The following is a 230,686-nucleotide window of genomic DNA, read 5'->3' on the forward strand; positions in this document are numbered from 1 at the left end:
AAATATTACAAAATCTTTATTATACATCGGACAAAAACAGGGCTAATATTATTTTTTTCATAAGAATTAAATTTATATAAAAACTTTTACTATTGCTATTCTCATGTAAAATAACCGTTATTCAGAATGACCTTTTTAATTTACCATTTGTCACTTCTACATTATTCTCATGTTAAATTTTAAAGGAATATTGATATTCAGTTGTGTTCTAAATCCTTCTGTTCTATAGTGGATGGAATTATCAAACCTAAAGCCATACCCCACACCAAGCTCTAAAAAGAAATAGCTAAATCCAACTTGTGGAGAAACTGTTTTTGGAGAAACATTAAACCTTACAAAAGTGAATGGTAAATCATTTTTCTTGAATTCAAAATATTTCGTTGCATTAATCTCGGGTATGACTAAAAGTTTACCATCAGCAGCACCTACTAATGCATTTCCACCTAATACTATAAATTCTTTGTCAAATGCAAACTTTACTCCAATATCAGCAAAACTTCTATTAAAATAGGTATAACCTCCTTCAATAGCTATTTTTTCTTTTATATCTTGGGCATTTACCAATAGTGGTGCTCCCCCAAGAGCAAGCCCATAAAATATTTTAGAAAAATTCATTTATTTTAACCCGTTGTGCATTATGAAATGAAAAAAACAAGAGTTGTTTATTAGACTGAAAATAAGTATATTGTTTTTGCTATAAAACGATATAAATGAACAACTTAGAGCAAATATATGAAAGAATTTTGGAAGTTTTAGGACTTTTTTCAGAAAATCAACTGATTAGTTATCAGAGAAGAACACCTAAAATGAGCGATTTAGAAGTCATAAGTCTTAATATTACTGCTGAATACTTGAGTATTGATAGCGAATTACAGTTATTTAGAAAATTGCCAAACTCTCTGATAAACAAAATTGAAAGAAGTGTTTACAATAAGCGAAAACGAAGACTATCCCTACAAACAGAGCAAATTAGACAGCGTATTTCGATGGAGTTCAATGAGTTTGAAGATATTTTTATCGTTGATAGCATGCCAATGAAAGTTTGTGAAAACGCTCGTTCTACTCGTTCAAAAATTTGTAAAGAGCAATCCTATTCTTCACCAACATATGGTTATTGTGCTTCACAGAAATTATATTTCTATGGCTATAAACTACACGCAGTATGTTCTTTAAATGGTGTGATTAAGAATTTTGATATAAGCCCTGCATCCGTTCACGACATCCACTATTTAAAAGATAGTGGTGAGCAAATGCGAAACTGTACTTTAATTGGAGATAGAGGCTATTTATCAGCAAAAGTTCAAATAGATTTATTTAACTATGCTAATATTAAATTAGATACACCAATGAGAAGTAATCAGAAAGATTATATTCCTCAATTTTCATTGTACAAGAAAAAGCGAAAACGAATTGAGACATTTTTCTCTCAACTTTGCGACCAATTTATGATTAAAAGAAACTATGCTAAAACTTTTGAAGGCTTTAAAACAAGGATAATCAGTAAAATAACCGCCGCAACGGTTATTCAATATATCAATAAATTTATCTTCCAAAGAAAATTAAATCATCTAAAAATCAGTATTATTTAAAATGCACAACGAGTTTATTTTATAATTTTATTAAAAGTTATAATCTTCATCTTTTTTAGCTTTCTTAAAAAATTTCAACACTGCTAAGTTAAATAAATCCATAAGAATGGACAGTAAAAACTATATATTAAAAAAAATTGCCAAAAGTTTTTCTATCTTTTGGCAATTCATCTTTTATAAACTTATTGATTATTCTGCGATTCAAAATTTATCATCCAATTAATACCAAACTTATCTGTAAACATACCAAAATAAGCACCCCAGAAAGTATCTGCCATCGGCATCGTTACCTTTCCTCCCGCAGAAAGTCCATTAAATAGTTTATCTGCTACTTCTTTACTTTCAGGCGTAATATTTATTGAAAAATTATTCCCTTGTTGAAAAGATGGTGCCCATTCTCCACCTGTATCACTTCCCATTAAAACGGTATTTCCTATAGGAAGACCTATGTGCATAATTTTATTTTTATCCACCTCACTCATTGGTGGCATTCCCTCTTGTGGAGGCATATCGCCAAATCTCCCTACATAGGTAAATTCTCCCCCAAACACTGATTTATAGAAATTAAATGCTTCTTCACAATTTCCATTAAAATTTAAATAGATGCTTACTGTTGTCATTTTTATAAATTATTTGTTATCAAAATTATAGCTAAGGTAAACAAAAAAGATGAATAAACATTGCTTTTTGTTATCTTAACTGATATCAACATTTTTTAATAAACAAATATACACTTATAACAACCCAAAAATTGGCTTATAATTTCATCAATGTTTTATTAACTAAAAAACGTCTTACAAGTAGTAAAGCGGAAATTGTTAAGCCAATACCAAGAGCTATCCACATTCCAAAAGCTCCCATATTTAGGTTGATGCATAAATAATATCCTAATGGTAAGGTAATTAGCCAATAGGCGATAAATGTAATAAAACTAGGAATTTTAACATCTTGCAATCCTCTCAAAAGACCTAACGCCGTAACTTGGATACCATCTGAAAGTTGGAAAAGAGCGGCAACAATCATCAGTTGAGAAGCTAAAACTAATACCTCCACATCTTCTTTTTTAGTAAAGAAAGTAGGAAGAACTTCTCTACCAAGTATGAAAACCATACCGCAAATTAGCATAAATAAAAATACTATTTTCAGGTTGTTAACACCTACTTTTTTTACTTCGTCAAAGTTTTTTTCGCCTACTTTATTACCAACCATAATGGTGGAAGCTACACTAAACCCTATACAAAGATTAAAGGTAAAAGAAGCCATACTCAACGCAATCTGATGAGCGGCAATATCTCTAGCACTTACTTTACCACAAATAAAAGCAGCCGCAGCAAATGCAGTAACCTCAAAAAACATTTGTAAAGACATCGGAAATCCTAATCTAAGGAGTTTGGTAAACATTTGTTTCTTAAGTAAACTTAGTTTTAAACTGAAGTCTTCCATATATCGGCGAGTCACTTTCTCTTTTTTCATTACGAAAAATAGAAAAAACATCATGAATATTCTCGCAATGAGTGTGGCATATGCAGAACCAGCAACTCCAAAACTTGGGATAATCCAAAAGCCTTTTATCAAAATATAATTTAAAATAATATTGATGATATTAGCAATAATGGTTGCCTTGGTAACTCCAATAGTAAATGAAAGCCCTTCTGAAACCTCTCGCATAGTTTGAAATATCATAAAGGGGAAAATACTTACCACAACTATTTTAAGGTAGGTTTCGGCATCAGGCATTATGTGAGGAGGCTGGTCAAGGTGATACATCAATGGGCTAATACCAAAAATCAGTAGAATGAGAAGAATCCCAATACTAACATTTACAATAAGTCCGTGACTAAAAACTTGGTTAATCTGTTGATGGTCTCCTCTAGTTTGGGCTTCCGAAACCAAAGGAGGAATAGCCAAAGAAAATCCCAAAGCCACTACAAAAATGGAAAAAAATATGCCGTTTGCTAAAGAAACCGAAGCCAGTGCGTCGGCTCCTAGTAAGTTTCCTACAATAATATTGTCAAATAAATTAACGGAAACTTGCCCTACCTGTGTTAGCATCACGGGTAAGGCAAGTTTCATAAGTCGTTTGGTATAAACCGTATCTAAGAAAGACATAACATTATGATAAGTTTATAAGGCTAATATTTCTCCTGTTATTTTTTAACAAAGTTGGAAATATCATTCTCGCTTACAGGATTTTCGCCTAATATAATTAGCCTTTCCACGACATTTCTTAACTCACGAATATTACCTGTCCAATCATAGTTTTGAAGAGCTTTTAGAGCTTCCTTACTAAATTCTTTTACAGGACTACCATTCTCAGAAGCTATATTTTGTGCAAAATGTTCCACAAGTAGAGGTATATCTTTTTTCCTATCATTAAGAGCAGGAACTTGTATTTCTATTACCGAAAGTCGGTGGTATAAATCTTCTCTAAATCGTCCTTCCTCTATCTCTTTTTGTAAGTTTTTATTAGTTGCTGCTAAGACTCTTACATCTATTTTTATTTCTTTATCACTTCCCACAGGAGATACTTTATGTTCTTGTAAGACTCTGAGCACTTTGGCTTGTGCCACCAAACTCATATCACCTATTTCGTCTAAAAATATCGTTCCTCCATTAGCTTGCTCAAATTTACCAGACTTATCCTTAACAGCACCTGTAAAAGAGCCTTTCATATGTCCGAACAATTCGCTCTCTATCAATTCTGAAGGTATTGCAGCACAGTTTACCTCTACCATGGGGCCTTTGGAGCGTTCACTTTGGGAATGTAAAGCATGAGCGACAAGCTCCTTACCAGCACCATTAGGTCCAGTAATGAGAACTCTAGCATCAGACGGAGCCACTTTATCTATCATATCTTGGATTTTCTTAAGGGCTTCCGAGCTACCAATCATTTGGTATTTTTTATTTACTTTTTTCTTAAGCTGAGTATTCTCCTTCTTTAAAATTTGATTAGAAGCTTTGAGTTCCTTTCGCTCCAAAGTATTTCTTACACTCGTGATAAGTCGGTTAAGATCTATAGGTTTTTCTATAAAGTCGTAAGCACCTTGTTTAAGGCATTGCACCGCTGTATTGATGTCTCCGTGGGCAGAAATCATCACAAAAGCAGTATCTGGTTTTATTTCCAATGCTTTTTGTAAAAGTTCTGTACCTGATACTTTAGGCATCTTTATATCGGATATTACTAAAGAAAAATCTTCTTTTTCTATTAGTTTATAGGCCTCTAATCCGTCATCTGCTACTAAAATTTCATAATCTTTAACTTCCTCAGAAAGAATATTTTTAAGCAAGCCTGAAATAGCTTTTTCGTCTTCTACAATTAATATTTTTTGCATAGAACAAAGATAGTTATATTTAAATTAAATTCTAAATTATTGATAATTTCTCGCACCAAATATGGCAGACCCAACTCTAATAGAATTAGCTCCGCATTCTATTGCCAACGGAAAATCACCACTCATACCCATAGATAGAGTATTTAATTGATGAGAATCTGAAAGATAATCATATAACTGCTTCAGAAAAGAAAATTCTCTTCTGATTTGTGTTTCATCATCGGTAAAAGTCGCCATTCCCATCAACCCTTGTAATTTGATATTAGGAAATTCGCCTTGTTTTATTTTAACACATAACTCTTTTACTTCATTAATTTCCATACCTGTTTTGGTATCTTCTTCTGCAATTTTAACTTGAAGCAAAATATTGATGATTCTATTGTGTTTTCTTGCTTGTTTATCTATTTCCTGTAATAGTTTTTCCGAATCCACACTTTGTATGGTGTGGACAAAAGGAGCAATATATTTAACCTTATTGGTTTGTAGATGCCCTATAAGATGCCACTGTATATCACTTGGCAACTCAGTATGTTTGGCTACCAACTCCTGTACTTTGTTTTCTCCAAATACTCTATGCCCCAAATTGTAAACTTTTTGTACATCTTCAACTGGATAAGTTTTAGAAACCGCTACAAGATTTACAGTTTTAGGAATTTGTGATACAAGTTGGGTATAATTAGTTTCTATAGACATATAACGCAAGATTATAACAATATTGAGCAAAAATAAAAAAAACCGCCATATGGCGGTTAAAAAAAATATTGTTGAAATTATTTTTTTAGTAGGTCTCTTATTTCTGCTAAAAGTTCTTCTTGTGTAAGTCCTGCTGGAGCTTCTTCTACTTTTTCTTCTTTCTTCATTTTGTTAATACCTTTAATCATTACAAACAAAACAAAAGCTATACATAAGAAACTGATAACAGCAGAAAGGAAACTTCCGTATTTAATGCCATTCCAAGACAATTGAGCTATATTTTCTGCCCCAATTTTTTCCAGCATCGGACTCAGAAGTGCAGGCGTAATAACATCTCCTACAAAAGAGTTTACAATCTTTCCGAAAGCTCCTCCTATAATTACACCGACAGCTAAGTCGATAACATTGCCTTTAACAGCAAACTCTTTAAATTCTTTGATAAATCCCATAATATTTATTATACTCGTTGTGCATTTTAAATAATACTGATTTTTAGATGATTTAATTTTCTTTGGAACTCGTTGTGCATTTTAAATAATACTGATTTTTAGATGATTTAATTTTCTTTGGAAGATAAATTTATTGATATATTGAATAACCGTTGCGGCGGTTATTTTACTGATTATCCTTGTTTTAAAGCCTTCAAAAGTTTTAGCATAGTTTCTTTTAATCATAAATTGGTCGCAAAGTTGAGAGAAAAATGTCTCAATTCGTTTTCGCTTTTTCTTGTACAATGAAAATTGAGGAATATAATCTTTCTGATTACTTCTCATTGGTGTATCTAATTTAATATTAGCATAGTTAAATAAATCTATTTGAACTTTTGCTGATAAATAGCCTCTATCTCCAATTAAAGTACAGTTTCGCATTTGCTCACCAATATCTTTTAAATAGTGGATGTCGTGAACGGATGCAGGGCTTATATCAAAATTCTTAATCAACACCATTTAAAGAACATACTGCGTGTAGTTTATAGCCATAGAAATATAATTTCTGTGAAGCACAATAACCATATGTTGGTGAAGAATAGGATTGCTCTTTACAAATTTTTGAACGAGTAGAACGAGCGTTTTCACAAACTTTCATTGGCATGCTATCAACGATAAAAATATCTTCAAACTCATTGAACTCCATCGAAATACGCTGTCTAATTTGCTCTGTTTGTAGGGATAGTCTTCGTTTTCGCTTATTGTAAACACTTCTTTCAATTTTGTTTATCAGAGAGTTTGGCAATTTTCTAAATAACTGTAATTCGCTATCAATACTCAAGTATTCAGCAGTAATATTAAGACTTATGACTTCTAAATCGCTCATTTTAGGTGTTCTTCTCTGATAACTAATCAGTTGATTTTCTGAAAAAAGTCCTAAAACTTCCAAAATTCTTTCATATATTTGCTCTAAGTTGTTCATTTATATCGTTTTATAGCAAAAACAATATACTGATTTTCAGTCTAATAAACAACTCTTGTTTTTTTCATTTCATAATGCACAACGGGTTTATTATATTTTCTTATGGACAAAGATATTAAAAAATGTTAATCAACCTAAATTATTCTTTGTTACTTTGAATAAGGTTTTTAAATAAATTAGAATTCGTAACTTTTATTATAAAAAATTAACATTATCCTCATAATCTGACTCTTTTTTTTAGAAATAAGAGAATTTGGCAAGAAAATTGATTACAACAAATTACTTTTTGCAAAAAGTCTCAAAACTAATAATCATTTGTAGATTTATTTAGTATTAATTTTAAATTTTATGACAAATGATAACTTTTTCACAAAATCAAAACGAACAAAAAGCTCTAGATGAACTCTTATTTGCAGGTAGAAATAAAGCCTATGGAGCCTATTCTCTTAGAGCAGAAGCTGATTATTATCTCAAAAAGGCTTTATTTTCAGGAGTGGCTGTATTTGGAGTTTTCATTGGAGGGACCTATGCTTATTTGCAAACAAAAAAAGTACATATTACTACCAATAAAGGCGTAGAAATAGAGCTAAAACCTATTGAGCCCGTAATAAAAGAGGATAAAATAGTTAAACCAATCGTACCCAAAGTACAATCGGTTAAGGAAGTTGAAAAAACGGTAGAAGTTAAAACAGTGGATACTCGTGTTCCTACACCTACGGCTAATCCGCCTATAGAAACGCCTTTACCAAGTATTAAAACTCTACAAACAGCTGCATCTGGTTTTGAAAATAAAGAAGGAATTATATCTACCACTAGTATTGCACCTACCAAACCTAACATTGGAAATGGAACTGTTACTAATAATACAGTGCCAGAAGTAGTTAAACCCAATAATGTTATAGAAACCGTAGTGGACGAAGATGCTGTATTTATGGGAGGTATAGATTCTTTTAGAGCTAAAGTAGGTGAGAATTTTGATTATGAAGCAATGGCTGGAGAGGAAGGTCTTGTAAAAGCAATGGTAACATTTGTGGTAGAAAGAGATGGTACTATTACCAATGTGAAAGCGGAGGGACAAAACAATATGTTTAATAAGGAAGCTGAAAAAGCCATAAAATCTGTCAAAGGTAAATGGACTCCTGCTAAAATTAAGGGAGAGGCGGTACGTTCTTACTTCAGAATTCCTGTATCTATAAAGTTTGAATGATAAATAATTACAATTTTTGACCAATTAATTATCCACAATTACCTTAAAATTGTGGATAATTTTTTTATAAGTTTAAAGTATTCATTACAAACAAATTAACATATTTTTATATTTTGAAAATTGAGACTGCATTAAAAAAATTGTATTTTTGGGACTTAAATCAAAAATATGGGTAAAATAATAGGTGTTGCTAATCAGAAAGGTGGTGTAGGGAAAACTACAACTTCCGTGAATTTGGCTGCGGCATTAGGCGTTTTGGAGAAAAAAGTTTTGATTATAGATGCAGACCCTCAGGCTAATGCCACTTCTGGGCTAGGCATAGAGGAAGTACAGTATTCTACTTACAATCTTTTGGAGCATAGCGTTACAGCTAGAGAATGTATCGTGCCTACGAGTTCTCCTAATTTAGACATTATTCCGTCTCACATAGATTTAGTTGCTGCCGAGATAGAGCTTGTAGATAGAGATAACAGGGAATATATGCTAAAACAAGCCTTAGAAGAAGTTAAGGACGATTATGACTACATCATTATAGATTGTGCTCCTAGCTTAGGACTTATCACAGTTAATGCACTTACTTCCGCAGACTCTGTTATTATTCCTATCCAGTGTGAATATTATGCACTAGAAGGTTTAGGTAAACTACTTAATACCATCAAAAACGTCCAAAATATACACAACCCTAATTTGGATATAGAAGGGCTTCTTCTAACAATGTATGATGGAAGGCTTAGGCTATCCAACCAAGTCGTAGAAGAGGTAAACACTCATTTCCCTGATATGGTTTTTGAAACCGTTATCAATCGTAATGTAAGGCTTAGCGAAGCTCCTAGTTTTGGAGAAAGTATCCTAATGTACGATGCCGAGAGTAAAGGTGCCATACAGTACATACAACTTGCTGAGGAAGTTTTACTTAAAAACGAAGAAAAAGTATCAAACTAAAAACATTAAATCTAAATCATTATTAAATGAAAGATAAAAAAAGAGCCATGGGGCGAGGTTTAGGAGCGATATTGAATGCTGAAAAAAAGGCAGCCATAAACACTGCTACAGACGAAGGTGCTAAGCAGATTATGGGAAGTATCGTTGAGATTAACATAGAGGATATTTACCCCAACCCTAACCAGCCTAGAACTTACTTTGACGAAGACGCTCTTAACCAATTAGCACAATCTATCAAAAACCTAGGGGTGATACAACCTATCACGCTTAGAAAAGATGGAGCTAAGTTTGAAATTATTTCAGGGGAACGAAGATACCGAGCTTCCCAAATAGCAGGATTAAAAACTATACCTGCATACATTCGTTTGGTAAACGACCAAGAGCTCCTAGAAATGGCTCTTGTGGAAAATATTCAACGAGAAGATTTAGATGCTATCGAAATTGCTTTAACTTACCAAAGATTGCTTGAAGAAATAGGTATGACACAGGAAAACCTAAGTCAGCGTATTGGTAAAGAAAGAAGTACGATTACTAATTATATCCGCCTTCTAAGATTAAGCCCAGAAGTACAAGGAGCAATTAGAACAGGAACAATTTCAGCGGGACACGGAAGAGCCATCATAAGCCTTCAAGACGAAAAGCTACAACAAGAGTTATTTGATAAAATTATCAAAGAACAACTTAATGTTCGCCAAGCAGAAGCCGTAGCATCTGGACTAAAAAATCCTAAAGAGAAAAAAAATAAAGTAGAAAGAGAGCTTCCTAACCATTTAAAAAGAACTCAAAAATCCCTTTCTGATTTACTAGACATAAAGGTAGATATTAAAGCCTCTGCCAACGGAAAGAAAGGAAAAATAGTTTTTGATTTCAATAATGAAGAAGAGCTAGAACGAATTTTAAATGCTTTTGAAAAATAAATTAATGTCTAAGGTTTTTAGTTTTTTAGCTTTATTGTTCGTTTCGCTAGGGTTAGCTCAGAACACTAATGTAGATACTCTTGGTATTTCCAAAACAGAGACTGAAGTAGTAAAAGCTAATGCTAATAAGCCTATTCTAAAAACTTACAACCCTACACTTGCAGGGCTTTATTCTGCGGTATTACCGGGTTTAGGACAGTATTACAACAAAAAATATTGGAAAATCCCTATTGTATGGGGTGCAGTAGGTACTAGCGTGGGCATTGCTATTTGGAATCAAAACAATTACGAACGCTATCGAAAAGCCTTTGTAGCAGAGCTTAACAATCAGCCACATGAATTCTCTGGTATTAGTGGTATAGATGCTACCGTTCTTGGGAATACACAAGACCGTATGAAACGCCAAAGAGATTATGCCATTGCTATTTCGGCAGGAATTTACATACTCAATATTATTGATGCCGTTGTGGACGCTCATTTACACGAACAAAGAAACGACCCAGATTTAGCCATTGCTCCTACTCTACTTAGTGACCAATGGGGCTTACAAAACGGAAAATTAGGGTTTTCACTCAATTATAGATTTTAAAAAAACAAACTTATGAAAATTGCACTAGTAGGATATGGTAAAATGGGGAAAATTATAGACCAAATAGCTACCCAAAGAGGACATCAAGTAGTCGCTAGGCTTAACGAATCTCCTACCCTAGAAAATCTTAATCAGCCCGATGTGGTAATAGAATTTTCTAATCCAGAAGTCGCTTTCGAAAATATCAAAACTTGTCTTGAACTTAATATCCCTGTGGTTTGTGGTACAACAGGGTGGTTAGAAAGAAAGCCTGAAATAGAAAAAATAGCAGAAGCCAACAAAACTGCATTTTTATATGGGTCTAACTTTAGTCTTGGAGTGAATTTATTTTTTGAACTAAATGAAAGACTTGCTCAGCTAATGAATAACTTTGGAGAATATGGTTGTCAGTTAGAGGAAATTCATCACACCCACAAAAAAGATGCTCCTAGTGGCACGGCAATTACCTTAGCAGAAGGTATTATAAAACATACTGATTTTGACAGCTGGAAACTAGACGAAACTAAAGATAAAGCCTTAGGCATTACAGCCATAAGAGAAGACGAAGTACCTGGCACTCACAGTGTTTTCTATCGTTCTGAAGTTGATGAAATTGAAATCAAACATACTGCTTTTAACCGAAATGGATTTGCACTAGGAGCCGTAATTGCTTCCGAGTGGATTATAGGCAAACAAGGAAACTTCAGTATGAAAGATGTTTTGTTTCAATAAATAATGATTATATTCAATAAAAAATAAACCAATGGATTATATATTAAAATATACCGTTTTTGTACTCATTCTTTCTGTACTAATGGGTGTTTCCACATGGAAACTATTTAAGAAAATGGGATACAATCCTATTTTTGCTTTTATACCATTTTATAACTATTTTATAGTTTTAAAAGAAACCGAACAGCCGAAATGGTGGGTAGTATTATCCTATTTCCCTATTGTAGGTCCTATTATGATGTCTGTTTTTCACTTACATCTTATGAAGAAATTTGGGAAAACAGATATTGTAAGTCAACTTCTTACGGTAGTATTACCGTTTATCTATATGGCAACGGTTAACTACAACCCTAAAACTGAAATTGAAGAAAAAGACACCTTCTATCTAAGTGGAGAAGAAAAGGAAGAGAAAAAAGAATCTTTCTTAGGGTCTATTACCTTTGCGGCGGTGTTTGCTACGGTTATACATACTTTTATTACTCAGCCGTTTGGTATTCCTACAGGGTCTATGGAGCGTACTCTGTTGGTGGGAGATTTCTTGTTTGTTAATAAACTCAACTACGGCTATAGAATGCCAATGAGACCTTTAGCTATCCCATTTTTGCAAGGAACAATAATGGATACAGGAGAGCCTAAAAATCCAAAAGACGACCCTAAATCTTATGTAGAAGCCGTTAAGCTACCTTATTTTAGACTACCTGGTTGGGAGAAAGTGGAGCGTAGAGATATTGTAGTATTTAACTATCCGCAAGATTCTGTACATACAGCTATAGATAGAAAAGATGCTTATGTAAAAAGGTGTGTGGCTGTAGGCGGTGATGTCTTAGAAGTTAGAAAAGGAAGGCTTTTCATCAATGGTAAGCCAGAGGTTATTCTGGGCGACCAAGAGAACCAAGTTTCTTATCTTGTATATACTTCTCAGCAGATAGATGTTAATCAACTTTGGAATAGGTTGGGATATTTACCTTTACAAGAAGGAGCTACTGCTGATGGTTATGTTTACCATTTCCAAGGGCTTACAGATAAGTTGTTAGCAGATATTAAGCAACTCCCTGAATTTGTAAAAGCGGAAGAAATACTTTCTGAAAAAGGTGAAAAAACAATTTCTTACCTTAATCCTCAACAGACTAAAATTGATACGACTAATACCATTTTCCCAATCAATAGAAATTGGAATCAGGATTGGTACGGACCTATCAGAATTCCTAAAAAAGGAGATGTGGTAAAAATCAATCAAGAAACACTTCCTGAATACCAATGGATTATTTCTAAATATGAACACAATAAACTAGAAAACAAAAATGGAAAAATCTACATCAATGGTAAAGAAGCTAATGAATACACCATCAAACAAGATTATTACTTTATGATGGGAGATAACCGTGATGCTTCGTTAGACGCAAGATTTTTCGGATTTGTGCCAGAAGAATACATCGTAGGAAAACCAATGTTTACTTGGATGAGTCTGCAAGGTGTCTTTGATGAAGGACCTAAAAAAATAAGATGGGACAGAATGTTTAAAGCTACTAATACAGGAGAAGCTCACAAAACTTCTTATTGGTGGATAGCCACTATCATTCTTGGATTATTTTTCGGTTGGGAGTATATTTCTAAATTATTCAAAAAGAAAAAAGACAACTAGATGAAACTATTACCTTTGTTTTACCTCCCTCCTATTTCTTGGTGGTCAGAGTTTTTGTTGGAAGAACCTATAATTTTAGAACAACACGAAAACTTTCCGAAACAAACTTATAGAAATAGAGCTAATATTTATGGTGCTAATGGGAAACTATCCCTTAGCATTCCGATAAAGCATAATGGGAAAAGAGCCTTAAAAGATTTGGAAATTTCCTATGACGAAAATTGGCAGAGTTTGCATTGGAAATCTATAAAAATAGCTTACCAAACTTCGCCTTATTTTGAGTTTTATGAGTCTAAGCTGGAAAAAATATTTCAATCTAAAGAAACCTACTTAAAGGATCTTAATTTAAAGGCTTTAGATATAATTCAAGATATTTTAAAGACAGATAAAACCTTTCAACTTTCCAAAAGCTACGAGAAAGAAATTGAAGGAGAAGATTATAGAGACTGCTTTTCTGCCAAGCAACCTACGTCTTATGATGTAAACGAATATTATCAAACCTTTTCTGATAAGTTGGGCTTTTTAGAAGATTTATCTATTTTAGATTTAATCTGTAACATTGGTCCAGAAGCCACAACTTATATCAGAAATGTTAAACTAAAAAATTAAAATGGTATAATACTTGAAAGTCGGTATTATATTAAGTCTTAAAAAAATAGAAAACAATGAAGAAAATAATGATTGCTGCTTTATTTCTAGCAGGACTGAATTTAACTTTAGCACAAGAAAAAAGAGATAAAGACGCAGAAACTTGGTATCACAAAGATTTCTCCACAACTAATGTTTATGGAGTAAATACCAACAATGCCTATAAATTTTTAGAATCTAAAGGTCTAAAGCCTAAAACTGTAGTCGTAGGTGTATTAGATAGCGGTGTAGAAGTAGACCACCCAGGATTGGCAAAAAATATGTGGAAAAACCCTAACGAAATTCCTAATAACGGAATAGATGATGATGGTAATGGTTACATAGACGATATCCACGGTTGGAATTTTATGGGAGGAAAGACAGCCGATGTAGGTGTAGATAATCTAGAAGTAACTAGAGTAGTTAAGAAATACAAACCTATCTTTGAAGGTGATGACTCTTCTAAAAACAAAGCTAATCAAGCTCAAATGCCTGAAGAGTTTGAAATGTATATGAAATCCAAAGAGATTTTCAATAAAAAAGGGATTGAAGCTCAACAAAGTTTCCAATACTACTCTCAGTTTAAATCTAGAATTTCTGCCATTGCTAAAGTTTTAGGAGATAAAACTCTAACTGCAGAAAATTTAGCAACTATAAAGCCTACTTCTCAAGAGGAAGCAATGTATTTACAGATACTCAACCAAATGGCAGCATCTAAAGAAATGCAAGGCAAAACTTCTAAAGAGGTAGAAGAAACTTTAAGCAAAGAGATTAACGATGCTTTAAAGCATTTTGAAACGCAGGCCACCAAGCAATATAATCTAGATTTTGATACAAGACAAGAAATCGTAGGAGATAATTACGAGGATTATTCTGAAAAATACTATGGTAACAACCATTACGAAGGTCCAGATGCTCAGCACGGAACTCACGTGGCTGGTATTATTGCTGGATATCCTCATGGTAAAGAAGTGCAGTATGGTGTAGCATCTAAGGTAGCTAAGATAATGACCGTAAGAGCGGTACCAGACGGTGACGAAAGAGATAAAGATGTGGCTAACGCTATTAGATATGCCGTAGATAATGGAGCTAAAATCTTAAACATGAGCTTTGGGAAACCTGTTTCTCCAGGTAAAAAATATGTTTGGGAAGCCTTTAAATACGCTCAAGAAAAAGGAGTACTCCTTGTAAAAGCAGCGGGTAACGAAAACGAAAACATAGAAGAAAATGTGTACTATCCTACTAACTTTTACAAACCAACTGATGAAAAACCTTTCATAAATAATATGATAGTGGTGGGAGCCAGTACAAATGATAATGAGTTTCTAAGAGCTGGTTTCTCTAACTATAATGGCAAAATGGTAGATGTATTTGCTCCTGGAGATAAAATCTACTCTACCGTTCCAGATGGTAAATACGAATACCTACAAGGTACTTCTATGGCTTCGCCGGTAGTAGCAGGTGCAGCTGCGGTGCTTTTAGCTTATATGCCTAACCTTACTCCAGAGCAGATTATAGAGTCATTAGTAAAAACGGCTAATAAATCTACTGTAAATGCTATGACTAACTCTAATACTAACAACCGTTTTGATTTAATTTCTAGAGGTGGTGGTGTTATAGATACTTACAAAGCAGCAGAATATGCTTACAATAATTTCTACAAAGCCACTCAGAAGTCAGAAACTCCAAAGGCAAGTAAAACAACTATAAAAAAGAAAGTGAGAAAATAATATTTTCTTAATCTTACTTTAATCAATAGAAGTCATCAAAAATTTTTGATGACTTTTTTATTTTTAATTTTCAGATGAGGCAACCTTTTTATTATTTTGCCGTCTTATGAATAGAAGAAACTAATAACCGTGATTTCAAAAGAGACTTTTGATTTATTAAAACAAAATAACCGACTCGCACAAAAGCAAGTTTATGATGCTTTTTCGGGTAAAATGTTAGCCATAGCAAAATCTTACACTAACAATTTATCCGATGCAGAAGATGCTTTATTAAAGGCTTTTTATACTGTTTTTACTAAAATAGATACTTGTAAAGGAGCAGAGTTTTTCATCTTTTGGTTAAGAAGAATTGTTATAAACGAAGCCATTAGTATCGTACGAAAACAGAAGCACATTTTATACATAGAAAAAGACATAAATGATGACCTACAAGACGAACCAGAAGATATAGAAACACAAAATCATTTATTGGATATTCCGATAGAAGAGTTGTTATCAGAAATGCCCTTGGGCTATAAACTTGTGTTTAACCTGTATGTATTTGAAGAAAAAAAACACTCTGAAATTGCAGAAATACTCAATATAAAAGAAGGAACTAGCAAAAGTCAATTTAATAAAGCTAAAAAGTGGCTCAAAGAATTCATCACTCAAAAACAATCTTATGGAAAATAAAAATTTAAAAGATAACTACGAAAATCTTTCCGAAAAGCCCTCTCCTATGCTATGGGAAAGACTAGAAGAAAAATTAGAAACAAACGAAAAAGCAACTCCTATCTTCAGCATCAAAAAAATGATGAGATACGCTGCTATATTTTTGGCTTTAGTCAGCCTTGGAGGTTTATTATGGAAATTAAATACACCTAGCATTCCCGAACAACATAGCAATGCTATTGTTTCTAATCAAACTACCACTACAAAAACACCAGTGGAAAGCACTACCGAAAATACCACTCCACAAGAAAATTCACTAATAGAAAAAAAGAATGAAATAGAAATTAAACCTCAATTAAAAGTAGAAAAAAACAATCATCAAATCATTGCTAAAAATGACCATGCAAACAAAGACAGTTTAAGGATTAAAAAATTAGAAAATTCTGAAATTTTAGTTAAATCTTCTGAAGAAAAGAAAGAAGAAACTTATGTAACAGCTGACCAACTACTCTTTGGTAGAGAAATAGGCAAAGAAAAGAGAAATCAGTCAGAAAATAAATCTAAACTTGGGAAAGTAGATAAAAAGGAAGCTAAAGAAAATATGTTCCCTATTGAAATTAAAGAACCTAAAGAAGTGGAAGTGCTTGGTGTAAAAGTGTATTCAAAAGAAAAATAATATATAAAATTAGATTAAAAACTTATCACACTATGAAAACTCAAATTTTATTATTTAGTATTGTAGTAGGCTCGTTTATGGTGTCTGCTCAAGAAAACAAACTGAAAACTTACAGCAAAAAAGTAGATAGCATTGTACTATCAGAAAAACAACTTATGAATAAAGAAATAGATTCTTTGGAAACTCTTTATTCTGATAAAAAACTTTCACACGAAGACCTTTTAAGCCAAAAGTCAGAAGTTGCCCGTAAGTACGAACAACGCATTAACACCAAAATCCAAGAAGAGAAAAAAACTCTAGAAGAATTCACCAAAGAGCAGGTAAGACACAGAGTGCTTTCTCCCGAAAATGATACTATAAGAGGTTTTTTTGTTATAAGAAAAAACAGCATAGATATTAGATCTAGCAAAAAGAAAACCCCAGCTTCATTGCTTAAAAAATCTGGGCTATCTGTCTCCTACGCCTTTCTCAACTTAACTGAAAATGCGGGAAGCCTTAATCCGTTTGAAACCGCCTCTAATATGCGTATAGGCAATTCTCATAGCTTTGAGGTACAAGCCAGAAAGGAAAGACAAATAGGCAATACCACCAGTCCGTTATTCATTCGTTACGGATTAGCGTATAGATCAGATACCTATATGCCGAAACGTTCTTTAGTTTTTCAACAAGAAAATAGACACCTCCAACTGTCAGAATTTCAAGAAGGCTCTTTAAAACGCTCTAAACTTCGCCATGCCTATCTTACATTTCCTTTAGAATTTCAGTATGTGCTGAATCCTAGTTATACAGAATACAAAGGGAAGTCTTATCTAGATAATAGTAAAAAACAATGGCGTATAGGCTTTGGAGCTTACGGAGGTATCAACCTAAGAAGTTTAATCAAAGTGAAATATTACAACGAAGACGGAAAGTTCAAAAAATACCAAAACAAAGTAGATTATGGCGTAAATTCGTTTCTATTCGGAGCTAAATTTAGTCTAAGTTATGGTGGGTTTAATCTTTTCATTAAAAAAGACTTCACTCCAATATTCAACGATGAAGCTCTTATTCCTTCTAAAAACGGAATACAAATTGGCTTAGATATTATGAACCTCAATTTCTAAATTCCTTAACATAGATCAATAATTTAGAATTAGAATAAATGTATATTTGCACTAGTAAAATAATTAAACAATGAAAAAAATAGCATTATTATTCGTTATGGCAGGTGGGCTATTAACAGCTCAAACCAAAAATCTAAAAGTAGACAATTCCAACATTAACTGGTGGGGTTATAAGGTAGTAAAATCAGACGCTTCATCTCATAATGGGACATTAGGTTTAAAAAATGGCTCTGTAGTCTTAAAAAATAACCAGTTAGCTGGAGGTACTTTCGTATTGGATATGACAAGTATCAATGCCACAGACCTCACAGGAGAATATCAAACAAAACTCAATAATCATCTAAAAAATGGAGATTTTTTTGAAGTAGAGAAATATCCTACAGCTAATTTTAAAATTACCTCTCTTAAAAAGACTGGAAAAGCAGACTATAATTACCTAGTTACAGGAGCACTTACTGTAAAAGGAAAGACTAATGCTGTAACTTTCCCTGCGAAAATAGGTGTAACTAATGGCGTAGTAACCCTAACTTCAGATAAATTTTCTATCGATAGACAAAAATGGGGAATTGCTTACCAATCTACTATGAAAGACATGGTTATTAAAGACAATATGGACTTACAAGTAAGTTTTACAGCTAAATAACTATTTTAAATTTAATTTAACAAAGAATCCAAGAGTTTACTCTTGGATTTTGTCTGTATATAATAATAGACTATATCTAGAATAAAAGCAGTTCTCAATAATCTACAAAAAAGGATATTCAAACGAATATCCCTTTTTTTGATAATATTTTCTTAGTTAGCTACTTCGGCTCTCATTTCTTTACCTTTAAATTTCATAGAAGAAATATTGTTAAGGATTTCATTTTTAAATGATTTCTCTACTTCAAAGAATGTGAACTTATCCAAAATTTCAATATCCCCAATATCGGCTCTTTTTTTAGATTTTTTAGTTGATTTGTTAATAATATCCAACATATCTACTTTCTTTAATTGGTCTCTTTTTCCTAAATTAAAGAAAAATCTTACCATGTCAGAATTGGATTTTTTACCTTTTCTTCCTCCTCTATCTCTACTTCTTTCTCCCTTATCTCTTCTACCCTCTCTACGGCTTTCCTTGATATCACCTTCTTTTTTTAATTTTTGGTCTGATAAGTCGTTCCTATTTTTATAGTATAACGCCAAATCTCTCAACTGAAACTGTAATAACTGATGCACCAATTCCTCTTTTGAAAACTGCGATAAATCAGGAATAAGACTATCATCAAAATCAAAATAAGTTTCATGTTCTGTAAACAAATGCTCAAATACTCCTGCTACTTGAGCTTTAATGATTTCTTCTCCTTTAGGGATTGGTTTTTCTTTAAGTTCTATTTGTGTTTGAACTTTGATGTGTTTCAGCTTTCTTGTTTCTTCAGGCTTTATAAGAGCCATAGAAATACCATCTTTTCCTGCACGTCCTGTTCTACCACTTCTATGAACAAAAACTTCAGGGTCATCAGGTAAAGAGTAGTGAATCACATGGGTAAGTGAGTCCACATCTAGCCCTCTAGCCGCTACATCAGTAGCTACCAAAATGTCTATATTTTTAAGCCTAAACTTAAGCATCACTGTATCTCTTTGTGCTTGAGATAAATCTCCATGTAAAGCATCAGCGGCATAACCATTCTGCATTAGATAGTCAGCTACCTCTTTAGCTTCCATTCTGGTACGACAGAAAATAATGGAATATTGATTAGGATTAGCATCTATAAGGCGCTTAAGAGCTTCTTTCTTCTGTCTATAATTTACCACATAATATTCGTGGCTAATATTCTTCTTAACAGCATTGATAGAACCTACAGAAATACGGTGAGGATTAGTAAGATAACTTTTAGAAATCCTTTCAACCTCTTTATTCATCGTAGCTGAAAAGAGTAAAGTTTGTTTAGTTTCAGGTGTTTCGCTTAGAATGGTTTCTAAATCGTCTTTAAAGCCCATAGAAAGCATCTCATCAGCTTCATCTAATACCAACCAATGGATACTTGAAAAATCTAATGCCTTTCTGTTAATTAGATCTATCACTCTACCTGGTGTTCCTACAATAATCTGAGGCTTATCTCTAAGGCTACGAATTTGGTCTGTAATACTACTACCACCGTAAACCGCTACAGATTTAATATTAGGTTGATATTTGGAGTAATTTTTTATGTCTTTTGCTATTTGTAAGCAAAGCTCTCTAGTAGGACAAAGTACCAAAAGTTGGATTTTTCTACTAGTGTCATCTATCATATCTAAGATAGGTAATGAAAACGCTGCTGTCTTCCCTGTTCCTGTTTGCGCTAGTGCTATCAGATCTCTAACATCTGATAAAATAAAAGGAATACTTTGTTTTTGGATCTCCGTAGGAGTTTCAAACCCCATTTCGCCAACTGCCTTAAGAATTTCAGGACTTAAATTGGACTCGCTAAATAAATTCATTAAATATTATAAAATTTCTGCAAAGATACGGATTTTTTATTTGATACTTAATTCTAATATTCAGTCTAAGTTTGAATAAGACTTATCCTTCAATAAAAATAGATTATATCAATCTATTGATACTCTTGGCAGTTTGTTTTCGTTGATAATCGTCTAGGAATGTTCTTAACTGCCTAATAACTAGTGGTGCTACATAAACAAGAAGTAAACCTATAGCTCTTTTCTTCCAATTAGGATTTTTAAGATTTTTTTTAGCATAATTGCTCACTGTACCTACTAAGCCTACTTTGAGAAAGCCATCTACAACACTTTCCGCTAATCCTTCATTTTTTAATGTTAAAAGTGAAGAGTCTGAGTTTCTATTAGATACTCTATTTTTAATTTCTTTGGTTACCTCTTTTACAATATTACCTGTATTTATAGAAATTTTGTTAGTGCTACCTTCGTGACTTCTCTCTTCTATAAACTTATCAGTAAATCCTTTAGTTATCAAACTCAAAGAACTTTTAGGATTTTTGAAAGTAATTACTTTTTCCATATCGGAAATTTCATTTTTCAACAAGGATTTTTGAGCTCTTAATTCAGAAAGACTTCTATATTTAGTACCCATATTATTTGTTTATAGATTTTATAATTATATTAGCAATCCCCTCTTTTATAGAATTTTTGAGTAGTAAAAGTAGAATTATTAAAAATAAGTATATCCCAGAGATTATTAGAAAAGCATAAGCCATATTTTGTATATAATAGCCTAGTAGTATAGCTAATCCTATATTGAGAAATATAAATAAAAATAAGAAGAAAATACTTAAAATAACTAAGAAAGCTATATTACCTGCTTTAATAGACATTTTTTCGGTAGCTTCCATTTTTATTAAATCAAGCCTTTTTTGTGCGTAATTCTTAAAGAAGTTTATCATCAATCTTATTTTTGTCTAATTTTTATGAAAAAGGAACTGTATTTCAAGTTCCTTTTTTTATTCGTGTATTTTTTACTTCAAGCCATCTAATTCTGACTCTACATCTTTAGCTACTTCATTAGCTTTATCTACTACTTGACCTTTGTATTTATCATAAGTTTCTTTAACATTAGAAACCACTTTATCTACATTAGATTTAGTTTTTTCTGATAAATCTTGATATTGGTCTTTTACCTTTTCACAAGCTCTTTTATATTCTCTCTCTGCTTGATCTTTTAAATCTTCAGCTTTTCTTTTAAGCTTTTTTCTTGTTCTTTTTCCCTCTTCTGGAGCATAAAGCATTCCTAAAGCAACACCTACAGCTGCTCCTGCTAAAAGACCTACTAATACACCTACTGAGTTATTTCCTCTTCTTGACATAATAATTTATTTTTTAAGGTTAATAATTTAAGTTAAAAATGATATGGTTATCATAACAATAATCATACCATTTTAGCTTTTATTTTTTAAGGCTATCTTCTACAGCCTTCATTTCCTTTACTTTATCTTCTTTACGTAAAGTTTGATAAACTCCTTTTAATAAACTCACAATTTCAGGATTTTTAGGCTCTAAAGAATACCACTTTTCTAAATAAGGTAACCCTTTAGCAAATCTATCCCTTCTATCTTGTAAGATTTTATTAAACTCGTCCATTTTTTTTGCTTTTCTAGCAGCTTCTGCTTTCTCTATAACTTTACCGTCATCACCTAACATATAAACATTATAGAATATACCTTGAATAGCAGGAACATAATCAGGGTCTATTTCTAAAGCTCTTTTAAATGCACCTTCTGCTTCATTTAATTTAGCTTCATCTTTACTTAAAAGAACTCCTAAATTATACCAACTTACTTTATCATTAGGATTAGAAGCAACTACATTTTTTAAGTTATTGATAAACTCGTTGGTTTTCCCTGACTTATAATAAGCTGTACCTTGTAACTCCGATAATTTATTGCTTTTAGGGAATTTTTTAATACCCTTTTCCAGTAAATTTAAAGCGTCTGTATATCTTTCAGAATCAATAAGCAAGGCTGCATTAGTTTCATATAACTCTTGCTCGATACTAGGCGTTTGTTCTGTTCTAAAATCAGTATAATCCGAAGCAGAACCTAATCTCTTTAAAGTTTCAAAACCATTTTTATCTAGATTTTCATCTTGCCCTGTCTTTTTATTTTTAGCCTTATATATGGTTGTAACTCCTGTGTAACCGCTTTTAATTAAATCAGAGTACACCTCTATGGCTTTAGATTTATCATTTGCAAGTGCATAGTTTAGACCTGCATAGTACTGATATAATTTATCATCTGTACCAGCAGCTTTTAGAAGGTTATAAACCTCTAGATATTTAGCAGCAGCCTTTATGTGATCTTTTGCTTGATAAGCTTGATAAGCTTCATCTCCAGCTGTTTTTAACATAGGGTTAATTAACTGTGGTAATTTATCTGATAGTTTAGACACATAAGACTCCTCTTTAAGCCCTGCTATACCGCTAGTCTCAGCAGCTTCCTTCCCTACAAAATAAACTTTGTTTTTATCAGCATCTTTACCTGTATAGATTTTAGACTTACTTAAATCTCCTATTTTACCTAGCCAAGTAGCTCCTTCTGTAGTTTTACCAGACTTTATAAGAGCTACTCCTTTAGAGTAATAATATTGTTCTAATAAACTAGGCTCTACTAAATATGATTTGCTACCAATAAGAACTTCTGCTTTTGAAAGTTCTGCATTAGTAGCCGCGATATCACCTGACTCTATTGCTTTGAACGCGTTTTGAATTTCCTTTTTTTGTGAAAATGCTAGTGTTGTTGAAAACACAGCAATACTTAAAATAACTTTTTTCATACTATTTTAATATATTTATTATTTTTTCTTTGAATACTATTCCTCTGAATTTCCTTCAGACGGATTTACAGTTTCATTATTAGATTCTTCCATTTCTTCGTCCTCTACATCTTTCTCGGCTTCTACCTTAGCTACTGCAGCTATTTCATCGTTATTTTTAAGGTTAATTAGCCTTACACCTTGGGTATTTCTACCCATAACACGCATATTATCCACCGACATTCTTATTGCAACTCCTGATTTATTGATAATCATTAAATCATTACCATCTACTACTGATTGTATCGCAATAAGCTGACCTGTTTTTTCAGTAATGTTGAGAGTAATAACCCCTTTACCTCCACGGTTAGTAACACGATAGTCTTCTACTGCAGTTCTCTTACCATAGCCTTTTTCAGAAACTACCAAAACAGTTTCATTCTCTATATCGTTTACAACTATCATACCAATTACCTCGTCGTTGTCTTCTAGAGAAATACCTCTTACCCCAATGGAAGTTCTACCTACCGCTCTTGCCTTCTCTTCTGGGAAACGGATACATTTACCATTTTTAGTGGCTATCATTATTTCAGAGTTGCCATTGGTAAGTCTTGCTCCTAGAAGCTGGTCATCTTCTCTAATTTCTATGGCGTGTATACCATTGGTTCTAGGCCTAGAGTAAGCCTCCAACGAAGTTTTCTTAATGGTTCCGTTTTTGGTAATCATTACCACATACATCTGCTTAACATACTCAGAATCCTTTAAATCATTGGTTCTAATGTAAGCCTTGATTTTATCATCAGGTTCTATATTGATTAAGTTCTGTATTGCTCTACCTTTAGCTGTTTTGGAGCCTTCAGGAATTTCGAACACTCGCAGCCAGTAGCACTTACCTTTTTCCGTAAAGAATAGCATATACTGGTGATTGGTAGCAGAAACAATGTATTCTAAGAAGTCTTCGTCTCTTGTAGATGCCGCACGGTTGCCCACTCCACCTCTACTTTGAGTTTTGTATTCTGAAAGGAGAGTTCTCTTGATGTATCCAGCGTGAGAAATAGTAAGTACCACTTCTTCATTAGGAATAAAGTCTTCTATGGACATTTCACCTCCAGAATAGTCTATTTCCGTTCTTCTTTCATCGCCATATTTTTCTTTAACTTCTAACAATTCATCTTTAATGATTTGGTAGCGTCTAACTTCGTTGGAAAGAATATCCTCTAAATCGTTAATTAAATCCATAATAGCTTTGTACTCATCACGGATTTTGTCTAATTCCATACCTGTAAGCCTAGCTAATCTTAAATCTAAGATAGCTTGAGCCTGTATGTCCGAAAGTTCAAACTCTGCAATCAACCCTTCTTTAGCAGCTTGTGGCGTTGCTGAATGTCTAATGATAGAAATTGCCTTATCTAAAGTATCTTGAGTTGCAATAACCTTCATAAAACCTTCTAAGATATGAGCTCTTTCTCTAGCTTTTTTAAGCTCATACTGAGTTCTACGAATTACAATCTCGTGGCGATGCTCCACAAAGTGAACGATAATATCTTTTAGATTAAGCTGTTGTGGTCTGCCCTTTACTAAAGCAATATTATTGACACTAAACGATGTTTGTAACGCTGTGTACTTATATAATAGATTAAGGACTACATTAGGTATTGCGTCGTTTTTAAGTTCATAAACCACACGCATTCCTCTCCTATCAGACTCATCTCTAATCTCGTGAATACCTTGTATTTTATCCTCTTTTACCAACTCTGATGTTCTAGCTATCATTTCAGCTTTGTTTACCAAATAAGGAATTTCGGTAACGATAATGGCATTACGGTTTCCAATCTCTTCAAAAGCGACTTTAGCTCTTAATATTATTCGCCCTCTTCCTGTATGGAACGCATCTCTAACTCCATCATAGCCATAGATAATTCCTCCCGTAGGAAAATCAGGAGCGATGATATATTTCATTAACTCATCTATTTCTATCTCCTTATTATCTATATAGGCACAGATAGCATCTACCGATTCGGACAGGTTATGAGGTGCCATATTGGTTGCCATACCTACCGCAATACCAGAAGTACCATTTACTAAAAGGTTAGGTATTTTAGTAGGCAGTACTGTAGGCTCTTGCAAGCTATCATCAAAGTTATTTTGGAAATCAACTGTTTCTTTATCTAAATCTGATAGAATTTCATCAGATATTTTTTTCAGTCTAGCTTCGGTATAACGCATAGCTGCTGGTGGGTCGCCGTCCATAGAACCAAAATTACCCTGACCATCTACTTGCGGATACCTTAAACTCCACGGTTGTGCCATACGTACCATAGCATCATAAACAGAGATATCACCATGTGGGTGATATTTACCTAAAACATCTCCTACAATTCTGGCAGATTTTAAATATTTTTTATTTGAAAAAACTCCCAATCCATACATACCATACAAAACCCTACGATGTACAGGCTTTAATCCGTCCCTTACATCTGGCAAGGCACGAGATACAATAACGGACATTGAGTAGTCAATATAAGAGGACTTCATTTCGTCCACAATATTGATAGGTATTAACCTTTCTCCTTCTTTATGCATAAGTCTTTTTTATTATACTAAATAAATTATTACTTCAATTTTACATTAAAATCAAAGGGCTAATTTACAAAAAATTACCGATTTTTGCAGGATATTTTACTAATTTATTTATAACACACTTAGAAATGAGTATATTAAGTTTAACATTCCATTGTGAACAAGGAAGCATATCCGAATGGAAAACATACTTCAACGAAAGTATCATAAACCATTATAGAGAAAAACAAAATTTAAAACACTATATCGCTTCCGAAGTAGAAACTGAAAGACTACAAGAAGGGACTAATTTTAATCTGTTACTTATTTTTGAAACTGTCGAAGACAGAACGAACTTTATTACAAATGAATTACCTAATATTACGATGGAAGTAGAAAAAATATTCGGAGATAGAGTTTTAGTTTTTGCTACATTATTGAATCCTACTACATCTAATATTTAAAACAGGATTTCATTAAATAAACTTAAAACAGGATTATCACGGATTTTATTTTTATCTCTTTTCTAAAATTTGTATATTTGTAATCTTTAAAAATTATAAAGAATAATGAGTAATAAACAATATACAGCTAGTAGTATCCAATCTTTAGAAGGGATTGAGCATGTGAGGTTAAGACCTTCTATGTACATTGGAGATGTGGGAGTAAGAGGTTTGCACCATTTGGTATATGAAGTTGTAGATAACTCCATAGATGAGGCTTTAGCAGGATACTGTGATACCATTACGGTTACCATTCACGAGGGCAATGCTATTAGTGTAAAAGATAACGGACGAGGAATCCCTGTAGATTTTCACGAAAAAGAACAAAAGTCTGCACTAGAGGTAGTAATGACTAAAATAGGTGCTGGTGGTAAGTTTGATAAAGACTCTTACAAGGTTTCTGGTGGACTTCATGGTGTAGGGGTTTCGTGTGTTAATGCTTTATCCACGAGTACCATTGCTACCGTTTACAGAGAAGGAAAAACTTATCAACAAAGATATTCTAAAGGTAGAGCTTTAGAAGATGTTCAAGAAATAGGAACTACTGATTACAGAGGTACAGAGGTTTTCTTTCAGCCAGATGATAGTATTTTCAATGAATTAGTTTACAATTACGATACCCTTTCTGCTAGACTTAGAGAGTTAGCTTTTCTCAATAAAGGTATCAATATCACTATTACAGATGAGAGAGTAAAAGACGAAAAAGGAGAATTCTTAACAGAAACTTTCCTATCCGAAGGTGGTCTTAAAGAGTTTGTAGAGTTCATAGATGGTAACAGAGAATCCATTATGGAGAATGTTATCTTCATGGAAGGAGAAAGAGATGATATTCCTGTGGAGGTTGCAATGAGATATAACACATCTTTCACGGAAAACTTACACTCGTATGTTAATAACATCAATACTCACGAAGGAGGTACACATCTTACAGGATTTAGACGAGCTCTTACAAGAACTCTTAAAAAATATGCAGACGACTTAGGTATTCCTCAAAAAGAGAAAGTAGAAATTACAGGTGATGACTTCCGTGAAGGACTTACAGCCGTAATTTCCGTAAAAGTAATGGAACCTCAGTTTGAAGGACAAACCAAAACAAAACTTGGTAACTCCGAGGTTTCTGGTGCGGTGGATAAAATAGTAGGCGAAATGCTTACCAACTTCTTAGAAGAAAACCCAACCGAAGCCAAACAAATTGTACAGAAAGTAGTTCTAGCTGCTAAAGCAAGACAAGCTGCTAAGAAAGCCAGAGAAATGGTACAGCGTAAATCTCCTATGGGAGGTGCTGGACTACCTGGTAAACTTTCAGATTGCTCATCAAAAGACCCAGCCGAATCAGAAATATTCCTTGTAGAGGGAGACTCTGCAGGAGGTACTGCAAAACAAGGAAGGGATAGACATTTCCAAGCTATTCTACCATTGAGAGGTAAAATTCTTAATGTAGAAAAGTCTATGATACATAAAGTTTACGAAAACGAGGAAATCAAAAATATCTATACCGCTTTAGGGGTGAGCGTTGGTACAGAGGAAGATAGCAAGGCTCTTAATTTGAGCAAACTTCGTTATCATAAAATTATAATTATGACCGATGCCGATATTGACGGCTCTCATATCTCTACACTTATACTTACCTTCTTCTTCCGTTATATGAAGGAGCTTATTGAGCAAGGTTATGTTTATATTGCATCTCCACCTTTGTATCTTCTTAAAAAAGGTAACAAAAAGGTATATGCTTGGAATGAGAAAGAGCGAGAAGAAAAAACCTTAGAAATGTCTGCAGATGGTAAAGGTGTAGAAGTACAAAGATATAAAGGTCTCGGGGAAATGAACCCTGAGCAACTTTGGGAAACTACACTTAACCCAGAAAACAGAATTCTAAAGCAAGTGAACATAGAAAATGCGGGTGAAGCAGATAGAATCTTCTCTATGCTTATGGGAGACGAAGTTCCTCCAAGAAGAGAGTTTATAGAGAAAAACGCAGTTTATGCAAAGATAGACGCATAATTAAAACTGTTTTCCCAAAGTAATAATAAAAAAGCCAAGTTTAGTTCTTGGCTTTTTTCATTCCCATATTATTTAGCTCTCCCCAAAAGCAGGATATCATTAGCTATAATTTCGGTAACGTAGCGTTTATTTCCTTCTTTATCATCATAACTTCGGTAGGTTAATTTACCCTCAACAGCTATCTCTTTACCTTTAGTAACGTACTTTTCTATAATTTCTGCTAGTCCTCCCCAAGCCACTACTTTATGCCATTCCGTCTGCTCTACCCTTTCTCCTTGTGCATTTTTGTAAATTTCGTTAGTAGCTATAGAAAAATGAGCTACTTTAGTATTATTAACCTCTTTAATCTCTGGAGTGTTACCTACATTACCAATAAGTTGAACCTTGTTTTTCATAATAGATTTATTTTTAAATTATATTTTAGTTTCTACAGTTAAAAATCTTTTACATTCACAAGGCAAAGATGAGCTATCGCCAGAATAATACTCGGTATAAAATTATTTACTTTCGACTAAAACCATTTGTAACCGATTGTTGTCGTATAATCAGCAATGATATTTAGAGTTAAGCCCTATTCCTAATATGCTTTTTTTTCACTATCTTTGAAGAGTAATAACACAGTATATGCAGAATACTTCTAAACAATACGACGAAATTATAAACCTCTGTAAAGATTTATTTGGAAAGAAACTTCAAGATTACGGTGCAGCGTGGCGAGTGCTACGCCCAAGTTCTATCACGGATCAAATTTTCATTAAAATCAATAGGATAAGAACGCTCCAAATGACCGAAAAAAGAATGGTGGAAGAATCGGAGGAAGCAGAGTTTATTGCAATAGTTAATTACGCTGTTATAGGTCTTATTCAATTAGAAAAAGGGTTATCAGAAAATTTAGATACTGATACTGAAGAAATTTTAAACTTGTATCAACATTACACCAACGAAGCAAAAGCCCTAATGCAGAGAAAAAACCACGACTATGGTGAAGCGTGGAGAGGTATGAGAATTTCCTCTATTACAGATTTAATTTATCAAAAGGTACTTCGTACTAAACAAATAGAAGACAATAATGGACACACCTTAGTTTCGGAAGGGCTAGATGCTAACTATTTTGATATGCTTAATTACGCTGTATTCTGTCTCATAAAAATGAACGAACAAAATGCTTAAACGCTTACTAAGAATTGTTGTTGCTCTTATTTTTATTGCTTCAGGTTTTGTTAAAGCAGTAGATGTTAAGGGGTTTTCATTCAAATTAGAAGAATATTTTTCTCCTCAAGTCTTTAATATTGAGATACTAGAGAGTTGGGCTCTTCCAATCGCTTTTTTTGTAGTGATTTTGGAACTTATTTTAGGGATTTTATTGCTATTAAAAATTTCAGTGAAAAAAGTGCTTCTAGCACTGATTGGGCTGTGTGTATTCTTTGCTTTTCTCACTTTCTATTCAGCTTATTTTAATGTGGTTACAGATTGTGGTTGCTTCGGAGATGCTATTAAATTTACACCTTGGCAAAGTTTCTGGAAAGACATTGTGCTTCTCGCCCTACTCCTTCTACTCTACTTTGCATATAGAGATAAGATTTCTATTTCTTTCATAAGAACAAGAGGTTCTGTACTGTTTTTAGGAACAATAGTTTCTCTATGGATAATGCTGCACGGTATTAAACATGAGCCTATTATTGATTTTAGAGATTATAAAATAGGAACAGATTTAAAGTCTGAAAAGAAAAAGATTGAAGAAAATCCGTCCGAGTACAAAACATTTTACACCCTTGAACATAAAAAAACTAAAGAGATTATAAAAGTTAATCAAGACGATTACATCAACCAAAACTATTGGCAAAATCCTGATTGGGTAATCCAAGAAGACAAAACCACTTCCGAGGTAGTGAAAGAAGGCTATGCGTCTGAAATTGTAAAATTTAAAATAGAAGGCCTGTACGGTAATGATATTACAGATAGCCTTATACAAGCTCCAAAAACGGTTTTGGTATTTAGCTATAAACCCACCGAGGTAGATGCTAATCTTTTAGAAGCGGTAGAAAATAAAGTTTCCAAGCACCGCAAAACAGTAGTTTATGGAGTTTCTACGGCACAAAATACATTTAAAACACTACCAAATGCAATGATGGACGGCACTGTCATCAAGACCATAGCGAGGAGCAATCCTTTTGTACTCGTTTTAGAAAATGGAAAAATTACAGATAAAAAAAGTGCAAAAGATTATATCAACTAAACATTAAATTAACTATACAATAAAAATAAAATGCAACCCGTTGTGCATTATGAAATGAAAAAAACAAGAGTTGTTTATTAGACTGAAAATCAGTATATTGTTTTTGCTATAAAACGGTATAAATGAACAACATAGAGCAAATATATGAAAGAATTTTGGAAGTTTTAGGACTTTTTTCAGAAAATCAACTGATTAGTTATCAGAGAAGAACACCTAAAATGAGCGATTTAGAAGTCATAAGTCTTAATATTACTGCTGAATACTTGAGTATTGATAGCGAATTACAGTTATTTAGAAAATTGCCAAACTCTCTGATAAACAAAATTGAAAGAAGTGTTTACAATAAGCGAAAACGAAGACTATCCCTACAAACAGAGCAAATTAGACAGCGTATTTCGATGGAGTTCAATGAGTTTGAAGATATTTTTATCGTTGATAGCATGCCAATGAAAGTTTGTGAAAACGCTCGTTCTACTCGTTCAAAAATTTGTAAAGAGCAATCCTATTCTTCACCAACATATGGTTATTGTGCTTCACAGAAATTATATTTCTATGGCTATAAACTACACGCAGTATGTTCTTTAAATGGTGTGATTAAGAATTTTGATATAAGCCCTGCATCCGTTCACGACATCCACTATTTAAAAGATATTGGTGAGCAAATGCGAAACTGTACTTTAATTGGAGATAGAGGCTATTTATCAGCAAAAGTTCAAATAGATTTATTTAACTATGCTAATATTAAATTAGATACACCAATGAGAAGTAATCAGAAAGATTATATTCCTCAATTTTCATTGTACAAGAAAAAGCGAAAACGAATTGAGACATTTTTCTCTCAACTTTGCGACCAATTTATGATTAAAAGAAACTATGCTAAAACTTTTGAAGGCTTTAAAACAAGGATAATCAGTAAAATAACCGCCGCAACGGTTATTCAATATATCAATAAATTTATCTTCCAAAGAAAATTAAATCATCTAAAAATCAGTATTATTTAAAATGCACAACGAGTTAAAATGCAAAAATCAAACAAATCTATAGCAGGTTATCATTTGTTAATGATTCTCTCTGCGGTGGACTACGAAGTACAACCAGAGGAAGGTATCGTTATCCAGAAATATCTTGCTGATGAATTTCCGTTCAGAATCAATTTAGATAACGAGTTGGAAGTTATTGCAACGCTACAACCAGAAGCGTGGAAAGACCATTTTGAGTTCCATGCTCGTTGTTTCTTAGATGATTCTACCGAAGCCGAAAGAAAGAAATTTGCAAAGTTTGCAAAAACGCTCATTAAAGCAGATAATGAAGTTACAGAAAGAGAACACCAGTTCTACAAACTGATGAAAACTATTTGGAAATTAGACTAATCTTAAAGCATTGATATTATGAGAAAAAACATTGTAGCAGGAAACTGGAAAATGAATAAAGATTTTTCGGAAGCTCAAGCACTTATGCAACAGCTATCCGAGTATACTAGCACACATACGCCTAACTGCAAGGTAATGATAGCGCCACCAGCTCTTTATCTTACCACAGCTAAAGATATTTTTAAAAATAAAGAGGTAGAAGTATATGCTCAGGATATTTCCGAACACGAATCTGGAGCTTATACAGGAGAAATCTCTGCTTCTATGATAGCTTCTGTAAACTTAGATGGTAGTATTATTGCTCATTCTGAACGCAGACAATACCACGGAGAAACCGATAGCCACGCTAATAGAAAAGTGAAAACTTTATTAGATAAAGGGCTTACACCTATCTATTGTAATGGCGAAAATTTGGAAGAAAGAAAGTCTGGTAAGTATTTAGAAGTGATTAAAAACCAAACACAAACGGCTTTGTTTACTCTAACTGCTGAAGAAATAAAGAAAGTGGTTATAGCTTACGAGCCTATATGGGCAATAGGTACTGGAGAAACTGCCACTGCAGAACAAGCACAAGAGGTGCACGCTTTTATTAGAAATATGATAGCAGAAAAATATGGCAAGGAGGTGGCAGATGAAGTATCTATCCTTTATGGAGGTTCTGTAAAACCTAGTAACGCTAAAGAAATTTTCTCTCAGCCTGATGTAGACGGTGGTCTTATAGGTGGTGCAGCTTTAAATATAGAAGATTTCTCAAAAATAATAGAGGCTTTCTAAAAGAAGCTAATATTTTTGACTTTAAAAATAGAATACTGAGAGTTTTTATGGCTCTCAGTTTTTTTATAAATTTTCTTATCAAAAGAAAAGAAAGATGATGAAATTAGTTTCCAATTCTGAAATTTTGTTTAATTTAGTAGAATAAGAAGAGTTTAATTATTGTCTCACTAAAATTTAATAAAATTTATGAAAGTTTTTAGGCATTGTTAATCTGATATATTTTTTATAATTTAGCCTAATGAAATGTACCAAATGTCAATCATCCAATAAGATTAAAGCAGGCTTTGCCAGAGAGCGACAGCGATATAAATGTAAAGATTGTGGCTATTTTTTCAGTGTTGAGAAAAAATCAGATGTAAAAACACTAGAACAAAAGCGTCTTGCTTTAGAAATGTATCTAGAAGGGTTAGGCTTTCGAGCCATTGGGAGGCTATTAAATATTAGCTATGGAACAGTTTATCAATGGGTTAAGAAATGGGGAGAATCTGTAGAGCTTCCAAAAAATGAAGTTCCTATTGAAATAGTGGAATTAGATGAGATTCACAGCTATGTACAGCATAAAAAAACTACTGTTGGAGCTGGATTGCTGTTAATAGACTTAGAAAAAGGTTCATCAGTTTTATTTGTGACAAACGGGACGCAAAAACCTTCTTAAAACTTTGGGAGCAATTGAAAAACAGAAATATAAATGTTTTTTGTAGTGATTATTGGAAAAGTTATTCAGAGCTGATACCCAGTGAAAGACACGTAACCTCCAAAGCAGAAACCTTTACAGTGGAGGGATATAACAGTAGAATAAGGCATTATTTGGCGAGATTTAAAAGAAAAACAAAGTGTTACTCTAAGTCAAAAACAATGTTGGAAAATTCTTTAAAACTTTTGTTCTTGAAACTAAATAATGAATTGAATATAATAATTTAACAATACCAGTTTTTAAAAGCTCTAATTCTACCGAAGTAAATATCATAACAGGATTAACCTTAATCATTTTAAGTTTACTCATAGTTACCTTATTTTACAATAATATAGGTGAATACGTTAATGTTTATTTTAAGTTCGGAGTTTTGTTGATAATTTCACTAGTAGCTATTTACTTTTATGCAAATTCATTAAAGAAAGTTAAAATTACAGACAAGTACCTTATTTTACAAAAAAATATAGGTTATCAGATGATACCTTTTGGTGATATAAAGTCTGTTAATAAAACTGAATTCTCAAATCTTACAGCTACATTCAGTTCAAAAGGTTTTTTTGGCTTTAATGGAGTCTTAATGGATGATACAGTAACTTTTGTTAATGATAGAAAAAATATGGTGAATATTTCTACATCTAAGAAAAAATATTTACTGAGTGTAAATACTCCCAATGAGTTTATAAGAGATATCATAAATAGGAATAATAATGATTATTGCTCTATTCTATAATTTTGTATAACTTAATAGACTTACATTATGAAGTATATCTCATATCTTTTTATTATATCAGTTGCTTTATTATCCTGCCATACAGCTAAACGGTCTGAAGTTGTAGATTACTATCCTAGGCCCAGTATACCTAATTTAGGAAACAACTCAAAAAATACAGTATTTCTGTATAAAAAAAGAGAAATTTCATCTCAACAATTCTTTCGGTTGGCTAATAATAAAAAGAATTTGTCTGTCATTATTATCAAAGACCCAATAGAATAAGAAGTATGAACTATAACCCTACGGTTATACATAATATAGTATTGGCAAAACCTGGTAGAAAATAAGTGATTTTTAATCTCACATAAAATAAATAAAAAATAGGCTACCCCTAAAGTAGCCTATTTTTCTATATTCTATAAGTTCTTATACAATTACTGTGTAGCTTTTATAACAGCATCAGTAATTTGGTTTGTTTTTTCTGAAGTGTAGGTACTATCATAAGGCTTCATTACCTCAAAAAGATACTGATAGAAAGGTGTTATTTTCTGTACATTTTCAGATTCTTGGTATGCCTTTTCTTTCCCCATAGCTTTTAGCTGATTTATAAACGAATTAAATCTACTATCAATAGGTTTTATAGAACTTACTAAGTAATTATACGCCTTCTGCTCCTGTCCTATCTTCTTATAAGCATCAGACACAGAAGCTACTACCATAGAGTATAACAATGGTTGAATGCTCATTTCTCTCTTAACATATCTTTGATTTTCTGGTGTTAAAGTTAAGTAGTAATCATACTCTTTGAAAATAGCTTTTTTAAGCTCTTCTGCTAATTCTAAACCTTTCTTCTCTTGCCCAGACACAATATAACCATAAACAATGGAATTAAGCGAACGAGGGTCATTATATTTAGATACAGGAATTTCCTTATTTACTAAATCTAAGACCTCTTGAGCTTTTTTGTTTTCTCCCTTCGCCATTAGAGCCTCTGCAGCTCTACTTGCAGAACTCCTATAACTGATGATATTAGAAGTACAAGTTTCATCAAAGTGAACATTGACATCTTTAAAATTACCCCATCTAAAGTTTTTAACAATTCTATAAAGGTCATCAGCATCTACTCTACCTAGCTCTCCATCTTCCTTTTCAGGAGTTTTTATAGGTACAAGACGATAACTGAAGCCGTCATATTGTAAATAATCTTTCAAAAAGAAAATATTACTAGCATCATAAATACCTCCAACAGAGAAATTGATGGATCTTTTCCAATCAAAATTAGCTAAGATGTCTAGCATCATTAAATCATTTTTGAATAGTGTAGATTTTTTATAGTCTATCACAATATAATCCTCTGCTAAAGCTACATCTTGAGGTTTAATAATACCTGCCTTAACCGCATTTTGCTTATTAACAGGAAATATGAATTTAGACACTGGTAAAACATTGTACTGTTCGTACTTTTCTTCACCATAAATCATTTTTAGTACCATATCTTTCTCAGGAGACTTATTCTTTAAGAATGCTACAGCCTCTTTTAAAGTCATACTATCTTGTGTCATATACTTTTCAAAGCCTTTTAACACATTATCAGGAGCACCGCTTTCTTTCAAATTGGCAAATATATTTTTCCAATCTTCAGTACTTAGAGTATAGATTTGCTCATTTATACCTTCTCTATATTCCTCATGTCTAAGTGCCGATGCTACAGGCATTGCATTGTAAGTACGTCTTTTCACTTGGTCTATATTCCAAGGCGTGGCTAAAAGAGTAAAGTTCACCACTTTTACATCATCTCTAAACTGTTCTGTCTCTTGTATTGCCCAAAGTGGATAAGTATCATTATCACCATATACGAAGAGAATACCATCTTTAGGAAGTGATTTTAGTGTAGAATAAGCATAATCATAAGCGGCATATCTTCCACTTCTGTCATGTGGATTGTAATTTTGGAAGCCCATCATTAACGGAACTCCTAAAAGTAAAACTCCAACACCTAAAATTGCACTAGATTTTTTAACTTTCTGATTCAATAATTGTAAGATAAACGCTGCTCCTAAGCCTATCCAAATTGTAAAGGCATAGAAAGCTCCTACCATAGCATAATCTCTTTCTCTCGGTTCAAAAGGTTTTACACTTGTGTAGAAAATAATCCCAACACTTGTAAGAATGAACAGAGATAATAAGGCATAGAACCTTCCAAAATCTTTAGTATACTGGAAGAACGCTCCCAATAAACCTAAAATAAGTGGCAGGAAAAAGAAATAAACTGTACTTTCATTTTTATACTTTTCAGGCATATCCGATTGACTACCGTACAGATAATTATCTATCACAGGAATCCCTGATATCCAATTTCCGTTAGTGTTTTCCATATGACCTTCCAAATCATTTTGACGACCAACAAAGTTCCACATCAAGTATCTCACAAAATAATGTCCATTTTGGAAAGTAATGAAGTAGTCTAAACTCTGTCCAAATGTAGGCTTTTTAAGATTGATTAAGTGGTACTGTTTTGCTTGTAGATAATCATCAACAGTAATAGTACCATTATCATATTTTTTTCTTAGTTCATCAAAATATTTTTGAGCTTCAGGGTTATTCGCTATATCTTCATCAGCATAGTTAAACTCAAAATCTGGAGCACCATACATAGAAATGTAATTAGACATCACATTCTTATCTTGCACAAACATTCTAGGCATAAAGCCTATATGTGCCTTGTTATAAACATAATTAGTCTTATCTCCTACTTTAATATAGCGTCCTGTGGTTTCGTCTTTTTCGTAAGTTTCGCCTGTTTTTATCGTTTTTAAACTTCCATCTTCATTCTTTTCCATTCCGTTCCAGTCTAAGTGGGCAGTATAATTTTGTCCATACAAAGTAGGCCAATCTCCATATTGCTCACGATTGTAATAATCAAGCATACCAATGGCGTTATCAGGATTATTAAGGTTCATTGGTGGATTAGCATTGGCACGAATAGGTATCATCAACCAACAAGAAAAACCAATAATCATATAAACCATAGATAGCACCGCCATTTGTACCAATCTATTCCCTTTGGAACTAGCATAGTTAATAGCAAAATATCCTAAGGCAATTAGCACCAAAAATGCGAAGATAGTCCCTGAGTGGAAAGGCAATCCTAAACCATTAACGAAGAATATCTCCGACTTACCAAACATCGTCATCACAAAAGGGAAAATCCCTTTAAATACAAGAGCGAGAACAAATAATGTAACCACATTAGCTATCGCAAAAGATTTCCAAGAGAAATCATAATTTCTAGAGTAATAAACCAAACAGATAAATGGCACTACCAACATTACCATCATATGAACTCCCACAGAAAGCCCTATTAGGAAGAAGATAAGGATAATCCATCTCTCATTATCAGAGGATTGGTATTCGTTCTCCCATTTGGTTATAAGCCAAGCGATTAACGCTATAAATAATGATGCCATAGAGTAAACCTCGCCTTCCACAGCAGAAAACCAAAAAGTATCCGAAAAAGTGAAACACAAAGCTCCTATCAACCCTGAAAATAGAATAACCCATTTCTCGTTTTCGGTAACTTCCTCAAAATCTTTACGCAACAGTCGTCTAACCAAATGAGTGATTGTCCAAAATAAAAATAAAATGGTAAAGGCACTAAACAAGGCAGACATTGCATTGATAACCAAAGAGTAATAAGCTCCATTACCAAAGGCAAACATCGCAAACACCGCACCCACTAGCTGGAACAATGCCGCTCCTGGAGCGTGCGTAACTTCTAATTTCACGGCAGAGGAAATATACTCGCCACAATCCCAAAAGCTAAAATTAGGTTCTATGGTAGATAGATAGGTTATTAAGGCTATCCCAAAAACTATCCACCCTAAAATGGTGTTCCATTTTTTAAAACTCCAGTGCTTCATCATATTTTTTAAACTTTGGTGCGAAAATAATGTTTTTCATCTATTTATAAAAGAAAAAGACAAGGAGAGTTTGCTTTTATCCTTGTCTTTATATCATCTAGTATTGCTTTCTTAATCTTGTAAAGCCTGTATACATTCTTCTCTTATCTTCCAAATCTCATCTAAACTATAGTCTAAACCTTCAGCTTTAATCCACTCCTTCAGAAAATTTTTATGAATGTTAATCTTATAGTCATTTATTTGATTGTACTCAATTTCTATCTCAAAAACCAACCTATTTTTCACTTCAGAATAGTCAGAATTTTCAAGTGTAAAATCTAAACAATTATCATTTATTTTCAAATAATTATGAGCTTCTGGAATGTAATTAAGTTTATTTTTTTCTAAAACTTCTTTAATTCTAAGAGCATAGTTGGCATCCATTTTAAAAATTCCTAGCATAAGTTTTATTTCCTCCCTACCATTTTCTATAGCAAGTTTTCTTAATACAGCGTGTTTTGTACTACATGTTCCTCCATTATCGTAGAAAATACAACTTATATCTGTTTTGTTCTTGTTCCTTTTATAATCTAAACTAGAAACAAACAAACAAGCTCCATAGAAATCTTCAACTCCTATTTTTAAAAACTCATCAGATATAAGATATCCCTTATTTATCTTGAAATTCATTACTTACTTTGGTAACGGTAAATTAAGTGCTTCTTCCTTTTTAATTCTTCGGTAAACCAATGCTGACATCAAGATGCATATTTCATAAAGAACTACTAGTGGAAATGCCGCTGCCAACATACTGATAATATCTGCGGGTGTAATAAAAGCCGCCACCACCATAATTACCACAATAGCGTGTCTCCTATAAGTCCTTAAAAACATAGGAGTAAGTATGCCTATGGAAGTGAGTATATAAACAATCATCGGGAATAAAAATATCACAGCCATACCCAAAACAACTTGGAGTAAAATAGTAACATAGCTTGATAAATCTATATCTACCCTTACAAAATCCGAAATACTAAAAAAATAACCAAAATTGATAACAAAAGGCATTACCAAAAAGTATCCTGATAATGCTCCCATCACAAATAGCACCCAAGTCCCGTTGATGATGAAAATAGAGTTTTTTCTTTCGGATTCTTTAAGTGCTGGACTGATAAATTTCCAAAGCTCCCAAATAACATAGGGAAATGCGATGATAAGCCCTCCAACTACAGAAACCGCCATCATCATATTAAACTGCTCAAACAGTCGCCTTACTTGTATCGGAAACGAATGTGGCATCACAATAACATCTTCGCCCACAAACATTCTAGAGAAATAATTAACCACTCTAAAGGTGAGAAAATCTGGACGAGTAGGACCGAAGATAATATGATCCATAATCCAATTGATATTAAAGCCAATTAAAAATCCACCTACCACAATAGCTATTATAGAACGCACCAAATGCCCTCTAAGCTCTCCTATATGCCCTAAAAAGGACATTTCTTTTTCTTCACTCACTAGTTTTATTTTTTACAAAGTTACAAGATTCCTTCGTCTAACAAAGTATGCAAATCTATAATCCCAAAATAGTTACCTTTATCCGTTACAATCAGTTGCCCTATGTTATACTGTTTAAGTATTTTCATAGCTTCTTTTGCTAACGCTTCTTTATCTATTGTTTTGGGAGTTAAACTCATTATATCTTTAGCCTTAATTCCTTTAATGTCATCATTTCCCATCAGCATTCTCCTTAAATCTCCATCAGTAATAATACCTTTTATAGTTTCTCCTTCCGTAACTACTGTAACTCCGTGGGTAGACGCACTGATGGAAATTATCACTTCTTTAATGGACGACCCCTCTGAAACTTGAGGCTTTTGTGAAGATAAAAACTGTCCTACCTTAGCCGTAAGATTCTTACCTAAACTTCCACCAGGGTGAAACTTCGCAAAATCGGTATCTTTAAAATGATTGATTTCCATAAGACATACGGCTAAAGCATCTCCTAGAGCCATTTGCACCGTGGTAGAGCTTGTTGGAGCTAATTTATTAGGACACGCCTCTTTCTCTACAAAAGTGTTAAGCACAATATCTGAATGTTCTGCTAGTTTGGATTTTAAATTTCCTGTCATACCTATAAGCCCCGCCGAATATTGCTTAAGGTAAGGAGCTAGATTAACTATCTCTGGCGAATTACCAGAATTAGAGATACATAAAACAACATCATTTTTTTGAACCACTCCTAAATCTCCATGGATAGCCTCTGCTGCGTGTAGAAATTGTGCAGGTGTCCCTGTAGAATTAAGCGTTGCCACAATCTTATTCCCTACATGAGCAGATTTGCCTATCCCTACTACAATAAGTTTTCCGCTTGATTTATTGATAAGTTCCACTGCATCTAAAAAACTATTATCTAGGCTATCTCTTAGCCTTTCCAATTCCGCTATTTCTGTATCAATAGCCTTTTTTGCAATGTCTATAAGAGTGGAAGATTTCATTATTTATTATTTTTTGTTTATTTTCGTCCCTCAGAACTAGCTCAGTAGAGAATAAATTTTTATGTTAATCAATTTTTTTAATTCAAAAGCCAAAAGTTTTTCTTATCTTTGGTAAGTTGCAAATTTAGTAAACTAAACTAAAAATGACTAAAAAAACATACAATTTAGCAGAAGAACTCAAAAAGTATTTTGGATTTTCTACCTTTAAAGGACAGCAAGAGGCTATTATCAGTACACTTCTTAGCGGTAAAGATGTATTTGTACTTATGCCTACTGGTGGAGGTAAATCTCTTTGCTATCAGCTCCCTGCACTTATTTCAGAAGGCACAGCTATTGTGGTATCTCCACTCATTGCCTTAATGAAAAACCAAGTAGATGCAGTTAATGGGCTTTCTTCAGAAGAAGGAGTAGCTCATGTACTTAATTCTTCTCTTAATAAAACACAGATAAAACAAGTTTTCAGCGACATCAATAGCGGAAGAACCAAACTCTTGTATGTAGCTCCTGAGTCATTGATAAAAGAAGATTATTTAGATTTTTTAAAACAAGCTAATATTTCTTTCGTAGCCATAGATGAGGCACATTGTATCTCCGAATGGGGACACGATTTCCGACCAGAATACAGAAACTTAAAAGGTATTATAGATAAAATAGCTAATGTTCCTGTTATTGCCCTTACAGCAACGGCTACTCCTAAAGTACAAGATGATATTCAGAAAACATTGGGAATGTCTGATGCGGTAGTTTTTAAAGAAAGCTTTAACCGACCAAATCTGTTTTACGAAGTACGCCCAAAAGTAGATGTAGAAAAGGAAATTGTAAAATTCATCAATAAAAATAAAGGAAAGTCAGGGATAGTTTACTGTCTTAGTCGTAAAAAAGTAGAAGAATTTGCACAAACTTTACAAGTTAATGGCATCAATGCTCTACCTTATCACGCTGGATTAGACCAAAAAACAAGGGTTGCCAATCAGGATAAATTTTTAATGGAAGAATGTGATGTCATCGTAGCTACCATCGCTTTTGGTATGGGGATAGATAAACCTGATGTTCGTTTTGTGATACATTATGATTTCCCTAAATCTTTAGAAAGTTATTACCAAGAAACAGGTAGAGCTGGTAGAGACGGCGGCGAAGGACATTGTTTAGCATTCTACGACCCTAAAGATATTGAAAAACTAGAGAAATTTTTGGCTCAAAAATCTGTTTCAGAGAAAGAAGTTGGCTTACAGTTACTGAATGAAGTAGTAGGATATGCCGAAACCTCTATGAGTAGAAGACAGTATATACTTTATTACTTTGGTGAGGAGTTTGACCCAATTAACGGTGCTGGTGCCAAAATGGACGACAACTCTGTAAATCCACCTAAGCTAAAAGACGTTACAAACGATTTCAAAACGGTACTAAACCTTATTAAAAGTTTAGAAGAAAAGTTTAAAACGAAAGATTTAATCGCCGTTCTTGTAGGCAAAGAAACACCAACTACCAAATCCTATAAGCTAGAAAAATCCGAGTTCTTTGGGATAGGTAAAGAAACTTCGGATAATTATTGGAAATCTATCATTAGACAGGCTACGGTAAGAGGCTATATTATTAAAGATATAGAGACCTATGGAGTACTTAGGGTGAGCAAGAAAGGACAGAATATTATTTCTGGAAAAGACAAAGAGCTTTTCTTAATTGCCGAAGATAGAGAGTACGATTTAGCTCAAACTAAAGCAGATTCAGACCAAGTACAACTCCAAGGTGGTGGTGGACTTGATAAAGTTCTATTTAATCAACTCAAGGATTTAAGAAAGAAAATCGCTCAAAAACAAGGCATTCCTCCTTACACCGTGTTTATGGACCCAAGTTTAGAGGATATGACGGTGCAATACCCTATCACTATAGAAGAAATTGCAAAGGTTTATGGTGTAGGTGAGGGTAAAGCTAAAAAGTTTGGGAAAGAATTTGCCGAGTTCATCAAAAAATATGTTGAAGATAACAACATAGAACGCCCTGATGATATGGTGCTAAAAAAAGTAGCAAACAAATCTAGCCACAAAGTGTTCATCATTCAGAATACAGATAAAAAGATAGATTTAGAAGATATTGTTAATGCTAAAAACCTTTCGATGGACGAACTCATTTCCGAAATGGAAAGTATCGTTTACCAAGGCACAAAACTCAATATAGATTATTATATAGAGGAGAATTTTGACGAGGAAATAGTAGATGACTTTATGGAGTTTATGAAAGAGTCTGAAAGTGATAGTATGAAAGTCCTTTTAGCAGAGTTTGGCGAAGAGTTGAGCGATGACGAAGTTCGCCTGCTTAGAATTAAGTTTATTAGCGATGTAGCCAACTAATTTTATGAAGAAAAAGGAGATTATTTTTATTCTTCCCGATATGGAAATGGGTGGTGCAGAACGAATTGTAATCACCATTGCTAATCATCTACCGAGAGAAAAATTTACTCCTAAAATAATGCTTCTTAGAAAAGAAGGCGGTTATTTAGATTTTCTAAAAAAGGATATAGAGATTATAGATTTAAAAACACCTAGGATACGCCACTCTCTAAAACCTATTTTGAAGGAAATATGGAGAAGAAAACCAGACATTGTTTTCTCTGGATTTGGCGAGGTAAATGCTTATTTATCAATATTTACACGGCTTTTCCCTAAGGTGAAATTTATCGCTAGGGAAACCAATGTAGTCTCTAAACATGTTACAAGAAAGGAAATTAAGTTTTTCTACAAATTTTATAATAACTTCCATACCATTATTGCTCAAAGTGATGATATGGCGGAAGATTTAATTAAAAATTTCAATATAAAACCTAACAAAATCACTAAGATTAACAATCCTGTTGATTTTGAATTTATAGACCAACAGCTTTCTATTTCAGAAAAACCTAACCTTTTCTCAAACGAAATGAAAAATGTGGTTGCTATAGGTTATCTATCCGAAAGAAAAGGATTTGATAATCTACTCAAAGTATTTTCTTTTCTTAAAAATGAACCGATAAAACTCCATATTTTAGGCGATGGTAAGGACAAAGAGCTTCTACACCAAATGAAAGAAGAGTTGGGGCTGTCTAATGTGATATTCCACGGGAAGCAAAAGAACCCTTATCAGTTTCTAAAGTATGCCGACTTATTTATTCTGTCTTCAAGATACGAAGGTTTCCCTAATGTATTACTAGAGTCTGGGGCGTGTGGTACTTATGCCCTTGCCAATAACTGTCCTGGAGGAATCAACGAAATTATAAAATACGGCGTAAACGGAGAAGTTGCAAACATAGAAAATCACAAAGAGTTTTCAGAAAAAATAAAGTCTATATTATTATCTCAAGGAAATTATCCCAAAGAAAATATAAGAGACCACATTTATTCTTTATTTTCTAAAGATGTGATTTTAGAGCAATATGTCAATCTATTAAGCCTATAATAATTACAGATTTATTTTACATACTTCTGTTTCCTCCACCAATAAAACAAAGCACTCAACGCAGCTATCAGAACTAAAGGAGATAATAAATTAAACCACTGCCATTCTGTTCTCTCTTGTTCTATTCTTCTAGCATCTAAAAGTCGGGCTTCTATGTTTCGGTTTCTAAGGCTCATAAGGTTAGAATCGTCCAAAAGCCAATCTAAAGCATTTCTCAAAAACTGTTCGTTGCCGTATTTTTGGTTGGTCAGCAAATCTACACCTAGAGGCAAAGGCTCCCCTTTAAGAATTTGATTCCTACCTACATCCCCATCTGCGATTATGAGCATTTTATTTTCAGTACTTTGACTTTTAAAATTAGGAAAACTACTTCGCTCACTTCTATTAGCATAAGCCGACCTAAATTTACCTTCTAAACTTACTGCAAAAATCTTTGGAGTGCTTGGGCGTTCCATTGCTCCCAGAGAGTCTGCATTCACAATTTCGGAAAAGTCTACATAGTTAGGCACTGCCTTGCTAGAAGTTCTTTCGCTAGACTCAAACAAAACCTGTTTTTTTACCCCTTCCCTAGAGAGTGTATCTATTGCTGTAGGAAATTCAAGTTTTACAGGATTGATATTTTTAGTAATAACATGAGGTGTTTCTGATATACCTAACGGAAAATAAGGCCAAAGGAAATTTTTATATTGAGGGTTTCCTGCAATTTCTCCTGCTCTTAGCCTTATAAAGGCTGTTTTCTTAAAGTCTTTTACAAGAGCAGGTGTAATCCTTATCCCATAATTAAAGAAAAAATCGGTAAGATTGAGGTCTACAGGATATGCCATAATCTTCTTTGCTTGGAAAAGCGTATCCATTTCAGCGTTTACTGCATCTAACATCCATAGCATCTTTCCACCATTCATAATGTATTGGTCTAACACTACTTTTTCTTCATTGGAGAAAGGTTTTCTAGGCTTAGCAACCACAAGAGCATCCATCTTTTTAAGCTTAGGCATATCGGCCACAGAAAGCCCTGTCTCCTTTTCAGGAATAATAGCTCCTATATTATAGTTTTCTAATACCATATCCACAAATCCTTGGAACGCATCAGGCTTTAGTTCGCTATGATTAACGATGATACCAATGTTTTTTCTATGTTCGGTGGTCAGAGTTTTTATGTTAGAAATAAGATTATATTCTAAATTTTCTATGGATTTATTAAGCTGGGTACTCGCATCTAATCCCACTTGGTCTATAATCAACGGAATGGAAGTCCCATAGTCTGCATAACGCATTACTGCATAGGGAAATAGTACAATTTCTGATACCTTACCATCTTTCATATCTGGAAGAATAGACGGTTGCATTCCCATAGCCACTAGCGTATCTTTTGACATTTTAGTCTTAATAGGATCTATGAATTTATAGTCAATTTTAGGATTGATTTTCCTAAACTCTTCTAGCATAAATTTGGTTTCGCTTTGGAGTTGTTTAAACGATGCAGGGAAATCTCCGTCCAAATAAACATCTATCACCAAAGGTTTCTTAACCGATTCTAAAGTCTTTATGGTAGCTTCATTAAGTGTGTAGCGTTTTTCTTCCGTTAGGTCAAACCTCGTTTGAAATATACCAAAAACGCCCAATAGAACTACTATTCCTGCTACTGTAATGGTGATATTATTTTGAAGCCATTTTTTCATACTTAAATCTTCTTCTTTTTATCAATAAAAAATGTGGAAAGAGACAAACTAATCATTATTATCAATAGAAAATAAAATACATCTTTGGTATCTATCAATCCTCTCGTAAATGCTATAAAATGATGGTAAAAGCCTAAACTTTGAAGCCAATAATCTGCTGCTCCCAATAGTTTATAACTTGCCAATTGCTCAATCCCAAAATACAATATAAAATTAACAAAAACACCTAACAGGTATGCCATAATTTGATTAGACGATAAGGTAGATGCCAAAACGCCCACACTAGAAAACGCCGCGATTAAAACCGATAATCCTATGTAACCTCCTAATGTCATTCCTAAATCTAAATTACCTTCCACCATACCAAGAGTATAGACTGTATACATATAGAACAACGATGGCAACAAGCATAAAATCCCCACTAAAAAAACGGCTAAAAACTTCCCTCCTACAATTTCAAAAGTTTTTAAAGGTTGAGAAAACAGCCAATAGAGCGTACCGTTTTGTTGCTCCTCTGCAAAGGATTTCATACTCAATGCTGGAATAATGAACATTAACAACCAAGGCGATAAAACAAAGTAACTTTGTAAAGAGGCAGTTCCTATTTCTAAAATATTAAAACTGTTATCAAAGAAAAACAGAAACAAAGCTCCAATAAGACTATACACAGCGATAATCAGCCACGCCGACCAGCCTCCAAAATAGGCTTTAAAATCTTTTTTAAATAATGCTATCATTTTATAGAAACGATTATTTTTTATTTTTATTGACTAGCTTTACTGTGAGCATAATTACCACTACAAGAACTATGAAACCCACTATCAACTGCCACCAATAATCTATCACAAAAACCTTTAAAATTACTGTGAATACTACTAAAAATAGTAGAAAAGTAGCAATTTCATTTGCCTGTCTTAATTTAATATTAGGAGTAGAAAGTTCCGAAAAATTAAGGTTTTTCACCACTAAAATTTTCTTCCAACACCAATAATGATATACCGCTAAACCAATTAAAAAAGTCAGTTTCAGATGAAACCAAGGCATTTTCATCAGATAAGGATTCATTATGATAAGAATGACTCCAAAAAGTAACATTAAAACTCCTGCAGGAACGGTAATAATATTCCACAATCGCCTCATCATAAACAAATATTGCTCTCTAAGAATGGTTTGTTTTGGAGCATCAAAATCATCGGTATCCTTATAGTACACAAATAATCTCACCAAATAAAAAATCCCAGCAAAATAGCTTACCATAAATATGATGTGTAATGCCTTTATGATTAAATATGCCATAACTTATGATTTAATTTTTGTTAAATTCTACATACACTTTTTCGCCCACACTTACGCCTAATAGAGTTTTTGCTCCGTTATTTTTAGTTCCTTTATAAATACTTACTTCCAGTAAATCTGCATCATTAAATAAGACTAAAGGCTTACCATGATATTGTCTCTCATTTTCCCAATCTTTTACAACATCTGTATACTGATTGTAAATTTTTGACAGAGCATAGCTCCTAAATTTTACAACAAACTCATCATAAGCTGCCGCTTTCTTCTCAAAAAATACTTTACTGATGTTAGACACAGCATTACCAAAATTATCCACATACATAATTTGCCCTACAATGAGGTTATCTGTTTCTATCGCTTTCGGGAAAGATATTTTTTTAGGTTCATTATAAACCCGCCCTATTACTTCTGGCAAACCACCATTATGAAGATGAACCGCTGCAGGAACTAAAACATCGGTAGCTGTAAAATTAACTTCGTCATCAAACCTGTTATTCAAAGTAATTTCATAAACTTCCTCTGGATTGATGTTGAAAAAAATTAAACTAAGAATGCCATTATCAGCAGCTACAAAATAATGCCCATCTACTTTGTAAACTACTGCTTTTCTATCTTTATGATAAAAACTGTCTACCGCTATAAGATGCACCGTACCTTTAGGAAAATAAGTATAAGCATTCCTAACGATATACGCCGCCTGAAGAAGATTATAAGGTTCTACATCGTGGCTAAGATCTATAAGTCTAGCATCAGATTTTAGAGCCAAAATACTCCCTTTAATAGCACCAACTCTATGGTCTACAAGTCCGTAATCAGATGTAAGTGTTATCACTGGCATAGTGCAAAGATAAGGATTTTAGGGCAGTAGTCTATCTTATTTTTAATTCTGAAATATGATTTTTATATAAAAATTTAGGCTAACCTGTGATAAAGATTAGCCTAAAGAAATTGTATCTATTTTAACCTATATTAGCGGTCTGCATTAGAAGTATCGTCTCCTATGTTCCAAGTAAGTCCGAAACGCAACGTATTATCTAAAGCGGTATTAACTTTAGAAGTATTGATAAGGTAAGAAACATCTAATCCGAAAGATTGATAATTAAAACCAATACCTACCGTAGCAAACTGTCTGCCTCCCTGAAGTTCACTCTCTCTAAAATAACCTGTTCTTACCGCAAAGGCATTATCATAAGAATATTCTAACGCTCCACTTAGCATTAAACTTTGTGGATTGCTAAAAGACTTCCCTATCCCTTCCATCACACCTACATTAGGAATTTGAGGCGTGGTGCTACCTGCTGGAATTTCAGAGCCTGGCACCAATAGTTTAGAAGCCTCTACACTAAGTCCTACTTTATTAACATCGTCTAAAAATACATCATAACCTCCACCAATTCTAAAAGTGGTTGGCAAGTAAGAACGAGAAGTATCATCTCCTGTATAATCTAACTTAGGACCTAAATTTTGGATTGCAAAACCTGCTCTAGCTTGCCCTTCATAATCACCAAAACTCTGATGCTTAGGGGATTGATAAAAACCTGAAACATCTACTGCAAAACTATTAGCTGGTTTAGTAGTATTATCTGAATTAAAACTACCAAAGTCTGAACGAATATAACGCCCCGTAACTGCCATAGAGTAAGTATCAGACAGTTTTAAACCATAAGACAAATCAATTGCAAATTCGTTTGGAGTTACAGTTCCCTCTTTTTTTACTTGACTTCCTACTAACTTAGTTAAATCTACCTGCCCCATATTAAAGTAGTAGATACTAGCTCCTAATGTAGAACGCTCTTCTTCTCCTAAAAAGGTATGATACCCAGCATAAAGAAGGAAAACATCATTAGTTAACTTACTCATATAAGGTGTGTAACTTACACCTACGGACGAAGAAGTTTTACTAAAAGGATATTTTGCTGCATTCCAAAACTGCGAAAATGCATCTGAAGAAGTCGCCACCCCTTGATCTCCCATACCTCCTGCTCTTGCATCTGGAGAAATTCTAAGAAAAGGAGCTCCCGTAAGTACTTGCCCTTTTTGCTGTGCTAAGGCTAAGGTACTAGCCGTTACTCCCAGTCCTAAAAGTAGTTTTTTGGTAATTTTCATATTTTTATTTTAATATTATCATTTTTTCTATTTGAGTAGAAGAACCTTTACAAGTCTCCTGATTGGTACTTTTTACAAAAACTTTGTAAATATAAGTACCTTTTCCCACATTTGCACCATAATCATCTGTTCCATCCCATTCTATTTGTTGTCTTCCTGTCCTAAATCCTTCTCTAAAAGGCTCCGAACTTACAGTCTGGCGTAGGGTTTTAACAAGTTTCCCTGTAATGGTATAAATCTGAACTCCTACTTCTAAAACATCAGGACAATTATGTTCAAACTGAATATAGGTTTTATTAGTAAATGGATTTGGCCAATTTAACAATCTTTTTACTACTAAATTCTCCTCCGCCTGAGGTCTCACTACAAAGTTTAACGATGCTGTTGAGAAATTATTGTTAATATCCCAAACTTTAAATACCAATTGATGTTCTCCCGATTTTAAATTCCTAAAAGGATAATTTACAATTCCCTTCTGATAATCTTTAAGACTAGGACTCACACAACCATTTCCCTCCCCCGAAGTATAGAAGTCATTAAGAACAATGGTATTGATAACTTCTCCATCTAAAATTACTGTAATATCGTGTCCTATACCAGCTCCTGTGGCGTTAATCCCTGTATCATCTGTAACACAAGCCAAAAATACAGGATTTTCATTTGTGATACCTCCATTAACGAAATTGGTATTATTCATAAAAAGTTTAATCTTAGGAGGTTCATTATCCTTAATACCATCAGGATTGATACCACCAATTTTAACCGTTTTGGATTGGTAAACATCCATCTCTTTATTGTCCGCATATAAGAGTAGCCTTCCGTCTCCCAAACTAAAATCAATATCCTTAGGCATATAGAACTCTATCTCAAAAACTCCGTTTTTAACCGTGCCTGAGGTTTTAACAATAGGATTTCCTTCTTCTTTATAATTAAGTATCGGTGTTAGGCCACCATCATTATTTCGTGTTTTTTTACTTTGTATTTTATCAAAAATGTTAGCTACTATTTTACCATTAAAAGCCTCATCTAAATCCCCAGAAATAGTATTGACACGACCTTTAATTTTCACAAAATCCAACCCCCTTAAACTCTCTTGAGTTGGTTTTTCTATTTGGTCTATCACAATTCTAGGTGCAGGTCGGCTAAGCCTCATTGCTGGGTCTCCCAACATATTAACTTTTAGATGATCTGGGTGAACCCCAAAATTATTCTTCGCCATTAGAAAAGCATCTCCTAAAGTGTAGAAACGTTCTGCATTTTCTTTTTTGAAAATAGACTCTAAGAATGAATTGGTAAATCTTCTCCCGTAAGACACTCCTAGCTCCCTACTAGAAGTAATCATCATGGCTGGACCTCCCGATTTTAATTTAAATAAAATCTCTCCTAAAGACGGTGTATTTGGGTCGTCCCAAAGTGTAAACTCACAAGTAATAGTAGAAACAAGTGGAAAACGACTATAAGTACTGCTAAAGTTGTTAAATTGATTAACTTCATTAAGTGTAAGCACTCTCTCTTGAGCCCACCCATTAAGTCCACCATGCCCAAAATAGAACAAAAATAAACTGTTCCCCATAGCTGTGTTAATCCCCTGTGTAATTTGAGGAAATCTCTGCCCTCCTGCAGTAGTTTCCGGAGAAAATGAATCTAAATAAAGTTTTCTAATATGATACTCCTTTTTATCTGAAGTGTTAGTTTCAAACAAATTAACTAAAGCCGAATTAATTTCATCGTGGAAAGGAGCCCCTCCATCTCTATCGTCATCTACAACAAAATCCATATTCATTCGCCATTCTCCGAAAGGCGTAGATTGGTTAGGCAAAGCGTTGTAGTATGCTAAAGTTTTATCTATCCCTATTTTAGCTTCTGTTATATTTTTAGCGAGAATTCTCCCAATAGGCAGGTCAGGTAAAACATTACTCAAAGAAGTGCTTCTTTGTGGTGAAGTCATTACAAAATAATCATCAGTAACATAAGAATTACTAAAATCTAAACTGCTTTCACTTTCATAAGTGGGTACAATATTAGAATTACTCCCTGTACAATTTTTATAGTCGTAAGAGCCGTCTCCCAATAATAGTACATATTTTAATCTTCCATTATTTTTAAGATGAGAAATGAAGTTTCTTATTGCGGTAAGATCTTGTCCACCTGAACTGTACTCGTTATATATTTTGCCAGGCTCTACAATCGCTGTTTTAAATCCATTTTTTTGAGTGTGATAATCTGCCAATCTTTTGGCTTCTGTTGCGAAATCAGAACTTGTAATAATAAGGTAATCTACATCTGTAAGAGCCTGTAAATTTTGATTTTCTATCCTACCTATGAAACTAGGTGTATAAGCTACATCTAGCTTAAAGGCAACGAACTCATTGTTAAAAGTATCACTATTAGCAAGATAAGCTAAAGTAAAAAGGTTATTCGCAGAGTTAAGGTTCTTTTTATTCTTAACATTAGTTACATCAGACACATCCCAAACTCTATCAATAGCCTCAGCACTACTAATTTGAAATCCATAGTTTTGTCCTGAAGTCTCCGCTATCCCAAAATTTCTAAAATTCATTTGAGAACCATTGAATCTTAAAGGTTGCTTATACTCTATCTCTGCATAATCTAGATAAAATACGGCATTAGGATTAGCACTTATATTTGGAGTATAATTAAACGTTACTTTATTAGTGTCTGAAGATATAGAAGAGAGGAATAAAATAGAATTATATCCACCTTGTCCAGAAACACTTTGTTCAAAGGTACTACTTCCTATGTTTAAGGTAATTTTAGTACTTTGAGCATCTTTAGCAATTAATCTTGTTCTAAATTTCACTCTAGAATCCGAAGGAACGTCCGTTAGATTAAAAGTAACTTCCTTTGCACTACTAAAAGCATCATCTACCCACAATCTACCTATCCCTCTAAGATTATTCTTATCCTCATTGATAAACTGATAGGCATCGTATTCTGTAATAAGGTCGGTCGTGGGTGTAGTATCTTGAGTTGTACTAATCCTCTTACCAGCACCTATGTCAAAATTGATAAAATAATAAGCATTGCCTTCGTAGATATTTTTATAATGGATAGCCCTATCTAGTCTCGCATCCGTTTTACGATTGCTCCTGTTATAAAAAGCATAACCATCTGCACCTTGAGCATAAAAAAGAGCATAATCTTCTTCGTCCCATCGCCCATCTTCCTCGCCTACTACTTCTATCGCATTCTCTTGCAATGTTTTATAATACTTATCTTGATTATATTCAGGTAACATAAGCCCTCCATTACCATATATTCTGAAATTTTTAGGATTGATGGAAGACAGATTGATACCATTATCCCTCAAAAACTGACTAGTAATTTTATATACGCCTGATTTATCTACCTTTATTTTATAAAAAGTTCCTGAAGCTAATGGACTAGTCACCGAAGTGGATAAAATCTTGTTTGAATTGTTATTAAGCCTTAAAACTTTAGCCTCTTTTTTTAAAGTGTATGAAACTAATTTTTTAAGCTCATCACCTTCTTTTTTTATAACTTTAATTCTCAAGTTCAGAAGAAAACCTTCTCCAAAGGAGTTTTTTTGCATGTTTACTTCCGCTTCCTCCTCTGATGTTATTAAAGAAGCATCTAAATCAAACTTCTGGTTATCTTGAAGTTTTTCCCACACCAAATTTATAACACTATAACTTTCATCTTGAGCTACCTTTGTGGTATTTTGAAGGTATATTTGATTATTATCAAATACTAATTCTTTATTAGTAAAACTAGGTAATTTAACCGATTTATCCGTGCCATAACTTAGTTCTGTACTACCTTGCCATTGTATCTGGGTGGTTTGAGCTCCAAAAAAATTACACACCAAAACTATTGCTAGTAGTATATTCTTATTAAGTAACTCGTTGTGCATTTTAAATAATACTGATTTTTAGATGATTTAATTTTCTTTGGAAGATAAATTTATTGATATATTGAATAACCGTTGCGGCGGTTATTTTACTGATTATCCTTGTTTTAAAGCCTTCAAAAGTTTTAGCATAGTTTCTTTTAATCATAAATTGGTCGCAAAGTTGAGAGAAAAATGTCTCAATTCGTTTTCGCTTTTTCTTGTACAATGAAAATTGAGGAATATAATCTTTCTGATTACTTCTCATTGGTGTATCTAATTTAATATTAGCATAGTTAAATAAATCTATTTGAACTTTTGCTGATAAATAGCCTCTATCTCCAATTAAAGTACAGTTTCGCATTTGCTCACCAATATCTTTTAAATAGTGGATGTCGTGAACGGATGCAGGGCTTATATCAAAATTCTTAATCACACCATTTAAAGAACATACTGCGTGTAGTTTATAGCCATAGAAATATAATTTCTGTGAAGCACAATAACCATATGTTGGTGAAGAATAGGATTGCTCTTTACAAATTTTTGAACGAGTAGAACGAGCGTTTTCACAAACTTTCATTGGCATGCTATCAACGATAAAAATATCTTCAAACTCATTGAACTCCATCGAAATACGCTGTCTAATTTGCTCTGTTTGTAGGGATAGTCTTCGTTTTCGCTTATTGTAAACACTTCTTTCAATTTTGTTTATCAGAGAGTTTGGCAATTTTCTAAATAACTGTAATTCGCTATCAATACTCAAGTATTCAGCAGTAATATTAAGACTTATGACTTCTAAATCGCTCATTTTAGGTGTTCTTCTCTGATAACTAATCAGTTGATTTTCTGAAAAAAGTCCTAAAACTTCCAAAATTCTTTCATATATTTGCTCTATGTTGTTCATTTATACCGTTTTATAGCAAAAACAATATACTGATTTTCAGTCTAATAAACAACTCTTGTTTTTTTCATTTCATAATGCACAACGGGTTATTAAGTAATAATTTCATAATGAATATTTCTAATATGTTTAGAATAAATCTGTTTTCTTTGCAAAGTAAAAGTAAAAAATTAAAACAATAAAATTTAATTCTTTTCGTTTAGCAAAAAAGGTTAAAATCTATTTTGTAAAGTAGAATAATTTAGCTTTCTTTGTAAGTTGAAAGTGTTTTGAGATTAGCATTTTATTAGCTAACTCTTACTCATTGTTATTTAAATAAAAGAAAAATATTATATCGAATGAAAAAACTAAAGTTATTTTCATTATGTGTTTTAGGTTCATCTTTAACCTTAATTAGTTGTGGTAGTGGCAACACCAAAAAAGGAGGAGGTTCAGGTAAAACTACAAGCCTTACAGGCTGGAAAGAAAACGACCAAAAAGGTTGGTTCTTCTCTGGAAAAGAAGAAAAACAGAAAGGACAACCAGGAATGGTATTCGTACAAGGCGGTACTTTTACTATGGGATTAGTGAAAGATGATGTGATGCACGACTGGAACAACACTCCTAGAAGAATGCAAGTAAGCTCTTTCTTTATTGGCGAAACCGAAGTTACCAATTACGATTACCGTAACTATGTAACTTGGTTAAAGTTTGTTTTCCCTTCTTCTGACCCTAGTTTCAAAGATATTTATAAAGGAGCTCTGCCTGACACTTTAGTTTGGAATAACGAACTATCTAGAAATGATTATTCAGAAACTTATTTTCGTTCTCCAGCCTATAACAATTATCCTGTAGTTGGGGTATCTTGGTTACAAGCTAACAGGTATTGTGAATGGCTAACGGACAGAGTTGGAGAAAGAATACTAATGGATCAAGGAGTTATTTCTAAAGATTTATATACCAACGAAAGTAATAACCAAGGGCAATCCTCTTTTACATTAGACAAGTATAAAGCGAACGACCCTGAAATGCAGAGTTATATCAATGAGCAAAGACTTAAACAAAAGTCTGGCATCAAAACAACTAACTCTAGGATTTTAGCTGCCAACAGAGGTAATGGTTCTGCGGTAGTTACCAAATATCGTCTCCCTACTGAGGTAGAATGGGAATTTGCTGCTCTAGGTTTACAAAAGAACAGAGAGTATAATCTTTATACAGGGAAAACTCCAGAAATTGATAAACTAAGAGGCAACAAAGGTAGAAACAGAGGTATGTTCCTTGAGAACTTTAAATATGGTCGAGGAGACTATTCGGGAACTTCGGGTTGGAATAACGACGGCTCACCTACCACTGCTGATGTAAGACAGTATCCTTCTAACGACTTAGGTATTTATGGTATGTATGGCAATGTAGCTGAATGGACAGCCGATGTTTACAGACCAATTATAGACGATGAAGCTAGTGATTTTAACTATTACAGAGGTAATGTTTATAAGCAAGTAGTTAAAAATAGTGATGGCACCTTCTCTAAAGTTGATGGTAACAATATAAAATATGATACTTTAGCAGATGGCAGAAGAGTCTATAGAGGCTTACCAGGACAATATGAAAGAGAAGTTGTTGACGATAAAAGAAACTTCCGTGATGGAGATTTCATGTCTTCTCTAGGTGCTGGAAACGGAAGAGAACTTGACAGTGCTGCATCTAAAGAGTTTAATATGTATAATTCTTCTAAGAGAAGATTCTTTGTAGATGCTAAAGGGAAAGTTATCCTAGAGAAAGATAAAAAGTTTAGAACATCTAACGTTTCTAATAGCTCTAGAGTGGTTAAAGGTGGTTCATGGAAAGATACCGCATATTGGCTAGACCCAGGGCAAAGAAGATATAGAGATGAAGCAAGAGCTTACGGCTGGGTAGGCTTCCGTGTAGCACAAGATGCTAAAGACAATATGAACAAAAGAAGTAAAAGATAAATAACTTCCTAAACTCTAAAAAAACCTTTCTTTATTAGAAAGGTTTTTTTATTTTTGGGCTATGAATATAGAACAGTTTTATCCAATATATTTAAAAAGCAATAAAGTTTCCATTGATAGTAGAACTATTGCTGAAGGTGATTTATTTTTTGCTTTTTCTGGTGAGAATTTCAATGCGGCAACATTAGCAGAAGACGCTATTAACAAAAGAGCTTTAGCCGTGATAGTAGAACAAAAGGAGTACGAAAATATCAGTAAAAATATTTTTTATGTTCCTTCTACTTTAAAATTTTTACAAGAATTATCTACCTTTCATAGAAATAAACTTAACATTCCTATTATTGCTCTTACAGGAAGTAATGGAAAAACCACTTCTAAAGAGCTCATAGCTGCAGTATTATCTAAGAAATACAAGGTACAATTTACTAAAGGTAATCTTAATAACCATATAGGCGTTCCTCTTACTCTACTTTCTATAAAGCCGGAGCATGAAATTACTGTAGTAGAAATGGGGGCTAATCATCAAAAAGAAATCGAACTTTTATGTCAAATAGCTCAGCCCGACTATGGCTATATTACCAATTTTGGAAAGGCTCACCTTGAGGGCTTTGGAGGTGTAGAAGGTGTTATCAAAGGAAAATCAGAGTTGTATGATTATCTTAAAAAAGAAAATAAACAAATCTTAGTTAATGCCAACGATACCATACAAGTGGAAAAAACAAAAGACTACTCTAAAACCATTTGTTTTGGAACACCTCAATCTGATTATGATTTCCAGTTATTCTATGATAATCAAAGGGTAGGACTTATTTTTGAAAGCGAAGAAATAATTTCACAACTTACTGGAGCTTATAACTTTACTAATATATCAGCAGCTGTAACTCTAGGACTATATTTTGGTATTGACAAAAATCTTATTAAAGAGGCCATACAAGAGTACACTCCTACCAATATGCGTTCTCAAATTATGCAAAAAGGAGATAAAATTTTAGTATTAGACACTTACAATGCTAATCCTAGTAGTATGGCAGTTTCTTTAGAGAATTTTGCTTTGTTTAATGGTAGTAAAACCGTAATCATTGGGGATATGTTAGAGCTAGGCGATGCTTCCGAGGAAGAACACAAAACTATTCTTCAAAAAGCACAATCTCTCAATTTTGATAAAATTATTACCGTTGGGAAACATTTCTCTAGTGTAAATACACAAGGTACAGCATTTCTTAACACTCAACAACTCTCCGAATATCTTAAAAATCAACCTTTAACCACTAAAAATATTCTCTTAAAAGGCTCAAGAGGTATTGCCTTAGAAAAAATATTAGACGATATTGTTTAATCTAAAATAAAGGTTAATTAGTAGCTGTATATTCTTAAATGTTTGAGGATAAATGTATTCTTGGATTTCCTTATGAGACTTCCATTCTACTTTGCTGATGCCTTCTTCTATCTGTGGAGAAGGCACTTCGGAGCCATTGTATTTCATAGTAAACCAATAGGTTCTCTTGAGTATTCTTTTCTTTTTTTCGGTATAGATGTGATAAGTTTCTTGTAAGAAATCTAACAGTTCTAAGTCTGTAATCCCTGTTTCTTCTTCTACCTCTCTTACAGCCGCTTCTTTTACACCTTCGCCTTTCTCTAGTTTACCTTTAGGCAAATCCCACTTCCCTAGTCTATGTATAAATAAAATTTTGCCCTCTTTATTCGCTACCAAACCTCCTGCCGCTTCTACAATATGAAATAAAGATTTAAAACACTTCCACAGCTTATCTATATTAGAGGCGTAAACACAAACCTCTCTTGCTGAAGTTTTTTCTAGTAGCTCTATCCCCTCTTCTATATTTTTCTCATCAGTAAATATTATGTTATGCTCCGTACTTTCGGGTTGATTACTGATGATTAATCTTTTTTCATTGATAAAAACTTTATACATTTGCGGAAGTTTAATAATTTAACAAAAATAAGAAATGAATTTAGAAGGAAGAAAAATTATCGTAAATAAATCGGCAAAACAGCTATCTGAAATGTTGAAACGCCCAGAAGATTACAAAGAACTAATGCCTGAGGGATTAAAAAAGTTTGAAACCGTAGCTGATGGTTTTAAGTTCGGGCTTAAAGGTATGCCAGAAATCGCCCTTAAAATAGACAAAGTAAAAGAAGGCGAAAAAGTAGTATTAAAGTCTGCTAGTTCTAGCTTAGATTTTGGTCTTACAGGAATGATGAACGCTATCAACGAAAACCAAACAGAAGTTCAGCTTTTATTTGAAGGAAAATTTAATCCTTTTATCAAAATGATGGTAGAGAAGCCACTTCAAAACTTCATCAATAACTTAACAGATAAGATAGAACAGTTATAATTCTATAATTTAATCCGTCTCAAAATACTAATTGGGACGTTTTTTTTTATTTCCCCATTTCAGGGATTGCCTTAGCGCTAAAGTTTCCAGAATTGTTATACAAAACATATTCGGAGAAGTCGTCTTTGGCATTCATTCCTCCAGAAGCCACAAAGGTATTTCCGTCTTTATCAGTAATAAATACGGTGTCTTTGGTATACATTTTATTGTTCTTTTTGTCCCAATAGATAGACTGCATTACAAATGTTTGTCCCTCGTTATTGATGACTTTTACATTACCTTTAGCTTCGTAGAAATCCTTTTTTTGTATTATTTTGGCATAGTTTGCCCATAGTTTACCAGGTACTTTAGGCTTCTTTTTATCATAGAACTCTAGATAAAGCCCTTTCTTAATTTCCACATAAGGCGTGTCTATAAACTCGTACTCTTCTAAAAGAGGGGCTTTAAACCTAATTTTTACCGCTCCAGAATCTCTTTGCACAATATCTGCGTTATAGATAATCCTAGAGGCAAAGTTGGTCGGTTTGTTCTGATTGTACTTGGTAAGGTCTTCCTCGCAAGAGGTTGAAACAAAAAATATAGCCCCCATAGATAGGGTAGCTATACTTTTAGTTAATATTTTAGCTATTGTTTGTTTCATTGATAGCCAACTCCAATATTAGTCGTACTGGCGTTTGTTAAACCATTTATCGGCAAAATTAAGCCCTATTTTGAAGTTGATAAATCTTTCAGAGATAAGATTATTACTCAAAGCCCCTCTCTTACCTAAATCAATTCCTAAATCAATTCCATTCATTCTCATTACATTAGAATTTTGGAACGGAAATGTTCCTCCAAGGCTGATACCATACTCGTTGATATTGGTATTATTGATGTTAAGATTGCCTTTTTCATAATAAGCCCCATAACGATAGATAACTCTAGAAAAATAGTTTCTAAAATCGTTATGGTTCGGTAGATACCATCCTCCTACCGCTACACGGTAAGCATCTTTAAATGTAGCAGGAGCTCCCGAAAACTTTACTGCTCCACCTTTGGTATAATCCATTTGAGCTGAAATAAACCACTTAGCATCATGCCCTAGACCAAGCCCTAATGAGGCTCTTTGTGGGATAATATTATTCTCTTTATAAGAGTCTTTAGAAATCACCGTTTCGTCTACCTTTTCCTTACCATAGTAGTAATAAGTACTATTGAGGTAAGAGGCATCTATTGTCCCCATATTTCCAAAGGTGTAGGTAGCCCCTATCGTCATTTTTTTATCTTTAGGTAATTTCTTTTGATATACAGAACCTAAAGTAAAGTTCCAACTTTTTATCTTTCTAGAAGTTTCAAAACCGTTGATGAGTTCCGCTCCAGAAATAGCTACTTCTTCTCTATCCATAATCTTCCCAAAGTAGAAATTACTTCTTAAACCTAAAGAGAAAGACGGCGTAATCTGATAACCTATAGCAGACTGAATAGTGTTGAGTGTACCTTCTCCTGCAAAAGAATTAGCCTGTGTTACACTTCCGTTCACTGTGGTTTGAGAAAGAATATCATAACGCTTAGAACTATAAGGCTGATAACCTAAACCAAACTTAACCTTCTCCGAAAGTGGAAATGCTATAGAGATGTTAGATAAATAAGAAGAATGCTTAGTAACATCTAGATTGTTATAGTTAGACTTAAGGTACTGGTTATCATTATTCACCTGTACTTTAAAAGCCGTTAAACCAAAATTAGTATTTGCGGCTGGGTTGCTAAAGTTAAAACTATTATTAAAGTCCCAAACATAAGCCGTAGAAATCCCTGCCATAGCACTTATTTCCGCAGTATTATCATATTTAGTATCTCCTATCCCAAAGGCAGCATAGGGCGAATTACCTATATTCTGTGCAGACAATAATCCTGCAAAAATGATGAACGATGCGTTAATGATTTTCTTCATTATCTATATAAATATCTTAATCAGAACGCAAATATCCTAATTATAAATGAAATGAGAAAATTTAAAAGGCGTTAAAGTTTGTTAAGGCGTTACAGAACCTAAAAAAATTGGAAAATAGAGAGATTTTAGTATCTTTGGAACATGAATTGGGAAGCGGTTATTGGTCAAAATAAAATTAAGCAAACTCTACTAGAAAGCATTGATAATAATAGAGTAAGCCATGCTCAATTATTTTTGGGAGAAAATGGCTACGGGACTTTAGCTCTAGCTCTAGCCTACGCCCAAGAAATCTTAAAAAGAGAAAATGAAAAAGCCGCTACCAAAGTGGAGCATCTTAATCATTTAGATGTTCATTTTAGTTTTCCTGTGTTTAGAGATGATAAAGGGAAATCTGTAAGTAGTTTTTTCTTTGACACTTGGCGAGAGATGATGCTTAAAAACCCTTACTCCGAGCATCACGACTGGGTAAACCAACTAAATGCTGAAAACAAACAACTCTATATTTCTGTAGATGAAATTCTAGATAAAAGCGAAAAGTTTAGCCTTAAAAGTTTTGAAGGTGGCACCAAAATACTCATCATTTGGAACGCTGATAAAATGCGTGAAGACGCGGCAAACAAATTCCTTAAATTTCTAGAAGAACCGACTGAAAAAACCATTATTATCCTTACAGCCAACTCTTCGGAGGTGATGCTCCAAACGATACTTTCTCGTTGCCAAATCATTCAGGTTCCTAGGATTGAAGAACAAGATTTAGAGGAAAGCATTAGACTCCTTACCTCTGACGAAGATAAAATTAAAGAAGTCTTACACCAAGCTCAAGGCAACTATAATACAGCCTTAAAACTCATTACCGCAGAAAATTCTGACGAGGAGTATGAAAACTATTTTATACAATGGGTAAGATTAGCCTTCCAAGCGAAGAAAAATCCTAAAGTATTAAAAGACCTCATTATTTGGGCTAAAAACATTTCCGAATGGAACAGAGAGAAACAAAAAAACTTCTTAGAATACTGTGCCGAAATGTTTCGCTTGGCAATGTTACAGAATTATGGTGTTCAAAATTTAGTTTATAAAAGACTAATGAAAAACAATTTTAATTGGGAAGCTTTTTCTAACTTTATCCACGGTGCAAATATAGAAGATATCCTTTCTGAGATTTCTGATGCGGACTATCACCTTAGCAGAAATGCCAACGCTAAAATTCTATGGACGGATATGGGAATTAAACTAACAAGGTACATTCATAAAAGTAGTTCTTAAAAACTAAAAAAAGGCGTTTTGTAACGCCTTTTTCATTATTTCAATAACATCTCTACTGCTTTTGGTAGGATTTTATATTCTATCTCATGTACTTTAGCAACGATACTTTCTGCCGTGTCATTAGGAGTTATTTCAACTTTATCTTGTAAGATAATGTCTCCTTCGTCTATTCCAGAGGTTACAAAATGTACCGTAGCACCCGTTTCCTTCTCTCCTGCTTCTAATACAGCTTTATGAACATTCATTCCCCACATACCTTTACCTCCGAATTTTGGTAATAATGAGGGGTGTAAATTAACCATTTTACCTTGATAATCTTCGGTTAATGGCGATTTTATGATAGACAGAAAACCCGCTAGAACAATTAAATCAACATCATCAGAAAGTCGCTCTTTTAATTCAGAAGAAAAGTTTTGCCCTCTTTTAATCAGTAAAGTTTCTATTCCGTATTTACGAGCTCGTTCTAAACCATAGCAATCTCTATCTGCAACCACCATACTTATTTGAGCATTGCTAATCTCTTCATTTTCTATTGCTTCTATAAGTCTTTGGAGGTTACTCCCCGAACCAGAAACTAGAACTACAATATTTTTCATATTAAAAAATAATTAGTGTAGTACAATTTTCTCTGAGTGTTCCTCTATAACTCCTATCTCATAAGCATCTTCAACAAGGGATAATACCTTATCTTTATCCGCTGAATCTACCACAACTATCATACCCACTCCCATATTGAATGTGCCGAACATTTCCATTCTTTCCACACCACCTCTTTTCTCTAATTCTAGCATAATTTCAGGGATTTTTATTCTTGAGGTATCTATTTTAGCACATAATCCATCAGGGATAATTCTAGGAACATTCTCTATAAGTCCGCCACCTGTAATGTGTGCAATTCCTTTTAAATCTACCTCTTTCATTAGTTTATGAATAGGCTGATAGTATAACCTTGTAGGTTCTAAAAGAGTCTTATAAATAGGCTCTCCATTGAACTCTTCATAAAAATCAGGGAAGACTTTTCTCACTAAAGAAAAACCGTTAGAATGGAAACCAGAACTTGGAAAAGCAATAATGGTCTGACCTTTTTCAATTTTAGAACCATCTATAATTTGGTCTTTCTCTACAACTCCTACACAAAAACCTGCTACATCATAATCGCCTACTTGGTACATACCGGGCATTTCCGCAGTTTCACCACCAATCAAAGCACAATTGTTATCCTTACAAGCCTTTACCATTCCTAAAACTATTTCTGCGGCTACATCTGCATCTAACTTTCCGCAAGCCAAATAGTCTAAAAAGAACAAAGGCTGAGCGCCATGACACAAAATATCATTGGCACACATCGCAAAACAATCTATCCCTATAGATGAATACTGTTTGGTATCTAAAGCGATTTTTAGTTTTGTTCCTACCCCATCTGTACCACTTACTAAAACAGGATTTTTATAGTTAGAAATTTCATAAAATGCACCAAAACTCCCTAAATTATTAAGTACATTTTTGTTGTGAGTTTCAGCTACGGCAGATTTTATTTTATCTACGGTTTTGTACCCTTCTTCCTTATCTACACCAGCAGATTTGTAAGTATTACTCATTTTTAACTTTTTATTTTTATTAGTCCACAAATATAATGAAAAACGAGAAATTATTTAGTAATGCACCAAATAAAAAGGCTTGAAATGTATATCTATTTCAAGCCTTAATTTTAATGTATTAAAGAGTATCTGATTAGTACTCAAATAAGACACTTCCCCACGTAAACCCACTACCAAAAGCCGCAAGGCAAACCAAATCACCTCTTTTTATTCTTCCTTCTTCTACAGCTTCGCAAAGAGCAATCGGAATAGAAGCAGCCGTTGTATTACCATATTTCTGTATATTGATAAACACCTTATCTTCAGGCAATTTAAGTAATTGCTGAACATACTGTGCAATTCTAATATTGGCTTGGTGTGGTATCAATATATCTAAATCTTCTACTTTTTTCCCTGCTTTATCCAATGCTTCCAAAATACTTTCGGGGAAACGAGTAACCGCGTGTTTAAATACAAAGTTACCATTCATATAAGGATATAACTCTTGCTTAGTGATGGCATCTGCATCGTTTATTAAACGGTCGCTCCAGCCATATTTAGTACCTGGGAATTTCACTGCTAATTCCTCTGCATATTTTCCTTCAGAATGCATATTAACCGCTAAAACATTTCCTGACTCTTCAGAGTTAGCAGCTGATAACACCATTGCCCCTGCCCCATCTCCAAAAATAACTGAAACTCCTCTACCTTCATCAGAAAAATCTAATCCAAAAGAGTGTATTTCTGCACCTACCACTAATATGTTTTTATAAACATTCGCTTTTATAAAAGCATCTGCTACACTCATAGCATAAACAAAACCAGAGCATTGGTTTCTAACATCTAAAGCTCCTATTGTATTGCAGCCTAACATTTCTTGCAAAAGCACTCCACAACCAGGGAAATAATAATCAGGCGATAGTGTAGCAAAGATAATATAATCTATATCCTTAGCCTCCAATCCTGCATTTTTAATTGCTTTTTCTGCAGCCTTAAAACCTAGATAAGCCGTAGTTTCTTCTGCATCACATCTATTTTTACGATGTCTTCTTTCTTTAATCCCCGTTCTCTCCGTTATCCACTCATCACTCGTGGTCATTAGTTTTGACAAATCATCATTAGTTACTACATTATCAGGAACATAATAACCCAATCCTCTTATAACACTTCTTTGCATAGTTCAATTTAAAGCGACAAAAATAATACTTTTGAAAGTAACTCTCAAAATGTTTAATTATTTAGTCTAAATACTAAAATAGGTTATACTAAAGCGTTTAATGAAAATTTTTAGGTTTAGGTCTAAAATATTAAATTTGCAAAAACCTAATCTAATGAATCTAAAAAAAGACTTTTTCCTAGAGTGCTATCAACTAGGAATTATTAACTTTGGAAAGTTTACACTAAAAAGTGGTATAGAAAGTCCATTTTATGTGGATTTAAGACCATTAGCTTCCGACCCTAAAATTCTTAAAAAACTAGCTTCTTACCTCTTGAATCTTACAGATACACAAGATACAGAGTTGATCTGTGGCGTACCTTATGCTGCTCTACCTATGGCAACAGCAATGTCTTTAGAGAGTGAAATACCGCTCATAATTAAAAGAAAGGAAGCTAAAGCCTATGGTACTAAAAAACTGATAGAAGGAATTTATAAAGAAGGGCAAAAATGCCTTTTAGTAGAAGATGTGATTACCAGCGGTAAATCTTTACTTGAAACTATCCCTGAAGTTGAAAAAGAAGGGATTAAAGTAACCGATATTGTAGTAGTGCTAGACAGAGAACAAGGTGGAAAAGAACTGTTAGAAAAGCAAGGCTACCGTGTGCATACACTATTTGGAATAAGAGAAGTATGCGAAATGCTTTACAAAGAAGACTTATTGTCGGCAGAGGAAATAACGCAAATAAATCAGTTTTTAGACGGAAATCCTATTCAGTTTCAGGAGAAAAAAAGAATTTCTTATGAGTCTAAAATAGCTCACGCTAAACAGCCTGTTGCCAAAAGATTATTAGAAATAGCCTTAGAAAAACAATCTAACCTTATAGCTTCTGCTGATGTTATTACAACTAAGGAACTACTAGACTTTGCTGACAAGGTAGGACCTAATATCGTCGCTTTAAAAACGCACATTGACATCATCACCGATTTTGATTTTGACAATACCATACTTCCGCTCAAAGATTTAGCACAAAAGCATAATTTCTTATTGATGGAAGACCGAAAATTTGCGGATATTGGTAATACTCAAGAGCTACAGTATTCTTATGGAGTGTATCGCATTTCGTCTTGGGCGAATTTAATTACTTCACAAGTGATTGGTGGAGCTTCTTCATTAGATTATTTCTTAAATTCGGGTGTGATTGCCATTTTAGGAATGTCCTCCGAAGGTACACTTACAGATGCTAACTACCGTGAGAAAGCTATTAAAATTGCACAAACGCACCCTAATGTTATAGGTGGCGTTTCTCAAGATGCTTTACCTGAAGAGATGCTTCTTTTCACACCAGGTATTAATCTTGAAGACAAAGGCGATTCTAAAGGACAGCAATACAACACGCCTGAACACGCCTTTAAAAAACTCCATACCGATTTTATAATCGTAGGTAGAGGTATTTACAAATCTGATGATGCAGAACAAGCTTCTCTAAAGTATAAAATAGAGGGTTGGAAGGCTTATCAAGAATCGTTATAATAATCGCAAAGAGCTATTATAGAAATATCTATGACAGCTCTTTTTTTCTTTTTATATCATCTAAAAATGTATCTTTGGCTACATTTTAAGTTGTGAAAAAAGCATTATCATCTATTCTAATATTTTTATTTTTTATTCTAAGTTGTGCTGTAAAAGCTCAGCAAGATAGTGTTTGGGTTAAAGTTTCCTTTCCCGAAACGAAAGAAAATAGAGTTACTATCAATCAAAAAATCGTTCACTATCAAAACGAAAATTCAAATAGTATTCAGCTTCTAAACTGGACAGCAGCTTATCAACCTAAAAACACCACCCTAGCTAAAAGAATGCTAGAAGCTCGAAAAACTGACCTCTATTTCTCCAAACCAAAAGATAGAGGCTATCTAAAAGGTTTAAGTATCAACGGCGAAAAATATACCAATCTTGACCAAGAAATTATTACTATTCCATTAGAAAATATCAAAAGTAGAGATAATAAAATAGAACTGAATCTAATCTACGAACTACAACTTCCACACTCCAAATACACAGGCATAGGCTGGGATTCAGAAAAAGAAAAAGCTTTACTAAAGTATTTCTTTCTGGTTCCTAATACCAGCTATACACCAAGACATTTCCAAAATTTGGACGAAAAACAATATATAGGTGTTTTTTGGAACGTACAATTAGATAACCCTCTACTTAAAGCAAGTAGCAATCTGCAAGAAGTTCAGCCAAACCACTTTACAGGAACTCTAAATACAGACCCTGAATTTGTAATTTCATTAAAAAATAGTGAGGAAAATTTCACAATAATCTACAAAAATACTTTAGTAGAGTTTGCCTATCCTGTAAAACAAGAGGAAAAACAATCGCTCTATTTTTATGTGCCGCTTCAGCTCAATTTCATAGAAGAAAGTTTAGGTAAATTACCTAACAAAATACTCATAAGTGAAAGAACTAAAAACGAAAATAACTTTACAGGAATTGATGATTTTAAGTTAGGAAAGTTTAAGTTTAAAATGTTCAGCGATGCTCAAAAAACTGATCTTAATTACTTCTCCATCATTTCAAAGAAGTGTGTAGAACATCTTTTACAAACGGATAATCTTAATGCCCATTGGATTGAAAACGGACTAAAAACATACTTAGAAATAAGATATCTAAAGACCGTTTATAACGATGAAAAACTCTTAGGACAATTACCTGATAAACTCACTCTTTTCAAAATAAGCCCTCTAAAATGGAGTAATGCTTCTAAACTTAAGCTTACAGAGCGGTATGGGATTACTTATCAATACATTACTAGCCAAAATCTAGACCAGCCAATAGACACTCCACTCCAACTAATGAGTAACTTTAATACGATGGCAGTAAGCCAAATGGAAGCTGGAAGTTTGTTCAACTTTATTGCCGAAAAAATGGGCGTAAATCAGTTTAATAATTTTTTAAAAAGATATTTATCAGAACATAACGGAACGGTTATCAATAAAGAAGATTTCTTAAATCAACTCATTGTTGAATCCAAATATTCTACAAATTTTGCAGCTAATTTCATCAGGAAAAAAAACAGATTAGATTTCAAAATTAAAAAGGTTGAAAAACAAAAAAATGGACTGCTTGTTCATATTCACAAAAATACTGAGGAAAAAGTACCATTTCAATTAAAAGTTACAAATTTTGACAATCAAGATAGTCTATATTGGTATGATTCTTCGAACAAAAAGAAAGAAATTTACTACATTCCACAAACCGATGTAGAAAAAATCGTAATAAACGACGACTATCTTCTTCCCGAATATAATGTTAGGAATAATTATCTCTATACCAAAGGAATATTCTATAATATGAAAAAGCCAAGACTAAAATTTTATACCGATATTCCAGACCCAGAATATGAGGAAATTTATATTTCACCTTGTTTAAATTATAATTTTTACGATAAAGTACTTATAGGAGCTCGTATAAGTAACAGTAATCTTTTAGACAAGCCTTTCCTTTATTCTGTAATGCCTTACTATAGTACAGGAACTAATAAACTTACTGGCTCAGCAGGAGTATCCTATAATATTTTACCACCTAACAGTTTTTTTCAAAATTGGAGAATAGGAGCAAATGCTACGTATTTTCACTATAATAAAGACTTGGCTTTTAGAAGACTAACAATTTTTTCTAATATCACTTTGCCTAAAGATGCTAGAAGTCAAATAGAGCAAAGATTTGGGGCTTCATTTCAGCATCTTACAAGAGATTTAAGTCCATTGATGCAAAAAATGAACGATTATGATAAGTATAGCTTATTCAATATAAATTATACCTACTCTGATAGAAAAGCTATACATGAAAAGCTATTTTCAACCAATTTCCAAGCAGGTGGAGATTTTAGCAAAATTTCAGCAGAAGCCTTTTACAGATGGGAATATCAACAAAATAAAAAACTTAGTTTAAGATTTTTTGGAGGCTATTTTTTACAGAATCAAACAAGAAACTCTTACTTTGATTTTGGAATTTCTTACTTATCTAACTATGCATTTACCTATAGCATCATTAGACAAACTAATAGCAACTACCTTGCTCCTAGACAATTTATAATGGCAGAAGGAGCGTTTAAGTCTGCTATAAATGATACCGCAAACCAATGGATAAACAGTGTTAATATAGACTTACATTCGTTCCGTTTCTTTAGCGTATACGCAGATGTAGGATTGTATAAAAATAAAAACCAATCTCCACACTTTATATGGGATACGGGTGCAAGTCTAAAAGTTATTCCTGATTTATTTGAAATTTACTTCCCTATCCAATCATCTTTAGGGTTTGAGCCTTCTTTTAAAGACTACTCTAAAAGGATTAGATTTATGTTTAATTTCAACCTAAATGCAGTAGTAAACCAACTTAGGAGAGGTTGGTTTTAAATACGGAAAAATTTATATTAAATTTTATTTCTTTGTAAGTTGATAATCTTCTTTAATATCTTTAGAACCAACTTCTGGAACTAGAAATAAACCCTTGTCCGAAACATAGAATACCTGTTGTTCCTCAGCATCTTCTCCATCGGTGAGTGTAATGAATTTTTTGGTAACATCCCATGTAAAAGTTCCGTTGTTTTCTAACTTTTCCTTATCCATATAATCTGAAGTCATGTGATAAGACCAGTCTTTTTGGTTTAAAGTCAGAGTAACCTTAATCCCATCACAATCAGCACAAGGAAATACTCCTTCATAAGTTTCAGTAGTTTCATTTTTATCAGTAACACTTTCTTGAACTACCTCTGATGAAGTATGATTTACAGAGTTTTTTTCATTTTCTTTTTTATTACAAGATACCAATGCTCCTAAAACCAAAATAGCAATACCAAAATTTTTCATTTTACTTCTAATTTTATTTATATCCAAAAATAGACTAAAATATTCAAAAAATCTACATTTATAACTATATTTGTAGCTTATTAAGATTTTAATACCTAAGTTATGCTTAACAATAAAAAATTAGCCATAGATTTTGATGGCACTATTGTAGAAGACGCTTACCCAGGAATAGGTAAGCCTAAAGTTTTTGCATTTGAAACTCTAAAAAAACTCCAAATGGAAGGCTATAGACTAATACTATGGACTTACCGTAGCGGAAAAGCTCTAGACGAAGCCGTAGAATTCTGCAGAAAACATGGACTAGAATTTTATGCTATCAACTCAAGTTTTGAAGGAGAAGTTTTTGATAGTGCTACACAAAGTAGAAAGCTTGATGCAGATTTATTTATTGATGATAGAAACCTTGGTGGTTTCCCAGGTTGGGGCGAAGTTTATAATATCATTAAAGATAAAATAGAATTCAGAGTAGAAGGGAAAGAAGTTTTAGCCTATTCTAAACTAAAAAAAGAAAAGAAAAAAGGGCTTTTTTGGTAAAAAGTTCGTAAAAATAATCATTTATGATACAGCTTAAGACGATTGAGGAGCTAAGATTGATGAAGGAGAGTGCCCAACTGGTTTCTAAAACTTTGGGTATGTTGGCAAAGGAAATAAAACCAGGCGTTACCACCAATTATTTAGATACTCTAGCAGCGGAATACATCAAAGACCACGGCGGCGAACCTGCTTTCCTAGGAATGTATGGCTTTCCTAAAAATCTTTGTATTTCGCCAAATTCAGAGGTGGTACACGGTATTCCTAATGATACTCCTCTTAAAGAGGGCGATATACTTTCTGTAGATTGTGGCGTCTATATGAATGGATTTTACGGCGACCACGCTTACTCTTTTGAAGTAGGAGAAGTAACTCCAGAAACAAAAAAATTATTAAAAGTAACCAAAGAATCTTTATACAAAGGGATAGAACAATGCGTAAGAGGAAAACGCGTTGGTGATATATCTCACGCTATACAAAGCCATTGCGAGGCTCATGGTTATGGTGTGGTGAGAGAACTTGTAGGGCATGGCTTAGGCAAAAAAATGCACGAAGACCCACAAGTACCTAACTACGGCAGAAAAGGAAGTGGAAAGGTATTAAAAGACGGTATTGCTCTAGCTATAGAACCCATGATTAACATGGGAACTCACGAAGTAGTTTTCCATAGCGATGGCTGGACGGTAACTACTAAAGATAACCTTCCTTCAGCACACTTTGAACATAATGTATGTATCATTGGAGGGAAACCTGTTTTACTCTCTACCTTTAAATATATTTATGAAGCTCTCGGTATCAGTAGTTCAGAAGAAGAACCTTTTAATATGGATTTTTAAATAAAAATAAAAAGCGGTTTGACAAAAAATCAAACCGCTTTTTATTTTTGTCATCAATTTTTTCCTAGCCTTCTAAAAGATACTCGTTATAATCGCCTAGAAATTTAACTTTAACTCCTATAGACTCTAATTCTTCCAATGCATTTTGATAAAGGATATTTCCCCAATCTCCCACAACATTGATAAAGAAGAAATAATTACCAAGTCCTGTTTTTAGAGTTCGACTTTCTATTTTAGATAAATTCATCTTACGCCACGCAAATACCGATAAAATCTGATGTAATCCTCCAGCATAGTCCGTTGGTAAAGTAACCAATAAACTGGATTTTTGAGCTAAAGACTGATACGGTAGCTCTAACTTATTCTCTCCTCTCTTTGAAACCACCACAAAGCGAGTATGATTTTGTTCAAAATCCTGTATGTTAGAGTGTAAAATTTTAAGGTTATAAAGCTTTGCTGCATAAGTATTCGCAACCGCTGCCCAAGGTTCATTTGGATTTTCTGAAACTAGTTTTGCCGCCGCTGCTGTAGAAGTATAATCTGTGGTCAAAATTTCTTTGAATTGATTTCTTCTAAAATGAAAAGTTTGGGCTAATGCCTGTGGGTGAGAAATAATATTCTCTACCGAAGTATTATTAGGGTGTACCATTAAATGATGAGAAATAGGCATCACTACCTCCGTATTGATAGCAATATCTTTAAAATCGTATAAATAATCCAGAGTTACTGAAACGGTACCCTCTATGGAATTTTCTAAAGGAACTACAATTTTATCTACTTTACCCTCGTCTAAGGCTATAAAACAGTCTAATATACTGGTTTGAGGCAATAACTCCTCATTCAAAAAAACCTGAGAGGCAGCTAACTGAGTGAAAGAAGCCTGTGGTCCTAAAAACGCTATTTTCATATTATGATTACTCTATTCTAAGGTAACACTACCAGTGGAATATCACCTACATATACCAACTCGTTAACTAAAAACTTCCTAAATATATGGTCTGTTACAAATCTATTCCCTTTCTGTAATACAAGAATTTCCGTTTCATTATTATTGATGACTTTCTTTATTCCTTCAGAGGGAACATTAGACTCATATATAGCATAGTCTGCTTGGTAATTTTCAGCATAAAGTTCTACTAATTTCTCCAAATTTCTTTTGTGTTCTTCCACATTTTCTTCTGGCTTCGCTATATAGAAAAAAACAATTTGTGTTTCTTTTTCATTTACAAACTTCAAAAAATGGTTCAGTTCTAGAATATTCAGCGGATACTTCTGCTTTACTGCTACAAATATTCTATTTACGGAGAATGAATCAATTTCCCCTGGAAGCACAACAACACTATTTTTAATTTTATCAATTATATGTACAGCTTTACTTCCTAAAAATATTTTCTTTAAAATACCTGCATTTTTTGTTCCTAGAAGAATCATATTATGATATGGTTCACTCAGTAACTTTTCTAATATTTCTTGCAAGTCTAATTCCGAAGCTAAATAAGAAACCTCTAAAGTAGATGATATAATAGGTTTGACAAAACCTCTAAGTTTATCAAAGGCTTCCGCATTAGAATTTCTAATAATTTTGTTTCTATCTTGTATATCTGCCAATGCTGGTACCAACACATTGTTCTGATGAACTAATACCAGTTCTACATCAACCTTGCTTCCCCAATCACTGGCATATTTCAATAAGTTTTCAGAATATTCGGAAAAATCTACTAATACAATAATTCGTTTTTTCATATGCTATCCTGTATTTATTGGGTTACGCAAACATTGTTTTACTTCTTCCAAATCACTATTCTTATTTGCTAAAACAATAAGAGTATCATTTTCTTTTATAGCGGTAGAACCTCCTGGGCGAAGATACTTCCCTTCCCTCTTTATCATCACTATAAACGCTGACTTAGGAAAATGTAAATCTACTATTCGTTTTTCTTTAGCATAATAATCTGGCTCTATATTATATTCTTGCAAAAGAGATTTAGGAATGTTTGCCATTTCGCTTTCGTCTTCTTCTACTATATTTTTCTTTTCTTCCTCTGGTAATGCTACATTAAGCCATTTAGCAAAAATGGAAAGCGTAGTCCCTTGAATAAGAACAGAGGTAACTGATATAAAGAATACAATATTAAAGATAATGTGAGCTTTATCTATCCCTGCTAATAAAGGGTAAGTTGCAAATACGATAGGTACTGCACCTCTAAGTCCTACCCATGATATATAAAGTCTTCTTCTCATTTTCATTTTGAAAAAGGCGAGACTAATAAGCACACTTGCTGGACGAGCTACTAGTATTAAAAACAATGATATTACTAAACCTATACCTATGTAAGGAACTATTTGAGTTGGATAAACCAAAAGCCCCAAAGTAAGGAACAGAACAATTTGCATAAGCCAAGCCAAACCGTCATACATTCCTAGAATGGTATTCTTGTAGATAATATCTTGATTACCTAAATACACCGCACATATATAAATAGCCAAGAACCCATTACCATCTATTGCATCTGTCGCAGAGAATACAATAAACATAATGGCTATTACTAAAACTAGATAAAGTCCCTCAAAACCTAGTTTAATATTATTTATAATAAACTTACTTAATTTCCCAAACAAAATCCCCGCAATACCACCTATTATCATTTGTCTAAAAAACAACGGTATAATAGAAGTTATACTTTGGTCTTGATTGATAACTAAGGTTAAGAAAGCTATTGTGAGCACATACGCCATCGGGTCATTACTACCACTTTCCAGCTCTAGAGTTGGTCTAAGATTAGTTCTTAATGCCAAATTCTTTGACCTAAGAATAGAAAATACTGCAGCTGCATCTGTGGAAGACACTATCGACCCTAAAAGCATACTCTCATAGATGGTAAAATCTGTAACATACCATACGAATAGCCCCAAACATAATGCTGTAAGTAAAACGCCTACCGTAGATAACACCAAACCTTCTTTTATGACGGGTTTTATGGATTTCCAATTAGTGTCTAAACCTCCCGAAAATAGTATAAAATTAAGAGAAACTATCCCTATAAATTGAGCCGTTTTAGAATTATCAAAATGAATTCCTCCAAAACCATCAGACCCAGCCAACATACCTATAGCCAAAAATAACAGCAATGTAGGTACTCCAAATTTATATGATGTTTTTCCAACAATGATACTTATGAAAAGTAGTATAGAACCAATAAGTAATATATTTTCCGTCGTTAAAGCCATTTATTCTGCAAAATTTTCCTATTCAAGCAAAGATACAGAAATACAGCTTAAAAAACAACTATTCTAGTAATCAACACTTAAACAATACATTACAAAAAGAAGCTACCTCAAGTTGAGATAGCTTCTTTTTATTATGAATAATTTATATCAATTAAATTTTGATATCTTCCTGTTTTTTACCTTTTAGTAAATCATACGATATACCCGAAGCAATAAAGATAGAAGAATAAGTACCAAAACCAATACCTAATAATAAGGCAAACATAAACCCTCTTAAACTATCACCTCCAAATATGAATATCGCTAAAATTACTAACATTACAGTAAGTGAAGTGTTAATAGTTCTACCCAAAGTACTACTAATGGAATCATTAAACAACCCTTCCAAAGTAGTAGACTTTCTCTCTCTTAGATATTCACGGATACGGTCAAATACAATTACAGTATCATTGATAGAGTACCCTAGCACTGTAAGTATCGCTGCGATAAAGTCCTGATTAATCTCCATATTGAAAGGAGAAATTTTATAGAATAAAGAGTAAGCTCCTAAAATGATAATAGCGTCATGGAACAATGCTAACACAGCACCTAGAGAGAACTGCCATCTTCTAAAACGGAACAAAATATAGATAAATATTCCTAATAAAGAAGCTAGTACTGCAAAAGTACCACCTATCTTAATATCATCCGCTACAGATGGTCCTACTTTAGTAGATGAAACTATACCTAAATTATCTCCTTCCGCACTCTTAAATTTATCTAATGTATAACCAGCTGGATAATTAGACTTCAATCCTTCAAATAATTTAGCTTCAATCTCTTGGTCTGCCGCTAATGATTCATCATCAATCTTATAGTCAGTTGTGATTTTTAATTGATTAGAAGTACCAAATGTCTTTACATCTACTGAGTTATTCTTTCCGTCCTTAGTTTGGAACAATTCTGATAGACTAGCTTCCGCTTGAGCAGCATCTACAGTTTTATCAAACTTAACTACATAGTTTCTTCCTCCTTCAAAATCTACCCCTAGCTTAAAGCCGTTTACCACTATAGAAACCACACATATAGCAGTAAGAACTCCTGAAAAAGCATAAGCAAACTTTCTCTTCTCTATGAAGGCTACCCATACATTTCTAAATACATTTTTCGTAGCTGATGTCCATACAGAAAGACCTTTACCTTTATTAAGTCTACTAAATATCATTACTCTAGAAAGTAGCACTGAAGTAAAGAATGTCATAATAAGACCTATAATAAGTGTTACCGCGAAACCTTGGATAGGTCCTGTACCAAATATATAAAGCACCACCGCAGTAAGCAATGTAGTAATATGTCCGTCTACAATCGCAGAAAGTGCATGTTTGAAACCATCATGATAAGCCTCTCTAATATTTTTACCTGCAAAAAGCTCTTCTTTAGTTCTTTCATAGATAATTACATTGGTATCTACTGCCATCGCCATCGTTAGAACTATACCCGCAATACCTGGTAAAGTAAGCGTAGCATCCATAGAGTCCATAATACCAAAGATATAGAACAAGTTGATAATCATAGCAATTACAGCATAAACACCTGCACCTCCGTAGTAGAATATAATATAAACTACAATAAAGATAAATGCTATAATAAATGACCACATACCCGCATCGATAGAAGCCTGCCCTAAAGATGGACCTACAACATCTGCCTGTACAATTTTAGCACTTGCTGGTAATTTACCTGTGTTTAAAACATTTACTAAATCTTGAGCTTCATCTTGAGTAAAGTTCCCCGAAATTTGTGTACGCCCATTAGGGATTGCATTCACTACATTAGGTGCTGTATATACTCTATTGTCTAGAGTAACCGCTACTGGTTTACCTACATTTTTTTCAGTTAGAATCTTCCAGTCCTTAGTACCCTCACTATCCATCTGCATATCTACCACTACTCTACCTATTTGGTCGTAGCTGATATTTGCCTTATCTACCGCACCATCTACAGGAGCTTTACCTGAAATATTAGAACGAATAGCATACAATACCAAGTGGTCAGGGTCTGTAGATTCAGGCTTATAAGCCCATAAAAACTTAGTATATTTAATGTTACTTGGTCTTGCGTTTAAAGCCACTGAGCTATTAAGAATTTTGTTAACAGTAGCTGTGTCGCTTAACTTAATGTTACCAACTCCATTGCTTCTAAGCGTATTTAGATTAAGTAACGCTGGGAAATTAGTTGTTTTAGCAACACCCATAGAATCTCCCTTAGCTAATACTAATTTTGAAAGTTGCTCAAAGTAAGGTGCTACTTCTGGCACTTGCTGAACTTCCCAAAACTGAAGTTTAGCAGAAGTCTGAAGCATTTTCTTTACTCTATCAATATCTTTAATACCTGGCATCTCCACCAATATTCTACCTGTACCAGGTACTCTCTGAACATTAGGTTGAGTAACTCCCATTTTGTCTATACGAGTTCTAATAACTTCATAAGCAGAACCTACCGCAGCATCTATCTTCTTTCTGATGATAGATTTAACCTCATCATCATTAGTGTTAAATTTGATTTCACTACTTAATTTTTGAGTTCCAAATATTTCTGGACTCGCTAACTTTAAGTTTGCTCCTTTACTTTTGTTCACGTTATCAAACTGAACAAAGAAGTCCTCTATATAAGATTTAGTAGAATTTCTCTGAGCTACATCTGTTTTATCTAGTGCTTCTATGAGGATTGGGTTAGATGAATAGTTAGTTAAATCCATCACCAAATCTCTCTGATTGATTTCCAAAAGCACATTGATACCACCTTTTAAGTCTAGACCTAACTTCATTTCACGCTCTTTAGCGGCAGTGTAATAAAGTTTAGTAAACCATAAATTAAGAGTATCTTTAGACAGACGATCTATCTCTTTTTGATACTTTGCCTGATTGTCTCCTGCTATTGCTCTAGCTTCTTTCTCTACCTTGCTCGCATAAAAAGTAGGGAGCATTTCGTTAAGACAAATAAGCCCTAGAACAATCGCAACAACTGTAATAAGTCCTTTTCCTTGCATTTTCAGTAATTTACAACATTAAAAATTATAGTCGGCAAATATAATGTTTTTCAGTATAATTATAAACTTTATTTGCCATTGTTTTCATTTTAAACAAATGAGAAATATCAATACTCTTCTAAACAGTCATAGAAAAAATTCTAGTTCCTGGAGCTTTTCTTAACATTCTCAAATCAAAAGTCATTGCTACATTTCGTGTGAATGCTTTACCAGCTTCTGTAATTCTGATTTTATTTTCTGATATTTCCACAAGACCGTCCGCTTCCATTTCTTTAAGTTTTTCTATGGTAGTTTCTAACTCTGGAAAAGCCGTTGCTTCCGTCCAAGAAGTCTCTAGCTGACACATAATATTGAGTATATGACGACGGATTTTCAAATCTTCATCGGTTAGGATATGCCCTCTAAACACAGGAATTTCTCCTTTCTCTACTCGCTGCTGATAGGCTTCCACTGTTTTTTCGTTTTGAGCAAAAGCGTACCAAGAGTCAGAAATAGCACTCATACCCAATCCTACCATAAGTTGAGTTTTCCCCGAAGTATAACCCATAAAATTCCTATGGATTTTCTTATTAAGCATAGATTGGTAAAGGTCATCGTGCTCTAGTGAAAAATGGTCCATTCCTATCTCCTTATAGCCCAACTCTTCCAAAAGCTGCTTCCCATTCTCGTAGAGTTTTCTTTTTTCTTCGCCTGACGGAAGGTCATTCTCATCAAAACCTCTCTGCCCTACTCCTTTAATCCAAGGCACATGAGCGTAAGAATAAAATGCTAATCTATCGGGTTTCAAAGTCATTGTTTTTCTTATGGTATATTCCATTTTTTCCCAAGTATGGAACGGAAGTCCAAAAACCAAATCGTGAGAAACACTTTCGTAACCTATTTCTCTAGCCCACTGGGTCACTTTTTCTACATTCTCAAAAGGCTGAACTCTATTGATGGCTTTTTGTACTTTCTCATCATAATCTTGCACTCCAAAACTCACCCTTCTAAATCCTAAATCGTAAAGCACTTGCAAATGCTCTCTAGTGGTATTGTTAGGGTGTCCTTCAAAAGAGAACTCGGGTTTCTCTGCTATTGTTCCACCTGAAAGAATTTCCTCTATCAATATTTTCAAGTTTTTAGGCGAGAAAAAAGTAGGCGTTCCTCCACCTAAATGTAATTCCTTAATTTTAGGTTTTTCGTCAAAAAGAGCCAAGTACAATTGCCACTCTTTAATCACCGATTGTAAATAAGGTGTTTCTACAGAATGTTGCTTTGTAATCCGTTTATGACAGGCACAAAAGGTACATAATTGCTCACAAAATGGCAGATGTATGTAGATGGAAATTCCTTCGTCTTTAGACTCCTTAAATGATTTTATCACCGTATGTTCCCAAGATTGATGTGTAAAACTCTCCTCTTCCCAATAAGGTACTGTAGGATATGAAGTATATCTAGGACCTGGTATATTATATTTATCTATTAGTGAATTCATTTTGCAAAAATAACGTTTTTTAAACTCATTGTAAAAATTATACTTAGGTATTTATTTCTCTTACGGCAACATCTCATCTCTTGTTTTTTTTTGGAAATTTCTAAAGCCTCTATTTTTTTACCCCACAAGAAAAAGTTATCTTTGCGATGTTTATAGAAAAATGATTTTCGTATGTCGCCAATTCTCTTACTAGGAATTATTATTGCCTATTTTGGCATTCTGCTATGGGTAGCTTATAGAACAGGTAAAGGAAGCAATAATGATAGTTTTTTTATAGGCAATAGGAGTAGTAATTGGATTTTGGTAGCATTCGGTATGATAGGGACTTCTCTATCTGGAGTTACCTTTGTAAGTGTCCCTGGACAGGTGGGAAAAGACAGTTTCCACTATCTACAAGTTACCATAGGATACCTCATAGGATACATTGTCATTGCGTATGTTTTATTACCTCTTTATTACAGACTAAAACTAACCTCCATCTATGGATACCTTCAGCAGAGAATGGGAGCTTTATCTTATAAATCAGGAGCTTCTATTTTTATTGTATCTCGTTTGGTAGGTGCTACGGCTAGGCTTTATTTAGTAGTCAATATTTTACAAATGACTATCTTGGATAGCCTTGGCGTTCCTTTTATTGTAACTACTCTCATTATTTTGGTAATGATTATCCTCTACACCTACGAAGGCGGCGTAAAAACCATCGTATGGACAGACACTTTACAAACTACAGGAATGCTATTAGGACTTATTGTGTGTACCTTCTATATGCTTAATCATTTAGGACTAAATATCGCAGATAGTTTCGCCGCAATGAGCGAACAAGGTTATACTAAAGTATTTGACACCGATGTTAATGATAAAGGGTTCTTCATTAAACAAATCTTAGCAGGAGCTTTCATTACCATTACAATGACAGGGATTGACCAAGAAATGATGCAAAAGTCTATCTCGGTAACCAACCTAAAAGACAGTCAGAAAAATATGGTAACTCTAGGATTTATATTGCTAGGTGTTATTTCATTATTCCTTTATATGGGTGGATTGTTACACCTTTACGGCATACAAGAGAATATTTCTAGCACAGGAGACCAGCTATTCCCAGATGTAGCTCTTAACCATATGCCGCCATTTATTTCTATTATTTTTATCATTGCTCTTATTTCTGCCCTATTTCCTAGTGCTGATGGAGCTATGACGGCACTGACTTCATCTCTTTGTATTGATATATTTGGACTGAAAGAAAAAAATATCTCCGCTTCCGAAAAAGAAAAATTCAGAAAGAGAGTACACCTTTGGGTGGCAGTATCATTTTTAATAATGGTACTCATTTTTAAATGGATTAACGATAATTCTATGATAGGTCTTATCCTTAAATTAGCAGGCTTCACCTATGGACCTCTACTTGGGCTTTTCGCTTTTGGGATTTTCACTAAGAAAACAGTTAAAGATAAGCTAGTGCCTTACATCTGTATTACCGCTCCTATCTTATCATTTTTAATAGATAAATATCAAAGTCTTGTTTTTGGCGATTTCCAAATCGGGTTAGAATTACTTATCATCAACGGATTACTTACCTTTGTAGGGCTTTGGTTCATCAGTAGTAAAAAACAATCATTTCAATAAAATTAAACCTATATTATAATGGCAAAATCAGTAGAAGAATTAAAACATCTCACCACGCAAATCAGAAGAGATATTTTGAGAATGGTACACGCAGTAAACTCTGGACACCCAGGTGGCTCTTTGGGTTGTGTAGAATACTTTACAGCTCTTTACGGAAAGGTAATGAACTACTCGCTACCATTTAAAATGGAAGGCAAAAATGAAGATTTATTCTTCCTTTCTAATGGGCACATTTCTCCTGTTTATTACAGCACACTTGCCAGATTCAACTTCTTTCCAGTGGAAGAATTGGCTACTTTCAGGAAACTAAATACTAGACTGCAAGGGCACCCTACCACGCACGAAGGTTTACCTGGGGTAAGAATTGCTTCTGGTTCTCTAGGGCAAGGACTTTCTGTAGCTGTAGGTGCGGCTCTAGGTAAAAAGCTAGATAATGATAAAAGTATTGTATTCTCTCTACACGGCGATGGAGAATTACAAGAAGGACAAATTTGGGAAGCTCTTATGTACGCTAGCCATAATAAAGTAGATAACCTCATTGCAACCATAGACTACAACAACCGACAAATAGACGGTGATGTGTCTGATGTACTTTCTTTAGGGAACTTAAAAGCTAAACTAGAAGCCTTTGATTGGCAAGTATTGGAAGTTAAAGAAGGTAACAACCTAGAAGCTGTAATTGCGGTGCTAGAAGAAGCTAAAGCACAGACAGGAAAAGGGAAACCTATCGCTATCATTATGCATACCGAAATGGGTAACGGTGTAGATTTTATGATGGGAACTCACGCTTGGCACGGTAAGGCACCTAACGATGAGCAACTAGAAAAAGCCTTAGCTCAACTTTCTACAGATAATTTGGCTGATTATTAAATTTTTAAATAAAATGGAAAATTCAAATAAAGCAGAAAAAATCGTTGTAGTAGCCCCTACTAAAAGTGTAGGGATTAGCCTATTGCTCACTTTCTTTTTCGGTCCGTTGGGAATGCTTTATTCCACCGTAGTAGGAGCACTAGTAATGCTACTCGTATCGGGTGTGGCGGCGTTTCTCACGCTAGGAATTAGTATCTTCTTTACCCAGCCTATCTGTATGATTTGGGGTGCAATGGCAGCACATCGCCATAACAAAAAAATCATTATTCAATAGATAGTGAACAGAAGTCTGATTGCAAGACAACTGAAGAAAACTTAATTTTGGATAAAAAAGAGATTATGAAAAAGAAACTGTTCTCCTTAATTTGGCATTTATATTGAGACGGACTTACACCTTCCTAACTGGGACAGCACATTTCCCAACTCGGACAAAAGAATTCCTAAGTAGGACAGAGGATTTCCCAAGTGGGACGAACGCCGTCCAATGTAGTACCAAAAATATCCTAACCTGGACGATAAATTTCCTACACGGGACAAATCTTTTCCTAGATAAACTCAATAAATTTTTATCTAAATTTTTAATAAATTCATAATTTTAGTATCACAATTAAAACTTATCACTATGGCAAAGAAATCATATTCAGAAAACATCACCTCGGCTAAGGTAATGGCCGACGGGCTCAGCCGATATAAAAGTAACCTCCCCGCAGGTGTTCAGGAAAGTCAAATATCAGAATTGGAGACCCTAAGACAAACCATAGAAACCCTCAACAGCGAACAAGAAAAACTAAAAGCTGACCTCAAAACCAAAACCCAAGCCCTGGATGCCAAATTGAACGAACTGCAAAAACTCTATGCTCAACTCAAAAAACGCATCAAAATCGATATAGAACAAAGCCAATGGAAAGAGTTCGGGATTGAGGATAAAAAGTAATTTTTAAAAAATCATCATTATGAAAAATGTAATCATTCTATTTGCTTTGATATTAGGAAATTTCGGATTAGCACAGCAAAAAGAATCCTCATTAGAACATACATTAAGTATCAACCAAAACGGTGCATTAAAATTGGCCGAACAAGCCAACCTTGAAGCGGCTAAACTTAATAAACAGATCTCTATTGCGATACTTAACAACTCGGGGGTTGTTATCCTACTCTTGAAAGGGGATACCGTAGGACCTCACAACACAGAGGCCTCTCGTAGAAAAGCCTATACCGCACTTTCTACAAAAACCCCTAGTTTTATCTTAATGCAAAAAGCCGCCGCTAACCCTACTGCTCAAAATTTGAATACCCTACCCGAATTACTCCTATTAGGAGGTGGTGTTCCTATCTGGAAAGATGGGGTTTTGGTGGGGAGCATCGGTATATCTGGAGGCGGTAGTGGCGAAAACGACCACAATATCGCTCAAAAAGTGGCAGAGAATTTAGGATTTAGCACTTCTAAATGATACCTATAAATGATTATTTACTGAAGAAAACAAAGCGTTTTGGAACAAATTAATCGGTTAATTGCCACACTTTTTGAGAAAGAACCCTGTCTTTTGGAGGAATTTATTTTCTCTTTAGTTGATAGAAAAAATTATGAAAATTAAAACTCTTATGAAAAATTTATTACAAATCTTAGTCAATCTACAACCAAAGTTCATTCATTTTATACGGATTGCCATAGCTGTAGTTATGTTATGGATCGGGGGATTAAAGGTGTTCCAATATGAAGCCGATGGTATTGTTCCTTTTGTTACGAACAGTCCTTTTATGAGTTTTTTCTATAATAACACGGGAAAAACTTATATCCAAGAAGACGGGACAGAAATAGCCCAATACAAAAAACACCGAAACCCGGAGGGTAAAATGGTAGCCGAAAATATAGCTTGGCACAAAACCAACGGTACTTATCCGTTTTCTTATGGGTTGGGAATGGTAATTGTAAGCATAGGAATTTTAACACTTTTAGGAATTTGGAGTCCTAAAATAGGATTGATAGGAGGGTTGTTAACCTTCGGAATGTCGGTGATTACGCTTTCTTTTCTAATCACAACCCCAGAGGTGTATGTTCCAAAATTAGATGGTGATTTTCTAACTCCGCAATATGGCTTTCCATATTTGTCGGGTGCAGGGCGTTTGGTTTTAAAAGATGTAATTATGATGGCAGCGGGACTTATTTGTGCCTCTGACTGTGCGAAAAGGATTTTAAATACCGAAAAATCTGTGTAATTTTGGGATTTGAAACCAAATTATAATTCAATATGAAATCGGTTACTTTATTTTTCACATTATTTCTGGTCTTTATGAAGGTAAATGCTCAAACCAAAAATCTATACGAACCTGTATTAACGGGTGATGCAGCAATGAAAATAGCACAAAAAGCCTTTGACGAAGCCAATAAAAGTGGGCATCATATCAGTGTTACGGTGGCAGATCAATCAGGGCAAACCCTCGCCGTACTTAGGCATCACAATGCCGGGGTACATACCTTGCGAGCTAGTTATAAAAAAGCCTTTACTGCCAATTCTCAAAAAAGAGAAACCGCCGAAATTGCACAAGGCATCAAAAATGGGACAATCCCCGAAGATGTTCGTTATTTGGACGAAAATATTTTAATTTTGGACGGAGGAGTGCCCATTTATATAGACGGAAAAGTAGTTGGCGGTATTGGTGTAGGCGGTGCACACGGAAGCGAAGATGTACGGATTGCAAAAGCAGGAATTTCTGCCATTGAAATAAATACGAACCAATAATCATCTTAATAGATTTTGCAACCCAAATAAAGGAGGATTACAACTGAAAACAATTACTAATTTTTAAATTTTATACCTATGAAAAGAACATTTTTTTTAATGTTAATGCTTGCCTTTGCAAGTCTAACTTTTGCACAAGAAGCAAAATACCAATTGTCAAGTCATATTTTGGACATTACAAAAGGACAGCCTGCACCCAATGTAAGCATTCGCCTTTCCAAATTGCAGCATAAAGACCATTGGGTAACAGTTGATGAAAAGACAACTGACCAAAACGGGCGTATCAAAGACTTTTTAAAAGAAGGAAAAGGCGTAAACCACAAGGGAATTTACAAACTCACTTATTTTACAAAACCTTATTTTGAGAAATTGGGACAAGACACTTTCTACCCGTACATAGAGGTGGTTTTTGAAATAAAAGATAATAATCATTATCATGTACCTATAACTCTTTCACCTTACGGATATTCTACTTATAGAGGAAACTAAAAGTGAAAAATAAATTAAAATGAAATATACTTATACCGAAAAAAAATCGTTAAGTAAATTAAAAATAATCATTATGAAAAATGTAATCATTCTATTTGCTTTGATATTAGGAAATTTCGGATTAGCACAGCAAAAAGAATCCTCATTAGAACATACATTAAGTATCAACCAAAACGGTGCATTAAAATTGGCCGAACAGGCCAACCTTGAAGCGGCTAAACTTAATAAACAGATCTCTATTGCGATACTTAACAACTCGGGGGTTGTTATCCTACTCTTGAAAGGGGATACCGTAGGACCTCACAACACAGAGGCCTCTCGTAGAAAAGCCTATACCGCACTTTCTACAAAAACCCCTAGTTTTATCTTAATGCAAAAAGCCGCCGCTAACCCTACTGCTCAAAATTTGAATACCCTACCCGAATTACTCCTATTAGGAGGTGGTGTTCCTATCTGGAAAGATGGGGTTTTGGTGGGGAGCATCGGTATATCTGGAGGCGGTAGTGGCGAAAACGACCACAATATCGCTCAAAAAGCGGCAGAGAATTTAGGATTTAATACCCAACAATGAAAATATCTATTCATATTTTACTATTCGTAAGCCTACTGATAAATATCCCTCTACAAGCCCAGAGCAAAACTTTATATGAGCCTGTATTAACAGGTGATGCAGCAATGAAAATGGCACAAAAAGCCTTTAACGAAGCCAATAAAAGTGGGCATCGTATCAGTGTTACGGTGGTCGATCAGTCGGGGCAAACGCTCGCTGTACTTAGGCATCACAACGCTGGGGTGCATACCTTACGAGCCAGTTATAAAAAAGCCTTTACTGCCAATTCTCAAAAAAGAGAAACCGCCGAAATTGCACAAGGCATCAAAAATGGGACAATCCCCGAAGATGTTCGTTATTTGGACGAAAATATTTTAATTTTGGACGGAGGAGTGCCCATTTATATAGACGGAAAAGTAGTTGGCGGTATTGGTGTAGGCGGTGCACACGGAAGCGAAGATGTACGGATTGCAAAAGCAGGAATTTCTGCCATTGAAATAAATACGAACCAATAATCATCTTAATAGATTTTGCAACCCAAATAAAGGAGGATTACAACTGAAAACAATTACTAATTTTTAAATTTTATACCTATGAAAAGAACATTTTTTTTAATGTTAATGCTTGCCTTTGCAAGTCTAACTTTTGCACAAGAAGCAAAATACCAATTGTCAAGTCATATTTTGGACATTACAAAAGGACAGCCTGCACCCAATGTAAGCATTCGCCTTTCCAAATTGCAGCATAAAGACCATTGGGTAACAGTTGATGAAAAGACAACTGACCAAAACGGGCGTATCAAAGACTTTTTAAAAGAAGGAAAAGGCGTAAACCACAAGGGAATTTACAAACTCACTTATTTTACAAAACCTTATTTTGAGAAATTGGGACAAGACACTTTCTACCCGTACATAGAGGTGGTTTTTGAAATAAAAGATAATAATCATTATCATGTACCTATAACTCTTTCACCTTACGGATATTCTACTTATAGAGGAAACTAAAAGTGAAAAATAAATTAAAATGAAATATACTTATACCGAAAAAAAATCGTTAAGTAAATTAAAAATAATCATTATGAAAAATGTAATCATTCTATTTGCTTTGATATTAGGAAATTTCGGATTAGCACAGCAAAAAGAATCCTCATTAGAACATACATTAAGTATCAACCAAAACGGTGCATTAAAATTGGCCGAACAGGCCAACCTTGAAGCGGCTAAACTTAATAAACAGATCTCTATTGCGATACTTAACAACTCGGGGGTTGTTATCCTACTCTTGAAAGGGGATACCGTAGGACCTCACAACACAGAGGCCTCTCGTAGAAAAGCCTATACCGCACTTTCTACAAAAACCCCTAGTTTTATCTTAATGCAAAAAGCCGCCGCTAACCCTACTGCTCAAAATTTGAATACCCTACCCGAATTACTCCTATTAGGAGGTGGTGTTCCTATCTGGAAAGATGGGGTTTTGGTGGGGAGCATCGGTATATCTGGAGGCGGTAGTGGCGAAAACGACCACAATATCGCTCAAAAAGCGGCAGAGAATTTAGGATTTAATACCCAACAATGAAAATATCTATTCATATTTTACTATTCGTAAGCCTACTGATAAATATCCCTCTACAAGCCCAGAGCAAAACTTTATATGAGCCTGTATTAACAGGTGATGCAGCAATGAAAATGGCACAAAAAGCCTTTAACGAAGCCAATAAAAGTGGGCATCGTATCAGTGTTACGGTGGTCGATCAGTCGGGGCAAACGCTCGCTGTACTTAGGCATCACAACGCTGGGGTGCATACCTTACGAGCCAGTTATAAAAAAGCCTTTACTGCCAATTCTCAAAAAAGAGAAACCGCCGAAATTGCACAAGGCATTAAAAATGGAACAATCCCAGAAGATATTCGTTATTTGGACGAAAATATTTTAATTTTGGACGGAGGCGTGCCCATTTATATAGACGGAAAAGTAGTTGGGGGTATTGGTGTAGGCGGTGCACACGGCAGCGAAGATGTACGGATTGCCAAAGCGGGAATTTCTGCCATTGAAGTAAATACGAACCAATAATCATCTTAATAGGTTTTGCAACCCAAATAGAGGAGGATTACAACTGAAAACAATTACTAATTTTTAAATTTTATACCTATGAAAAGAACATTTTTTTTAATGTTAATGCTTGCCTTTGCAAGTCTAACTTTTGCACAAGAAGCAAAATACCAATTGTCAAGTCATATTTTGGACATTACAAAAGGACAGCCTGCACCCAATGTAAGCATTCGCCTTTCCAAATTGCAGCATAAAGACCATTGGGTAACAGTTGATGAAAAGACAACTGACCAAAACGGGCGTATCAAAGACTTTTTAAAAGAAGGAAAAGGCGTAAACCACAAGGGAATTTACAAACTCACTTATTTTACAAAACCTTATTTTGAGAAATTGGGACAAGACACTTTCTACCCGTACATAGAGGTGGTTTTTGAAATAAAAGATAATAATCATTATCATGTACCTATAACTCTTTCACCTTACGGATATTCTACTTATAGAGGAAACTAAAAGTGAAAAATAAATTAAAATGAAATATACTTATACCGAAAAAAAAGATACAAGAAGTGGTTTTGGTGCTGGGCTAGCAGAACTTGCTGACAAAAATCCAAATGTAGTAGCACTCTGTGCCGACCTTATCGGCTCTCTAAAAATGGAGAAATTTATAGAGAAAGCTCCAGAAAGATTTTTCCAAGTGGGCATCGCCGAAGCGAATATGATAGGCATCGCTGCAGGGCTTAGCATCAATGGTAAAATACCATTTACGGGTACTTTTGCTAACTTTTCTACTTCGAGAGTTTACGACCAAATTCGTCAATCTGTGGCTTACTCTGGTAAAAATGTTAAGATATGTGCGTCTCACGCAGGACTTACCTTAGGAGAAGACGGTGCAACTCACCAAGTGCTAGAAGATATTGGTATGATGAAAATGTTGCCAGGTATGGTAGTTATCAACCCGTGCGACTATAACCAAACTAAAGCGGCTACCATTGCCATTGCAGACTACAACGGTCCTGTCTATCTAAGATTCGGGAGACCTGCCGTACCTGTATTTATGCCAGAAGATATGCCTTTTGAAATCGGTAAAGGGATTTTGTTGCAAGAAGGTAAAGATGTAACCATTGTAGCAACAGGGCATTTGGTTTGGGAGTCTCTAGTAGCTGCAGAACAACTAGAAAAAGAAGGTATCTCTTGCGAGGTAATCAATATCCACACGATTAAACCTTTGGACGAAGAAATCATTTTAAATTCTGTAAAGAAAACAGGAAAGATTGTAACGGCAGAAGAACATAACTACCTTGGAGGACTTGGCGAGTCTGTGGCAGGACTACTTGCAAGAAAGCACCCTACAAGACAAGAATTTGTTGCCGTAAACGATACTTTCGGTGAGTCTGCCACACCAGCCGAGCTGATGAAAAAATACGGAATAGATGCAGAAGCAGTGAAAAAAGCAGTAAAAAAGCTAATGCAGTAAAATTATTTAGTCTTTGCTATAATAAAAATAGCCATAGAATTAAATTTCTATGGCTATTTTCATAATATAATCGTCCATTACAAAACTTTCGCCTACTTCCAACACCACTTCTTTATCTACCTCAAACCCTTGGCTTTTATAAAAATTAAACGATGGGTTTTTCCTATTAACATTTAGTACGATAGACTTATCTTTGTGGCTTTTCACTTCTCTTTTTAAAAAGCCTATTGCTTCCTTTCCCAATCCTTTTCCTTTAGCCTCTGCCAAAAGATAAAGCTGGTGTAATTTGGTGGTTTGAGGTTCGTAGCCTATTTCAAACCCCATAAATCCTACCTCTACACCACCATTCAACATCAGATAATAATGATAGTTAGGATTCTCAAAATGTTGGTTTAACTCTTCATCGGAGTACATCATACCCAACATATAATCTATCTGCTCTTGCGAGATAATGGCTATTCCACGATTGCTTTGCAAGACTTTGTATCAATGGTATATCTTCCCTTTGGGCTTTTCTAATCATTTTATCAACCCGTTGTGCATTATGAAATGAAAAAAACAAGAGTTGTTTATTAGACTGAAAATCAGTATATTGTTTTTGCTATAAAACGATATAAATGAACAACTTAGAGCAAATATATGAAAGAATTTTGGAAGTTTTAGGACTTTTTTCAGAAAATCAACTGATTAGTTATCAGAGAAGAACACCTAAAATGAGCGATTTAGAAGTCATAAGTCTTAATATTACTGCTGAATACTTGAGTATTGATAGCGAATTACAGTTATTTAGAAAATTGCCAAACTCTCTGATAAACAAAATTGAAAGAAGTGTTTACAATAAGCGAAAACGAAGACTATCCCTACAAACAGAGCAAATTAGACAGCGTATTTCGATGGAGTTCAATGAGTTTGAAGATATTTTTATCGTTGATAGCATGCCAATGAAAGTTTGTGAAAACGCTCGTTCTACTCGTTCAAAAATTTGTAAAGAGCAATCCTATTCTTCACCAACATATGGTTATTGTGCTTCACAGAAATTATATTTCTATGGCTATAAACTACACGCAGTATGTTCTTTAAATGGTGTGATTAAGAATTTTGATATAAGCCCTGCATCCGTTCACGACATCCACTATTTAAAAGATAGTGGTGAGCAAATGCGAAACTGTACTTTAATTGGAGATAGAGGCTATTTATCAGCAAAAGTTCAAATAGATTTATTTAACTATGCTAATATTAAATTAGATACACCAATGAGAAGTAATCAGAAAGATTATATTCCTCAATTTTCATTGTACAAGAAAAAGCGAAAACGAATTGAGACATTTTTCTCTCAACTTTGCGACCAATTTATGATTAAAAGAAACTATGCTAAAACTTTTGAAGGCTTTAAAACAAGGATAATCAGTAAAATAACCGCCGCAACGGTTATTCAATATATCAATAAATTTATCTTCCAAAGAAAATTAAATCATCTAAAAATCAGTATTATTTAAAATGCACAACGAGTTTTTATCACTTTAATTTGGATACAAATCTAATCATTAAATTAAAATTTCTAACCAAAAACATTTCCAAAAAATAGGCATATTTAGTACCTTTGTAAAAACGAAATCGGAACAAACTATGGAAAGTAAAAATGAAAAAATACTCATCACAGGAGCTTTAGGGCAAATCGGTACCGAACTTACAGCAAAGTTGGTGGAAATCTACGGTAAAGATAATGTTATTGCTTCTGGAATTGATAAATGGAGAGAAGGCATTACTACTGCTGGACACTACGAAAGAATAGATGTAACTAACTTTAAACTATTGGAAGATTTTATCAAAGAAAATAAAATCACTACGGTTTATCACTTAGCTTCTCTCTTATCTGGAACTTCAGAGAAACAACCACTTTTTGCTTGGAAACTCAATCTAGAACCACTACTCCACCTATGCGAATTAGCAAAAGAAGGCTATTTAAAAAAGATATTTTGGCCAAGTTCCATTGCTGTATTTGGTAAAGGTATCCCAAAGCACAATGTTGGACAAGATGTGGTGCTTAACCCTACCACCGTGTATGGTATTTCTAAAATGGCTGGAGAAAAATGGTGCGAATACTACCACGATAAATATGGTGTAGATGTGCGTAGTATAAGATACCCGGGGCTTATTTCTTGGAAAGCTCCTGCAGGTGGAGGTACTACCGATTATGCCGTGGAAATCTTCTATGAAGCGGTAGAAAAAGGCGAGTACCAATGTTTTATTTCGGAAAACACTGCCATGCCTATGCTCTATATGGACGATGCTATAAACGCTACCATAAAGCTAATGCAAGAACCTGCAGAGAACATCAGTATTTGGGGCTCTTATAATCTAGGAGGTATGTCTTTTACACCTGCAGAACTAGCAAATGAAATTAAAAAAGTAATGCCTGATTTCAAAATCTCTTATCAACCCGATTTCAGACAAAGCATCGCCGACTCTTGGCCTGCTTCCATAGACGATAGCAAAGCTAAAGAAGATTGGGGACTTTCTTATGAGTTTGACATCAAAATGATGACCGAAGAAATGATAAAAAACCTCAAAGTTAAGCTAGGGAAAAGCTAACTACTGAAGAATCTAAATACAAAATAGTCCTAATAATAAATTAGGACTATTTTGTATCAGATAAACATTTCTATCCTAAAAACACTTCCTTTACCAATCTCTGTATGGGCAACTTTTATATCGCCTTTATGGTAATCTTTAATCACTCTTTTAGATAGAGATAATCCTAATCCCCAGCCTCTCTTTTTAGTAGAATATCCTGGGTTGAAAACATTCCTTACTTGTTTTGCAGACATACCACAACCTGTATCTTGTATATCTATAATCACTTTTTTATTTTTTTGATAGAGTTTCAATTCTAATTTACCATCGCCTTTCATTGCATCTACCGCATTTTTAATAAGATTTTCTATGACCCAACTCATCAGAATACGATTATGAGGTATCAGCACTTCCTTAGCTGGTAAAGCTATATTAAATTCCACTTTCTTAGAAATACGAGTTTTAAGATAATCATAGTTTTGCTGTAGAGTTTCATTGAGATTAAAATCGTTAAGCTCTGGGACTGAACCTACCTTAGAAAAACGCTCTGATATTGTAGTAAGCCTATGTATATCCTTTTCTATCTCCTGCACTCCAACGCTATTTTCATGCTCCATTCTTAGAATTTCTATCCAACCTATCATAGAGGAAAGAGGCGTTCCTATTTGATGTGCTGTTTCCTTAGCCAATCCTGCCCAAAGATAGCCTTCGTCTGTTTTTTTTACGATTTTAAAAAACCAATAAGCAAACAACAGATACAATAAAATGAAAAAACCAAGCAATGCAGGATAGTATCTAAGGTTATTCATTAAATCCGAATTATCAAAATAAAGATACTGTATATTACCTTCCGAAATTTGCAACTCAAAAGGTGGATATCCTTCTTTCATCTCTTCTAAGCGAACCTTAAGAGCCTTTGAATTATCTTTAATTTTATCAGGAATATTTTTGATAAATTCCTTAATTGGTTCTCCTTGGTGATTAGTTACAATAATTGGGATATTATCATTAGTGGTAATAATTTCCTGAACCAGCTCCAGCATTCTTACATCTCCCTGATTTTCATCTTGTAAAAACCTCATAGCTTTGGCAAAAACAGCCATATTAACCGTTTCTTTCTGCCTTAAATCTCTCACAATAACCACAGAGTAAATAATAAGAGCAAATACAACAGAACTAAATAGCAGAAAAACAACTAAAAAATTGACTTTAGAAAATATGTTCCTGTTTTTTTTCATTAGGAATAACAATACAATTATTTAAGGTTATTAAGTATTGAAAATAATTCATTATTGATGCCATCTCCATCATAATTATTCACGATAATAGAAAAAACATACTTTTTACCATTTTTAGAAGTATGATAACCTGTATAACCTTTAGCATCTTTTATTGTACCGCTTTTCATTTTCATATCATTATAAATAGGTAATGCATTATAAAACTCATTAAACCAAGGTTGCTTTTGAGCCCAAAGTAAAGCCTGAACTTCTGCCCTAGCCGAAGCATAGTTCTGAGGTGACAACCCACTACCATCCGTAAAATTAATCATCGCAGAATGAATTCCTTTAGATTTCCAAAAGTTTTTCAGCACCGAAACACCACTAGAAAAACTAGAGTCATTATTTTGCTCTTTTCCTAGAGTTTTAATAAAGGTTTCTCCGTAAAGATTAACACTTTTTCTCAAAAACCAATAGACTATTTTACTCAACTCAGGAGATTCGTATTCAAAAAAAGACTTGCCTGTAACAGACGGAACAGGCTTCCCATCTAAAAGTAATTGTCTGCCTGTTATGACTTCTCCTGAGAACTCTATCCCTTTATATTTAATACAACTAACCACTTCTGCCCCTAACTGAACTGGTGGATTAGGCGTTGCTCCCGAAATTTTAGTTGTTTTTTGAGCAGGAAGTGTTCCGTTAATACTCGCCACAGAACTGTATGGAGCGGTATAAATTAAACTTTTATCTCCTGAATTTGAAGCCGCCGAAGTTAACTCATTAAACCATTTTACTTGTACCAAAGGATAAGAAAAAGACTTAATTTTTGTAGGTTTACCAATAGAAGCTCCACCCTCAATATCTATATCAAACTGGTTTTCTCTCCAATTAACGCCCCAAACTCCAGCACCATAATAATTGCCTATATCGTTCCAAGCCCAACCTCCTGGCGTGGTTTGAAAGTCAAAATAAGTATCATCTATAATTAAATTACCCTCTACCTTTTTGATACCTTGATTTTTTAAAGCTGTATAGAACTTTTCTAGAAAATCTTCGGGTTTATAACCGTCATATCTCCAGCTTCCAAGAGTAGGGTCTCCATTGGAGGTAATATAAATATTTCCCTTTAAAACACTCCTTTCTAAAACGCCATCATAAACGGCTTTAGTCCTGTATTTATAATCTTTCCCTAAAAGCTCCAAAGCTGTAGCAGCGGTAAATATCTTCTGTGTGCTAGCCGTAGAAAGTCCTTTACTCCCTTGATATTCATAGATAAAATTCCCATTTTCATCAGCTACATAAAAAGACATATTAGCAGCATACATTTTAGGAGAATTTAAAAATGCTTTAGTTGCTTTATCTAGCTTATCCTTAATGCTTTGAGCTATCCCTAAAGAGTAAAAAAATGTTAATATAAAAATCAAAAATTTAGCCATCTTCATATTTTATGTTTTTCAAAGATAATCATTTTAAAAATTACTTTATTTTTCCAAAAGTTTAACCTACGAAACTATTTTTTTAATACTTAAAAGCTAGTTGGCACAATTTTTACTACTTAACAGAGTATAAAATAATATAATAATGAAAAAACTACTTTTTACTGGACTTATAGGAGCTTTATCTTTATCTGCATGCTCCACAGTACAGAAAGGTCAACAAGCTCAAAATCAGCGTTCAGACTTTATGAAACTTAAAGGAACTTGGGAAGTTGCAAGTGTTAATTACGATAAAAACTATAAAATTAAACCTTTTGATGAAGGTGTAGATGCTAAATGTTTTTTGGGAAGTACTTGGTCTTTAGTACCTAATAATTGGACTGGCAGCTACACTCTTAGTGGAAATAATGGTTGTCCAGCGATATCTCAGCCTATCAAATTTGAAGTGGTAAATGGAAATCAGTTTCAGTTTAAAAAAATACACTCTGGAGAAAAAGCTAAACAAAATGTTTCTGGGTATGTATTAGAATTTCAAAACCAAACAGATAACTCATTTACATTAGTTCAGAATGTTCCATTCGAAGGTAACTATATAAAAGTGTATTATGAATTTCAAAAAGTTAATCAATCTAAATAAACTATAAAATGAAAATATTTAATAAAACCAATATAGCAGCATTATTTTTATCAGGAAGTTTGCTACTTACAAGTTGCGAATCCGTTCAAAATGCTAATAATCAACAAAAAGGAACTGCTATAGGTGCCGCTGCTGGTGCTGTTTTAGGAGGTATACTAGGTAATAATATAGGCAATGGTAGAAATGCTCCTGCTGGTGCTGTTTTAGGCGGTATCATTGGAGGTGTTGCTGGTAATGTTATCGGCAGCAAAATGGACAAACAAGCCAAAGAAATTAAAGAAGCCTTACCTGGTGCGGAAGTAGAAAGAGTAAATGAAGGTATTAAAATTACCCTTAATGAAAATACGGTTAATTTCGGATTTGATTCTGCTAACCTTACTTCTGTAGCAAAAACCAATTTGGATAAGTTAGCCCAAGTTCTTAAGAATAACCCTGATACCAACATCAATGTTTATGGGCACACAGACAGTAGAGGAGCTGATGATTATAACTTAAGACTTTCTGAGAGAAGAGCTAATGCAGTAGTAAGCTATCTTTCTTCTCTTGGTATAGCATCTAGTAGAATGATTGCTAAAGGAGTAGGTGAAGCCGAACCTATTGCTAGTAACGACACAGACGAAGGAAGAGCAAAAAATAGACGAGTGGAGTTCGCTATCACTGCTAACGAAAATATGATAAAAGAGGCTCAGAAAGGAAACTAATCTAGACTCTATATAAAATCAAAACCGCATTTAGTTGCGGTTTTTTTATTTTTATGGTTATCTTTGTGCTTTGCAAAAACTTATGAAGAAATATTTTAATCTACTTAGAGTAGAGCAATGGGTAAAAAACCTTTTTATATTTGTTCCTCTTCTATTTTCAGGTAAAATACTTGAGGTTGATTTATTTTATCTTAGTTTTTTTGCGTTTCTTATTTTTTCACTCACAGCAAGTAGCATCTATATCATCAACGATTATATGGATATAGATTCTGACAGACAGCACCCTAAGAAAAAAAACAGACCTCTAGCCAGTGGAGCTATTTCAAAAACTACAGCTCAAATTCTTTTCAGTGGACTTATTTTATCAATCTTAGGAAGTCTATGGGTAGGACTATCAGTACTTAACATTGGTAATATATGGAAGTTCGGAAGTATTATTTTATTCTATTTTGTAATGAATTTGGCTTATACCTTCAAACTTAAACATATTGCGATTTTAGACATTACTATCATTGCAATTGGTTTCGTCCTTAGAGTATTAGCAGGAGGTTATATTACAGGACTTATCATTACTCAATGGGCCATCTTACTTACCTTTGTTCTCGCTTTAGTTCTAGCCATAGGGAAAAGAAGAGGCGAATTAGTAAATGCTCAACTAACAGGTAAAACTAGGAAAGCATTAGACGGCTATAATATTCAGTTTGCAGATATTGCACTTTCTATTAGCTGTGCTTTGGCCATCGTTTGCTATCTTATGTTTACTTTATCTCCAGAAGTACAAGCTAGGTTTCATCCTAGAGTTTTCTATACGGTGGTTTTTGTCTTGTTTGCGTTTTTAAGGTATTTACAGCAAACTCTAGTTTACAACCGAACTGAATCTCCAACAAAAATAGTCTACAAAGACAGATACATACAAATTACATTGGTATTATGGATTGTTGTTTTTCTTTACCAAATCTACGCTAAACAATAATGAAAAATCATATACAAAAAGTCTCTAATTGGGGAAACTTTCCCATTGTTGAAAAGGAAATAGTTACAGAAGATAATCTTGAAAAAATTAAAGATTTTGTTAAAAGTCGTCCCGAAGTTATCGCCAGAGGAAATGGCAGATGTTACGGAGATGCTTCTTTAGGTGAACACATTTTCTCAACAAAAAGACTCAACAAATTTATTAGTTTTGATAGACTGAACGGAATTATTGAGTGCGAAGCAGGTGTTCTTCTTTCCGAGGTTTTGGAAATTATTGTGCCACAAGGCTACTTTTTGTATGTAACTCCAGGTACTAAATACATTAGTATTGGAGGAGCCATAGCCTCTGATGTGCACGGTAAAAACCATCACGCAGAAGGCTGTTTTTCAGAATATGTTTTAGAATTTAAACTCCTGAATGCCAACGCTCAAATAATCACCTGCTCTAGAACTGAAAACGCAGACCTATTTTGGGCAACCATTGGCGGAATGGGGCTTACAGGTATTATTTTATCGGCAAAATTTCAGCTTAAAAATATAGACACGGCTTATATCCGACAAGAAAGCATCAAAGCAAAAAACCTAGACGAAATCTTTCAACTATTTGAAGAAAGTGAAGATTGGACTTACACCGTAGCGTGGATAGATTGTTTACAGAAAGGAGATGACATTGGTAAATCTATACTTATGAGAGGAGAACACGCTCTAAAAGATGAACTTGCTTCTAAGCTAGCTAAAAATCCTTTAGTTCTAAAGCCTAAATTAAAACCAAGTGTTCCTTTTTATTTTCCAAATTTTATTCTAAACCAATGGACTGTAAAGATCTTCAATTGGCTTTATTACAAAAAACAGTCAAAAAAAATCGTCAAAAATATCATTGATTATGAAACCTTTTTCTACCCTTTAGATGTCATCAATGATTGGAATAAAATCTATGGTAAAAATGGTTTTATACAATACCAAATGGTAATCCCGAAAGACAAAGGCAAAGAAAGTATGGAACGAATTTTAAAAACCATTGCTCATAGTGGTAATGGCTCTTTTTTAGCGGTACTAAAGTTATTTGGAAAGAATAATCCAGAAGCATACAACTCCTTCCCTTTTGAAGGTTATACCCTTGCACTAGATTTTAAAGTGAATAAAAAGCTCAAAAAACTCGTTGAAGATTTAGACCAAATTGTATTGGATTTGGGTGGCAGAATTTACCTTACCAAAGATAGTATGAGTAATCCTCAACTGACTAACTATCTCAAAAATGTAGATAATCATAAATTTAGGTCTTTACAAAGAAAAAGAATTACGAATTAAAATCTTACTAAATTGAAATTCAGAACCGAAGTTAATCTTACGCCTTCCTCAAAAAAAATAGAAATTACAGACCAAGTTTTTTCTATAGGCTCTTGCTTTGCTTCGGAAATGAGTAACCGACTGTCAGAGGGACAAATAAGATGTTTGAATAATCCTTTTGGGACGCTATTTAATCCGTTTTCTATTGCCAATGCTTTAGAAAAAATAGTTCATTCTGAATGTTATCAAGAGAAAGATTTGGTTAATCATCGTGGTTATTACCTTTCGTTTGACCATCATACCTCGTTTGACGGTATCTCTGAAACTACTACTTTAGATAAAATAAACACCGAACTAGCCAATGCTCATTCATTTTTAAAAAACGCTTCTTGGGTTATTATCACTTTAGGGACTTCGTTTATTTATGAGTACCTTCCCACAGGACAAAAGGTGGCTAATTGCCATAAGATGCCAAACACTCTTTTTAATAAAAGAATGCTCTCTGATGAGGAAGTGCAAACCCACATCAAAAAAGCAATAGAACTCATCAATCAACACTGTCTTAATACTGTAAATATTTTGTTTACAGTCTCTCCCATAAGGCATACTAAAGATGGTATGGTTGAAAATCAGCTTAGCAAATCAAGGCTCATCAATGCACTGCATCAAGTGGTGGCAATGTATCCAAATGCTCATTATCTGCCTATTTATGAGATTTTAATGGACGACTTAAGAGATTACAGATTTTACAAATCAGACCTAATCCACCCTAACGAACAAGCCATAGATTATATCTTTGATAAATTTATAAAAGCCTACTGCACAGAAGACACACAAAAATTTATCATTGACAATCAGAAAATCATTTCGGCTTTAAGGCATCGTCCAACCCATACTGAACACCCTGATTATCTAAAGTTTACAGATAATCTCAAACAAAAAATACAAGAGCAACAAGCCAAAGTTAATTTTAAAATTTTTTCAAACTTCTAACTTTCAATTATTTATGATAGACACGCATACTCATTTATATTCAGAGGAATTTGATGAAGATAGACATTTAATGATACAAAGGGCATTAGATAAAGGAGTTACTCATTTCTTTCTACCAGCTATCAATTCTGAATATCATGAAAAAATGCTTCATCTAGAGGCAGAATATCCTAACCAAATATCGACAATGATGGGTCTGCACCCAACTTATATAAACCCTGAAACTTACGACCAAGAAATAAAATTGGTAAAAGACTATTTGGAGCAAAGGGATTTTTGTGCTATCGGAGAGATTGGGATAGATCTCTATTGGGATAAAAGCCATCTAGAACTGCAAAAAGAAGCCTTTAGACTACAGATAGATTGGGCAATAGAAAAAGACCTGCCTATCGTGATACATTCTAGAGAAAGTTTTGATGAAACTTTTGAGGTTTTAGAAGAAAAAAGACACCCTAAATTAAGAGGTATTTTCCATTGTTTTACTGGAACATTAGAACACGCTAAGCAAGCCATAGACCTCAATTTCAGTTTAGGAATAGGTGGTGTGGTTACTTTTAAAAATGGTAAAATAGACCAATTTTTAAATGAAATCCCTCTAGAGTACATCGTTTTAGAAACCGACTCGCCTTATCTAGCACCTGTACCTTACAGAGGAAAACGAAACGAATCTGCCTATCTAGAACAAATCATCGGTAAACTAGTAGATGTTTACCAAATGCCTATCAGCGAAATAGATAGGATAACCACTAACAACGCTAAGCAAATTTTTGGACTAGCTTAAATAAAAAACACGGATAGAAAATCTATCCGTGTAATTTTTTCCATATTGCATCTTTAAGTTCTGTAAGCCCTTCTCCTGTAACTCCAGAAATAAATAAGGGTTGTCTGTTTTCAGGGAACTTAGCTGCAACTTCTTTCTTGAGTTCTTCGTCTAATAAATCAGACTTTGAAATGGAAATGATAAAATCTTTATCTAGTAACTCAGGATTGTACTCTTTAAGCTCGTTTTCAAGTATTTTGAATTCTTGGAAATAATCTTCCGCATCTGCCGGAATTAAAAAAAGAAGAATTGAGTTTCGCTCTATATGTCTTAAAAAACGATGCCCTAGACCTTTACCTTCGGCAGCTCCTTCTATAATACCTGGTATATCTGCCATCACAAAAGACTTGTAATTACGATAATCTACAATCCCCAAGTTAGGTGTAAGCGTTGTAAAAGCATAATCGGCAATTTTAGGTTTAGCGGCAGATACTGCAGACAATAGTGTGGATTTACCCGCATTAGGAAAGCCTACCAAACCTACATCTGCTAATACTTTTAGCTCAAACACGATATACCCTTCTTCCCCAGGAAGCCCCGGTTGTGCATAACGAGGCGTTTGGTTAGTAGCCGACTTAAAATGCTCATTTCCTAAACCACCCTTACCGCCTTGCATTAAGATAATCTCTTGCCTATCTTCTAAAATTTCGCCTATGATTTCTCCCTCTTCATTTTTAGCGATAGTGCCAATGGGCACCTCTATATAAACATCTTCTCCATAACGACCCGTCAACTGATTTTTACCACCTGGCTGACCGTTTTCTGCCTTGACGTGCCTTGTGTAACGCAATGGTAATAAAGTCCATTCGTGTGCATTTCCTTTCATAATGATATGACCACCACGCCCACCATCTCCACCATCAGGACCGCCTTTAGGAATGTATTTTTCCCTTCTGAGGTGAGCTGACCCTGCACCTCCGTGCCCCGACTTACAATGGATTTTTACATAATCTACAAAATTTGACATATCTTATTTAATTAAATGCTTATTACACGATATAAAACAACCAAAAAACCATCAAAGCTTAAAACTCTGATAGTTTTTTGATTATCATTCTATTGTTATTATTTTAAAATCTTCTCTACTTCTGAGAAAAGTTTTTCTGCAATTTCGGAAATTTCGCCTACTCCATTTATCTCTACATATTTCCCTTGCTGCTTGTAAAGTTCTGCTACTTCGGCAGTTTTTGCATAGTATTCTTTAATTCTGTTTCTAATGATAGACTCGTCCGCATCATCTGTTCTACCACTAGTTTCACCTCTCTTAAGAAGTCTTTGAACCAAAATTTCGTCCTCTACTACTAGCGATAAACAAATGCTTATCTCCTCATTAAGTTCGTCTTTCACAATCTTTTCTAAGGCTTCTGTCTGTGCTGCTGTTCTGGGGAAACCATCAAATATAAATCCTTTGGTATCCGTAGGTTTTCTCACCTCGTCTATTAACATATCTATGGTAACTTGGTCTGGAACTAGCTCTCCTTTATCTATATAAGATTTCGCCAATTTCCCTAGCTCAGTATCGTTTTTCATGTTATAACGGAACAAATCTCCTGTGGATATTTGTTTCAAATTGAACTTTTCAATCAGATTTTGAGCTTGAGTACCCTTACCACTTCCCGGAGGACCAAATAATACAATGTTAATCATCTTTACTTCTAATTTTTAGTATATCTAAAATCGCTAAAAACACGATTTATCAATGTTAGTTTTCTTTGTTAATGGTTAATTCTACCTTCTTCTAATTGGTATAAATCTGGTAAATTTCTTCCTAGTTCATCATAGTCTAAACCGTAGCCTAACACAAACTTGTTAGGGATTTCTTTTGCCACATAGTCTATGGTAAAGTCTTTCTTAAATACTTCTGGCTTTAATAAAAGAGAAGCTACTCTAAGCGACTTAGGGCGGTGTGTATTTTTAAAATATTCAAAAAGACTTTCTATGGTATTTCCTGTATCTACAATATCTTCCATAAGGATAATATGACGCCCTTCTACCTCTTTAGTAAGTTCCATTTTAGTGTAAACAATCCCCGTAGATTGCAAACCTCCGTGATAAGAACTTACCTGAACAAAAGCTACCTCACACTTCCCTGGATAGTGTTTTAAAAAGTCTGAGAAAAACATAATCACTCCATTAAGTACTCCTATAAATACAGGTGTTTCGTCTTTATAATCTTCGTAAACTTTTAGAGCTAATGCTTTTATGTAAGTTTGTATTTCTTCGTTCTTTAAATAAGGAACAAAAGTTTTGTCATGAATTTTTACTTTTTCCATTGTCTTTCCAAAATGCAAATTTAAGAAATTTTTAGTGGTTCATCTTTGTATCACTAGTGTTTTTTTGCGTTTATGGCACTTTCTATTAGGTTTTCAGTAATTTCTAATGCTTTTTGTTTTGAAGTACGCTCCACTTCTCTAATGTTTTGATAGCTTAATACTTCTTCTATGTTTTTAGAAAAAACAATCTTTTTACCGTACTTCATTGCATCACCATTATTACCACTTACCTTCGTTTTGCCGTAGTATTCTGTAATATTAAAAAAGTGAGTTTTCTGCTGTATAGGTGCCCAAATCAAACTAGCCTTCAGTAAATACTCATCAAATAATTCTTGTGGTACTTTCTCCGTAAAATAGGTTAATTTCAGGTTATTTAGATTTTTTTGTTCTAAACTTTTGAGCCAATCTAACTCCTCTCCCATTGCTTTCCCTAAGAAAACAACTTCGGTAGGTTCGTTAAAGTATTGACTACTTAGACTTTCCACTACCGCCTTGTAATCTCTTCGTTTTTGTGATACAATCCCTGGAATAACTAATGTTAAATCTTTATCATTAGAAAGCTCCTGCTGATATTCTGTATAAAAAAGTGGGATATGCTGATATCTAGAAGAAACCAAGTCTTCCGACAACACCCAACGACTTACCGAGTTTTGGTAAACGCTATTTTTCATCATCAGACCTTCCTTTAAAAGTAGTTTTAGCCTATAAACAGTATCTTCTTTCAATAAGACTTTTAGCAAGTCGGTATTACTCGCTTTAATAAAATTGAGATTATGGCAAATGATGGCGGTCTTATAGTTTTTAACTATTTTATCAAAGGTATTAAAATAACGATGCACCGTCCCAACCACTACCAAATCATACTCTTTGGCTGACAATAACTTAAGTATGGTATTAGGGCTTGCTTCTATGACATTAGGCATATTTTCACCCAACAGCTTCTTTATTTTATTAGAGAAAAAATAATCCACCTCTACCCTGTTAGACGCCTCCATCAATGTTTTAAAATTAAGAGCTATCTCTGCATGAGTGTCTAGCTCTACATAAGCTACTTTATATTTAATCATTACCTTACTATTTGTGTCTTTGCATTTCTGTTAAGACTCTAGATTATCTCTCTTTATAACTCAACAAATATATAAAAATAGCCTAAGCCAAAACGGAATATTTAGGTGTTTTGATTCTAAATCCATTATCTTTGCGAAATCCAAACCTATTTATATTTAGTAGATGAATCAAAAATTCAAATTGGGGCTTGACGGCATTGCTGTACTTATAGGGAGCTATATCGTTGCTTCGCTTATACTCGCTGTGTACACTATCGCTAATATCTTTATTTTAAAGGAAGAGGTTGCTACTTCTATGGAGCTGAATTTAATTTCATTTGTACTTTCATTGGGGCTACCTATTGCAGCGTTTGATATTTTTATTGTAAGACCACAGACAAAAAAACCGCTCCGCTTAGGTGTAGGCAATGTAACGGCTTCTAATGTTCTTTTATCTCTAATGATGATGGTAGGTATGGTACTGATGGCAGAAGTCCTTACTTCCTTTATCCCAACGGAAGGAGGTATATTGGGAGAACTTTACGATACTTTTATGGGAGTTTTTAAAGGAATGCTTAACGATAAGGTAGGACTTGCCATTATGGTAGTGTGCCTTGCACCTCTATTAGAAGAAGTATTATTTAGAGGCATTATACAAGGTGGACTTACAAACAAAGGCGTTACTCCTAAGAAAGCCATTGTTATCTCTGCCTTGGTATTTGGTATTGTACACGCCAATCCTTGGCAATTTGTGGGAGCGTTTTTATTGGGGCTGGTATTAGGATTAGTTTATTTCAAAACCAAATCTATTGTAATCCCTATTTTACTACACGCTTTTAACAATTTCATCTCTTATCTGATGCTAGTCTATGCCGATACAGAACACTCTTACGAACTTTTAGGTATCAACAAAATAGTGTCTTTTATTATAGGTATGGTTATCTTCGGAGTTGCCTATTATCTATTTATGCATAGAAAAACCCACTTTACCAAATAGAAAACAATACTCTAATGAAAAAAGAAATCTTAATAGCGACACACAATCAACATAAAAAAGAAGAAATCCAACAAATCTTAGGTGATGGCTTCATAGTAAAAAGCCTTTCCGATTATCAACTCAATGATGAAATCGTAGAAGACGGCAATACTTTTGAGGAAAACGCATTTATTAAAGCCTCTTATTGTTTCCAAAAGACAGGCATTCCGAGTTTGGGTGATGATAGTGGACTTGTAGTAGATGCCTTAGACGGAAGACCAGGGATTTACTCGGCGAGATATGCTGGCAACCACGACTTTAAAGCCAATATTGCTAAAGTTTTAGAAGAAATGCAAGGCAAAACCAATAGAGCAGCACACTTCATTACTGTATTATGTTTGGTAGACGAAAACGGGGCTTCCTATTTTGAAGGCAAAGTACATGGGCATCTACTAGAGGAAGACCGAGGACACCAAGGCTTTGGCTACGACCCTATCTTTGTACCTAACGGCTACGAAACCAACTTTGCCGAAATGGCTCCAGAGGAAAAGAACGCCATTAGCCATAGAAAAAATGCCTTAGACCAGTTTTTAACCACCATTACCCAATAAATTTCATCTAGCAGTGAGTGTACATTTAACCATATTAGGCTTTAATTCCGCAATTCCTACTGTAAACTCGTCCACCACCTCTCAACTTTTAGAGGTGCAAGAACGCTACTTCTTAATCGATTGTGGCGAAGGGGCACAAGTACAGCTGAGAAGAGCTAAAGCCAAGTTTTCTAAAATCAATCATATATTTATCTCTCACCTACATGGCGACCATTGTTTTGGCTTACCAGGGCTTATTGCGTCATTTCGTTTGCTAGGGAGAGAAACGCCTTTGCACATCTATGGTCCGAAGGGAATCCAAGAAATGCTAGAAACTATTTTTAGAATTACAGAAACCCAGAGAGGCTTTGAAGTGATTTACCACGAGCTAGAAGGCAATCAATCGGTAAAAATCTACGAAGACCACAAAGTGGAAGTCTTTACCATTCCGCTCAACCACAGGATTTACTGCAATGGCTACCTCTTTAGAGAAAAACCAAAAGAACGCCACCTGAATATGGAGGAAATCAGCAAATATCCTGAAATAGAAACTTGTGATTATCACAACCTTAAAAAAGGAAAAGACTTTACCCTATCCGATGGTTTTGTACTCAAAAATGAAGTACTTACCACCCCACCACAGCCTTCTGTGTCTTATGCTTTTTGTAGTGATACCCGCTATTTGGAAAGCATCGTCCCAATTATCAAAGGTGTAGATGTACTCTACCACGAGGCAACTTTCTTACACGATTTAAAGGAAATGGCAGACTATACAGGGCACACTACTGCCCTAGAAGCGGCTACCATTGCCCAAAAAGCAGGAGTTAAAAAACTCATTTTAGGACACTTCTCTAACCGCTATGCCGACTTAAATGTCTTTACCGATGAGGCAAGAACGGTATTCCCTAATACCTTTCTACCCAAAATGCTAGAAACCATAAAAATCTAATGGATTCCAACGAGCTAAAAGACTTCCTAAACGAGAAGGCAGACCTATACAACCACCCCAATTTTATAGAGCAAGACCCTATACAAATACCGCATCGGTTTTCTCTAAAGCAGGATATAGAAATCTCGGGGTTTATAGCGGCTACCATTGCTTGGGGCAACCGAAAATCTATTATCAAAAGCGCCAACCATATTATGGAACTTATGGGGCAGTCGCCATTAGATTTTGTGCTGAACCATACCGATAAAGATTTAGACAAGATAGGCACTAGAGCCATACACCGTACTTTTAACTCTGAAGATTTAATCTATTTTATCCAAAGATTTAAGCATCTCTACCAAAACCACTCGTCTATGGAAGAGCTACTCCTCCCCCAAGACGGCGAAACCAATTTCTACCACGCACTAGAACGCTTTAGAAACGCTTTCCTAGATACCACCACCCAACACCGTAGCCACAAGCACATCAGTTCTACCTACAAGAAATCTGCGGCTAAACGGCTGATGATGTTCCTAAGATGGATGGTAAGAAAGGACAACAAAGGCGTAGATTTTGGCATTTGGGAACAGCTAGACCCCGCCCTACTGTCTATCCCACTAGATGTGCACACGGGCAACATCGCAAGGCAGCTCCAACTAATTACAAGAACCCAAAACGATTGGAAAACCGTGGAAGAACTAGACCATACCATTAGAAAATGGGACGCCAAAGACCCCGCAAAGTACGATTTTGCCCTCTTTGGGCTAGGCGTTTCTGGAGAGTTTAAATAAGTAAAAGTTATTTTTTAGTTACTAAAATTTGCATACTTCCGCAAAAGGTAATAAGTTTGCTTCAGTTTTATGACACACGATACCAATTACATACAAACAAGTATAAAAAAGTGCCCGAATTATTTGGCTATCTCAAATAATTTCGTAAACACACACAAATAGTTTCGTGGGTATGCGTCGTATTATCTAGAAAATTACTTCAATTTTTATCGCTAATTATAAATACAATTCCACCAACTTTCGTTGGCGGATTTTCGTATTTACACCATTCTAAATTTAGCTTTCATAAATATAGGCTAAAAGCACCATTGTTTTGTCTCATAACATGGTCGTTTTTGTTAGGTGCTTTTAGCGTTCAGAGAGGGAGTTTTTACTTTCTTTCTGTTTCAGCCTTTCCTCTCGTTTTGTGTGTGTTTAGAGGGGAAAGGCGTTTTTTTAGGTTAGAGCTTAGAGACGAGATATTAGAACTTAGTATTATCTCAATTCAATTATTAAGTCTAACATCTAAAATCCAATATCTAACCTCTATAATCTTAAACAATTAAATATCAACTTTTAAAATTAAACATTATGAAAAAAACAACCAAACTAAGTGAGGTGTCTTTTTAGGTCTAAGTCTAATAGCTTATGGACAAACCGATGGTAAAGTGGGGATTAACACCTCATCTCCCAATGCTACTTTAGAGATAAAACCCAATACAACTAACTTGTTAGGCGCAACTAACGAGGGCATTATTGTGCCTAAGTTATCTAAAACAAGAGTTGCTAAAATGTCTTCCCCTCAAGAGGGAACATTAGTCTATGTAGTAGATGATGCTAAAGCAGAAGATGGCGGTGGTACAATAGCCTCTTATACAGGAACTGATACAAAAGTAGAAGAAATTATTGGGAGAGGCTATTACTTTTTTAACGGCACCAAATGGGTAGCTGCTAGTAATGGCAGTTCTATCAAAAACATTCGTAGAGATGACAGAACGGTAATTACCATAGATAAAGATGAAAATGGAATCTCTTATGATAAACCTGACTACTTTGTGCATCTTACAGGAGACCCTACTCTTATAAAATTCCCTGCTCCTGAAAAAAGTAAAGGTAGAGTTTTATGTTTTTACAACCCAAGCTGGAATGGAATTATCATAGAGCCTCAACCACTAGAGCAAATGGGGGTTTTAGATGCTAGTATGACCGCGTGTTACATCTCTGACGGAGTGGTTTGGATGAATGCTACTGAATATTAATAATAAAATACTAGTGATTATGAAAAAATATAGTCTTATTACAATACTAGTGGCAAGTACTTTCTCTTTTGCCCAGATAAAAACCAATTCTAATGTTTTACAAAATACTATTTCGGCACAAACTCCATTTTTAGATGTTTCTTCTTCCATTTCATGGAATAATACTACCAATATAGGTAAAGGGCTAGTATTCCCTAGAACCGACCTTACTAAGTTATCCACTTTAGTGGCTACCCCTAACGGGATAGGGGCTTCTTACCCTAACCGTTTAGACGGTATGGTAGTATATAATACAGCAACGGGTAAATCTGCTATCGGTAATATAGATGTTACCTCTGGGTTTTACTATTATGAAAATAAAAGCAACACGCTTAGTGGGGGTACATGGAAGCCTCTAGGAGGAACGTCTCCAATAACTGCCAATATCTATACTGCAGACGGCACTCTAGCAGGTAACAGAACAGTAACTCTAGGGACTAATAACCTTTCATTTATGGGAGATGGTAATGTAGGGATAGGCACCAAAAGCCCATCACAAAAACTAGAGGTCAACGGCAATGCTAAAATCAACCAAATGACTGATGCTACACCGCTAGAAAACGAGTATACTAAAGCCGTAGTTGCAAAACCCGATGGTACATTAGGAGTGGTAAGTAGAACCAACCCTACAATACCTAGTGGAGTAGATGTCATCTATGGTAATATTGCTGAAAATGTAGATGCAATGGAAGGACAAACTTTTTATGATATAGAAAAAAACTCTGCTAGTATAGGTGCTGAATATACTAGATATACAGGGCAATCTATTACTTTACCTCCTGGTAAATGGGTAGTTTATTGTGCATATTTACTACATCCGACTCATCATCTTACAGATAATCAAACGGTATGGGTAAGAGGAACTATTTCGGAAACCAAAGAAAATGGATTGTTTGGATATATTTCAACGGCTGTTACTACAGGAAGTCCCCTGCTTATATCAGCTAATATTCTGCCTTATACTAGTTTTAATACTGCAAGTGGGATATGGATGATTAATAATAATAACCCGTTGTGCATTATGAAATGAAAAAAACAAGAGTTGTTTATTAGACTGAAAATCAGTATATTGTTTTTGCTATAAAACGATATAAATGAACAACATAGAGCAAATATATGAAAGAATTTTGGAAGTTTTAGGACTTTTTTCAGAAAATCAACTGATTAGTTATCAGAGAAGAACACCTAAAATGAGCGATTTAGAAGTCATAAGTCTTAATATTACTGCTGAATACTTGAGTATTGATAGCGAATTACAGTTATTTAGAAAATTGCCAAACTCTCTGATAAACAAAATTGAAAGAAGTGTTTACAATAAGCGAAAACGAAGACTATCCCTACAAACAGAGCAAATTAGACAGCGTATTTCGATGGAGTTCAATGAGTTTGAAGATATTTTTATCGTTGATAGCATGCCAATGAAAGTTTGTGAAAACGCTCGTTCTACTCGTTCAAAAATTTGTAAAGAGCAATCCTATTCTTCACCAACATATGGTTATTGTGCTTCACAGAAATTATATTTCTATGGCTATAAACTACACGCAGTATGTTCTTTAAATGGTGTGATTAAGAATTTTGATATAAGCCCTGCATCCGTTCACGACATCCACTATTTAAAAGATAGTGGTGAGCAAATGCGAAACTGTACTTTAATTGGAGATAGAGGCTATTTATCAGCAAAAGTTCAAATAGATTTATTTAACTATGCTAATATTAAATTAGATACACCAATGAGAAGTAATCAGAAAGATTATATTCCTCAATTTTCATTGTACAAGAAAAAGCGAAAACGAATTGAGACATTTTTCTCTCAACTTTGCGACCAATTTATGATTAAAAGAAACTATGCTAAAACTTTTGAAGGCTTTAAAACAAGGATAATCAGTAAAATAACCGCCGCAACGGTTATTCAATATATCAATAAATTTATCTTCCAAAGAAAATTAAATCATCTAAAAATCAGTATTATTTAAAATGCACAACGAGTTAATAATAGTACAACTGCAAAGACCTACTATGTTAAAATTTCTATCGACATTACATCGGGTACATTTGTTAATACCCCAACAACAACATTAAGTTCTATCTCTTATGCAGGAGGTTCTGTAGCATATGCTGAAAACTATTTATTTGCTTTAAAACGAAACTAAAAAACATCAATATTATGAATACTTTAAAAGCGTGGTTGCGTCCCAACCTACTCACGAAAGACGACCCTAACGATTTTGTAGCCGTACCCCTTCTAGGTGATAGTCTCGGTATTACAGAAATCGTAGAAGCCCTTAAAAAAGAGGGTATGGAGATACAAACCGAGACCGCAGTAGATATTATCACTCGTTTTAATCGTAAAGCCTCAGAGTTGGTACTCAATGGGTATAGTGTAAATACAGGGCTGGTGTATATGCGTCCTGCCATTAAGGGGGTGTTTTACGACAAGACTTGGGATAAGGAGAAGCATTCTGTTTATGTAAATGTAAACCAAGGTCTAGACCTTAGAAAAGCGGTAGCAGACACCAAGGTAGAAGTCCTAGGCGAGCAATCCAGCCCAATGAGTGTGTTCAGCATTACCGATAAAGCCACAGGCAAAGCAGACGGTACACTTACCAAAGGTAAGAATACCGAAATCAAAGGCACATTCATTAAAATAGACGGCAATGACCCTAAAAACGGCATCGTCTTTAAAAACCTAGACACTCAGCAAGAAGTGAAACTCTCAGCAGAGCATATTGTCCTTAATGAGCCGTCAAGGTTACTCATATTGGTTCCTATAGATTTAGAAGCGGGGAATTATGAGCTAAGTATTACGACGCAGTTCACCAAAGGCAACACGCTCCTCAAAGACCCGAGAACCGAAAACTTATCTACTCCTATAGTAATTGTATAGTAGCGGCTTTCAGCTAGGTTTTATAAAGCAACGCTTCGGTTGGCAATTTGCCTAACCGAAGCGTTCTTTTTTACGCCTATGCGTTGCTTTACCCTGCAACACTGCGTTGCCTTAGGCTACACCTGTGTGTTGCTAGGTAAGGCAACGGTGTGGTGTGGTTGTAGAGTTTATTATTTAGTTACATCATTCTTTTCTTTAAGTCTTTTTTCCATTCTTTTTGCCACAAGTATAGAGTTAACCGACCATGCCAAAAAGTATCCTATAACATAACAAAGGGATAAAACAAATGCGGCAATAAAATAGTTTTCCTTTGATACTAATACCGAAGAAGTTAAAAGTATAAAAACTATAACTCCTGATATGATAATGAAGAAGCTAACAAATGTAACTATATCACCGAAAATTTTCATATATTTATTAACTGCCACTTGAATACCTCTTTCCTCAATACGGAAATAGGGTTTTGCAATTCTAATATTCTCCCATGTAGCTCCAGTAGATTTTTTTAAGATCAGTATATTTTTTGATAGACTCTACATCAGCTCTTATTCCTGTATTAATATAAAAATTATCCTCTATCATTTTAGATAAAACAAAATCATTATAATATTCTGGAGCATGTTTTTCAAAAAAGTTAATAACTCCTTCTTCATCTATATTGTTGAAAAACTTTCTCCTACCGTAAGCACTAAATAGCTGAACTATATGAGGTGAAAACAATCCAGAAATTACACACATAATAATTGCGGATATAAATGGTAAATATTTTAAAATTTCTTCCATAATGTTAATTTTAATTTAGTTAATACTGTTATTCATTTTAAAGTTCACCACCCACTCCTTTAAACTTTTCTACAAATGCCGTTATTTTCTGAAATACACTTTTCTTTTTGGTAAGGTATTGTGGATTTAAAGGGCTCATCTTGGGCAATAGAGCATTGAGATCCGTTCCGCTATCGCTGGCTTTTTCACGCTTTAGAGAAATCGTGAGGTAGCGTTTAGCTTCCGCCTCATTTAGGTGCTCCTCCGCAATGAGTGCCTCGGCTTCAGCTTTCTGTCTGTCTTGGGCAAAAGCAAAGAAAGCCTCCATAATACCAGCTTTATCCTCAATAGCATCAAGATTGGTTTCGTTGATGAAATCAACTATCAAGCTCTCTTTTGCTCTGTGCCCTATACTGGCACGGATAACCCTGCGTACCTCCTCAATCAAAGCCGCTTTGTCTTTTTTCTTTTTATTATGCTCAAAAAGCAGTTCAAAAATATAATCAATATTGATCTCTTGCGATTTCAGTAAGTCTATTTCAAACACCACATCGTCCCAGTCAAGGGTTGAGGTTTCAGCTTCTTTTCCTGACCTTTCCTTCCTTAACCAGTCGCGTATGTCGTTGTAAGTAGAACGGTAATCTTGCACCACTCGGTCTTTAAGCATTTCTACCTCCTGCATCGATGCCATTTGTTCATCGGTTACAAAATAAGTTTCCTTAAAGTTTTCTACCGCCTCAGCATCTGTAGGGTCCAAAGTTTGGAGTTCTTTTAGAATGGTAAACTCATCGTAATTCTGTAAGATATTTTCTACCCGTAGATATTCGCCAAAAAGTTTAACAAACTCTTTTTTGTCTTTCTCCGTTATGATGTCGTCCACCTTCGGGAATTTTTCATTCAGCTCTTTTGCCACTTCTATATACCCTCTGTGTGCCTTTCCTGTAACGAAATCGGTAAAACCTTGTAAATACTCCTGATAGCTTTTTTCAAGCACCACATTTTTAGTATTATGATCCCCAAAAAGCGTAATGGCGTCTATCGTAGCCTGTTCCAAATCTCGGAAGGTTACAATATTTCCAAAAGTCTTAGTGGCATTATAGATACGGTTGGTGCGAGAGAAAGCCTGTATAAGCCCGTGGTAACGCAAATTTTTATCCACAAAAAGTGTGTTTAAAGTAGGTGCATCAAACCCCGTAAGGAACATGCCCACCACAATAATCAAGTCAATCTCTTTACCCTTTACCCGATTGGACAGATCTCGGTAATAGTTTTGAAACTCCTTACCATCCACACTATAATTGGTTTTAAACAGTGTGTTATAATCCTGAATGGCTTTCGTTAGAAACTCTTTAGCGGTAGAGTTGAGTGCAGAAGGCTCAAAGTTCTCATCGGGTATTTCTCCCACAGCACTCTGTTCTTCATTAGCCGCAAAAGAGAATATGGTAGCAATTTTTAACGGTTTTTCAACCCCTGCCTGCAAACGGTTCAGCTCTTCGTAATAGTGCTTTGCTGCGTCCACATTACTCACCGCAAACATGGCATTAAAACCGCTGTTACTCCCCTTATTTCGGTGGGTTTTTATGCGGAAGTTTTGTAAAATATACTGAGAGATTTCCTTAATTCTTGCCGGATGTTGTAAGGCTTCCTTAGTTTCGGCAGCACTTAGTTTCTTCTCGTCTTGTTCAGTTTCAATGGTTCGGAACTTTGGGCGGACATTATTGTAGTCCACTTTAAACTTCAGTACCTTTTCATCTCTAATGGCATCAGTAATCACATACGAATGCAACTCCCTACCAAATACACTAGCAGTAGTTTCTGAGCCTAAAGTATTGTCTGGGAAAATGGGCGTCCCCGTAAAACCAAACTGATAGAATTTTTTAAACTTCTTCTTTAAGTTTTTTTGAGCTTCCCCAAACTGCGAGCGGTGGGCTTCATCAAAAATAAAAACCACTTGCTTATCATAAATCGGCAAGTTATCCTCGCTCCTCATAAGGTTATTGAGCTTCTGTATAGTGGTAACAATAATCTTATTATCGGCTTTCTCAATATTTCTTTTAAGCCCTGCGGTACTTTCAGACCCGTTAACGCTATCGGGAGAAAACTTTTGATACTCCTTCATCGTTTGGAAATCTAAATCCTTACGATCGACCACAAAGAACACTTTGTCTATAAACTCTAACTGGGTGGCTAATCTTGCCGCTTTAAAACTGGTAAGCGTTTTGCCCGAGCCCGTGGTATGCCATATATAGCCCCCACCTTCGGTGGTTGACCATTTTTTGGCTTGGTATGCGCTTTCAATCTTCCAAAGAATCCGCTCCACTGCCGCTATTTGGTATGGTCTCATGATAAGGAGCGTATTGCTAGTATCAAAAACTGAATAGGTAAGTAATACCTTCAGCAAAGTGTGCTTTTGGAAAAAGGTAGCCGTAAAGTCTTTAAGATCTTTAATGATGGATGGTATTGTCTGCCCTTGCCCAGTTCATGGTAAAGTCGAAACTGTTTTTATCCCGTTTGGTGGTGTTGGCAAAGTAACGGCTATCCGTACCGTTAGATATTACGAAAATCTGCACATATTTGTAAAGCGAGTTTTCGCTGTTGAAACTTTCTTTGCTGTAACGATGGACTTGGTTAAAAGCCTCACGGATAGGCATACCACGCCTTTTTAGTTCTACCTGTACCAAAGGAAGTCCGTTAACCAAAATAGTAACATCATAGCGGTTAAGGTGTTTGCCTTTCTGCTCAAATTGAGAGATGACCTGTATTTTGTTTCGTGATACATTCGCTTTATCTACCAAATAAATGTTTTGGATACGCCCGTCATCAAATACAAAATCATAGATATAATCATCGTGGATTTTTCGGGTTTTCTCAACAAGGTTATCGCTGGACTTATCGAGATACTCTTTTACAAACCGTAGCCATTCGGCATCGGAAAAGGTAACATGATTCAGCTCCTGTAATTGTATTCTTACATTCGCTAATAAGTCTTCATAAGTGTGGAGGTCGGTACGGTATTCATACCCTTGATTCACCAAATCTTGGATAAACTCCTGCTCAAGCTGGGCTTCGGTTTGGTAAGATGCTGGCGGATCGTTGACTTCAGAATATTTAGTGTAATTATCTAATACGATAAAATGATTGGATTCTGCAATAGGCTTATACATAGTTGTTAGTTATTAGTTGCTAATGGTTAATGAAGTTTTGATTTAGTGGTTTTTAATATACTTGTAACTAGTTTTATAATTTCTATGGCATCTGTATTAAGACTTTTAAATAGTTCTGTGGATAAATATTGCGTGGAGTACAGCAATTCTAACCAATAAATGGTTTCATTGATTTCTTTTTGTGCAACAGATAACTTGTTAATAAAATCGGCTTTGCTTTGTGCATGTTCTGCTTCTCTTACCATTGCACCTACAGAAGTTCCGCTTCTAAGTATTTGTTTAGAGAGTATAAATTCTTTCTTTTCTCCAGTGAGATACTTGAAAAGATTTACGATGCGAACTGCAAAATCAAAACTTTTTTTCTTTAACACATTATCCATTTTTTATTTAATTGTAAATTATTAGTTGTTAGTCATAAAGTATTAACCCTTCATCATTGATAATTAACCATTAAAACTTAACAACTGATCTCTATAATATTCGTATTGTTTTTTACGGAGTTCTATTTCTTTCGGTAGCCCTTCACTAATGGAGTGGGCAAGGGTATCAAATTTATCTAATATCGCCACAATACGCTCTTGTTCTTCTATTGGTGGAATAGGCACTTTAAATTGTCTCAATGTTGTAAGATTTAACATACTATAACTTCTCATTTCTGATTTGAGAGTTTCATACAAATTTGTCATATAATAAAATACAAACTTATCATTTACAACATCTTGATTTAATGATTTAATAGATGCAATATTTTGATTGGTTGTAGCTTCGAATTCTAAAAATGCTGTTTTAAAAATGGTTGCACCAACTAAAGCCATGAGAGTTGTATTTCTACTTAAAAGTTTGGCACTTGATTGCTTTAACCCTAACTCTGTAATAAAATTTTTTGCAGAATGAACGGACTCATTATTACATGATTCTGATTTAAGCCAAGGAATGTTTCCTCCTTCCCAAAATTTTTTTTGGGATTTTGAGGGTGTTCCCCCAGAAGATACTTCAAATATACTTGTATCCCCAAAAGTTTTCCACTCCACTTTTTGGTTATTCATCAGCCCTTGTTCATTAACGGTGAGCAGATGGTCGCGGTAGTATTCATACTGCCGTTTACGGCAGTCCAGCTCCGCTTCCAGCGCTGTAAACTTATCCAAAATACGAACAATCTCCTCTTGCACCGAAAGTGGAGGAATGGGGATTGAGAATTTTTCCAACATTGGTTTTCTAATTGATACTGAAGTAGAGCCAACACTTTTTGATAGAATATACTTTTTAAAATGACAAGTCATTACATAGTAAAAAAATTTCCCAATTATCACATTGTCTATAATATGAATTCTATACGCTCGCTGATGTAGTGCATATTTGCCTTCTACATAATGAAAAATATCACCGATTCCACCTTCTCCTGGTACTATAACAGCAATTTCATCAAATTCATAAGAGTTAGCACTTAAAATATTTTTTGAACGAACATAAAATGGATATATCCCATTTTCATCTTCATCTTGTCGATTTGAACTTCCTGTACCTATTTCTGCTACCTCTCCTAATGTCTTCCATTCTACCTCAGTCCCTTGTAATAATTTATCTAAATAACTCATAGCTCAATCTCCTTTATAATGATGTCAATCTCTGTACGCAGTTGGTTTATCTTATCTACGGTTTGGGCAATTTCTTCATTTAGGATTTTAATATCTATCTCTTCTCGGGTATCCTTTGCCTCTACATAAGAGCTTACAGATAGGTTGTAATCGTTATCGGCAATTTTAGCGTTATCTACGGTTGCCGATACATACGGCACCTCTTCTTTGGTGTCAAAGATGTCTATAATACGCTCAATATGGTGGTCTTCCAACACATTATTATTGGTTACTTTCTTAAAGAAGTCTTCTCCGCTGGCATCAATAAACTGGGTTTTATTGTCGGTTTTATGTTTAGAAAGCACCAAAATATTTACTGCGATAGAAGTACCATAAAACATATTAGGAGCCAAAGAAATAACGGTTTCCACATAGTTATTGTCCACCAAATACTTTCTGATTTTCTGCTCTGCACCGCCACGATAAAAAATACCAGGGAAACAGACAATAGCCGCCCTGCCTTTCGCTGAAAGATAACTCAAGGCGTGCAGTACAAAGGCAAAATCTGCCTTAGATTTAGGAGCTAACACACCCGCTGGAGCAAAACGCTCGTCGTTAATTAATGTAGGGTCATCACTTCCAATCCACTTTATCGAATACGGAGGGTTAGACACAATAGCATCAAAAGGTTTTTGATTGCCAAATTGCGGTGCCGTAAGGGTATCGCCAAGTACAATCTCAAATTTGTCGTAATTGATATTATGCAGAAACATATTCATACGCGCAAGGTTGTAAGTGGTATGATTGATTTCCTGCCCGAAAAAACCTTCCTCAATAATATGGTTGTCAAAATGTTTTTTTAGCTTGGAGCAGTAAAGACCCCGAACCTGCTGCGGGATCATAGATTTTGTTAACCTTTTGTTGCTTATGCATCGCCAAACGAGCTATAAGTTTGGACACATGTTGCGGCGTGAAAAACTCCCCACCCGACTTCCCTGCATTAGCCGCATAATTAGAAATAAGAAACTCATACGCATCACCAAAGAGATCGATATGATTTTCCTCAAAATTACCGAAATTTAGCTCCTCTACCCCCTTTAATACGGCTGCTAAACGAGCATTCTTTTGTTCTACGGTATTGCCCAACCTTGTGCTTGTGGTATCAAAATCAGCAAATAATCCCTTAATGTCTGACTCCGAAGGATAGCCGTTAGCCGAGCTTTCGATGGCGTCAAAAATGGCTTTTAAATCGGTATTCAGGTTAGGATTGGTATTGGCATGTTTAGCAATATTCACAAACAACTGACTAGGATAAATAAAATAGCCTTTCGTTTTAATGGCATCTTCTTTTATTTCTGGGGTAATAACCTCATCGGGTAATGCTGCATAATTGATACTTTCATCTCCAGCCTCTATATAGTTAGCAAAATTCTCACTGATAAAACGGTAAAAAAGCGTCCCTAAAACAAATTGTTTAAAGTCCCAGCCATCAACCGCACCTCTAACTTCATTGGCAATTTTCCAAATATTGTTTTGTAATTGCTGTCGCTGTGCTATGTTTGTCATATTTTCTACTATATTTTAATCCGCTAAGATAACTCTATTTTCTTCAATATAAAAACGGTTTAAGTATTTCTATTGCGTAAATTTTCTAAAAGTTAAAACAACACACAAGCTCCTATTTAACGATATTTCGTAACTTTGCATCAAACTTTAATTCATGAGGAAATCTCTTTTTTTATTATCATTTTCACCAATTTTTATAACAGCACAATTACAGCCTAAAGTCCAAACTTATACGGTTTTGGGAAGAAGCTACGATGTTACCACGCCTAGTAATTATAGCTCTTCTAAACAATACCCTATAATATTTGAGCTACATTCTTTTAATCAAGATAGAAACCAAATGCACAACCAAGACTTGGTAGATGAGTTACAGTATATTTCTGTAAGACCAGAAGGGAATATGGTTTCTAATTATAGAGCTTGGAACTCTTGGAGTGTTACCAGTAATTTGGGTTTAGTAAACGATGTAGAGTACATCAAAAATGTATATAATGATGTTAAAACTAGATTAAGCATCGGTTTTAATCCACAGAAAGTATATGTTTATGGTTTTAGCAACGGAGGAGCTATGGCAATGAAAATGCTAGAAGAAACTGATTTATTTAAAGCTGCTCTTATTCGCTCTATGAGTTTTGAAGAGGGGCACACTATCTCCTCCTCGGCAGCTAAAGTTCCCATGATTTTCGTTCACGGCATAGCAGATGAAGTAGTACCTTACCAAGGAGGACAAGGGAAATACCAAGTTGCCCCACTAACCTTTGAATCTATAAAAACAACCGTGAGTAAATGGGCTAACTACTCAGGGCTAACTCAACCTACAGAAATTAAATATCTCAAAGGCAGCAGCCCTACTTCGGATAAAGATTTTTACTTTAGAGAATACTCTCATAGCACTCACCCTATCTACTTTTTTGCAATAGATGGAGGCTCTCATAATACCGACCAACAATTCTCTAATGATAATATGAGAAGAGCTATTATAAGACTGATTAAAAGCCCAAAATGTTATGGCATCTACCAAGTTGATTGTAACTATACAGACACCGTAGAAGATATCTCACAACCCATTCTTACACGAGATGAGCAAATTTATAGAAGTCTGTTTAACTCTATCCTCAGAGGAGGGAAACAAATAGATGTAAAAGAGCTCAATATACCAAAAGAAGATGCAGAAAAGTTTTATACTAATATCTCATGGAATAACCCTTTGTTATTCCACTTGAAAATTGATGGTAACATGGGATATGCTATACAGCTAGACAATCCTACATTCTTAAATTATTATATACCTGCCTATTCTACTGATCTTAATTATCTTGATGAAACCTTTAGCAGCTTAGAAAAAGCTATGGAAGAATACTACTCTCATCTGGATATCAACATGAGTGATGAAGAAATAGCCTATACCATGCACCAGCTCATTACTGCACGAACTAAATATGGGCAGTATAATGATGGCCCTATCCATCACGCCTATAACTCCTTCTCAGCATTGGGAGTATTCCTTAATAACAAAGCCGTTTGCCAAGGATATAGCCTTTCATTTTCATTACTGATGAACAGTCTAGGCATAAAAACCCATTATGTTACCGGTCCGTTACCTTCAACTAGTGGACACATGTGGAACCGTATATTAATTGATAATAACTGGTACAATGTAGATGCAACCTTTGATGATGCGGATAATTTTCTCCGAAAAAACGAAGGCAGTTCTAATCAACATTTCTTAACATCAGATCAGTTATTTTATGAAACCTTAAAACATCCTGTTCCTCATAATAATCTAAGAGATGTTGTAAGAATTCCTTCAGGAAATAAATTTGACACATCAAATTATGTCTTCAGAAGATATGATTTAAGTAAAGGGCTTACAAAATCTGAAGCCAAATATATAGATGGCTTTTGGTATTATCTCTCTCTAGAAGGGACACACACACAAATCATCAGAAGCAATTTCGATGGTTCTAATAAAACCATATTAAAAACAACAGGTGTTTCCTCTAAAGTAGCAAATATGGACAAAATCTATTACGGTAAAGACAAAATTTATTTTATAGACTATATCTCTGGCAAATACTATGTATGCTCCATGGATTACAATGGGAATAACTTCACTCAAGAAAGACAGGTATCCTTTATAGACATTACAAGCAGTAATTTTGTTCTAACAACCGATACAAGCAAACCTATCACTAATAATTTCAGTGGGATAGTAGCATTAAAAGCAGAATTAGCTTTATCTAAACTTAGAGATCTCTATTATCATGGGGAAGAAGATTATTTTTCGCCTAAAGATCCTCGCAGAGTGGAACTAACCAACGCTATAAAAGAAGGAGAAAGACTTATAGAAACTACTCCAGCGAACCATAATCAGGCAAATGCGTTATTTCAGAAGCTGAGAGCTCTAAGAAAAAGCTATACAATACCACTATCCGTCAAAGCGAATTAAGGATTTTTTAGTATTCCATATAAAAAAGGTCAGAGTTATAAAAACCCTGACCTTTTAATTTTGGTTAAACAATCACATTTAACTAATATCCTCCTTTTTCAATAAAATGTTTCGCTACTTTTTCAGTAAGAGCAATTACATTAGGAGTGTTGGTATATTTAGTAAATCTTCTAAGACCAGAAAGCATCATTCTTTGCTCATCGCCTTCTGCAAAAGATACAATACCTTCTTTAGCAGATACAATAATCTTCTCTACTGCTTTATAAAGATTCAACTGTGCCATTGCTGCCTCTGCAGAATCTGGTGCATAATGCTTCTCTGCTCTTAAAATAGCAGACTCCGCCATATAAATTTGGTTAAGAATTTCAGATGCATTTAGTAGAAGATGCTGTTGTTTTTCAATATCCATCATATACTTCTGTAAAGCCGCTCCTGAAACCATTAGGAAAACCTTTTTAAGGTTAGCAATCATCGCCTTTTCCTCACTCATAAATGCAGAATAATCTGGCGTTTCAAAAGATGGAATAGACATCAACTCCTTACCTACTGCCATTGCTGGAGACATTAGGTCTATTTGCCCTTTCATGGCTTTTTTAATCAACATACCTACTGCGAGTAGTCGATTAATTTCGTTGGTTCCTTCGTAGATTCTAGAAATTCTAGAGTCTCTCCAAGCTGCTTCCATTGGCGTATCTTCCGAGAAGCCCATTCCTCCAAAAATCTGAATCCCCTCATCAGCCGAGTGTTGCAACAAATCAGACACGAATACTTTTAATATAGAACATTCCACTGCATACTCTTCTACCCCTTTAAGCTCTGCCTCTTGGTGGTTCATTCCTCCTGCTACAAGTTCATCTATTTTATCCTGAACATCTTTAGCCGCACGGTAAGAACCGGCTTCACTCACAAATATACCTGTTGCCATTTCAGCTACTTTCTTACGAATAGCCCCAAAAGTAGAGATAGAAGTTCCGAACTGCTTTCTCTCGTTAGCGTATTGGATAGAATAGTTAAGGATTCTTCTTTGAGCATCTAAACAAGCTGCAGCAAGTTTAATTCTACCCACGTTAAGAGCGTTAAGAGCAATTTTAAACCCATTGTTTCTCTCTCCTAAAAGACACTCTACAGGTACTTTCATATCGTTAAAGAATACCTGACGCGTAGAAGAAGCACGAATACCAAGTTTATGCTCTTCCTCTCCGAAAGTTAGACTTTCTGGATTTTCTAACTCGGAACGATTAACCACAAACCCAGTGATATTTTTGTCGTCATCTATTTTAGCAAAGAAAGTGAAAGTATCTGCAAAACCTGCATTAGAAATCCACATTTTTTGACCGTTGATGATATAATGTTTACCATCTTCTGAAAGTCTTGCCTTAGTTTTTCCGCTGTTGGCATCAGACCCTGCATCTGGCTCTGTAAGGCAGTAAGCTCCAAATTTAGCCCCCGTAGCTAAGTCTGGTAGGTATTTTTGTTTTTGAGCTTCCGTTCCGTAAAGTAAAATAGGTAGTGTACCGATACCTGTATGCGCTCCGTATGCCGTAGCCAAAGACCCCGTAGCTCCCGACAGATAATCACAAGCCAACATAGTGGTTACAAAGCCCATACCCAAACCACCATAAGACTCAGGAACCGAAATTCCTAAAAAGCCCATAGCTCCGATTTCTTTCATACACTCTTCAGTGAAAGCATAATCTTTCTTTTCGAAACGCTCCCTATTTGGGATTACGGTTCTATCTATAAACTCCTTAGCAGAGTCTCTAAGCATTTTTTGTTCTTCTGAAAGTTCCTCTATTGAGAAAATTTGTGTTGCTGGAGTTTCTTTAATTAAAAATTCTCCTCCTTTTAGTATTGTACTCATTTTGTAAATTTTAAGTGTTGTATTATTAAATATTAAATCATTTTGAACTCTTATAAAAGCTCAAAAATACTTGCAGCTCCCTGTCCTGTTCCTACGCACATAGTTACCATACCGTATTTGCTGCCTCTTTGTCTCATTTCGTCCAAAAGCTGAACGGTAAGTTTAGTACCTGTACAACCTAGCGGGTGTCCTAACGCAATAGCACCTCCATTCACATTTACAATCTCAGGATTAAGGTCTAACTCCTTTTTAATCGCTACCGATTGAGAAGCAAATGCTTCGTTAAGCTCTATTAAATCTATATCTTTAAGTTGTAATCCTGCTTGTTTAAGTGCTTTTGGAATAGCATATACTGGTCCCATACCCATAATTCTCGGTTCTAGACCTGCCGCCGCATAAGATACTAACCTTGCTTCAGGCTGTAAACCTAATTCTTTTACCATATCCTCAGACATTACAATAACAAACGCTGCTCCATCTGACATTTGTGATGAATTCCCCGCCGTAACGCTTCCACCATTTGCAAATACAGGTCTTAGTTTAGCCAAACTTTCTAAAGAAGTATCTTTTCTAGGACCTTCGTCCACAGAGAAATCAAAAGATTTAGTTTGTAACTTTTGATTTTCATCAAGGAAGGTATATTCTACTGGAATAGGCACAATTTGATTGGCAAATTTATTTTCCGCCAATGCTTTTAATGCTTTTTGGTGTGATTCAAAAGCGAATAAATCTTGCTCCTCTCTACTGATATTGTATTGTTTTGCCACCGCTTCTGCTGTATAGCCCATTCCCCAATAGTAGTCAGGATTAGACTTAGCGATATCCGTCTCTGGTACAGGCTTGTACCCACCCATTGGGATAAAACTCATAGATTCCGTTCCTCCTGCAATAATACAATCTGCCATACCTGCCTGAATTTTAGCCGAAGCAATTGCAATAGCTTCAGACCCTGAAGCACAGTATCTGTTCACCGTAACTCCTGGAACTTTATCTGTATTAAGCCCCATAAGCGAAATCAGCCTCGCTATATTAAGCCCTTGTTCTGCCTCTGGCATTGCATTCCCCACTATGAGGTCATCTATTCTATCTTTGTCTAACTGAGGCACATCGCTCATCAGTTTTTCTATTACTTTAGCTGCCATCACATCTGGTCTTGTAAATCTTAAAGACCCTTTAGGTGCCTTGCCTACAGCTGTTCTGTAACCTTTTATTATGTATGCTGTTTTCATATATTTATTAAATTTTAGAGATTAGATTTTAGAACTTAGAGTTTAGATTCTAATCCTTTTGAAGTTAAACTTGATTTTAATTTATAAATCATCTTTTGTATTTCTGTTAAATGTTGTAACGTAGGCATTATGTCTTGATTGTTTTTCATTTGTAATTCTGATAATAAAATAAGCTGAGTTTCTAGTTCGTAACAAGACCCCGAAGCTATTCCTAGAAAATGAATAAACTCTTTCGGATTATTTCTTCCCGCTCCTTCTGCAATATTAGAAGGTATAGAAATAGCACACCTTTTCATCTGTGAGGTCAATCCAAATTTTTCGTCCGTAGGCAACGCTTCACTAATAAGGTAAATCTCCTTAGCTAAAGCGATAGCCTTTTCAAACTACTAATTTATTCAATTGATGTGCACTCATTTAGTATCAATTTACAATGTCTAAAATCTCATATCCAACATCTAACAAAAATTAATTTCTTAATGGTTTTCCTTTTTGAAGCATAAATTGGATACGCTCTAAAGTTTTTCTCTCTCCACAAAGCTGTAAGAAAGTCTCTCTCTCTAAGTTAAGAAGGTACTGTTCTATAACTAAAGTTTCTTCAGAAAGATTTCCTCCTGCCATTACAAAAGCTAACTTATCTGCAATTTTCTTATCATGTTCAGAAATGAAATTACCTGTAAGCATTTGGTCTGTACCCACATAGAACATACCTAACGCATCTTTACCTAAAACCCTAACTTTCTCAGAAACAGGCTGTGTATAACCTTGTTCTGCCATTAGTAATGCTACTTTTTTAGCCTCTGCAATCTGTCTATTTTTATTGACTACCACAAAGTCTTTACCATGCTGAAGAATATCCATATCATAAGCCTCGTAAGCCGAAGTAGCCACTTTACCCATAGCAATATTCATAAAGGCATCTCTTAGACGGTTATTTTTAACATCGTCTTTAGACATTTGTTTCATGGTTCTTAAAGTCATTTCTTTAGTACCACCACCGCCTGGGATAACACCTACACCTACTTCTACTAGACCAATGTAAGTTTCTGCAGCAGCTACCACACGGTCAGCGTGAAGCGTCATCTCGCAACCTCCACCTAGTGTCATTCCAAACGGAGCTACCACCACTGGTATTGAAGAGTAACGAAGCCTCATCATTGATTTTTGGAAATAAGCAATCGCCATATTCAAATCGTCCCAATCTTGGTCAATTGCCATCATCAAAATCATAGCTAAGTTAGCACCCACCGAGAAATTAGCTCCTTGGTTAGCCACTACTAGACCATCGTATTCCTTTTCTGCTAGGTCTATCGCTCTGTTAAGACCGTCTAAAACTTCTCCTCCAAGAGAGTTCATCTTAGAACGAATTTCAAAGTTGATGATACCATCACCTAAATACTGTATCGCCGAACCAGAATTACTCCAAAGCGTTTTATTTTTTCTAATATTATCTAAAATGATAAAGGCATCTTGCCCTGGTATAGACTGATAATCTGCCTTAGTTTTATCAAAGTATAAAGTTTGACCTTCTTCACTCACTTGATAAAATGCCTTACCTTGCTCTGCTAAAGATTTAACCCAATCTGATACTTCATACCCAGCTTCTTTAGCCAATTCTACACCTTTCTGAACCCCAACAGCGTCCCAAATTTCAAAAGGTCCATTTTCCCAACCAAATCCAGCACGCATAGCATCATCTATCTTATAAACTTCGTCTGAAATTTCTGGAACTTTGTGAGAAACATAAGCAAATAAAGCTCCCAAAGTGCTGCGATACAACTCGCCTGCCTTATCTTTACCACCTATTAAAACTTTAAATCTATCAATAGGTTTATCAATATTTTTAGTTAATTCTAAAGTAGGAAAAGAGGATTTATCTTGTAATTCGTACTCTAAGGTATCTAAGTTTAATCCTAATATCTCTGATTTGCCATCAGCATTTTTAACTTTCTTAAAGAAACCTTGTTCTGTTTTAGAACCTAGCCAATTATTATCCATCATTTTTTGGATATAATCTGGCAACTGGAACACCGCCTTGAACTCTTCTGCCTCTGCTCCACTTTCTCTAACTCCATTAGCCACATGCACAAGTGTATCTAGCCCCACCACATCTGCCGTTCTAAATGTCGCAGATTTTGGTCTACCAATTACTGGACCTGTTAGTTTATCTACATCAGAAACACTTAATCCTAGTTTTTGTACTTTATGAAGTAAATCCATCATACCAAAAACACCTATTCTATTCGCAATAAAAGCTGGCGTATCTTTCGCTAAAACTGTAGTTTTCCCTAAAAATTTAGCCCCATATTCCATGTAGAAATCTACCACTTCTGGAGCGGTCTCTGGAGTAGGAATAATTTCTAAAAGTGGTAAATATCTTACTGGATTAAAAAAGTGTGTTCCTGCAAAATATTTCTTAAAATCATCGCTTCTGCCCTCAGTAAGAAGATGGATAGGAATACCCGATGTATTAGAAGAAACTAATGTACCTTCTTTTCTGTATTGTTCTATCTTTTCGTAAACCGATTTTTTAATATCCAATCTCTCTACTACCACCTCAATAATCCAGTCTGTATTTTTGATTTTAGACATATCATCATCAAAGTTACCTACCGTTATTCTGTCTGCAAATTTTGGAGTGTAAAGCAATGCAGGACTTGCCTTTTTAAGTTTCTCCAAATTTTCAGTTGCAATTCTATTTCTAAAGGCTTTATCTTCTTTAGTAAGACCTTTTTTCTGCTCCGCTTCTGTAAGTTCAAAAGGAACGATATCTAGCATAAGCACCTCTACACCTATATTGGCAAAATGAGCCGCTATACCAGCACCCATAATTCCTGAACCAAGAACGGTAATGTGTTTAATTCTTCTTTTCATATTAAGTATAATTCTATTTTTTATTTATTTTTTACGATTGAGTTCGTTGGCAATCTTCACAATATCATTAGTTACCTCTTTAAAAACCTCTAATTTTTCGGGTGAAATTCTCTCAAGAATTAATTTATTAAAGTTAAGTACCATCGCCTTGGATAAATTTCTAGACTCTAAACCCTTTTCAGTTAGCTTAATGATAACTTCTCTTTTATCTGTAGATGACTTATCCTTGTAGATATAGCCATTATCCTCCAATAGCTTAATAATCCTTGTAAGCGAAGTAGGCTCTATTGCCATTTTAGGACCTAAATTAGTGCTTCTAGTTCCGTTCTTTGGGTCTATCTTCAGCAAAGTAAGTGCCTGTACAGTAGTTGAATCATGCTCTTGAGCTTTCTCCGAATACATTCTAGAAACAGCTAACCAAGTGGATTTAAGTATTAAATCTATGTTTTCTATTTTGTCTTTATTTGATTCCATTTTTATATCTAAAAACTTTGTACTTCAAATATAATACAAAATACTATGCATGCATAATAATTAAATGTTAAATTTAAGTTAAATCAATAATAATCAACATTATAAATAATATGCGAGACATATAAAATAATTTATACCCGGAAACTAATCATCAGATTTATAACAAATTAAGGGCTTGATGGAAACCACCAAGCCCTTAAAATATAATAATTAAGATATAAACTATTTAACCTTAACCAATTCTACATCAAATAATAGCCACGCATTAGGCGGAATAACACCACCTGCTCCTCTCTCTCCATAAGCTAAATTAGATGGGATAAGCAATGTTGCTTGCTCTCCTTCTTTAAGAAGCATAATACCTTCGTCCCAACCTTTGATTACTCTACCCGTTCCCACAGGAAACTCTATTGGTTCTCCTCTTTTAAAAGAGTTATCAAACTCTTGTCCGTTAGTTAATCTTCCTGCATAGTGTACTGCCACCATATCACCTGCTTTAGGAGCTTTACCTTCAGTAGATTTTGTAATTTTATATAAAAGCCCAGACGCTGTAGCCGTCATTCCTGCCTTTAATTCTTCTAATTTCCTAGCAGCCTCTGCTTCTTTTTTAGTTGTGTAAGCTTTATTTCTTTCTTGGATTTTAGATTTACCTTCATTAAATACTTTTGCTGCATCATAATCTTTGTAAGAATCACCTTTAGTGAAAACCTCTACCTTTTGTATTACTACATCTTGCTTAGGCTTATGTTGTGCTCCTATTTCTACATTAGCAATAGCATCTATAACTTCTAAACCTTGTATTACTTTACCAAACACCGTATGCTTACCATCTAACCAAGGTGTAGCCACTTCTGTAATAAAAAACTGAGAACCATTGGTATTAGGACCAGAATTAGCCATAGAAAGATAACCTTTACCCTCGTGTTTTAGATCATTCTTTTCGTCATCAAATTTATAACCAGGATCTCCCATTCCTGTTCCCGTTGGGTCTCCTCCTTGAATCATAAAATCCTTGATAACTCTATGGAAAATAATCCCATCATAGTAAGGCTCTCCTTTTTTCTTAGCTTTATTTTCTATTGTACCTTGTGCTAATCCTACGAAGTTAGCTACGGTTACAGGAGATTCTTTGTCGTTAAATTGGATAATCATACTTCCTTTAGAAGTTTCCATTTTTGCATAAACACCCTCTGGAAGAGCGTTGTAAAATTCTTTTTCGATATTCATTTTTTTGTATATAGGATTACAATTAGTTAATGATAAAATTGCTAATAAAGCAACACACAAAGATAAGACTTTTTTCATCGTTAATTTAATTTGGGAATGGTTAAAACGAAATACCGAAACTTTAGTATCTAGCCTCGGTATTACTTTTATTTCAATTATAGTAGATTAATCTTCTTTACTTTCGTCATACCTATCCACTATCTTCTGAGAAACCCCAGTATTGCTAAATCCTCCATCATTGAAAAGGTTTTGCATTGTCACCTTTCTTGTTAAATCAGAAAACATTGCCACGCAGTAGTTAGCACAATCTAAAGCTGTTGCATTGCCTAATGGAGACATATCTTCTGCATAACCTAAGAAACCTCCAAAGCCTTTTACCCCACTTCCTGCTGTTGTAGGTGTTGGAGATTGTGATATGGTGTTTACTCTTACTTTTCTTTCACCCCAATAATACCCAAAGCTTCTCGCAATACTCTCCAAATAAGATTTGTTATCTGCCATATCGTTATAGTCTGGGAAAGTTCTCTGAGCTGCAATGTAAGAAAGTGCTAAAATAGAGCCCCACTCGTTCATACAATCTTTATCCCAAGCGGTTTTCATAACTTTATGGAAAGAAACCGCCGACACATCCCAACCTTTTTCTAAAAAGCTATAATTAAGGTCAGTATAAGGTTTTCCTTTTCTTACATTAACCGACATTCCTATAGAGTGTAAAATAAAATCTAGCTTTCCAAATTTTTCTATCGCAGCATCAAAAAGTTTTTCTAAATCTTCCATAGAAGTAGCGTCTGCACCAATGACCTCTGCTCCTGTTTTTTCTGCCAAAGCGTTTAATTCCCCCATTCTCATAGCGATAGGTGCATTAGATAAGATAAATTCAGCACCTTCTTCATGACATCTTTCTGCTACTTTCCAAGCGATAGATTGCTCGTTAAGAGCTCCAAATATAATTCCCTTTTTTCCTTTTAATAATCCGTATGACATAATTATTTTATTTAGCAACAAAAATAATAAAAAAAATAAGATTGGGATTACAATCTACCCTAAATTTGACTAGACTTCTTACATTAAATTACTATCTTTGCTGAAACAAAAATCTAATTTAAAAATGAAATTTTTTATCGACACCGCTAATCTTGAACAAATTAAAGAAGCTAAAAATCTAGGTATTTTAGATGGCGTAACTACCAACCCTTCCCTTATGGCTAAAGAAGGTATACAAGGGAAAGAAGCTATAATGAATCATTACAAAACCATTTGCGAATTGGTAGATGGAGATATTTCGGCAGAGGTACTTTCTACAACTTATGAAGAAATGATAAAAGAAGGTGAAGAATTAGCTGCTATCCACCCTAATATCGTAGTGAAAATACCAATGATAAAAGACGGGATAAAAGCTATAAAGTATTTTTCTGATAAAGGTATTAAGACTAACTGCACTTTAATATTTTCGGCAGGACAAGCTCTTTTAGCAGCTAAGGCTGGAGCGACTTATGTATCGCCTTTCTTAGGGAGACTAGACGACATCTCTACCGATGGACTTAACTTAATAGAAGAAATCAGAACGATATATGATAACTATATGTTTGAAACTGAAATTCTAGCCGCTTCTATAAGACATTCTATGCACATTATAGATTGTGCTAAGATAGGTGCTGATGTTATCACTTCTCCTTTAGCTCCTATATTGAGTTTACTTAAACACCCTTTAACGGATAATGGTCTAGCACAGTTTGTAGCTGATGCACAGAAATTAGGCTAGTAAACAACATCATAATTAAAAACAAAAAATCCTCACAACTAAGTTATGAGGATTTTTTTATTATTTGATTTAGATATTAAACATTAAATCTAAAATGCATAATATCACCGTCTTGTACCACATATTCTTTACCTTCCACAGAAAGTTTACCTGCTTCTTTTACCTTAGCTTCCGAACCGTAATTGATGAAATCTTCGTACTTAATTACTTCTGCACGGATAAATCCTTTCTCAAAATCAGTATGGATAACTCCTGCCGCTTGAGGTGCCGTCCAACCTTTACCTATCGTCCATGCTCTTACCTCTTTTACGCCTGCTGTGAAATAAGTTTGCAACTTTAAAAGTTCATACGCTTTACGGATAAGACGGTTAATTCCTGGCTCTTCTAGCCCTAACTCTTCTAAGAACATTTGGCGTTCTTCGTAGGTTTCTAACTCGTTAATATCTGCCTCTATCTGTGCTGCCAAAGCCAACACTTCCGCTCCTTCTTTTTGAGCCATTTCCTCTACTTTACTTATCCATTCGTTGCCATTTTTAATAGAGTTTTCATCTACATTACAAAGATAAAGCACAGGCTTTTTAGTTAATAATTGTATTTCGTCTATGATAGGCTGAGTAATATCGTCAGTTTCAAACTCACGAGCATTTCTACCGCTTTCTACAAATTCTAAGATACTTTTTAATGTTTCGTATTTTAAAATGTCCTCTTTTTTTCCTGATTTTATAAACTTCTTGGCTTTTTCTACCGCTTTAGTTAGAGTTTCTATGTCTTTTAGTTGTAGCTCTATATCTATAATTTCTTTATCTCTTAATGGGTCCACCGAACCTTCTACGTGCACGATATTCCCATTATCAAAACATCTCAATACATGGATAATAGCCTCACACTCACGGATATTTGCCAAAAACTGATTACCTAAACCTTCTCCTCTACTCGCTCCTTTAACCAGTCCCGCTATATCCACTATCTCCACCACTGCAGGAAGAACTCGCTCTGGATTAACCAATTTTTCCAACTCAAACAATCTCTGGTCTGGTACAGATACCGTTCCTAAGTTAGGCTCTATGGTACAGAAAGGATAGTTAGCACTCTGTGCTTTTGCATTACTAAGACAGTTAAACAAGGTTGATTTTCCTACATTAGGCAAACCTACAATTCCACATTTCATAATCAGATATATTATAATTTTGCAAATATAGTTAAGTAAGATTGGATTAAAAAATAAGACATCTGTTTTTTAAAGTTATTTGAGGATTTTTTCATTACTTTGTGTGAAGCATATTCTACTTTTATGAAAATAAAATACCATCTACTCATTATAACAATGCTTATCTTATCACAGATGAGTATGGCACAAGCTCTTAATTTTGATGATTATTTCACTAGTGGAAGTCTCCGCATAGATTTGTTACTCGCAGGTAACCATACCTACAAAACAGCTACAATACATCAACTAAAAAAAGAACCTCACTACGGTGGTGGGACTTCGGCACAGCTTATTTTTCCAGATTTGGGGAACTATAGAATTGTGATAAAAGATGAGCTTTCCAAAAAAATGATTTTTTCTAAAGGCTTCAGCCCCATATTCAGCGAATGGCAAGCCACCGAAGAAGCTAAAAACAAATACAAGTCTTTTGAAAACACTTTCACCATACCTTTCCCTAAACAAAACATTATTATTGAAGTACAGTCTAGAGAAAGAGATGGTTCGTTTTCTAATCTTCTTACAGAAGCCATCAATCCTAATCAATTTGATATTGTTAAAGAAACGCCTTCTTTCTATCCTTCAACTAAAATTTACGGTCATAAACCTCCACAAAATGCAGTAGATATCGCCATTCTAGCAGAAGGCTACACCACCGAAGAAATGCCTAAATTTAAAAAAGATGCCCAACGCTTTATTGATTATATGATGAGCGTAGAGCCTTTTAAATCAAATAGAAATCATTTTAATGTATATACCATAGAGTCGCCCTCCCAAGAGTCTGGAACGGATATTTCTGGAGAAAATATTTATAAAAACACCATTTTAAACTCTCATTTTTATACCTTCGGAGAGCCTCGCTATCTTACTACTTTATCCTCTTTTAAAATTTCAGATATAGCTGCCAATGTACCTTATGACCAAATTTTTGTTATCGTAAATACACCAAGATATGGTGGCGGTGGTTTTTATAATGTGATTAACTTGGTATCAGCGGATAACTACTTATCTGAAAAAGTATTTGTGCACGAATTTGGACACGGCTTTGCTGGTCTCGGAGATGAATATTACAACAACTCTGGTGGAACTACCGATTTATATAATTTAAAAATAGAACCTTGGGAACCTAACCTCACCACTCTAGTAGATTTTGGCAAAAAATGGAAGCATAAGGTTAATAAAAATACACCTATACCAACGCCTAGAACGGAGTTATATAAGAATAGTATTGGAGTATTTGAAGGCGGTGGCTACACTCCAAAAGGTATATATAGCCCTGTACAAGATTGCAGAATGAAGTCTAACACTCCAGAAAATTTCTGCCCTGTATGTACAGATGCTTTGCTGGAAACTATATTATTCTATACGAAGTAAAAAAATATTATTTCTTACTCAAAAACAAGCCATTAAGCACAGAAGTAACGACAGACAAAGCAATACTAAAACCTAATGCCCACCAAAAACTATCAATAACAACCCCATTGACTAGATATTCTGCTAAAAGCATAATACAGGCGTTAATGACTAACGAAAATAAACCCAAAGTAATAATAGTTAATGGAAAACCTAAAATTTTCAAGATAGGTTTTACTGTGATGTCTAATAGACCTAAAATAATTGCAAATATCACCGCAGTGCCAAATGAAGCAATATGCACCTCCAGATAGTACATACTGAAGTACAAAGGCACTTACCGCTACAATAAGAAGTTTGATAATCAGTTTCATAATAACAGAAGTTTAGTCCATTTTATAAAGAATTGCATTGATATTCATTCCTGCTCCTACAGAAGCGAACACAATGTATCCTCCTTGTTTAAATTGATGATTACCTAGCTTCCCTTTCTTGATAAGATTATACATTGTAGGTACAGTAGCCACGGAAGAATTACCAAATTTCTGAATCGTCATTGGTGCTATTGCCTCATCATAGGTTTTCATTCCGTAAAGGCGATGCAAACGAGAAATAATAGCATGATCCATCTTAGCATTAGCTTGATGAATTAAAATTTTATCAATGTCCTGAATGCTTAATCCTGCTTTATCTATTGTAGATTTTATGGCATCTGGGACATATTTGAGAGCAAATTCATAAATTTTTCTCCCACGCATTCTGATATAATTTTTGTCTTGTGGTACATTTGGATTCAACGAAGACGAGTTTTCTAAATAACTTAGTTCCTCCCCATTAAAACACAAAGTACTATCCGCAATAATGCCTTTATCTTTACTTTCGTCAGCCTTTACCACTACAGCACCAGCACCATCAGCAAAAATCATTTTATTTCTATCGTAAGGGTCGGTTACTTTACTTAGAGTATCCCCGCCTACAACCAAAATATATTTAGCTCTCCCTGCCTTAATAAGGCTATCCGCCAAAATCATAGCTTCTACCCAGCCTGGGCAACCAAATATCATATCATAATTGATACAACTAAGATTTTTAATCCCTAATTTATTCTTTAGTCTTGCAGACATACTAGGCATAAAATCAGAAACACCACTATTACTTACCTCACCAAAATTACTTGCGTAAATAATATAATCTAGTTCTTCTTTATCTATACCAGCGTCCTCCAAAGCCTCTAGAGAAGCCTTTAGTCCTAAGTCAGAGTTATACTCTTCTAGATTACTATAACGCCGTTCTTCTATTTCTGTAATTTCTACAAATTTGTCTATAACTTCCTGTACAGGTTTATCAATCAGCTCTTTATTATCATCAAAAAAAATAGAATCTAAAAAATCTGACCCTTTAATTATATTGCTTGGTACACAACTTCCTGAACCTATAATGACTGTATTTGGCATAAGTATTTTGGATAAATTAGACTGCAAATTTAATAATTATAATGATAAACACTTTAACATTGGAGAAAGAGTTTTATGTTTTAAGAGTAAAATTGCTCAAATCGTGGTTTTATGTTACCTTTGTGGCTGTAAATTTTTAAGATTATGAATTTATCTGCTCCTGTAAAAGGGTTTATTTTTTCCTTTCTTGCGGTTATTTTAGCCTTTGCTATTTACTTTTTTTTCTTGGCTAAGAAAAATTACTATTTGGTAGATAACCCAACGCCTAACACTTATTATTTTAAAATAAATAATGGTTCTGAACAGATTATAAGTGCAGGGCAATCTGTACAAGTAGATTTATCTAAAGGTAAAAACAGCATTCAGGTTTTTGATAATAACAAAAAAATCATTTACGACTCTGCTTTTCAAGTAAATAAATTAAGAGGTTTACTTAATATCGCTCATCAAGATTATTATGTTAATAGACAGTTTTATGGCTATATTCCTAACAAGGATTCACTTTTATTATCTCACGGAAAAACCGTAATAGATGATAAAGATTATCTAGGTGATGTAACCCATTACAACAAACTATACATAGAAGATTTCTATTATAATGTAGACGAAGATTACGATGCTGTGGTAAAAAACATACAGAAAGTAGAGTCGAGAACCAAGCTATTCAGAAAACAAGATTTTCTAAATTATTATAACGAATATTATAAATTTTAAAAAACATTAAAATTGAAAACACAAGTTACTCCATATAGCACCGAAGCAGGAAAGAAAAAAGAAGTAGAAGCTATGTTTGATAATATAGCTCCACAGTATGATTTTCTAAATAGAGCTCTCTCTCTAAAAGTGGATTTAATTTGGAGAAAAAATCTAGTTAATTGGCTTAAAAAAGACCAACCAAAACTAATATTAGACATTGCCACAGGCACAGGAGACCTCGCCATCGCTATGGAAAAAGGTACTAAAGCCGAAATTGTAGGTCTAGATTTGTCGCAACAAATGTTAAATATTGGAATAGAGAAGGTTAAAAAGCTAAATCTTTCTGACAAAATAAAAATGATGAAAGGCGATGCCGAAAATCTACCTTTCGAGGATAATAAATTTGATTCTGTAACTTCTGCATTTGGAGTTAGAAACTTTGAAAACTTAGAAAAAGGCTTATCTGAATTCCGAAGAGTGGTAAAAGAAGGTTCTAGCATCTACATTCTTGAGTTTTCTAAGGTAGAAGGCTTCTTGGCTCCTTTTTATATGTTTTATTTTAAAAACATTCTCCCTAGAATAGGCAAACTTATCTCCAAAGACAGCCGTGCATACACCTATTTACCAGATTCTGTAAATGCCTTCCCTTATGGTGAAAAAATGAAAAAAATCCTATTAAATGTAGGTTTTAAAAAGGTAGAATACAAAAAACAAAGTTTAGGTATAGCCACTATTTACAAAGCAACAAAATAAAAAACAATATTCTTTGTTATATACTAGAAATAAGAATATAATCCATGAAAAAGATATTTTTTTTAACTCTCATTAGTATTTCTGCCATGGCTTCTGCACAGTTCAGAATAAAAGATAGAATGGACAGAATGGAAGGCATTGATGATAAAAAGCTCAGCTACGGTTTTTTCCTTAATGGTAGCCAAAACGATTATAAAATGGTGCTAGACCCTAAATATGGTACTAGAGGAAATAAGAACTTAGTTTCTTCCAAACCTACTTATAGCTTTGGGGCAGGATTGATAGGAAGAATGAGACTCAACAAAAACCTAGATTTAAGACTAGAGCCAGGTATGCAATTTATAGAAAGAGACCTGTATTTTGACACCCAAGTTAATAGCATCTACGCTACTGATGCCAAGGCTCCATTCACTCCAAAAACACTTACCGAAGAAGATAAAGTGAGAAAGATTAAGGCAACTACAATAGATATTCCACTTTTATTAGAAATACACGCTGATAGATGGTTTAACTCTAGACCTTACGCAGCGGCTGGTATCAACTGGCTAGTTAATTTACAATCTAACTCTGGCAGTGAAGATGATAACGCCCACGGTACTTTCCGTAGCACCACTCATAACTTTGGTTATTCAGCAGAGATAGGTATTCAGTTTTATTTCAGTAAATTTAAACTTACACCAGCTTTTAGAGGAACTTTTACTATGGGTAATGAACTCGTGAGAGATAATGCCAACACTCCACCTTACTGGACGTCTGCACTCACCTCTACCCAAGGAAGAAGTTTTATGTTTGTGCTAAAATTTGAATAATAATAATAACTCATAACAAAGTAAATGAAAGCACTCAATATTTCAAGGGTGCTTTTTTATTTTTTAATTAAGACTCAATATATGCTAAAAAACATAATTCCTTTTATTGTTATTTTTTTCTTACTAGAATTTTATATTTATAACGCAGTTAGAACACTTTACTCTAGCCCTTGGTTTAAAATCACCTACTGGCTTATCACTATTTCATTATATGGTTGGCTACTTTTTGAGATACTAACCTTTGATGCTTCTGCTAGAAATAATAAAAAAATGTTTATTATCTCTAGTATTTTCATGGTTTTTATGCTTCCAAAGTTGCTCTTACTGGCGTTTATTTTATTTGATGATATTATAAGAGTTCTACAATTTGGGACTAAACGCATTTTATCTAAATCTGCATTTTATCCAGAAAGAAGAAACTTCATTACCTTAATTGGCTTGGGTGCAGCAGCCTTGTTTTCAGCCTCTGTGATTGACGGAATTATTTTCGGAAAATACCGCCATACTTTAAGACAAGTAAGACTAAAACTAAAAAATCTACCAAAAGAATTTAAAGGTTACAAAATCATTCAAATTTCTGATGTCCATAGCGGTAGTTTTAGTCAGCCTGAAAAATTACGAAAAGCCATTGAACTCATCAATTCACAAACCCCTGACTTGGTGCTATTCACAGGAGATATGGTGAATAATTATGCAGAAGAATTTTTACCTTTTGTTGATTTATTTTCTCAAATTAAAGCCAAAGACGGTAAATACTCTGTACTCGGAAACCACGACTACGGAGATTATGGATAATGGAACTCCAAAGAAGAAAAAGCCCAAAATATCCCAAAACTCATAGAACTACAAAACAAAGCTGGTTTTAAAATGTTAAGAAATGAACACCGTATCATCAATAAAAACGGAGCTTCTCTGTATCTTATCGGTGTAGAAAATTGGGGAGAATTGCCTTTTCCTCAACTCGGAGATTTAGACTTAGCGACTAAAGGTATTCCCGAAGAAGCCACTAAAATACTCATGAGCCACGACCCTACCCACTTTGACCACATTGTAAAACATCACCCGAAAGATATACAGCTCACACTTTCTGGACATACCCACGGAATGCAGTTCGGTATTGACTTAAAAAACATTAAGTGGTCTCCCGTAAAATACCGTTATCCTAAATGGGCAGACCTCTACGAAAGCAATGGGAAATATCTTTATGTAAACCGTGGTTTCGGGGTATTAGGATTTTCTGGAAGAGTGGGCATCAATCCAGAAATTACTGTATTTACTTTGGAGTAGAAAATAGGTCGCTAGAAACCATTTAAAAATTATACCTTATTTTTGTGGGGAAATTTTAGAAATTTTATTATGTTTAAATTAATTAAAAGAATACTATTTTTAATCATTCTTATAAACATACTAACACTAATTGGAGGTAGGTTTTTCAACCCTATTATTACTATCACTCAGATAGAAGGCTTAGTAAAATTTCACAAGCTGGATAGAGATTATATACCGTTCTCTGAAATGGGAAACAATGTAAAAAAAGCCGTTATAGCCTCCGAAGATCAAAATTTTTACACTCATAATGGTTTCGATTTTAAAGCCATTGAAAGAGCAATGAAACACAACGAAAAAGGTAAAAGTATACAAGGCGGTAGCACCATTTCTCAACAAACCGCCAAAAACATCTTCTTATGGAATGGCAGAAGTTGGGTTAGAAAAGGGTTAGAAGCCGTATATACCTTTATTATTGAGAAGATTTGGTCTAAAGATATCATTCTAGAAAGATACCTCAATTCCATAGAAATGGGACAAGGCGTTTTTGGGGTAGAAGCGGCATCGCAGTACTATTTTAATAAATCATCTAAAGACCTTACCAAAAGCGAAGCCGCTTGGATAGCTGCCGTATTGCCTAACCCAAAGAAATACGACCCTAAAAACCCAACACCTTACCTCAATAGAAAGCATAAGTGGATTATGAGGCAAATGAACTTTATCTCTTTAAAATAATTTTTATGAATATATTTAGTAATCGTCCTATAGAATCATTAGAATCTCTCATTACAAAGTATTTTAAATTTCAGAACGAGACCTCTGCACTAGAACCTTTGTCTGAAATATTCGAAGCTACTAAAAAGGAAGGCTTTAGCCATTTATTAAATATACTCACCGAAAATGAAGATTTAAAAAATAATTTCGCTCATTATCTAAAAAATATTTTCCGAGGAAGACGAATGGTTCTTGCTCTTACGGAAGCTAATATTTTATCCGAAAACTCTTTCTTTGCAGAATTTAAAAAGAGAGTAATTGCTAAAGTACTCCCAGCAGTAGAAGATGAAGACACGGTCTCTTTCGTTATAGAAAAAATATTACTTAGTTCTAAACAGAATTTTGATTTTCTACTTAACCTCTCAGAAGAAGAAAAGAATACTTTTCTACAAATTATGGGATTTGAGAGTCTTTTTGCACAAAAGGTCGTTCAAGAAGATTTATTTTTATCCGTCAATATTTTAGCTTGGAGAGCCATAGGAAATGCTCTAGATGTAGAAGTGGTTAAAATGGCTCCTGAATATAAAAATTTCGACAATCCTTTTATTGCCCTACAAAATGAAATTGATTGTCTTTTAGAGCTATTCCAAGAAGACCCAAAAGTCCAAATTTCCGCTAAAAACGAACATTATAAACAAGCTAAAGTTTATCTCAGCCAATGTTTAGAATTTATTAAAATAGCATTTAAAAACACCTCTAAATATGGGTTGTCTAGTAAGACCAACCAGTCTTTAATGAAAATTAGACAACAGTTAGTAAGAATTTCTGAAATATTACCGCTATTAGTTACAGAGGAAAAAACCACTCATCTTGAGCAATCTAGAACCTTAGTAGAAAACATTCTAAGGTATAAATCTCACAGAAACAATTTCAGTGAACTATTTGCGGATAGTACCTTACAGCTTTCTCACCTTATTACTACTCATACCGCACAGGCAGGAACTCATTATATTGCGTTCAATTATAAGCAGTACATGGATATGTTTAAAAAAGCTGCTGGAGGTGGTATCATCGTAGGGTTTTTATGTGTTCTCAAAATGCTTTACAGCTATAGTAATGGTAGTGAATTTACCCACGCATTTTTGTACTCGTTCAACTATGCTATGGGCTTTGTACTCATCTATCTCTTGCACTACACTTTGGCGACTAAACAACCTGCTATGACAGCAGCTACTATGGCGAAAGTATTATCCGAAGATAAAAATACTTTTAAAAACTATACTGATTTTGCAGATTTAGTATCAAAATTATTTAGAACGCAATTTATTGCATTTGTGGGTAATGTATTACTTGCATTCCCTGTGGCTCTACTCATTATCTATGGATTGGATATTACCTTCCAACAAAACCTTGCCACAGATAAAGCTAATAAACTTTTAAGAGACTTGAATCCAGTAGAGTCCAAGGCTATTCTACACGCTAGTATAGCTGGTGTATTTCTATTTATTTCAGGGATTATATCTGGAAATATCAGCAATAACTCTAGGTTTTACCAAATTCCTCAACGAATTATTAAAAATCCATACCTTAACAAAGCCTTTGGAGCTAAGGCAGCAAGAAGCATTTCTGCATTTTACTCTAAAAATTGGGCTGGTGTTGTTTCTAACTTTTGGTTTGGAGTATTCTTAGGTGCTACAGCTCCTATTGGTAACTTTTTAGGGTTAGATTTGGATATTAGACACATTACCTTTGCCGCTGGTAACTTAGCTTTAGCCATATACGGAAAAGGGTTCGATATTGATATGGGAACTTTTTGGATTAGTTTCATCACGGTATTCCTAATCGGATTTTTTAACTTCATTGTAAGCTTTGGGTTGTCAATGTCGTTAGCGTTCCGTTCTAGGAAAGTTAAATTTGGAGAAGTAAGGCTAATCTATAGAGAAATTTTTAACACCTTTGTCAAAAATCCAGCTAAATTTTTCATTCCATTACCTTCTGGTGTAAATACCAATGCTGAAAAAATGGTAGTAGAACTAGAAAAAGAGGGGAAAAACTAAACAAAGTAAACCTCCTCTACTACATTTTCACCTGCTACTTCTTTAAATTTTTGAATAAAAAAAGTTTTCCTCATTCTAAAATCATTTTTTAGCAATGGGGATTTTACTTTTATGGTTAATGTTTTGTCCAAAAGATTAACATCTCCTATTTCTTTAAAAAGTTCATCATCCAAATAATCTTCTAAAAAATCTTTGATTTGGAAAGCTAATAGCTTCTCTTCAAACCTAAACTTCTTCTCAAAAATCTTAACCAAATCCGAAGACTGATAAGCCCTTTTTTTCTTATTCTTCATTAAATAACGTGCTAATTTTTGACTAATAATTTAGATTGAACTTTTTATAATTACTCTTAACAGTGTTACAAATTTCGGTTACCGTTACAAATATTTTATTTTTAGAAAAAGGTTCTCCGATTAAGGTTGGCTAGCTTATTTACAGTTAAAAAAGAAGTACTAATAATTACCATAATAAGAATAATCAAAAATTCGAGACCGCTTTTCTCTCCACCCAAATCTATATCCCTTATAAAAAAGGGATTAAAATCACACAAAAACTCATACTAATCTTAGTGAGAGACTATTAATCATTAAAAAAGGTGTATTTTTTATCCTTTCTGCCTTACCTTGTATATCATAAAAACGATTGATATGCTGCATCAAATCGCTTTTTTCAATGTTTGCTGTATTCTTAAAGTCTTCTTCTATCTCTTTAGAAATACTCACCAACAATTCATTAGAAATTTTATGTTCCTCGTTAATGTTATACTTCTCTAGTAACACCTTTGATTTTTCGTCAAAGATAGGTTTAGGATTATTATGAATTTCATTTTTAAACTGTCGTATATAAGCGATAGTCAATTGAATAAGATCATAGATTTTAGCATTTTTTTCTAGAGCGCCTAAGTTGATATTTTCATCATTACTGTAATAAGCATAGATTTTAGCTACAAAGCTCCTAGAATTATTGGTAAGTTCGCCAAATATCTTTCTCGCTTCCCACCAGCGGTCGTATGCAGAATTCATTCTAAATCCCAAGAAAAATGCAATTGCAAGACCAAATACAGAGCCTATTTGCCCCGATATTTTATAAATATGGTCCCCAAAAAGCTCTTCTAAACCTAGCACAAATATGGCGTACAGCGTTGTGTAAATAAGATATGGTGATGCTATTTTAAATAGTTGTAATAATCCTTGTTTTTCTGTTTTAATCATATTATATCAAAAGAATATCCAAAAATAGCGTTTTTTATATAAAAAATCTCCGTTATAGAATTATAACAGGGATTTTAGTTTTTATTTAGGCTTAAAACTATGAAACAATGATTAACTTTGTTGATAAGTCTTATAAATAGGAGTAAAATTAGCGATCATAAAATAAAAAAATAATCAAGTGTTTTTGTAGCGATATTGATGCAATGAAAACAGAGGAAATTTTAGAGTTCAACAGAAACACCGCTAACTGATATTCTAGGATTTTTAGGGAAATAATTTTTGAAAAACAACAAGCAAATTTAAGTTTATTTTTTTGGAGCAGTTGAATTAAATGAGGCTTATTTTGGAGCAAGAAGATTATGAGGGAATAATATGGAAAAGAACTCAGAAACCACCTGTTTTTGGCGTTTCACCATGCAAAGATTAGCTAAGTTTAATAGAGTAAATCTACCTTTATATTACACTTAAAGGAATGCGAGTGGCGATGGAGAAAAGAGGTAAAAGAAATGGAAAAAAAGTTACGGAAATTGATAAAAAATAGGGATAACTTTTTTAACGCCTTCGTCTAAAAGTTACCCATATTTCTTTATTTCTACAACAACTAAAATAAATATAAAATTTAGTCTAGAGCCTTAACAAAAAACTACTTACTAATAACATTATATAATCTTCCTCTTAATTTAAGAGGGATAATTCTTTGGTTTTGTTGTATAAACAATGTCTCACCGTGCATGGCTAAAAATTTTATGTTTGGTTCTGCCTTTAAATTTTTTCCAACAAAATCTGGGAATTGAATCTCAAATAAAGGAGTATTTAAATTTAGAGAAGCAGAAAACGAGGATTTATCATAACCTATGATTCCATTAAAATCTCCACTTACAGAGATTACAACGTATTTATCCGAATAGGTAATTGCATGAGGAATAACTTTTTTACCTTCAAAGGTAATATATTTATTTTCATAGCTATTAGAATTATTATTTCTAATAAAAACATTAATTCCAGGACTTTCCTTACTATTATTCATAAAATATAATTTGTCTTCCAGTATGCACATATCCTGATCTGTATTTCGAAAAGCCTCTGGGGAAAAAGGAATATTAAAACTAGGTCTTACATGTGGAATTCCCTTAGCTATTCCCTCTTCTATACTCTGACGAGAAAAAACCCGTATGTTAGACTGCATATGCCTAACATAAACATAATTCTCATCAGCAGCGATAGCATTAGGATGGGTAATATCTTGCCACCAATTCCCATTACCTAACTTAATTAAAGGTTTAAGCGTTTTCCTATTAAAAACAGAAATTTGGCTAGTATTATCCGCTGCAGGTATAAACAATAGAGAGTCCGATACATATACATCCCTTGAATTCCAAGCAGGTTCTCCATTACTCCCTTTTATGGTGGTTAGGTATTTATATGATTTAGCATTAAACAGATAAGTATTATGCGAACTTCTATCACTAACATATAAAGTATCTCCAAAAACCTGCATTCCCAAAGGTTGAAAATTAGAACCTAATTCACTAAAATTTTCATTACTAATAACATCACTTTCTTCTGCCTCCACAAAGAATTCCTTTATTTCGGTTTTTGTAACTTTCTCTAATTCATCTATATATTTATCTATTATATTCACATCTCTCTTACAAGAGATTAATGCAAAATTACAACAAATAAACAAAAGAAATTGAATATACAAAAAAAGCATCCTTTTCATAGCTATAAAAGTTAGTTGTTCCAGTTAAGGTTTTCTTTAAAATATTTATCTAATCTAGTCTCATCTCCTCTGTATACTCTAAGATTTTCATTTACCGTATTATATAAAAAATCTTTATATTTTTGGTTAGCAAAATCTACTGTTTTAGGATCTAAATAAGGTAGACGCTGAGCCTTTCTTAGATAATGATGTAACCATGGCATAGCTCTAGACGCCCAACCATCATGCCCTCCATAGGTCATATTAGAAGAATGATTATATCCTAGTACATGTCCAAACTCATGACTCAAGATTTCCCAAGGTGCTCCAGGAAGTGAATAGTAATGGCTGTAGAACATCCAAGTATCCACTCCGTAAACATCTCCCCCACCTAAACCACCTCCAATCATGGTAATACCAAGCCGAAGATTCCTAGATCTTAAAATATTATTATCATATAATGATCTATGTTCTTCTTCTGTTAATTTTCTACCTTCATTATTAGTTATATGCCCATCCATAACTTTTTGGTAATTATACATTAAGTGCTTCATTTCTGGAGAAGAAACCATATAGGCCCAATTGGTTATCATCACCACCCATTCTCTAGCATAAAGAGCATTAATCCTTCCCCAATTAGCCTGGTTATATTTACCGAAAAAACAATACCAATCAACCTTTATTTCATCCTTAACTTTTCTGTAGAAGGGATCATTAGAATCTACGCTAAATTCTATAGATGATGAGCGCATTTTTGGAATGTGAAAAGATAACCAATCTCCATTTTCTAATTTATAGATAGACTCCTTATTTACAAAATTAGGGGTGATATATAACTGAGTAAATCCGGGAATAGAATCCAAAGTAGCTACTAAAAATGGAGAAGAATTTACAGCTTTAACCTTGGCATATATTTTAACATTCTTAACCGCTTTTGCCAACCAACTAGTTACACGGATATTCTTCTCATCTAACAATTCCACTTTTAAAAATTCAGAAGTTCTAAAACTTCTAAGATTTGAGTTCGTAATCGTATCAAAAGATTCTCCTTGACCAGAAAGCCTTAACATTTCTTTCTTTCTTTCAGAGGACTCCTTAGAAAAATGTATGTGATTCACAGATAACTCTGGATTATACTCTACCGAATTTGTATGAAATACATCTTTGTCAATACTCCTGCTACACCCCAAAAAGAGTAAAGAAAGTACTACCAATAAACTTATTTTTTTTCTTAAAAACATAACAAATATTATTTTAGTATAAAAATTAAACCATAACGCATGAAAGAATGTAATCTTTATAAATAAAGCTATTACCCACTATCTCATACATAATCCCATTAACTAATAAAAAAATCTCTATTTTTACCGCCGCAAAGTTACATTTTTTTTATTATCTTACAAGTGTTAAAAATCGTAATGCTTAATAATCATATTTAATATTGTTCAAAGAATATTTGACATGTGCTTAATATTACAATTATAAACCTCGAACAGAGAAAGTTATGAACGAAAATGTAATTAGAGTTAGTTCGGTAACCTCTACCTTCTCTTTCAAAAACTCCAAAAACAGGTGGTTTCAGGTTCCTATTCCTCGCTTTTGTGGCATATTAATTCCTCATAATAGCTTTGCTCCAAAATAAGCCTCATTTAATTCAACTGCTCCAAAAAAATAAACTTAAATTTGCTTGTTGTTTTTCAAAAATTATTTCCCTAAAAATCCTAGAATATCAGTTAGCGGTGTTTCTGTTGAACTCTAAAATTTCTGCGGTTTTAGGTCGCAGCAATATCGCTACAAAAACACTTGATTATTTTTTTATTTTATGATCGCTAATTTTACTCCTATTTATAAGACTTATCAACAAAGTTAATCATTGTTTCATAGTTTTAAGCCAGTAAAAAAATAGGGATAACTTTTTTAACGCCTTCGTCTAAAAGTTATCCCTATTTCTTTATTTCTACAACAATAAATAATAACTCTAAAAAAGTATTAAAATTTTATGTTTGCTAGTCTAGAAGCCTTATTTAAATCTTTCCGTAGTTCTTCTACTGCTCGTTTAAGCTGATTATCTTTGCCTTGATTAGCTTTTTCCTGATCCAAATAAACCTTTACATCTGGCTGAAATTCAAACTTCTTTTTCATAGCCTACCGCAGGAATTCCAAAGATTAATGTTGGATCTTGCAGTGTAACCCAATTAACCGAAGTTATTGTCTCTGGAACTGGAGCACCATTTTAAATGCTTATCTTAACAATACAAAGGCAGCACAAAGCATATCTGTATTTTATTCTAAAAACTGGGCGAACGTTATTTCTAACTTTTGGTTCAGAGTATTCTTAGGTGCCTCAGCTCCTATTGGTAACTTTTTAGGATTGGATTTAGACATTAGACACATTAACCTTTGCCGCTGGTAACTTAGCTTTAACCATATACGGAAAAGGGTTCGATATTGATATGGGAACTTTTTGGATTAGTTTCATCACGGTATTCCTAATCAGATTTTTTAACTTTATTGTAAGTTTTGGATTATCGATGCCGTTAGCGTTTCGTTCTAGAAAAGTTAAATTTGGAGAAGTAGAGTTAATCTATAGAGAAATTTTTAACACATTTGTTAAAAATCCTGCAAAATTCTTTATACCTATAAAGTCAAAAATTAATACCAATGCCGAAAAAATGGTAATAGAACTAGAAAAAGAAAGAAAGAAAACACTAAACAAAATAGACTTCCTCCACCATATTTTCACCTGCTACTTCTTTAAATTTTTGAATAAAAAAAGGTTTCCTCAATCTAAAGTCATTTTTTAGCAATGGAGATTTTACTTTTATAGTTAAAGTTTTGTCCAAAAGATTAACATCTCCTATTTTTTTAAAAAGTTCATCGTCCAAATAATCTTCTAAAAAATCTTTGATTTGGAAAGCTAATAGCTTCTCTTCAAACCTAAACTTCTTCTCAAAAATCTTAACCAAATCCGAAGATTAGTAAGCCACATCTTTTTTTGTTTTTTTATATTCTAGAATAGGATTCCTTTAATTAAAAAATAAAACCAATACCCATTTCAAATATATTTTTCACAGGATTAGGATCATTTGCAAATTTGTTTAATCTATACTGATAATTGGTTTTAAACACTATATTTTCTTTAGTATTAAAATTGACACCAAATGTCCAAATATTCATATTATTTTCCACCCTAGGCAAAGCATTAAGAAATTTATGAATACTTTGATGAGTATTTAGTCTCTCATATCGAGTAAAAAAACTTAACTTCATTTTATGAGTATCATACAAAAATGTTTCTTTAGCAGGTTTATTACTCTTACCTCCTCTTAGATAAGGTAAAACATCACAACCTAACTCAAATAGGTATCCATAAACTTCCTTCCCTAAAACTTGTCCATTTTGACCACTCTCATTTTTAGTAAGTTCAAATATTTTTTCAGTATCTCCAAGTTGTCCATAAGTTCCAAGTGTTATAAATCTAAAGTTTTTCCAATCATACTTTGCATAAGCCGTTGTTAGATTAATTTTACTATTTACTTTAACCTGTTTGCTGTTGATTTCCACCATCTCCCCTTGACCAGAATTGCCATAGTACCCAGAAGCTGATAATGTTAAATTCTTAATACCAGTGTAGTTTATTTGAAGATTTGTAGAAATAGATTTAGGCATATCAAACCTTATTTCTCTTCCTTGTCTTATCCATGAACCACTTAAATAGTTTTTATTATTTAACCCCTGAGAAAAACCAAGTGCATAGCTCCAATCTTTTGAAATATTACCGTAAAACATAGCTCCAAATTCTATCCAAGTAGATGGTGTAATCAGCCTTTCTACCTCAGAACGGTTTACAGAATAAAACATAATAGGCTCATCATTATTATTAACATAGCCTATAGTTAAAGGATAAAAACCCATACGAGCTTTTAAATAATCTTTAAAAAGATAATCTAAAAAGGCTTCTATTACAATTTCGTGATGAGTTTCTTCTGCTTTATGATGTAAAAACTCAATCTGAAACTCTGAATTCCAAATAAGTTTATCAGTAATACGATAACCAAAAAAAGTTGCAAATCTATAAAGTCCTGAATAATATAACTCTAAATCTCCAACATTGGTATTTACATTATCTTGAATAGGCACATAATTAAACTCTCCAAACCCACTAATAGAGTACCTTTTATCCGAAAAAAAAATCTTAGATGCTGCAAGAGCTAACCCAGGCTGTTGTTGATACTTTAATTTTTCAATGGCTCTCAAAGTATCTGTTTTTTGTACAATAGAGTCTTTTTCTTGTGCATATAAATTTACTACTAATAATAGCATTACTAAAAATATCAATCTTAATTGCATCACTATCTTTATTGTTTTTATTAACCCGTTGTGCATTATGAAATGAAAAAAACAAGAGTTGTTTATTAGACTGAAAATCAGTATATTGTTTTTGCTATAAAACGATATAAATGAACAACTTAGAGCAAATATATGAAAGAATTTTGGAAGTTTTAGGACTTTTTTCAGAAAATCAACTGATTAGTTATCAGAGAAGAACACCTAAAATGAGCGATTTAGAAGTCATAAGTCTTAATATTACTGCTGAATACTTGAGTATTGATAGCGAATTACAGTTATTTAGAAAATTGCCAAACTCTCTGATAAACAAAATTGAAAGAAGTGTTTACAATAAGCGAAAACGAAGACTATCCCTACAAACAGAGCAAATTAGACAGCGTATTTCGATGGAGTTCAATGAGTTTGAAGATATTTTTATCGTTGATAGCATGCCAATGAAAGTTTGTGAAAACGCTCGTTCTACTCGTTCAAAAATTTGTAAAGAGCAATCCTATTCTTCACCAACATATGGTTATTGTGCTTCACAGAAATTATATTTCTATGGCTATAAACTACACGCAGTATGTTCTTTAAATGGTGTGATTAAGAATTTTGATATAAGCCCTGCATCCGTTCACGACATCCACTATTTAAAAGATAGTGGTGAGCAAATGCGAAACTGTACTTTAATTGGAGATAGAGGCTATTTATCAGCAAAAGTTCAAATAGATTTATTTAACTATGCTAATATTAAATTAGATACACCAATGAGAAGTAATCAGAAAGATTATATTCCTCAATTTTCATTGTACAAGAAAAAGCGAAAACGAATTGAGACATTTTTCTCTCAACTTTGCGACCAATTTATGATTAAAAGAAACTATGCTAAAACTTTTGAAGGCTTTAAAACAAGGATAATCAGTAAAATAACCGCCGCAACGGTTATTCAATATATCAATAAATTTATCTTCCAAAGAAAATTAAATCATCTAAAAATCAGTATTATTTAAAATGCACAACGAGTATAGCTATGTCAAATTGTTTTAATGACACACCTCACGAGAATATCGAAAATTGCCCAAACGAAGATATATTCGCAGGTCTTACTACTAGGTTATATTATGTACCAACCGCTTTTGTGAAATCATTTGCAAAGCCTGTTCCTGGTGCTGACTATGCCAGCCGTATCAAAATTGGCACAGGAGGCATAGTGCTTAATACTGGTAAAGCATGGAAGTTCATCGATATTCAAATCGATGAAAACGAACTGAAAATGAATCTTACAGGGAATGTTGGTAACAAAAAAACCAAAACGGAAATAGATTTCTTAATTCCTGGATTCAAAACGAAAACTTTGGGATTCATAGACACCTATAAAAACACACCGTGCATCTTCGCCATTAAAGATGCAGAAGGTAAATTGTTTGTTGTCGGCTCTAAAGATTTAGGAGCTTACATTGAAAGTGCTGATGCTACTTCTGGTAAGAAGATAGATGATAATAGTGGCGTGACAGCCAAAGTTGTGGCTAACTCGAAGCTCTACTATTACGAAGGTGAAATTAGTTTAGAAGCTGCTGCGTAATGAACAAGAAGTGTTTTAAACTAACCAAGCCTATAGGCACTTTAATCATTTCTTCGCTAGGTGACTATACTATTGAAGGTATACCATCTAATGCTTTAGAGCTTATAGAAAAAGGGTGTCTATGGCTAGAGTTTACTTCAGAAGCTGTAGAACCTCTGAGTAAACTCTCCAACGAGAGGCTTGATAATCTTAAAAAACTAAGAGAAAGTCAGCTGATTGATGATGCAGAGATTATCAATCAAGCCATACAGCTAAAAGCTAGTGAGAAGAAAAGCAGCAAGTCGTAAGTTTTAATCCATATCTAAAAAAAGCAGTAAGCCTTGCCTTGCTGCTTTTTTATATTCAACATGAATGCACAACAACATCAAGAACTTTTAAAGGAATTTTCGTCCAAAGGAGGCTCTCAAAAATTGGTAAAAAGTTTAGAGAAATTCTCTTTGCAGAATTACGCCAAGCTGAAGTATGAGTATGGCAAACTATCCCCAAAAAGTACCAATGATAAAGCTAAAACTCAAGATACAGACCAAGTAGAGGCTAAAGAACCTGCTAAAAAGTATACTCCTGGTAAAAATCCTAGAGTGTTTCATGATTTAATTGCAGATTATCCTGTACAGCTACACGCTACCTTTAGGAAACGCTGGCAGGTATGGATGGAAGCCTGTTCATGGAAAATGCAACTTAACGAAGTGCCAGACCAAGATGCTGAAACGGCTTTTGATATTCAACTGAAAATCTACAAGTGTTTTAAAATATTTGACGAGTGCCAAAAGATACTGAAGCATTACCAAGAACACAAAAGAATAATGCCTACTGAAGTATCGGTTGATTTCTCAAAAATGTCCGAGCTGGAGATTTTTAAATACCAAAATAAACTCCGTGCCTCTATTACACGAAGAAGGCAAACAATTGAATCTCTTGAAAAGAATTTACCAAACAAAGAGAATAACAACTATGCAATTAGACTGCACAGCCTAAACCGAAAAAAAGAACAACTCCAAGAGAAAATAAATGAACTTTTAGAATGTGAAAAAATATTAAAAAATGAGTGAAATTTTAGCACCACTTGAGTGGTACACTGTAAAAAGAAAAGTCAGTGATCTTATTCCTTGTGATTTCAATCCTAGAAGCATTACTGATGAAGAAATGCTCAAGCTCCAAGAAAGTATAAATAGGTTTAACCTAGTAGAGATACCTGCTATTGATTATGATAATGTACTTTTAGCAGGGCACCAGCGTATAGCAGCCCTTTTTATACTTGGGCGTGGTGAAGAGCTTATTGATGTTAGGATTCCAAACCGAAAGCTGACAGAAGAGGAATTCAAAGAATATATGCTCCGTTCCAATATCCATAACGGAAAGTTTGATTGGAACAAAATAGAAGATTTTTTCCAAGAAATTGACTTAGAGGGCATAGGTATGGATATGGGCAGTTATGATGAATTTTTAAAGCAAAACGCCTATCTTCCTCCTGAAGCTGAAGGAAATTTTGATGCTACCATTCACGAGAACTACGAAAGTTGCGAAGGTGATATTTTTGAGTTGGTATCTGTAGATAAAGGAATTAAACACCGTTTCATGTGTGGTTCTTCTACCGAATCCGAAAATTGGGCAAAAATATTGGGTGATGAAAAAATAAATCTTCTCGTTACAGATCCACCTTATAATGTAGATTACCAAGGTGGTACAAAGGATAAGTTGAAAATTAAAAATGATAAAATGTCTAACGATAATTTTTACCGTTTTTTATACGACTTCTTTGTGAACACTTATGTGTTTTCAGATCCTGGAGCTCCAGCTTATGTATTTTATTCAGATTCAGAAGCTATCAATTTCAGAAAATCAATGTTAGATGCAGGATATAAAATATCCTCTACTTTAGTTTGGGTTAAAAATTCCTTTGTTTTGGGGCGTTTGGATTATCATATGCAGCACGAGCCTATTATTTTTTGTGAAGAAACCCAATCTGAAGAAATAGAAACCCACCGCTCTCTGGTATATGGTTGGAATGCCGAAGCTGCTCATCCATGGTATTCCGATAGGAAACAAAGTTCTGTTCTAAGGTTTGATAAACCTTTACGAAATGCGGACCACCCAACCATGAAGCCTTTGGACTTAATTGGTTACCTTATTAAGAATTCAAGCAAACAAAAAGACATTGTTGCAGATGGATTCCTTGGTTCTGGTTCTACTTTAATCGCTGCAGAACAAAACTGGAGAAGTTGTCGTGGTTTTGAGTTAGATCCAAGATTTTCTGATGTCATCGTAAGGCGTTGGGTAGCTTATATGCGTGAGAATAATTTGGCATTTGAAGTGTATTTGAATGGAAATCTATTAACCGAGAATGACTTAGAAAGGTGGAACAAAAAATAAATATTTTAGACTTATAAAGGAAATAATTTACTGGAGAAAGCCATCTTTTATAGATGGCTTTTTTTTGTCCTTTGACTACTCTAATTCATACCGCAAATTTGCCGTATGGAATTGGTGAAGTTAAAAAAAAATAGCTCTTTTCTTAGAATAAAAGCCTCCTACCTGGATGAGGATTCCGTAGAACTAACGGAAAGCGAAAAGAACAAAAAAAAACGCTTAACTCATGCATGGGCTTTGTGTTTAAATAACAAATATTCAGCTCATCAAACCGTACATATTTTAATGCGAGATCACGGTGTTTCTAGAGCAACCGCTTACCGTGATTACAACTGGTCTATGCAAATATTCGGAGACCTAGACGCAACCCATTTAGCCGCAGAACGGCAGGTGCTAAAAGAAGCCTTTTGGAACGAATACCAACTCGCTAGAAAAGAAGGTAACGGAGAACTAGCGGTGAAGGCGTTAAAAGAATACAGAGCATTATTCAACTTTGATGCTGAAGAAAACCAAATAGATCCTAATAAAATACAAGCTCACGAGTACCATCTATCTATGCCTCGTTGGGTGTATAAAAAAATGGATGCGATGTTTTCTGGCGGTGTTGTTGATTTTAACAATCTTGAGGTTGAAGATGTTGAGTATAGAGAAGACACCAAATCAGAAGATGAAGATTATGAAGATGACCAAGGAGATTTCTAATATACTTAAACCTAGAAAAAAGCTAGAACTCAACCTCATGCAAATGACGGCTATTCTAGCCAATCAACGCTACGGTATTAAAAATGTAAACATTGAAGCTGGGCGTGGTTCTGGTAAATCTACTGTTATTGGGTGGTTTATCAAAGAAGCGGTAAGGCAAATGCCTCGCTCCACAGGTGTTGTTGTTGGAGAAACTTTTGTTCAAATAAAAACTAGAACCCTCCCATCTACTAAGGAAGGGTTAGAGATGTTTGGTCTTTTTGAGGGAATTGACTATATCGTTGGGAAGTGTGGTCAAAATTTAGGTTTTGAAATGCCTTTCCAACCTCCAGACTCCTGGACTAATGTTATTCATTTTCGTAATGGTAGTATTATCGTAATGGTATCACTAGATAACCCTAACTCTGGGCGTGGTTTGAACTCCTATTATGTTATTGGTGATGAAGCGGCTCTACTTACTTATGATCGTTTATTTAATAATGTTCTGACTACCAACCGAAGCATTAAGCCGCAATTTAAAAATAAAACAATGCTTAATGCTACGGTCTTTGTGTCATCTGTAGCAATGACGAAAAAAGGAGAATGGTTTACTGAGAGGGAAAATAAAGCTAAGAAAAAACCAAAAGAATATGCTTTCTTAAAGTTTAATTCTCTTGTAAATAAACATAACCTCACTCCTGGTTGGATAGAGCAAATGAGGGAAGAGGCTTTATCTGAGCTGCTATTTAATGCAGAAATTATGAACATACGACCAAGAGGTATTACTGACGGCTTCTACGCTCAGCTGAATAGTGGTATGCACTATTATTCTTATAAGTATGATATTGATGCTCTAGGTGGTGTGACTGAAGACTACAAGCCCAGCTGTAAGTATGATACTGATTTAGTAAGAGGTGTACCGCTTCAGTTTAATTTGGACTTTGGTGGTCGTATCAATTGTGGTACAGTATCACAATACCTTAGTTCAATAAATGAAATTAGATTTATTAAGGAGTTCTTTGTAAAGAATCCTAAGAAGCTATCTGATTTGGTTAAGGAATTTATTGATTATTACGAATCTCACAAGTCAAGCTGCAATGTAGTTCATCTATACCATGACCGTTCTGGCTATAAGCAGGAAGCTAACTCCAAGACTACTTTAGCCGAAGATGTGGAGAATCTGCTCCGTGCAGCAGGATGGAAGGTGATAAATAAAACGCCAAATACTAATAACCCTCCACACATTGAGAAGTTTAGACTAATCAATGAAATACTCTGCGAACAAGAACATAAGTTACCAAGAGTAAGAATAAATGAAAACCAATGTCCTAACCTTATCATCTCTATGGAGAATGCTCCGCTTACTTCAGATGATGCGTTTAAGAAGGATAAGTCTTCAGAACGAAGTACAACTATTCCCCAGGAGCACGCCACACACTTCTCGGACACTTTTGACTATTGTTTGTTCTGGCAGTTTGCTCACATTATAGATTATCAATATACAAACTCATTTATAATTACAAATCTTCCATAATTTTTTTATTGTCTTTTTTAACGGCTCTGCGATAGCAGAGCTTTTCTGTTTTTGGTCCATTCATATTTCGCAAAATTTTTAAAAGTGTAATTGTAGAATGGTATAAGGCGCGCGTGTCCCTATCCAGTAAACATTTTGAGAAAAAACGCTGCATTTGAAATTTTTAAAAATTGATTTACAGTTATTTAATAAAAAAAATATGAGAATAACATTGGTTTTTGCTAGTTTTTTTTGGTGTCCTTTCCATTTTATGGGTGTATTTCAACCTTTGCACTATGGAAAATACAATATTTCTCACAGATGTTCTTTCAGATATGAAACGGCTGGATAGCTTAAAAAATCCAATCCCTTTTTCTATTAAAATACGAACATTCAACTTGCAAAATAAGACAGGTGGAAATATTAAGTTTTATCCATCGGCTGTATCGCTTAATCCTCCAAAGCAAAAAGGTGCAAAAAGATTGGCAATGAATATAGATTTTAAAAACCCCAATCATTTTGCCAATAGGACTAGAAATATAAAGCTCCCAGACGGTCAAATTAAAAAAATCAACATTCTATTCATACAGGAATACAACGGCAAAAAAGTGGTTTACTAATGCAAAAAATAAATAACGATATTTATGTAGTAGGTGGGGTTAATTTACCCTCTGCGGCGATAAAGTTTACAGGTAAAGATAAAAACACGCCTAAACACTCAAGTCCTAAGCATAAGCCTAGCAGTTCTGACTCGGAAGATTGGTGCAAATGGGGTGATAATAATGACTATCCCAGAGAGCTAATGCAAAAAGTGAGTAAAGTGGGAGCTGCTGTTGGTGGTTTAGAAGTGCTTACATCTGCTCACTATGGCATAGGTATTCGTATCTTTGAGCTGTTTGAAACGGACGGTGATGCTAATTTCAAAGAAAAAATCCCATCTTCCATTCCAGAAATATACGATTTTTTTGACCGTACTAATTTTGATTTAATGCTTTCTGATATCATCTATGATTATGAAGCATTGGGTATTGCTTTTCCAGAATTTCTTTTAAGCCCCAATGGCGAAGAGGTCATCTCTGTTATGAGGCATCAAGCCTCCTACTGCCGTTTTGAAAAACCTAAAAACGGTGCAATTCAAAATGTAATTATAAACACCTCTTGGGGGGAAACTGAATTTGATAGCCGAGATAACATTAAAGTTCCGTGCTTTTCACAAAATTTAAGCATAGAAGAAATAAAACAATATTGCAAAGAAAAAGGCATCCGAAAATTCATTGTCCCAATTATCAATAGTCTTATTATTGAAAAAGTCTACCCTAGTGTTGGTTGGCATTCTTCATTCAAGTCGGGTTGGATGGATGTGGTAATAGCTGTACCAGAGCTAAAAAAAATGATGTTTTTAAACCAATTTAATTTTAAATATATCATACATATAGCAGATGATTACTTTATACATAGGTATGGCTTAGATGAATGGACAAATTTTTCATCTGAAAGAAGGGAGCAACTAAGAATTGAACTTATAAATGCCATAGATGAAAATCTGAAAGGAAGCAAAGGTTCTGGTAAGTCCATAATATCGCCTTATTTTAGAGATAAAAATACAGGCGAACTTATCAAAGGGATACAAATTGACGAAATAAAGCAAACACAGGCTAATGGGGAATTTTTACCAGATGCTTCAGCAGGAAACTCTGAAATATTATTCTCTATGGGAGTAGATCCTGCATTATTGGGTGCAGGAGTACCAGGTGGAAAGAATTTGAGTGGTTCTGGGTCTGATAAACGAGAAGCCTGGACCATCTTATGTGCAAGACTACCAAGAAAGCACATCAGAACCTTATATATCTTCCGCCTCATTCAGAAGTGGAACGGTTGGAATCCAGACCTTGTAGCTAAATTACCGAACATCAACTTAACCACTCTAGACAAAAATCCTAGCGGACAAAAAAAAATCACAAATTAATTTCAAAAATTGCACCTAAAAATGGAGAAGATAATTCCAGATAATATCATTCACGAATTGGTATCCCCACCTAAAAATTTTGACTTGGATTTAATAGACCAATCGGCAGGCTTTGAGTCAAAAATATTTCCCTTTATTTCTGAAAAACAATTTAAAAAATTAGAGACAGAGCATTCAGCTATCTATAAAAAAATAGCTAAGGCAGGCATTCTGTTTTCGTTGGTTATGGATATTCCTCGGATAAAAGTCCATTTATCCAATTATGGCATCAATCAGTACAACGATGGTAAGTCTAGGCAAGCCCCTTGGTGGGATATTAGAGATCTAGGACTATCTTGGTTAAAAAAAGCCAATGATAACCTCTATTCAGCGATAATAGATATCAATGAAGATGATAATTTAAGAGCGGATAATTTATTTTTTAATAATTCTTTCAAGCTAATAAGCATTTTTGATTTTCAAAAATTCTACAGTCTAAATAATTCTTTAGAAGTATATCTGTGGCTTGTCGGTCTTATGAATGAAATATTAGATACTTTTTTAATGGAATTAGGGAGTTGCAGTCTATCAGATTTGACTACTGATGATTATTTTTTAAGTTTACTAAAAAAGTATATTCTTAACAAAACCATTCATGACTCTTTACCTGGAAATGGTGTGGTATTTCTCAGTACAGGTATGGCGATTCAATATGAAGAGTTACCCTGGCAAAAATCTATGTTTTTAGGAGAAGTAGTTATTGCTGCAATGTCTAAAAAATATTTAAGAAGCTCTAATATGTATTTAGATATGCTCACGAACTATCTATTGAGCAATAAGGAAAAGTTCCCTTGTTATCAACCCATAGAAAAAACATTTAGAACCAAAATAATAGCCAAAGATAGTGGTCTTTATCTATAATAATGTCCTTTAATACCCTCTATATCGAGGGTATTTTTGTGCTGTGAGTTTTGATTTTTTAATAGAAGATTTACCGTACTGCCCAACAGATAGAGCTGTGGGAGGTATAGCTACTAGGATTTGGTATGCTCCTGAATTTTTTTTCAATAAAATCCAGCTTCCTAACTCAAATACACCTCCTAATAAGGTAATAAAAACTAAAAATATCACACTAAACGAAGGGAAGCAGCTTGCGTTTATAGATGTTTTTCTTGAGCAAAATTCCCTAACCGAAAAACCTATCGGAGGGCTTAGAAAATGGAAGTCTGTATCTGAATTTTCAATATCTGTTTTGGAAATGAACGCTAGGAATTTAGGCTTTACTTCCAAAGTGAAGAATATCCCTTTAGTGTTTTTTATTCCAGATGCTAATGGGAGATTATGGGTAATGGGCAATAAACAGAATGCAGCTTATATGTCTTCTTATGAAGGTACAACAGGAAAGAAGTATGAGGATGATAGTTTAATTACTATGAGTTTTACTGCAAATGCACCTCTTTACCTCTATGAGGGTAGTATTTCAAGTATAGTAAAGGTAGGTGGTTTTACTCAAGGATTTTCCAAAGGATTTAGAATATAATATTATGAGCAAATTAGACGAAATACATGGGCTATTGCCTGATAATGATAACGCAGAAATTTCAGAAAAAGACTTAAGGGATTCTTTCTCAAAAACATTTGAAGAAATTGCTGCTAAAGTTAGTAAGCCTGAAAAAGATGGTATTTGGGTACTAAAAAAGCAATCTGATGTTATAGAGTGGGTAAACGCTAATGAATATACAAAAAATATCGCCAATTCCACTTTAGATACCACAGAGAAAGGTGGTGTTAATCAGATGTATGATTACAGATGGAATGTATCGCAGGATGTTGGTTTCTCAATGTATACAGGTGAGGGTTTAGGATTAGGTGTAAAAGATACCTCATTCAGATTAAGTAGCGGATATTTCAATGTTACCCAAGGGACAGGAAATGGAAGGACTGAATTAACAGTACAAAAAAAAGGTATAGAATTATCTTATAGTGCTAATCACGATAGTGATGATGATATATACGCTTCAATAGGTATAGAAAATGGTAAAATACATTTGATTGGTGTAACTGATTTAGTTCCAGAGAATATTTCTGATGTTAAACAATTAGTTGTGAATAGTAGAGGCGATGTATATTCTGCCAAATTTTCACAAGATACTTTACAAGATGTTGTAAACAGAGGTAATTATACTCCTAGAGATATACTATTTAGAAAAGAATCTAATGATATAAAAGAAATTAGATTTGGAACAGACATCTCTACAAGTTCACTCTATTTTGGTACTTTTAATAAGTCAAGCACAGGAAATTACAATGTAAGTTATGGTATTGGTGCGTTAGAGAATAATACTACAGGGGAAACAAATACAGCAATAGGAGGTTATGCATTGTATAGTAATACAGTAGGAAAACATAATACAGCAATAGGTACTTCAGCACTACAAAAATTAAATGATGAATCTACTGATGCTAATGATAATAGTTACAATCTAGCTATTGGGAGTAGCTCTGGATTTAGTCTAAAAAAAGGAGGTAGAAATACCTTTATAGGGCAAGCAACAGCCTATAATTTACCTAAATCTTATTCTAATACATTCATAGGGCAAGCAACAGCCTTTAGTCTTAAATCAGAAACTATTGATATAGATGATATCAAGTCTTTATCACCTGTAGTAGCTAAATCTGCATTTATGGCAAAAAATAATACAGGTAAGCAATATTTTGGTATAGACCCAAATGACCCAAATGATAATTATACATTGCACTCTGGAATGAACACATTTGTGGGAAATATTCTTACAAGCACTAATGGACCAGATAAGGCTGTAATGTCTACCATCATAGGACAATCTCCTTATTGGAATTTATTGTACAGATGTTATAATAACCTTTTCATAGGTTCTGGTAATTATTCTACTTATGGTAGAGTGCAATATCTTAACTCTGTTGTTATAGGAAATAATTTGGATTTTGGAGTAGGTTCTGGATTTAGAGACAATATATTATCCATACACAATGATAAGCATAATTTCACAAAAATAGATGATGGTTTAATAACAGGAAAGTTTGATGAAAGATGGCTAAAAATAAATGGACAACTCAAACTAGACCTTAATAGAACAGCCAGTGCAGATGGAGATACATTATTTAATAAAATAGTAATGGTGAAAGGTGATGGTACAGTTGGAATAAGAAGTGTAAATGATTTTGCAAGGATATTATCGGAAGATGTAAGTAGAATTGTTGCAGGTTCTGTTCAACAAATGGTATCTGGATTATTTGACTCTATCAACAGAATGGAAAGAACCATATATGACTTAGAACAAAGAATAGAACAATTAGAAAGTAATAACCCTTAAAATTTAAAAAAATGCAAAAAATAGCAATACAGTCTAATAGAGATTTAATGTTTCCACCAATACACAAAGGCATTGTAACAATGGAAATAGACTTAATTCAAAACAAACCTACTGAAAATAAGTATGAACTAAGAATTATAGATACTTGTACTAAAGAGGTAGAAGAAGAGGTAAATGAGGTAGAACCAATAACTCAAGAAACTATTACTAAAAAAATAATGGTAATTAAAAGATTAGGTACTCCTGTAACAAGAATTAAAGTTTACACTTATGAAGAATTAGAACAATTATCAAAGTTACTTAGGTTAAATCTGGAAGATTTTGAGTCTTATACAGATTATATAAATGAGTTGTTTAGGAAAGGACTACTCATTATCACTCAAAAAGAGTGTCAAGAAGGTCAAGGTATGTATTTCTCTGAAGCACAAGATTGGGAAATTGTTAAAGACTAAAATTAAAAGTTATGAAAATACTTTTCCTACAAAAAATAAAAGGGGTCAAATGGTTTGAGAAACTTCCAAAATCTAAGGAATTTCCAAGGCATTACATAACCCTTATTGATTTAGAAATACAACTATCTGATGGATATATTCTCAAAATACCAAAAGGATTTGTTTGGGACGGTGCGAGTGTACCAAGTTGGCTACACTGGCTATTCCCACCCATTGACGAAGGAGCTTTAGCAGACCTTATCCACGACAAGTTATGGACAGAGAAACAACAGCAGTTTGAATATTTTGGATACAACATCTACAAAGCTCGGAAGTTTGCCGATGATGAGCGACTACTCTGGAGAAAAGCACTCGCTCCAAAAAGAAAAATATTCAACTGGATAAGTCATAAAGTGATACGATTATTGGGCGGTTTCTTCTACTCACAACAACTTAAAATACCAAAATAAAATATGATTTCAGAGATTTTTAATCAGAATTACGATAGGTTATACACACAATTTTTTCAAATATCATTGATTTGGATTGCGGTGCTTCTTGCTATTATTGTGGATTTCGGCTTCGGCTTGAAAAAAGCCAAAGAAATGGGAGAGGCAACGACTTCCGAAGGATACCGAAGAACCATAAACAAATTCGTCTATTATTATTCGATGATGTTTTTCGCGTTAATATTCGATTTTTTAGATGTCATCACCCCAACTATTCTGCCTTTTCCTCTATCGCTGACCCCTTTATTTTCTGTGTTTTGTGCTGTAGCCTTAATATTCACAGAAGCAAAATCCGTTAGAGAAAAAGCGGAGGACAAAGTAAGGAGAAGAGCGGATAAAAGTTTTGCAGAACTACTAGAAGTATTGCAAAAAAGAGAGGACATTGTTAGCCAAATATTTGAACATTTAAAACAACAAAAAAATAATGAAAACAATTCTACAACTAATTCTTAGCCTTATATTTTTAGCTTCTTGTAGCTCTGTTAATAAGAATAAACAGCTGCAAGAAATAACCAAAGTTAAAATACAGAATGATAGCTTATTTAATTCAGTCAGCAGTAAGTTATCTGAGGCATTAAATGAAAATAAAAGCCTCAAAGCAGAAAATACCTCATTCAGAAATGAGATTGAGAATTATCAATCTAAAATAAAAGTGATTCAAGAAAAAAGTCTCTCCGAAAGCTCCGAAGATTTGGTAATAGAAAATGCCAAAGGTATCGTAAAATTAACCGATAGGAATGGTAATATTTATGAGATTGGAGCAGATAACGGTACTAAGATATTAAGAACAACCACGGCAAAGCTGCAAAAGGAATTGTCGGAAAAAGTCAGCGAAATAAATAGCCTTAAATACACTATTGAAAAACAACGCAAGACTATAGAGGAATTAAATACAAAATCGGGCGAAGTTTTAAAGGAATATGATAAGTTGTATAAGTTTTCAAAAATACAAGAAGAAATCATAAATGAAACAGATGAGTCTTCAAAAACAGACCGAAAAAATATACCTCTATGGCTTTATGGGCTTATTGGTGTTTCAATAATCCTTATTTGGGAATTTTCAAAATACGCTATTAAATCTAGGTTAAAAATATTTTAAAATGATACTTACCAACTACAAAACATTTCCCATAGCAGGACATCACAATTCAGATCCTGGAGCAGTTTACAATGGACAAAAAGAAGCCGATTTGACAAAGGAAGCTAGGAATTTGTTTGTCAAGTATTTCCCAAACGGGAAGAATGAGCTGATATTAGACAGAGATAACGAAACTAATACACAGCTTCAAAGAAGAATTAAACCTGGAGCAGGTTCTGTCTTGTTAGATATACATTTCAACGCTGGACCTATAACGGTAACAGGAACTGAATCTTTCGTAAATAGGAGGGATTTTTTAAACAAAAATTCTATGAGTTACCGAATGGCTGACGAAATCAGTAAAGCCACATCGGAAATTTTAGGTGTTCCAAATAGAGGCGTGAAGTGTGAGAGTACAACACGACACGGAAGATTGGGAATATTGAACTTAGGAGCAGGTTGCTCTGTGCTTTGGGAGGTTTGTTTTATTTCAAACCCAAATGATATGGAACAATGGGATTTAAAGAAAGAAATTCTTATGAAGAAAATAGCAGAAATTGCTGCTAAATATGATGATATGAGATAATAAACCACCCTAGCGGTGGTTTTTGTCGTATAGAATAATTTTGGAATATTTTTTAAGAATTTGTTTAATTTCTATCTAATAACAAAAAACTAATTCTGTTGCAGCAGAATTAGTTTAAATCCTTGACTTTTCGGCTTCGTCAATAAAAAAAATTTAATTTATGAGAAAAAATTTATTATTAAATTAAATAATGTAGAACAAAGTTACAATAATAGTTGCTTTGCAGCAAGTTTTTTTAATTATCATTATTTTAAAGTTGTTAAATCTCCTAGGCTGAACATCCCACACAAGATTTTGTCTGATTCTCCTGTGAAAATTCAGAAGAAGATTATCAAGGAAAGAAGATTTATAAATTAAGTAAAAGAAAATAAAAAAGGTCAAGAAGTAATACTTATCTGACAAAAAATGGAAGAAAAATATTGTTAAAAATATTCAAAAAAGCGAATTATTAAAACAATTTGTTTTATTTTTGCAAAACAAAGTAGGATAGCAGACACATCTTCTAGATAGCTGATTATCTCTTTGGAGCTATATAAGAAGTCACGGCACCCTGAGAAAGTTACGGACTTCTTTTTTTTGTTCTTAATTTCTTTATTGCTCTTTTGATTGTGCAGCACTCATAGAGTTGTTGCCTTTTTCTTAAAAAGCTATTTTCGCAAATCTAAAATTTTTTGCAGGTCTTCAAAAGATTTTATCTTATGAATAATGCCTTTGTATTCCACAAAGCCCATTATACCGCCTCCATTTCCTCCAAATAGTTCAGCCAAAGAAACATTTAAAATTTCTGCTATTTTTTTTAGAGTTGATAAAGAGGGATTTCCTTTTTCGGATAGGGCAATAGACAGCCCAGTCTCTGACATTCCGATACTCTCGGCGAGTTCCTTTGCCGTCATTCCTTTATCTTTCAGAATCTGCTTTACTATCATTTAACTTTACTTTAATTTTTTTCTATCGTACAAATTTAACTATTTTTTAATAAAATTAAATTTAATAAACTGCCATTATAAAATTTAACATTTTTTAACACTCTTTACTTGTATGATAATTTAAATATATTTATATTTTCACTGTAAAAATTAAAATAAAATTTAATTATTATGAAGTAACGAAATAGGTTTTTATCCGTTTTTTCAAACTTTATTTTACAAAAAACGGCAGTTTTTTATTCGGATTTTAAATTGAAAAAAAAGCACACTTGTGTAAAAATCCGAAATCAATCATCGGAGTTCTTCCCTATAGGTTCTCTCTGATGATAAATTTACTCGACTAGATCCAAAAGAACTATAGGAATGCCTTATAAAGGAAACCTCCCGATGTATAGGTTAATCGGTTTTTAAAAATACTACGCAACATGGGAAGATTAAATATTGAAAGATTCAAATTTGATAAAGATTATTCTTTTGATAATTTTTTCATTGAAAGTAAGGCTACTTTCAAGGTTTGCAAAAAGCCTAAAAGAAAGCCTGACTATGTATCCTACAAAAGAGATTTCTATAAAGATAAAGTAGAATTTCCTTTTATATTCAAAGAGTTGTTTTATGAGATTGACTTCCACAAAGAAGGAGATGAAAACAAAGTGAAAAAAATTCTTTCAAAAATTCAAGAAGGAGAAGATTTCCCTCGTTCTAATAAAAAATTTTACATTAAGACAGATAGCGAACACTTTATCTATGAAGATGTTCTATTGTCTGACATAAGAGAGCGAGGTATTGAAAGGTGTCTTTCAAACATTGAAAAAATACAACATGACTTTTATAGACAAAGAGCATATTCTTTTACCTTAAAGATTAAGGTAAAATCAGAAATATCGTCCCGCTATTGGTATGGCGAAGACTCTAAGGGGCAGTATGTCATTAGAGAGTCAGACCATTGGGGGCAAGTTGCATCGTGCGTATGGCATCGCACGATGGATTATAAATTTAAAGGAAAAGAAAGTTTTGTTTGTGCAAAGTCGTACATAAATATAAAAAAAGCCACCTCGTAAGGTGGCAACGATTGGTTTTCTGCTCAAATAATTGTGGCAGGGATACCAACTTAAACACTTTTTGTGCTTAATGAAGTACAAAGATAAAAAAAATATCAAAGCAGCGAAATAGTCATCGCTGCTTTTTCTTGTCCTTTTTCTCGCAAAAAGGTGGGCATAACTTTGCATAAAAAAATTATGAAAGTGGTTGTGCCTAGCTCTTGGTCTGAATTATCAGACTTTCAGCAAAGGGAAATAATAAACATTATAAATGGGGTTAAAAGTAAGAATTTCACAGAGGCTTACATTAAAATAATCCAAACTCGTTGTGCATTTTAAATAATACTGATTTTTAGATGATTTAATTTTCTTTGGAAGATAAATTTATTGATATATTGAATAACCGTTGCGGCGGTTATTTTACTGATTATCCTTGTTTTAAAGCCTTCAAAAGTTTTAGCATTGTTTCTTTTAATCATAAATTGGTCGCAAAGTTGAGAGAAAAATGTCTCAATTCGTTTTCGCTTTTTCTTGTACAATGAAAATTGAGGAATATAATCTTTCTGATTACTTCTCATTGGTGTATCTAATTTAATATTAGCATAGTTAAATAAATCTATTTGAACTTTTGCTGATAAATAGCCTCTATCTCCAATTAAAGTACAGTTTCGCATTTGCTCACCAATATCTTTTAAATAGTGGATGTCGTGAACGGATGCAGGGCTTATATCAAAATTCTTAATCACACCATTTAAAGAACATACTGCGTGTAGTTTATAGCCATAGAAATATAATTTCTGTGAAGCACAATAACCATATGTTGGTGAAGAATAGGATTGCTCTTTACAAATTTTTGAACGAGTAGAACGAGCATTTTCACAAACTTTCATTGGCATGCTATCAACGATAAAAATATCTTCAAACTCATTGAACTCCATCGAAATACGCTGTCTAATTTGCTCTGTTTGTAGGGATAGTCTTCGTTTTCGCTTATTGTAAACACTTCTTTCAATTTTGTTTATCAGAGAGTTTGGCAATTTTCTAAAGAACTGTAATTCGCTATCAATACTCAAGTATTCAGCAGTAATATTAAGACTTATGACTTCTAAATCGCTCATTTTAGGTGTTCTTCTCTGATAACTAATCAGTTGATTTTCTGAAAAAAGTCCTAAAACTTCCAAAATTCTTTCATATATTTGCTCTATGTTGTTCATTTATATCGTTTTATAGCAAAAACAATATACTGATTTTCAGTCTAATAAACAACTCTTGTTTTTTTCATTTCATAATGCACAACGGGTAATCCAAATTTTATTATGCAAAAACAATAGCTTTTGGAGCTATTTAAGAATGAGGTGGATTCTACTCCACTACCCTATCTCTGCATTTGATGAAGCAACTCAGTTTATCTTTGATAAGCCCAATATTTATAGTTTCCCAAAAATTAAAGGTCTTGTAGAACCTGCCACTAGATTGGGAGATATTACCATAGAGCAATTCTCCATTTGTGATACCTTACTCCATAGGTATTCAGATAAAAAAGAAGAAAAAATCCTAAGACAACTAGTAGCCTGTTTGTATCGGTTTAAAACGGGGTTCAGTAAACTAAGATTAAATGAAATTGCGGATATAACAGACAAAATCTCACTAAAAGAAGCCCAGAGAATTGTTTTTATATTTTCAGCCGTGCGAATGTATATAACGGATACTTACCCCGATATATTCCCAAAGAAAGCCAAAGAACAAGACCCTCTGAAACCTGTATTTAGAACTAAAGAACCCTATACACCTTTCTCCCAGGTTGTGGTAATGATGGCGGCTGATGAACTTAGATTATTAGGTAATCTCAAAGATTGCCAATCTACGCTTATTTACGACTTTCTTAATGCTTTTAGAGAATCCAAACGAATACATAAACTAAAACAAGATGCACAAAAGTAACTCTTATCTCAAGCTAAAAAAATACTTCCAGAACCTGGTGGAGCAGTCTAATTTCTTAAACGATTTTTCTGGTTATTTCAGCCGTGAGCTGCATAATAAAGAGCAAAGTTCTAAAGGTTTAAAATCGCCCTGCTTAGCCCTGTTTGGTTACAGCTTAGGTATAGAAGGAGAAGCAATGGCATCTACCGCTGTACGAAGAGTGAGCTTTGGTATCCTCTACAACAATGTACCTCCAGATGATTACGAAAAACAGTACGAGCGGATAGACCAAGCCGAAGAACTTGCCCTTAGAGTAGTTGCTCGTATCAAGCTAGATAGTAATACAAACGGACACCTGCTCTACAATTCCCTAATTAAAAACTCTGTAGAAGTTAGACCTATTGAGCTGGAGGGCGTTGGTATTTTTGGAGCAGAAGTGTCTTTCAATCTAAAGAACCCACAGCATCTTAAAGTGTCCACAGACGATTGGAAAGACCTAGATAAAATTTGCTAAAAAAATATAACAAAAATGTTATAAAAAACTTGCATATAACAAAAATGTTATATATATTTGCAGTATGAAATCAAGTTCATTAATCAAGATGATTGAAGCAGATGGTTGGTATCTTGTAAGAGTTAAAGGTAGTCATCATCACTTCAAACATCCAGTCAAAAAAGGATTAGTTACGATTCCGCATCCTGAAAAGGATACACCAATCAAAACTGTAAAATCCATTTTGAAACAGGCAGGGCTTAAATAGCCCTCCTGTTAATGAACTTAATTATAACATTAAATTATTATGGCTAAAGAAATTATTGTTTTTGTAGAAAAACACGAAGATGGCTACTGGGGAACTTCTCAAAATTACGAAGGGGTTGTCAGTTCTTTTGGGTCTTCTTTTGAAGAATTAAAAGCTAATTTTGAAGAGGCTTTTGCTGATAATTTAGAATTAGCTAAAGAACTTGGAGAAGACTATGCAGATAATTATTCAGATATAGTATTTCTTTATCAGATGGACTTATCTTCTATGTTTAACCTTGTTAAGGAGATTAAAATTTCTGCTATTGCTAAAAAAGCAGGGATAAATGAGTCTTTAGCAAGACAATACAAAACAGGTTTAGCAGCCGCATCTGTAGAGCAAGCTATGAAAATTCAAAATGCCATTCATAGCTTAGGGCAAGAGCTATTATCTATAAGAATATAAAAGATACTTGATTTCAGATAAATGGCTATACAGCCGTTTCCCCCACCATTTTGGTGGGGTTTTTATTTTTTCTTTATCTTTACCACGAGGAAAAAATAAATTGTTTATGAACTTTATTTCTATTGACTTTGAGACTGCTAATACTCATCGCTACAGTCCGTGTTCTCTAGGATTATGCATTGTGAAAGACTCTTATATCATTGACAGAAAGGAATGGTTAATACAACCTCCAAGAAACCATTATAACCCTCGGAATATTGAAATACACGGAATAACGCCAGAAATGACAGCTAACCAACCAGAATTTCATGAGCTTTGGCAAGAGATTAAACCATACATTCACAACCAAACAATATTAGCTCATAATGGGAATAATATTGATAAGAATATACTTCCAAAAACGCTAGAGTATTACGATATTCCATATTCTGAAGACGACTTTTTGATAGTAGATACCTTACAACTCTCCAAGCGATTATTCCACAATTTGAAAAGCTACACACTAAAAGACATTTGCGATTTTCTTTCTATTCCTTTTGATGAAACACACTATCATAATTCTCTATATGATGCCACAAAAACTGCTGAGTTAGGAATAAAGCTAAACAAATATTTTGCGTTATTGCCTGATTTTTCTATTGATTATAATTTTTCGAAAACAAAAATCAAAGCTAAGCCTACAAAAAATATACTCCTTTCTGATATTATTGCAAATAAGGAAGTAAGGTCCATTTCATCAGAATTGATAAACCCAAAAACTGATATAGAAGATACCTCCCATTTCTTCTACTCTAAAAAAGTAGTGATCACAGGAACTTTTGAAAGGTTTCCACTTAGAGATGAGCTGGCGAAATTGCTTTATGATGTAGGAGCAGATATCAATCGTGGTATTTCTAGCAAGACAGACTATGTCATTGTTGGTGCAAATGCAGGATGGAAAAAACTTGAACAAATAGAAAAATTAGGTATTGAAATCATTGATGAAAATAAATTTATAGAACTATTTAATTTGTAATTATGGCTAAAAGAGTAAACTTTCCAAAACCTCTATATTTATCTCCAGAAGTGATAAATCTATTTATTAAAAACCCGTTGTGCATTATGAAATGAAAAAAACAAGAGTTGTTTATTAGACTGAAAATCAGTATATTGTTTTTGCTATAAAACGATATAAATGAACAACTCTTGTTTTTTTCATTTCATAATGCACAACGGGTTTTAATAATGAGCTTTTACTAAACTTAATGCAACAAGTACCTGAAAACAAACTATTTTAAAATATTTCTAATAAAATATTTTTATAGTATTAAATTATTTTTATACATTTGCAGTGCAACATTAAACAATCAGATTAATCTGAATTACTTTTTTCGTACATAAATTACGCCTCGTGCGTGTAGGTTTTCAATCTTCTGATTGTTTGGTGTTGCAGCCCCTACACAATCGGGGTGTTTCTTTTGAAACATTTTTAAAATAGATATAAAATGCAACATCAAACAAAAACCGCTAAAAACAGAAGATGGAGTAAGTTTTTAGCAAAACGCAGACTAGAAAAAACACAGTTTTTCATCAAGCAATTTCCAAAAAATTTTGATTTTATCAAGGAGAACAAAGGTTGCCTAAACGCAGAGCGATTGGAGACGGGGGCCTATAAAGTAACCTTTCAATCCAAAGCAACCAACCGCACCGCTTTTGCCTATGGTAGCTCTTTTGAGCAAGCCTATTACAATATGATAAGAATATTTAATCTAAAATATTCTTTGTAATATGGAAACTTTCGGACACGAACTCGCCATGCAGCTCATGGCGATGTTTGAACGCTCTAAGAGTGATAAAAGATACATCAGCCGTATTTTAGATGCCAAGAACCAAATTTTAGATGGTGGTCCTGTATTTGAAAAAGACACGGAAATCATCTCCAGATGGTTAGACGATGTTATAAAAATTACCCAAATATGTATCACGAATTCACAAGAATTTGGTAAATTTATATTTCTACAAACAAATGACGATGTATATATAAATAGTGAAGAAAGTCTTGAGCTATCAGCACAGGAGATAAAAGTTAAAAAACTCATTTCTGAAGCAGAAAAAATCTCTAAAAAGTAAAAAGCTATGGAAGATTATAAAGAAATCATGAAAGAGCTTTTGCTCCGATTTTATTCGCCTATAGGTGTTGGTGGAGGCAATAAAATACATAAAAGCACACAAGAGTTGCTTTCTATGTTTAGAGGGGTTATACCCTCAACGCCTATTACAGAACACGATGTATTTGAGGTAATGAAAGATTGCTCATTTGAAATAGAGCATAAAATATTAACTCAAGAAGTCTGCATCTACGAAGGTGATGAGGAAAAGGGAATTCCAGCAGAATATGACAAAGTAGAAGTAGGCAGGGTACTCCTTTGGGTACTCTATGAAGTATAAAACACCAGGTGTCCTTTCTTGCGAGGGACACCTGTTTTATTTTTGGGTTATGGAATATAGAGAAGAATTACAAATTGCAAAGAAAGCTGAACAAATGCTTACATCTGCCCTACGCAATAGGACTAAATCGTTCAAGGAACACTACAATAGAAAGGAAGATGCCGCATCCTTAAAAGATGCCGAAGCTAAGGCTAAAATAAAACGCTACGGTAAATTTAAAGATGGTAACCAAAAGATTTTTATGCGTTCCTTAGCGATAAAAATGGCTAAGCACGGTTTCGCACAACATTATGGCGTGGATACCGTAAGGCAAGGAGCAGAGAGAAAGCGAACCAAGCCCAATAATATATCCTACTTTTATAAAGAACATAATTTCAAAATGGAAGCTAGACCGTTTATAGACACTGCAATTGAGGATAGTGGTGTAATTCCGTTCGTGATGGAAAATGTTTCAAAACTACGAGCTCAGAGATTTGCAGAAGAACTTATTTTTCCTTTAAAACAATTTTCAAAGTAGTTTAAATTTAATTATATTTGACTTATGAAATTACTATCTACTACCCGTTGTGCATTATGAAATGAAAAAAACAAGAGTTGTTTATTAGACTGAAAATAAGTATATTGTTTTTGCTATAAAACGATATAAATGAACAACTTAGAGCAAATATATGAAAGAATTTTGGAAGTTTTAGGACTTTTTTCAGAAAATCAACTGATTAGTTATCAGAGAAGAACACCTAAAATGAGCGATTTAGAAGTCATAAGTCTTAATATTACTGCTGAATACTTGAGTATTGATAGCGAATTACAGTTATTTAGAAAATTGCCAAACTCTCTGATAAACAAAATTGAAAGAAGTGTTTACAATAAGCGAAAACGAAGACTATCCCTACAAACAGAGCAAATTAGACAGCGTATTTCGATGGAGTTCAATGAGTTTGAAGATATTTTTATCGTTGATAGCATGCCAATGAAAGTTTGTGAAAACGCTCGTTCTACTCGTTCAAAAATTTGTAAAGAGCAATCCTATTCTTCACCAACATATGGTTATTGTGCTTCACAGAAATTATATTTCTATGGCTATAAACTACACGCAGTATGTTCTTTAAATGGTGTGATTAAGAATTTTGATATAAGCCCTGCATCCGTTCACGACATCCACTATTTAAAAGATATTGGTGAGCAAATGCGAAACTGTACTTTAATTGGAGATAGAGGCTATTTATCAGCAAAAGTTCAAATAGATTTATTTAACTATGCTAATATTAAATTAGATACACCAATGAGAAGTAATCAGAAAGATTATATTCCTCAATTTTCATTGTACAAGAAAAAGCGAAAACGAATTGAGACATTTTTCTCTCAACTTTGCGACCAATTTATGATTAAAAGAAACTATGCTAAAACTTTTGAAGGCTTTAAAACAAGGATAATCAGTAAAATAACCGCCACAACGGTTATTCAATATATCAATAAATTTATCTTCCAAAGAAAATTAAATCATCTAAAAATCAGTATTATTTAAAATGCACAACGAGTTATCTACTATCATTATTCTCATCTTCGTATTAGGTATATGTATATTTTACATTTTTCCTATTGTTAGCCTAATTAAAGGTGGTCCTCTTGGTGATAGTCTTCTTATCATCATTATTTTAATTGGGCTTTACATCATAACAAAGGCTCTGCGAAAACGCTAATGAAAATATTTTTTAGATTTTCTTTCGGTTATAGCTTATTGCTGTAACCGTTTTTTTATGTCCTTTATTTTCCTGTAGCTACATTCCATTTTTGTAAAAAAAAATTAGAATGGCTAAGGAAATATCCAGCACTATTGTTTTAAAGGTAAATGGTAAAGAGGTTGATAATTCTTTTAATGGACTTCGTTCTACCGTTTCCAAGTTTGAGCGTGAACTTAAAAAACTCACTCCTGGTACAAAAGAATTTATACAAAAAGCCGCTGAGCTGAAAGAAGCTCGTGCCGAATTTGAAAAAGTCAAAAATGAAATAACGGCGGTTAATAATAAACTTTCTCACGGCTCTGGAGTTCTTGGCTTCTTCAGAAAAAACATTTTAGAAGTAGGAACTACCTTTAGGCAGGTATTCACAGCCAATATTGCAGCTAACTTCTTTGACAACATTATAAGTAAATCCAAATACACAGTAGATGAACTACTAAATATAGCCGATGCAATGTCTGATGTTCAGAAAACTACAGGCATGGCTCTGGGAGAGGTAAAGCAGCTTTGGGACGAATTTGATAAAATGGATACCAGAACCTCAAAGCTCGACCGCCTGAAAATTGCTGAAGTAGGTGGGCGTTTAGGTGTCCCAAAAGAAGAAATGGCTTCTTTTGTACAAGAAATAGACAAAGCCTATGTTGCTCTTGGAGATAGTTTCCAGGAAGGTTTGGAGAATGTAGTAGATTCTTTAGGTAAAATAAAAGGATTATTCAACGAAACCAAAGGCAAATCTTATGCAGAAGCCATCAATGAGGTAGGCTCTGCTCTTAACGAGTTAGCTGCTAATGGTACAGCAAGTGAGGGGAATATCTCAGACTTTGCTTTAAGAGTTGGGGCTTTACCAGATGCAATAAAACCCTCTATTGATAAAGTTCTAGGTTTAGGTGCTGGGTTTGAAGAAGCTGGCATTGATGCACAAATAGCATCATCTGGGTTTACCAACTTTATGAAAGTAGCTGGAGAAGGACTTTCTAACTTCGCTTATTCTATGAATATGAGTGTAGCTGAAGCTCAAAAGCTATTCAACGAGAAACCAGAAGAATTCTTTTTAAGGTTTGCTGAAGGAATGAAAGGACTTCTTGGCGATGAGACCATTAAAATATTTGAGAGCCTTAAACTTAACTCTTTAGAAGTACAAAAAGCAGTAGGAGCTGCTGCCAACCGAACTGATGAATTCAGAGAAGCCATGAAGCGTTCTAGCTCTGCTATGGCAGAGGCGACCTCCTTAAGTGCAGAGTTTAACACTAAAAACAACAACGCTCCTGCCATTATAGAAAAACTAAAAAATGCTTGGAATGATATGTTCTCAAGTACTAATATTCTAAACAAATTTGAATGGTTAATAGAATTAATAGGTTGGGTAACTGGTGTAACAAAGGAGGCAGGAGATGGAGTATTAGCATTTAAACAAAGAATGGAGTTTTTGTTTAACATCATTAAGGTAGTGGGAACTGCCATAGTGGGATATAATGCTAGTATTCTTATAGCTTCTGCATCTACAGGAAGTTTGACTAAAGCTACTTGGCTCAATATTGTTGCAGATAAAGCCAAAGTAGCCTCTATGGCACTACTAAGAGTAGGATATTTGCTTTATAACATGGCTTTAGCTCTAGTAACATTAAATATAAATAGAGCTAGGGAAGCCATGATGATATTTAATATTACCGCTAAAGCAAGCCCGTTAGGAGTATTAATTACATTAGTTACCACCGCTTATATGGCTTATAAAGCCTTTTCTAAAGAAGTAGATAATACTACTAAAAAACAAAAACTACTCAATAGTGTAACCGAAGAAACTAACAAAAATATCATTTCTCAAAAAAATGAGTTAGATAGTTTGCTAAAAATAGCTAAAGATGAAACTATAGCCAAAGAGAGACGACTTTCTGCTATAAAAAAACTAAATGAAATATCTCCAGAGTATTTAGGAAATCTGACTCTAGAAAACATTAATACTAAAGCTGCAACAGAAGCCATTAACAAATATACTAATGCCCTTTATAGAAATGCTAGAGCAAAAGTATTAAAGAAGAAAATGGACGAAAAAATGGAGCAAATAGAAGATATGAGAAATGCTCCTGTTGCTGAAACCGCAGGTAAAGACTGGTTGTGGAAATTAACTGGAGGTGTTATGAAATTAACTTCTTACGAGGCTCAAAATTTAGATCCAAATATGTTTAAACAAATGGAAATTTGGAAAGCAAAAGGAGGTGATAAATATGCCAAAGAGATGATGAAAAGTTATGGTTCTTATTATGATAAGGCTCTGAAAAATATTCAAAAAGTAAATGATGATTTTAATGTTCTAGCAAATGAATATACAGAGCTGATGAAACAAGATATCGTCAATGACTTTGGCGGTGGAAATAATGGTAACCAAATAGTTCCTGATGCTCCTAAAAGAACTAAAAATAGACCTGCAAAAAATACTGAAGCTGATAAATTAAAAGAAGCTAAGAAAGACTTAGAAGATTCACAAAAAGCCTACTCCGATGCCTATAATAAGCTGTTGGAAATGGACTCGGACTATTATTTAGAAAGACAAAAACTCGCAGAAAAAAGCCTAGAGGCAGAATTAGCTATTCTAGATGCAGAACGCTCTAAGGAACTTAACAGCCAAAGGAAATACCAAGACGATATTCTAAAAACCATAGAGGATTTAGAAGAAAAGAAGAAAAACGCAAAATCTCCAGAAGCTGCTAAAAATTACGAAAAGGCTTTAGAAAAAGAGCGGAGCTTACTTGCTCTGCACGATAAAATCGTAGAAACTTCGGAAGAAGCCCACGGTCATAAAGTCAGCGAGATAAAGGAGAAATGGATCACTAAGAGGCTTTCTGATTTTTTTGAGTCCGAAAGGCTTCGGATAGATAAAGAGAGAGCTTCAGATGACGAAGCTATCCAAAAAATCTCAACTATGGAAGAGGCAAAATTGGCTCTTTCAAAAATGACTCATCTAAAACTTACCCAACAAGAACTTCTACAAATCAAAACTTTAGAAGATGCTAAGAAAGCTCTTCGGGAAGATGCGGATAGAAAAATGTTAGAAAGTCAACTAGCATCTTTAGAACTTCAAAAGGAAGCTCTAGAAGAATCATTAAAAGGGCTTACAGGAGAGGCTGCCGAAAAACTAAAAAAAGACCTAGATGAGCTTAATATAAGGATAACCCAAGTTAAAGGGGCTATTCAAGGTAACAAAGAAAATGATGAGCACAGAGCTTCACAAGAAAGAAGACAGCAATTATCTCAAGTAGATCTACTAGGTTTTTCAGCAGACCAGTGGGAAGATATGTTTAAAAATCTTAAAACCACAGAAGGAAAAATTAAAGCAGTTCAAATGGCTACGCAGGCATTGAGTAATGCATTTAATCGTTTTGCTCAATTGCAACAAAATCTCAATGAGAGAGAGATGCAGCGTTTTACCAAAAATCAAGATAAAAAACGAAAAGCACTTTTAGTACAGCTTAATCAAGGGCTTATTTCTCAAGAAGAATATCATAAAGGAATAGAGGCTTTAGATACTGAAACTGCCAAAAAAAAATCTGAGATAGCACATAAACAAGCAGTTGCTGAAAAAGCATTTAATATTGCTAATGCTATTATGAGTACTGCACTAGCAGTTACAAAATCTTTACCTAATATACCCTTATCTATAGCTGTTGGAGCACTCGGAGCTATACAAGTTGCAACCATAGCCTCTACTCCTTTACCAGAAAAAGAAAGTTTTGCTAAAGGTGGCTATACTGGTCCAGGCTATGGTTCTCCAGATAAAACAGGGAAACGCCCTGCGGGTATAGTCCACGGCAATGAATATGTAACGCCAGATTGGATGCTAGAGAATCCTATAGTTGCAGACACGGTAGAATGGATGGAAGCCATAAGGACAGGGCGTATTGCTCTACCAAAAGGCTATGCTGATGGTGGTTTCGTAACCGAAACTACCAATCCCAATGGTGATGATAAAACAAAAGTAATCTATAAACCCGTTGTGCATTATGAAATGAAAAAAACAAGAGTTGTTTATTAGACTGAAAATCAGTATATTGTTTTTGCTATAAAACGATATAAATGAACAACATAGAGCAAATATATGAAAGAATTTTGGAAGTTTTAGGACTTTTTTCAGAAAATCAACTGATTAGTTATCAGAGAAGAACACCTAAAATGAGCGATTTAGAAGTCATAAGTCTTAATATTACTGCTGAATACTTGAGTATTGATAGCGAATTACAGTTCTTTAGAAAATTGCCAAACTCTCTGATAAACAAAATTGAAAGAAGTGTTTACAATAAGCGAAAACGAAGACTATCCCTACAAACAGAGCAAATTAGACAACGTATTTCGATGGAGTTCAATGAGTTTGAAGATATTTTTATCGTTGATAGCATGCCAATGAAAGTTTGTGAAAACGCTCGTTCTACTCGTTCAAAAATTTGTAAAGAGCAATCCTATTCTTCACCAACATATGGTTATTGTGCTTCACAGAAATTATATTTCTATGGCTATAAACTACACGCAGTATGTTCTTTAAATGGTGTGATTAAGAATTTTGATATAAGCCCTGCATCCGTTCACGACATCCACTATTTAAAAGATAGTGGTGAGCAAATGCGAAACTGTACTTTAATTGGAGATAGAGGCTATTTATCAGCAAAAGTTCAAATAGATTTATTTAACTATGCTAATATTAAATTAGATACACCAATGAGAAGTAATCAGAAAGATTATATTCCTCAATTTTCATTGTACAAGAAAAAGCGAAAACGAATTGAGACATTTTTCTCTCAACTTTGCGACCAATTTATGATTAAAAGAAACTATGCTAAAACTTTTGAAGGCTTTAAAACAAGGATAATCAGTAAAATAACCGCCGCAACGGTTATTCAATATATCAATAAATTTATCTTCCAAAGAAAATTAAATCATCTAAAAATCAGTATTATTTAAAATGCACAACGAGTTAATCTATAACCAAAATACAGACCCTCAGCTTATTGCTGTTTTAGCTCAGCTTAAGGAAACGATATCAGATATAAAAGAAGATGGTGTTGAAGCCTACATTGTAGAAAATGCCGAGAATGGCAGAAAGCTCCAAAAAATGATAAAACAATTTGAAAAAATAGAAAACAAAAATGCAAGAAGAACAAAATTATAACGCATTTCAAGAATTAAACATTTTTGAAAATACCGAAATAAATAAAGTCTGCGATGCTTTATTTACTAAAGTTAAGCAGCTTACAAATGAGGATTTATCTATTTGTGGATCTATGGCTAAAGTATTTGATGGTACTTTACCAGAAGATTATCAGCCAAAAGATTTAGATTTAGTGATAAGTAAGTGGGGCTTTAGATTGTTAACTTCTAATTTAGAAGAATTGGAAGGCGTACTGATGATAGAGAAGTTACCTGGTAGAATTATACTCTATCTGAAAGCCTACTTATGCATTGAAATTTGGATGGAGTCTTCAAAATTTAATTTTACACCTAAATTTTATAAAAATAAACTCGTTGTGCATTTTAAATAATACTGATTTTTAGATGATTTAATTTTCTTTGGAAGATAAATTTATTGATATATTGAATAACCGTTGCGGCGGTTATTTTACTGATTATCCTTGTTTTAAAGCCTTCAAAAGTTTTAGCATTGTTTCTTTTAATCATAAATTGGTCGCAAAGTTGAGAGAAAAATGTCTCAATTCGTTTTCGCTTTTTCTTGTACAATGAAAATTGAGGAATATAATCTTTCTGATTACTTCTCATTGGTGTATCTAATTTAATATTAGCATAGTTAAATAAATCTATTTGAACTTTTGCTGATAAATAGCCTCTATCTCCAATTAAAGTACAGTTTCGCATTTGCTCACCAATATCTTTTAAATAGTGGATGTCGTGAACGGATGCAGGGCTTATATCAAAATTCTTAATCACACCATTTAAAGAACATACTGCGTGTAGTTTATAGCCATAGAAATATAATTTCTGTGAAGCACAATAACCATATGTTGGTGAAGAATAGGATTGCTCTTTACAAATTTTTGAACGAGTAGAACGAGCGTTTTCACAAACTTTCATTGGCATGCTATCAACGATAAAAATATCTTCAAACTCATTGAACTCCATCGAAATACGCTGTCTAATTTGCTCTGTTTGTAGGGATAGTCTTCGTTTTCGCTTATTGTAAACACTTCTTTCAATTTTGTTTATCAGAGAGTTTGGCAATTTTCTAAATAACTGTAATTCGCTATCAATACTCAAGTATTCAGCAGTAATATTAAGACTTATGACTTCTAAATCGCTCATTTTAGGTGTTCTTCTCTGATAACTAATCAGTTGATTTTCTGAAAAAAGTCCTAAAACTTCCAAAATTCTTTCATATATTTGCTCTATGTTGTTCATTTATATCGTTTTATAGCAAAAACAATATACTGATTTTCAGTCTAATAAACAACTCTTGTTTTTTTCATTTCATAATGCACAACGGGTAAAAATAAGTTAAAATACACCTCTTATGGCGACTAGATTTAAAACAGAAAAAGTATGTGTCAGATGGTATACCACAGAGTATGGTCGTACTGAATGTCTTGAGGAACAGGATAAAGACTTTCCCATCCAAGAGTGGTTTGTTTATCCTAACAACATTAACTTGCCTCCTTATAAACAAGGAGCTGAAATTCCTACAGGACACCGTATTGCCGTTCATTTTCCAGAACTTGATTTATGGAATGAATGCCCTTATGATGATGTTAAGTTTAAGATAAGAGGGGAATATTCTGGTACTTCAGTGGAATGGCTGAATTTTTCTATCATTGGTGATTCCCCTACCCTTGATACTGATGGAGTATTCTCTCCCAATAATCTATCAAGTGCAAACATAGGTGTTTCATTTAAAAACTTCCGCCAACTTCCTGTTGGTACTTACTCAGCTTCTATTTATTTAGAGGCGTTTGGAATAGATAATTCTGGAGAGCATTATATTGAACATTACCAACCTCCTATACAAGTTTCCTTAGAAGTACAAGAAGGAGATGGAGAAGTGCCGCCTACTGATAATGACACTAGATACCTTACTTATAACAAAAGCACCAAAGAGCTATCTGGAGATACTATAATAGATACAGCTACTTTTTTTGATGATATACAAATAGAGCCTTGGCTTTCAGCCAATCGTTCTGGAGATAAACAAATTACTTTATCTGCCAATGATATTACAAATTCTTTAAATATAGGAACTTATAAAGGCTTACTAATAGTACGAGATAGAGGATTCTTTTCTATTAAAAGATTCTCCTATCCTATTGAACTCAAGGTTATAGAAAATCGCAGCTTTGATTTTGAAGTAACTCCTGATGTTTTCAACTTTATTGTGGCTAAAAATAACAATGAGGTCAAGACAGGTATATCATCAATTAGTAATCCCAACCAACTCCCCATAGAAATTCCTCTTAAACCTCAGTTTATAGAAACGGCTAATATAGAAAATGGCAACTTAGTTTTTACCACTAAAAACTCACAACAATTACAAGTAGGGAATTATTCTGGAGATATAGTTCTTCAGTCTGGAGATATCATCAAAAAAATAAGAGTTTACCTGCGTGTTGCAGAAGGTATCAAAAGTGATTTTAATGGTAAACCTTACTATTTTGCTTTAGATAAACATAAAGTAACCCTAACTAAAACCAATCCTAGAGCATCTTATACTAAAGTTAGGTTAGATATACATTACAGAGCTTACGGCGAAGAGTATAGAGAGAGTCAAGAATATTCTTATACCTACCTAAAAAATGAAATTATATTTTACCCTGGCGATGATGTTCAGGACTTCTTTATTCGTTGTAAAAACTTGCAACCACTATCTGAAGTAGGGTATCAAATGGGGTTATCTCCCGTTAAAATTTCCATTAAGGAATACGATGTAGATGATAAGGAACTTTCAGTTCTTACTCTAAATCATATATTATTTGCTCCAGGAAAAACGCCAAAATGCTTTCCTATATGGACAGACTTCCCAACAAGAAGCGTTTATGAGCAATCTGTTGTCAGGCTGAATACGACCGCCTCTCCCAATAATACGGAAATAGACCGCCTATATTCTGTATATAACGAACCAAAACCTAATTATGACAGTAGTTTTGAAGTTTTTGCCTATAACCTAGAAAGAAGCAAATTCAATGTTGCTACAAAGGAAGTTTTGTCCACAGAGAAACTAACCTTTATTCCGTTGCCCTCTGTAGATAAAGCGATTCATATTTTCTTTGAAAATCAGAATTTAGTTTTAGATTGGTTTACCTGCCCTGGAGAATGTCAGAAAAATTACGACTTCAAACATATATTTGATGAATCTGGAAATGTAAAATATGGAAGTTTAGAAACTGAAAATATTATTCTAAATACAGGCTGGATACTCAAAGAAGAAATAGAGCTAATAAACGCTATTATCAAGTCTAGAATCTGTTTTATAGTTATTGATGGCAATACGATTATAGCTAAACCTACATCTAAGAAAAATGAGATATTTGATACCGTGAGCAGCAAATTTAATATGGATATAGAATTCAATATAAAGACCGATGCAAGATAAATTCGTTACTAATACAGGTGTGGAGATTCCATTGGACTCCACCAATTTTACCTATGTAGAAGAAAATCCCAGATTTAAAGATACTTTCTGGACCAACTACACACTTCCCATAGACATCAGTTATTCTAGGGATTTTTTGAGTTCGTTTGGGCAATATTCCTCTTTGAATAATATTGGACTAAAGCGTTATCATGAAGGTATCCATCAGTTTGAAGGGAGGTTAAGAAAAGGAAAACTCGAAGTTCTTGAGTTTAAAAAAGAGATGCTAAAAATACAAATTGACAGCGGCTTTGAAACGCTTCCTAACTTTGAAAAGCCTCTATCCGAACTCCCTCTTTTAAATATCGCTGTAGATGATATTTACAATCACGCCAATGATATTGTAACAAAAAAATATCCCGAAACGGTGTATAACTTCCCTAAACTATACACCGATGAATATAATTTGCAAGATGAAGCCTATAAATACTTCGACTCATTCATCAATAATAGAAATAACCAAGAAGGACGAACGACAAAAGGTTTTTCTAGAAATAGATTAGAGAATGAAGTCGATGTTTATAATAAAAATATCATACATCCTTTGCCTTACTTGTTGTATGTTTTGACGGTAGGGTTTAGCGATGCAGGGTTTCGTTTAGAAGGTGAAATACTAGAAGATGAATATCTAAAGTACCGCTTAATATGGAGTGGTAAGCCTTATCATACTTCTGGAGTTCAAAAAGAACACAAACTTAATGTCTATTCAGAAGAATATCTGAATCAAAATGTAAATGGTAACTTGTATTTTGGCGAATGGCAAAAAGAGATACTTATAGACGCCCCAGGTAAGTACAATATTAAGGGGCATTTTCAAACCCAGATAGGGCTTAATGATGGAGGTGGCAGAGTAGAACTCAATATTCCTACCTTAAACTTTAGTCAATCTTTTTCGGTCAATCAATCTTCGGATATACAACAAAGTATAGATATTTCAGAAGAACAAGCTAAGGAAGGCGTGAAGGTTATTTTTAAATTCAAAGGTGCAATGGGATATTCAAAAGTAGCAGACGATGGTGTTAATTTAGGTCTAGCTCAGCTTCAGATACTGCCGAAAAGAATGCATACTAAGGAAGGAGTTCCAATACCCTATATCTACAATGACAATAGGGTTAATCTATCAAAATCCGTCCCAGAGATGAACTTCGGAGAGCTAGTAACTGCTATTAAAAATTTAAGAAACTATGACCTGGAATTTGAAGGCAACAGGGCTATTATGAACAAAATAAAGATAGATAAATACAAAGAACCTGAAGATTTTAGAATGTTTGAGGTAGAGAATCCCACACGATTTTTCAATGACAAAGTATCTTTTAATATTACCTTCCCAGATGAAGAAAGTGTGGTTACAAAGAATATCTATTTTGATGAAACGGGTTACCGATTAAATTATAGAAGTGTTCCTGAAACCGCCACAGAAATAAACATAAATGTAATATCACTGCCATTTACGATGTTTCGTTCTGTTTTCACAGCTAAAGCGATTAACTCTAATGCTCTAATGTTGGTTTATTATGATGGTTTAGATAACAATGGAAATAATCACGCCCAAAATAAAAAAGGGTTGATGGATGAAGAACTAGCCAAATATCTTGAGCCTTGGTTTATGAATAGATTGACTAATTTCCGCTACAAATGGACTTTTATTTGTGAGAAAAACAAGATAAGGAACTTTAATATCCGCTCTGCTATTTTCGCCTATAACCGTAAGCATTGGATTAAGAGCTGGACAAAAAAATCGTTAACAAATAATCTCTACTCAATAGAGATAGAAACTGAAACATTTTAGTATTTTTGGGAAAGTGTAATACACTTACACTTTCCAAAAATGCTTTTATCTATTTGTTCATCGTAAACTTACACAATTACACTTTTTTTCCTATTACTTAGTTCTGGCTAGTCTAAAAGCCTCATTGTATTGATTGCTTCAGACTCTACTATATGTACATAAATCATAGTTGTTTTGATGTCAGAATGCCCTAGTAATATTTGTAAATCTTCTACCTTTCCTCCTTTCCTAAGATAATTTGTTGCGAATGTGTGTCTTGCCACATGGCATACTAGATGCTTTTTTATACCTAAAAAAAGAGCGATTTCTTTTATCACTTCGTTGATATGTTTTGCTGAAGGTGGCTTTATAAATAAAGAGCTATCCTCCGCCAATATCTTTCTGCAAGTTTCATTGGTCATCAATATCTGCTGCTTTTTGGACTTTTGATTCCAAAAATAAAAATAATCATCATTAAGCTGCTCCCTTTTTAGTTTAAGCAAGTCATTTATTCTAAGACCTGTCATGCAATTAAACAGGAAGTATCCTAACACCATTTTATGTGTGGGTTTTATGAATTTAGAGAAGTAGTATTCTTTCATACGCTCTACCTCTTGTAAACTTAGATTAGTTCTATGGCTTCTATGCTGCTTTATCTTTATCCTCTCTAGATCCACATTTATCATGACCCCTCTTTTTTTCGCCAGCTTTATGTAGTGCTTTATAACCTTTATATTGCTATCTATGGTTACTGCTTGGTTTTTTAGTTTTGCAGATAAATATTTTCTATAACCCGTTGTGCATTATGAAATGAAAAAAACAAGAGTTGTTTATTAGACTGAAAATCAGTATATTGTTTTTGCTATAAAACGATATAAATGAACAACTTAGAGCAAATATATGAAAGAATTTTGGAAGTTTTAGGACTTTTTTCAGAAAATCAACTGATTAGTTATCAGAGAAGAACACCTAAAATGAGCGATTTAGAAGTCATAAGTCTTAATATTACTGCTGAATACTTGAGTATTGATAGCGAATTACAGTTATTTAGAAAATTGCCAAACTCTCTGATAAACAAAATTGAAAGAAGTGTTTACAATAAGCGAAAACGAAGACTATCCCTACAAACAGAGCAAATTAGACAGCGTATTTCGATGGAGTTCAATGAGTTTGAAGATATTTTTATCGTTGATAGCATGCCAATGAAAGTTTGTGAAAATGCTCGTTCTACTCGTTCAAAAATTTGTAAAGAGCAATCCTATTCTTCACCAACATATGGTTATTGTGCTTCACAGAAATTATATTTCTATGGCTATAAACTACACGCAGTATGTTCTTTAAATGGTGTGATTAAGAATTTTGATATAAGCCCTGCATCCGTTCACGACATCCACTATTTAAAAGATAGTGGTGAGCAAATGCGAAACTGTACTTTAATTGGAGATAGAGGCTATTTATCAGCAAAAGTTCAAATAGATTTATTTAACTATGCTAATATTAAATTAGATACACCAATGAGAAGTAATCAGAAAGATTATATTCCTCAATTTTCATTGTACAAGAAAAAGCGAAAACGAATTGAGACATTTTTCTCTCAACTTTGCGACCAATTTATGATTAAAAGAAACTATGCTAAAACTTTTGAAGGCTTTAAAACAAGGATAATCAGTAAAATAACCGCCGCAACGGTTATTCAATATATCAATAAATTTATCTTCCAAAGAAAATTAAATCATCTAAAAATCAGTATTATTTAAAATGCACAACGAGTTTTCTATACTTTGAAATGAAAGTTTCGTTTACATCTGCAAATAATAAGGTAGCCGTGTATTCTTTTAGTTTTTTCAGCACGGAGCAATGATTTTTAAGCGAATTTTCTTCCATATTTTTTAATCGCATCTCGTATTCCATGAAAGAAATAAAATCCACCGTTAAATCTGGTCTTCTTAGAAGCTCCGCACATTTATCAACCGTCAAAGGTTCATTTGTAAGTCTGTATTGGATTTCTATTTTGTTGATTTTGGCTTCAATATCTCTCAATATCAAATTAAAATCGTGATGCTGATCACAAGTTTTTAGAACTTCCTGCTTTGTCTGACTCCAATCTCTATTTTTAATATAGAGCTCTACAGGTATACGCTTTCTTTGCTTATGTATATAAAGGTTAAGGTAAAGTGGATACTTTCCGTCTTTATTTTTATGGTCTTTTTTTAGAAAAAATGAATATTTCATCGAAGCAAAATAATTTTCGCTACGACAAGGAGTAAATAATCTAGGTGTTGAATAGTTTAAAATCATAGTTTTAATCTTTATCTGATTTATAAACTAAACAGGTTGTGTCACTAAGATTTTCCTCTGGGACAAAGCTGGGGACAAAAAATAGGATTTTAGCACCTATCTATTCCATCTCTGCAATGTAATTCCGAAACCTAAATATCTGTTAATCTTGCTTATAAATAAAGTCCCCTTAGAGGGGACTTTATTTTAAGTGAACGCGAAGGGAGTCGAACCCCTAACCTTCAGAGCCGTAATCTGATGCTCTATCCAATTGAGCTACGCGTCCGTTTTGAGTTTGCAAATATAGAAAATTTTTTATTATTTTTGAAAATGAAAACACATTTTTTTATCCTCATAAGCAGTTTAGCTCTTATATCTTGTAAAAAAGAAGCTAATAATTTTTCAAAAGAACAAGTTATCATTTCAAAAAACACTTATTATCAAGAAGATAATAATAAAGTAATCATCAACACAAAAAATCTTTCCTCCGAAATATCCGCCGCCAAATTACCGTTAAAAAAAGTAGTATTATTAAGCTCTTCTATGCTAGGCTATATGCTAGAGTTAGGCTTAGAGAGCCATATCATTGGTATTTCTAGTGAGGAATATGTCTATTCCGAAAAGGTAAAAGCACTTATCCAATCTAAAAAAATACACACCGTAGGTAACGAGCAAAAATACGATTTAGAAAAAATCATCAGTTTAAAACCCGATGCTATAATTACTAATCATATCCCTAATTTTGAAAACACCTATAACCTACTCCGAAAAAACAACATAGAAATCATCTTCCTAAACGAATATCTAGAAAACGAACCACTAGAAAAAACGGCTTATCTAAAAATTTTTGGAAAACTATTCGGTATTGAAAAACAAGCTTCTGAACGCTATTTAAACATCAAACAAAACTATGATAATTTAAAACTTCAAGCACAGAAAACACCGCATAAACCTCAAGTCCTTTGTAATGAAATCTATGGCAACCAATGGTTCTTGCCAGGAAATAAAACCTTTGCTGCCAAATACTTTAACGATGCGGGAGGTAATTATATATTCAACGATTTGGATAAAGACCAATCTGTACCTTTAAGTTTTGAGGAAGTTTATGCTAAATCAAAACAGGCAGAATATTGGGTCAATCTTTCCAACTATCAATACAAAAATGAATTATTAGCGATGAATCCGTCCTATTCCAAAATGGACATCTTCAAAAAAGGAAAACTTTATAACATCGCCAAAAGACAAAAAGGCAAAGCCAACGACTACTTTGAAAGTGGGGTTGTAAGAGCCGATTTAGTTTTAAAAGACTATGTAAAAATCTTCCACCCTGCTTTACTTCCTAAAGACACTCTTACTTATATGAATGCTTTAAAGTAAAGCACAAACATATAACTCCCTAATAAATAAAACAATTCAATTTTTAAAAATTTCCTTATTTTTGTGAAAGTAAAAAAGTAAAGATGAATACCTACAAAAACCCTTTAGAAGAACGCTATTCTAGCGAAGAAATGCTTTTTAATTTTTCTCACGACAACAAATTTCAAAATTGGAGAAAACTATGGATTGCTCTAGCCGAAATAGAAAAAGATTTAGGTCTAGACATTTCCGAAGAGCAAATCAACCAAATGAAAGACAAGGCTAAAGATATAGATTATACTAAATCCGCCGAATACGAAAAGCGTTTCCGCCACGATGTAATGGCACATGTACACACCTACGGAGATGTAGCACCACTAGCCAAGCCCATTATCCACTTAGGAGCTACTTCGGCTTTTGTGGGCGACAATACGGATTTAATCCAAATGCGAGACGGACTCCTTATCCTTAAAAAAAAGCTGGTTAATGTAATTAAAGGCTTGTCCGACTTCGCCTTAAAATACAAAGATTTACCAACTTTAGGCTTCACTCACTTCCAACCCGCACAGCTAACTACCGTGGGCAAAAGAGCCACCCTTTGGTTACAATCTTTAATCCTAGATTTTGAAGAACTAGAATTCTTCTTAGACACGCTTCGTTTCAGAGGAGTAAAGGGTACGACAGGAACTGCGGCTAGCTTCCTAGAACTTTTCAACGGAGATTACGAAAAAGTAAAAACACTTGACAAAGAACTATCCAAAAGATTCGGGTTTGATAAAGTTTTTGGCGTTTCTGGACAAACCTACGACAGAAAAATAGACGCTAAAGTAGTGGCTTTATTATCCAACATCGCCCAATCGGCTCACAAATTTACTAACGATTTAAGACTGTTACAAAATCTAAAAGAGATTGAAGAACCTTTTGAGAAAGACCAAATTGGCTCATCGGCAATGGCATATAAGAGAAACCCAATGCGTTCGGAGCGAATAGGGGCTTTGGCTAAATATGTAATGTCGCTATCTTCTAGTTCTGCAATGGTGGCTGCAACGCAATGGTTTGAAAGAACCCTAGACGACTCGGCTAACAAAAGACTAAGCATTCCACAAGCCTTCCTTGCGGTAGATGCCATTTTGTTGATTTGGAACAACATTATGAACGGACTGGTAGTTTACGAAAACAGAATCAACAAGCATATTATGGAGGAGCTTCCTTTTATGGCTACTGAGTACATTATTATGGAAGAAGTAAAGGCTGGAGGCGACAGACAGGAAATCCACGAAATCATCAGAGTTCACTCTATGGAAGCGAGCAAAAAGGTGAAAATGGAAGGTAAGGATAACGATTTGATAGAAAGAATAATGAACGATAATAGCTTAAAGCTAGACAAATCAAAACTTGCAGAAGTTTTAGACCCTAAAAACTTTATTGGATTTGCACCTATACAAACCGAAGAATTTATCAAAAATGAAGTTCAGCCAATATTAGATAAATATTCGGATATGGTGGGATTAAAGGCAGAACTGAAAGTCTAAAATAGTATCCGTAGAAGTTTAGTTTACATAAGGTCTAAAAGTGAGGCTTAGTGTAAAGCCTAAATTCTAAATAAATCCTCCCTCACTAAACAAAAAAATACTACCCTATCCCAAGAGTAGTATTTTTTTATTATTGATGCACCAACGCTCTGCAAACCCTGCAACCTCAACATTACTCCCTTTAGGGGCTATTTTTGAACCTATAACCTCTAATTTTAACCCTGCAACCTCAACATTATTCCCTCTAGGGGCTATTTTTGAACCTATAACCTCTAGAAACAGCTTGTCTTGTTGCTCAAAACCAACATTGGTACTCACTCTATATCCGCCATACACTTGGGTATCTGGTGGTAAGGCAAGTCGTTTGGTTTTAATGCTTTCAGCAGATTGTTTGTAATTGCCTTTTTTAATAAAACAGGTCAATAATACAAGGCTTTGCGATACTCATTACAATGCGATACTCAACAGAGCTGCATTTTTTGTATTTGGATACATTTAGCAATCGCCCTTATTATCGAATATCACAATAAAATTTTATCTTTGCAAAAAATAATTGAGAATGGCAGAGAGAAAGTTAATTACCGCAGCATTACCTTATGCTAATGGTCCCGTACATATAGGACACCTTGCTGGCGTGTACATACCGGCAGATGTTTACGCTAGATTCCAAAGAAGAACAGGCAAGGAGGTTGCCTTTATATGTGGGTCTGATGAACACGGCATTCCCATTACTATTAGAGCTAAAAAAGAAGGCGTAACGCCCCAAGATATTGTAGATAAATACCACTTAATCATAAAGAAATCTTTTGAAGATTTAGGAATTTCTTTTGACGAATATTCCAGAACTACCAGTGCAAAGCACTACGAAACAGCCTCTGAGTTTTTCCTTAAAATGTACGAGAACGGAAAGTTTACCGAGGAGGTTTCCGAACAATTTTATGATGAACAAGCAGGAGAGTTCCTAGCCGATAGATACATCGTGGGGACTTGCCCAAAATGTAGTAATGACAATGCCTATGGCGACCAATGCGAAAAATGTGGCTCTACCCTTTCTCCTACGGAACTTCTCAATCCTAAATCTATGCTTAGTGGGAATAGCCCTGTGCTAAAACCTACTAAAAACTGGTATCTTCCGCTAAACGAATACGAAGGATTTTTGAACCAATGGATTATTGAAGGACACCAGCACGACTGGAAGCCTAATGTTTACGGGCAAGTAAAATCTTGGCTTAACGAAGGCTTAAAACCTCGTGCAATGACCAGAGACCTCAACTGGGGTGTGCCTGTACCATTGCCAGATGCGGAGGGCAAAGTGCTTTATGTTTGGTTTGATGCTCCTATCGGATACATTTCGTTCACAAAAGAATGGGCAGAGAAGAACAATAAAGATTGGAAAGACTATTGGCAATCAGAAAATTCAGATTTAGTACATTTCATTGGGAAAGATAATATAGTCTTCCATTGTATTATTTTCCCTTCTATGATGAAGGCTCACGGCGACTACATTATGCCAAACAACGTCCCTGCATTTGAGTTTCTTAATCTAGAAAATGATAAAATTTCCACCTCTAGAAACTGGGCAGTATGGGCTCACGAATATGTGGCAGATTTCCCTGGACAACAAGATGTGCTTCGCTATGCATTATTGTCGTCTGCTCCCGAAACTAAAGATAATAACTTTACTTGGAAGGAATTTCAAACTAAAAACAACTCGGAATTGGTGGGTATTTTAGGAAACTTTATCAACCGAGTAGCCGTGCTTACTCACAAATATTACAACGGACGAGTGCCTAAAGGCAACACCAACGCAACAGAACTAGAAGAAATAAACAAAGCTGCAACAGAAATAAAAAACTATCTAGAGAAATTTGAGTTTAGAAACGCCCTGTCTGCACTTATGAATTTAGCGCGTTTTGGAAACCAATATCTGCAAACCGAAGAGCCTTGGAAAACCATCAAAACCGATGAAGCCAAAACAGCTAACACCCTATTTATAGGAACTCAAATTGCGGTAGCTTTAGCCCAACTGTCAGAACCTTTTATGCCGTTCAGTTCGGAGAAGTTGCTTAATATGTTTAATACCAAACTTTGCAACTGGTCTGAATTGGAGAACCAAAAAGTGCTTTTAGCAGAAGGACACCAAATTAACGAGCCAAGTTTGCTATTCTCTAAAATAGAAGACGAAACCATAGAAGCTCAAATCCAAAAATTAGAGCAAACCAAAATCAATAATAAAAAAACAAACCCTAACGCCAAGCCAATGAAAGACGAGATTACTTTTGACGATTTCACCAAAATAGACTTAAGAACCGCTACCATACTAGAAGCCGAAAAGGTAGAAAAAGCGGATAAGCTCCTCAAATTTAAGGTAGATACTGGGGTGGATATAAGAACTGTAGTTTCTGGTATTGCAGAGAGCTTTACACCTGAAGAATGTGTAGGCAAGCAAGTGATGATTTTATTAAATCTAACGCCTAGAAAAATAAGAGGTATCGAAAGCCAAGGTATGCTACTACTTACCACGAAGCCAGACGGCAAACTTTCTTTTGTTACGCCAGATGAGTCAGTAGATAACGGAGTAGAGATAGGATAAAATAAAAAGCGGTTTCAAAAATTTTTGAAATCGCTTTTTTTATACGGAATGTTACCTCAACAAAATATTTCTCTAAGCAAAAAATTAAGACAACTCTAATAAAATATTTTTCAACCTCAACAAAATTATTTATATTTGGAGGAACGATAATAACACTACTATGAATACAGAAAACCTAAAAATGATAGCTGAAACAGCTCGTGAGTTTGCAGAAAAAAATATCCGCCCATACATTATGGAATGGGACGAAAGCCAAACCTTCCCTGTGGAACTCTTCCGCCAATTAGGAGAAATGGGCTTTATGGGTATTGTAATTCCCGAAGAATACGGAGGCTCTGGATTATCTTACCACGAGTATGTAGCCATTTTAGATGAAATTTCTCAAGTAGATCCATCTATTGGGCTTTCTGTAGCAGCACACAACTCTTTATGTACTAATCATATCTACGAGTTTGGTAACGAAGAACAAAGAAAAAAATGGCTTCCAAAACTCGCTTCTGGTCAAGTTATCGGAGCGTGGGGGCTTACTGAACACAATACAGGTTCTGATGCAGGAGGTATGAATACCACTGCGGTAAAAGACGGCGATGAGTGGGTCATCAATGGAGCTAAAAACTTCATCACTCACGCTATTTCTGGAGATATTGCCGTGGTTATGACAAGAACAGGAGAAAAAAATACCTCTAATAATGCTACTGCTTTCGTTTTAGAGAAAGGTATGCCTGGGTTTAGTTCTGGAAAGAAAGAAAACAAACTGGGCATGAGAGCTTCCGAAACGGCAGAACTTATCTTTGATAATGTTCGTGTTCCAGACTCGCATCGTTTAGGACAGGTAGGCGAAGGGTTTAAACAAGCCCTTAAAATCTTAGATGGCGGAAGAATTTCCATCGCTGCTTTAAGTTTAGGTATTGCTAAAGGAGCTTACAAAGCTGCTTTAAAGTACGCCAAAGAAAGACATCAATTTGGACAGGCAATCGCCAACTTTCAAGCCATCAATTTTATGCTTGCTGATATGGCAACAGAGATAGATGCTGCCGAACTTCTTATACAAAGGGCTGCTACCCTAAAGAATGCTAAACAAAAAATGACGCGTGAGGGTGCTATGGCAAAACTCTACGCTTCGGAAGCGTGTGTAAGGATATCCAACAATGCATTGCAAATATTTGGAGGTTATGGCTATACCAAAGATTTCCCTGCTGAAAAATATTACAGAGATTCTAAACTGTGTACCATTGGTGAGGGGACTTCCGAAATACAAAAGCTAGTTATCGGTAGAGATATTATTAAATAAAAGAGTATTCAAAAAAGTAACTCTAAAAGCTCTCACCCACACACGTGAGGGCTTTTTTTAACCCTTTTTATTACCTCTCTCTTCTGTTTATTCAAATATAGTTATCTTTGCCTGTTGGTTATTCTTTTAGACCTTAATTTTATCAAATTATGAACATTACTTTTGCAGATTTTGAACTTCCCGAAAAAATACTAGATATTTTAGCCGATTTGGAACTATTTGAACCTACACCTATCCAACAGAAAAGCTTTAAACCAATACTTTCTGGCAGAGATATTATGGGGATAGCCCAAACAGGTACTGGTAAAACCCTAGCCTACCTATTACCTGTACTCAAAAATTGGAAATACAATAAATCTGGAAACCCTACTGTTTTAGTTTTAGTTCCCACTAGAGAACTTGTAGTTCAGGTAGCTGAAATTTTGGAGAAACTATGTGAAAAACTAAGTACAAGAATTATTGGCGTGTATGGTGGAAAAAACATCAACACCCAAAAGCTACTTTTTCATAATGGTTGTGATATTTTGGTAGGAACTCCAGGGCGAGTGATGGATTTAGCCATAGACAACGCTATTTCTTTAAAAGAAGTCCAAAAACTAATTATTGATGAGTTTGATGAGATGCTTAACTTAGGTTTTCGTCCTCAACTCACACACATCTTCGAAATGATGAGAGAAAAGCGACAAAACATTCTTTTCTCCGCAACAATGACTGATGCTGTTGATGAAATGCTAGATGAATATTTTGCCAATCCGATAGAAATTTCTTTAGCCAAATCGGGGACGCCACTGGAAAAAATACAGCAAATCGCTTTTAAGGTAACTAACTTTAATACTAAAATCAACTTCTTACAGCATCTTCTTGATAAAGATAAATCTATGTCTAAAGTGTTGATATTTTGTAACAATAAAAAACACGCCGACTATCTTTTCACTAAAATAGACGAAATCTACCCCGAAAGTTTTGATGTGATACACTCTAACAAGTCTCAAAACTATCGTCTAAGAGCGATGAAAAAATTTGAACAAGAAGAAGTCAGAGGGCTCATCACTACCGATGTAATGGCTAGAGGGTTAGATATATCAGACATCAGCCACGTGATTAATTTTGAAATCCCAGACATTCCAGAGCAATACATTCACCGTATTGGGCGTACAGGTAGGGCGGATAAAGACGGTATTGCACTTTCTTTCATCACAGAAAAAGAAGAAGCCTTATTTCTTGACATTGAAATCTTGATGAAAAAAGAAGTGGAAGTTCAGCCTATGCCAGAGGAAGTTAAAATCAATCCACAGAAAATAGCTTCGGAAAAAGAGGAAGTCAAAATGAAAAATCCTGTGGTGATAAAGCTTAATGAAGGAGGCGGTGCTTTCCACGAAAAGAAAGCCAAAAACAAGAAAGAAAATTGGGGCGGACCTAGTAAAAGAAAACCACCTAAAAAAATTGGAGCTAATAGAGCTCAACAAAAGGCAAAAACCAAAGCTAGAAAAAAGAAATAATATAAAAACTCCCTTGAGAATAGTGTTCTCAAGGGAGTTTTGCTTTTTTAATAAATCACCTCCTAATAGCTTACTCTACGATAAGTTGATATTCTTTTTCTATTGGATTATTTTTTCTTTTCAATTCATTTTGTATTTGCCGCCCCATCTCTTTGTAGTCTTGCTCCGTAAACTCCGAGCCGTCCTGTTTATACATTTTCCAATTATGAAGTTTGTAATTAGCGATTGGGTTATTATAATAGCTTTGGACAATGGCCAACCAACGATCTTCCTTAAGCCTTTCTATCTTCCCATCCATTACTGCAGAAGGCTCTACCCACTTAATTTCGTGTTGTTTCTCTATTGAAATCATTTGATATTTAAAATACTCCTCAATATCCTTTATTTCTAAAATAAATCCAGGTAACCCTCGAAATACATAAGGTCCAGACTGGATTGGAATTTCATTAGAAAACCAAGCCTCCCAATGCCTACCTCCATAATCTACGGTTGCTCTTTGGCAATGGTAGCCCAAAATGTCCTTCTTTTCTTTATGAATATTCCATTTCAACTGAACGAACTTCGGATATTCATAAATAAAACCGTCAAGATGCTTATAAAATAAAGACTTCCCTAACTCTGAAGAATTTTTCACAATATCCGAATAACGCGGGGTGATATACTGCTTTTGTTTTGGATTTTGACGGTTGATAGAATCAATAACATAGTATTTCTGATTTAAAAACTCCGATTCCTGACCCTTCTGTAATAATACCATATACTCCCTAATTCCCTCGTGCTTACTATTATATTTCATCTCAAAAGAATAGACCATCTTATAATTCTGTCCAAAACCGTAAATTATAAAACAAAATAAACCGATAAATCTAAGTATTATTTTCATAAAATATTCTTTAGACAAAAAAAGCCTTCCATAAATTATTGGAAGGCTGTACATAAATTTTACCTATCACCAGGAACTTCCATTTCCTCACTTTTTGTACAACCTGCACTACTATCACCAAAACAAGCAGAGCAAGAGCAATCATCACCAAAATGTCTCAAATTACAGCCATTTGGACAACCTTTGCATGTACATTTTTTATTTGAGATTAAGAATCCTTCTTTAGTTTTTGTTATTACCATACCTACCTTAACTGTATTATCTTTATTATTCCCTCTTAACATGTAATACTCCTTATTGAAGTCGTCTTTATCAAAATATACAATAACTTCCACATTAACTATATCCACCTTGTTATTTTTCTCATCAAAAAGATCTCGTTCAAGTATCCTCTTTATATCTTGCTTTGATAAATAAACGACATTTCCCCCTTTATCAATCCTATACATTTTAGGGATATCAGCATCCATATTAAAATAAGCCAAATCAAAGTCTCCCACTGAACTTTTAGAAAGTACAGACTCAAATTCCTTTGGTAAAGTACCTAACATCAATGAAAACATGAATAAAATTCCGAAAAAAGAAAAATACCTTTTCATAATAAAATAAATTTATTGGTTAATACACCATCAAAGGTAATTAGAAATGTATTAATATGCACCCGTTGTGCATTATGAAATGAAAAAAACAAGAGTTGTTTATTAGACTGAAAATCAGTATATTGTTTTTGCTATAAAACGATATAAATGAACAACTTAGAGCAAATATATGAAAGAATTTTGGAAGTTTTAGGACTTTTTTCAGAAAATCAACTGATTAGTTATCAGAGAAGAACACCTAAAATGAGCGATTTAGAAGTCATAAGTCTTAATATTACTGCTGAATACTTGAGTATTGATAGCGAATTACAGTTATTTAGAAAATTGCCAAACTCTCTGATAAACAAAATTGAAAGAAGTGTTTACAATAAGCGAAAACGAAGACTATCCCTACAAACAGAGCAAATTAGACAGCGTATTTCGATGGAGTTCAATGAGTTTGAAGATATTTTTATCGTTGATAGCATGCCAATGAAAGTTTGTGAAAACGCTCGTTCTACTCGTTCAAAAATTTGTAAAGAGCAATCCTATTCTTCACCAACATATGGTTATTGTGCTTCACAGAAATTATATTTCTATGGCTATAAACTACACGCAGTATGTTCTTTAAATGGTGTGATTAAGAATTTTGATATAAGCCCTGCATCCGTTCACGACATCCACTATTTAAAAGATATTGGTGAGCAAATGCGAAACTGTACTTTAATTGGAGATAGAGGCTATTTATCAGCAAAAGTTCAAATAGATTTATTTAACTATGCTAATATTAAATTAGATACACCAATGAGAAGTAATCAGAAAGATTATATTCCTCAATTTTCATTGTACAAGAAAAAGCGAAAACGAATTGAGACATTTTTCTCTCAACTTTGCGACCAATTTACGATTAAAAGAAACAATGCTAAAACTTTTGAAGGCTTTAAAACAAGGATAATCAGTAAAATAACCGCCGCAACGGTTATTCAATATATCAATAAATTTATCTTCCAAAGAAAATTAAATCATCTAAAAATCAGTATTATTTAAAATGCACAACGAGTATAATTAAACTAAAAAAGCGAGGAAATTCTCCTCGCTTTTGGTGCATTTACATTGCCTGCATCTTGAAACTCATAGACTCAATCACCTTTAGGATAGCTTCCACCGTATCCATAGAAGTGAGGCAAGGCACCCCGTTTTCTACCGACATACGGCGAATCTGAAACCCATCTCGCTCCGTTTTCTTACCTATGGTGGTGGTATTAACCACATATTGCACCTTTCCTTTTTGGATAAGATCTATCAAATTCACTTCCTCCTCGCCTATCTTGTAGCCTATTTTGGCTGGTATGCCTTTAGATTCAAAGAATTTCGCCGTTCCTTCCGTTGCCCAGATTCTAAAGCCTACCTCGTGGAACCTCCTCGCAAAAACAGCCGCTTCCTCTTTGTGCTTATCTGCTACCGTAAAGAGTATCGCTCCGTGGGTCGGCACTTTTCTACCTGCGGCTATCATTCCCTTATAAAGGGCTTTTTCTAAGGTAACATCTTTCCCCATCACTTCGCCTGTGGATTTCATCTCTGGTCCTAAAGAAATATCCACTTTAGTCAGTTTAGAGAACGAGAATACCGGTACTTTCACAAAAACGCCGTCCTTATTCGGCACGAGCCCATTAGTATAACCTTGCGAGGCTAAAGATTTGCCCAATATCGCCTTAGTGGCAAGGTTTGCCATAGGCACATCGGTAATTTTAGAAAGGAAAGGCACCGTTCTGGAGGAACGAGGATTAACTTCAATCACAAATACCTCTCCGCTTTGGTCTATCACATACTGAATATTCATCAATCCCACAACATTAAGCCCCTTCGCTAATCGTATAGTATAGTCTTCTAAATCGTGGATTTGTTTTTCCGTAAGATTTTGTGGCGGATACACCGCAATAGAGTCGCCAGAATGTACCCCTGCCCTTTCGATATGCTCCATAATTCCTGGTATTACCACCGTTTCGCCGTCCGAAATCGCATCTACCTCTACCTCTTTACCCGTTACATAACGGTCTATCAGTACAGGGTGTTCTGGGCTGGCATCTACGGCGTGTTCCATATAATGGGTAAGCTCTTGCTCGGTATAGACAATCTCCATCGCCCTACCGCCCAATACATAGCTCGGACGCACCAAAACAGGATAACCAATTTCATTCGCTATGGCAATCGCCTCCTCTTTTGAAGTGGAAGTTTTACCCAAAGGCTGAGGAATACCCAATTCTTGAAGGGCTTTTTCAAACTTATCTCGGTTTTCTGCACGGTCTAAATCTTCCAAAGAGGTTCCTAAAATTTTAACCCCGTGAGCCGATAGTTTGTCCGCTAAGTTAATTGCGGTTTGTCCACCAAACTGAACCACCACTCCTTTAGGTTTTTCAAGTTCAATAATATTCATCACATCTTCCTCTGTGAGCGGTTCAAAGTAGAGTTTATCCGAAATAGAGAAATCGGTGGATACGGTTTCGGGATTGTTGTTGATGATAATGGCTTCGTAGCCCATCTCTTTAATCGCCCAAACGGAATGCACGGTGGCATAGTCAAACTCTACCCCTTGCCCAATACGGATAGGTCCTGAACCTAAGACCACAATACTCTCTTTTTCCGTTACTACGCTTTCGTTTTCATCCTCGTAAGTACCGTAGAAATAAGGTGTTTCACTCTCAAACTCTGCCGCACAAGTATCTACCATTTTATAGACTGGCATAATGGCGTTTTCTTTTCGGAAATTGAAAACTTCCCTCTGGGTAACGCCCCAAAGGTGTGCAATGTTTAAATCCGAGAAGCCTAACTTTTTAGCTTCTTTAAGCGTTTCGGCATTGAATTTATTTTCGGCAATGACTTTCTCAAAGTCCACCAGTTTTTTAAGTTTCCAAATGAAGAATTTATCAATCTTGCTCCATTCTACAATTTGCTCCCAATCGTAGCCTCTCCTCAACGCATCACCAATGATGAACAATCGCTCGTCATCGCAAACTCTTATGCGTCTTTCTATTTCTTCTGGCGTAAGCTGTGCCGCTTGTTTGGTTTTTAATCCTAAGTGTCTGATGCCTGTCTCCAACGAGCGAATAGCCTTCTGTAAAGACTCCTCGAAGTTTCGCCCAATCGCCATTACTTCGCCAGTGGCTTTCATTTGAGTGGAAAGGCGGCGGTCTGCCGTTTCAAATTTATCAAATGGAAATCTTGGGATTTTGGTAACCACATAGTCTAATGCCGGTTCAAAACACGCATAAGTTTTGCCCGTAACGGGGTTCATAATTTCGTCTAAGGTAAGCCCCACCGCTATTTTAGCCGCTATCTTGGCAATTGGATAGCCCGTTGCCTTACTCGCCAACGCCGAAGAACGAGACACCCTCGGATTAACCTCAATGATATAATAATTGAACGACTGTGGGTCTAAAGCCAACTGGACATTACAGCCGCCCTCAATCCCCAAAGCTCTAATAATCTTCAGCGAGGCGTTTCTCAACAGTTGATACTCTCTATCTGAAAGCGTCTGAGAAGGAGCTACCACAATAGAGTCGCCTGTATGTACACCTACTGGATCTATGTTTTCCATATTACATACTACAATGGCGTTATCGTTGGCATCACGCATCACTTCGTACTCTATCTCTTTAAATCCTGCAATAGATTTCTCTATCAAACATTGGGTTACAGGGCTGTATTTAAGCCCATTCGCCACAATTTCTTTAAGCTCTGTTTCATCGGAAGCGATACCGCCCCCCGTTCCGCCCATCGTGAAGGCAGGACGAACAATCACCGGATAGCCAATCGTATTGGCAAAAGTGAGGGCTTGTTCTACCGTATTCACAATATCCGATTCTGGGACTGGCTCTCCGAGTTCTCGCATCAGTTCACGGAATAAATCTCGGTCTTCGGCTTGGTTAATTGCTGAAAGTTTAGTTCCTAAAACTTCTACTTTGCACTCTTCTAATATCCCTGATTTTTCTAATTCTACCGCCATATTAAGCCCTGTTTGCCCGCCCAGTGTTGGCAACAAAGCATCGGGTCTTTCTTTGCGAATAATCTGGCTGACAAACTCCAAGGAAATAGGCTCGATATAGACTTTATCGGCTATTTCTACATCGGTCATTATGGTGGCAGGATTGGAGTTGATGAGTATCACGCGGTAACCTTCTTCTTTTAGAGAAAGACACGCCTGTGTTCCCGAATAATCAAACTCGGCGGCTTGTCCGATGATGATTGGTCCTGAACCAATTACTAATATTGTTTTTATATCTGTTCTTTTCATTTTTATTTTTATTAGAATTTAAAGGTCATTAAAGTTTACAAATACTAGCAATCATGATTTTCGTAATTCAAGTTTTCTAACTTTTGCTCATAAACTTCCTTTTCTTTAGGCTGAAATTTCTCTTGAATCAGCTCCACTTTTAATTGCTTTTTGGTATCAGGGCTTATCCACAAACCACTAAAACCTTTTTTCGTTCTTTGCAGTATCAACACTCCAGTAACCCCTTCTTCCACTAAAACAAATTGATTTCTATCATTGTTGTTTACACCCAGTTGTATCCATTTATCACTACCATAGCTGTACATTCCCATATAATAAAGGTCTCCTGTACATCCGTTATCTTCTGATTGTAGATACATGGTTATTGGAGTTTTACCATCCATAACTCCTTTATACAAATAGAAATTCTTTTTTTGCCCAAAACCTTGAAAAAAAGCTCCTACAAGGAATGCTAACACTAATATTATTCTCATTTTATTTACTTTTAATGGTTATTTTTCCATTCTTTCATCATCTCCACAAACTCATCGAACAGATAGTTGGCATCTTCCGGTCCCGGACTGGCTTCGGGGTGATACTGCACTGAGAAACAAGGGTATTTTTTATGACGCACGCCTTCGTTGGTTCTATCATTAAGGGCGATGTGGGTTTCTTCTAAATCGGTATTTTTAAGGCTTTCTTGGTCAATAGCGTAGCCGTGATTTTGGGACGTCATCGCCACCTTATTGGTTCTCAAATCCAAAACAGGATGGTTGCCTCCCCTATGCCCAAATTTCAGTTTGAACGTTTTAGCCCCACAAGCCAAGCCAACCACCTGATGCCCCATACATATCCCAAAAATAGGCACTTTACCCAAAAGTTTCCGCACCGTTTCGTGAGCGTGAGGCACATCTTGCGGGTCGCCCGGACCATTGGAAAGCATAATACCATCTGGTGCCATTAGTAGGATTTCTTCCGCCGTAGTATCGTGGGAAACCACCGTAATATCGCAGTTTCTTTGGGATAGCTCTCTAATGATTCCCAACTTGGCTCCAAAGTCGATTAGTACTACTTTAAACCCTCGCCCCGGTGCAGAAAAAGGCGTCTTGGTCGATACCGTTTCGATTTGGTTGGTCGGAAGCGATTGGGCTTTCAGCTCGGCTATTATTTGGTTTTCGTCGGCTTCCATATCGACAATTCTGCCTTTGAGTACGCCGTGATTGCGAATGATTCGGGTCAGTTTTCGGGTATCAATCCCCGAAATTCCTGCAATGCCTTTTTTACTGAAAAACTCCTCTAAAGCCATTTGAGAACGAAAGTTGGAAGGCAAATCACACACCTCCTTCACAATAAGTCCTTTAATAGAAGGTTCTATACATTCGTAATCATCGCGATTGATGCCGTAATTCCCAATAAGCGGATAGGTCATACACACTATTTGTCCACAATAAGAAGGGTCGGAAATGAGTTCCTGATAGCCCGTCATTCCTGTATTGAAAACCACTTCGCCCTCGGTGTTAAGGTTTGCACCAAATCCCCTACCGTGAAGCACTTCCCCTGATTCTAAAATTAGTTTCTTTTTCATTTTTAACTTTTAGATTTATATAGTTTAAAAAACCAATTCCATTAGTTTTTAGATAAATTATACGGTTTTAAATGCTACCCCTTTGTCTTCCAAAGCCTGTTTTAGGATAGCCATTCGGACGTAAACGCCGTTCTCCATTTGCTTAAATATTCTGGATTGAGGGCTTTCCACCAAATCCGTCTCTATTTCCACCCCTCTATTGATAGGAGCCGGATGCATAATGATAGAAGTTGGTTTCATTTGAGCGGCTCTTTCTTTAGTCAGACCATATTTTTGGTGGTATTTGTCCAAAGAGAGTTTCATTCTCTCCCCGTGTCTTTCGTGCTGAATGCGAAGAAGCATCACCACATCAACCTCTTTTACAAGCGTATCTATAGGCAGATAAGTTCCGTTGATAAATTCGGCTTCATCAAACCAATCTTCCGGCCCCGAAAAATAAACTTTTGCTCCAAGTCTTCTTAATGCTTCTGCATTAGAGTTAGCCACTCTGCTGTGTTTAACATCACCTACAATCCCCACTTTTAATCCTTCAAACTTTTTAAACTCCTGATAAATCGTCATCAAATCCAACAAAGATTGTGAAGGGTGGTTACCCGTGCCGTCTCCTCCGTTAATTATAGGAATGTTAATAGTCTCCAACTCCCTAAAGAAAAAGTCTTGACTATGGCGAATGACCACTAAATCAACTCCAATACTTTCCAAAGTTTTTACCGTATCGTAAAGCGTTTCGCCTTTGTTTACCGAACTTGTAGAGACATCAAAAGGCACCACATTGAGTCCTAATTTCCTTTCGGCTACATCAAAACTTGTTTTGGTTCTCGTACTGTTTTCAAAGAAAAGATTAGACACATAAACTTCTTGTTGGCTTTTAACTATTCTACCATTGGCAAACCCTTGCGCCTCCTCTAAAAGAGACCTAATTTTCTCTGTAGATAAATCTGAAATTGTAAGCATAACTTAAAAAAATTATAAAAAAAAACGAAGCCAATGGCTTCGTTCTAATAATAACAATATCTTTGTGAAGGACCTTGCCCTTCGGTTTTCAAATTAAATATGTTCTCTAAGTGACACATTAAACGCAAATATATAATATTTTTTCTATTTTCCAAATAGAGAAAAAGAAGAAAAACTTTATATCCCTGATAAACAAAACCATAATAATTATCCACATCTAAGATGTTTGTTTAAAATTTATCTAATTATATTTGCACGAGCGTTTTTAATTAGTTATGAGAAGAAAAATATCACTCATCTACACTGGAGGGACAATAGGTATGGAAAAAAACTATACCACTGGTAGTCTACATCCTTTTAATTTCAATCATATTTTTGATAAAATCCCTGAAATTAATTTATTGGAGTGTGAGGTGCATGTAACTTCTTTTGAAACTCCAGTAGATTCCTCCGATATGGGCATAAACGAATGGAAAACTATTGCTAAATACATAGAAGAACAGTATTCTGAATTTGACGGTTTTTTAATTCTACACGGTACAGATACTATGTCTTATACAGCATCTGCCCTTAGTTTCATGCTTAAAAACCTTAACAAACCCGTTATTTTAACTGGTTCACAACTGCCCATTGGAGACCTTAGAACAGACGCCAAAGAAAATTTACTAACTAGCCTCTACTACGCCAGTTTGTACGAAGATGACAAAGCAGTAATACAAGAAGTAGCCATCTATTTTGAATATAAACTCCTACGAGGTAATAGAACTCTTAAATATTCCGCTGAATATTTTGATGCTTACCACAGCCCTAATTACCCAATACTTGGGCAGTCCGGCGTACATCTTAATGTAGATAAAGAGGTACTTTTAAGACCTAAATTCGAAACTTTTAGTGTGGATTACCATATATCAGAAGAGGTATTCTTCCTTAGAATTTTCCCTGGTATGAACTGGAACTATCTGCCCAGTTTAGATAATGTTAAAGTACTTATTCTTCAAGTTTTTGGCTCTGGAACTATCTTCAATAATAAACAAACCATAGAGACTCTCAAAAGAATTAGAAATAATAATACAGAAATTGTGATTATTAGCCAATGTATTTCGGGTGAAATCTCCTTTGGAAAGTACGAAAACAGTAATATATTTAGTGAAATAGGAGCTATTAGTGGTAGGGATATGACCGCTGAAGCCGCAATTACTAAAGCAATGCATATTGTAGGTAATCCTATGTATTCTAACGAAAGTTTTAGCAATGTTTTTTCCAAAAATATTTGTGGAGAAATGGCGGAATAGATTATTTTTTCTATATTTGCAATTCAATTTTAGAGAGGTGTCCGAGTGGTTGAAGGAGCTACCCTGGAAAGGTAGTATACGGGTAACTGTATCGAGGGTTCGAATCCCTTCCTCTCTGCGAAAATCCCTGTAAGAAATTAAATTACAGGGATTTACATTTTAAAGTGCTAATTTAGGTGCTAAAAGTATTTTCTTATTACTATCCTAAAAAATAATTAAGTATGAATGTCATGCTTTATATTTCTAGTTTCAACATAGTTTTAAAAAGTAATTAATGAAGAGATTAAATTTACCGTTCAAATCAATTAAATAATTCTTTCTCATCATTATTCTCTATTGCGATGATAACCTCTTTGCTTTTACCTTTTGATTTCAATTCAATATCATCAAGATAGTTTTCACCGAGTTGTTTTTTTAAATAAGTAATTTCTTCCAAGAAAGAGCGAATAGAATGTTTATCATCTGACAATTCCTGCCCTCCAATACGCCTAATACTTCCAATAGACAATGTATGATAATAGCGTAAATCCTTTATGAGCATTTGAATAAAATTTAGATTTTCATAATTCAAATTCTTTAAAATTTTAAGTGATTTTTTCAAGTTAATCTCAGCTTTCTGCTCTAAAGATATTTCCGTTCTACCCATTTTATACTTGGGTTTAAATTCTTTTACTTCTTCATATAATCCCCAAAAAATAGAAGAAAGTTTTAAAGTTGGTTCGTTAATCTTACATTCTATTTTTTGTAAAAGTTCTTCAAAGTCAATTTCTCTAATAATTTTGTTTTCATTCTTTCCAACTGTTTGGGCAAATAAACTCAAACCTTTTCGTCTTAAAACATTTAACTCATATTCAGAATAACTTTTTGCTGTTTTTACGCGTGGCGGTAATTCACTTATTTTTTTAATAATTTCTGGGTGCTTATTTTGTAAATCAGCATAAAGGTTTCTAATTTTTGTTATAGTATTAACTTCACCTTCTTCCTGTGGATTACTATTGATTCTTGAGCCTAATGAAGCGGGAGTAGGTTCTTCATCCTCATCAAAAATTTTAGCATCTTCTCCCAAAGCATTATGAATTAAAAACATTTTTTGTTGAGCTATCTCTCTTGATTTTACAATATCAGCTCCTTTCAATGAAGGAAAGAAATTAAGAATAAATAGTTCATCGTAAACTTTTGAACCAATACGATTGATTCGCCCTACACGCTGAATAACCCGTGTCGGATTCCATGGAATGTCATAGTTAATAATAACACCTGCTCTATTGAGATTAAATCCTTCAGATAACTTGTCAGAGGTTAATAAAATTTTAAAATGATTGGTTTTCAATCCCCTATTATATTGGGCATTAAAATCACTGTTTAAATGCCTTGCCAAATCTTTGGATACTTTACCATCACAAACTAATACCTCATTTTTGAATTCTGATTTAAATCGTTTTTCAAGGTGATGGATTGTATCTACATATTCTGAAAATAAAATAATTTTTCTGTTCGGCTCATTTGCTAAAAGATGTTTGATTTTTCGGATAATTTCTTCCTGTTTAGGGTCATTCTCTACTAATCTTAAATCTTTCAGTCGCTTTTGAATATCTTTAAATAATTGAATATCCGAATCTATATCATCTAAAAACTCTTGTCGTCTATGAAAAGTATCAACATTATAAACTTCAGTATTTTTAGGAGTTTTTCGCTTGAGATCTCCCGCTGCATACTTCTCTAGATTGGCTTCAATTTCTTCCAATTCAAAGTCTTTTATTCTATCAATAAAAGATCTGTCTAAAATAAACTTACCCGTTTTGTCAACAAAATCTTTTACCAATAAATGTACTTGCAAGAATCTTTCTATGGATTTTTCAAAAGAACCAAACGAAGATTCAAATCGTTTCACTAAAATACGACGCATAAAATCGTACAAGTTTTTCTGTTGGTTGTATTGTCGGTTTCCAAATTCATCAAGCTTATCACTCAATATTTTTTCATAACTGAACGGCTGATAAATGGCACCAGTAAAAACACCATTCTCAGCAAAATATTTACTGATGATACTGTCATAAAATTCATCTTGTTCCTTATCTAAATAATAAAAAACTTCCTCAGGATCTTTCACTTCCGACAAATCTCCTACTTCTTTTGCGTAAATATAATCTTGTTTTAAATCCAAACGATTTCTACGAATTACTACTGGACTAATAATGCGTTTGATATCGTTTGAAAGGCGTTTCGTTTGAGCTTTTACTTTCTTAATATCAATCGGGAGATTTTCATCTATCATTGTAGTATAATAGCTTTCTGCTTGTTTTCTTTTTTTATCATCCGAAGAATTCCAATTTTTAAAAATGACAGACAACTGTTTATATTCATAATTTAAGCGACTGAACTTACCTGCGAGATTATCCTCTAAAGATATCGTTGATTTACCTGGAACAATAAATAGTTTTAATAAAGAAAAAATGTCTGCTGGAGAATTATTGAAAGGTGTTGCAGATAATAGAATTACTTTTTTACCACGACAAATCATTGATAAAGCTTCATAATCAGATGTATCCTGATTACGAAAATAATGGGCTTCATCTACTATCACTACTTCAAAATCTCTTCCTTCAATGTTATCTGCTATTCTATCAATTATTCCACGACTGTATACCTGCCAATTATGTAATCCGAATTTTTCAAGATATTCCCACCAACCACTGTCCTTTTTTTCAGGGTCGCCAATTAATCCAGGAGGACAAATAATGATGCCTCGTTTATTCATCTGTCGGGCAATCATAGACGCAATCACTGATTTACCCAAACCTACTACGTCCGCAATGATACAACCGTTGTGTTCTTTTATCATTTGAATCGCCTGATTTACTGCATCTGACTGATAACTGAACTTCTTAAGATCAATTTTTTCCAATAAAGTATCTAAATCTACTTCTTCATTCTCCTGATTTTGTAGGTCGAGATATGTTTTTATAACCAAACAATACGCTTCAAAAGGTGTAATTGTAGCAACTTGTGTTTTATTTTTAATAAAATCAATCAATATTTTGCGATTATCCAGATGCTCAGTAATTGGAGTTGCCCGCTCCCATAATTCATCAAAATACTGAACTGCATCTGCATATCCATAATCTTTAATTTCTACATTAAATTCTTCTTGATTATGTAGTCCCGAACGTGTTAAATTACTACTTCCTGTTATAAATTGTCCAGGCATACCTTGTTTTTCTGCCTGATCTTCATTTAGATGGAAGAGATATAATTTTGCGTGATTGGGATTTTCTGTTTTACGAATTTCCAATCTGTTTTCTTCAATCATTTGTACAAAAAATCCCACTTGATTGTAAAATTCTTCTGTATCCATTTCTTCATTGTTCAAAGCAAAACCAAGTGATACAAGATATTTCTGAAACTCTTCATCTCTTGAGCTGTCTTCTTCATCTTTTTCTGCATATTCAATGATATTGCCTAAATAATTACAAACTTGTAACCCCACTAACAATTTTAATTTTTGTTGAGGATTTTTTTGAAGACTTAAGTAGATATCTGACCATCCTGAAAAATAAAAATAACCTACTAGAAATTTCAGCTCATCACTAATGGAAATCAAAGTATTCAATCTTCCTTTTAGTGTTTTTTGTTGTTTATTATTGGTAATAAAATTATTCGACATTGTATTTAGTGATAAAGTAATGGATATATTGTTTTAAATACGTCCCTAAATAATAGGGCAAATTCATTAACAAGTAAGGTTTCCCTTCTGGTGTAACGGTTTCTTCAATGTTGAATTTTCCTCCATACATTCTGACTGCGAATTGATGAGGGGTTTGATTCACAAATTGATGCAAGGATTTCAAACTTCCCGTTTTCCCCGATTTAATTTCAATAGGAATCATGAATTTTCCGTGGGCAATGAGCAAATCTACCTCTGCTGATGATTGCGTTTTGTCCCGAACCCAAAAATTGGTCTTTTTGTAATCTGTAGTATTCAAAGACAAAACTTCCTGATTAACAATATGGGGTATAATCGCTCCTTTGTATGCTTCGCTAAGGTCTTTCATTAGCAATAAATCGGCTTGAATATTCAGATCAAAATTTAAAATTCCTGTATCCAAAAATTGTAATCGTGGCGATTTTTTGTAATCTGGAAGAATTGGCGGCTCTACATTGGTACAAGGATAAATTACCTGAATGACCTTTGCGGCATCTAAATTATTAAATGCCTCGCTCACTTCCCTCGACTTATAATTAGAGTGTCCGAAATTTTGAAATTTAATCCGTTGGTCAACAAATGATGCAGCGGTATTTACGATATGTTTCATCACATTTTCTTCCGATTTACTATCTGCGTATTTTATCACATCATCTTTGTAGGTATTCCAAATACTTTCATAAATCTGTGGAAGTGCTAATAAATCTTTATGAGCAACATAGTTGGCAACAATTTCTGGCATTCCTCCGATAATACAATAGGTGTGGAACTCTTTCATCAAAAGTTCGTGGGCAATGTCGTCAACGGGAACATTCCGAAATCGTTCCAACAAATTATTTTTCCCCTGTGCTTCAAGATATTCCTGAAAATTTAAAGGAAACAAATACAGATAATTAATCCTACCTACTGGATAATTTTTAGTTTTCTTTAAGGTATGCTCCAGCAAAGAACCCGCAGCAATGACATTCAATTCTGGCAAGTCCTCATAAAAATAACGCAAAAAAGAAATTGCTTTTTCGGATTCCTGGATTTCATCAATAAAAAGCAGTGTATTTGGGAAATCTTTTGGGGAGATTTCATTTTTTAATGCCAAAAAATTGACCAATTCCTGTACACTATTACTTCGTTCTACGAGACTTGCATCTTCGCTTTTTTCTAAATTAAGCTCTATAAAATGGGTATAACTTTCCCCTAAACTGCGAACCAAGGTCGTTTTTCCTACTTGTCGAGCTCCTCTTAGTATCAACGGTTTGGCATTAGAACTCGTTTTCCATTGAACCAACTCATCGAAAATATGTCGTTTAAAATTCATTCTTATCATAAAACAAACCCAAATTTACTAAAATTCTGTAACAAAACAAAGGTAATTTTTATTTTATTTTGTAACAAAACAAAGGCAATTTTTCTAATAACTTAATTTCTGCCTTTTTACAAAACTACTTACAGTCAATCTGTGGACATTTAAAATTCTACCTATTGCGGAATAGGAAACTTTTTTATCAAGCAATTCTTGAATCTTTTTTTCCTGCCCCGTAAGTTTGGTTTTAGCAGATTTACTTCCCAATGGACGACCGAGAACAACACCTTCTGCCCGCTTTCTTGCCAATGCTTCTTTGGTTCTTTGAGAAATAAGATTTCTTTCAATTTCTGCCGAAAGACCAAAAGCAAATGCTAAAACTTTGGAATTGATATCACTTCCTAAACGGTAATTATCTTTTATTGTCCAAACCTGAATATCACGATTCATACATTCATTTAGAACACCCATAATCATTAATAGATTTCTTCCCAAACGGGAAAGTTCAGAGCAAATAAGTATATCTCCTTTTTTCATTTTTTTGAGAAGCTTACCTAGTTTTCGATCATCTACATTTTTAGCTCCTGATATGGTTTCTTCAATCCATTTATTCACTATTATTTCTTGTCTTTCGCAAAAATGGTTAATTTCAAATCTTTGATTTTCTACAGTTTGCTTGTCTGTACTTACCCTAATGTATCCGTAAATCATATTAAATTGTTTAAGTTATTATTCAGTTTTGGTTTAAATTAAATGTTAACTGTCTAAAATAAATATAAACAATAAATATAGCAGCAAGTTCAGCGTTTATTTTAGACAAAATGCTACAAAATGCAATTTTAGCACAAGTGAAAGCTGGATAATTTTAAGTGAAATAGAGCAAAGGATAAAAGCTAAAATTGAAGCAATAGGCGTTCCTTTGAAAGACTGGAATATTAACATCTATCGTGGAATTTTAACTGGTTATAATGAGGCTTTTATCATAGATGGTAAGAAAAAAGATGAGTTAACTCGTTGTGCATTTTAAATAATACTGATTTTTAGATGATTTAATTTTCTTTGGAAGATAAATTTATTGATATATTGAATAACCGTTGCGGCGGTTATTTTACTGATTAGCCTTGTTTTAAAGCCTTCAAAAGTTTTAGCATAGTTTCTTTTAATCATAAATTGGTCGCAAAGTTGAGAGAAAAATGTCTCAATTCGTTTTCGCTTTTTCTTGTACAATGAAAATTGAGGAATATAATCTTTCTGATTACTTCTCATTGGTGTATCTAATTTAATATTAGCATAGTTAAATAAATCTATTTGAACTTTTGCTGATAAATAGCCTCTATCTCCAATTAAAGTACAGTTTCGCATTTGCTCACCAATATCTTTTAAATAGTGGATGTCGTGAACGGATGCAGGGCTTATATCAAAATTCTTAATCACACCATTTAAAGAACATACTGCGTGTAGTTTATAGCCATAGAAATATAATTTCTGTGAAGCACAATAACCATATGTTGGTGAAGAATAGGATTGCTCTTTACAAATTTTTGAACGAGTAGAACGAGCGTTTTCACAAACTTTCATTGGCATGCTATCAACGATAAAAATATCTTCAAACTCATTGAACTCCATCGAAATACGCTGTCTAATTTGCTCTGTTTGTAGGGATAGTCTTCGTTTTCGCTTATTGTAAACACTTCTTTCAATTTTGTTTATCAGAGAGTTTGGCAATTTTCTAAATAACTGTAATTCGCTATCAATACTCAAGTATTCAGCAGTAATATTAAGACTTATGACTTCTAAATCGCTCATTTTAGGTGTTCTTCTCTGATAACTAATCAGTTGATTTTCTGAAAAAAGTCCTAAAACTTCCAAAATTCTTTCATATATTTGCTCTATGTTGTTCATTTATATCGTTTTATAGCAAAAACAATATACTGATTTTCAGTCTAATAAACAACTCTTGTTTTTTTCATTTCATAATGCACAACGGGTATGAGTTAATAGCAGAAGACCCAAAATCTGCCGAAATCATACGACCTATTTTGCGTGGCAGAGATATAAAAAGGTATAGTTATGATTTTGCAGATTTATGGTTAATAAACACTCACAATGGCATTAAAGAAAAAGGCATAAAACCCATAAATATAGATAATTACCCTGCAGTAAAAGCTCATTTAGATAATTATTATCCTCAACTTGAAAAACGAGCTGACAAAGGAGAAACTCCATACAATTTAAGGAACTGTGCTTATATGGAGGATTTTTATAAACAAAAAATTGTTTGGAAAATTATAGGCTCAAACATTAATTTTTTAATTGATAATGAAGGAATGTTTTATAATAATGCCGCAAACATTTTGACAAGCAATTCAATAAAATTAGAATATTTAATTGCGTTCTTAAATTCTAAACTTTTTGAATGGTATTTTAAACGAATTATATTTATCGAAGTTGAAGGCGGAGGTATTCAAATGTTTAATACAGTAATGGAACGAATTCCTGTTCCACAATTATCTGAAAAAGAACAGAATCCTATTATTGAGCTTGTCAAAACAATAATAGAAAACTTATCACAAGGACAACCTTATCAAAGTTTTGAGAGAAAATTAGAAAAAATGATTTTTGATTACATTCGTTTAACAGATACAGAGATAGGTTTTATAGAGATTCTATAAAACCTATCTCTTTTATTTCTTCTTCTTTCAAATTATACAAATTAAATAATAGAGTATCAATAATTAACTCAAGTTCTTTGGTTGACTCGCCATTCTCTTTCATTTGTTGAATATCATCAATAATTTTTTTGAATTGCAGGTTTGTTTCTTCTGATATTTGCATAACAGTAATTTTATCAAAAAATATTTTACTTAACTCTCTTGTGCCTCCTTGCAATTCAGGAAAATCATCTTTAAAACAATATTTGAATAATGAAGAATTAAGAAATGCTGTTAGAAATTCTACTTTTGAGCCTGTTATGATAAAGCATTTTTGATTTGTTAAAAAACCTTTACCATCATATACAAAAGGTAAAAATTTTGTCATATTTGGATAAATCACTTTTGGGCGAGAAAAATCCTCTGTTTTTTAATAATTGCCAACCACGCTCATAGAATAAGGAATAAATGTCTCCAGTTTTTGCAAATGTTTTATATTCACAGTTTTGATACATTTTAGCTAATCTGCCACTTTCCTTTTGGAGTTGTACATAAGGTGGATTTCCAATAACGATGTCAAATCCTTCTTCTAACCCAAACATCCATTCTGGATCAAAGAAAGGCGAACTTGCATTTTGATCATAAGGATTCCATTGTGAGAATTGTATCGCATCTTCGGGTGCAAATTCATTATTATCTTGCAATAGTTTTGAAAGTTCGGCTCTTAACTGTGCATCTTTATCTCTCAATTCTTTTTTCTTGTAGGCAGATTTTGCATAGAAATGCTCTTTTCTCACCTCCATTAGTTGGTGTTTTGTTTCATCAATGCGTGGATCGGTAAAAAGACTGTTTACAAAATCGCCTTCTTTTTTCTTTTTCATACCAATCAACGTATCCCCTGCTACAAATTTTGTTTCTAAATTTGGTAAGGTTAGAACTCCATAATTCTCTTCGGGTTTAGATAAATCCATTGCTTCCTGCTCTACAATCAGGGAGATAAAGAAACGTAATTTGCTAATTTGTGCTGCAATGGTTTGTATATCTACACCATAAATACATTCTTCTATCAAATGTAGTTTCAAATCGTGATGAGATGCTTTGTTTTTAGCATCTAATTTCTCAAGAACTTCCACCATTCGGTTGAGTATTCCCATAGGAAATGCTCCTGAACCACAAGCTGGATCCAAGATTTTTACGGAACGGAGCGTATTTGCTATTTTTTCACATAAATCGTGGTCATCAGCCAAAGATTCTGGTAAATTTTCCTATTCAAAAAGCTGACGAATAGCCTCTCCCTGACCCTCTCCAAAGGAGAGGGAATTTTCAAGAAAAGCGATTAGACTTTCGTCCACCATATAAGCAACGATTTCTTTTGGTGTATAAAAACTGCCCGATTGTTTACGTGCGGACTCTTGTGTCTCTGGGTTAAAAGCGCCTAACAAGTTTTCAAAAACATTCCCTAATAATTCAGGATCTAATGCTACCTGAACTTCATTTGGCACATTTTCTTCCACTGTAAAATTATAGCGCTCCAATAAAGGAATTAATCCTTCATTTTTGTCATCGCCAAAGAAAACAACGTTTGGAATAAATTCTCTGTGCTTCAGGTTTCCGTTTGGAAATTTTTTATCACTTCTACTAAATCCATCTAAATGATATTTTACCCCATCTGTACTTTCTTCTTTATCAAGACATTCAAACAATCCTCCGTTCAAAAACGGAATTGGTCGGAATAAATTTAACACCTCCTCTTCAGCAATTTTGAACATTTCCGAATAACGATATCGGGTTTTAATATCACGCTTATCAGCTAATTTTGCAAACTCTCGTTCTATTACTGCTTTATTTAAAGTTGCAAAAAATAAATTTTGTAAAATGGCATTATAGTAATTTCCATTGGAGAAACTCTCTGGATTAAAATCATTTAAAATTTCAGATAATCTATCTTTTTTAAATAATTCATCTGGAACTAAATGCTTTTGTTTGATAAACCAAACAAACAATAATCGTGTAATTAGACGAATCATTTGTTCTTCAAGCTTCACACGATCATCATCAGATGTAGATGTATTGTTTGGAAATGTAATACCAACTTCTGATTCAAGAGTCCATTGATACCACTTGAATAAATCATTGTAAAATTCTTTTGTTAGTTTTTCAACAGAAAAAGCTTCTTGAATAGCATCTAAATCTTTAAACGTACAGTTGCCAATTCTATGTTTGAAAGTTTTATTGGTATCTTCTGGAGATACAAAATAGGTAAAGCGCTTCCAAGAAGAATATTTCTTATCTGCTTTTCCGTCCCAGTTTCTTCGGATAAATGAAAACCTAAACTTCCCTGCATCATCATAAAAAACGAAAATTGCTCCATCTTTAAAATCTTCCTTAAGAACTAATTTTGCAATTTCAAATTGCTTTCTCTTAGAAGAGCGTTCAGTTAAAATTCCTTTGTGCTTACAACAGAAAACAATAAGTTCATCAGAATTTTTAAACTCTACATTTCCTATTCTCGTTAATTCTGAAAAGTCAGAAAAATCTTTATCTTCAACAATATAGGTTAAATCTTCTAACTGTGGTTTTAAATTCGCATTGTTTTAAAAAAAATCTGATAATAATTTTACTGAGAAGTTTTGTATAAGTTTGTCCATTCCTTGATACTTTTCGTATTAAAAGTCTTGTAAAGATAAGAAATATGTTGCTAATCGGTAGGGTATGTTTAGTATAATTTTTCAGTCTAATTATTTTAGAATTGTGAATTTTGGCAAAATCTATAGTTAAAACCCTCTCAACAACCCACTTAGTTTCTATTATAACTCATCTTCTCAAACTTCTATTTTTTTTCCTGATAATTCATTTGTGATTTTATCATGTTCTTCCTTAATATCCTTAATGTTATTCGATATAAATTCTTCTTTTTGATTTCTAATATTAAGCAGTTTAAAAAGATTAGTTGTTTTACTTGAATCCTCAAAAATCTCTTCAACTGCTGAAATAGGAATTTGATTTGCTTTAGTAGTTTTTTCAATTATCTCAATCATTATTCTCTTTCTTTCGGTATCATTCAGATTTTGCAGATTCGGAATTTTTATACTTTCCTGTAAAATAGATTTTTTAAGTGTATTTTCTACTGATTCCAGATATTTTTTCTTTTCAACAGCAAAAACATTTTCATTGGTTAAGAGAGCGGAGTTTTTGCTTTTGAAAATAAAAACTTCTTTCTTTAGACTTTCAATTTTGTTTTTCAATTCTATAATTTGTTTATGCTTAGATTCCAACTCTGTTTTGTTTTTAAGAATTTGAATAGCATTCGTTTTGATTGCCTTTTTATAATTTTCAATAGTTTTGTCCGTTTTTATTTTCTGAAAACCGAGAAAATCCGATTGCTTCACAATTAAATCATCCGCTTTTTTAGAATTCATTTCCTGATGCATTTGTTTATATCGTTCTTCTAAAAACCCTCAAATCTTCTTCTTTCTTCTTGATTTTAAATTCTACCGCCTCCAATCTTGTTAACGAACCAGAGATGCCTCTTTCCATCTCCAAACATTCTGCTGCCAAATCTTGCATTTTGGAATAATGAAAAGATTGATGTTTCAGCATTTTTCCCGTTTCCAAATCCTGCCAATCTGCAACCAAATGAGCATGATAGTTTGGTTTCCATGCTTTGGTGTCTTTATCGTAATACCCTTCATCTTTATGAATAGCAATCTGAAAAATCCGTATTCTAAGCTCTTCTTCCAATCTTTTTGATAGGTTATGTAGATCTTGCATCGTTGTAGTTTCTTTTATAACAACTACAGCTTCCCGAACTGGCATTGCATTTTTCTGTAATCTTCTACCTGATTTTTCCTTGCAATAATTTTCTATCTTTTGAATTCGGTCAGCAATTTTTTATTCCATCCAATATTCATTATTTGGAGTTAAATCTTTGCGGATATAATCAAAGGATTTTTTTTCTAAAATTGTGAATTTCGGAATCAAACTTTACTACTTTAAAATTGATTGATGTCTTCATTATTCTTAAATTTAATATTGAGTTCACCTGTATCTTTTTTACACAGGTTTCCTAGCAACCTATATCTATTTTATACAGGTTATTCACTGATCTTGTATTATTTTTATCGGTTAATAAAGCTGAATCTTATAATAACTTAATATGGGAAAATCCTCGCAGAGCGAAGAAGAAACTTTGTTGGGAGAGCATCGACCTTCAAAGTTGCGAATGAGCTCCTAACTTTTGCTAATAGTTGATAAAAATGTTCACACGCATTATTAGCGTTTTCTCTTGTATATTTGGTTGGATGAATTTATGTTGCTTTCTTGATGTTGCTGTTCGGGATTATGTTCCTTTAATTTAAAGGTAAAATTCATAGGTGCTAATAATTCAATATTTAGACATAAAAAAACATATATTTACTTATGCAAATATATGTAAAATATTGATTTATTGGCATTTTATATATAAACAGTAATATTACTAAGGTTCACCTCCCTTCCTCTCTGCAGTAAAATCTATGAAACACTCATTATGTAAAATGAGTGTTTTTTATTTTTAGACTTTTTTTCGAAAAATTTTCATTAGATTCTTTATAGCAAAATAAAAAACCGTCTCAAAAAATGAAACGGTTCTCACTAGCTTTATTTTATTTAATCCTGTTTGTGTTGCTATTTTTCAGGATAAAAAGAAGATAGTACTATGCTAATTTTACATTAACAGCATTAATCCCTTTTTTACCTTGTTGTAATTCGTAAACTACTTTATCATTTTCATGAATTTTAGTTTTTAAACCACTTGTGTGTACAAACACATCTTCTCCTCCGTTAGATGGAGTAATAAATCCGAAACCTTTTGTTTCGTTGAAAAATTTTACGGTGCCTTCTTGCATTGTAATTGAATTTAAGTTAATTATATTATTTTTTATTTTATCTTGATAACATTGATGGCAATGTAGCCTTTTGGTCCTTTTTCTTTTTCATAGCTTACCTTATCATCTTTCTTTAAAACTTCGGATAATTGGTTAGCATGTACGAAAATACTTTCTTTAGAACGATGATCGTTAATAAACCCATAGCCCTTTTCTTCGTTATAGAACGTTACCGTACCTTTGTTAAAGGTTTCATCTACATCGTGAGGGGCTGCTCCTAGCTGAATATCTTCCAACGAAATTTCTACTTTTTCTGATAAATCTGGTGGTGTATTTGTAATTTGTCCATTAGCATCTACATACACTAACATATCATCTAAGCTTTTACCTTTATTGTTATTATGTTTTCTTTCTTCTCTTCTAAGTGCCTTATCTTTTAGCTTCTGAAGTTTTTTCTTATCGTTCTCTTTTTTAGAATAAGTATCTCCCATAGTTTTATTTTTTTATTAGATTGCAGGTGCGGTGGTCATAGTGAAACCTATCAGCTTCTGTATATTCTTTAAATCCTTTCTTTCTTCAGTTCCACAAAACGAAATGGCATTTCCTGAAGTTCCTGCTCTACCCGTTCTACCTATTCTATGCACATAAGTTTCTGGCACATTGGGAAGCTCATAGTTAATTACCTGTGGCAATTCGTCTATATCTATCCCTCTAGCAGCGATATCTGTAGCGATTAAAACATTGATACGGTTATCTTTAAAATCTTTAAGTGCTTTCTGACGAGCATTCTGAGATTTATTACCATGTATTGCAGCAGCAAAAATTCCTGTTCTACCTAATTGTTTTACCAATCTATCCGCCCCATGCTTAGTTCTTGTAAAAATAAGCGACCTTAGCTCTGATGTATCTTTTAAAATATTTATCAGTAGGTTGGTTTTATCATTTTTTTCTACAAAATAAACAGATTGTTCTATCGTTTTAGCCGTAGAAGATACTGGAGTTACCGTAACTTCCGCAGGGTTATCTAAAATAGTTTCTGCAAATTGTCTTATAGAATTAGGCATCGTAGCCGAGAAAAACAAAGTCTGCCTTTTCTTAGGAACTTTTGTAAGGATTTTTTTAACATCGTTTACAAATCCCATATCTAGCATACGGTCTGCCTCATCTAAAACTAAAATTTCTATTTGAGATAGACTAAGCAATCCTTGTTGCATTAAATCTAGTAACCTCCCTGGAGTTGCTATCAAAATATCTACCCCTTGGCTCAAAGCTCTTTCTTGCTTCCCTTGAGGCACTCCTCCAAAAATTGATAAATGTTTTATATTCAAAAACTTGCTATATTGCTCTATATTTTCTTGAATTTGAATCGCTAATTCCCTTGTTGGTGTTAAAATCAACGCTCTAATAGATTTGCCTTTTTTAGGTGTCTCTGACAATATTTGCAATAACGGAATTGAGAAAGCGGCTGTTTTACCAGTACCTGTTTGGGCACACCCTATAAGGTCTCTACCTTCTAAAATGGTTGGTATTGCTTTTTCTTGAATTGCGGTAGGTGTTGTATAACCAGCGTCAGATATTGCCTTTAAAATAGGACTTGATAATGATAATTGTGTAAAATTCATAAATGATTTTGCCAAAAAACTATTGGCGTAAAGTAAACACTGCCTTCGCATAATAATAAGACTGTGTTAAATGTTTTTTTAGATTGTTATTCGTTTTAATATGCTATTATTTATATTGATAATGGCAACTAAAAAACACAAAAACTGAGGGAGTATTAAGAATAATTTTTCTAAAAAACTTTAATCAGAAAGTGGCATAAGGAGCCGTTTTCATTAAATGATGGTACAAAGGTAGAGTAAATAAAATAGAATACACCATAAATTAGTAAATAAAAAAAATAATCACCTTAAACTACTGGTTATTAAGATGATTATTTTAATTAAATGTTTTTCTACTACTCCTGTGTGGACTTATTAGCTAATTGTCCACAAGCCGCATCTATATCTCCTCCTCGGCTTCTTCTAATCATAACTGTGATACCGTGGCGTTCTAACTGTTCTACATAGTTCTGAGTGGCTTCAGGATTACTCCTATCATATTTTCCATCGCCTATTGAGTTATATTCTATAAGATTAACCTTAGTAGGTATTTTTTTACAGAACTTTATAAGTGCTTTTATGTCTTCATCGGTATCGTTAATCCCTTTCCAAATACAGTATTCTAAAGTAATGATAGAGCCTGTTTTTTCGTACCAATACTGTAAAGATTCCATAATATCCGTTAACGGAAATTTAGTGGAAAAAGGCATTATTTCGTTTCGTTTAGATTCTATCGCTGAATGTAAAGAAAGAGCTAGTTTAACCTTAAGATTTTCATCTGCCAACATTTTTATCATCTTAGGTATTCCAGAGGTAGATACCGTAATTCTTCGTGGCGACATACCCAAGCCTTCAGGTTCTGTAATTTTTCTAATGGCTTCCACTACATTTTTATAGTTCATCATAGGCTCACCCATTCCCATAAACACAATGTTAGAAAGAGGTCTATCAAAATACGCCTTACTCTGTTGGTCTATAAGTGCCACCTGATCTACAATCTCTGCAACTTCTAAATTTCGCATTCGTTTTAGCCTTGCCGTAGCACAAAACTCACAATTAAGCGAACATCCTACTTGAGACGAAACACATGCCGTTGTACGCGTATCGGTAGGGATAAGCACACTCTCCACCATAAGCCCATCGTGTAATTTAACACCATTTTTTATAGTTCCATCTTTACTTTTCTGGAGCAAATCTACTTTTACGGGTTTAATTACAAAATCTTGCGCTATCCTTTCTCTAAGATTTTTGGAGAGGTTTGTCATTTCCTCAATAGAATGCCCATTTTTGCTCCACAACCAATCATAAACCTGTTTGGCACGAAACGGCTTCTCCCCAATGGAAGTAAAATAATCTTTAAGCTCATCTAAACTAAGGGTACGAATGTCTTTCATCTATCAGAAATGAGTGATAATAAAAAAGTAACAAGCCTCCGAAAAGGCTTATTACCTTATTTCAAGTTAATTATATTTACATTTTAAAGAATTAGCATTGCATCTCCGTAGGAGTAGAACTTGTACTTCTCTTTAACTGCCTCTTCGTAGGCATGCATTACAAAATCTTTACCTGCAAATGCAGCAATCATCATAATAAGAGTAGATTTCGGCGTGTGGAAATTGGTAATCATAGAGTTAGCCACAGCAAAATCGTATGGTGGATAGATAAACTTATTCGTCCAACCGTGGTAAGCACTTAACTTTCTGTTAGATGAAACCGAAGTTTCTATGGTTCTCATCGTAGTAGTTCCTACTGCACAGATGCGTCTATCTTCATCTATAGCTTTGTTGATAATATCCGCATTTTTTTGGTCGATGAACGCCTCTTCACACTCCATTTTGTGTTTTGACAAATCCTCTACCTCTATTGGGTTAAAAGTCCCTAAGCCCACATGTAGCGTTACTTCGGCAAAGTTAATCCCTTTTATCTCTAATCTTTTCATTAGATGTTTAGAGAAATGAAGCCCCGCAGTAGGCGCTGCTACCGCTCCCTCCTTTTTAGCATAGATTGTTTGGTATCTTTCTGCATCTTCTGGCTCTACTTCTCTTTTGATATATTTCGGTAGAGGTGTTTCTCCTAGCTCCTTTAATTTAGCACGAAACTCCTCGTAGCTTCCATCGTACAAGAATCTTAATGTTCTTCCTCTAGAAGTTGTATTATCTATAACCTCAGCTACTAAAGACTCATCTTCGTCAAAGAATAACTTATTTCCAATTCTTATTTTTCTAGCAGGGTCTACCAATACGTCCCAAACACGAGTTTCTTTATCTAGCTCTCTTAAAAGGAAAACCTCTATTTTAGCTCCTGTTTTTTCTTTATTTCCGTATAGTCTCGCTGGGAAAACTTTAGTATTATTAAAGATAAACAAATCATTTTCATCAAAATAATCTATAACATCTTTAAAAAGTTTATGCTCTATGGTTTGATTTTTTCTATTAAGAACCATAAGTCTTGCCTCGTCTCTGTGCTCCGAAGGGTGTTCCGCAAGAAGCTCTGGTGGTAGATTGAAATTAAAATCAGAAGTTTTCATTTTATATAAATATGTTTAAATTTTAAATACAAAAACGGAAAATGATTTTCCGTTTGCGGTTGCAAATATACAACTTACGAAACCCCTTTGTCAAGTCAAGCAGACCACACTAAACATAAACGACTAAATTACAATACTTTAAATATCAATTATTTTTTACAATTCACTAATAATGATAAAAACTGTAATTATTCTTTTCACTATAAATAAATAGATTAGTATCTTTGAAGTACTTAAATTTTGGTTATGATAAACGCTGGACTAGTAGGTGCAGGACACCTTGGGAAGATACATCTAAGATTATTACAACAGTCAGAAAAGTATAATTTGGTAGGGTTTTACGATGCTGATACAGAAAATGGTAAACGACTAGAAGCCGAATTTGGCTATAAATACTATCCGAATTTTGAGGATTTACTCAACGATATTGAGATGTTGGACATTGTAACGCCTACTCTATTTCACTATGATTATGCCCAAAAAGCAATAGACCACGGTAAGCATTTTTTTATAGAGAAACCTGTAACTCAAACTTTAGAACAAGCCGAAGACATCATCCGTAGATGTACCGAAAAAGGTATTAAAGCACAGGTAGGGCACGTGGAACGCTACAATCCTGCTTTTATTGCTACCAAACCCTACATACAAAACCCTATGTTTATAGAAATACATAGGTTAGCAGAGTTTAATCCTAGAGGTACCGATGTTTCTGTTGTGCTAGACTTGATGATTCACGACTTGGACATTCTCTTAAGTCTTGTAAAATCTAAGGTTAAAAATATCCACGCTAGCGGTGTATGTATTGTAAGCAAAACGCCTGATATTACTAACGCTAGAATAGAGTTTGAAAATGGTTGTGTTGCTAATTTAACCACCTCTAGAATCTCTATGAAAGCGATGAGAAAGAGCAGATTTTTCCAAAAAGACGCTTATATTTCCGTGGATTTTCTAGAGAAAAAAGCCGAAGTCATTAGAATGAAAGACGCTCCTGAAAACCCTTCTGACTTTGATATGATTATTGAAAATGCCGAAGGCGAAAAATCCCAAATTATTTTTGAATATCCTAACATACAGCCTAACAATGCCATCTTAGACGAACTAGAAAGTTTTGCAGAAGCCATTACCAATAACAAAGAGGTGGAAGTCTCTCTACAAGACGGTACAGAAGCCTTAAGAGTTGCTTTGGAGATTATGAGGCTTATTAGCTAGGTTCTTTACTCATATATTTATTTGTCAGTGGTAATTCTAAAGAATAGTGTTTATAATATGAAAACAGCAGTAGTAGTACTCTCGTTAGTAAGTCAATTATTTTTCTCTCAAAAATCAAAACTTAATATAAGTATAGATGAACGCATTGAAACATTATATGCGGTAGCTCATTATAGTAACTATTTTTTGACTAGTAAACATCCTAGTTTGAACAAAATAGCATTGGATAATGATTTCAAAAGTTTAAGAAATCATCGTGCAGTTTCTTTATTTGATTCCTTATCAAAAAAGTACGACTTTGCATTTACCCGACCTGTTGATTGGCTTTTAGAGCATTCAAATTTTCCAGAGTTTGTTAAAACAAAAAAAAGTTCAGACCAAAACATATCTTTTGTCAAAGAATCTAAAGAGTATTTACTAGATGATTTCAGGCTTGAACTCATTAAATTTAATCAAGACAGTCTTTTTCAGAATTATTTAAAAAAAATAAAACCAATAAATGAAAAAGTTATTTCAAATGTTTTAAAGTCAGAAACTATTAGATATTTACCAGATTATTTAGAAGAATATTATGGAACTAAATTGTCTTCATATAATGTAATTTTATCACCTTTTTTACATTCTGGCGGTTATAATTCAGAAATGATAAATGAAAAAGGGCAAAAGGAAGTATATGCTATTATCGGACCAAATGGGGAGATTGATTTCTATTCGCATTTTGATAAAGACTTTTTAGAAATGGACTTGATACTCCATGAATTTAGTCACTCTTTTATTAATCCTATAGTTATTAAATATCAAGAAAAATTAAATCAATTAGAGAGAAAATATTACAACGAACAATTAAAAAAGAGTGGAAAAGAACAAGGTTATGAAAGTTGGAAAAATGTTTTTATTGAAATTTTAGTTAGAGCTACTGTAATAAGAATAACTCAATTAAATTTCGGAAATGAAAAAGCAAATGAACTACTATCATTTGAAAAGAGTGTAGGATTTGATCTTGTTGAAAAAATAATAGATGAGTTAAAACAATATGAAAATAATAGAAAACAATATAAAAATTTTGAAGATTTCTATCCAATTTTAATTAAAAGACTGCAATAAAAACATATAGTATTTACAAAAGGTTAAATTAAGAGTTTAGAAAGTTTGATTTCATTTAACTTTTTCTCATTCACAGCAGATGATTATATTCCTTCATCTCCTATTATTTAGTTATTATAATGATACCAAAAATAAAAACGGTTGCATCATTTTGGATACAACCGTTTTTCTATTATGAAAAAAACTTTACTAATTAAGCCTCCTCAGTTTTAGTTTCTTTAGCCTTAGGAGCTTCTACTACAGGAGCATCAGATACTACTTCAAATTCGTAGTCGTGTTCTACTTCTCTGTGAAGTCTTACTTTAGCAGTAAATTTACCTAATCTCTTAATAGTATTTCCAGGGATTTTGATGTATTTTTTATCTACCTCAACACCTGCTTTCGCTAATTCTTCAGCTAAGTTAGCATTGTTGATAGAACCGAATAATTTATCACCAGAACCTACTTTAGCAGCGATAGAAACAGAAGTCTTTTTAAGTTGCTCTACAATTTTGTTAGCAGCAGCTACTAATTTAGCTTCTTCTTCTTTTCTAGCTTCCAATACTTCAGCTAAAACCGCTCTATTTTTAGGTGTTGCTAAAACTGCATATCCTTGAGGGATTAAAAAGTTTCTAGCGTATCCTGGCTTTACATCTACTGTATCAAACTCTAATCCTAAGTTTTCTACGTCTTTTTTAAGAATAATTTCCATTGTTTGTTGTTGTCTTGTTTAGGTTTTAGAAGTTTAGAATCCAAACTCAATAGTTGACTTTCCAAATATCCTAAAACAGTTAGAATTTTTAATTTAACTAATTCAGCAACTTATATAATTACTTCAATAAGTCTGCTACATACGGCATAAGTGCCAAATGTCTTGCTCTTTTGATAGCAGCAGATACTTTTCTCTGATATTTTAAAGAAGTTCCTGTATATCTTCTTGGTAAAATTTTACCTTGCTCGTTAACGAACTGAAGAAGGAAATCTGCATCTTTATAATCTACATATTTGATACCGTATTTTTTAAATCTACAGTATTTTTTTTCAGATTTAGTATTGATATCTAGTGGTGTAAGGAATTTTACTTCAGACTCCCCACCTTGTGCGGCTTGTTGTGCCATTTCATCTATTGCCATAGTTTCTTTTTTTAGGGGTTAAAAATTAAGCTTTTTTAGATTTTAGTTTTGCTCTTCTCTTTTCAGCATACTCTACAGCGTGCTTGTCTAACTTTGTAGTTAAGTAACGGATAACTCTCTCGTCTCTTTTGAAAGCAAGTTCTAAATCTGCCACGATAGTTCCTTCACCTTTGAATTCTATCAAAGTATAGAAACCGTTTTTCTTCAATTGAATAGGGTAAGCTAACTTTTTTAGTCCCCAATTTTCTTTGGCTACGATTTCGCAATTTTGATCTTTTAAAAGATCCTCAAATTTTTTCACTGCTTCCTCCACCTGAGCGTCAGACAGAACGGGAGTTAAAATGAAAACAGTTTCGTAATGATTCATAATGTTAATAATTATATAGTTAAAATTTCAAGGTGCAAAGCTAATGCTTTTTTTTTATATACACAAACGCTATTTTAGAGATTTAGACAACCACTTTCCATTTATCAAAATGGAGGTATAAAAGTACTTTTACAATATGGTTGCTACTTTATCACAAAGCCATTCTAAAAGTTCTACATCTTCTTTGGTAAAAGGATTTAAAGTATGTGAGTCTATATCTATTTGACCCATATTCTCTCCATTTTTTATGATAGGAACTACCAGCTCTGCTTTAGTATCTATAGAGCAAGATAAATAGTTATCTTCAGCCATAACATCTGGTACTTCAAACGTTTTATTAGATACAGCTACTTGCCCACAAATACCTCTACCGAAAGGAATAACCGTATGATCTGTAGGTGCTCCTACATAAGGTCCTAATATAAGTTCTTCTTTATTTCCGTTTTTAAAATAAAACCCTGTCCAATTAAAGTAATTTTTCTCTTGGTCTAAAACTTCACAAATTGTTTTGAGTTTATCATCTTTAGAAAGATGATTATCAGAGATGATTTCTGATAATTTTATTTTTAATTTCTCCATGCCTAATTTATTTTAAAATTCTTTTAGAGCGATTGCTTCTTTGTAGCCAAACATACCTCTCTCTTTAATCATATCTGCCACACCTTCTGGAAGTTGGCATTCCCAACCTGTCTCACAACTTGCGATTTTAACCAAAATTTCACGAGAATAGATTTCGGAATATTCAGGATTATATGTCTTAATATCAACTATTCTATTATTATGTTTAAAGTATTTGTATAGTTCTTTAAGGTTTTCATTCACTTTTAAATTATCAGAATCTAACACCTCATGAGATTCTGGCTCTTTATAAGGATACAAATAAACCCTCATATCTTTTCTAAAGAATTTACCAAACGCTTCTAATATTCCACCTGGTAAGTTTTTGTAATAATCTTCATCAAAGACCATCAGCAAGTTATTAACTCCCATCGCTACCCCTAGATAGCGAATGTTATAGCTGTAAAAATACTCTACCAAACGATAATACTCAGAAAAGTTAGACACCATTACAGTATAGCCTAACTTTGCCAACACATCTACCCTATCTAAGAAATCTCTCTCGTCTATTTTACCCGTTGCTCTTAAGTTAGCCGTTGTAATTTCAAAGATAATTACGGTATCTTCAGGCTTACCTTTAGTATCTTTTAGAAAGAGGTTTAGTCCATTTTCAAACATATCTATATTTACCAATGTTACAGGTCTAAAACTACCTCTCACCGCAAAAACATCTTTTTTGTAAAGAATATCTGCAGGAAGCATATTTTTACCTTCGGAATTAAATATCACCGCTTCTGTCATACCTTTTTTGACAAGTTGTAAGCTCATCAATCGGTTATCAACATACTCAAATGCAGGTCCTTGGAAATCAATCATATCAATTTCTATCTTATCAATAGAAATATCATCGTAAAGACTGTTAATTAAATGTCTTGGATTATCAGCATAATTAAAAGCCCCAAAAATGAGATTAACACCCAAATTCCCTAAAGTTTCTTGCTGAAGTGTTGCATCATTTTCTTTAAATCTGATATGTAAAATAATTTCGCTGTACTCCGCATCTGCCTCATGCTGAAACATCAACCCTACCCAACCATGACCTTTAAAGGTTTTATGATAATTTATCGTGGTTACAGTATTAGCATACGAAAAAAACTTTCTATCTGGAGTTTCGGTATTATCTAGTCGCTCTTCTATAAGGCTAACCTCATGTCTGAGCATTTTTTTTAATCTATTTTGAGTAACAAATCTATTTTTAACCTCTTGTCCATAGATAGCATTACTGTACTCCTTATCATAAGCAGACATCGCTTTGGCAATAGTACCAGAAGCTCCTCCTGCTCTAAAGAAATGACGCACCGTCTCCTGCCCCGCTCCAATCTCCGCAAATGTACCATATATTGAAGGGTCTAGATTAACTGCTAATGCTTTTTGTTTAGGGGTTAAAACCGCTTTGATTCCCGACATATTTGCAATATTTATATTTTTTGTAAATTTACCAAAATGATTTTAAACTCAAAAATGAAGCTGAAATTTTTAGGCACAGGCACTTCGCAAGGTATACCTGTTATAGGTTCTAACCACCCTGTTTGCCTCTCTCAAAACCCTAAAGATAAAAGACTTAGGTCTTCCGCTATAATTACAACTAATAACAATAAAAAAATTTTAATAGATTGCGGACCCGATTTTAGACAACAAATGCTTTCCTTCGGAGAGTCTCACATAGATGCCCTCCTAGTAACACACGAGCATAATGACCATATTATTGGACTAGACGACCTTCGTCCCATTATTTTCAATACTAATAAAAATATACCTATTTACTGTTTAGAAAGAGTTTCAAACGAAATCATACAAAGGTTTCCTTACGCCTTCGCTACGGAAAAATATCCTGGAGCACCTAGTTTTGACTTATATAAAATTACAAACCAACCATTTGAACTACTAGGAACTTTAATAGAACCCATAGAAGTACTCCACGGAAAACTCCCCATACTTGGTTATAAAATAGGAAATCTAGCCTATATTACCGATGCGAGTTCCATTAGTAAAGACCAACTTGAGAAATTAAAAAATTTAGATATTTTAATCATTAACTGCTTAAGAGCAGAAGAACCGCATGCTTCCCATTTTATACTTCCACAAGTTTTAGAACTTGTAGAAACCTTAAAGCCTAAAACTACTTATCTTACTCACATTAGCCATAGATTAGGGTTTCACAATGAAATAGAAAGCCTATTACCTCCACACATAAAACCTGCTTATGATGGATTGGAGGTTTTTTGGTAAAATGCTAAAAAATATTTTTGTATAATCTAAAAAAAGTCTATATTTGCAGTCTCTAATTCAACCTATGCCCAGATGGCGGAATTGGTAGACGCGTTGGTCTCAAACACCAATGCCGAAAGGCGTGCCGGTTCGATCCCGGCTCTGGGTACAGTAAAATGCTATTGATAAGCTCAATAGCATTTTTTATTTCCAAATAACAAAAAAGAGCTACTTTAAAAAGTAGCTCTTTTGCTATTATTATTGAACATTTTAAAGATTATTCAATATAAATTGTGTCATCTTTTCATAAAGTTGAGAGCGAGTATTCCCTCCATATATACTATGATTTTTATCTGGGTAAGTCATAAACTCAAACTGCTTTTTATTCTGAATAAGTGCCTCGGAAAATACTGCTGCATTTTGAAAATGTACATTATCATCTGCTGTACCGTGTATCATCAAGAACTTACCTTTTAATAAATGAGCATATTCCGTAGGAGAATTTTCATCATAACCTTTTGCATTTTCTTGTGGAGTTCTCAAAAATCTTTCTGTGTAAACCGTATCATAAAAACGCCAATTGGTTACTGGTGCTACTGCAATTCCCATTTTAAAGACGTCAGCCCCTTTAGTCATCGCTAAACTAGCCATGTAACCTCCAAAGCTCCAGCCAAAAATACCAATTCTGCTAGCATCTATATAAGACTGTTTCCCAAACCATTTCGCAGCAGTTATTTGGTCTTCTATTTCATATTTACCTAAATTAAGATAGGTTGACTTCTTATAATTTGCACCTTTATAACCTGTACCTCTACCGTCTACACAGGCTACAACATAGCCTTTCTGAACTAAATGATTAAACCATAAACCATTACTAGAATCCCAAGAATTACTTACTTGCTGAGACCCTGGTCCTGAATACTGAAACATAAACAAAGGATATTTTTTGTTAGGGTCAAAGTTTTTAGGCTTCATAATCCACGCATTCATTTGGTCTCCTGCATCATTGGGTATAGTAAAAAATTCCTTCTCTACCCAATTATCAGTTTTTAACTTAGTTAAAAACTCATCATTGTTTTGTATTTCTTTCAAACTTTTTCCATTTCTATCTCTCAACACATATTTGTGTGGGGTTTTAGCAGAAGAGGTTGTATTGATAAAATAATTAAAATTAGGACTAAAAGAAGCCGTATTGTTACCTTCTATATCTGAAACAATTTGAGATTTACCCGTATTGATATTGATTTTAGACACTACCTTATTGATACTTCCATTTTGAGTAGTTTGCACAAAAACCTCTTGATTTTTAGCATCAAAGCCGTAATAGTCTGTAATTTCCCAATTTCCTTTTGTAACTTGTTTTTTCAACTTACCTTTGGCATCATACCAATACAAATGACGAAAACCATCTCTTTCCGAAGCCCACAACATACCTCCGTCAGAAAGAAACTCTAAAGTCAAATTATCAGTTTCTATCCACGCCTTATCGGTTTCTGTAAATAGTTTTTCTATTTTTCCGTTAGAGGTTTTTAGCTTTAGTATATCTAACTTGTTCTGATGTCTGTTAGCCGTAGCCACCAAAACCTCATCAGACGCCTTAGACACAAATAATTGCGGAATATAATAGTTTTCAAAAGCACTTAAATCTACCTTAGCTATCTTCTTTGTAGCTAATTGATAATAATGTAAACTAACTTCGGAGTTTTTTTCGCCTGCTTTTGGATATTTGAATTTAAAATCTTGTGGATATAGGTTGTTTCCGTAGATAGGCATATTCATTTCAGGAACAGCCGTTTCATCAGACCTTACAAAAACAATGGCATCACCGCCACTATTCCATACATATTGTTTAGCATGACCAAATTCTTCTTCATAAACCCAATCTGCCAGTCCGTTCAAAATTTCATTTTTCTTACCGTCCGTTGTAATTTGAACTACTTGCCCCGACGCTAAGTCTTGGTAATACAAATTATTTTCTGAAATAAAAGCCACTTTGCTACCGTCAGGCGAAAAGGTAGGCTCCTGAACAGGTTTCCCTTCAAATAAAGAAACTATTTTTCCGCTTGACAAATCCTTAACATCAAAAACACCTAAAAAAGAATGTCTGTAAATAGGCTCACTAACTTTCTGCAACAAAATCTTTTGACCATCGTTAGAAAGCTGATAATCTTCGTATCTTCCCTCTACTATATAACCTTCTTTTTGTAAAGTTTTATAAGAGTATTTTGCAATTCCTGTTGGTTCTATTACGGCGTAATAATCATCTGTTTTTAATGGAGAAATCCCCGCTATACCTTTACCTCTATAATAGCCCGAGTAGATTTTGTCCAATGTAATTTCCTGCCCTTTATAGGCATTAACAGACAAAAATAAACCTAATGCTAGTATCACTATTTTTTTCATATCATAATAATTATTACAAATCGTCCCAAAGATAAAAAAACTAACTATTCTATTTAATATTTCATCAAAAATAAAAAATCACTCTCAGAATTCTGGAGTGATTTAGATATTTAATACTGAAAACTTCTTATTGCTTCTAAAGTTTTATCTATCTCATTATCTTTTATTTCAGAAGAAATAAACCAAGTTTCGTACCCACTAGGTGGAAGATAAACACCTCTCTCCAACAAGTGATGAAAAAAGGTATTAAATAACGAATGATTGGCCTGTTGTGCCTCATCAAAATTAGCTACTCTATTAGTATGGAAAAACACAGACATCATAGAGCCTTTTCTATTGATACGGTGTTCAATCCCTTTTTCGTTAAGGATTTTAGCAATTTCAAAATCTAATTTTTCTGTGGTCTTATCAAGATTTTGATAGAAATTCTCGTCATTTTTAATGAGTTGCAATGTCGTCAGTCCCGCTCTCATCGCAATAGGATTACCACTAAGCGTTCCTGCTTGATAAACGGCACCTTTAGGAGCCAGACATTCCATAATTTCACGATGCCCAGCAAAGGCACCCACAGGCATACCTCCACCGATAACTTTACCATAAGTTACCAAGTCTGCCTTCACTCCATAAACCTCTTGAGCCCCACCAAATCCTAGACGAAAGCCCGTCATCACTTCATCAAAAATTAAAAGAGTACCGTTAAGATCGCAGATTTGCCTTAGATTTTGTAAAAAGTTATTTTCAGGAAGTACACAGCCCATATTACCAGCCACTGGCTCTATAATAACCGCTGCGATTTGCCCTTCGTTATGACGGAATAAATCTTGAATTTGCTCCCAATCATTATATCTAGCCAATAAAGTATCTTTAGCTGTACCTTGCGTAACTCCTGGAGAATTTGGATTTCCAAAAGTTGCCGCACCACTCCCTGCTTTTATCAGAAATGAGTCTGAATGCCCATGATAACAACCTTCAAACTTAATAATTTTATCTCTCCCTGTGTAGCCTCTAGCCAAACGAATAGCACTCATACAAGCCTCTGTACCAGATGACACCATTCTTATTTGGTCTATATTAGGTACATTTTCTGTGATGAACTTAGCAATTTCGGTTTCTAACTCAGTAGGCGTTCCAAAAGAGAAGCCTTTTTCAGCTTGTAGCTTTACAGCCTCCAGCACTTCGGGGTGAGTATGCCCTAATATGGCTGGTCCCCACGAATTGATATAATCTATATAAGTTTTATCGTCTGCGTCTGTAAGGTAAGCCCCTTTAGCAGACTTCATAAATACAGGTGTTCCGCCCACCGATTTAAACGCTCTTACAGGAGAGTTTACACCGCCAGGAATATAGTTTTTAGCCTCTTGAAATAAGGCACTACTTCTTTGATATAACATCTTAATTTTATTTTTCCTAATTATTAAATACTATCTGCGTGGAGCTTTCTTTTGCAAATAAATAATTTGCCCTTGCTTAGGCTGTTCTCCATACTCCATTCTATTTTTGGAGTAAAGTTTTCTTAATTTAATACCAAATTTTTGAGAAATTTTATGCATTGTATCTCCCTTTTCAGCCTTGTATGTTTCTATACTTCCTGTAGAAGATTTTGGTTCTAAAAACAAAACATCATTTGCTTTTAGTTTATTCTCACTTAAATCATTCCACTTTAATAATCTCCCCTCTCTCATATCAAACTTTTTAGCGATATAAGCCACATCGGTATCTGTTGGAATCACTACATATTTTAACCCTCCGTTAGGATGAGATTTTACTGTTATACCTTCCAACAATGCTAATTTTTCTTTTCTTAGCTGATCTGCTGTTTTCTGTTGCTCTGCATAAGAAGTTTGCTGATAAGGAACATGCACCGTTACACTTTCCTTCTTTTTAACCTCTTTTTGTGGGTTTATTTTCGCCATAAACTCCTTATCATTATTAAGCTCTGGATAAAGTTTAACCAATGCAAAAGGGACTTCCTTAGACGAAATATTATCAAATTCGTACAACTTATATTTTTCTATCTTGTCTATCAAAATATAGGCATACCTAGGATTGGTAGCGTATCCCGCTTTTTTAAGTCCGTGAGCCCAAGCTCTATAATCCTTGGGGTCAAGTTTAAATAGGTTGGTATAATATTTACGATAAGCTAAAAATTTAGAGTGGTCTTCATAAGATTCCTTTGGGTCGTTATACACACGGAAACACTCGTTAGGAGCATCATCAGTATGCCTCATTGTTTTGCCTGTCCAATCTTCCTTACATTTAATTCCAAAATGATTATTACCTTCTTTCGCCAAACGAGATTGCCCACCTCCTGTTTCTAATATCCCTTGTGCCAAAGTAATGCTTGCTGGGATTTTATATTTTTCCATTTCTTCTACGGCATATCCTGCAAAACGCTGGATATATTGGTCATCTGTTGCCCACGTCTGAGCCTTAAATTGTGAAACGACTAAAACCGCCGAAGCTATCAAAAACTTTTTCATAATATCTTATAAATTATGTTTTTATTAAAAATAAAGCAGCAAACCAATCCAGTTTGCCACTCAACAAAGATACAATAATCTTTTTATTTGTAAACGGAAGCCTCTCTCACCTATATTCCATCTCCCTCAACAATAGTGGGTCTGCCTTGGTTTTTCAGGAATTCATTAGCTCCTTTTATACCTTGCAAACCACCTGTATGAAAAGCTAAAATTTTACTTCCTTCAATAAAAAAACCTTCATCTATCAGCTCCCATAAACGCTTCATCATCTTGCCTGTATAGATGGGTTCTAACAAAATATTATAATTATGATAAAATTTATTGATAAAAGCCACCACTTCGTCTGTTATTTTACCATAACCACCTTGACCTGTTTCCAGTAGTTGAAAATTATTTCTTCCGCTCCATTCTAAAATTTTACCGTCTAAAGAATCATCTTTCACAGCCTTAAAGCCTAAAACTTTCTGATGTTCTTTAGCAAATTTAGAAAGTCCCGCTACGGTTCCACCAGTGCCTACTGCCGTGCATAAATAATCAAACTCCACTGTCTTTTCATTCAACATAAACTGAACCCCTTCTACCGCCAAAGCATTACTCCCTCCCTCAGGAATGATAAGTGCATTAGGGAACAGCTCCTGATAAATTTCTGTAATGTGATTTTTATCTCTATACGATTCTCTAGTTACAAAATCGAAAGTCATTCCGTCTTCGTTAGCCTTTACTAATGTAGGATTTTCTTCCCACTTATAGACCAGCTCTTCTCCTCTTATAATGCCTAAAGTTGGGACTTCTAACTCTCTCCCCAAAGCTGCCGTTGCAGCAATATGGTTAGAAAAAGCACCACCAAAAGTAATAATCAGTGGATTTTCGACCTGTTTTTTCCTGTAATTCTCTATGTTATAAAGTAGTTTCCAGTATTTATTACCTGATATTTCTTTATGAACCAAATCCTCTCTCTTAATATAGAGTTCAATTTGTTTATTAGGATGAGGAATTTTTATTATCGGAATTTCAACTTTGCTCATTATTTGTATTTTAAAAATGCCCAAAAACTCCTCTCTTTAAGATAATGTAAATTAGATTCATTAGCATAAGCCTCTCTTTCAAAACAAATATTGATGTAGGCTAAATGAGGATTTTTGTATTGATATAATCTATAATAGAACTCTAACACATACCATAAATAGAAGAAAACAAGTCCCAGCTCCAACTGTTGTCTTAAGTGTATCTTTTCGTGATTAACCAACTTTTTATTAGTTTTATCTGCCTTTTTGCGTAAAAAAATGAATGGAAAAATAGCAATTCCTGTAATTTTTGTATTTTTAAGCAATTTTTGGCACACTATTATCATTAGGATAAAATTAGTATAGCAAAGATATAAATTCTAACTTATGTCATCACACAACAGTAATGAAAATGAAGATTTCTATTATAACGAACAGGGTTATAAGGTATTTACAGAAAAATACCATCTTAAAAGAGGTTACTGTTGTAAAAGTGGCTGTAAGCATTGTCCATATGGATATGACAAGAAAACTGACACATTTATCAAGAGTAAGAAACCTTTAAAACAATAGCAAAATGAAAAAATATGTTTTTTTAATCCTAGCCGCTACTACACTAAGCATCACTTCTTGTAGTCCTTTTAACATCAGAACTGACTATGCAGAAACCGCTCAGTTTAATCAGTATAAAACTTATATGTTCCGAACTGATGATTTAAAAATAAATGATTTAGACAAGGACAGAGTGCTTAACGAAATTGCAAAGCAATTCAACGCTAAAGGTCTTAGTACTAACCAAAACCCAGATTTAATAGTCAATGTAAAAGCTTCTCATAAAAAGGTAGAAGATATACAAAGTACCAACCCTTATGGCATGTGGGGCTGGGGAGGTCCTTGGGGCTGGGGTTGGGGTATGAACCGCACTTGGGTATCTAACTATAACACAGGTACTTTAGTAATAGACATTGTAGATGCTAAGACTAACAAATTGGTTTGGCAAGGTATCGGAAGCGGCATCAATGTAGACGCTCCTAAGTCTAAGCAAAAACAAATACCACAAGTTGTGGAAGGAATTTTAAAGAACTATCCTCCTCAAAAAAAATAACAATTCATAAGGGCTATCTTTTTAAGGTAGCCTCTTTTTTTATCATCTACTTTAAATATCTAGTCTATTAAATAGTACTAAAAACAATATAAAATTCTTACTTTTGTAAGTATAAATTTTTTAACATTGAGAACACATTTCATTGCTATAGGCGGAAGTGCTATGCACAACCTCGCCATCGCTCTTAAAGATAAAGGTTATGTAGTAACAGGTTCAGACGACGCTATTTTTGAACCTTCAAAATCAAGATTAGAAAAAAAAGGATTACTCCCTGAAAATCTTGGTTGGTTTCCAGAAAAAATAACATCAGATATAGATGCTGTAATACTAGGTATGCACGCTCATGCTGATAATCCTGAACTAGCCAAAGCCAAAGAACTCGATCTTAAAATATTCTCTTACCCTGAATTTTTGTACGAACAAAGTAAAGATAAAACTCGTGTTGTAATTGGTGGTTCACACGGTAAAACTACCATTACCTCTATGATTCTTCATGTCCTCAATTTTCATCAAAAAGAGGTAGATTATATGGTGGGAGCACAACTAGAAGGCTTTGATTGTATGGTAAAAACCACAGAACATAACGACTTTATGATTCTAGAAGGAGATGAATATTTATCCTCACCTATAGATTTAAGGTCAAAATTTCTTTTGTATCAACCTAACATCGCTCTTATTTCTGGGATTGCGTGGGACCACATCAATGTATTTAAAACTTTTGATGATTACATAGAGCAATTTAGAAAATTTGTAGCAAGTATTACTCCTGGTGGCGTATTGGTGTACAATGAAGAAGACGAAGAAGTAGTAAAAGTAGTAGAAGCTGCCGAAAATTACTTCAGAAAAACCCCTTACAAAACTCCAAAATATAAAATTACAGACCAAAAAGTTTATCTAGAAACCGAAATGGGAGAAGTTCCGTTGTCTGTTTTTGGAGCTCATAATTTACTGAATATGGAAGGTGCTAGGCATATTTGCCAACAATTAGGCATTATGGAGGAAGATTTTTATGAAGCTATTATGAGTTTTAAAGGCGCATCTAAAAGATTAGAAAAAGTAGAAAGAAACGACAGTGGTATTCTTTACAAAGATTTTGCCCACGCTCCTAGCAAGGTAAAAGCGACTACGAAAGCGTTTTCGGAGCAGTTTT

General features: G+C 34.1%; 220 protein-coding genes, 3 tRNA genes and 8 pseudogenes (1 of these 231 only partly in view). 127 read left to right on the forward strand and 104 right to left on the reverse strand.

All coding sequences use genetic code 11. The features are described from left to right. Positions 1-156 precede the first annotated feature (156 nt). Positions 157-615 carry a hypothetical protein gene (locus tag VIX88_RS01395; protein WP_064970428.1) on the reverse strand — a complete coding sequence of 153 codons (459 nt, stop codon included), beginning with the start codon at positions 613-615 and terminating at the stop codon, positions 157-159. A 95-nt stretch (positions 616-710) separates the two neighbouring features. Here VIX88_RS01395 and VIX88_RS01400 point away from each other — a divergent pair, with 95 nt between their 5' ends. Further along, positions 711-1,589 carry an IS982-like element ISRa1 family transposase gene (locus tag VIX88_RS01400; protein ID WP_127919813.1) on the forward strand — a complete coding sequence of 293 codons (879 nt, stop codon included), beginning with the start codon at positions 711-713 and terminating at the stop codon, positions 1,587-1,589. A 182-nt stretch (positions 1,590-1,771) separates the two neighbouring features. On the opposite strand, the gene VIX88_RS01405 is transcribed toward VIX88_RS01400, so the two are convergent. The 6 genes and pseudogenes from VIX88_RS01405 to VIX88_RS01430 all read right to left on the reverse strand — a co-directional run bounded on the left by VIX88_RS01405 (position 1,772) and on the right by VIX88_RS01430 (position 7,024). Further along, positions 1,772-2,209 (reverse strand): VOC family protein, encoded by a 438-nt coding sequence (locus VIX88_RS01405; protein ID WP_064970313.1) that lies wholly within the window; start codon positions 2,207-2,209, stop codon positions 1,772-1,774. 136 nt (positions 2,210-2,345) lie between these two features. After that, a complete protein-coding gene (locus VIX88_RS01410) occupies positions 2,346-3,698 on the reverse strand; it encodes an MATE family efflux transporter (protein ID WP_064970314.1) in 1,353 nt (450 codons plus the stop codon). A gap of 38 nt (positions 3,699-3,736) precedes the next feature. Further along, positions 3,737-4,921 (reverse strand): sigma-54-dependent transcriptional regulator, encoded by a 1,185-nt coding sequence (locus VIX88_RS01415; protein WP_214193967.1) that lies wholly within the window; start codon positions 4,919-4,921, stop codon positions 3,737-3,739. A 36-nt stretch (positions 4,922-4,957) separates the two neighbouring features. Then, positions 4,958-5,614 (reverse strand): YggS family pyridoxal phosphate-dependent enzyme, encoded by a 657-nt coding sequence (locus VIX88_RS01420; protein WP_064970316.1) that lies wholly within the window; start codon positions 5,612-5,614, stop codon positions 4,958-4,960. A gap of 77 nt (positions 5,615-5,691) precedes the next feature. Then, the gene (mscL, locus tag VIX88_RS01425; protein ID WP_153926862.1) at positions 5,692-6,063 is read right to left on the reverse strand and encodes a large conductance mechanosensitive channel protein MscL; all 372 of its coding nucleotides are present in this window, start codon (positions 6,061-6,063) and stop codon (positions 5,692-5,694) included. Positions 6,064-6,144: 81 nt separating this feature from the next. Continuing rightward, positions 6,145-7,024: pseudogene (locus tag VIX88_RS01430) on the reverse strand (IS982-like element ISRa1 family transposase). A 355-nt stretch (positions 7,025-7,379) separates the two neighbouring features. On the opposite strand from VIX88_RS01430, the gene VIX88_RS01435 reads away from it, so the two are divergent. From VIX88_RS01435 to VIX88_RS01490, 12 genes are all read left to right on the forward strand, one after another. Then, positions 7,380-8,231 (forward strand): energy transducer TonB, encoded by an 852-nt coding sequence (locus tag VIX88_RS01435; protein WP_064970317.1) that lies wholly within the window; start codon positions 7,380-7,382, stop codon positions 8,229-8,231. Between the two features lie 168 nt (positions 8,232-8,399). Continuing rightward, positions 8,400-9,173, forward strand: coding sequence for a ParA family protein (locus tag VIX88_RS01440; protein WP_014938796.1), 774 nt, complete (start codon positions 8,400-8,402; stop codon positions 9,171-9,173). A 26-nt stretch (positions 9,174-9,199) separates the two neighbouring features. Beyond that, positions 9,200-10,090 (forward strand): ParB/RepB/Spo0J family partition protein, encoded by an 891-nt coding sequence (locus tag VIX88_RS01445; protein WP_064970318.1) that lies wholly within the window; start codon positions 9,200-9,202, stop codon positions 10,088-10,090. Between the two features lie 4 nt (positions 10,091-10,094). Then, complete coding sequence (locus VIX88_RS01450) at positions 10,095-10,679, forward strand: DUF5683 domain-containing protein (protein ID WP_064970340.1); 585 nt, start codon at positions 10,095-10,097, stop codon at positions 10,677-10,679. 12 nt (positions 10,680-10,691) lie between these two features. Next, positions 10,692-11,390: a 4-hydroxy-tetrahydrodipicolinate reductase gene (dapB, locus tag VIX88_RS01455; RefSeq protein ID WP_064970319.1), complete on the forward strand. Its 699-nt coding sequence runs from the start codon at positions 10,692-10,694 to the stop codon at positions 11,388-11,390. 31 nt (positions 11,391-11,421) lie between these two features. Beyond that, complete coding sequence (gene lepB, locus VIX88_RS01460) at positions 11,422-13,032, forward strand: signal peptidase I (protein WP_064970320.1); 1,611 nt, start codon at positions 11,422-11,424, stop codon at positions 13,030-13,032. Further along, positions 13,033-13,641, forward strand: coding sequence for a WbqC family protein (locus VIX88_RS01465; RefSeq protein WP_064970321.1), 609 nt, complete (start codon positions 13,033-13,035; stop codon positions 13,639-13,641). A 56-nt stretch (positions 13,642-13,697) separates the two neighbouring features. Next, a complete protein-coding gene (locus VIX88_RS01470) occupies positions 13,698-15,389 on the forward strand; it encodes a S8 family serine peptidase (protein ID WP_064970322.1) in 1,692 nt (563 codons plus the stop codon). Positions 15,390-15,518: 129 nt separating this feature from the next. Next, on the forward strand, positions 15,519-16,061 hold the full coding sequence (locus VIX88_RS01475) for an RNA polymerase sigma factor (RefSeq protein ID WP_064970323.1): 543 nt from the start codon (positions 15,519-15,521) through the stop codon (positions 16,059-16,061). Next, positions 16,051-16,716: a hypothetical protein gene (locus tag VIX88_RS01480; RefSeq protein ID WP_222535129.1), complete on the forward strand. Its 666-nt coding sequence runs from the start codon at positions 16,051-16,053 to the stop codon at positions 16,714-16,716. Before VIX88_RS01475 ends, VIX88_RS01480 begins: the two co-directional genes overlap by 11 nt. A gap of 32 nt (positions 16,717-16,748) precedes the next feature. Beyond that, the gene (locus VIX88_RS01485) at positions 16,749-17,819 is read left to right on the forward strand and encodes a hypothetical protein (protein ID WP_222535130.1); all 1,071 of its coding nucleotides are present in this window, start codon (positions 16,749-16,751) and stop codon (positions 17,817-17,819) included. Positions 17,820-17,889: 70 nt separating this feature from the next. Then, on the forward strand, positions 17,890-18,462 hold the full coding sequence (locus tag VIX88_RS01490; protein WP_154136782.1) for a YceI family protein: 573 nt from the start codon (positions 17,890-17,892) through the stop codon (positions 18,460-18,462). 152 nt (positions 18,463-18,614) lie between these two features. Here VIX88_RS01490 and VIX88_RS01495 read toward each other — a convergent pair whose 3' ends face one another. The 6 genes from VIX88_RS01495 to gyrA form a co-directional block, all read right to left on the reverse strand. Next, on the reverse strand, positions 18,615-20,279 hold the full coding sequence (locus VIX88_RS01495; RefSeq protein ID WP_222535131.1) for a DEAD/DEAH box helicase: 1,665 nt from the start codon (positions 20,277-20,279) through the stop codon (positions 18,615-18,617). Positions 20,280-20,382: 103 nt separating this feature from the next. Then, entirely contained in the window at positions 20,383-20,889 is a 507-nt protein-coding gene (locus VIX88_RS01500; protein WP_222535132.1) for a hypothetical protein, read from the reverse strand. Between the two features lies 1 nt (position 20,890). After that, positions 20,891-21,199, reverse strand: coding sequence for a phage holin family protein (locus VIX88_RS01505; protein ID WP_064970329.1), 309 nt, complete (start codon positions 21,197-21,199; stop codon positions 20,891-20,893). 72 nt (positions 21,200-21,271) lie between these two features. Beyond that, complete coding sequence (locus tag VIX88_RS01510) at positions 21,272-21,619, reverse strand: YtxH domain-containing protein (protein ID WP_064970330.1); 348 nt, start codon at positions 21,617-21,619, stop codon at positions 21,272-21,274. Between the two features lie 79 nt (positions 21,620-21,698). Further along, complete coding sequence (locus VIX88_RS01515; RefSeq protein WP_064970331.1) at positions 21,699-23,084, reverse strand: tetratricopeptide repeat protein; 1,386 nt, start codon at positions 23,082-23,084, stop codon at positions 21,699-21,701. A gap of 36 nt (positions 23,085-23,120) precedes the next feature. Then, positions 23,121-25,646, reverse strand: a complete 2,526-nt coding sequence (gyrA, locus tag VIX88_RS01520) for a DNA gyrase subunit A (protein ID WP_214193968.1) — start codon at positions 25,644-25,646, stop codon at positions 23,121-23,123. Positions 25,647-25,771: 125 nt separating this feature from the next. Here gyrA and VIX88_RS01525 point away from each other — a divergent pair, with 125 nt between their 5' ends. Together VIX88_RS01525 and gyrB are read left to right on the forward strand one after the other, a co-directional pair. Further along, positions 25,772-26,086, forward strand: coding sequence for a DUF4286 family protein (locus VIX88_RS01525; RefSeq protein WP_214193969.1), 315 nt, complete (start codon positions 25,772-25,774; stop codon positions 26,084-26,086). Between the two features lie 105 nt (positions 26,087-26,191). Then, positions 26,192-28,126, forward strand: coding sequence for a DNA topoisomerase (ATP-hydrolyzing) subunit B (gene gyrB / locus VIX88_RS01530; protein WP_064970335.1), 1,935 nt, complete (start codon positions 26,192-26,194; stop codon positions 28,124-28,126). Positions 28,127-28,194: 68 nt separating this feature from the next. Here the strand turns inward: gyrB and VIX88_RS01535 are convergent, their stop codons facing one another. Then, positions 28,195-28,521: a single-stranded DNA-binding protein gene (locus VIX88_RS01535; protein ID WP_064970336.1), complete on the reverse strand. Its 327-nt coding sequence runs from the start codon at positions 28,519-28,521 to the stop codon at positions 28,195-28,197. Positions 28,522-28,750: 229 nt separating this feature from the next. On the opposite strand from VIX88_RS01535, the gene VIX88_RS01540 reads away from it, so the two are divergent. From VIX88_RS01540 to VIX88_RS01570, 7 genes are all read left to right on the forward strand, one after another. Then, positions 28,751-29,296, forward strand: coding sequence for a DUF1599 domain-containing protein (locus VIX88_RS01540; protein ID WP_064970337.1), 546 nt, complete (start codon positions 28,751-28,753; stop codon positions 29,294-29,296). After that, complete coding sequence (locus VIX88_RS01545; protein ID WP_064970338.1) at positions 29,289-30,362, forward strand: BT_3928 family protein; 1,074 nt, start codon at positions 29,289-29,291, stop codon at positions 30,360-30,362. The genes VIX88_RS01540 and VIX88_RS01545 overlap by 8 nt, the downstream gene beginning before the upstream one ends. Before the next feature lie 122 nt (positions 30,363-30,484). Further along, a complete protein-coding gene (locus VIX88_RS01550) occupies positions 30,485-31,363 on the forward strand; it encodes an IS982-like element ISRa1 family transposase (protein ID WP_127919822.1) in 879 nt (292 codons plus the stop codon). Positions 31,364-31,381: 18 nt separating this feature from the next. Continuing rightward, positions 31,382-31,732, forward strand: a complete 351-nt coding sequence (locus tag VIX88_RS01555) for a hypothetical protein (RefSeq protein ID WP_004918936.1) — start codon at positions 31,382-31,384, stop codon at positions 31,730-31,732. Positions 31,733-31,750: 18 nt separating this feature from the next. Beyond that, positions 31,751-32,506 carry a triose-phosphate isomerase gene (tpiA, locus tag VIX88_RS01560; RefSeq protein ID WP_064970339.1) on the forward strand — a complete coding sequence of 252 codons (756 nt, stop codon included), beginning with the start codon at positions 31,751-31,753 and terminating at the stop codon, positions 32,504-32,506. A 238-nt stretch (positions 32,507-32,744) separates the two neighbouring features. Continuing rightward, positions 32,745-33,427, forward strand: a protein-coding gene (locus tag VIX88_RS01565) for an IS1 family transposase (RefSeq protein WP_127919909.1) whose coding sequence is annotated in 2 segments (ribosomal slippage) — positions 32,745-33,072 and positions 33,072-33,427 — 684 coding nt in all. Because the reading frame shifts where the segments join, the coding sequence is not laid out codon by codon here. A gap of 248 nt (positions 33,428-33,675) precedes the next feature. Continuing rightward, on the forward strand, positions 33,676-33,930 hold the full coding sequence (locus tag VIX88_RS01570) for a hypothetical protein (RefSeq protein ID WP_237190457.1): 255 nt from the start codon (positions 33,676-33,678) through the stop codon (positions 33,928-33,930). A gap of 416 nt (positions 33,931-34,346) precedes the next feature. Here VIX88_RS01570 and VIX88_RS01575 read toward each other — a convergent pair whose 3' ends face one another. The 4 genes from VIX88_RS01575 to VIX88_RS01590 all read right to left on the reverse strand — a co-directional run bounded on the left by VIX88_RS01575 (position 34,347) and on the right by VIX88_RS01590 (position 40,312). Further along, the gene (locus VIX88_RS01575) at positions 34,347-37,832 is read right to left on the reverse strand and encodes a DUF2723 domain-containing protein (protein ID WP_185126659.1); all 3,486 of its coding nucleotides are present in this window, start codon (positions 37,830-37,832) and stop codon (positions 34,347-34,349) included. A 111-nt stretch (positions 37,833-37,943) separates the two neighbouring features. Beyond that, positions 37,944-38,501, reverse strand: coding sequence for a hypothetical protein (locus VIX88_RS01580; protein ID WP_004919149.1), 558 nt, complete (start codon positions 38,499-38,501; stop codon positions 37,944-37,946). A gap of 3 nt (positions 38,502-38,504) precedes the next feature. Next, the gene (gene tatC, locus VIX88_RS01585; protein WP_004919151.1) at positions 38,505-39,332 is read right to left on the reverse strand and encodes a twin-arginine translocase subunit TatC; all 828 of its coding nucleotides are present in this window, start codon (positions 39,330-39,332) and stop codon (positions 38,505-38,507) included. Positions 39,333-39,352: 20 nt separating this feature from the next. Next, a complete protein-coding gene (locus VIX88_RS01590; protein WP_004919153.1) occupies positions 39,353-40,312 on the reverse strand; it encodes a KpsF/GutQ family sugar-phosphate isomerase in 960 nt (319 codons plus the stop codon). A 143-nt stretch (positions 40,313-40,455) separates the two neighbouring features. On the opposite strand from VIX88_RS01590, the gene recQ reads away from it, so the two are divergent. Both recQ and VIX88_RS01600 read left to right on the forward strand, forming a co-directional pair. Next, positions 40,456-42,660: a DNA helicase RecQ gene (recQ, locus tag VIX88_RS01595; RefSeq protein ID WP_064970704.1), complete on the forward strand. Its 2,205-nt coding sequence runs from the start codon at positions 40,456-40,458 to the stop codon at positions 42,658-42,660. A 4-nt stretch (positions 42,661-42,664) separates the two neighbouring features. Beyond that, entirely contained in the window at positions 42,665-43,741 is a 1,077-nt protein-coding gene (locus VIX88_RS01600; protein WP_064970702.1) for a glycosyltransferase, read from the forward strand. A gap of 11 nt (positions 43,742-43,752) precedes the next feature. Here VIX88_RS01600 and gldG read toward each other — a convergent pair whose 3' ends face one another. The 7 genes from gldG to VIX88_RS01635 form a co-directional block, all read right to left on the reverse strand. Further along, positions 43,753-45,420 (reverse strand): gliding motility-associated ABC transporter substrate-binding protein GldG, encoded by a 1,668-nt coding sequence (gldG, locus tag VIX88_RS01605; protein ID WP_214193970.1) that lies wholly within the window; start codon positions 45,418-45,420, stop codon positions 43,753-43,755. 2 nt (positions 45,421-45,422) lie between these two features. Next, complete coding sequence (locus VIX88_RS01610; RefSeq protein ID WP_064970698.1) at positions 45,423-46,157, reverse strand: ABC transporter permease subunit; 735 nt, start codon at positions 46,155-46,157, stop codon at positions 45,423-45,425. A 13-nt stretch (positions 46,158-46,170) separates the two neighbouring features. Then, positions 46,171-46,716, reverse strand: a complete 546-nt coding sequence (locus tag VIX88_RS01615) for a CopD family protein (RefSeq protein ID WP_064970696.1) — start codon at positions 46,714-46,716, stop codon at positions 46,171-46,173. Between the two features lie 10 nt (positions 46,717-46,726). Further along, positions 46,727-47,554 (reverse strand): SAM hydrolase/SAM-dependent halogenase family protein, encoded by an 828-nt coding sequence (locus VIX88_RS01620; protein WP_064970694.1) that lies wholly within the window; start codon positions 47,552-47,554, stop codon positions 46,727-46,729. A 131-nt stretch (positions 47,555-47,685) separates the two neighbouring features. Continuing rightward, complete coding sequence (gene porV, locus VIX88_RS01625; RefSeq protein WP_064970692.1) at positions 47,686-48,822, reverse strand: type IX secretion system outer membrane channel protein PorV; 1,137 nt, start codon at positions 48,820-48,822, stop codon at positions 47,686-47,688. Between the two features lie 4 nt (positions 48,823-48,826). Next, positions 48,827-52,717, reverse strand: a complete 3,891-nt coding sequence (gene porU, locus VIX88_RS01630) for a type IX secretion system sortase PorU (RefSeq protein WP_214193971.1) — start codon at positions 52,715-52,717, stop codon at positions 48,827-48,829. Between the two features lies 1 nt (position 52,718). Beyond that, the gene (locus tag VIX88_RS01635) at positions 52,719-53,597 is read right to left on the reverse strand and encodes an IS982-like element ISRa1 family transposase (RefSeq protein WP_127919822.1); all 879 of its coding nucleotides are present in this window, start codon (positions 53,595-53,597) and stop codon (positions 52,719-52,721) included. A gap of 335 nt (positions 53,598-53,932) precedes the next feature. Here VIX88_RS01635 and gldJ point away from each other — a divergent pair, with 335 nt between their 5' ends. Both gldJ and VIX88_RS01645 read left to right on the forward strand, forming a co-directional pair. Beyond that, the gene (gene gldJ, locus VIX88_RS01640) at positions 53,933-55,546 is read left to right on the forward strand and encodes a gliding motility lipoprotein GldJ (RefSeq protein ID WP_064970196.1); all 1,614 of its coding nucleotides are present in this window, start codon (positions 53,933-53,935) and stop codon (positions 55,544-55,546) included. Positions 55,547-55,607: 61 nt separating this feature from the next. Then, positions 55,608-56,882: a UDP-N-acetylmuramoyl-tripeptide--D-alanyl-D-alanine ligase gene (locus tag VIX88_RS01645; RefSeq protein ID WP_064970195.1), complete on the forward strand. Its 1,275-nt coding sequence runs from the start codon at positions 55,608-55,610 to the stop codon at positions 56,880-56,882. Here the strand turns inward: VIX88_RS01645 and VIX88_RS01650 are convergent. After that, a complete protein-coding gene (locus VIX88_RS01650) occupies positions 56,865-57,476 on the reverse strand; it encodes an NUDIX hydrolase (protein ID WP_064970194.1) in 612 nt (203 codons plus the stop codon). The genes VIX88_RS01645 and VIX88_RS01650 overlap by 18 nt on opposite strands. 34 nt (positions 57,477-57,510) lie before the next feature. Here VIX88_RS01650 and VIX88_RS01655 point away from each other — a divergent pair, with 34 nt between their 5' ends. Then, positions 57,511-57,900, forward strand: a complete 390-nt coding sequence (locus VIX88_RS01655; RefSeq protein ID WP_064970193.1) for an orotate phosphoribosyltransferase — start codon at positions 57,511-57,513, stop codon at positions 57,898-57,900. A 46-nt stretch (positions 57,901-57,946) separates the two neighbouring features. Here the strand turns inward: VIX88_RS01655 and VIX88_RS01660 are convergent, their stop codons facing one another. Continuing rightward, positions 57,947-58,540, reverse strand: a complete 594-nt coding sequence (locus VIX88_RS01660; protein WP_014938877.1) for a hypothetical protein — start codon at positions 58,538-58,540, stop codon at positions 57,947-57,949. 18 nt (positions 58,541-58,558) lie between these two features. Beyond that, positions 58,559-59,830, reverse strand: coding sequence for a hypothetical protein (locus tag VIX88_RS01665; protein ID WP_064970192.1), 1,272 nt, complete (start codon positions 59,828-59,830; stop codon positions 58,559-58,561). Between the two features lie 141 nt (positions 59,831-59,971). Between VIX88_RS01665 and VIX88_RS01670 the strand changes: the two genes are divergently transcribed. After that, positions 59,972-61,093: an ATP-binding protein gene (locus VIX88_RS01670; RefSeq protein ID WP_064970191.1), complete on the forward strand. Its 1,122-nt coding sequence runs from the start codon at positions 59,972-59,974 to the stop codon at positions 61,091-61,093. 35 nt (positions 61,094-61,128) lie between these two features. Here VIX88_RS01670 and purN read toward each other — a convergent pair whose 3' ends face one another. The 3 genes from purN to VIX88_RS01685 all read right to left on the reverse strand — a co-directional run bounded on the left by purN (position 61,129) and on the right by VIX88_RS01685 (position 63,847). Continuing rightward, positions 61,129-61,689: a phosphoribosylglycinamide formyltransferase gene (purN, locus tag VIX88_RS01675; protein WP_214193972.1), complete on the reverse strand. Its 561-nt coding sequence runs from the start codon at positions 61,687-61,689 to the stop codon at positions 61,129-61,131. A gap of 12 nt (positions 61,690-61,701) precedes the next feature. Further along, positions 61,702-62,691 (reverse strand): phosphoribosylformylglycinamidine cyclo-ligase, encoded by a 990-nt coding sequence (gene purM / locus VIX88_RS01680; RefSeq protein WP_064970189.1) that lies wholly within the window; start codon positions 62,689-62,691, stop codon positions 61,702-61,704. Positions 62,692-62,824: 133 nt separating this feature from the next. Next, on the reverse strand, positions 62,825-63,847 hold the full coding sequence (locus tag VIX88_RS01685; protein WP_064970188.1) for a 3-oxoacyl-ACP synthase III family protein: 1,023 nt from the start codon (positions 63,845-63,847) through the stop codon (positions 62,825-62,827). 154 nt (positions 63,848-64,001) lie between these two features. Here VIX88_RS01685 and pyrF point away from each other — a divergent pair, with 154 nt between their 5' ends. Together pyrF and VIX88_RS01695 are read left to right on the forward strand one after the other, a co-directional pair. Then, the gene (gene pyrF, locus VIX88_RS01690) at positions 64,002-65,360 is read left to right on the forward strand and encodes an orotidine-5'-phosphate decarboxylase (RefSeq protein WP_185114015.1); all 1,359 of its coding nucleotides are present in this window, start codon (positions 64,002-64,004) and stop codon (positions 65,358-65,360) included. 92 nt (positions 65,361-65,452) lie between these two features. Continuing rightward, positions 65,453-68,251, forward strand: a complete 2,799-nt coding sequence (locus tag VIX88_RS01695) for an aminopeptidase (RefSeq protein ID WP_214193973.1) — start codon at positions 65,453-65,455, stop codon at positions 68,249-68,251. Between the two features lie 24 nt (positions 68,252-68,275). Here VIX88_RS01695 and VIX88_RS01700 read toward each other — a convergent pair whose 3' ends face one another. Continuing rightward, positions 68,276-68,704, reverse strand: a complete 429-nt coding sequence (locus VIX88_RS01700) for a copper resistance protein NlpE (RefSeq protein ID WP_064970185.1) — start codon at positions 68,702-68,704, stop codon at positions 68,276-68,278. Between the two features lie 102 nt (positions 68,705-68,806). Between VIX88_RS01700 and VIX88_RS01705 the strand changes: the two genes are divergently transcribed. Continuing rightward, complete coding sequence (locus VIX88_RS01705; RefSeq protein WP_004918783.1) at positions 68,807-69,238, forward strand: BT0820 family HAD-type phosphatase; 432 nt, start codon at positions 68,807-68,809, stop codon at positions 69,236-69,238. 23 nt (positions 69,239-69,261) lie between these two features. Then, the gene (gene map, locus VIX88_RS01710) at positions 69,262-70,071 is read left to right on the forward strand and encodes a type I methionyl aminopeptidase (protein ID WP_064970184.1); all 810 of its coding nucleotides are present in this window, start codon (positions 69,262-69,264) and stop codon (positions 70,069-70,071) included. Between the two features lie 64 nt (positions 70,072-70,135). Here the strand turns inward: map and pheA are convergent, their stop codons facing one another. The 5 genes from pheA to hemN all read right to left on the reverse strand — a co-directional run bounded on the left by pheA (position 70,136) and on the right by hemN (position 77,801). Next, positions 70,136-70,978, reverse strand: a complete 843-nt coding sequence (pheA, locus tag VIX88_RS01715) for a prephenate dehydratase (protein ID WP_064970183.1) — start codon at positions 70,976-70,978, stop codon at positions 70,136-70,138. A 17-nt stretch (positions 70,979-70,995) separates the two neighbouring features. After that, positions 70,996-71,814: a universal stress protein gene (locus VIX88_RS01720; RefSeq protein WP_064964677.1), complete on the reverse strand. Its 819-nt coding sequence runs from the start codon at positions 71,812-71,814 to the stop codon at positions 70,996-70,998. A gap of 3 nt (positions 71,815-71,817) precedes the next feature. Beyond that, the gene (locus VIX88_RS01725) at positions 71,818-73,299 is read right to left on the reverse strand and encodes a potassium/proton antiporter (RefSeq protein WP_064970182.1); all 1,482 of its coding nucleotides are present in this window, start codon (positions 73,297-73,299) and stop codon (positions 71,818-71,820) included. A gap of 151 nt (positions 73,300-73,450) precedes the next feature. After that, on the reverse strand, positions 73,451-76,327 hold the full coding sequence (gene secD / locus VIX88_RS01730) for a protein translocase subunit SecD (protein WP_214193975.1): 2,877 nt from the start codon (positions 76,325-76,327) through the stop codon (positions 73,451-73,453). Between the two features lie 118 nt (positions 76,328-76,445). Further along, positions 76,446-77,801, reverse strand: a complete 1,356-nt coding sequence (gene hemN, locus VIX88_RS01735) for an oxygen-independent coproporphyrinogen III oxidase (RefSeq protein WP_214193976.1) — start codon at positions 77,799-77,801, stop codon at positions 76,446-76,448. A gap of 171 nt (positions 77,802-77,972) precedes the next feature. Here hemN and VIX88_RS01740 point away from each other — a divergent pair, with 171 nt between their 5' ends. The 15 genes from VIX88_RS01740 to VIX88_RS01810 all read left to right on the forward strand — a co-directional run bounded on the left by VIX88_RS01740 (position 77,973) and on the right by VIX88_RS01810 (position 87,596). Next, positions 77,973-79,424: a sodium:solute symporter gene (locus VIX88_RS01740; RefSeq protein ID WP_214193977.1), complete on the forward strand. Its 1,452-nt coding sequence runs from the start codon at positions 77,973-77,975 to the stop codon at positions 79,422-79,424. Positions 79,425-79,442: 18 nt separating this feature from the next. Further along, complete coding sequence (locus tag VIX88_RS01745; protein WP_214193978.1) at positions 79,443-80,294, forward strand: transketolase; 852 nt, start codon at positions 79,443-79,445, stop codon at positions 80,292-80,294. A 13-nt stretch (positions 80,295-80,307) separates the two neighbouring features. Continuing rightward, positions 80,308-80,568 carry a hypothetical protein gene (locus tag VIX88_RS01750; protein ID WP_004918767.1) on the forward strand — a complete coding sequence of 87 codons (261 nt, stop codon included), beginning with the start codon at positions 80,308-80,310 and terminating at the stop codon, positions 80,566-80,568. A gap of 348 nt (positions 80,569-80,916) precedes the next feature. Next, positions 80,917-81,228: a hypothetical protein gene (locus VIX88_RS01755; RefSeq protein WP_004918765.1), complete on the forward strand. Its 312-nt coding sequence runs from the start codon at positions 80,917-80,919 to the stop codon at positions 81,226-81,228. Positions 81,229-81,247: 19 nt separating this feature from the next. Next, positions 81,248-81,745 (forward strand): GlcG/HbpS family heme-binding protein, encoded by a 498-nt coding sequence (locus tag VIX88_RS01760; protein ID WP_064970178.1) that lies wholly within the window; start codon positions 81,248-81,250, stop codon positions 81,743-81,745. 151 nt (positions 81,746-81,896) lie between these two features. Next, the gene (locus VIX88_RS01765; protein ID WP_038694335.1) at positions 81,897-82,511 is read left to right on the forward strand and encodes a DUF417 family protein; all 615 of its coding nucleotides are present in this window, start codon (positions 81,897-81,899) and stop codon (positions 82,509-82,511) included. Between the two features lie 32 nt (positions 82,512-82,543). After that, the gene (locus VIX88_RS01770; protein WP_153926307.1) at positions 82,544-83,035 is read left to right on the forward strand and encodes a GlcG/HbpS family heme-binding protein; all 492 of its coding nucleotides are present in this window, start codon (positions 82,544-82,546) and stop codon (positions 83,033-83,035) included. 78 nt (positions 83,036-83,113) lie between these two features. Beyond that, complete coding sequence (gene uraH / locus VIX88_RS01775) at positions 83,114-83,524, forward strand: hydroxyisourate hydrolase (protein WP_013446780.1); 411 nt, start codon at positions 83,114-83,116, stop codon at positions 83,522-83,524. A gap of 73 nt (positions 83,525-83,597) precedes the next feature. Beyond that, the gene (locus VIX88_RS01780) at positions 83,598-84,095 is read left to right on the forward strand and encodes a GlcG/HbpS family heme-binding protein (RefSeq protein ID WP_038694333.1); all 498 of its coding nucleotides are present in this window, start codon (positions 83,598-83,600) and stop codon (positions 84,093-84,095) included. Beyond that, positions 84,092-84,589, forward strand: coding sequence for a GlcG/HbpS family heme-binding protein (locus tag VIX88_RS01785; protein ID WP_014938586.1), 498 nt, complete (start codon positions 84,092-84,094; stop codon positions 84,587-84,589). The genes VIX88_RS01780 and VIX88_RS01785 overlap by 4 nt, the downstream gene beginning before the upstream one ends. A 78-nt stretch (positions 84,590-84,667) precedes the next feature. Next, a complete protein-coding gene (gene uraH, locus VIX88_RS01790) occupies positions 84,668-85,078 on the forward strand; it encodes a hydroxyisourate hydrolase (RefSeq protein ID WP_013446780.1) in 411 nt (136 codons plus the stop codon). A 73-nt stretch (positions 85,079-85,151) separates the two neighbouring features. Beyond that, positions 85,152-85,649 (forward strand): GlcG/HbpS family heme-binding protein, encoded by a 498-nt coding sequence (locus VIX88_RS01795; protein WP_038694333.1) that lies wholly within the window; start codon positions 85,152-85,154, stop codon positions 85,647-85,649. After that, positions 85,646-86,143, forward strand: coding sequence for a GlcG/HbpS family heme-binding protein (locus tag VIX88_RS01800; RefSeq protein WP_079207907.1), 498 nt, complete (start codon positions 85,646-85,648; stop codon positions 86,141-86,143). Before VIX88_RS01795 ends, VIX88_RS01800 begins: the two co-directional genes overlap by 4 nt. Positions 86,144-86,221: 78 nt before the next feature. After that, positions 86,222-86,632 (forward strand): hydroxyisourate hydrolase, encoded by a 411-nt coding sequence (gene uraH, locus VIX88_RS01805; RefSeq protein ID WP_013446780.1) that lies wholly within the window; start codon positions 86,222-86,224, stop codon positions 86,630-86,632. Between the two features lie 19 nt (positions 86,633-86,651). Next, positions 86,652-87,596 (forward strand): transketolase family protein, encoded by a 945-nt coding sequence (locus VIX88_RS01810; protein WP_004919799.1) that lies wholly within the window; start codon positions 86,652-86,654, stop codon positions 87,594-87,596. Positions 87,597-87,635: 39 nt separating this feature from the next. On the opposite strand, the gene VIX88_RS01815 is transcribed toward VIX88_RS01810, so the two are convergent. Further along, positions 87,636-88,073 carry a GNAT family N-acetyltransferase gene (locus VIX88_RS01815; RefSeq protein ID WP_081276909.1) on the reverse strand — a complete coding sequence of 146 codons (438 nt, stop codon included), beginning with the start codon at positions 88,071-88,073 and terminating at the stop codon, positions 87,636-87,638. 140 nt (positions 88,074-88,213) lie between these two features. Here VIX88_RS01815 and VIX88_RS01820 point away from each other — a divergent pair, with 140 nt between their 5' ends. Together VIX88_RS01820 and VIX88_RS01825 are read left to right on the forward strand one after the other, a co-directional pair. After that, complete coding sequence (locus VIX88_RS01820) at positions 88,214-89,092, forward strand: IS982-like element ISRa1 family transposase (protein WP_127919813.1); 879 nt, start codon at positions 88,214-88,216, stop codon at positions 89,090-89,092. 130 nt (positions 89,093-89,222) lie between these two features. Then, a complete protein-coding gene (locus VIX88_RS01825; protein WP_064970728.1) occupies positions 89,223-90,188 on the forward strand; it encodes an NAD-dependent epimerase/dehydratase family protein in 966 nt (321 codons plus the stop codon). Between the two features lie 56 nt (positions 90,189-90,244). Here the strand turns inward: VIX88_RS01825 and VIX88_RS01830 are convergent, their stop codons facing one another. Then, positions 90,245-91,408, reverse strand: a complete 1,164-nt coding sequence (locus VIX88_RS01830) for a sensor histidine kinase (protein ID WP_064970729.1) — start codon at positions 91,406-91,408, stop codon at positions 90,245-90,247. A 17-nt stretch (positions 91,409-91,425) separates the two neighbouring features. Next, positions 91,426-92,826 carry a D-alanyl-D-alanine carboxypeptidase/D-alanyl-D-alanine-endopeptidase gene (dacB, locus tag VIX88_RS01835; RefSeq protein WP_061710129.1) on the reverse strand — a complete coding sequence of 467 codons (1,401 nt, stop codon included), beginning with the start codon at positions 92,824-92,826 and terminating at the stop codon, positions 91,426-91,428. A gap of 145 nt (positions 92,827-92,971) precedes the next feature. Between dacB and VIX88_RS01840 the strand changes: the two genes are divergently transcribed. The 6 genes from VIX88_RS01840 to VIX88_RS01865 all read left to right on the forward strand — a co-directional run bounded on the left by VIX88_RS01840 (position 92,972) and on the right by VIX88_RS01865 (position 98,197). After that, positions 92,972-93,463 (forward strand): lipocalin family protein, encoded by a 492-nt coding sequence (locus VIX88_RS01840; RefSeq protein WP_061710128.1) that lies wholly within the window; start codon positions 92,972-92,974, stop codon positions 93,461-93,463. A gap of 8 nt (positions 93,464-93,471) precedes the next feature. Further along, positions 93,472-94,164: an OmpA family protein gene (locus tag VIX88_RS01845; protein WP_064970731.1), complete on the forward strand. Its 693-nt coding sequence runs from the start codon at positions 93,472-93,474 to the stop codon at positions 94,162-94,164. Positions 94,165-94,246: 82 nt separating this feature from the next. Then, positions 94,247-95,137 carry a UbiA prenyltransferase family protein gene (locus VIX88_RS01850; RefSeq protein ID WP_064970733.1) on the forward strand — a complete coding sequence of 297 codons (891 nt, stop codon included), beginning with the start codon at positions 94,247-94,249 and terminating at the stop codon, positions 95,135-95,137. Next, positions 95,137-96,444 carry an FAD-binding oxidoreductase gene (locus VIX88_RS01855; protein WP_064964581.1) on the forward strand — a complete coding sequence of 436 codons (1,308 nt, stop codon included), beginning with the start codon at positions 95,137-95,139 and terminating at the stop codon, positions 96,442-96,444. Before VIX88_RS01850 ends, VIX88_RS01855 begins: the two co-directional genes overlap by 1 nt. A gap of 12 nt (positions 96,445-96,456) precedes the next feature. Further along, the gene (locus VIX88_RS01860) at positions 96,457-97,416 is read left to right on the forward strand and encodes a GSCFA domain-containing protein (RefSeq protein ID WP_004919196.1); all 960 of its coding nucleotides are present in this window, start codon (positions 96,457-96,459) and stop codon (positions 97,414-97,416) included. Positions 97,417-97,429: 13 nt separating this feature from the next. Continuing rightward, positions 97,430-98,197 carry a TatD family hydrolase gene (locus VIX88_RS01865; RefSeq protein WP_004919198.1) on the forward strand — a complete coding sequence of 256 codons (768 nt, stop codon included), beginning with the start codon at positions 97,430-97,432 and terminating at the stop codon, positions 98,195-98,197. Positions 98,198-98,219: 22 nt separating this feature from the next. Here VIX88_RS01865 and obgE read toward each other — a convergent pair whose 3' ends face one another. From obgE to VIX88_RS01885, 4 genes are all read right to left on the reverse strand, one after another. Then, complete coding sequence (obgE, locus tag VIX88_RS01870; RefSeq protein WP_004919200.1) at positions 98,220-99,203, reverse strand: GTPase ObgE; 984 nt, start codon at positions 99,201-99,203, stop codon at positions 98,220-98,222. A 98-nt stretch (positions 99,204-99,301) separates the two neighbouring features. Next, the gene (locus tag VIX88_RS01875; RefSeq protein WP_004919201.1) at positions 99,302-99,883 is read right to left on the reverse strand and encodes an adenylate kinase; all 582 of its coding nucleotides are present in this window, start codon (positions 99,881-99,883) and stop codon (positions 99,302-99,304) included. A 68-nt stretch (positions 99,884-99,951) separates the two neighbouring features. Then, positions 99,952-100,509 (reverse strand): hypoxanthine phosphoribosyltransferase, encoded by a 558-nt coding sequence (gene hpt, locus VIX88_RS01880; protein WP_004919203.1) that lies wholly within the window; start codon positions 100,507-100,509, stop codon positions 99,952-99,954. A 53-nt stretch (positions 100,510-100,562) separates the two neighbouring features. Then, positions 100,563-101,576, reverse strand: a complete 1,014-nt coding sequence (locus VIX88_RS01885) for a hypothetical protein (protein WP_064970738.1) — start codon at positions 101,574-101,576, stop codon at positions 100,563-100,565. Positions 101,577-101,739: 163 nt separating this feature from the next. On the opposite strand from VIX88_RS01885, the gene VIX88_RS01890 reads away from it, so the two are divergent. The 8 genes from VIX88_RS01890 (at position 101,740) to VIX88_RS01925 (ending at position 109,001) form a co-directional block, all read left to right on the forward strand. Beyond that, on the forward strand, positions 101,740-102,552 hold the full coding sequence (locus VIX88_RS01890) for a CPBP family intramembrane glutamic endopeptidase (RefSeq protein WP_064970740.1): 813 nt from the start codon (positions 101,740-101,742) through the stop codon (positions 102,550-102,552). Positions 102,553-102,566: 14 nt separating this feature from the next. Continuing rightward, positions 102,567-103,142, forward strand: coding sequence for an RdgB/HAM1 family non-canonical purine NTP pyrophosphatase (gene rdgB / locus VIX88_RS01895; RefSeq protein ID WP_064970742.1), 576 nt, complete (start codon positions 102,567-102,569; stop codon positions 103,140-103,142). A gap of 13 nt (positions 103,143-103,155) precedes the next feature. Next, positions 103,156-104,070, forward strand: coding sequence for a ribonuclease Z (locus tag VIX88_RS01900; protein WP_064970744.1), 915 nt, complete (start codon positions 103,156-103,158; stop codon positions 104,068-104,070). After that, complete coding sequence (locus tag VIX88_RS01905) at positions 104,070-104,840, forward strand: TIGR02757 family protein (RefSeq protein WP_064970746.1); 771 nt, start codon at positions 104,070-104,072, stop codon at positions 104,838-104,840. Before VIX88_RS01900 ends, VIX88_RS01905 begins: the two co-directional genes overlap by 1 nt. Positions 104,841-105,487: 647 nt before the next feature. Continuing rightward, positions 105,488-106,078 carry a hypothetical protein gene (locus VIX88_RS01910; RefSeq protein WP_214193979.1) on the forward strand — a complete coding sequence of 197 codons (591 nt, stop codon included), beginning with the start codon at positions 105,488-105,490 and terminating at the stop codon, positions 106,076-106,078. Between the two features lie 19 nt (positions 106,079-106,097). Continuing rightward, positions 106,098-107,147, forward strand: coding sequence for a hypothetical protein (locus tag VIX88_RS01915; RefSeq protein ID WP_127919969.1), 1,050 nt, complete (start codon positions 106,098-106,100; stop codon positions 107,145-107,147). 64 nt (positions 107,148-107,211) lie between these two features. Continuing rightward, on the forward strand, positions 107,212-108,090 hold the full coding sequence (locus tag VIX88_RS01920; protein WP_127919811.1) for an IS982-like element ISRa1 family transposase: 879 nt from the start codon (positions 107,212-107,214) through the stop codon (positions 108,088-108,090). Between the two features lie 191 nt (positions 108,091-108,281). After that, positions 108,282-109,001 (forward strand): DNA-binding domain-containing protein, encoded by a 720-nt coding sequence (locus VIX88_RS01925; RefSeq protein ID WP_064971253.1) that lies wholly within the window; start codon positions 108,282-108,284, stop codon positions 108,999-109,001. Positions 109,002-109,472: 471 nt separating this feature from the next. Here VIX88_RS01925 and VIX88_RS01930 read toward each other — a convergent pair whose 3' ends face one another. From VIX88_RS01930 to VIX88_RS01950, 5 genes and pseudogenes are all read right to left on the reverse strand, one after another. Then, positions 109,473-109,784, reverse strand: a complete 312-nt coding sequence (locus VIX88_RS01930; RefSeq protein ID WP_164857922.1) for a hypothetical protein — start codon at positions 109,782-109,784, stop codon at positions 109,473-109,475. Between the two features lie 37 nt (positions 109,785-109,821). Further along, a pseudogene (locus VIX88_RS01935) lies at positions 109,822-112,927 on the reverse strand (type I restriction endonuclease subunit R). A gap of 26 nt (positions 112,928-112,953) precedes the next feature. Continuing rightward, positions 112,954-113,307 (reverse strand): four helix bundle protein, encoded by a 354-nt coding sequence (locus tag VIX88_RS01940; RefSeq protein ID WP_064971256.1) that lies wholly within the window; start codon positions 113,305-113,307, stop codon positions 112,954-112,956. Positions 113,308-113,370: 63 nt separating this feature from the next. Further along, the gene (locus tag VIX88_RS01945; RefSeq protein WP_153926860.1) at positions 113,371-114,522 is read right to left on the reverse strand and encodes a restriction endonuclease subunit S; all 1,152 of its coding nucleotides are present in this window, start codon (positions 114,520-114,522) and stop codon (positions 113,371-113,373) included. Next, positions 114,519-116,067, reverse strand: a pseudogene (locus tag VIX88_RS01950) (type I restriction-modification system subunit M). Before VIX88_RS01950 ends, VIX88_RS01945 begins: the two are co-directional and overlap by 4 nt. Positions 116,068-116,221: 154 nt before the next feature. Between VIX88_RS01950 and VIX88_RS01955 the strand changes: the two are divergent. Then, positions 116,222-118,516 (forward strand): transglutaminase domain-containing protein, encoded by a 2,295-nt coding sequence (locus VIX88_RS01955; protein WP_214193980.1) that lies wholly within the window; start codon positions 116,222-116,224, stop codon positions 118,514-118,516. Between the two features lie 82 nt (positions 118,517-118,598). On the opposite strand, the gene VIX88_RS01960 is transcribed toward VIX88_RS01955, so the two are convergent. The 7 genes from VIX88_RS01960 to VIX88_RS01990 all read right to left on the reverse strand — a co-directional run bounded on the left by VIX88_RS01960 (position 118,599) and on the right by VIX88_RS01990 (position 127,162). Continuing rightward, positions 118,599-120,377: an acyl-CoA dehydrogenase family protein gene (locus VIX88_RS01960; RefSeq protein ID WP_064970165.1), complete on the reverse strand. Its 1,779-nt coding sequence runs from the start codon at positions 120,375-120,377 to the stop codon at positions 118,599-118,601. 50 nt (positions 120,378-120,427) lie between these two features. Beyond that, complete coding sequence (locus VIX88_RS01965) at positions 120,428-121,606, reverse strand: thiolase family protein (protein ID WP_064970166.1); 1,179 nt, start codon at positions 121,604-121,606, stop codon at positions 120,428-120,430. A 35-nt stretch (positions 121,607-121,641) separates the two neighbouring features. Beyond that, complete coding sequence (locus VIX88_RS01970; protein WP_307846890.1) at positions 121,642-121,938, reverse strand: four helix bundle protein; 297 nt, start codon at positions 121,936-121,938, stop codon at positions 121,642-121,644. A gap of 133 nt (positions 121,939-122,071) precedes the next feature. Beyond that, a complete protein-coding gene (locus VIX88_RS01975) occupies positions 122,072-124,477 on the reverse strand; it encodes a 3-hydroxyacyl-CoA dehydrogenase/enoyl-CoA hydratase family protein (RefSeq protein ID WP_214193981.1) in 2,406 nt (801 codons plus the stop codon). A gap of 24 nt (positions 124,478-124,501) precedes the next feature. Further along, complete coding sequence (locus tag VIX88_RS01980) at positions 124,502-124,951, reverse strand: MarR family winged helix-turn-helix transcriptional regulator (protein ID WP_064970168.1); 450 nt, start codon at positions 124,949-124,951, stop codon at positions 124,502-124,504. Between the two features lie 222 nt (positions 124,952-125,173). Continuing rightward, the gene (locus VIX88_RS01985; protein ID WP_185126656.1) at positions 125,174-126,178 is read right to left on the reverse strand and encodes a peptidylprolyl isomerase; all 1,005 of its coding nucleotides are present in this window, start codon (positions 126,176-126,178) and stop codon (positions 125,174-125,176) included. Between the two features lie 165 nt (positions 126,179-126,343). Continuing rightward, the gene (locus tag VIX88_RS01990; protein ID WP_004919236.1) at positions 126,344-127,162 is read right to left on the reverse strand and encodes an enoyl-ACP reductase FabI; all 819 of its coding nucleotides are present in this window, start codon (positions 127,160-127,162) and stop codon (positions 126,344-126,346) included. A 124-nt stretch (positions 127,163-127,286) separates the two neighbouring features. On the opposite strand from VIX88_RS01990, the gene fsa reads away from it, so the two are divergent. Further along, positions 127,287-127,940: a fructose-6-phosphate aldolase gene (gene fsa, locus VIX88_RS01995; RefSeq protein WP_014938906.1), complete on the forward strand. Its 654-nt coding sequence runs from the start codon at positions 127,287-127,289 to the stop codon at positions 127,938-127,940. 76 nt (positions 127,941-128,016) lie between these two features. On the opposite strand, the gene ychF is transcribed toward fsa, so the two are convergent. Further along, on the reverse strand, positions 128,017-129,108 hold the full coding sequence (gene ychF, locus VIX88_RS02000) for a redox-regulated ATPase YchF (protein WP_214193982.1): 1,092 nt from the start codon (positions 129,106-129,108) through the stop codon (positions 128,017-128,019). A 123-nt stretch (positions 129,109-129,231) separates the two neighbouring features. On the opposite strand from ychF, the gene VIX88_RS02005 reads away from it, so the two are divergent. Continuing rightward, a complete protein-coding gene (locus tag VIX88_RS02005; protein ID WP_038693246.1) occupies positions 129,232-130,518 on the forward strand; it encodes a M64 family metallopeptidase in 1,287 nt (428 codons plus the stop codon). A 7-nt stretch (positions 130,519-130,525) separates the two neighbouring features. On the opposite strand, the pseudogene VIX88_RS02010 reads toward VIX88_RS02005, so the two are convergent. Then, positions 130,526-130,871, reverse strand: a pseudogene (locus VIX88_RS02010) (phage holin family protein). A 12-nt stretch (positions 130,872-130,883) separates the two neighbouring features. Continuing rightward, entirely contained in the window at positions 130,884-131,951 is a 1,068-nt protein-coding gene (locus tag VIX88_RS02015) for a 3-oxoacyl-ACP synthase III family protein (RefSeq protein WP_004919245.1), read from the reverse strand. Positions 131,952-132,095: 144 nt separating this feature from the next. Between VIX88_RS02015 and VIX88_RS02020 the strand changes: the two genes are divergently transcribed. The 6 genes and pseudogenes from VIX88_RS02020 to VIX88_RS02045 all read left to right on the forward strand — a co-directional run bounded on the left by VIX88_RS02020 (position 132,096) and on the right by VIX88_RS02045 (position 138,246). Then, positions 132,096-132,665 (forward strand): hypothetical protein, encoded by a 570-nt coding sequence (locus VIX88_RS02020; protein WP_004919246.1) that lies wholly within the window; start codon positions 132,096-132,098, stop codon positions 132,663-132,665. A gap of 12 nt (positions 132,666-132,677) precedes the next feature. Then, entirely contained in the window at positions 132,678-133,400 is a 723-nt protein-coding gene (gene ubiE, locus VIX88_RS02025) for a bifunctional demethylmenaquinone methyltransferase/2-methoxy-6-polyprenyl-1,4-benzoquinol methylase UbiE (RefSeq protein WP_064970172.1), read from the forward strand. Positions 133,401-133,444: 44 nt separating this feature from the next. Then, the gene (locus VIX88_RS02030) at positions 133,445-134,209 is read left to right on the forward strand and encodes a porin family protein (protein ID WP_004919251.1); all 765 of its coding nucleotides are present in this window, start codon (positions 133,445-133,447) and stop codon (positions 134,207-134,209) included. An 81-nt stretch (positions 134,210-134,290) separates the two neighbouring features. Then, positions 134,291-135,496 (forward strand): annotated as a pseudogene (locus VIX88_RS02035) (metallophosphoesterase). 69 nt (positions 135,497-135,565) lie between these two features. Then, positions 135,566-136,210: a monofunctional biosynthetic peptidoglycan transglycosylase gene (mtgA, locus tag VIX88_RS02040; protein WP_079208336.1), complete on the forward strand. Its 645-nt coding sequence runs from the start codon at positions 135,566-135,568 to the stop codon at positions 136,208-136,210. A 5-nt stretch (positions 136,211-136,215) separates the two neighbouring features. Then, positions 136,216-138,246, forward strand: coding sequence for a recombinase (locus VIX88_RS02045; protein WP_064970174.1), 2,031 nt, complete (start codon positions 136,216-136,218; stop codon positions 138,244-138,246). On the opposite strand, the gene VIX88_RS02050 is transcribed toward VIX88_RS02045, so the two are convergent. Both VIX88_RS02050 and VIX88_RS02055 read right to left on the reverse strand, forming a co-directional pair. Continuing rightward, positions 138,243-138,539: a hypothetical protein gene (locus VIX88_RS02050; RefSeq protein ID WP_064970175.1), complete on the reverse strand. Its 297-nt coding sequence runs from the start codon at positions 138,537-138,539 to the stop codon at positions 138,243-138,245. The two genes, VIX88_RS02045 and VIX88_RS02050, sit on opposite strands and share 4 nt — an antisense overlap. Positions 138,540-138,800: 261 nt before the next feature. Next, entirely contained in the window at positions 138,801-139,457 is a 657-nt protein-coding gene (locus tag VIX88_RS02055; protein ID WP_237190381.1) for a bestrophin family protein, read from the reverse strand. Between the two features lie 120 nt (positions 139,458-139,577). Between VIX88_RS02055 and VIX88_RS02060 the strand changes: the two are divergent. After that, positions 139,578-140,026 (forward strand): annotated as a pseudogene (locus VIX88_RS02060) (hypothetical protein). Positions 140,027-140,100: 74 nt separating this feature from the next. On the opposite strand, the gene VIX88_RS02065 reads toward VIX88_RS02060, so the two are convergent. From VIX88_RS02065 to VIX88_RS02080, 4 genes and pseudogenes are all read right to left on the reverse strand, one after another. Beyond that, positions 140,101-141,099 (reverse strand): YncE family protein, encoded by a 999-nt coding sequence (locus tag VIX88_RS02065; RefSeq protein WP_127919967.1) that lies wholly within the window; start codon positions 141,097-141,099, stop codon positions 140,101-140,103. Positions 141,100-141,191: 92 nt separating this feature from the next. Further along, positions 141,192-142,400 (reverse strand): hypothetical protein, encoded by a 1,209-nt coding sequence (locus VIX88_RS02070; RefSeq protein WP_014938916.1) that lies wholly within the window; start codon positions 142,398-142,400, stop codon positions 141,192-141,194. 293 nt (positions 142,401-142,693) lie between these two features. After that, positions 142,694-143,020, reverse strand: a pseudogene (locus VIX88_RS02075) (IS1595 family transposase); the annotation flags it as partial. 128 nt (positions 143,021-143,148) lie between these two features. After that, positions 143,149-143,301 (reverse strand): hypothetical protein, encoded by a 153-nt coding sequence (locus tag VIX88_RS02080; protein ID WP_014938919.1) that lies wholly within the window; start codon positions 143,299-143,301, stop codon positions 143,149-143,151. 88 nt (positions 143,302-143,389) lie between these two features. Between VIX88_RS02080 and VIX88_RS02085 the strand changes: the two are divergent. Then, positions 143,390-143,861: pseudogene (locus tag VIX88_RS02085) on the forward strand (recombinase); the annotation flags it as partial. 6 nt (positions 143,862-143,867) lie between these two features. On the opposite strand, the gene VIX88_RS02090 reads toward VIX88_RS02085, so the two are convergent. Together VIX88_RS02090 and VIX88_RS02095 are read right to left on the reverse strand one after the other, a co-directional pair. Further along, the gene (locus VIX88_RS02090; protein WP_004919288.1) at positions 143,868-144,125 is read right to left on the reverse strand and encodes a hypothetical protein; all 258 of its coding nucleotides are present in this window, start codon (positions 144,123-144,125) and stop codon (positions 143,868-143,870) included. Positions 144,126-144,189: 64 nt separating this feature from the next. Continuing rightward, a complete protein-coding gene (locus tag VIX88_RS02095) occupies positions 144,190-145,509 on the reverse strand; it encodes a hypothetical protein (RefSeq protein WP_004919290.1) in 1,320 nt (439 codons plus the stop codon). A gap of 110 nt (positions 145,510-145,619) precedes the next feature. Between VIX88_RS02095 and VIX88_RS02100 the strand changes: the two genes are divergently transcribed. The 17 genes from VIX88_RS02100 to VIX88_RS02180 all read left to right on the forward strand — a co-directional run bounded on the left by VIX88_RS02100 (position 145,620) and on the right by VIX88_RS02180 (position 159,533). Further along, positions 145,620-146,498, forward strand: a complete 879-nt coding sequence (locus tag VIX88_RS02100; RefSeq protein WP_127919813.1) for an IS982-like element ISRa1 family transposase — start codon at positions 145,620-145,622, stop codon at positions 146,496-146,498. A 20-nt stretch (positions 146,499-146,518) separates the two neighbouring features. Further along, on the forward strand, positions 146,519-147,070 hold the full coding sequence (locus VIX88_RS02105; RefSeq protein ID WP_237190383.1) for a hypothetical protein: 552 nt from the start codon (positions 146,519-146,521) through the stop codon (positions 147,068-147,070). After that, entirely contained in the window at positions 147,070-147,357 is a 288-nt protein-coding gene (locus VIX88_RS02110) for a hypothetical protein (RefSeq protein ID WP_079207811.1), read from the forward strand. Before VIX88_RS02105 ends, VIX88_RS02110 begins: the two co-directional genes overlap by 1 nt. A 60-nt stretch (positions 147,358-147,417) precedes the next feature. Further along, positions 147,418-148,119: a hypothetical protein gene (locus VIX88_RS02115; RefSeq protein ID WP_214193983.1), complete on the forward strand. Its 702-nt coding sequence runs from the start codon at positions 147,418-147,420 to the stop codon at positions 148,117-148,119. Beyond that, the gene (locus tag VIX88_RS02120; protein ID WP_214193984.1) at positions 148,112-149,440 is read left to right on the forward strand and encodes a DNA modification methylase; all 1,329 of its coding nucleotides are present in this window, start codon (positions 148,112-148,114) and stop codon (positions 149,438-149,440) included. The genes VIX88_RS02115 and VIX88_RS02120 overlap by 8 nt, the downstream gene beginning before the upstream one ends. Before the next feature lie 282 nt (positions 149,441-149,722). After that, on the forward strand, positions 149,723-150,139 hold the full coding sequence (locus tag VIX88_RS02125) for a hypothetical protein (protein WP_237190385.1): 417 nt from the start codon (positions 149,723-149,725) through the stop codon (positions 150,137-150,139). Continuing rightward, the gene (locus VIX88_RS02130; RefSeq protein WP_237190387.1) at positions 150,114-151,652 is read left to right on the forward strand and encodes a hypothetical protein; all 1,539 of its coding nucleotides are present in this window, start codon (positions 150,114-150,116) and stop codon (positions 151,650-151,652) included. The genes VIX88_RS02125 and VIX88_RS02130 overlap by 26 nt, the downstream gene beginning before the upstream one ends. Positions 151,653-151,927: 275 nt before the next feature. Beyond that, positions 151,928-152,251 (forward strand): hypothetical protein, encoded by a 324-nt coding sequence (locus VIX88_RS02135; protein WP_214193985.1) that lies wholly within the window; start codon positions 151,928-151,930, stop codon positions 152,249-152,251. Beyond that, entirely contained in the window at positions 152,251-153,597 is a 1,347-nt protein-coding gene (locus tag VIX88_RS02140; RefSeq protein WP_214193986.1) for a hypothetical protein, read from the forward strand. The genes VIX88_RS02135 and VIX88_RS02140 overlap by 1 nt, the downstream gene beginning before the upstream one ends. Positions 153,598-153,618: 21 nt before the next feature. Next, complete coding sequence (locus VIX88_RS02145) at positions 153,619-154,497, forward strand: hypothetical protein (RefSeq protein WP_222535133.1); 879 nt, start codon at positions 153,619-153,621, stop codon at positions 154,495-154,497. A 43-nt stretch (positions 154,498-154,540) separates the two neighbouring features. Then, the gene (locus VIX88_RS02150; RefSeq protein WP_064970987.1) at positions 154,541-155,116 is read left to right on the forward strand and encodes a hypothetical protein; all 576 of its coding nucleotides are present in this window, start codon (positions 154,541-154,543) and stop codon (positions 155,114-155,116) included. A 4-nt stretch (positions 155,117-155,120) separates the two neighbouring features. Further along, complete coding sequence (locus tag VIX88_RS02155; protein WP_222535134.1) at positions 155,121-156,929, forward strand: hypothetical protein; 1,809 nt, start codon at positions 155,121-155,123, stop codon at positions 156,927-156,929. Positions 156,930-156,940: 11 nt separating this feature from the next. After that, a complete protein-coding gene (locus tag VIX88_RS02160; protein ID WP_153938294.1) occupies positions 156,941-157,381 on the forward strand; it encodes a hypothetical protein in 441 nt (146 codons plus the stop codon). Positions 157,382-157,392: 11 nt separating this feature from the next. Then, complete coding sequence (locus VIX88_RS02165) at positions 157,393-157,830, forward strand: DUF1353 domain-containing protein (protein WP_214193988.1); 438 nt, start codon at positions 157,393-157,395, stop codon at positions 157,828-157,830. Between the two features lie 3 nt (positions 157,831-157,833). Beyond that, positions 157,834-158,322 (forward strand): phage holin family protein, encoded by a 489-nt coding sequence (locus tag VIX88_RS02170; RefSeq protein WP_041320590.1) that lies wholly within the window; start codon positions 157,834-157,836, stop codon positions 158,320-158,322. Beyond that, a complete protein-coding gene (locus VIX88_RS02175) occupies positions 158,294-158,968 on the forward strand; it encodes a hypothetical protein (RefSeq protein WP_222535135.1) in 675 nt (224 codons plus the stop codon). The genes VIX88_RS02170 and VIX88_RS02175 overlap by 29 nt, the downstream gene beginning before the upstream one ends. A 1-nt stretch (position 158,969) precedes the next feature. Then, a complete protein-coding gene (locus tag VIX88_RS02180; protein ID WP_064971292.1) occupies positions 158,970-159,533 on the forward strand; it encodes an N-acetylmuramoyl-L-alanine amidase in 564 nt (187 codons plus the stop codon). Between the two features lie 647 nt (positions 159,534-160,180). Here VIX88_RS02180 and VIX88_RS02185 read toward each other — a convergent pair. Further along, positions 160,181-160,459, reverse strand: coding sequence for a helix-turn-helix domain-containing protein (locus tag VIX88_RS02185; RefSeq protein ID WP_064971293.1), 279 nt, complete (start codon positions 160,457-160,459; stop codon positions 160,181-160,183). Positions 160,460-160,884: 425 nt separating this feature from the next. Here VIX88_RS02185 and VIX88_RS02190 point away from each other — a divergent pair, with 425 nt between their 5' ends. Both VIX88_RS02190 and VIX88_RS02195 read left to right on the forward strand, forming a co-directional pair. Continuing rightward, positions 160,885-161,517: a hypothetical protein gene (locus VIX88_RS02190; RefSeq protein WP_064971294.1), complete on the forward strand. Its 633-nt coding sequence runs from the start codon at positions 160,885-160,887 to the stop codon at positions 161,515-161,517. 177 nt (positions 161,518-161,694) lie between these two features. Then, on the forward strand, positions 161,695-161,835 hold the full coding sequence (locus VIX88_RS02195; RefSeq protein WP_164857923.1) for a hypothetical protein: 141 nt from the start codon (positions 161,695-161,697) through the stop codon (positions 161,833-161,835). On the opposite strand, the gene VIX88_RS02200 is transcribed toward VIX88_RS02195, so the two are convergent. Continuing rightward, complete coding sequence (locus tag VIX88_RS02200; RefSeq protein ID WP_127919818.1) at positions 161,832-162,710, reverse strand: IS982-like element ISRa1 family transposase; 879 nt, start codon at positions 162,708-162,710, stop codon at positions 161,832-161,834. The two genes, VIX88_RS02195 and VIX88_RS02200, sit on opposite strands and share 4 nt — an antisense overlap. Before the next feature lie 136 nt (positions 162,711-162,846). On the opposite strand from VIX88_RS02200, the gene VIX88_RS02205 reads away from it, so the two are divergent. The 15 genes from VIX88_RS02205 (at position 162,847) to VIX88_RS02275 (ending at position 174,312) form a co-directional block, all read left to right on the forward strand. Next, positions 162,847-163,437 (forward strand): hypothetical protein, encoded by a 591-nt coding sequence (locus VIX88_RS02205; protein ID WP_185126657.1) that lies wholly within the window; start codon positions 162,847-162,849, stop codon positions 163,435-163,437. After that, positions 163,424-163,930, forward strand: a complete 507-nt coding sequence (locus tag VIX88_RS02210) for a hypothetical protein (protein ID WP_064971288.1) — start codon at positions 163,424-163,426, stop codon at positions 163,928-163,930. Before VIX88_RS02205 ends, VIX88_RS02210 begins: the two co-directional genes overlap by 14 nt. A gap of 64 nt (positions 163,931-163,994) precedes the next feature. Then, positions 163,995-164,177, forward strand: coding sequence for a type II toxin-antitoxin system HicA family toxin (locus tag VIX88_RS02215; RefSeq protein WP_041320586.1), 183 nt, complete (start codon positions 163,995-163,997; stop codon positions 164,175-164,177). Positions 164,178-164,216: 39 nt separating this feature from the next. Next, positions 164,217-164,621 (forward strand): hypothetical protein, encoded by a 405-nt coding sequence (locus tag VIX88_RS02220; protein WP_064971287.1) that lies wholly within the window; start codon positions 164,217-164,219, stop codon positions 164,619-164,621. 106 nt (positions 164,622-164,727) lie between these two features. Then, complete coding sequence (locus VIX88_RS02225; protein ID WP_237190389.1) at positions 164,728-165,636, forward strand: exonuclease domain-containing protein; 909 nt, start codon at positions 164,728-164,730, stop codon at positions 165,634-165,636. 469 nt (positions 165,637-166,105) lie between these two features. After that, positions 166,106-166,387: a hypothetical protein gene (locus VIX88_RS02230; RefSeq protein WP_064971285.1), complete on the forward strand. Its 282-nt coding sequence runs from the start codon at positions 166,106-166,108 to the stop codon at positions 166,385-166,387. A 1-nt stretch (position 166,388) separates the two neighbouring features. After that, positions 166,389-166,730: a hypothetical protein gene (locus VIX88_RS02235; protein WP_064971284.1), complete on the forward strand. Its 342-nt coding sequence runs from the start codon at positions 166,389-166,391 to the stop codon at positions 166,728-166,730. A 6-nt stretch (positions 166,731-166,736) separates the two neighbouring features. Then, complete coding sequence (locus VIX88_RS02240) at positions 166,737-167,048, forward strand: hypothetical protein (RefSeq protein WP_064971283.1); 312 nt, start codon at positions 166,737-166,739, stop codon at positions 167,046-167,048. 49 nt (positions 167,049-167,097) lie between these two features. Continuing rightward, positions 167,098-167,565: a hypothetical protein gene (locus tag VIX88_RS02245; protein ID WP_127919974.1), complete on the forward strand. Its 468-nt coding sequence runs from the start codon at positions 167,098-167,100 to the stop codon at positions 167,563-167,565. 129 nt (positions 167,566-167,694) lie between these two features. Next, on the forward strand, positions 167,695-168,573 hold the full coding sequence (locus VIX88_RS02250; RefSeq protein ID WP_222535136.1) for an IS982-like element ISRa1 family transposase: 879 nt from the start codon (positions 167,695-167,697) through the stop codon (positions 168,571-168,573). Position 168,574: 1 nt separating this feature from the next. After that, a complete protein-coding gene (locus VIX88_RS02255; protein ID WP_164857936.1) occupies positions 168,575-168,748 on the forward strand; it encodes a hypothetical protein in 174 nt (57 codons plus the stop codon). A gap of 109 nt (positions 168,749-168,857) precedes the next feature. Next, on the forward strand, positions 168,858-172,814 hold the full coding sequence (locus VIX88_RS02260; RefSeq protein WP_214193990.1) for a phage tail tape measure protein: 3,957 nt from the start codon (positions 168,858-168,860) through the stop codon (positions 172,812-172,814). A 41-nt stretch (positions 172,815-172,855) separates the two neighbouring features. Beyond that, positions 172,856-173,734, forward strand: a complete 879-nt coding sequence (locus VIX88_RS02265) for an IS982-like element ISRa1 family transposase (RefSeq protein ID WP_214193991.1) — start codon at positions 172,856-172,858, stop codon at positions 173,732-173,734. A 1-nt stretch (position 173,735) separates the two neighbouring features. Continuing rightward, positions 173,736-173,942: a hypothetical protein gene (locus VIX88_RS02270; protein WP_214193992.1), complete on the forward strand. Its 207-nt coding sequence runs from the start codon at positions 173,736-173,738 to the stop codon at positions 173,940-173,942. Beyond that, entirely contained in the window at positions 173,920-174,312 is a 393-nt protein-coding gene (locus VIX88_RS02275; protein ID WP_214193993.1) for a hypothetical protein, read from the forward strand. The genes VIX88_RS02270 and VIX88_RS02275 overlap by 23 nt, the downstream gene beginning before the upstream one ends. Here VIX88_RS02275 and VIX88_RS02280 read toward each other — a convergent pair. Beyond that, positions 174,305-175,183, reverse strand: a complete 879-nt coding sequence (locus tag VIX88_RS02280; RefSeq protein WP_127919812.1) for an IS982-like element ISRa1 family transposase — start codon at positions 175,181-175,183, stop codon at positions 174,305-174,307. The two genes, VIX88_RS02275 and VIX88_RS02280, sit on opposite strands and share 8 nt — an antisense overlap. A gap of 112 nt (positions 175,184-175,295) precedes the next feature. Here VIX88_RS02280 and VIX88_RS02285 point away from each other — a divergent pair, with 112 nt between their 5' ends. Beyond that, positions 175,296-177,365 carry a hypothetical protein gene (locus VIX88_RS02285; RefSeq protein ID WP_214193994.1) on the forward strand — a complete coding sequence of 690 codons (2,070 nt, stop codon included), beginning with the start codon at positions 175,296-175,298 and terminating at the stop codon, positions 177,363-177,365. Further along, positions 177,355-179,193 carry a hypothetical protein gene (locus VIX88_RS02290; RefSeq protein WP_214193995.1) on the forward strand — a complete coding sequence of 613 codons (1,839 nt, stop codon included), beginning with the start codon at positions 177,355-177,357 and terminating at the stop codon, positions 179,191-179,193. Before VIX88_RS02285 ends, VIX88_RS02290 begins: the two co-directional genes overlap by 11 nt. A gap of 107 nt (positions 179,194-179,300) precedes the next feature. On the opposite strand, the gene VIX88_RS02295 is transcribed toward VIX88_RS02290, so the two are convergent. Beyond that, entirely contained in the window at positions 179,301-179,858 is a 558-nt protein-coding gene (locus VIX88_RS02295; protein ID WP_237190390.1) for a site-specific integrase, read from the reverse strand. Positions 179,859-180,050: 192 nt separating this feature from the next. Here VIX88_RS02295 and VIX88_RS02300 point away from each other — a divergent pair, with 192 nt between their 5' ends. Continuing rightward, on the forward strand, positions 180,051-180,929 hold the full coding sequence (locus VIX88_RS02300; RefSeq protein WP_127919813.1) for an IS982-like element ISRa1 family transposase: 879 nt from the start codon (positions 180,051-180,053) through the stop codon (positions 180,927-180,929). Here VIX88_RS02300 and VIX88_RS02305 read toward each other — a convergent pair. After that, the gene (locus tag VIX88_RS02305) at positions 180,922-181,470 is read right to left on the reverse strand and encodes an Arm DNA-binding domain-containing protein (RefSeq protein ID WP_237190391.1); all 549 of its coding nucleotides are present in this window, start codon (positions 181,468-181,470) and stop codon (positions 180,922-180,924) included. The two genes, VIX88_RS02300 and VIX88_RS02305, sit on opposite strands and share 8 nt — an antisense overlap. A 191-nt stretch (positions 181,471-181,661) precedes the next feature. Continuing rightward, positions 181,662-181,735 (reverse strand) — tRNA-Arg (locus VIX88_RS02310). A gap of 44 nt (positions 181,736-181,779) precedes the next feature. Between VIX88_RS02310 and VIX88_RS02315 the strand changes: the two genes are divergently transcribed. Then, complete coding sequence (locus VIX88_RS02315; RefSeq protein WP_004919854.1) at positions 181,780-182,826, forward strand: ABC transporter substrate-binding protein; 1,047 nt, start codon at positions 181,780-181,782, stop codon at positions 182,824-182,826. Between the two features lie 83 nt (positions 182,827-182,909). Further along, positions 182,910-184,337, forward strand: a complete 1,428-nt coding sequence (purB, locus tag VIX88_RS02320; protein WP_064971061.1) for an adenylosuccinate lyase — start codon at positions 182,910-182,912, stop codon at positions 184,335-184,337. 105 nt (positions 184,338-184,442) lie between these two features. On the opposite strand, the gene VIX88_RS02325 is transcribed toward purB, so the two are convergent. Next, on the reverse strand, positions 184,443-184,760 hold the full coding sequence (locus tag VIX88_RS02325; protein ID WP_214193996.1) for a hypothetical protein: 318 nt from the start codon (positions 184,758-184,760) through the stop codon (positions 184,443-184,445). Between the two features lie 136 nt (positions 184,761-184,896). Between VIX88_RS02325 and metG the strand changes: the two genes are divergently transcribed. The 3 genes from metG (at position 184,897) to VIX88_RS02340 (ending at position 189,720) form a co-directional block, all read left to right on the forward strand. Next, positions 184,897-186,930, forward strand: coding sequence for a methionine--tRNA ligase (gene metG, locus VIX88_RS02330; protein WP_064971062.1), 2,034 nt, complete (start codon positions 184,897-184,899; stop codon positions 186,928-186,930). A 160-nt stretch (positions 186,931-187,090) separates the two neighbouring features. Further along, positions 187,091-188,221: an acyl-CoA dehydrogenase family protein gene (locus VIX88_RS02335; RefSeq protein WP_052910783.1), complete on the forward strand. Its 1,131-nt coding sequence runs from the start codon at positions 187,091-187,093 to the stop codon at positions 188,219-188,221. Between the two features lie 149 nt (positions 188,222-188,370). Then, positions 188,371-189,720, forward strand: a complete 1,350-nt coding sequence (locus VIX88_RS02340; RefSeq protein ID WP_064971063.1) for a DEAD/DEAH box helicase — start codon at positions 188,371-188,373, stop codon at positions 189,718-189,720. 70 nt (positions 189,721-189,790) lie between these two features. Here VIX88_RS02340 and VIX88_RS02345 read toward each other — a convergent pair whose 3' ends face one another. Both VIX88_RS02345 and VIX88_RS02350 read right to left on the reverse strand, forming a co-directional pair. Further along, positions 189,791-190,603: a GLPGLI family protein gene (locus VIX88_RS02345; RefSeq protein WP_064968439.1), complete on the reverse strand. Its 813-nt coding sequence runs from the start codon at positions 190,601-190,603 to the stop codon at positions 189,791-189,793. A gap of 59 nt (positions 190,604-190,662) precedes the next feature. Continuing rightward, positions 190,663-191,202, reverse strand: a complete 540-nt coding sequence (locus VIX88_RS02350; protein ID WP_041321109.1) for a hypothetical protein — start codon at positions 191,200-191,202, stop codon at positions 190,663-190,665. 147 nt (positions 191,203-191,349) lie between these two features. Between VIX88_RS02350 and VIX88_RS02355 the strand changes: the two genes are divergently transcribed. Continuing rightward, positions 191,350-192,228, forward strand: a complete 879-nt coding sequence (locus VIX88_RS02355) for an IS982-like element ISRa1 family transposase (protein WP_222535137.1) — start codon at positions 191,350-191,352, stop codon at positions 192,226-192,228. A 61-nt stretch (positions 192,229-192,289) separates the two neighbouring features. Here VIX88_RS02355 and carB read toward each other — a convergent pair whose 3' ends face one another. Genes carB through VIX88_RS02375 form a run of 4 tightly spaced genes read right to left on the reverse strand, consistent with a single transcriptional unit; the run spans position 192,290 to position 197,990 of the window. Continuing rightward, positions 192,290-195,472 carry a carbamoyl-phosphate synthase large subunit gene (carB, locus tag VIX88_RS02360; RefSeq protein WP_153926465.1) on the reverse strand — a complete coding sequence of 1,061 codons (3,183 nt, stop codon included), beginning with the start codon at positions 195,470-195,472 and terminating at the stop codon, positions 192,290-192,292. A gap of 44 nt (positions 195,473-195,516) precedes the next feature. Continuing rightward, positions 195,517-195,945: a hypothetical protein gene (locus tag VIX88_RS02365; protein WP_064970514.1), complete on the reverse strand. Its 429-nt coding sequence runs from the start codon at positions 195,943-195,945 to the stop codon at positions 195,517-195,519. An 11-nt stretch (positions 195,946-195,956) separates the two neighbouring features. Beyond that, positions 195,957-197,036, reverse strand: a complete 1,080-nt coding sequence (gene carA, locus VIX88_RS02370) for a glutamine-hydrolyzing carbamoyl-phosphate synthase small subunit (RefSeq protein WP_064970515.1) — start codon at positions 197,034-197,036, stop codon at positions 195,957-195,959. Between the two features lie 57 nt (positions 197,037-197,093). Beyond that, positions 197,094-197,990, reverse strand: coding sequence for an aspartate carbamoyltransferase catalytic subunit (locus VIX88_RS02375; RefSeq protein ID WP_064970516.1), 897 nt, complete (start codon positions 197,988-197,990; stop codon positions 197,094-197,096). A gap of 275 nt (positions 197,991-198,265) precedes the next feature. Between VIX88_RS02375 and VIX88_RS02380 the strand changes: the two genes are divergently transcribed. Together VIX88_RS02380 and VIX88_RS02385 are read left to right on the forward strand one after the other, a co-directional pair. Continuing rightward, positions 198,266-199,282, forward strand: coding sequence for an asparaginase (locus VIX88_RS02380; protein ID WP_109475072.1), 1,017 nt, complete (start codon positions 198,266-198,268; stop codon positions 199,280-199,282). Positions 199,283-199,313: 31 nt separating this feature from the next. Further along, positions 199,314-199,400 (forward strand) — tRNA-Ser (locus VIX88_RS02385). 183 nt (positions 199,401-199,583) lie between these two features. Here the strand turns inward: VIX88_RS02385 and VIX88_RS02390 are convergent. The 4 genes from VIX88_RS02390 to VIX88_RS02405 all read right to left on the reverse strand — a co-directional run bounded on the left by VIX88_RS02390 (position 199,584) and on the right by VIX88_RS02405 (position 206,184). Then, a complete protein-coding gene (locus VIX88_RS02390; protein ID WP_214193997.1) occupies positions 199,584-202,946 on the reverse strand; it encodes a helicase-related protein in 3,363 nt (1,120 codons plus the stop codon). Beyond that, positions 202,936-204,297, reverse strand: coding sequence for an ATP-binding protein (locus tag VIX88_RS02395; RefSeq protein ID WP_064970532.1), 1,362 nt, complete (start codon positions 204,295-204,297; stop codon positions 202,936-202,938). Before VIX88_RS02395 ends, VIX88_RS02390 begins: the two co-directional genes overlap by 11 nt. Before the next feature lie 93 nt (positions 204,298-204,390). After that, positions 204,391-204,993, reverse strand: coding sequence for a master DNA invertase Mpi family serine-type recombinase (locus VIX88_RS02400; RefSeq protein ID WP_064970518.1), 603 nt, complete (start codon positions 204,991-204,993; stop codon positions 204,391-204,393). Positions 204,994-205,305: 312 nt separating this feature from the next. Continuing rightward, the gene (locus VIX88_RS02405) at positions 205,306-206,184 is read right to left on the reverse strand and encodes an IS982-like element ISRa1 family transposase (RefSeq protein WP_214193998.1); all 879 of its coding nucleotides are present in this window, start codon (positions 206,182-206,184) and stop codon (positions 205,306-205,308) included. 74 nt (positions 206,185-206,258) lie between these two features. Here VIX88_RS02405 and VIX88_RS02410 point away from each other — a divergent pair, with 74 nt between their 5' ends. After that, positions 206,259-206,954 (forward strand): TaqI-like C-terminal specificity domain-containing protein, encoded by a 696-nt coding sequence (locus tag VIX88_RS02410; protein ID WP_214193999.1) that lies wholly within the window; start codon positions 206,259-206,261, stop codon positions 206,952-206,954. Here VIX88_RS02410 and VIX88_RS02415 read toward each other — a convergent pair. The 10 genes from VIX88_RS02415 to queA form a co-directional block, all read right to left on the reverse strand. Then, positions 206,938-207,321 (reverse strand): hypothetical protein, encoded by a 384-nt coding sequence (locus VIX88_RS02415; protein ID WP_214194000.1) that lies wholly within the window; start codon positions 207,319-207,321, stop codon positions 206,938-206,940. The genes VIX88_RS02410 and VIX88_RS02415 overlap by 17 nt on opposite strands. Further along, positions 207,293-208,180 carry an Eco57I restriction-modification methylase domain-containing protein gene (locus VIX88_RS02420; RefSeq protein WP_064970521.1) on the reverse strand — a complete coding sequence of 296 codons (888 nt, stop codon included), beginning with the start codon at positions 208,178-208,180 and terminating at the stop codon, positions 207,293-207,295. The genes VIX88_RS02415 and VIX88_RS02420 overlap by 29 nt, the downstream gene beginning before the upstream one ends. 18 nt (positions 208,181-208,198) lie before the next feature. Next, entirely contained in the window at positions 208,199-208,978 is a 780-nt protein-coding gene (locus VIX88_RS02425) for a hypothetical protein (protein WP_237190392.1), read from the reverse strand. Positions 208,979-209,755: 777 nt separating this feature from the next. After that, positions 209,756-210,352, reverse strand: a complete 597-nt coding sequence (locus tag VIX88_RS02430) for a hypothetical protein (RefSeq protein WP_127919821.1) — start codon at positions 210,350-210,352, stop codon at positions 209,756-209,758. Positions 210,353-210,368: 16 nt separating this feature from the next. Next, positions 210,369-210,704 (reverse strand): hypothetical protein, encoded by a 336-nt coding sequence (locus tag VIX88_RS02435; protein ID WP_064970525.1) that lies wholly within the window; start codon positions 210,702-210,704, stop codon positions 210,369-210,371. Between the two features lie 923 nt (positions 210,705-211,627). Beyond that, positions 211,628-211,819 carry a cold-shock protein gene (locus tag VIX88_RS02440; RefSeq protein WP_064970526.1) on the reverse strand — a complete coding sequence of 64 codons (192 nt, stop codon included), beginning with the start codon at positions 211,817-211,819 and terminating at the stop codon, positions 211,628-211,630. Between the two features lie 32 nt (positions 211,820-211,851). Beyond that, positions 211,852-212,289: a cold-shock protein gene (locus VIX88_RS02445; RefSeq protein ID WP_064970527.1), complete on the reverse strand. Its 438-nt coding sequence runs from the start codon at positions 212,287-212,289 to the stop codon at positions 211,852-211,854. A 15-nt stretch (positions 212,290-212,304) separates the two neighbouring features. Continuing rightward, positions 212,305-213,420 carry a DEAD/DEAH box helicase gene (locus VIX88_RS02450; RefSeq protein ID WP_064970528.1) on the reverse strand — a complete coding sequence of 372 codons (1,116 nt, stop codon included), beginning with the start codon at positions 213,418-213,420 and terminating at the stop codon, positions 212,305-212,307. A gap of 335 nt (positions 213,421-213,755) precedes the next feature. Further along, complete coding sequence (gene rlmN / locus VIX88_RS02455; RefSeq protein ID WP_064970529.1) at positions 213,756-214,793, reverse strand: 23S rRNA (adenine(2503)-C(2))-methyltransferase RlmN; 1,038 nt, start codon at positions 214,791-214,793, stop codon at positions 213,756-213,758. 83 nt (positions 214,794-214,876) lie between these two features. After that, a complete protein-coding gene (gene queA, locus VIX88_RS02460; RefSeq protein WP_064970530.1) occupies positions 214,877-215,926 on the reverse strand; it encodes a tRNA preQ1(34) S-adenosylmethionine ribosyltransferase-isomerase QueA in 1,050 nt (349 codons plus the stop codon). 246 nt (positions 215,927-216,172) lie between these two features. Here queA and VIX88_RS02465 point away from each other — a divergent pair, with 246 nt between their 5' ends. After that, positions 216,173-217,135 carry a Gfo/Idh/MocA family protein gene (locus VIX88_RS02465; protein ID WP_013446801.1) on the forward strand — a complete coding sequence of 321 codons (963 nt, stop codon included), beginning with the start codon at positions 216,173-216,175 and terminating at the stop codon, positions 217,133-217,135. Positions 217,136-217,192: 57 nt separating this feature from the next. Beyond that, the gene (locus VIX88_RS02470; protein ID WP_109475564.1) at positions 217,193-218,239 is read left to right on the forward strand and encodes a DUF4932 domain-containing protein; all 1,047 of its coding nucleotides are present in this window, start codon (positions 217,193-217,195) and stop codon (positions 218,237-218,239) included. Between the two features lie 193 nt (positions 218,240-218,432). On the opposite strand, the gene rplI is transcribed toward VIX88_RS02470, so the two are convergent. The 5 genes from rplI to VIX88_RS02495 form a co-directional block, all read right to left on the reverse strand. Then, complete coding sequence (gene rplI, locus VIX88_RS02475) at positions 218,433-218,930, reverse strand: 50S ribosomal protein L9 (protein WP_064969896.1); 498 nt, start codon at positions 218,928-218,930, stop codon at positions 218,433-218,435. A 118-nt stretch (positions 218,931-219,048) separates the two neighbouring features. Further along, positions 219,049-219,351, reverse strand: a complete 303-nt coding sequence (rpsR, locus tag VIX88_RS02480) for a 30S ribosomal protein S18 (protein WP_004920080.1) — start codon at positions 219,349-219,351, stop codon at positions 219,049-219,051. 25 nt (positions 219,352-219,376) lie between these two features. Beyond that, positions 219,377-219,718 carry a 30S ribosomal protein S6 gene (gene rpsF / locus VIX88_RS02485; RefSeq protein WP_004920082.1) on the reverse strand — a complete coding sequence of 114 codons (342 nt, stop codon included), beginning with the start codon at positions 219,716-219,718 and terminating at the stop codon, positions 219,377-219,379. A 129-nt stretch (positions 219,719-219,847) separates the two neighbouring features. Further along, positions 219,848-220,297 carry a GAF domain-containing protein gene (locus VIX88_RS02490; protein WP_064969894.1) on the reverse strand — a complete coding sequence of 150 codons (450 nt, stop codon included), beginning with the start codon at positions 220,295-220,297 and terminating at the stop codon, positions 219,848-219,850. 12 nt (positions 220,298-220,309) lie between these two features. Beyond that, entirely contained in the window at positions 220,310-221,743 is a 1,434-nt protein-coding gene (locus tag VIX88_RS02495; protein WP_064969892.1) for a nicotinate-nucleotide adenylyltransferase, read from the reverse strand. A gap of 36 nt (positions 221,744-221,779) precedes the next feature. Here VIX88_RS02495 and VIX88_RS02500 point away from each other — a divergent pair, with 36 nt between their 5' ends. Together VIX88_RS02500 and VIX88_RS02505 are read left to right on the forward strand one after the other, a co-directional pair. Next, complete coding sequence (locus VIX88_RS02500; RefSeq protein ID WP_214194001.1) at positions 221,780-222,565, forward strand: MBL fold metallo-hydrolase; 786 nt, start codon at positions 221,780-221,782, stop codon at positions 222,563-222,565. 66 nt (positions 222,566-222,631) lie between these two features. Next, positions 222,632-222,713: transfer RNA gene (locus VIX88_RS02505), tRNA-Leu, on the forward strand. 101 nt (positions 222,714-222,814) lie between these two features. On the opposite strand, the gene VIX88_RS02510 is transcribed toward VIX88_RS02505, so the two are convergent. The 5 genes from VIX88_RS02510 to VIX88_RS02530 form a co-directional block, all read right to left on the reverse strand. Further along, on the reverse strand, positions 222,815-224,947 hold the full coding sequence (locus VIX88_RS02510) for a S9 family peptidase (protein ID WP_214194002.1): 2,133 nt from the start codon (positions 224,945-224,947) through the stop codon (positions 222,815-222,817). Positions 224,948-225,057: 110 nt separating this feature from the next. Then, on the reverse strand, positions 225,058-226,338 hold the full coding sequence (gene hemL, locus VIX88_RS02515) for a glutamate-1-semialdehyde 2,1-aminomutase (protein ID WP_109475556.1): 1,281 nt from the start codon (positions 226,336-226,338) through the stop codon (positions 225,058-225,060). Between the two features lie 30 nt (positions 226,339-226,368). Next, complete coding sequence (locus tag VIX88_RS02520) at positions 226,369-227,427, reverse strand: glucosaminidase domain-containing protein (RefSeq protein ID WP_109475555.1); 1,059 nt, start codon at positions 227,425-227,427, stop codon at positions 226,369-226,371. A gap of 110 nt (positions 227,428-227,537) precedes the next feature. After that, a complete protein-coding gene (locus tag VIX88_RS02525; RefSeq protein ID WP_109475554.1) occupies positions 227,538-228,452 on the reverse strand; it encodes a 1-aminocyclopropane-1-carboxylate deaminase/D-cysteine desulfhydrase in 915 nt (304 codons plus the stop codon). Next, positions 228,452-228,778: a hypothetical protein gene (locus tag VIX88_RS02530; protein WP_064969883.1), complete on the reverse strand. Its 327-nt coding sequence runs from the start codon at positions 228,776-228,778 to the stop codon at positions 228,452-228,454. Before VIX88_RS02530 ends, VIX88_RS02525 begins: the two co-directional genes overlap by 1 nt. Before the next feature lie 40 nt (positions 228,779-228,818). On the opposite strand from VIX88_RS02530, the gene VIX88_RS02535 reads away from it, so the two are divergent. The 3 genes from VIX88_RS02535 to VIX88_RS02545 all read left to right on the forward strand — a co-directional run. After that, positions 228,819-229,004 (forward strand): DUF5522 domain-containing protein, encoded by a 186-nt coding sequence (locus VIX88_RS02535; RefSeq protein ID WP_080588252.1) that lies wholly within the window; start codon positions 228,819-228,821, stop codon positions 229,002-229,004. A 4-nt stretch (positions 229,005-229,008) separates the two neighbouring features. After that, the gene (locus VIX88_RS02540; RefSeq protein WP_064969881.1) at positions 229,009-229,536 is read left to right on the forward strand and encodes a DUF4136 domain-containing protein; all 528 of its coding nucleotides are present in this window, start codon (positions 229,009-229,011) and stop codon (positions 229,534-229,536) included. Between the two features lie 126 nt (positions 229,537-229,662). Then, a protein-coding gene (locus VIX88_RS02545; RefSeq protein WP_064969879.1) for a UDP-N-acetylmuramate--L-alanine ligase crosses the window boundary here: on the forward strand, positions 229,663-230,686 show its 5' portion. 314 nt of this gene lie beyond the right edge of the window; only the first 1,024 of its 1,338 coding nucleotides appear in the window; it begins with the start codon at positions 229,663-229,665; the stop codon falls past the right edge of the window.

This window comes from Riemerella anatipestifer (assembly GCF_035666175.1).
In the GTDB taxonomy this organism is placed as follows: Bacteria; Bacteroidota; Bacteroidia; order Flavobacteriales; family Weeksellaceae; genus Riemerella; species Riemerella anatipestifer_D.

Coding starts and splice junctions, on each gene's coding strand:
- gldG (WP_214193970.1), bottom strand. CDS start 45,420: ATGAAAAAATGGCTTCAAAATAATATCACCATTACAGTAGCAGGAATA.
- VIX88_RS01820 (WP_127919813.1), top strand. CDS start 88,214: ATGAACAACTTAGAGCAAATATATGAAAGAATTTTGGAAGTTTTAGGA.
- VIX88_RS01845 (WP_064970731.1), top strand. CDS start 93,472: ATGAAAATATTTAATAAAACCAATATAGCAGCATTATTTTTATCAGGA.
- VIX88_RS01400 (WP_127919813.1), top strand. CDS start 711: ATGAACAACTTAGAGCAAATATATGAAAGAATTTTGGAAGTTTTAGGA.
- VIX88_RS01840 (WP_061710128.1), top strand. CDS start 92,972: ATGAAAAAACTACTTTTTACTGGACTTATAGGAGCTTTATCTTTATCT.
- obgE (WP_004919200.1), bottom strand. CDS start 99,203: ATGTCAAATTTTGTAGATTATGTAAAAATCCATTGTAAGTCGGGGCAC.
- queA (WP_064970530.1), bottom strand. CDS start 215,926: ATGAAAACTTCTGATTTTAATTTCAATCTACCACCAGAGCTTCTTGCG.
- tpiA (WP_064970339.1), top strand. CDS start 31,751: ATGAGAAAAAACATTGTAGCAGGAAACTGGAAAATGAATAAAGATTTT.
- VIX88_RS02375 (WP_064970516.1), bottom strand. CDS start 197,990: ATGCTTACAATTTCAGATTTATCTACAGAGAAAATTAGGTCTCTTTTA.
- VIX88_RS01915 (WP_127919969.1), top strand. CDS start 106,098: ATGAAAAAATATAGTCTTATTACAATACTAGTGGCAAGTACTTTCTCT.
- VIX88_RS01800 (WP_079207907.1), top strand. CDS start 85,646: ATGAAAATATCTATTCATATTTTACTATTCGTAAGCCTACTGATAAAT.
- VIX88_RS01620 (WP_064970694.1), bottom strand. CDS start 47,554: ATGCCAGTGATAACACTTACATCTGATTACGGACTTGTAGACCATAGA.
- VIX88_RS01480 (WP_222535129.1), top strand. CDS start 16,051: ATGGAAAATAAAAATTTAAAAGATAACTACGAAAATCTTTCCGAAAAG.
- porV (WP_064970692.1), bottom strand. CDS start 48,822: ATGAAAATTACCAAAAAACTACTTTTAGGACTGGGAGTAACGGCTAGT.
- VIX88_RS02465 (WP_013446801.1), top strand. CDS start 216,173: ATGATAAACGCTGGACTAGTAGGTGCAGGACACCTTGGGAAGATACAT.
- VIX88_RS02295 (WP_237190390.1), bottom strand. CDS start 179,858: ATGATAAATGTGGATCTAGAGAGGATAAAGATAAAGCAGCATAGAAGC.
- VIX88_RS02290 (WP_214193995.1), top strand. CDS start 177,355: ATGCAAGATAAATTCGTTACTAATACAGGTGTGGAGATTCCATTGGAC.
- VIX88_RS01975 (WP_214193981.1), bottom strand. CDS start 124,477: ATGAAAAGAAGAATTAAACACATTACCGTTCTTGGTTCAGGAATTATG.
- VIX88_RS01705 (WP_004918783.1), top strand. CDS start 68,807: ATGCTTAACAATAAAAAATTAGCCATAGATTTTGATGGCACTATTGTA.
- VIX88_RS02300 (WP_127919813.1), top strand. CDS start 180,051: ATGAACAACTTAGAGCAAATATATGAAAGAATTTTGGAAGTTTTAGGA.
- VIX88_RS02440 (WP_064970526.1), bottom strand. CDS start 211,819: ATGCAAGAAGGCACCGTAAAATTTTTCAACGAAACAAAAGGTTTCGGA.
- VIX88_RS01770 (WP_153926307.1), top strand. CDS start 82,544: ATGAAATCGGTTACTTTATTTTTCACATTATTTCTGGTCTTTATGAAG.
- VIX88_RS01440 (WP_014938796.1), top strand. CDS start 8,400: ATGGGTAAAATAATAGGTGTTGCTAATCAGAAAGGTGGTGTAGGGAAA.
- VIX88_RS01830 (WP_064970729.1), bottom strand. CDS start 91,408: ATGAAAAAAAACAGGAACATATTTTCTAAAGTCAATTTTTTAGTTGTT.
- VIX88_RS01660 (WP_014938877.1), bottom strand. CDS start 58,540: ATGAAACAAACAATAGCTAAAATATTAACTAAAAGTATAGCTACCCTA.
- VIX88_RS01525 (WP_214193969.1), top strand. CDS start 25,772: ATGAGTATATTAAGTTTAACATTCCATTGTGAACAAGGAAGCATATCC.
- dacB (WP_061710129.1), bottom strand. CDS start 92,826: ATGGCTAAATTTTTGATTTTTATATTAACATTTTTTTACTCTTTAGGG.
- gyrB (WP_064970335.1), top strand. CDS start 26,192: ATGAGTAATAAACAATATACAGCTAGTAGTATCCAATCTTTAGAAGGG.
- VIX88_RS01445 (WP_064970318.1), top strand. CDS start 9,200: ATGAAAGATAAAAAAAGAGCCATGGGGCGAGGTTTAGGAGCGATATTG.
- gldJ (WP_064970196.1), top strand. CDS start 53,933: ATGAAAAAACTAAAGTTATTTTCATTATGTGTTTTAGGTTCATCTTTA.
- recQ (WP_064970704.1), top strand. CDS start 40,456: ATGACTAAAAAAACATACAATTTAGCAGAAGAACTCAAAAAGTATTTT.
- VIX88_RS02185 (WP_064971293.1), bottom strand. CDS start 160,459: ATGATAGTAAAGCAGATTCTGAAAGATAAAGGAATGACGGCAAAGGAA.
- VIX88_RS02045 (WP_064970174.1), top strand. CDS start 136,216: ATGAATATATTTAGTAATCGTCCTATAGAATCATTAGAATCTCTCATT.
- pheA (WP_064970183.1), bottom strand. CDS start 70,978: ATGAAAATAGCGTTTTTAGGACCACAGGCTTCTTTCACTCAGTTAGCT.
- VIX88_RS02180 (WP_064971292.1), top strand. CDS start 158,970: ATGATACTTACCAACTACAAAACATTTCCCATAGCAGGACATCACAAT.
- VIX88_RS01960 (WP_064970165.1), bottom strand. CDS start 120,377: ATGAGTACAATACTAAAAGGAGGAGAATTTTTAATTAAAGAAACTCCA.
- VIX88_RS02275 (WP_214193993.1), top strand. CDS start 173,920: ATGCAAGAAGAACAAAATTATAACGCATTTCAAGAATTAAACATTTTT.
- VIX88_RS01470 (WP_064970322.1), top strand. CDS start 13,698: ATGAAGAAAATAATGATTGCTGCTTTATTTCTAGCAGGACTGAATTTA.
- VIX88_RS01535 (WP_064970336.1), bottom strand. CDS start 28,521: ATGAAAAACAAGGTTCAACTTATTGGTAATGTAGGTAACACTCCAGAG.
- VIX88_RS01795 (WP_038694333.1), top strand. CDS start 85,152: ATGAAAAATGTAATCATTCTATTTGCTTTGATATTAGGAAATTTCGGA.
- VIX88_RS01415 (WP_214193967.1), bottom strand. CDS start 4,921: ATGCAAAAAATATTAATTGTAGAAGACGAAAAAGCTATTTCAGGCTTG.
- VIX88_RS01725 (WP_064970182.1), bottom strand. CDS start 73,299: ATGGCTTTAACGACGGAAAATATATTACTTATTGGTTCTATACTACTT.
- purM (WP_064970189.1), bottom strand. CDS start 62,691: ATGAGTAATACTTACAAATCTGCTGGTGTAGATAAGGAAGAAGGGTAC.
- VIX88_RS02500 (WP_214194001.1), top strand. CDS start 221,780: ATGATTTTAAACTCAAAAATGAAGCTGAAATTTTTAGGCACAGGCACT.
- VIX88_RS02270 (WP_214193992.1), top strand. CDS start 173,736: ATGCACAACGAGTTAATCTATAACCAAAATACAGACCCTCAGCTTATT.
- VIX88_RS02450 (WP_064970528.1), bottom strand. CDS start 213,420: ATGAATTTTACACAATTATCATTATCAAGTCCTATTTTAAAGGCAATA.
- rplI (WP_064969896.1), bottom strand. CDS start 218,930: ATGGAAATTATTCTTAAAAAAGACGTAGAAAACTTAGGATTAGAGTTT.
- VIX88_RS02535 (WP_080588252.1), top strand. CDS start 228,819: ATGTCATCACACAACAGTAATGAAAATGAAGATTTCTATTATAACGAA.
- VIX88_RS02145 (WP_222535133.1), top strand. CDS start 153,619: ATGGAGAAGATAATTCCAGATAATATCATTCACGAATTGGTATCCCCA.
- VIX88_RS02395 (WP_064970532.1), bottom strand. CDS start 204,297: ATGAATTTTAAACGACATATTTTCGATGAGTTGGTTCAATGGAAAACG.
- VIX88_RS02225 (WP_237190389.1), top strand. CDS start 164,728: ATGAACTTTATTTCTATTGACTTTGAGACTGCTAATACTCATCGCTAC.
- mscL (WP_153926862.1), bottom strand. CDS start 6,063: ATGGGATTTATCAAAGAATTTAAAGAGTTTGCTGTTAAAGGCAATGTT.
- VIX88_RS02130 (WP_237190387.1), top strand. CDS start 150,114: ATGAAGATGACCAAGGAGATTTCTAATATACTTAAACCTAGAAAAAAG.
- VIX88_RS02170 (WP_041320590.1), top strand. CDS start 157,834: ATGATTTCAGAGATTTTTAATCAGAATTACGATAGGTTATACACACAA.
- VIX88_RS01665 (WP_064970192.1), bottom strand. CDS start 59,830: ATGAAGAAAATCATTAACGCATCGTTCATCATTTTTGCAGGATTATTG.
- map (WP_064970184.1), top strand. CDS start 69,262: ATGATACAGCTTAAGACGATTGAGGAGCTAAGATTGATGAAGGAGAGT.
- VIX88_RS01890 (WP_064970740.1), top strand. CDS start 101,740: ATGAATCAAAAATTCAAATTGGGGCTTGACGGCATTGCTGTACTTATA.
- VIX88_RS02390 (WP_214193997.1), bottom strand. CDS start 202,946: ATGTCGAATAATTTTATTACCAATAATAAACAACAAAAAACACTAAAA.
- VIX88_RS02520 (WP_109475555.1), bottom strand. CDS start 227,427: ATGAAAAAGTTTTTGATAGCTTCGGCGGTTTTAGTCGTTTCACAATTT.
- VIX88_RS01885 (WP_064970738.1), bottom strand. CDS start 101,576: ATGATTAAATATAAAGTAGCTTATGTAGAGCTAGACACTCATGCAGAG.
- VIX88_RS01490 (WP_154136782.1), top strand. CDS start 17,890: ATGAAAAAAATAGCATTATTATTCGTTATGGCAGGTGGGCTATTAACA.
- VIX88_RS01750 (WP_004918767.1), top strand. CDS start 80,308: ATGGAAAATTCAAATAAAGCAGAAAAAATCGTTGTAGTAGCCCCTACT.
- VIX88_RS02220 (WP_064971287.1), top strand. CDS start 164,217: ATGGCTAAAGAAATTATTGTTTTTGTAGAAAAACACGAAGATGGCTAC.
- VIX88_RS02410 (WP_214193999.1), top strand. CDS start 206,259: ATGCACAACGGGTATGAGTTAATAGCAGAAGACCCAAAATCTGCCGAA.
- VIX88_RS01590 (WP_004919153.1), bottom strand. CDS start 40,312: ATGAAATCTTCCACTCTTATAGACATTGCAAAAAAGGCTATTGATACA.
- VIX88_RS01645 (WP_064970195.1), top strand. CDS start 55,608: ATGAATATAGAACAGTTTTATCCAATATATTTAAAAAGCAATAAAGTT.
- hemN (WP_214193976.1), bottom strand. CDS start 77,801: ATGAATTCACTAATAGATAAATATAATATACCAGGTCCTAGATATACT.
- VIX88_RS01990 (WP_004919236.1), bottom strand. CDS start 127,162: ATGTCATACGGATTATTAAAAGGAAAAAAGGGAATTATATTTGGAGCT.
- VIX88_RS02015 (WP_004919245.1), bottom strand. CDS start 131,951: ATGCCAAATACAGTCATTATAGGTTCAGGAAGTTGTGTACCAAGCAAT.
- mtgA (WP_079208336.1), top strand. CDS start 135,566: ATGTTTAAATTAATTAAAAGAATACTATTTTTAATCATTCTTATAAAC.
- VIX88_RS01850 (WP_064970733.1), top strand. CDS start 94,247: ATGAAGAAATATTTTAATCTACTTAGAGTAGAGCAATGGGTAAAAAAC.
- pyrF (WP_185114015.1), top strand. CDS start 64,002: ATGAATCTAAAAAAAGACTTTTTCCTAGAGTGCTATCAACTAGGAATT.
- VIX88_RS02305 (WP_237190391.1), bottom strand. CDS start 181,470: ATGATTTTAAACTATTCAACACCTAGATTATTTACTCCTTGTCGTAGC.
- VIX88_RS01670 (WP_064970191.1), top strand. CDS start 59,972: ATGAATTGGGAAGCGGTTATTGGTCAAAATAAAATTAAGCAAACTCTA.
- VIX88_RS02105 (WP_237190383.1), top strand. CDS start 146,519: ATGTCAAATTGTTTTAATGACACACCTCACGAGAATATCGAAAATTGC.
- VIX88_RS02510 (WP_214194002.1), bottom strand. CDS start 224,947: ATGAAAAAAATAGTGATACTAGCATTAGGTTTATTTTTGTCTGTTAAT.
- VIX88_RS02140 (WP_214193986.1), top strand. CDS start 152,251: ATGCAAAAAATAAATAACGATATTTATGTAGTAGGTGGGGTTAATTTA.
- VIX88_RS02285 (WP_214193994.1), top strand. CDS start 175,296: ATGGCGACTAGATTTAAAACAGAAAAAGTATGTGTCAGATGGTATACC.
- VIX88_RS02160 (WP_153938294.1), top strand. CDS start 156,941: ATGCAAAAAATAGCAATACAGTCTAATAGAGATTTAATGTTTCCACCA.
- VIX88_RS02245 (WP_127919974.1), top strand. CDS start 167,098: ATGGAATATAGAGAAGAATTACAAATTGCAAAGAAAGCTGAACAAATG.
- VIX88_RS01615 (WP_064970696.1), bottom strand. CDS start 46,716: ATGGCATATTTAATCATAAAGGCATTACACATCATATTTATGGTAAGC.
- VIX88_RS01760 (WP_064970178.1), top strand. CDS start 81,248: ATGAAAAATGTAATCATTCTATTTGCTTTGATATTAGGAAATTTCGGA.
- VIX88_RS01600 (WP_064970702.1), top strand. CDS start 42,665: ATGAAGAAAAAGGAGATTATTTTTATTCTTCCCGATATGGAAATGGGT.
- VIX88_RS02380 (WP_109475072.1), top strand. CDS start 198,266: ATGAGAAGAAAAATATCACTCATCTACACTGGAGGGACAATAGGTATG.
- VIX88_RS02345 (WP_064968439.1), bottom strand. CDS start 190,603: ATGAAAATAATACTTAGATTTATCGGTTTATTTTGTTTTATAATTTAC.
- VIX88_RS01500 (WP_222535132.1), bottom strand. CDS start 20,889: ATGGGTACTAAATATAGAAGTCTTTCTGAATTAAGAGCTCAAAAATCC.
- dapB (WP_064970319.1), top strand. CDS start 10,692: ATGAAAATTGCACTAGTAGGATATGGTAAAATGGGGAAAATTATAGAC.
- VIX88_RS02315 (WP_004919854.1), top strand. CDS start 181,780: ATGAAAACACATTTTTTTATCCTCATAAGCAGTTTAGCTCTTATATCT.
- VIX88_RS02195 (WP_164857923.1), top strand. CDS start 161,695: ATGAAAGTGGTTGTGCCTAGCTCTTGGTCTGAATTATCAGACTTTCAG.
- VIX88_RS01515 (WP_064970331.1), bottom strand. CDS start 23,084: ATGAAAAAAGTTATTTTAAGTATTGCTGTGTTTTCAACAACACTAGCA.
- VIX88_RS01985 (WP_185126656.1), bottom strand. CDS start 126,178: ATGAATATCGAAAAAGAATTTTACAACGCTCTTCCAGAGGGTGTTTAT.
- VIX88_RS01865 (WP_004919198.1), top strand. CDS start 97,430: ATGATAGACACGCATACTCATTTATATTCAGAGGAATTTGATGAAGAT.
- VIX88_RS02525 (WP_109475554.1), bottom strand. CDS start 228,452: ATGAGCAAAGTTGAAATTCCGATAATAAAAATTCCTCATCCTAATAAA.
- VIX88_RS02120 (WP_214193984.1), top strand. CDS start 148,112: ATGAGTGAAATTTTAGCACCACTTGAGTGGTACACTGTAAAAAGAAAA.
- VIX88_RS02125 (WP_237190385.1), top strand. CDS start 149,723: ATGCGAGATCACGGTGTTTCTAGAGCAACCGCTTACCGTGATTACAAC.
- VIX88_RS02005 (WP_038693246.1), top strand. CDS start 129,232: ATGAAAATAAAATACCATCTACTCATTATAACAATGCTTATCTTATCA.
- VIX88_RS01505 (WP_064970329.1), bottom strand. CDS start 21,199: ATGATAAACTTCTTTAAGAATTACGCACAAAAAAGGCTTGATTTAATA.
- purB (WP_064971061.1), top strand. CDS start 182,910: ATGAATACCTACAAAAACCCTTTAGAAGAACGCTATTCTAGCGAAGAA.
- VIX88_RS02200 (WP_127919818.1), bottom strand. CDS start 162,710: ATGAACAACATAGAGCAAATATATGAAAGAATTTTGGAAGTTTTAGGA.
- VIX88_RS01855 (WP_064964581.1), top strand. CDS start 95,137: ATGAAAAATCATATACAAAAAGTCTCTAATTGGGGAAACTTTCCCATT.
- hemL (WP_109475556.1), bottom strand. CDS start 226,338: ATGTTATATCAAAGAAGTAGTGCCTTATTTCAAGAGGCTAAAAACTAT.
- VIX88_RS02340 (WP_064971063.1), top strand. CDS start 188,371: ATGAACATTACTTTTGCAGATTTTGAACTTCCCGAAAAAATACTAGAT.
- VIX88_RS01810 (WP_004919799.1), top strand. CDS start 86,652: ATGAAATATACTTATACCGAAAAAAAAGATACAAGAAGTGGTTTTGGT.
- VIX88_RS02080 (WP_014938919.1), bottom strand. CDS start 143,301: ATGAAAAAGAAGTTTGAATTTCAGCCAGATGTAAAGGTTTATTTGGAT.
- VIX88_RS01465 (WP_064970321.1), top strand. CDS start 13,033: ATGAAACTATTACCTTTGTTTTACCTCCCTCCTATTTCTTGGTGGTCA.
- VIX88_RS02435 (WP_064970525.1), bottom strand. CDS start 210,704: ATGCAAGATCTACATAACCTATCAAAAAGATTGGAAGAAGAGCTTAGA.
- VIX88_RS01410 (WP_064970314.1), bottom strand. CDS start 3,698: ATGTCTTTCTTAGATACGGTTTATACCAAACGACTTATGAAACTTGCC.
- secD (WP_214193975.1), bottom strand. CDS start 76,327: ATGCAAGGAAAAGGACTTATTACAGTTGTTGCGATTGTTCTAGGGCTT.
- VIX88_RS02235 (WP_064971284.1), top strand. CDS start 166,389: ATGGAAACTTTCGGACACGAACTCGCCATGCAGCTCATGGCGATGTTT.
- VIX88_RS01540 (WP_064970337.1), top strand. CDS start 28,751: ATGCAGAATACTTCTAAACAATACGACGAAATTATAAACCTCTGTAAA.
- VIX88_RS01510 (WP_064970330.1), bottom strand. CDS start 21,619: ATGTCAAGAAGAGGAAATAACTCAGTAGGTGTATTAGTAGGTCTTTTA.
- metG (WP_064971062.1), top strand. CDS start 184,897: ATGGCAGAGAGAAAGTTAATTACCGCAGCATTACCTTATGCTAATGGT.
- VIX88_RS02115 (WP_214193983.1), top strand. CDS start 147,418: ATGAATGCACAACAACATCAAGAACTTTTAAAGGAATTTTCGTCCAAA.
- VIX88_RS02210 (WP_064971288.1), top strand. CDS start 163,424: ATGCACAAAAGTAACTCTTATCTCAAGCTAAAAAAATACTTCCAGAAC.
- purN (WP_214193972.1), bottom strand. CDS start 61,689: ATGAAAAATATTGTAGTTCTAGTTTCTGGTTCGGGGAGTAACCTCCAA.
- VIX88_RS02365 (WP_064970514.1), bottom strand. CDS start 195,945: ATGAGAATAATATTAGTGTTAGCATTCCTTGTAGGAGCTTTTTTTCAA.
- VIX88_RS02405 (WP_214193998.1), bottom strand. CDS start 206,184: ATGAACAACATAGAGCAAATATATGAAAGAATTTTGGAAGTTTTAGGA.
- gyrA (WP_214193968.1), bottom strand. CDS start 25,646: ATGCATAAAGAAGGAGAAAGGTTAATACCTATCAATATTGTGGACGAA.
- VIX88_RS02135 (WP_214193985.1), top strand. CDS start 151,928: ATGGAAAATACAATATTTCTCACAGATGTTCTTTCAGATATGAAACGG.
- VIX88_RS02050 (WP_064970175.1), bottom strand. CDS start 138,539: ATGAAGAATAAGAAAAAAAGGGCTTATCAGTCTTCGGATTTGGTTAAG.
- VIX88_RS02260 (WP_214193990.1), top strand. CDS start 168,858: ATGGCTAAGGAAATATCCAGCACTATTGTTTTAAAGGTAAATGGTAAA.
- VIX88_RS01930 (WP_164857922.1), bottom strand. CDS start 109,784: ATGGAAGAAATTTTAAAATATTTACCATTTATATCCGCAATTATTATG.
- VIX88_RS01720 (WP_064964677.1), bottom strand. CDS start 71,814: ATGAAAAAACGAATTATTGTATTAGTAGATTTTTCCGAATATTCTGAA.
- VIX88_RS01545 (WP_064970338.1), top strand. CDS start 29,289: ATGCTTAAACGCTTACTAAGAATTGTTGTTGCTCTTATTTTTATTGCT.
- VIX88_RS02430 (WP_127919821.1), bottom strand. CDS start 210,352: ATGAATTCTAAAAAAGCGGATGATTTAATTGTGAAGCAATCGGATTTT.
- uraH (WP_013446780.1), top strand. CDS start 83,114: ATGAAAAGAACATTTTTTTTAATGTTAATGCTTGCCTTTGCAAGTCTA.
- VIX88_RS02110 (WP_079207811.1), top strand. CDS start 147,070: ATGAACAAGAAGTGTTTTAAACTAACCAAGCCTATAGGCACTTTAATC.
- VIX88_RS01550 (WP_127919822.1), top strand. CDS start 30,485: ATGAACAACATAGAGCAAATATATGAAAGAATTTTGGAAGTTTTAGGA.
- VIX88_RS01785 (WP_014938586.1), top strand. CDS start 84,092: ATGAAAATATCTATTCATATTTTACTATTCGTAAGCCTACTGATAAAT.
- VIX88_RS02400 (WP_064970518.1), bottom strand. CDS start 204,993: ATGATTTACGGATACATTAGGGTAAGTACAGACAAGCAAACTGTAGAA.
- porU (WP_214193971.1), bottom strand. CDS start 52,717: ATGCACAACGAGTTACTTAATAAGAATATACTACTAGCAATAGTTTTG.
- VIX88_RS01755 (WP_004918765.1), top strand. CDS start 80,917: ATGGCAAAGAAATCATATTCAGAAAACATCACCTCGGCTAAGGTAATG.
- VIX88_RS02215 (WP_041320586.1), top strand. CDS start 163,995: ATGAAATCAAGTTCATTAATCAAGATGATTGAAGCAGATGGTTGGTAT.
- uraH (WP_013446780.1), top strand. CDS start 86,222: ATGAAAAGAACATTTTTTTTAATGTTAATGCTTGCCTTTGCAAGTCTA.
- VIX88_RS01920 (WP_127919811.1), top strand. CDS start 107,212: ATGAACAACATAGAGCAAATATATGAAAGAATTTTGGAAGTTTTAGGA.
- VIX88_RS02280 (WP_127919812.1), bottom strand. CDS start 175,183: ATGAACAACATAGAGCAAATATATGAAAGAATTTTGGAAGTTTTAGGA.
- VIX88_RS02020 (WP_004919246.1), top strand. CDS start 132,096: ATGAATTTATCTGCTCCTGTAAAAGGGTTTATTTTTTCCTTTCTTGCG.
- VIX88_RS01420 (WP_064970316.1), bottom strand. CDS start 5,614: ATGTCTATAGAAACTAATTATACCCAACTTGTATCACAAATTCCTAAA.
- VIX88_RS01700 (WP_064970185.1), bottom strand. CDS start 68,704: ATGAAAAATTTTGGTATTGCTATTTTGGTTTTAGGAGCATTGGTATCT.
- VIX88_RS01570 (WP_237190457.1), top strand. CDS start 33,676: ATGATACCTTTTGGTGATATAAAGTCTGTTAATAAAACTGAATTCTCA.
- hpt (WP_004919203.1), bottom strand. CDS start 100,509: ATGGAAAAAGTAAAAATTCATGACAAAACTTTTGTTCCTTATTTAAAG.
- VIX88_RS01685 (WP_064970188.1), bottom strand. CDS start 63,847: ATGCAAAGAAGTGTTATAAGAGGATTGGGTTATTATGTTCCTGATAAT.
- rpsR (WP_004920080.1), bottom strand. CDS start 219,351: ATGGCAATAGATGAAATGGCACAACAAGCCGCACAAGGTGGGGAGTCT.
- VIX88_RS01780 (WP_038694333.1), top strand. CDS start 83,598: ATGAAAAATGTAATCATTCTATTTGCTTTGATATTAGGAAATTTCGGA.
- VIX88_RS01945 (WP_153926860.1), bottom strand. CDS start 114,522: ATGAGTTATTTAGATAAATTATTACAAGGGACTGAGGTAGAATGGAAG.
- rlmN (WP_064970529.1), bottom strand. CDS start 214,793: ATGAAAGACATTCGTACCCTTAGTTTAGATGAGCTTAAAGATTATTTT.
- ychF (WP_214193982.1), bottom strand. CDS start 129,108: ATGAAATGTGGAATTGTAGGTTTGCCTAATGTAGGAAAATCAACCTTG.
- VIX88_RS02070 (WP_014938916.1), bottom strand. CDS start 142,400: ATGTTTTTAAGAAAAAAAATAAGTTTATTGGTAGTACTTTCTTTACTC.
- VIX88_RS02240 (WP_064971283.1), top strand. CDS start 166,737: ATGGAAGATTATAAAGAAATCATGAAAGAGCTTTTGCTCCGATTTTAT.
- VIX88_RS01825 (WP_064970728.1), top strand. CDS start 89,223: ATGGAAAGTAAAAATGAAAAAATACTCATCACAGGAGCTTTAGGGCAA.
- VIX88_RS02470 (WP_109475564.1), top strand. CDS start 217,193: ATGAAAACAGCAGTAGTAGTACTCTCGTTAGTAAGTCAATTATTTTTC.
- VIX88_RS02165 (WP_214193988.1), top strand. CDS start 157,393: ATGAAAATACTTTTCCTACAAAAAATAAAAGGGGTCAAATGGTTTGAG.
- VIX88_RS01955 (WP_214193980.1), top strand. CDS start 116,222: ATGAGGAAATCTCTTTTTTTATTATCATTTTCACCAATTTTTATAACA.
- VIX88_RS02155 (WP_222535134.1), top strand. CDS start 155,121: ATGAGCAAATTAGACGAAATACATGGGCTATTGCCTGATAATGATAAC.
- rdgB (WP_064970742.1), top strand. CDS start 102,567: ATGAAAAAAGAAATCTTAATAGCGACACACAATCAACATAAAAAAGAA.
- VIX88_RS01940 (WP_064971256.1), bottom strand. CDS start 113,307: ATGGATAATGTGTTAAAGAAAAAAAGTTTTGATTTTGCAGTTCGCATC.
- VIX88_RS01495 (WP_222535131.1), bottom strand. CDS start 20,279: ATGAATTTATTTAGCGAGTCCAATTTAAGTCCTGAAATTCTTAAGGCA.
- VIX88_RS01395 (WP_064970428.1), bottom strand. CDS start 615: ATGAATTTTTCTAAAATATTTTATGGGCTTGCTCTTGGGGGAGCACCA.
- VIX88_RS01875 (WP_004919201.1), bottom strand. CDS start 99,883: ATGATTAACATTGTATTATTTGGTCCTCCGGGAAGTGGTAAGGGTACT.
- VIX88_RS01740 (WP_214193977.1), top strand. CDS start 77,973: ATGTCGCCAATTCTCTTACTAGGAATTATTATTGCCTATTTTGGCATT.
- VIX88_RS02495 (WP_064969892.1), bottom strand. CDS start 221,743: ATGTCGGGAATCAAAGCGGTTTTAACCCCTAAACAAAAAGCATTAGCA.
- carA (WP_064970515.1), bottom strand. CDS start 197,036: ATGAAAAAGAAACTAATTTTAGAATCAGGGGAAGTGCTTCACGGTAGG.
- VIX88_RS01450 (WP_064970340.1), top strand. CDS start 10,095: ATGTCTAAGGTTTTTAGTTTTTTAGCTTTATTGTTCGTTTCGCTAGGG.
- VIX88_RS01650 (WP_064970194.1), bottom strand. CDS start 57,476: ATGTATAAAGTTTTTATCAATGAAAAAAGATTAATCATCAGTAATCAA.
- carB (WP_153926465.1), bottom strand. CDS start 195,472: ATGAAAAGAACAGATATAAAAACAATATTAGTAATTGGTTCAGGACCA.
- VIX88_RS02190 (WP_064971294.1), top strand. CDS start 160,885: ATGGGAAGATTAAATATTGAAAGATTCAAATTTGATAAAGATTATTCT.
- VIX88_RS01555 (WP_004918936.1), top strand. CDS start 31,382: ATGCAAAAATCAAACAAATCTATAGCAGGTTATCATTTGTTAATGATT.
- VIX88_RS02030 (WP_004919251.1), top strand. CDS start 133,445: ATGAAAAAGATATTTTTTTTAACTCTCATTAGTATTTCTGCCATGGCT.
- lepB (WP_064970320.1), top strand. CDS start 11,422: ATGGATTATATATTAAAATATACCGTTTTTGTACTCATTCTTTCTGTA.
- VIX88_RS01575 (WP_185126659.1), bottom strand. CDS start 37,832: ATGAAGCACTGGAGTTTTAAAAAATGGAACACCATTTTAGGGTGGATA.
- VIX88_RS02355 (WP_222535137.1), top strand. CDS start 191,350: ATGAACAACTTAGAGCAAATATATGAAAGAATTTTGGAAGTTTTAGGA.
- VIX88_RS01610 (WP_064970698.1), bottom strand. CDS start 46,157: ATGATAGCATTATTTAAAAAAGATTTTAAAGCCTATTTTGGAGGCTGG.
- VIX88_RS02250 (WP_222535136.1), top strand. CDS start 167,695: ATGAACAACTTAGAGCAAATATATGAAAGAATTTTGGAAGTTTTAGGA.
- VIX88_RS02445 (WP_064970527.1), bottom strand. CDS start 212,289: ATGGGAGATACTTATTCTAAAAAAGAGAACGATAAGAAAAAACTTCAG.
- VIX88_RS01980 (WP_064970168.1), bottom strand. CDS start 124,951: ATGGAATCAAATAAAGACAAAATAGAAAACATAGATTTAATACTTAAA.
- VIX88_RS02255 (WP_164857936.1), top strand. CDS start 168,575: ATGCACAACGAGTTATCTACTATCATTATTCTCATCTTCGTATTAGGT.
- VIX88_RS02055 (WP_237190381.1), bottom strand. CDS start 139,457: ATGATTAAAACAGAAAAACAAGGATTATTACAACTATTTAAAATAGCA.
- VIX88_RS02415 (WP_214194000.1), bottom strand. CDS start 207,321: ATGACAAAATTTTTACCTTTTGTATATGATGGTAAAGGTTTTTTAACA.
- VIX88_RS02175 (WP_222535135.1), top strand. CDS start 158,294: ATGAAAACAATTCTACAACTAATTCTTAGCCTTATATTTTTAGCTTCT.
- VIX88_RS02230 (WP_064971285.1), top strand. CDS start 166,106: ATGCAACATCAAACAAAAACCGCTAAAAACAGAAGATGGAGTAAGTTT.
- VIX88_RS01765 (WP_038694335.1), top strand. CDS start 81,897: ATGAAAAATTTATTACAAATCTTAGTCAATCTACAACCAAAGTTCATT.
- VIX88_RS01905 (WP_064970746.1), top strand. CDS start 104,070: ATGGATTCCAACGAGCTAAAAGACTTCCTAAACGAGAAGGCAGACCTA.
- VIX88_RS01405 (WP_064970313.1), bottom strand. CDS start 2,209: ATGACAACAGTAAGCATCTATTTAAATTTTAATGGAAATTGTGAAGAA.
- VIX88_RS01745 (WP_214193978.1), top strand. CDS start 79,443: ATGGCAAAATCAGTAGAAGAATTAAAACATCTCACCACGCAAATCAGA.
- VIX88_RS01580 (WP_004919149.1), bottom strand. CDS start 38,501: ATGAATTTCAAGATAAATAAGGGATATCTTATATCTGATGAGTTTTTA.
- VIX88_RS01635 (WP_127919822.1), bottom strand. CDS start 53,597: ATGAACAACATAGAGCAAATATATGAAAGAATTTTGGAAGTTTTAGGA.
- VIX88_RS02100 (WP_127919813.1), top strand. CDS start 145,620: ATGAACAACTTAGAGCAAATATATGAAAGAATTTTGGAAGTTTTAGGA.
- VIX88_RS02540 (WP_064969881.1), top strand. CDS start 229,009: ATGAAAAAATATGTTTTTTTAATCCTAGCCGCTACTACACTAAGCATC.
- VIX88_RS01435 (WP_064970317.1), top strand. CDS start 7,380: ATGATAACTTTTTCACAAAATCAAAACGAACAAAAAGCTCTAGATGAA.
- VIX88_RS01925 (WP_064971253.1), top strand. CDS start 108,282: ATGAATACTTTAAAAGCGTGGTTGCGTCCCAACCTACTCACGAAAGAC.
- VIX88_RS02490 (WP_064969894.1), bottom strand. CDS start 220,297: ATGGAGAAATTAAAAATAAAATTATCAGAAATCATCTCTGATAATCAT.
- VIX88_RS02350 (WP_041321109.1), bottom strand. CDS start 191,202: ATGAAAAGGTATTTTTCTTTTTTCGGAATTTTATTCATGTTTTCATTG.
- uraH (WP_013446780.1), top strand. CDS start 84,668: ATGAAAAGAACATTTTTTTTAATGTTAATGCTTGCCTTTGCAAGTCTA.
- VIX88_RS02205 (WP_185126657.1), top strand. CDS start 162,847: ATGAGGTGGATTCTACTCCACTACCCTATCTCTGCATTTGATGAAGCA.
- fsa (WP_014938906.1), top strand. CDS start 127,287: ATGAAATTTTTTATCGACACCGCTAATCTTGAACAAATTAAAGAAGCT.
- VIX88_RS01485 (WP_222535130.1), top strand. CDS start 16,749: ATGAAAACTCAAATTTTATTATTTAGTATTGTAGTAGGCTCGTTTATG.
- VIX88_RS02530 (WP_064969883.1), bottom strand. CDS start 228,778: ATGATAATAGTGTGCCAAAAATTGCTTAAAAATACAAAAATTACAGGA.
- VIX88_RS01965 (WP_064970166.1), bottom strand. CDS start 121,606: ATGAAAACAGCATACATAATAAAAGGTTACAGAACAGCTGTAGGCAAG.
- VIX88_RS02265 (WP_214193991.1), top strand. CDS start 172,856: ATGAACAACATAGAGCAAATATATGAAAGAATTTTGGAAGTTTTAGGA.
- VIX88_RS01655 (WP_064970193.1), top strand. CDS start 57,511: ATGAATTTAGAAGGAAGAAAAATTATCGTAAATAAATCGGCAAAACAG.
- VIX88_RS02335 (WP_052910783.1), top strand. CDS start 187,091: ATGAATACAGAAAACCTAAAAATGATAGCTGAAACAGCTCGTGAGTTT.
- rpsF (WP_004920082.1), bottom strand. CDS start 219,718: ATGAATCATTACGAAACTGTTTTCATTTTAACTCCCGTTCTGTCTGAC.
- VIX88_RS02095 (WP_004919290.1), bottom strand. CDS start 145,509: ATGCAATTAAGATTGATATTTTTAGTAATGCTATTATTAGTAGTAAAT.